This is a genomic window from Pseudaquidulcibacter saccharophilus (genome assembly GCF_019455445.1).
In the GTDB taxonomy this organism is placed as follows: domain Bacteria; phylum Pseudomonadota; class Alphaproteobacteria; order Caulobacterales; family Aquidulcibacteraceae; genus Pseudaquidulcibacter; species Pseudaquidulcibacter saccharophilus.
Window position 1 is genome coordinate 748550 of the sequence record NZ_JAHWUS010000001.1, and the last position, 230686, is coordinate 979235.

230 protein-coding genes, 1 tRNA gene and 2 pseudogenes (2 of these 233 cut by a window edge) are annotated in these 230686 nt (G+C 42.1%); 145 read left to right on the forward strand and 88 right to left on the reverse strand.

The window, feature by feature from the left end:
- From KXV15_RS03490 to KXV15_RS03500, 3 genes are all read right to left on the reverse strand, one after another.
- Positions 1-61: the beginning of a hypothetical protein gene (locus tag KXV15_RS03490; RefSeq protein ID WP_240006767.1), read on the reverse strand. The gene continues 1106 nt to the left of window position 1, outside the view; the window shows 61 of its 1167 coding nt (coding positions 1-61); the start codon lies at positions 59-61; the stop codon falls past the left edge of the window.
- 223 nt (positions 62-284) lie between these two features.
- A complete protein-coding gene (metK, locus tag KXV15_RS03495; protein ID WP_240006768.1) occupies positions 285-1481 on the reverse strand; it encodes a methionine adenosyltransferase in 1197 nt (398 codons plus the stop codon).
- A 71-nt stretch (positions 1482-1552) separates the two neighbouring features.
- Entirely contained in the window at positions 1553-3043 is a 1491-nt protein-coding gene (locus KXV15_RS03500; RefSeq protein WP_240006769.1) for an ATP-dependent DNA helicase, read from the reverse strand.
- A gap of 175 nt (positions 3044-3218) precedes the next feature.
- Here KXV15_RS03500 and cysK point away from each other — a divergent pair, with 175 nt between their 5' ends.
- The 9 genes from cysK (at position 3219) to KXV15_RS03545 (ending at position 11304) form a co-directional block, all read left to right on the forward strand.
- A complete protein-coding gene (gene cysK / locus KXV15_RS03505; protein WP_240006770.1) occupies positions 3219-4187 on the forward strand; it encodes a cysteine synthase A in 969 nt (322 codons plus the stop codon).
- 105 nt (positions 4188-4292) lie between these two features.
- A complete protein-coding gene (locus KXV15_RS03510; protein ID WP_240006771.1) occupies positions 4293-4646 on the forward strand; it encodes an energy transducer TonB in 354 nt (117 codons plus the stop codon).
- A 218-nt stretch (positions 4647-4864) separates the two neighbouring features.
- Positions 4865-5944, forward strand: coding sequence for an alpha/beta hydrolase (locus KXV15_RS03515; protein WP_240006772.1), 1080 nt, complete (start codon positions 4865-4867; stop codon positions 5942-5944).
- A gap of 78 nt (positions 5945-6022) precedes the next feature.
- Entirely contained in the window at positions 6023-6820 is a 798-nt protein-coding gene (gene panB / locus KXV15_RS03520; protein WP_240006773.1) for a 3-methyl-2-oxobutanoate hydroxymethyltransferase, read from the forward strand.
- Positions 6820-7602 (forward strand): pantoate--beta-alanine ligase, encoded by a 783-nt coding sequence (gene panC, locus KXV15_RS03525; RefSeq protein WP_240006774.1) that lies wholly within the window; start codon positions 6820-6822, stop codon positions 7600-7602. The genes panB and panC overlap by 1 nt, the downstream gene beginning before the upstream one ends.
- Positions 7589-8824: a bifunctional phosphopantothenoylcysteine decarboxylase/phosphopantothenate--cysteine ligase CoaBC gene (gene coaBC / locus KXV15_RS03530; RefSeq protein WP_240006775.1), complete on the forward strand. Its 1236-nt coding sequence runs from the start codon at positions 7589-7591 to the stop codon at positions 8822-8824. Before panC ends, coaBC begins: the two co-directional genes overlap by 14 nt.
- The gene (locus KXV15_RS03535; RefSeq protein WP_240006776.1) at positions 8821-9594 is read left to right on the forward strand and encodes a type III pantothenate kinase; all 774 of its coding nucleotides are present in this window, start codon (positions 8821-8823) and stop codon (positions 9592-9594) included. Before coaBC ends, KXV15_RS03535 begins: the two co-directional genes overlap by 4 nt.
- An 84-nt stretch (positions 9595-9678) precedes the next feature.
- Positions 9679-10356: a carboxylesterase family protein gene (locus KXV15_RS03540; protein ID WP_240006777.1), complete on the forward strand. Its 678-nt coding sequence runs from the start codon at positions 9679-9681 to the stop codon at positions 10354-10356.
- Between the two features lie 66 nt (positions 10357-10422).
- Positions 10423-11304, forward strand: coding sequence for an EamA family transporter (locus KXV15_RS03545; RefSeq protein ID WP_240006778.1), 882 nt, complete (start codon positions 10423-10425; stop codon positions 11302-11304).
- 12 nt (positions 11305-11316) lie between these two features.
- Here KXV15_RS03545 and KXV15_RS03550 read toward each other — a convergent pair whose 3' ends face one another.
- Both KXV15_RS03550 and KXV15_RS03555 read right to left on the reverse strand, forming a co-directional pair.
- Complete coding sequence (locus KXV15_RS03550; RefSeq protein ID WP_240006779.1) at positions 11317-12498, reverse strand: glycosyltransferase family 2 protein; 1182 nt, start codon at positions 12496-12498, stop codon at positions 11317-11319.
- Positions 12499-12570: 72 nt separating this feature from the next.
- Positions 12571-12924, reverse strand: coding sequence for a hypothetical protein (locus KXV15_RS03555; protein ID WP_240006780.1), 354 nt, complete (start codon positions 12922-12924; stop codon positions 12571-12573).
- Positions 12925-12988: 64 nt separating this feature from the next.
- Between KXV15_RS03555 and KXV15_RS03560 the strand changes: the two genes are divergently transcribed.
- The gene (locus KXV15_RS03560) at positions 12989-14167 is read left to right on the forward strand and encodes a serine hydrolase domain-containing protein (RefSeq protein ID WP_240006781.1); all 1179 of its coding nucleotides are present in this window, start codon (positions 12989-12991) and stop codon (positions 14165-14167) included.
- Here KXV15_RS03560 and KXV15_RS03565 read toward each other — a convergent pair.
- The 7 genes and pseudogenes from KXV15_RS03565 to KXV15_RS03600 form a co-directional block, all read right to left on the reverse strand.
- Positions 14164-14616, reverse strand: a complete 453-nt coding sequence (locus tag KXV15_RS03565; protein WP_240006782.1) for a hypothetical protein — start codon at positions 14614-14616, stop codon at positions 14164-14166. The genes KXV15_RS03560 and KXV15_RS03565 overlap by 4 nt on opposite strands.
- A gap of 68 nt (positions 14617-14684) precedes the next feature.
- Complete coding sequence (phoB, locus tag KXV15_RS03570) at positions 14685-15374, reverse strand: phosphate regulon transcriptional regulator PhoB (protein ID WP_240006783.1); 690 nt, start codon at positions 15372-15374, stop codon at positions 14685-14687.
- Positions 15375-15387: 13 nt separating this feature from the next.
- Complete coding sequence (gene phoU / locus KXV15_RS03575; protein WP_240006784.1) at positions 15388-16089, reverse strand: phosphate signaling complex protein PhoU; 702 nt, start codon at positions 16087-16089, stop codon at positions 15388-15390.
- Between the two features lie 9 nt (positions 16090-16098).
- Positions 16099-16833, reverse strand: a pseudogene (pstB, locus tag KXV15_RS03580) (phosphate ABC transporter ATP-binding protein PstB); the annotation flags it as partial.
- A gap of 142 nt (positions 16834-16975) precedes the next feature.
- The gene (gene pstA, locus KXV15_RS13535) at positions 16976-18757 is read right to left on the reverse strand and encodes a phosphate ABC transporter permease PstA (RefSeq protein WP_420830564.1); all 1782 of its coding nucleotides are present in this window, start codon (positions 18755-18757) and stop codon (positions 16976-16978) included.
- Positions 18750-20162 carry a phosphate ABC transporter permease subunit PstC gene (pstC, locus tag KXV15_RS03595; protein ID WP_240006785.1) on the reverse strand — a complete coding sequence of 471 codons (1413 nt, stop codon included), beginning with the start codon at positions 20160-20162 and terminating at the stop codon, positions 18750-18752. The genes pstA and pstC overlap by 8 nt, the downstream gene beginning before the upstream one ends.
- A gap of 91 nt (positions 20163-20253) precedes the next feature.
- Complete coding sequence (locus tag KXV15_RS03600; RefSeq protein ID WP_240006786.1) at positions 20254-21594, reverse strand: sensor histidine kinase; 1341 nt, start codon at positions 21592-21594, stop codon at positions 20254-20256.
- A gap of 167 nt (positions 21595-21761) precedes the next feature.
- Between KXV15_RS03600 and KXV15_RS03605 the strand changes: the two genes are divergently transcribed.
- The 3 genes from KXV15_RS03605 to KXV15_RS03615 all read left to right on the forward strand — a co-directional run bounded on the left by KXV15_RS03605 (position 21762) and on the right by KXV15_RS03615 (position 24420).
- A complete protein-coding gene (locus tag KXV15_RS03605) occupies positions 21762-22535 on the forward strand; it encodes a glycosyltransferase family 2 protein (RefSeq protein ID WP_240006787.1) in 774 nt (257 codons plus the stop codon).
- Between the two features lie 450 nt (positions 22536-22985).
- The gene (locus tag KXV15_RS03610; protein WP_240006788.1) at positions 22986-23597 is read left to right on the forward strand and encodes a YitT family protein; all 612 of its coding nucleotides are present in this window, start codon (positions 22986-22988) and stop codon (positions 23595-23597) included.
- Positions 23598-23721: 124 nt separating this feature from the next.
- Complete coding sequence (locus tag KXV15_RS03615) at positions 23722-24420, forward strand: acyl-homoserine-lactone synthase (RefSeq protein ID WP_240006789.1); 699 nt, start codon at positions 23722-23724, stop codon at positions 24418-24420.
- A gap of 98 nt (positions 24421-24518) precedes the next feature.
- Here KXV15_RS03615 and lpdA read toward each other — a convergent pair whose 3' ends face one another.
- The gene (gene lpdA, locus KXV15_RS03620; protein WP_240006790.1) at positions 24519-25922 is read right to left on the reverse strand and encodes a dihydrolipoyl dehydrogenase; all 1404 of its coding nucleotides are present in this window, start codon (positions 25920-25922) and stop codon (positions 24519-24521) included.
- Positions 25923-26085: 163 nt separating this feature from the next.
- On the opposite strand from lpdA, the gene KXV15_RS03625 reads away from it, so the two are divergent.
- Positions 26086-27060: a complex I NDUFA9 subunit family protein gene (locus tag KXV15_RS03625; protein ID WP_240006791.1), complete on the forward strand. Its 975-nt coding sequence runs from the start codon at positions 26086-26088 to the stop codon at positions 27058-27060.
- Positions 27061-27180: 120 nt separating this feature from the next.
- Here KXV15_RS03625 and KXV15_RS03630 read toward each other — a convergent pair whose 3' ends face one another.
- Positions 27181-27885, reverse strand: a complete 705-nt coding sequence (locus tag KXV15_RS03630; RefSeq protein WP_240006792.1) for a helix-turn-helix transcriptional regulator — start codon at positions 27883-27885, stop codon at positions 27181-27183.
- A gap of 14 nt (positions 27886-27899) precedes the next feature.
- A complete protein-coding gene (locus tag KXV15_RS03635; protein WP_240006793.1) occupies positions 27900-29036 on the reverse strand; it encodes an aminotransferase-like domain-containing protein in 1137 nt (378 codons plus the stop codon).
- A gap of 80 nt (positions 29037-29116) precedes the next feature.
- Between KXV15_RS03635 and KXV15_RS03640 the strand changes: the two genes are divergently transcribed.
- Together KXV15_RS03640 and KXV15_RS03645 are read left to right on the forward strand one after the other, a co-directional pair.
- Positions 29117-29554 (forward strand): MarR family winged helix-turn-helix transcriptional regulator, encoded by a 438-nt coding sequence (locus tag KXV15_RS03640; RefSeq protein WP_240006794.1) that lies wholly within the window; start codon positions 29117-29119, stop codon positions 29552-29554.
- An 80-nt stretch (positions 29555-29634) separates the two neighbouring features.
- On the forward strand, positions 29635-30342 hold the full coding sequence (locus KXV15_RS03645; protein ID WP_240006795.1) for a glutathione S-transferase family protein: 708 nt from the start codon (positions 29635-29637) through the stop codon (positions 30340-30342).
- Here the strand turns inward: KXV15_RS03645 and KXV15_RS03650 are convergent, their stop codons facing one another.
- Positions 30343-30708 (reverse strand): RusA family crossover junction endodeoxyribonuclease, encoded by a 366-nt coding sequence (locus tag KXV15_RS03650; RefSeq protein WP_240006796.1) that lies wholly within the window; start codon positions 30706-30708, stop codon positions 30343-30345.
- Positions 30705-31700, reverse strand: a complete 996-nt coding sequence (locus KXV15_RS03655) for a CpcT/CpeT family chromophore lyase (RefSeq protein ID WP_240006797.1) — start codon at positions 31698-31700, stop codon at positions 30705-30707. Before KXV15_RS03655 ends, KXV15_RS03650 begins: the two co-directional genes overlap by 4 nt.
- Before the next feature lie 104 nt (positions 31701-31804).
- Between KXV15_RS03655 and mprF the strand changes: the two genes are divergently transcribed.
- Entirely contained in the window at positions 31805-33466 is a 1662-nt protein-coding gene (mprF, locus tag KXV15_RS03660; protein ID WP_240006798.1) for a bifunctional lysylphosphatidylglycerol flippase/synthetase MprF, read from the forward strand.
- A gap of 3 nt (positions 33467-33469) precedes the next feature.
- On the opposite strand, the gene KXV15_RS03665 is transcribed toward mprF, so the two are convergent.
- Positions 33470-34063 (reverse strand): hypothetical protein, encoded by a 594-nt coding sequence (locus KXV15_RS03665; RefSeq protein ID WP_240006799.1) that lies wholly within the window; start codon positions 34061-34063, stop codon positions 33470-33472.
- Between the two features lie 107 nt (positions 34064-34170).
- Between KXV15_RS03665 and KXV15_RS03670 the strand changes: the two genes are divergently transcribed.
- The 6 genes from KXV15_RS03670 to accD all read left to right on the forward strand — a co-directional run bounded on the left by KXV15_RS03670 (position 34171) and on the right by accD (position 41230).
- The gene (locus KXV15_RS03670; protein WP_240006800.1) at positions 34171-35691 is read left to right on the forward strand and encodes a sodium:solute symporter; all 1521 of its coding nucleotides are present in this window, start codon (positions 34171-34173) and stop codon (positions 35689-35691) included.
- A gap of 132 nt (positions 35692-35823) precedes the next feature.
- Positions 35824-37584: a vWA domain-containing protein gene (locus tag KXV15_RS03675; protein ID WP_240006801.1), complete on the forward strand. Its 1761-nt coding sequence runs from the start codon at positions 35824-35826 to the stop codon at positions 37582-37584.
- A gap of 56 nt (positions 37585-37640) precedes the next feature.
- Entirely contained in the window at positions 37641-38300 is a 660-nt protein-coding gene (locus KXV15_RS03680; protein WP_240006802.1) for a phosphoribosylanthranilate isomerase, read from the forward strand.
- Positions 38301-38314: 14 nt separating this feature from the next.
- Positions 38315-39538, forward strand: coding sequence for a tryptophan synthase subunit beta (trpB, locus tag KXV15_RS03685; RefSeq protein ID WP_240006803.1), 1224 nt, complete (start codon positions 38315-38317; stop codon positions 39536-39538).
- A gap of 1 nt (position 39539) precedes the next feature.
- On the forward strand, positions 39540-40352 hold the full coding sequence (trpA, locus tag KXV15_RS03690; RefSeq protein WP_240006804.1) for a tryptophan synthase subunit alpha: 813 nt from the start codon (positions 39540-39542) through the stop codon (positions 40350-40352).
- A 17-nt stretch (positions 40353-40369) separates the two neighbouring features.
- Positions 40370-41230: an acetyl-CoA carboxylase, carboxyltransferase subunit beta gene (gene accD, locus KXV15_RS03695; RefSeq protein WP_240006805.1), complete on the forward strand. Its 861-nt coding sequence runs from the start codon at positions 40370-40372 to the stop codon at positions 41228-41230.
- Here the strand turns inward: accD and KXV15_RS03700 are convergent, their stop codons facing one another.
- The 5 genes from KXV15_RS03700 to KXV15_RS03720 form a co-directional block, all read right to left on the reverse strand.
- Positions 41231-41986 carry an HvfC/BufC family peptide modification chaperone gene (locus tag KXV15_RS03700; RefSeq protein ID WP_240006806.1) on the reverse strand — a complete coding sequence of 252 codons (756 nt, stop codon included), beginning with the start codon at positions 41984-41986 and terminating at the stop codon, positions 41231-41233.
- Entirely contained in the window at positions 41973-42812 is an 840-nt protein-coding gene (locus KXV15_RS03705; RefSeq protein WP_240006807.1) for an MbnB/TglH/ChrH family RiPP precursor modification enzyme, read from the reverse strand. The genes KXV15_RS03700 and KXV15_RS03705 overlap by 14 nt, the downstream gene beginning before the upstream one ends.
- A gap of 11 nt (positions 42813-42823) precedes the next feature.
- A complete protein-coding gene (gene bufA1, locus KXV15_RS03710) occupies positions 42824-43096 on the reverse strand; it encodes a BufA1 family periplasmic bufferin-type metallophore (RefSeq protein WP_240006808.1) in 273 nt (90 codons plus the stop codon).
- Between the two features lie 79 nt (positions 43097-43175).
- Entirely contained in the window at positions 43176-43580 is a 405-nt protein-coding gene (locus KXV15_RS03715; protein WP_240006809.1) for a DoxX family protein, read from the reverse strand.
- 58 nt (positions 43581-43638) lie between these two features.
- Positions 43639-43917: a BufA1 family periplasmic bufferin-type metallophore gene (locus KXV15_RS03720; RefSeq protein WP_240006810.1), complete on the reverse strand. Its 279-nt coding sequence runs from the start codon at positions 43915-43917 to the stop codon at positions 43639-43641.
- A 206-nt stretch (positions 43918-44123) separates the two neighbouring features.
- On the opposite strand from KXV15_RS03720, the gene KXV15_RS03725 reads away from it, so the two are divergent.
- Genes KXV15_RS03725 through KXV15_RS03735 form a run of 3 tightly spaced genes read left to right on the forward strand, consistent with a single transcriptional unit; the run spans position 44124 to position 45725 of the window.
- The gene (locus tag KXV15_RS03725) at positions 44124-44621 is read left to right on the forward strand and encodes a sigma-70 family RNA polymerase sigma factor (RefSeq protein WP_240006811.1); all 498 of its coding nucleotides are present in this window, start codon (positions 44124-44126) and stop codon (positions 44619-44621) included.
- Positions 44611-45261 (forward strand): NrsF family protein, encoded by a 651-nt coding sequence (locus KXV15_RS03730; RefSeq protein ID WP_240006812.1) that lies wholly within the window; start codon positions 44611-44613, stop codon positions 45259-45261. The genes KXV15_RS03725 and KXV15_RS03730 overlap by 11 nt, the downstream gene beginning before the upstream one ends.
- 47 nt (positions 45262-45308) lie before the next feature.
- A complete protein-coding gene (locus tag KXV15_RS03735; RefSeq protein WP_240006813.1) occupies positions 45309-45725 on the forward strand; it encodes a low affinity iron permease family protein in 417 nt (138 codons plus the stop codon).
- Here the strand turns inward: KXV15_RS03735 and KXV15_RS03740 are convergent.
- Both KXV15_RS03740 and KXV15_RS03745 read right to left on the reverse strand, forming a co-directional pair.
- Positions 45722-46600, reverse strand: coding sequence for a LysR substrate-binding domain-containing protein (locus tag KXV15_RS03740; protein WP_240006814.1), 879 nt, complete (start codon positions 46598-46600; stop codon positions 45722-45724). The two genes, KXV15_RS03735 and KXV15_RS03740, sit on opposite strands and share 4 nt — an antisense overlap.
- A 34-nt stretch (positions 46601-46634) precedes the next feature.
- Positions 46635-47651 (reverse strand): YeiH family protein, encoded by a 1017-nt coding sequence (locus KXV15_RS03745; RefSeq protein ID WP_240006815.1) that lies wholly within the window; start codon positions 47649-47651, stop codon positions 46635-46637.
- A 186-nt stretch (positions 47652-47837) separates the two neighbouring features.
- On the opposite strand from KXV15_RS03745, the gene ilvD reads away from it, so the two are divergent.
- On the forward strand, positions 47838-49688 hold the full coding sequence (gene ilvD / locus KXV15_RS03750; protein WP_240006816.1) for a dihydroxy-acid dehydratase: 1851 nt from the start codon (positions 47838-47840) through the stop codon (positions 49686-49688).
- 15 nt (positions 49689-49703) lie between these two features.
- Here the strand turns inward: ilvD and KXV15_RS03755 are convergent, their stop codons facing one another.
- Positions 49704-50303 (reverse strand): TetR/AcrR family transcriptional regulator, encoded by a 600-nt coding sequence (locus KXV15_RS03755; RefSeq protein ID WP_240006817.1) that lies wholly within the window; start codon positions 50301-50303, stop codon positions 49704-49706.
- Positions 50304-50390: 87 nt separating this feature from the next.
- Here KXV15_RS03755 and KXV15_RS03760 point away from each other — a divergent pair, with 87 nt between their 5' ends.
- Positions 50391-51404: an SDR family oxidoreductase gene (locus KXV15_RS03760; protein ID WP_240006818.1), complete on the forward strand. Its 1014-nt coding sequence runs from the start codon at positions 50391-50393 to the stop codon at positions 51402-51404.
- Here KXV15_RS03760 and KXV15_RS03765 read toward each other — a convergent pair.
- A complete protein-coding gene (locus KXV15_RS03765) occupies positions 51391-51879 on the reverse strand; it encodes a DUF2867 domain-containing protein (RefSeq protein WP_240006819.1) in 489 nt (162 codons plus the stop codon). The two genes, KXV15_RS03760 and KXV15_RS03765, sit on opposite strands and share 14 nt — an antisense overlap.
- Before the next feature lie 88 nt (positions 51880-51967).
- Between KXV15_RS03765 and KXV15_RS03770 the strand changes: the two genes are divergently transcribed.
- Positions 51968-52957, forward strand: coding sequence for a DUF4424 family protein (locus KXV15_RS03770; RefSeq protein ID WP_240006820.1), 990 nt, complete (start codon positions 51968-51970; stop codon positions 52955-52957).
- Here KXV15_RS03770 and ubiM read toward each other — a convergent pair.
- Entirely contained in the window at positions 52954-54237 is a 1284-nt protein-coding gene (gene ubiM / locus KXV15_RS03775; protein WP_240006821.1) for a 5-demethoxyubiquinol-8 5-hydroxylase UbiM, read from the reverse strand. The two genes, KXV15_RS03770 and ubiM, sit on opposite strands and share 4 nt — an antisense overlap.
- 370 nt (positions 54238-54607) lie before the next feature.
- Between ubiM and cydP the strand changes: the two genes are divergently transcribed.
- From cydP to KXV15_RS03810, 8 genes are all read left to right on the forward strand, one after another.
- Entirely contained in the window at positions 54608-54757 is a 150-nt protein-coding gene (gene cydP / locus KXV15_RS13540; protein WP_420830565.1) for a cytochrome oxidase putative small subunit CydP, read from the forward strand.
- A gap of 20 nt (positions 54758-54777) precedes the next feature.
- Complete coding sequence (locus tag KXV15_RS03780) at positions 54778-56307, forward strand: cytochrome ubiquinol oxidase subunit I (RefSeq protein WP_240006822.1); 1530 nt, start codon at positions 54778-54780, stop codon at positions 56305-56307.
- Between the two features lie 13 nt (positions 56308-56320).
- A complete protein-coding gene (cydB, locus tag KXV15_RS03785; protein ID WP_275671538.1) occupies positions 56321-57460 on the forward strand; it encodes a cytochrome d ubiquinol oxidase subunit II in 1140 nt (379 codons plus the stop codon).
- Between the two features lie 12 nt (positions 57461-57472).
- Complete coding sequence (cydX, locus tag KXV15_RS03790; protein ID WP_240006823.1) at positions 57473-57577, forward strand: cytochrome bd-I oxidase subunit CydX; 105 nt, start codon at positions 57473-57475, stop codon at positions 57575-57577.
- Entirely contained in the window at positions 57549-57854 is a 306-nt protein-coding gene (locus tag KXV15_RS03795; protein WP_240006824.1) for a cyd operon YbgE family protein, read from the forward strand. The genes cydX and KXV15_RS03795 overlap by 29 nt, the downstream gene beginning before the upstream one ends.
- Positions 57855-57953: 99 nt before the next feature.
- On the forward strand, positions 57954-60455 hold the full coding sequence (locus tag KXV15_RS03800; RefSeq protein ID WP_240006825.1) for a TonB-dependent receptor: 2502 nt from the start codon (positions 57954-57956) through the stop codon (positions 60453-60455).
- Between the two features lie 3 nt (positions 60456-60458).
- A complete protein-coding gene (locus KXV15_RS03805; protein WP_240006826.1) occupies positions 60459-61670 on the forward strand; it encodes a histidine-type phosphatase in 1212 nt (403 codons plus the stop codon).
- 64 nt (positions 61671-61734) lie between these two features.
- On the forward strand, positions 61735-62859 hold the full coding sequence (locus KXV15_RS03810) for an acyltransferase family protein (protein ID WP_240006827.1): 1125 nt from the start codon (positions 61735-61737) through the stop codon (positions 62857-62859).
- A 9-nt stretch (positions 62860-62868) separates the two neighbouring features.
- Here KXV15_RS03810 and KXV15_RS03815 read toward each other — a convergent pair whose 3' ends face one another.
- The gene (locus tag KXV15_RS03815) at positions 62869-63900 is read right to left on the reverse strand and encodes a LacI family DNA-binding transcriptional regulator (RefSeq protein WP_240006828.1); all 1032 of its coding nucleotides are present in this window, start codon (positions 63898-63900) and stop codon (positions 62869-62871) included.
- A 142-nt stretch (positions 63901-64042) separates the two neighbouring features.
- On the opposite strand from KXV15_RS03815, the gene KXV15_RS03820 reads away from it, so the two are divergent.
- Complete coding sequence (locus tag KXV15_RS03820; RefSeq protein ID WP_240006829.1) at positions 64043-66094, forward strand: glycoside hydrolase family 97 protein; 2052 nt, start codon at positions 64043-64045, stop codon at positions 66092-66094.
- Between the two features lie 134 nt (positions 66095-66228).
- On the forward strand, positions 66229-66711 hold the full coding sequence (locus KXV15_RS03825) for a Dps family protein (protein ID WP_240006830.1): 483 nt from the start codon (positions 66229-66231) through the stop codon (positions 66709-66711).
- Between the two features lie 56 nt (positions 66712-66767).
- Here the strand turns inward: KXV15_RS03825 and KXV15_RS03830 are convergent, their stop codons facing one another.
- From KXV15_RS03830 to KXV15_RS03845, 4 genes are all read right to left on the reverse strand, one after another.
- Positions 66768-68351, reverse strand: a complete 1584-nt coding sequence (locus KXV15_RS03830; protein WP_240006831.1) for an alpha-glucosidase — start codon at positions 68349-68351, stop codon at positions 66768-66770.
- Between the two features lie 8 nt (positions 68352-68359).
- A complete protein-coding gene (locus KXV15_RS03835) occupies positions 68360-70090 on the reverse strand; it encodes an alpha-amylase family glycosyl hydrolase (RefSeq protein WP_240006832.1) in 1731 nt (576 codons plus the stop codon).
- Between the two features lie 330 nt (positions 70091-70420).
- Positions 70421-71932, reverse strand: coding sequence for a tryptophan halogenase family protein (locus KXV15_RS03840; protein ID WP_240006833.1), 1512 nt, complete (start codon positions 71930-71932; stop codon positions 70421-70423).
- Between the two features lie 94 nt (positions 71933-72026).
- A complete protein-coding gene (locus KXV15_RS03845; protein ID WP_240006834.1) occupies positions 72027-74762 on the reverse strand; it encodes a TonB-dependent receptor in 2736 nt (911 codons plus the stop codon).
- Positions 74763-75067: 305 nt separating this feature from the next.
- Between KXV15_RS03845 and KXV15_RS03850 the strand changes: the two genes are divergently transcribed.
- The 4 genes from KXV15_RS03850 (at position 75068) to KXV15_RS03865 (ending at position 81421) form a co-directional block, all read left to right on the forward strand.
- A complete protein-coding gene (locus tag KXV15_RS03850) occupies positions 75068-76537 on the forward strand; it encodes an MFS transporter (RefSeq protein WP_240006835.1) in 1470 nt (489 codons plus the stop codon).
- A complete protein-coding gene (locus tag KXV15_RS03855) occupies positions 76537-77913 on the forward strand; it encodes an alpha-amylase family glycosyl hydrolase (RefSeq protein ID WP_240006836.1) in 1377 nt (458 codons plus the stop codon). Before KXV15_RS03850 ends, KXV15_RS03855 begins: the two co-directional genes overlap by 1 nt.
- A 115-nt stretch (positions 77914-78028) precedes the next feature.
- Positions 78029-80056, forward strand: a complete 2028-nt coding sequence (locus tag KXV15_RS03860) for a transferrin-binding protein-like solute binding protein (RefSeq protein ID WP_240006837.1) — start codon at positions 78029-78031, stop codon at positions 80054-80056.
- Between the two features lie 84 nt (positions 80057-80140).
- Positions 80141-81421, forward strand: coding sequence for a surface lipoprotein assembly modifier (locus KXV15_RS03865; protein ID WP_240006838.1), 1281 nt, complete (start codon positions 80141-80143; stop codon positions 81419-81421).
- Positions 81422-81432: 11 nt separating this feature from the next.
- Here KXV15_RS03865 and KXV15_RS03870 read toward each other — a convergent pair whose 3' ends face one another.
- Positions 81433-82026: a helix-turn-helix domain-containing protein gene (locus tag KXV15_RS03870; protein WP_240006839.1), complete on the reverse strand. Its 594-nt coding sequence runs from the start codon at positions 82024-82026 to the stop codon at positions 81433-81435.
- 190 nt (positions 82027-82216) lie between these two features.
- Here KXV15_RS03870 and purU point away from each other — a divergent pair, with 190 nt between their 5' ends.
- The 9 genes from purU to KXV15_RS03915 are packed head-to-tail and all read left to right on the forward strand — an operon-like array spanning position 82217 to position 92285.
- The gene (gene purU / locus KXV15_RS03875) at positions 82217-83074 is read left to right on the forward strand and encodes a formyltetrahydrofolate deformylase (protein ID WP_240006840.1); all 858 of its coding nucleotides are present in this window, start codon (positions 82217-82219) and stop codon (positions 83072-83074) included.
- A gap of 16 nt (positions 83075-83090) precedes the next feature.
- A complete protein-coding gene (locus tag KXV15_RS03880) occupies positions 83091-84329 on the forward strand; it encodes an FAD-dependent oxidoreductase (protein ID WP_240006841.1) in 1239 nt (412 codons plus the stop codon).
- Between the two features lie 14 nt (positions 84330-84343).
- Complete coding sequence (locus KXV15_RS03885) at positions 84344-84604, forward strand: sarcosine oxidase subunit delta (RefSeq protein ID WP_240006842.1); 261 nt, start codon at positions 84344-84346, stop codon at positions 84602-84604.
- Entirely contained in the window at positions 84601-87456 is a 2856-nt protein-coding gene (locus KXV15_RS03890; RefSeq protein WP_240006843.1) for an FAD-dependent oxidoreductase, read from the forward strand. The genes KXV15_RS03885 and KXV15_RS03890 overlap by 4 nt, the downstream gene beginning before the upstream one ends.
- Positions 87456-87986: a hypothetical protein gene (locus tag KXV15_RS03895; protein ID WP_240006844.1), complete on the forward strand. Its 531-nt coding sequence runs from the start codon at positions 87456-87458 to the stop codon at positions 87984-87986. Before KXV15_RS03890 ends, KXV15_RS03895 begins: the two co-directional genes overlap by 1 nt.
- Positions 87983-89317 (forward strand): type III glutamate--ammonia ligase, encoded by a 1335-nt coding sequence (glnT, locus tag KXV15_RS03900; protein WP_240006845.1) that lies wholly within the window; start codon positions 87983-87985, stop codon positions 89315-89317. The genes KXV15_RS03895 and glnT overlap by 4 nt, the downstream gene beginning before the upstream one ends.
- Before the next feature lie 15 nt (positions 89318-89332).
- On the forward strand, positions 89333-90241 hold the full coding sequence (locus KXV15_RS03905) for a class II glutamine amidotransferase (protein WP_240006846.1): 909 nt from the start codon (positions 89333-89335) through the stop codon (positions 90239-90241).
- Positions 90229-90921 (forward strand): GltB/FmdC/FwdC-like GXGXG domain-containing protein, encoded by a 693-nt coding sequence (locus KXV15_RS03910; protein ID WP_240006847.1) that lies wholly within the window; start codon positions 90229-90231, stop codon positions 90919-90921. The genes KXV15_RS03905 and KXV15_RS03910 overlap by 13 nt, the downstream gene beginning before the upstream one ends.
- Positions 90922-90941: 20 nt before the next feature.
- Entirely contained in the window at positions 90942-92285 is a 1344-nt protein-coding gene (locus KXV15_RS03915; protein WP_240006848.1) for an FMN-binding glutamate synthase family protein, read from the forward strand.
- Between the two features lie 251 nt (positions 92286-92536).
- On the opposite strand, the gene rimO is transcribed toward KXV15_RS03915, so the two are convergent.
- The 7 genes from rimO to KXV15_RS03955 form a co-directional block, all read right to left on the reverse strand.
- Entirely contained in the window at positions 92537-93850 is a 1314-nt protein-coding gene (gene rimO / locus KXV15_RS03920; RefSeq protein ID WP_240006849.1) for a 30S ribosomal protein S12 methylthiotransferase RimO, read from the reverse strand.
- 96 nt (positions 93851-93946) lie between these two features.
- Entirely contained in the window at positions 93947-94594 is a 648-nt protein-coding gene (locus KXV15_RS13440; protein WP_275671539.1) for a TonB family protein, read from the reverse strand.
- 10 nt (positions 94595-94604) lie between these two features.
- Entirely contained in the window at positions 94605-95090 is a 486-nt protein-coding gene (locus KXV15_RS03935) for a biopolymer transporter ExbD (protein ID WP_240006850.1), read from the reverse strand.
- A gap of 64 nt (positions 95091-95154) precedes the next feature.
- Positions 95155-95625 (reverse strand): biopolymer transporter ExbD, encoded by a 471-nt coding sequence (locus tag KXV15_RS03940; protein WP_240006851.1) that lies wholly within the window; start codon positions 95623-95625, stop codon positions 95155-95157.
- 30 nt (positions 95626-95655) lie between these two features.
- Positions 95656-96513 carry a MotA/TolQ/ExbB proton channel family protein gene (locus KXV15_RS13445; protein WP_275671540.1) on the reverse strand — a complete coding sequence of 286 codons (858 nt, stop codon included), beginning with the start codon at positions 96511-96513 and terminating at the stop codon, positions 95656-95658.
- Positions 96514-97088: 575 nt separating this feature from the next.
- Positions 97089-97952: an N-carbamoylputrescine amidase gene (gene aguB / locus KXV15_RS03950; RefSeq protein ID WP_240006852.1), complete on the reverse strand. Its 864-nt coding sequence runs from the start codon at positions 97950-97952 to the stop codon at positions 97089-97091.
- A gap of 31 nt (positions 97953-97983) precedes the next feature.
- Complete coding sequence (locus tag KXV15_RS03955) at positions 97984-98430, reverse strand: SRPBCC domain-containing protein (protein WP_240006853.1); 447 nt, start codon at positions 98428-98430, stop codon at positions 97984-97986.
- Between the two features lie 81 nt (positions 98431-98511).
- On the opposite strand from KXV15_RS03955, the gene trmD reads away from it, so the two are divergent.
- Entirely contained in the window at positions 98512-99189 is a 678-nt protein-coding gene (gene trmD, locus KXV15_RS03960) for a tRNA (guanosine(37)-N1)-methyltransferase TrmD (RefSeq protein ID WP_240006854.1), read from the forward strand.
- Here the strand turns inward: trmD and KXV15_RS03965 are convergent.
- Together KXV15_RS03965 and glmS are read right to left on the reverse strand one after the other, a co-directional pair.
- Positions 99186-100547 carry an energy transducer TonB gene (locus KXV15_RS03965; RefSeq protein WP_240006855.1) on the reverse strand — a complete coding sequence of 454 codons (1362 nt, stop codon included), beginning with the start codon at positions 100545-100547 and terminating at the stop codon, positions 99186-99188. The two genes, trmD and KXV15_RS03965, sit on opposite strands and share 4 nt — an antisense overlap.
- Positions 100548-100836: 289 nt before the next feature.
- Positions 100837-102660 (reverse strand): glutamine--fructose-6-phosphate transaminase (isomerizing), encoded by a 1824-nt coding sequence (gene glmS, locus KXV15_RS03970; RefSeq protein ID WP_240006856.1) that lies wholly within the window; start codon positions 102658-102660, stop codon positions 100837-100839.
- Between the two features lie 393 nt (positions 102661-103053).
- Here glmS and KXV15_RS03975 point away from each other — a divergent pair, with 393 nt between their 5' ends.
- A complete protein-coding gene (locus KXV15_RS03975; RefSeq protein WP_240006857.1) occupies positions 103054-103776 on the forward strand; it encodes a hypothetical protein in 723 nt (240 codons plus the stop codon).
- 79 nt (positions 103777-103855) lie between these two features.
- Here the strand turns inward: KXV15_RS03975 and KXV15_RS03980 are convergent, their stop codons facing one another.
- A complete protein-coding gene (locus KXV15_RS03980; protein WP_240006858.1) occupies positions 103856-104368 on the reverse strand; it encodes a phosphoribosyltransferase in 513 nt (170 codons plus the stop codon).
- Complete coding sequence (locus KXV15_RS03985; protein ID WP_240006859.1) at positions 104368-105336, reverse strand: zinc-ribbon domain-containing protein; 969 nt, start codon at positions 105334-105336, stop codon at positions 104368-104370. The genes KXV15_RS03980 and KXV15_RS03985 overlap by 1 nt, the downstream gene beginning before the upstream one ends.
- 144 nt (positions 105337-105480) lie before the next feature.
- Here KXV15_RS03985 and ftsE point away from each other — a divergent pair, with 144 nt between their 5' ends.
- The 10 genes and pseudogenes from ftsE (at position 105481) to KXV15_RS04035 (ending at position 112509) form a co-directional block, all read left to right on the forward strand.
- Positions 105481-106251, forward strand: a complete 771-nt coding sequence (gene ftsE, locus KXV15_RS03990; RefSeq protein WP_240006860.1) for a cell division ATP-binding protein FtsE — start codon at positions 105481-105483, stop codon at positions 106249-106251.
- Complete coding sequence (locus KXV15_RS03995) at positions 106251-107183, forward strand: cell division protein FtsX (RefSeq protein ID WP_240006861.1); 933 nt, start codon at positions 106251-106253, stop codon at positions 107181-107183. Before ftsE ends, KXV15_RS03995 begins: the two co-directional genes overlap by 1 nt.
- A complete protein-coding gene (locus KXV15_RS04000; protein ID WP_240006862.1) occupies positions 107184-107831 on the forward strand; it encodes a YdcF family protein in 648 nt (215 codons plus the stop codon).
- The gene (locus tag KXV15_RS04005; protein WP_240006863.1) at positions 107832-108554 is read left to right on the forward strand and encodes a lysophospholipid acyltransferase family protein; all 723 of its coding nucleotides are present in this window, start codon (positions 107832-107834) and stop codon (positions 108552-108554) included.
- A 158-nt stretch (positions 108555-108712) separates the two neighbouring features.
- Positions 108713-109015 (forward strand): annotated as a pseudogene (gene rplU, locus KXV15_RS04010) (50S ribosomal protein L21); the annotation flags it as partial.
- 24 nt (positions 109016-109039) lie between these two features.
- On the forward strand, positions 109040-109306 hold the full coding sequence (rpmA, locus tag KXV15_RS04015) for a 50S ribosomal protein L27 (RefSeq protein ID WP_240006864.1): 267 nt from the start codon (positions 109040-109042) through the stop codon (positions 109304-109306).
- Positions 109307-109470: 164 nt separating this feature from the next.
- A complete protein-coding gene (obgE, locus tag KXV15_RS04020; protein WP_240006865.1) occupies positions 109471-110520 on the forward strand; it encodes a GTPase ObgE in 1050 nt (349 codons plus the stop codon).
- Positions 110508-111656: a glutamate 5-kinase gene (gene proB, locus KXV15_RS04025; protein WP_240006866.1), complete on the forward strand. Its 1149-nt coding sequence runs from the start codon at positions 110508-110510 to the stop codon at positions 111654-111656. The genes obgE and proB overlap by 13 nt, the downstream gene beginning before the upstream one ends.
- Positions 111657-111717: 61 nt before the next feature.
- Positions 111718-111897 (forward strand): hypothetical protein, encoded by a 180-nt coding sequence (locus KXV15_RS04030; RefSeq protein ID WP_240006867.1) that lies wholly within the window; start codon positions 111718-111720, stop codon positions 111895-111897.
- A gap of 204 nt (positions 111898-112101) precedes the next feature.
- Positions 112102-112509 (forward strand): EVE domain-containing protein, encoded by a 408-nt coding sequence (locus tag KXV15_RS04035; protein WP_240006868.1) that lies wholly within the window; start codon positions 112102-112104, stop codon positions 112507-112509.
- Here the strand turns inward: KXV15_RS04035 and KXV15_RS04040 are convergent, their stop codons facing one another.
- A complete protein-coding gene (locus KXV15_RS04040; protein ID WP_240006869.1) occupies positions 112510-114498 on the reverse strand; it encodes a transglycosylase domain-containing protein in 1989 nt (662 codons plus the stop codon).
- A gap of 172 nt (positions 114499-114670) precedes the next feature.
- Here KXV15_RS04040 and KXV15_RS04045 point away from each other — a divergent pair, with 172 nt between their 5' ends.
- The 26 genes from KXV15_RS04045 to KXV15_RS04170 all read left to right on the forward strand — a co-directional run bounded on the left by KXV15_RS04045 (position 114671) and on the right by KXV15_RS04170 (position 136978).
- On the forward strand, positions 114671-114946 hold the full coding sequence (locus tag KXV15_RS04045) for a hypothetical protein (RefSeq protein ID WP_240006870.1): 276 nt from the start codon (positions 114671-114673) through the stop codon (positions 114944-114946).
- The gene (locus KXV15_RS04050; protein ID WP_240006871.1) at positions 114894-116024 is read left to right on the forward strand and encodes a DNA-packaging protein; all 1131 of its coding nucleotides are present in this window, start codon (positions 114894-114896) and stop codon (positions 116022-116024) included. The genes KXV15_RS04045 and KXV15_RS04050 overlap by 53 nt, the downstream gene beginning before the upstream one ends.
- 12 nt (positions 116025-116036) lie before the next feature.
- On the forward strand, positions 116037-117170 hold the full coding sequence (locus KXV15_RS04055) for a phage portal protein (protein ID WP_240006872.1): 1134 nt from the start codon (positions 116037-116039) through the stop codon (positions 117168-117170).
- A complete protein-coding gene (locus tag KXV15_RS04060) occupies positions 117170-117406 on the forward strand; it encodes a hypothetical protein (protein ID WP_240006873.1) in 237 nt (78 codons plus the stop codon). The genes KXV15_RS04055 and KXV15_RS04060 overlap by 1 nt, the downstream gene beginning before the upstream one ends.
- Positions 117407-117832: an HK97 family phage prohead protease gene (locus tag KXV15_RS04065; RefSeq protein WP_240006874.1), complete on the forward strand. Its 426-nt coding sequence runs from the start codon at positions 117407-117409 to the stop codon at positions 117830-117832. It abuts the gene before it with no gap.
- 12 nt (positions 117833-117844) lie between these two features.
- A complete protein-coding gene (locus tag KXV15_RS04070) occupies positions 117845-119083 on the forward strand; it encodes a phage major capsid protein (RefSeq protein WP_240006875.1) in 1239 nt (412 codons plus the stop codon).
- Positions 119084-119090: 7 nt separating this feature from the next.
- A complete protein-coding gene (locus tag KXV15_RS04075; protein WP_240006876.1) occupies positions 119091-119618 on the forward strand; it encodes a head-tail connector protein in 528 nt (175 codons plus the stop codon).
- Positions 119615-120022, forward strand: coding sequence for a tail completion protein gp17 (gene gp17, locus KXV15_RS04080; RefSeq protein WP_240006877.1), 408 nt, complete (start codon positions 119615-119617; stop codon positions 120020-120022). The genes KXV15_RS04075 and gp17 overlap by 4 nt, the downstream gene beginning before the upstream one ends.
- The gene (locus KXV15_RS04085; RefSeq protein ID WP_240006878.1) at positions 120019-120435 is read left to right on the forward strand and encodes a phage major tail protein, TP901-1 family; all 417 of its coding nucleotides are present in this window, start codon (positions 120019-120021) and stop codon (positions 120433-120435) included. Before gp17 ends, KXV15_RS04085 begins: the two co-directional genes overlap by 4 nt.
- Positions 120432-120725: a GTA-gp10 family protein gene (locus KXV15_RS04090; RefSeq protein WP_240006879.1), complete on the forward strand. Its 294-nt coding sequence runs from the start codon at positions 120432-120434 to the stop codon at positions 120723-120725. Before KXV15_RS04085 ends, KXV15_RS04090 begins: the two co-directional genes overlap by 4 nt.
- A complete protein-coding gene (locus KXV15_RS04095; protein ID WP_240006880.1) occupies positions 120716-120904 on the forward strand; it encodes a phage tail assembly chaperone in 189 nt (62 codons plus the stop codon). The genes KXV15_RS04090 and KXV15_RS04095 overlap by 10 nt, the downstream gene beginning before the upstream one ends.
- Complete coding sequence (locus tag KXV15_RS04100; RefSeq protein WP_240006881.1) at positions 120891-121409, forward strand: phage tail tape measure C-terminal domain-containing protein; 519 nt, start codon at positions 120891-120893, stop codon at positions 121407-121409. Before KXV15_RS04095 ends, KXV15_RS04100 begins: the two co-directional genes overlap by 14 nt.
- Positions 121406-122032, forward strand: coding sequence for a DUF2460 domain-containing protein (locus tag KXV15_RS04105; protein WP_240006882.1), 627 nt, complete (start codon positions 121406-121408; stop codon positions 122030-122032). The genes KXV15_RS04100 and KXV15_RS04105 overlap by 4 nt, the downstream gene beginning before the upstream one ends.
- Positions 122029-122910, forward strand: coding sequence for a DUF2163 domain-containing protein (locus KXV15_RS04110; RefSeq protein WP_240006883.1), 882 nt, complete (start codon positions 122029-122031; stop codon positions 122908-122910). Before KXV15_RS04105 ends, KXV15_RS04110 begins: the two co-directional genes overlap by 4 nt.
- The gene (locus tag KXV15_RS04115; RefSeq protein WP_240006884.1) at positions 122907-123290 is read left to right on the forward strand and encodes an NlpC/P60 family protein; all 384 of its coding nucleotides are present in this window, start codon (positions 122907-122909) and stop codon (positions 123288-123290) included. Before KXV15_RS04110 ends, KXV15_RS04115 begins: the two co-directional genes overlap by 4 nt.
- Positions 123290-126916, forward strand: coding sequence for a baseplate multidomain protein megatron (locus tag KXV15_RS04120; protein ID WP_240006885.1), 3627 nt, complete (start codon positions 123290-123292; stop codon positions 126914-126916). Before KXV15_RS04115 ends, KXV15_RS04120 begins: the two co-directional genes overlap by 1 nt.
- Before the next feature lie 69 nt (positions 126917-126985).
- Entirely contained in the window at positions 126986-127960 is a 975-nt protein-coding gene (locus KXV15_RS04125) for a DnaJ C-terminal domain-containing protein (protein ID WP_240006886.1), read from the forward strand.
- A gap of 31 nt (positions 127961-127991) precedes the next feature.
- Complete coding sequence (locus KXV15_RS04130; RefSeq protein WP_240006887.1) at positions 127992-128708, forward strand: gamma-glutamyl-gamma-aminobutyrate hydrolase family protein; 717 nt, start codon at positions 127992-127994, stop codon at positions 128706-128708.
- 94 nt (positions 128709-128802) lie between these two features.
- Positions 128803-129150: a PepSY domain-containing protein gene (locus KXV15_RS04135; RefSeq protein ID WP_240006888.1), complete on the forward strand. Its 348-nt coding sequence runs from the start codon at positions 128803-128805 to the stop codon at positions 129148-129150.
- Between the two features lie 40 nt (positions 129151-129190).
- On the forward strand, positions 129191-129856 hold the full coding sequence (locus tag KXV15_RS04140) for a response regulator transcription factor (RefSeq protein WP_240006889.1): 666 nt from the start codon (positions 129191-129193) through the stop codon (positions 129854-129856).
- Between the two features lie 3 nt (positions 129857-129859).
- Entirely contained in the window at positions 129860-131257 is a 1398-nt protein-coding gene (locus tag KXV15_RS04145; protein ID WP_240006890.1) for an ATP-binding protein, read from the forward strand.
- 68 nt (positions 131258-131325) lie between these two features.
- Positions 131326-132699 carry a hypothetical protein gene (locus KXV15_RS04150; RefSeq protein ID WP_240006891.1) on the forward strand — a complete coding sequence of 458 codons (1374 nt, stop codon included), beginning with the start codon at positions 131326-131328 and terminating at the stop codon, positions 132697-132699.
- Between the two features lie 103 nt (positions 132700-132802).
- Positions 132803-134038, forward strand: coding sequence for a c-type cytochrome biogenesis protein CcmI (gene ccmI / locus KXV15_RS04155; RefSeq protein WP_240006892.1), 1236 nt, complete (start codon positions 132803-132805; stop codon positions 134036-134038).
- A gap of 11 nt (positions 134039-134049) precedes the next feature.
- Positions 134050-134514 carry a cytochrome c maturation protein CcmE gene (gene ccmE / locus KXV15_RS04160; protein ID WP_240006893.1) on the forward strand — a complete coding sequence of 155 codons (465 nt, stop codon included), beginning with the start codon at positions 134050-134052 and terminating at the stop codon, positions 134512-134514.
- Positions 134515-134534: 20 nt separating this feature from the next.
- Positions 134535-136511, forward strand: a complete 1977-nt coding sequence (locus KXV15_RS04165; protein WP_240006894.1) for a heme lyase CcmF/NrfE family subunit — start codon at positions 134535-134537, stop codon at positions 136509-136511.
- Positions 136508-136978: a cytochrome c-type biogenesis protein gene (locus tag KXV15_RS04170; RefSeq protein WP_240006895.1), complete on the forward strand. Its 471-nt coding sequence runs from the start codon at positions 136508-136510 to the stop codon at positions 136976-136978. The genes KXV15_RS04165 and KXV15_RS04170 overlap by 4 nt, the downstream gene beginning before the upstream one ends.
- Here KXV15_RS04170 and KXV15_RS04175 read toward each other — a convergent pair whose 3' ends face one another.
- Positions 136979-137320: an ArsR/SmtB family transcription factor gene (locus KXV15_RS04175; RefSeq protein WP_240006896.1), complete on the reverse strand. Its 342-nt coding sequence runs from the start codon at positions 137318-137320 to the stop codon at positions 136979-136981.
- A 233-nt stretch (positions 137321-137553) separates the two neighbouring features.
- Between KXV15_RS04175 and KXV15_RS04180 the strand changes: the two genes are divergently transcribed.
- Genes KXV15_RS04180 through KXV15_RS04190 form a run of 3 tightly spaced genes read left to right on the forward strand, consistent with a single transcriptional unit; the run spans position 137554 to position 141277 of the window.
- Positions 137554-139080 (forward strand): Do family serine endopeptidase, encoded by a 1527-nt coding sequence (locus KXV15_RS04180; RefSeq protein ID WP_240006897.1) that lies wholly within the window; start codon positions 137554-137556, stop codon positions 139078-139080.
- Positions 139081-139104: 24 nt separating this feature from the next.
- On the forward strand, positions 139105-139776 hold the full coding sequence (locus tag KXV15_RS04185; RefSeq protein ID WP_240006898.1) for a response regulator transcription factor: 672 nt from the start codon (positions 139105-139107) through the stop codon (positions 139774-139776).
- Position 139777: 1 nt separating this feature from the next.
- Positions 139778-141277 carry a HAMP domain-containing sensor histidine kinase gene (locus KXV15_RS04190; RefSeq protein ID WP_240006899.1) on the forward strand — a complete coding sequence of 500 codons (1500 nt, stop codon included), beginning with the start codon at positions 139778-139780 and terminating at the stop codon, positions 141275-141277.
- Positions 141278-141285: 8 nt separating this feature from the next.
- On the opposite strand, the gene KXV15_RS04195 is transcribed toward KXV15_RS04190, so the two are convergent.
- Complete coding sequence (locus tag KXV15_RS04195; RefSeq protein WP_240007204.1) at positions 141286-142128, reverse strand: AAA family ATPase; 843 nt, start codon at positions 142126-142128, stop codon at positions 141286-141288.
- 156 nt (positions 142129-142284) lie between these two features.
- On the opposite strand from KXV15_RS04195, the gene flbT reads away from it, so the two are divergent.
- From flbT to KXV15_RS04210, 3 genes are all read left to right on the forward strand, one after another.
- Positions 142285-142722: a flagellar biosynthesis repressor FlbT gene (gene flbT / locus KXV15_RS04200; protein WP_240006900.1), complete on the forward strand. Its 438-nt coding sequence runs from the start codon at positions 142285-142287 to the stop codon at positions 142720-142722.
- On the forward strand, positions 142670-143080 hold the full coding sequence (gene flaF / locus KXV15_RS04205; protein ID WP_240006901.1) for a flagellar biosynthesis regulator FlaF: 411 nt from the start codon (positions 142670-142672) through the stop codon (positions 143078-143080). The genes flbT and flaF overlap by 53 nt, the downstream gene beginning before the upstream one ends.
- Positions 143081-143175: 95 nt before the next feature.
- Positions 143176-143952 (forward strand): DUF4908 domain-containing protein, encoded by a 777-nt coding sequence (locus KXV15_RS04210; protein WP_240006902.1) that lies wholly within the window; start codon positions 143176-143178, stop codon positions 143950-143952.
- Here the strand turns inward: KXV15_RS04210 and KXV15_RS04215 are convergent.
- The 4 genes from KXV15_RS04215 to KXV15_RS04230 form a co-directional block, all read right to left on the reverse strand.
- Positions 143949-144302, reverse strand: coding sequence for a hypothetical protein (locus tag KXV15_RS04215; RefSeq protein ID WP_240006903.1), 354 nt, complete (start codon positions 144300-144302; stop codon positions 143949-143951). The genes KXV15_RS04210 and KXV15_RS04215 overlap by 4 nt on opposite strands.
- 151 nt (positions 144303-144453) lie before the next feature.
- Positions 144454-145200 carry a glycosyltransferase family 2 protein gene (locus KXV15_RS04220; protein ID WP_240006904.1) on the reverse strand — a complete coding sequence of 249 codons (747 nt, stop codon included), beginning with the start codon at positions 145198-145200 and terminating at the stop codon, positions 144454-144456.
- A gap of 121 nt (positions 145201-145321) precedes the next feature.
- Positions 145322-145666 (reverse strand): P-II family nitrogen regulator, encoded by a 345-nt coding sequence (locus KXV15_RS04225; protein WP_240006905.1) that lies wholly within the window; start codon positions 145664-145666, stop codon positions 145322-145324.
- 136 nt (positions 145667-145802) lie between these two features.
- Entirely contained in the window at positions 145803-146585 is a 783-nt protein-coding gene (locus KXV15_RS04230; RefSeq protein ID WP_240006906.1) for a class I SAM-dependent methyltransferase, read from the reverse strand.
- 24 nt (positions 146586-146609) lie between these two features.
- On the opposite strand from KXV15_RS04230, the gene gloB reads away from it, so the two are divergent.
- A complete protein-coding gene (gene gloB, locus KXV15_RS04235; RefSeq protein ID WP_240006907.1) occupies positions 146610-147374 on the forward strand; it encodes a hydroxyacylglutathione hydrolase in 765 nt (254 codons plus the stop codon).
- A gap of 108 nt (positions 147375-147482) precedes the next feature.
- Here the strand turns inward: gloB and KXV15_RS04240 are convergent, their stop codons facing one another.
- Both KXV15_RS04240 and KXV15_RS04245 read right to left on the reverse strand, forming a co-directional pair.
- The gene (locus tag KXV15_RS04240; RefSeq protein ID WP_240006908.1) at positions 147483-147683 is read right to left on the reverse strand and encodes a hypothetical protein; all 201 of its coding nucleotides are present in this window, start codon (positions 147681-147683) and stop codon (positions 147483-147485) included.
- A 721-nt stretch (positions 147684-148404) separates the two neighbouring features.
- Positions 148405-148704 carry a hypothetical protein gene (locus KXV15_RS04245; protein ID WP_240006909.1) on the reverse strand — a complete coding sequence of 100 codons (300 nt, stop codon included), beginning with the start codon at positions 148702-148704 and terminating at the stop codon, positions 148405-148407.
- 162 nt (positions 148705-148866) lie between these two features.
- Between KXV15_RS04245 and KXV15_RS04250 the strand changes: the two genes are divergently transcribed.
- Together KXV15_RS04250 and KXV15_RS04255 are read left to right on the forward strand one after the other, a co-directional pair.
- Entirely contained in the window at positions 148867-149994 is a 1128-nt protein-coding gene (locus tag KXV15_RS04250; protein ID WP_240006910.1) for an EAL domain-containing protein, read from the forward strand.
- Positions 149995-150089: 95 nt separating this feature from the next.
- Positions 150090-151769, forward strand: a complete 1680-nt coding sequence (locus KXV15_RS04255; protein WP_240006911.1) for an acyl-CoA dehydrogenase family protein — start codon at positions 150090-150092, stop codon at positions 151767-151769.
- Between the two features lie 3 nt (positions 151770-151772).
- Here KXV15_RS04255 and KXV15_RS04260 read toward each other — a convergent pair whose 3' ends face one another.
- Positions 151773-152861: a DUF2891 domain-containing protein gene (locus KXV15_RS04260; protein WP_240006912.1), complete on the reverse strand. Its 1089-nt coding sequence runs from the start codon at positions 152859-152861 to the stop codon at positions 151773-151775.
- Between the two features lie 186 nt (positions 152862-153047).
- Between KXV15_RS04260 and KXV15_RS04265 the strand changes: the two genes are divergently transcribed.
- The 8 genes from KXV15_RS04265 (at position 153048) to KXV15_RS04300 (ending at position 163277) form a co-directional block, all read left to right on the forward strand.
- Positions 153048-153662, forward strand: a complete 615-nt coding sequence (locus KXV15_RS04265; protein ID WP_240006913.1) for a hypothetical protein — start codon at positions 153048-153050, stop codon at positions 153660-153662.
- A gap of 58 nt (positions 153663-153720) precedes the next feature.
- A complete protein-coding gene (locus tag KXV15_RS04270; protein WP_240006914.1) occupies positions 153721-154293 on the forward strand; it encodes a cob(I)yrinic acid a,c-diamide adenosyltransferase in 573 nt (190 codons plus the stop codon).
- A 164-nt stretch (positions 154294-154457) separates the two neighbouring features.
- Positions 154458-157688, forward strand: coding sequence for a carbamoyl-phosphate synthase large subunit (carB, locus tag KXV15_RS04275; protein WP_240006915.1), 3231 nt, complete (start codon positions 154458-154460; stop codon positions 157686-157688).
- A gap of 50 nt (positions 157689-157738) precedes the next feature.
- A complete protein-coding gene (gene greA / locus KXV15_RS04280; RefSeq protein WP_240006916.1) occupies positions 157739-158212 on the forward strand; it encodes a transcription elongation factor GreA in 474 nt (157 codons plus the stop codon).
- Between the two features lie 150 nt (positions 158213-158362).
- The gene (locus tag KXV15_RS04285; protein ID WP_240006917.1) at positions 158363-159316 is read left to right on the forward strand and encodes a mitochondrial fission ELM1 family protein; all 954 of its coding nucleotides are present in this window, start codon (positions 158363-158365) and stop codon (positions 159314-159316) included.
- A 30-nt stretch (positions 159317-159346) separates the two neighbouring features.
- Entirely contained in the window at positions 159347-160303 is a 957-nt protein-coding gene (gene trxB, locus KXV15_RS04290) for a thioredoxin-disulfide reductase (RefSeq protein WP_240007205.1), read from the forward strand.
- A complete protein-coding gene (locus KXV15_RS04295; protein ID WP_240006918.1) occupies positions 160296-161189 on the forward strand; it encodes a LysR family transcriptional regulator in 894 nt (297 codons plus the stop codon). Before trxB ends, KXV15_RS04295 begins: the two co-directional genes overlap by 8 nt.
- 39 nt (positions 161190-161228) lie before the next feature.
- Positions 161229-163277, forward strand: coding sequence for a TonB-dependent receptor plug domain-containing protein (locus KXV15_RS04300; RefSeq protein ID WP_240006919.1), 2049 nt, complete (start codon positions 161229-161231; stop codon positions 163275-163277).
- A 50-nt stretch (positions 163278-163327) separates the two neighbouring features.
- On the opposite strand, the gene KXV15_RS04305 is transcribed toward KXV15_RS04300, so the two are convergent.
- Positions 163328-164713, reverse strand: a complete 1386-nt coding sequence (locus tag KXV15_RS04305) for an aminotransferase (RefSeq protein ID WP_240006920.1) — start codon at positions 164711-164713, stop codon at positions 163328-163330.
- A gap of 100 nt (positions 164714-164813) precedes the next feature.
- Here KXV15_RS04305 and KXV15_RS04310 point away from each other — a divergent pair, with 100 nt between their 5' ends.
- Positions 164814-165557 carry a M48 family metallopeptidase gene (locus KXV15_RS04310; RefSeq protein WP_240006921.1) on the forward strand — a complete coding sequence of 248 codons (744 nt, stop codon included), beginning with the start codon at positions 164814-164816 and terminating at the stop codon, positions 165555-165557.
- 2 nt (positions 165558-165559) lie between these two features.
- Entirely contained in the window at positions 165560-166201 is a 642-nt protein-coding gene (locus KXV15_RS04315; protein ID WP_240006922.1) for a helix-turn-helix domain-containing protein, read from the forward strand.
- Here the strand turns inward: KXV15_RS04315 and KXV15_RS04320 are convergent.
- Positions 166198-166584 (reverse strand): VOC family protein, encoded by a 387-nt coding sequence (locus KXV15_RS04320; RefSeq protein ID WP_240006923.1) that lies wholly within the window; start codon positions 166582-166584, stop codon positions 166198-166200. The two genes, KXV15_RS04315 and KXV15_RS04320, sit on opposite strands and share 4 nt — an antisense overlap.
- A 137-nt stretch (positions 166585-166721) precedes the next feature.
- Here KXV15_RS04320 and gshB point away from each other — a divergent pair, with 137 nt between their 5' ends.
- Entirely contained in the window at positions 166722-167684 is a 963-nt protein-coding gene (gene gshB / locus KXV15_RS04325) for a glutathione synthase (protein ID WP_240006924.1), read from the forward strand.
- Here the strand turns inward: gshB and KXV15_RS04330 are convergent.
- A complete protein-coding gene (locus KXV15_RS04330; protein WP_240006925.1) occupies positions 167662-168234 on the reverse strand; it encodes a methyltransferase family protein in 573 nt (190 codons plus the stop codon). The two genes, gshB and KXV15_RS04330, sit on opposite strands and share 23 nt — an antisense overlap.
- A 45-nt stretch (positions 168235-168279) precedes the next feature.
- Here KXV15_RS04330 and KXV15_RS04335 point away from each other — a divergent pair, with 45 nt between their 5' ends.
- A complete protein-coding gene (locus tag KXV15_RS04335; RefSeq protein WP_240006926.1) occupies positions 168280-169545 on the forward strand; it encodes a bifunctional folylpolyglutamate synthase/dihydrofolate synthase in 1266 nt (421 codons plus the stop codon).
- A gap of 154 nt (positions 169546-169699) precedes the next feature.
- Here the strand turns inward: KXV15_RS04335 and KXV15_RS04340 are convergent, their stop codons facing one another.
- From KXV15_RS04340 to KXV15_RS04350, 3 genes are all read right to left on the reverse strand, one after another.
- Positions 169700-169864 carry a hypothetical protein gene (locus KXV15_RS04340; RefSeq protein ID WP_240006927.1) on the reverse strand — a complete coding sequence of 55 codons (165 nt, stop codon included), beginning with the start codon at positions 169862-169864 and terminating at the stop codon, positions 169700-169702.
- Between the two features lie 179 nt (positions 169865-170043).
- Positions 170044-170271, reverse strand: coding sequence for a hypothetical protein (locus KXV15_RS04345; protein WP_240006928.1), 228 nt, complete (start codon positions 170269-170271; stop codon positions 170044-170046).
- A gap of 319 nt (positions 170272-170590) precedes the next feature.
- Complete coding sequence (locus KXV15_RS04350) at positions 170591-170917, reverse strand: nucleoside triphosphate pyrophosphohydrolase family protein (RefSeq protein ID WP_240006929.1); 327 nt, start codon at positions 170915-170917, stop codon at positions 170591-170593.
- A gap of 356 nt (positions 170918-171273) precedes the next feature.
- Between KXV15_RS04350 and KXV15_RS04355 the strand changes: the two genes are divergently transcribed.
- The 3 genes from KXV15_RS04355 to KXV15_RS04365 all read left to right on the forward strand — a co-directional run bounded on the left by KXV15_RS04355 (position 171274) and on the right by KXV15_RS04365 (position 174063).
- Positions 171274-172767, forward strand: a complete 1494-nt coding sequence (locus tag KXV15_RS04355) for a sigma-54-dependent transcriptional regulator (RefSeq protein ID WP_240006930.1) — start codon at positions 171274-171276, stop codon at positions 172765-172767.
- Between the two features lie 208 nt (positions 172768-172975).
- Positions 172976-173419 carry a DUF1287 domain-containing protein gene (locus KXV15_RS04360; RefSeq protein WP_240006931.1) on the forward strand — a complete coding sequence of 148 codons (444 nt, stop codon included), beginning with the start codon at positions 172976-172978 and terminating at the stop codon, positions 173417-173419.
- A 38-nt stretch (positions 173420-173457) separates the two neighbouring features.
- Positions 173458-174063 (forward strand): DUF1287 domain-containing protein, encoded by a 606-nt coding sequence (locus tag KXV15_RS04365; protein WP_240006932.1) that lies wholly within the window; start codon positions 173458-173460, stop codon positions 174061-174063.
- On the opposite strand, the gene KXV15_RS04370 is transcribed toward KXV15_RS04365, so the two are convergent.
- Both KXV15_RS04370 and KXV15_RS04375 read right to left on the reverse strand, forming a co-directional pair.
- Positions 174060-174440 (reverse strand): hypothetical protein, encoded by a 381-nt coding sequence (locus tag KXV15_RS04370; RefSeq protein WP_240006933.1) that lies wholly within the window; start codon positions 174438-174440, stop codon positions 174060-174062. The two genes, KXV15_RS04365 and KXV15_RS04370, sit on opposite strands and share 4 nt — an antisense overlap.
- 103 nt (positions 174441-174543) lie before the next feature.
- A complete protein-coding gene (locus tag KXV15_RS04375; protein ID WP_240006934.1) occupies positions 174544-175443 on the reverse strand; it encodes a LysR family transcriptional regulator in 900 nt (299 codons plus the stop codon).
- Between the two features lie 82 nt (positions 175444-175525).
- On the opposite strand from KXV15_RS04375, the gene KXV15_RS04380 reads away from it, so the two are divergent.
- Positions 175526-176458 (forward strand): NmrA family NAD(P)-binding protein, encoded by a 933-nt coding sequence (locus KXV15_RS04380; protein WP_240006935.1) that lies wholly within the window; start codon positions 175526-175528, stop codon positions 176456-176458.
- Here KXV15_RS04380 and dnaJ read toward each other — a convergent pair whose 3' ends face one another.
- Positions 176459-177598 (reverse strand): molecular chaperone DnaJ, encoded by a 1140-nt coding sequence (gene dnaJ / locus KXV15_RS04385; RefSeq protein WP_240006936.1) that lies wholly within the window; start codon positions 177596-177598, stop codon positions 176459-176461.
- 96 nt (positions 177599-177694) lie between these two features.
- The gene (gene dnaK / locus KXV15_RS04390; RefSeq protein ID WP_240006937.1) at positions 177695-179608 is read right to left on the reverse strand and encodes a molecular chaperone DnaK; all 1914 of its coding nucleotides are present in this window, start codon (positions 179606-179608) and stop codon (positions 177695-177697) included.
- A gap of 739 nt (positions 179609-180347) precedes the next feature.
- Here dnaK and KXV15_RS04395 point away from each other — a divergent pair.
- On the forward strand, positions 180348-181325 hold the full coding sequence (locus tag KXV15_RS04395; RefSeq protein WP_240007206.1) for an aspartate-semialdehyde dehydrogenase: 978 nt from the start codon (positions 180348-180350) through the stop codon (positions 181323-181325).
- A 53-nt stretch (positions 181326-181378) separates the two neighbouring features.
- Here KXV15_RS04395 and KXV15_RS04400 read toward each other — a convergent pair whose 3' ends face one another.
- The 4 genes from KXV15_RS04400 to argB are packed head-to-tail and all read right to left on the reverse strand — an operon-like array spanning position 181379 to position 184511.
- Positions 181379-182023, reverse strand: a complete 645-nt coding sequence (locus KXV15_RS04400; RefSeq protein WP_240006938.1) for a glutathione S-transferase family protein — start codon at positions 182021-182023, stop codon at positions 181379-181381.
- A gap of 3 nt (positions 182024-182026) precedes the next feature.
- The gene (gene dapD / locus KXV15_RS04405) at positions 182027-182875 is read right to left on the reverse strand and encodes a 2,3,4,5-tetrahydropyridine-2,6-dicarboxylate N-succinyltransferase (protein ID WP_240006939.1); all 849 of its coding nucleotides are present in this window, start codon (positions 182873-182875) and stop codon (positions 182027-182029) included.
- Positions 182875-183588 (reverse strand): pyrimidine 5'-nucleotidase, encoded by a 714-nt coding sequence (locus KXV15_RS04410; protein WP_240006940.1) that lies wholly within the window; start codon positions 183586-183588, stop codon positions 182875-182877. Before KXV15_RS04410 ends, dapD begins: the two co-directional genes overlap by 1 nt.
- Entirely contained in the window at positions 183585-184511 is a 927-nt protein-coding gene (gene argB, locus KXV15_RS04415; RefSeq protein WP_275671543.1) for an acetylglutamate kinase, read from the reverse strand. The genes KXV15_RS04410 and argB overlap by 4 nt, the downstream gene beginning before the upstream one ends.
- 254 nt (positions 184512-184765) lie before the next feature.
- On the opposite strand from argB, the gene KXV15_RS04420 reads away from it, so the two are divergent.
- On the forward strand, positions 184766-186238 hold the full coding sequence (locus KXV15_RS04420; protein ID WP_240006941.1) for an OmpA family protein: 1473 nt from the start codon (positions 184766-184768) through the stop codon (positions 186236-186238).
- A gap of 145 nt (positions 186239-186383) precedes the next feature.
- Here KXV15_RS04420 and KXV15_RS04425 read toward each other — a convergent pair whose 3' ends face one another.
- A complete protein-coding gene (locus tag KXV15_RS04425; RefSeq protein WP_240006942.1) occupies positions 186384-186656 on the reverse strand; it encodes a hypothetical protein in 273 nt (90 codons plus the stop codon).
- 191 nt (positions 186657-186847) lie between these two features.
- Between KXV15_RS04425 and KXV15_RS04430 the strand changes: the two genes are divergently transcribed.
- The 9 genes from KXV15_RS04430 to ccoS all read left to right on the forward strand — a co-directional run bounded on the left by KXV15_RS04430 (position 186848) and on the right by ccoS (position 195555).
- Positions 186848-187150, forward strand: a complete 303-nt coding sequence (locus KXV15_RS04430; protein WP_240006943.1) for a MazG nucleotide pyrophosphohydrolase domain-containing protein — start codon at positions 186848-186850, stop codon at positions 187148-187150.
- A gap of 253 nt (positions 187151-187403) precedes the next feature.
- Entirely contained in the window at positions 187404-189089 is a 1686-nt protein-coding gene (gene ccoN / locus KXV15_RS04435) for a cytochrome-c oxidase, cbb3-type subunit I (RefSeq protein WP_240006944.1), read from the forward strand.
- A 17-nt stretch (positions 189090-189106) separates the two neighbouring features.
- Positions 189107-189847 (forward strand): cytochrome-c oxidase, cbb3-type subunit II, encoded by a 741-nt coding sequence (gene ccoO, locus KXV15_RS04440; RefSeq protein WP_240006945.1) that lies wholly within the window; start codon positions 189107-189109, stop codon positions 189845-189847.
- Between the two features lies 1 nt (position 189848).
- Positions 189849-190016: a cbb3-type cytochrome c oxidase subunit 3 gene (locus tag KXV15_RS04445; RefSeq protein ID WP_240006946.1), complete on the forward strand. Its 168-nt coding sequence runs from the start codon at positions 189849-189851 to the stop codon at positions 190014-190016.
- A 27-nt stretch (positions 190017-190043) separates the two neighbouring features.
- Positions 190044-190934: a cytochrome-c oxidase, cbb3-type subunit III gene (gene ccoP, locus KXV15_RS04450; RefSeq protein WP_240006947.1), complete on the forward strand. Its 891-nt coding sequence runs from the start codon at positions 190044-190046 to the stop codon at positions 190932-190934.
- Between the two features lie 191 nt (positions 190935-191125).
- On the forward strand, positions 191126-192628 hold the full coding sequence (gene ccoG / locus KXV15_RS04455) for a cytochrome c oxidase accessory protein CcoG (protein ID WP_240006948.1): 1503 nt from the start codon (positions 191126-191128) through the stop codon (positions 192626-192628).
- Between the two features lie 5 nt (positions 192629-192633).
- Complete coding sequence (locus KXV15_RS04460) at positions 192634-193164, forward strand: FixH family protein (protein ID WP_240006949.1); 531 nt, start codon at positions 192634-192636, stop codon at positions 193162-193164.
- Between the two features lie 41 nt (positions 193165-193205).
- Complete coding sequence (locus KXV15_RS04465) at positions 193206-195383, forward strand: heavy metal translocating P-type ATPase (protein WP_240006950.1); 2178 nt, start codon at positions 193206-193208, stop codon at positions 195381-195383.
- A 19-nt stretch (positions 195384-195402) separates the two neighbouring features.
- Positions 195403-195555, forward strand: coding sequence for a cbb3-type cytochrome oxidase assembly protein CcoS (ccoS, locus tag KXV15_RS04470; protein WP_240006951.1), 153 nt, complete (start codon positions 195403-195405; stop codon positions 195553-195555).
- A 71-nt stretch (positions 195556-195626) separates the two neighbouring features.
- Here ccoS and KXV15_RS04475 read toward each other — a convergent pair whose 3' ends face one another.
- Complete coding sequence (locus tag KXV15_RS04475) at positions 195627-196199, reverse strand: GcrA family cell cycle regulator (RefSeq protein ID WP_240006952.1); 573 nt, start codon at positions 196197-196199, stop codon at positions 195627-195629.
- Positions 196200-196650: 451 nt separating this feature from the next.
- Between KXV15_RS04475 and KXV15_RS04480 the strand changes: the two genes are divergently transcribed.
- The 7 genes from KXV15_RS04480 to KXV15_RS04510 all read left to right on the forward strand — a co-directional run bounded on the left by KXV15_RS04480 (position 196651) and on the right by KXV15_RS04510 (position 205132).
- A complete protein-coding gene (locus KXV15_RS04480; RefSeq protein ID WP_240006953.1) occupies positions 196651-197841 on the forward strand; it encodes an aspartate aminotransferase family protein in 1191 nt (396 codons plus the stop codon).
- A gap of 15 nt (positions 197842-197856) precedes the next feature.
- Positions 197857-198777, forward strand: coding sequence for an ornithine carbamoyltransferase (gene argF, locus KXV15_RS04485; RefSeq protein ID WP_240006954.1), 921 nt, complete (start codon positions 197857-197859; stop codon positions 198775-198777).
- 40 nt (positions 198778-198817) lie between these two features.
- A complete protein-coding gene (gene hslO / locus KXV15_RS04490) occupies positions 198818-199753 on the forward strand; it encodes an Hsp33 family molecular chaperone HslO (RefSeq protein ID WP_240006955.1) in 936 nt (311 codons plus the stop codon).
- A 91-nt stretch (positions 199754-199844) separates the two neighbouring features.
- Positions 199845-200951: a GNAT family N-acetyltransferase gene (locus tag KXV15_RS04495; RefSeq protein WP_240006956.1), complete on the forward strand. Its 1107-nt coding sequence runs from the start codon at positions 199845-199847 to the stop codon at positions 200949-200951.
- A 19-nt stretch (positions 200952-200970) separates the two neighbouring features.
- A complete protein-coding gene (locus KXV15_RS04500) occupies positions 200971-201912 on the forward strand; it encodes a cupin-like domain-containing protein (RefSeq protein ID WP_240006957.1) in 942 nt (313 codons plus the stop codon).
- A 353-nt stretch (positions 201913-202265) separates the two neighbouring features.
- A complete protein-coding gene (locus KXV15_RS04505; protein ID WP_240006958.1) occupies positions 202266-204035 on the forward strand; it encodes a vWA domain-containing protein in 1770 nt (589 codons plus the stop codon).
- Between the two features lie 317 nt (positions 204036-204352).
- Positions 204353-205132, forward strand: coding sequence for a DUF2189 domain-containing protein (locus KXV15_RS04510; protein ID WP_240006959.1), 780 nt, complete (start codon positions 204353-204355; stop codon positions 205130-205132).
- A gap of 5 nt (positions 205133-205137) precedes the next feature.
- Here the strand turns inward: KXV15_RS04510 and KXV15_RS04515 are convergent, their stop codons facing one another.
- The 11 genes from KXV15_RS04515 to KXV15_RS04565 form a co-directional block, all read right to left on the reverse strand.
- Positions 205138-205350 carry a helix-turn-helix transcriptional regulator gene (locus tag KXV15_RS04515; RefSeq protein WP_240006960.1) on the reverse strand — a complete coding sequence of 71 codons (213 nt, stop codon included), beginning with the start codon at positions 205348-205350 and terminating at the stop codon, positions 205138-205140.
- 2 nt (positions 205351-205352) lie between these two features.
- Positions 205353-205778: a hypothetical protein gene (locus KXV15_RS04520; protein ID WP_240006961.1), complete on the reverse strand. Its 426-nt coding sequence runs from the start codon at positions 205776-205778 to the stop codon at positions 205353-205355.
- 96 nt (positions 205779-205874) lie between these two features.
- A complete protein-coding gene (locus KXV15_RS04525; protein WP_240006962.1) occupies positions 205875-207290 on the reverse strand; it encodes an efflux transporter outer membrane subunit in 1416 nt (471 codons plus the stop codon).
- Positions 207287-208399 (reverse strand): ABC transporter permease, encoded by a 1113-nt coding sequence (locus KXV15_RS04530; protein WP_240006963.1) that lies wholly within the window; start codon positions 208397-208399, stop codon positions 207287-207289. Before KXV15_RS04530 ends, KXV15_RS04525 begins: the two co-directional genes overlap by 4 nt.
- Entirely contained in the window at positions 208396-209541 is a 1146-nt protein-coding gene (locus KXV15_RS04535) for an ABC transporter permease (protein WP_240006964.1), read from the reverse strand. The genes KXV15_RS04530 and KXV15_RS04535 overlap by 4 nt, the downstream gene beginning before the upstream one ends.
- Complete coding sequence (locus KXV15_RS04540; RefSeq protein ID WP_240006965.1) at positions 209538-211271, reverse strand: ATP-binding cassette domain-containing protein; 1734 nt, start codon at positions 211269-211271, stop codon at positions 209538-209540. The genes KXV15_RS04535 and KXV15_RS04540 overlap by 4 nt, the downstream gene beginning before the upstream one ends.
- Complete coding sequence (gene hlyD / locus KXV15_RS04545) at positions 211272-212273, reverse strand: secretion protein HlyD (protein ID WP_240006966.1); 1002 nt, start codon at positions 212271-212273, stop codon at positions 211272-211274.
- 1 nt (position 212274) lies between these two features.
- On the reverse strand, positions 212275-212955 hold the full coding sequence (locus tag KXV15_RS04550; RefSeq protein ID WP_240006967.1) for a CerR family C-terminal domain-containing protein: 681 nt from the start codon (positions 212953-212955) through the stop codon (positions 212275-212277).
- Positions 212956-213090: 135 nt separating this feature from the next.
- Positions 213091-214164, reverse strand: a complete 1074-nt coding sequence (locus KXV15_RS04555) for an acyltransferase family protein (protein WP_240006968.1) — start codon at positions 214162-214164, stop codon at positions 213091-213093.
- Between the two features lie 207 nt (positions 214165-214371).
- Positions 214372-214446, reverse strand: a tRNA-Thr gene (locus tag KXV15_RS04560).
- A gap of 109 nt (positions 214447-214555) precedes the next feature.
- A complete protein-coding gene (locus tag KXV15_RS04565) occupies positions 214556-215671 on the reverse strand; it encodes an acyltransferase family protein (RefSeq protein ID WP_240006969.1) in 1116 nt (371 codons plus the stop codon).
- 227 nt (positions 215672-215898) lie between these two features.
- On the opposite strand from KXV15_RS04565, the gene KXV15_RS13450 reads away from it, so the two are divergent.
- From KXV15_RS13450 to KXV15_RS04595, 7 genes are all read left to right on the forward strand, one after another.
- A complete protein-coding gene (locus tag KXV15_RS13450) occupies positions 215899-216030 on the forward strand; it encodes a hypothetical protein (RefSeq protein WP_275671544.1) in 132 nt (43 codons plus the stop codon).
- A 101-nt stretch (positions 216031-216131) separates the two neighbouring features.
- Positions 216132-217406 (forward strand): UDP-N-acetylglucosamine 1-carboxyvinyltransferase, encoded by a 1275-nt coding sequence (murA, locus tag KXV15_RS04570; protein ID WP_240006970.1) that lies wholly within the window; start codon positions 216132-216134, stop codon positions 217404-217406.
- Positions 217407-217415: 9 nt separating this feature from the next.
- Positions 217416-217832 (forward strand): DUF2948 family protein, encoded by a 417-nt coding sequence (locus KXV15_RS04575; protein WP_240006971.1) that lies wholly within the window; start codon positions 217416-217418, stop codon positions 217830-217832.
- On the forward strand, positions 217832-219133 hold the full coding sequence (gene hisD / locus KXV15_RS04580) for a histidinol dehydrogenase (protein WP_240006972.1): 1302 nt from the start codon (positions 217832-217834) through the stop codon (positions 219131-219133). Before KXV15_RS04575 ends, hisD begins: the two co-directional genes overlap by 1 nt.
- Positions 219123-219611 carry a UPF0262 family protein gene (locus KXV15_RS04585; RefSeq protein WP_240006973.1) on the forward strand — a complete coding sequence of 163 codons (489 nt, stop codon included), beginning with the start codon at positions 219123-219125 and terminating at the stop codon, positions 219609-219611. The genes hisD and KXV15_RS04585 overlap by 11 nt, the downstream gene beginning before the upstream one ends.
- 1 nt (position 219612) lies before the next feature.
- Positions 219613-220059: an arsenate reductase ArsC gene (locus KXV15_RS04590; RefSeq protein WP_275671545.1), complete on the forward strand. Its 447-nt coding sequence runs from the start codon at positions 219613-219615 to the stop codon at positions 220057-220059.
- Between the two features lie 42 nt (positions 220060-220101).
- A complete protein-coding gene (locus tag KXV15_RS04595) occupies positions 220102-220689 on the forward strand; it encodes a hypothetical protein (RefSeq protein ID WP_240006975.1) in 588 nt (195 codons plus the stop codon).
- On the opposite strand, the gene KXV15_RS04600 is transcribed toward KXV15_RS04595, so the two are convergent.
- The 3 genes from KXV15_RS04600 to folP all read right to left on the reverse strand — a co-directional run bounded on the left by KXV15_RS04600 (position 220690) and on the right by folP (position 223503).
- Positions 220690-222111 carry an FGGY family carbohydrate kinase gene (locus KXV15_RS04600; protein ID WP_240006976.1) on the reverse strand — a complete coding sequence of 474 codons (1422 nt, stop codon included), beginning with the start codon at positions 222109-222111 and terminating at the stop codon, positions 220690-220692.
- 64 nt (positions 222112-222175) lie between these two features.
- Positions 222176-222637: a D-Ala-D-Ala carboxypeptidase family metallohydrolase gene (locus KXV15_RS04605; RefSeq protein ID WP_240006977.1), complete on the reverse strand. Its 462-nt coding sequence runs from the start codon at positions 222635-222637 to the stop codon at positions 222176-222178.
- Positions 222638-222690: 53 nt separating this feature from the next.
- On the reverse strand, positions 222691-223503 hold the full coding sequence (folP, locus tag KXV15_RS04610; RefSeq protein ID WP_240006978.1) for a dihydropteroate synthase: 813 nt from the start codon (positions 223501-223503) through the stop codon (positions 222691-222693).
- Positions 223504-223773: 270 nt separating this feature from the next.
- Here folP and groES point away from each other — a divergent pair, with 270 nt between their 5' ends.
- The 4 genes from groES to KXV15_RS04630 all read left to right on the forward strand — a co-directional run bounded on the left by groES (position 223774) and on the right by KXV15_RS04630 (position 227216).
- Complete coding sequence (gene groES / locus KXV15_RS04615) at positions 223774-224061, forward strand: co-chaperone GroES (RefSeq protein ID WP_240006979.1); 288 nt, start codon at positions 223774-223776, stop codon at positions 224059-224061.
- 38 nt (positions 224062-224099) lie between these two features.
- On the forward strand, positions 224100-225740 hold the full coding sequence (gene groL / locus KXV15_RS04620; protein WP_240006980.1) for a chaperonin GroEL: 1641 nt from the start codon (positions 224100-224102) through the stop codon (positions 225738-225740).
- Between the two features lie 253 nt (positions 225741-225993).
- Positions 225994-226608 carry a TetR/AcrR family transcriptional regulator gene (locus KXV15_RS04625; RefSeq protein WP_240006981.1) on the forward strand — a complete coding sequence of 205 codons (615 nt, stop codon included), beginning with the start codon at positions 225994-225996 and terminating at the stop codon, positions 226606-226608.
- Between the two features lie 107 nt (positions 226609-226715).
- Positions 226716-227216: a 6-pyruvoyl trahydropterin synthase family protein gene (locus KXV15_RS04630; RefSeq protein ID WP_240006982.1), complete on the forward strand. Its 501-nt coding sequence runs from the start codon at positions 226716-226718 to the stop codon at positions 227214-227216.
- Here KXV15_RS04630 and KXV15_RS04635 read toward each other — a convergent pair whose 3' ends face one another.
- The gene (locus KXV15_RS04635) at positions 227217-227564 is read right to left on the reverse strand and encodes a dihydroneopterin aldolase (RefSeq protein WP_240006983.1); all 348 of its coding nucleotides are present in this window, start codon (positions 227562-227564) and stop codon (positions 227217-227219) included. It lies immediately after the preceding gene.
- 1 nt (position 227565) lies between these two features.
- Positions 227566-228336, reverse strand: coding sequence for an SDR family NAD(P)-dependent oxidoreductase (locus KXV15_RS04640; RefSeq protein ID WP_240006984.1), 771 nt, complete (start codon positions 228334-228336; stop codon positions 227566-227568).
- Between the two features lie 209 nt (positions 228337-228545).
- On the opposite strand from KXV15_RS04640, the gene KXV15_RS04645 reads away from it, so the two are divergent.
- Positions 228546-229160, forward strand: coding sequence for a TetR/AcrR family transcriptional regulator (locus KXV15_RS04645; protein ID WP_240006985.1), 615 nt, complete (start codon positions 228546-228548; stop codon positions 229158-229160).
- Between the two features lie 61 nt (positions 229161-229221).
- Here the strand turns inward: KXV15_RS04645 and acs are convergent, their stop codons facing one another.
- Positions 229222-230686: the 3' portion of an acetate--CoA ligase gene (gene acs / locus KXV15_RS04650; RefSeq protein WP_240006986.1), read on the reverse strand. Its footprint extends 476 nt past the window's final position; 1465 of the gene's 1941 nt are visible here — the last part of the coding sequence; its start codon lies off the right edge, out of view; its stop codon occupies positions 229222-229224.

Here is a 230686-nt window from a genome sequence, read left to right on the forward strand (position 1 = left end):
CAATATCGCTAGCCGTATCCGCCTTGGCGATTATAGGCGATAATAAAATTAATGAAGCCAAAGATAGTGATGCAAATTTCCGCATGATGCCCCCAATACAAAAACCATGCACACACATTAGTTAATTTATAAGTTTTGACAACCTTATCTTGGTATAAAACGCATCTTTAAATAACTGTATTGTAATTAAAGCCATATGGTGAAATTTATGCCCTATTGTTAAACAAAATAAAAAGCCCCGCAGCAAGTACGGGGCATTTTGTTATTCAGAAAATGATTCAAATTTATGATAATAAATCTTTTAGGCTGTCCACGAGGTCAATCTTTTCCCAAGAGAAACCGCCATCTGCGTCAGGTTCACGACCAAAGTGACCATAAGCAGCAGTGCGGGCATAAATTGGTTTATTAAGATCAAGATGGGTTCTGATACCTTTTGGTGTAAGGCGCATAACTTCGAATAAACGTTTTTCAAGTGCATCTAGGTCGCAATTTTCTGTGCCTGCACAATCGGCATAAATTGACAAAGGTTCAGCAACGCCAATAGCGTATGAAAGTTGGATTGTACATTTGTCTGCAAGACCTGCGGCAACAACATTTTTCGCCAAATAGCGCGCAGCATAGGCGGCAGAACGGTCAACCTTGGTTGGGTCTTTACCAGAGAATGCACCACCACCATGTGGTGCAGCGCCGCCATAAGTGTCAACGATAATTTTACGACCAGTAAGGCCAGTATCGCCATCAGGACCACCGATTACGAATGCGCCGGTTGGGTTAATGTGCCATACGCAATTTTTGGCAATTGCCAAATCATCACCTAAAACACCTTCGATGATTGGTTTAACAATTTTCGCGATATCTTCAGAAGTAAGTGACGCGTCTAAATGTTGGGTTGAAAGCACGATAGAGGCTGCCTCAACCGGTTTGCCATTTTGGTAGCGAACGGTTACTTGTGATTTTGCATCAGGCCCTAGCCATGTTTCTTTTCCAGAATGACGAAGTTCAGCCAAGGTTTTCAAGATTTTATGCGAATACATCAATGGTGCAGGCATTAATTCTTTGGTTTCATTGGTTGCATAACCAAACATAATACCTTGGTCGCCCGCGCCTTCTTCTTTGTTGCCAGCTTCGTCAACGCCTTGTGCGATATGCGCAGATTGACCATGTAGAAGCACATCAATATCAGCAGTTTTCCAAGAAAAACCGTCTTGATCATAGCCAATATCTTTTATGGCAGAACGCGCAGTTTCGATAATTTCTTCGTTTGAAACCTCTGCTTCGATGCGGGTTTCGCCAGCGATAACAACCTTGTTTGTTGTGGCCAATGTTTCGCATGCCGCGCGTGTAACCCACGGATTCAAGCCTTTTTCAAGGGTCTTGCGATAAAATAAATCAACAATTTCATCTGAAATCCGGTCGCAAACTTTGTCCGGATGTCCTTCTGAAACACTTTCGGAAGTAAATACATAATTTTGACGAGCCACTGGCATCTCCGTAAAAATATTTAAACACTTAAATACATCTTTATATGTTTAAATCAATATTAAAATGTAATTTAAAAGGAGGACATAACAGCGCGCCCAATTTTATATTCACCAAAATCATCTAATTTTGCGGCATCATAGAGGGCAAAAGCATGTTGATTAAATACCAAATCACTTTTTCTGAGGTTCCGAGAAAGGCTCAAGCCCTCTAATGTTCGGCAACGTGAAAGTGCAACATAAGTATGACCATGCGCAAATGCCCCGCGCCCAAAATCAATGTGTACACTATCAAATGTAAGCCCTTGCGCCTTGTGAATAGTCAATGCCCAAGCAGGGCGGATTGGTAATTGAGTGAATACACCAACCACTTTTCGTTTTGGCTCCCCGTTTTCGTCAATATCATATTGATATCTTTCCCAGTCCACACGCTCGACTTCATGGACATATTTGCCAATGCGTACTTTGATGGTGTCTTTCAGAAGTTGATCCACGATTGCTAGTGTGCCATTAACCCAACGTCTGTCGGGATCATTTCTTAAAAGCATAACCTTGGCGCCAACTTTTAATTCCAAATCCCCTTCTGTTGGGAATAGCTTATCATCAAATTGCCCTTCAACATCGCATTGATAAATTTGGGATTTGGTGTTCAGTTCAGCCATTTCTTTGTCGTTAATACGTCGCGCGGCATCATTAGTTGTGGTCAATATTACATCAACCTCATCGGTTGGTGGAAAATCTTCACGTACGCATTGGCGCAATATATCGCCATCTTCGTTCAAAAATATACCTTTACGAATGCGGTTTAGGATTGATAAAAATGTTTCATCGGTTTGCCGGAATGAATGGCAAAGTTCAACCACACTCCAGTCAAGATCGCGCGCACTTGGTGCATCAAAAAAATATGCACCCCCAAACCAATCATCAAGAATTGCGTATTCGTCGTTTTTAATAACTGGCGGTAATTGTGCACTGTCGCCGACACATAGCAGTTTTACCCCACCAAATGGTTTTGCGACGCCGCGGTGCAATCGAAGTGAACGGTCAATTCCATCCATTAAATCAGCGCGCACCATAGAAATTTCATCGATAACTAAAATATCGATACTTCTTAATAAACGCCCTTCACGCACTCTCTTAACATCTTGTGGGCGGATTAAATTGGGTGGGAATTTAAAAAGGGAATGTGCAGTTTGCCCACCTGCGTTCAATGCGGCAATACCAGTTGGCGCAATTACTAATGATTTTAAATCTGATAGCTCTAAAAAATCACGTAAAAAAGTGGTTTTACCGGTTCCTGCACGGCCAGTAAGAAAAATAGCATTAGATGTTTTTTCGATAAAGCTGCGCACATCATGATAAATATTTCTTGTGTCGCCTTCGACCTTTTGGGCCAGAGATTTGTTGCCGCCAGAAAGTAATGAATTCCAGACGATTTCGGCATTCTCGCCATCGGATTGCGCTAAAACTTTCCCGCCTTTGATTAAGACGGCACTAAAACCGTTTTTGGTTTCAACAAGACGGGCAATACCGCCCATCATTTCTTTTTGGCGCAGTGTTTTCATAATGTTCTTTTTGTGGTGTTTGGTTTAACAGTCAAGGAATGCGCGCATAATTGGCTAAAAAATAGCTAGAATAAAATTCTGTCTCGTGCGCTGCAAACATGTAAAATATTCCAATATTAGCGCTTCATAAAATAAAGCAAAGAATTATATTCTAGGAAAATTGCAGGAGTTTATTATGACCAGCCAAATCGAAAAACGTAGCAACGGGAAAATTTTCGACAATATTACGCAAACCATCGGTGCGACACCATTGGTACGTTTGAATAAAATCGCCAAGAAATATGGACTAAAAGCAAATATTCTTGCCAAGCTAGAATTTTTTAACCCGATTGCATCTGTAAAAGATCGTATTGGCGTTGCCATGATTGAAGAGTTGGAGGACCGTGGTCTTATAAATCAAGATACAATTCTGGTTGAACCAACATCGGGAAACACAGGCATTGCGCTGGCGTTCGTTTCTGCGCAACGCGGCTATAAATTGAAACTTGTAATGCCTGAAACCATGTCTTTGGAGCGTCGCAAAATGTTGGCATTTTTAGGCGCTGAACTGGTTTTAACCCCTGGTTCAGCGGGTATGAAAGGTGCAGTTGCCGAGGCCGAAAGAATTGTAAAAGAAACCCCTAATTCAATTATTCCTGGCCAATTTGTAAACCCTGCAAACCCTGCGGTGCATAAAATAACCACTGCATTGGAAATTTTGGATGATACAAATGGCGATGTTGCGGCATTTGTTGCGGGCGTCGGAACCGGTGGAACAATTACCGGCGTTGGGCAAGTTTTAAAAGAAAAAGTCGCCAATGTTAAAATAGTCGCTGTTGAACCAGAAGCATCACCAGTTTTGTCAGGTGGCAATCCGGGGCCTCACAAAATCCAAGGTATTGGTGCGGGATTTATTCCAGAAGTTCTTGATAAATCAGTGATTGATGAAATTATCACCATTTCCAATGATGAGGCTTTTGATACTTCGCGTGAATTGGCACGTGAAGAGGGCATCCCAGCCGGTATTTCATCAGGTGCAAATCTTCGTGCGGCGATTAAATTGGCACAATCGGGTAATTATGACGGCAAAAATATCGTGGTAATAATTCCAAGCTTCGCGGAGCGCTATATATCTTCAGCACTTTTTGAAGGCATTGGCGAATAATTCTTTACTCAAGATAGTAAGTCTGTTAAAACCCACATCGAAAGGTGTGGGTTTTTCATGGGACGATTTTTTTCATCAATTCTTTTGGTTTTATTTTGTTTATTTGTGGCAAATCCATCATTTGCTGAACCAAACAATTCTATTCAACGTAATGAATCGATCCCGCAAGACTGTTTAAATAAACATATATCTGCAAAATTAATAAAGTCGTTTGATATCGTTAGGGCATATCCGACTAGGGCTTTAAATATGATGAAATCAGGAATTGTTGAAGCCGAACTTACAGTTGACGAATTAGGGAATGTTATTGAAGTAATTATAATTAGGGCAGAACCAAAAGGATATTTTGAAGAGGCAACAATCAAAGAAGCTATGCGCGTTAAATACATCCCCGCAAGTGAAAATTGTAAAAATGTAATTTCTAAAGAGCCTCTCAAAGTTAAATATATGATTTGGTAATTGTTATTTTTTATGTCGAGGCAACATAATATAGCATATGCCAAAATGGTTTTTCTATGTATTTTTCTGTGATTTTTGATTAAAATTTGCTTATGTTACCTACTTGAACGTTTTAATTATTATGTAAACGGGTTGTGATGCATCGGCAATGTCAAAAAATTATATTATTGGCGTTATTTTTAGTCCTTGGAGCGTGTTCTACACGTCCCCCTGGGCTTATGACCCCAATTGAAAGCACTACTCCCGCAATATCCAAATCCGACAAGGTAAATTTAATGGTGGTAACAAACCGCCAGCCATCACATAACCCGGCATTGCTGTATTCCGGTTTTCGGGGTGATCAAAATTATTATAATGATATTGATGTTTCTATCCCGCCAGCAACAAACCGTAAGGCAGGAAGAATACAATGGCCGCAAAACCGTCAACCAAACCCTGAAAAAGAATTTGCGACATTGCGTGTCAACTCGCTTGATGATGCCGCATTTAATAAATGGATTGCGGAAAAATCAACGCAATATGACGGTAATTTTTTGGTTTTCGTGCATGGGTTCAATACGCCATATGATGGCGGTGTTTTTCTTTTGGCGCAAATTGTTCACGATAGCAATATGAAGGACGCACCAATATTATTTTCGTGGCCATCGCGTGGTAAAATTCTTGCCTACGATTATGACCGTGAAAGCGCAACATATTCACGTGCGGCGCTTGCCGATTTGTTGGAAAAACTTATCAAAAATGAGAATGTTCATCACGTAAATATTTTTGCGCACTCGATGGGAAGCTGGCTTACTATGGAGGCATTGCGAACCATAAAATTACAAGATGGCTTAATTTCGCCAAAAATAAATAATATAATTCTTGCCTCGCCGGATATTGATATCATGGTCTTTAAAAACCAATATTATGATTTGGGGACCAATCTGCCCCCAATATCAATATTGGTATCAAAGAATGATGAGGCATTGAAAATGTCACGTGTGATTGGTGGCAATATTGACCGTCTAGGGTTAGTAGATTTTTCAAAAGAACCTTATAAAAGTGCTGTTAACAGCGTAAATATGAGCGTTATAGATGTTACTGCGGTCAAAGGTGGTGGTGCATCAGAACATTTGAAATTCTCCGAAAGCCCAGAAATTGTTAAATTAATCGGTGAAGGTCTTATAAACGGCCAACAGCTTTCTGAAAGTGACGGAAATATTAATGATAAACTTGGTATATTGATTACAGGCGGCGCAAAGGAAATTGTAAAAGGCGTCGGCAAGGTTCAAAAAAAGCGTAAGAGATTTAGCTTTTAGGCGTGAGCTAAAAAACAATCACTTGGCATTTCTTTTGATATGTTATATTGCACTGCAAAACAAATTCAGGGGGAAATTATGAACATTCATGATTTCGCGAAAAAGAAACTTGATGGCACAAAAATTTCATGTGTCACTTGTTATGATTACTCATCGGCATTAATTGTTGCCGAAAGTGATATTGATTGCGTCCTTGTTGGCGACAGTCTTGCCATGACAATATATGGCTATGATTCAACTTTACCAGCCGATATTCCCATGATGTCTGCGCATATTGCGGCGGTGGCGCGTGGATTTAAAGCCAAGAGTTCACAGAAGTTCATTATTGGTGACATGCCTTTTACCACTTATCGCCGTGGTCTTGACAATGCCGTAGACGCGGCGGGTGCATTACTAAAGGCCGGTGCACATGCGGTAAAGTTGGAAGGGGCTGATGGCAACCTTGAGATTGTTAAACACTTTGTCGAAGGTGGCATTCCGGTTATGGGTCATATCGGACTTACACCGCAATTTGTGAATACTATGGGCGGTTTCAAGGTTCAGGGGCGTAATGATGAAAAAGCGCAAAAAATCCTTGAAGATGCCTTGCGTCTTGAAGCTGCGGGTTGTTTCTCACTAGTTATAGAAGGTGTGCCGGCGGCTTTGGGTGAAAAAATCTCAAAAGAGTTAAAAATACCTACAATTGGTATTGGCGCTGGCAAAGGCTGTGATGGACAGGTTTTGGTGTGGCAAGACTTCTTGGGGCTTAATAATGGCCACAAGGCGCGATTTGTTCGCGAATTTGCCCATCAATTTGATGAAACTAAAACCGTTCTAAACAGGGTTCATGAGGCAATTTTGAATGCTGAATATCCGAATAATGCGGAATCCTATTAATGCCTAAAATATTTAAAAATCCCGCTGAAATGATTGCCGCGCGCAATGAATGGCTTGGAAGTGGCTTAACTATCGGCTTTGTGCCAACGATGGGCGCTTTGCATGAGGGGCACGAGGCATTAATTAAACAGGCGCGCAGCGATAATAAAATTGTGGTTTTATCAATTTTTGTAAATCCAACCCAATTTAATCAAAAAGAAGATTTTGAAAAATATCCGAATACTTTGGAAAACGATATAAAAATTGCCGAAAGCCTTGGTGTTGATGCAGTTTTTACTCCGCAATATCATGATATTTATCCCGATAATTACCGTTATGTTCTTGCAGAGAATGAGTTTTCAAAAAAACTATGCGGTAAAGATCGCCCAGGGCATTTTGATGGCGTTTTAACGATTGTTATGAAGCTTTTCAACATTGTAAAACCCTGCAAGGCCTATTTTGGTGAGAAGGATTTCCAACAACTTGAACTTATCAAAGGGATGGTAAGCGCTTTTTTCATGGATTTGGAAATTATCCCCGTCGCGATTGTTCGTGAAAGTGATGGTCTTGCCAAATCATCACGCAATGTTCGCTTGAATGCCGATGGGCGGGCGCTTGCTCCAAAAATCTATCAAATTATTTCAAATTCAAAAAACACGGATTTAGCAAGCGAAGAATTGACCAAGGCCGGCTTTGTGGTCGATTATGTTACAGACATTGGAAATCGCCGCTTTGTTGCGGTAAAAACCAAACTAACGCACGATGGTGGCGAGGTGAGGTTGATTGACAATGTCAAAATCTAAAATTCTTGTTCTAGTCTCGGGTTCAATCGCCGCGTACAAAGCGTGCTATTTGGTTTCTAAGCTTGTGCAGAATGGGTTTGAGGTAAAGGTTGCCGCATCTAATTCGGCGCTTAATTTTGTTGGCAAGACTACATTTGAAGCATTATCAGGGCAAGAAGTTGCCAAGGATACCTTTGAAGAAGGGCGTGCTTTAGATCATATTTATTTAATGCGTAACGCCGATTTGGTGATTTGTGTCCCTGCAACCGGAAACTTTATCAATAAGGTTGCAAATGGGATTGCAGATGATTTTTTAACTACACTTGCACTTGCCCATGATTTCACCAAGCCCTTTTTAATTGCACCTGCGATGAATACACAAATGTATTTGCACCCTGCTACACAATTATCAGTTGGTAAATTGCGTGAATATGGGTTTGGCATTTTGGAAACGGCTTCGGGGGTTTTGGCATGCCAAGAGGTTGGTTCTGGCAAACTTCTTGACCCTGATTTGATTTTTGATGAAATTGTTAAAGCATTGGGGCAAAAACCAACGCCAAAAGCGGTACAAAAAGTAAAGCTGCCTAAGGTTTTGATTACATCGGGTGGATGTGTCGAAAAAATTGATAATGTTCGCGCGATAACCAATACGTCAAGTGGAAAAACGGGCGCACGCCTTGCTGATATATTATCAGAATTTGGTTTTGAAATTCATTTTTTAACCGCCAAAGCGGGGGCACTGCCAAATGCAAAAGTTGCAACCACGGTTTTCACTGATTTCAAAAGCCTTGAGCATGAACTATTTAATGAACTTGCCAAAAATGACTTTGACTTGGTTGTGCATTGTGCCGCCGTTAGTGATTATTCGGTGAAAGAAGTTGTTGCGGGCGGTAAGGTAACAGAAACCAATACAAAAATTCCGTCATCTAATCAGGAAATTGAAATAAAGCTTGTCAAAAACCCAAAACTTATCAATCAAATCAAACAAAAATCGCCCAAAACAAAATTAATCGGTTTCAAGCTTACCAACAATATTTATGATGCCGAGCTTGCGGTTAAAAAACAAATTGCTGAGGCAGATTGTGATATAGTTGTTCATAATGCCTTGGAACAAATTTCTGGCGATAAAGCCGAGCATAGCTTCAATGTTTTTGATAAAAATGCGACCAAAATTACTGAATTAAAGGGCGTTGATGCATTAGGTGCTTTTATAAGTAATTACATAATGGGGGAATTGAAATGATATTGGCACTTGATGTTGGTAATACCCAAATTTATGGCGGTCTTGTCAAAAATGGTAAAGTTATATTTCAGTTTCGCCGCGCTTCAAAAAGTGGGGCATCATCCGATGAAATCGGGATCTTCTTGCGTCTTGTAATGCGTGAAAATGGTTTTGAGCCTGAAAAAATTAAAAAAATTGCGATTTGTTCTGTCGTGCCACAAGATAATCACTCTTTGGCAAGTGCGTGCATGAAGTATTTTAACAAAGCGCCATTTTTTTTGGATGCAACCGTAAAAACCGGATTAAACAATAAATATGATAATCCTGCAGAGGTTGGCGCAGATAGAATTGCCAATGCCATTGCCGCATTGAAACTATATCCGAAAAAAAATCTGGTGGTGATTGATTTGGGAACGGCAACTACATTTTGTGCCATTACCAAAGAACGCGAATATATGGGCGGCGTAATCCTTGCTGGCTTGCGGCTTTCTAATGATGCACTTGGTTCAAAGGCGGCAAAATTATCAAATGTTGAAATTCGTAAATGTGATAATGTTTTGGGTACAAATACTATAAACTCAATGCAATCAGGGTTGTATTACGGACATTTAGGGGCATGCAAAGAAATTATTGCGGGGCTTTCTGCTGAATGTTTTGGTGGACAAAAGCCATTTGTTATTGGCACGGGTGGTTTTTCCTCTATGTTCGAGGGAACTGGAATTTTTGATGTCATCGTGCCCGATTTGGTTATTCAAGGGCTATTAGAAGGCCTCGAATTAAACAATATATAAAGAAACTATTCTTAAGAAAACTACAATTTAAAAGGTTACGGGGAAATGAAATCAATATTACCGCTAATAATGATGGGGGTTTTTATGACTGGTTGTGCATCTATGCCGGAAAAACAAGAAACGGGCCATCAAATTGCATTTGCAAAGCACGGAAGCTCTTACCAATATTTACGCTATATGCCAAAAAACTATGACCCAAATGGCGAAAAGTCACCAGTTTTGGTCTTCCTTCACGGTTCTGGTGAACGCGGTAACGATATAAATTTAGTAAAAGTTCATGGCCCACCAAAATTGGTTGAAAATGGCCATGATTTACCCTTCATTGTTATTTCACCACAGCTTGAAGACGATGAAATGTGGGACAATGACCGCCTTGACGCAACTTTAAAAGCGGCGGTCTCCGGCACAAGTTATGATCCAAGCCGTATTTATATTACTGGCTTATCACGTGGTGGCGCAGGAACATGGAATTGGGCAATTGCGCATCCTGATAAATTTGCCGCAATTGTTCCGGTTGCTGCATGGTCCAATGCTGGTTTTGCATGTAATCTCAAAAACGTACCAATTTGGCTTTTCCACGGTCTAAAAGATGATGTAGTTTCGCCTATTCACTCACAAGATATGGAAAAATGGATTAATGAATGTGGCGGTCATGTAAAGGCAACCTATTATCCCGATGCCAACCATGATTCCTGGACCGCTACTTATGACAATCCCGAAGTTTACGATTGGATGTTACAGCATAAACTTCAGGCAAAATAACCATTTTCATAAAAAATGACGTTTATTGTCTTTTAATATCAATCGGCATGAATTATTGGGGTGTGAATGAACACCCCAAAATCCAATCCTTTTATCGGCATTTTTCTTTTAATTTTGTCCATGATGTTCTTTCAGGGTGGGGCAGGGTTTGCCACATTTTTAATGAAAGAAACTGGTCCATATGGTGCAACAGCTTTGCGGCAAGTATTTTCATTGGTTTCAATGATTTTCATTGCCCGTATGTGGAAGATTGATTTTTCGAAAATTAATCTCAAAAAATTTCTTGCATATGGTATCAGCTTAGGTTTGATGAATCTAACTTTTTATATTGCGATTGAGCGTATCCCGCTTGGTGTTGCCGTCGCCATTGAGTTTTCAGGACCATTGTTCGTAAGCCTTATTTCATCACGTAAGCCGCTTGATTTTGTGTGGGTTTTACTTGCATGTGTTGGGCTATATTTCCTTATGCCAATTAGCCAATTTGGTGCACATCTTGATAAATTTGGGGTCTTGTGTGCGGTATTGGCGGCAATTGGGTGGGCCGGATATATTATTGCTGGGCATCGTTTGGGTAAAGATTATGATGGCCTTACCGCAGTTGCATTGGGGATTTTTGTTTCATCCCTTTTCACGGTTCCGATTGGAATTGTGAATGCAGGCGCGGTTTTGTTTGAGCCAAAAATATTGCTATTTGGTCTTGCGCTTGGGCTTTTGACTAATGCCATACCTTATTCGATTGAAATGATGGCGCTAAAACAATTATCGCGCCAAAGTTTCTCACTTTTGATGTCTTTAGAGCCTGCCTTCGCAGCATTAGCAGGCGCAATAATCCTGTCCCAGAATCTTGGGTTAATACAAATTGTTGCTATTGCATTGATAATCTTTGCAACCATTGGCTCAACCTTGTCTCATAAGGATAAGCCAGTGGTAGAAGAATTACAGAGCTAAATATTGGACCAATTAATGCAAAACGTTTTGTGGTTTTGGCTGCGTTAGAAGGCCAGCGAAGAATGAAGTAAAGATACTTTGTAATCCTAGGCAACCCAATAACATTGATGGAATTGCAAGGCGCATCATTTGGCTTTCGTTTAACTGTCCATAGCCTGATTTACCCCAAATCATTACCGCAGCAATCGCCAAAGCGATGCTAAGGAAAATCATAATGCCGCCGATGATAGAGCCGGTTTCAACCGTAAACCAAGCGCGGAAGTTTTTGATAAAGTCAGTTTCTTTCCAGAAATTCTCACGAACCCCAAACAATCTTGCGAGATATGCAAAACTTAAGATTTGAGCAGCCATAATTACAAAAGCAGATGAGAAAAGAATTGTATGAACGCCAAGGCGCAATGATCCAAATTGCTGATCCCCTGGTAAAAGCCAGCCAAGACCAAGAACACCTAGACCCAAAAGCAATAATGCAGGGAACATATAAAGCCATTTTGGCGCAAACGTAAGAAGGAATTTAAGGTGGCGCCAACCATCACGCCATGAGCGTAGGTGCGGTGGACGAGAGCGCCCATCTTTTTTCAAGGTTGTTGGTGCTTCTGCCATTTTTAAATGGTTCAAGCCCGCTTTAACCACCATCTCAGAGGCAAATTCCATACCAGTTGTGTTTAGGTTTAATTTCAAAATCGATTCGCGATTAAAGGCACGCAAACCGCAATGGAAATCACCGATTGGCAAATTGTAAAAAATCCGCCCTAAAAAGCTAAGGACGGGGTTACCAAGATATTTGTGAAGCGGTGGCATAGCACCCGGTTCAATTCCGCCTAAAAAGCGGTTACCCATACAAAGCTCAACACCGCCACGAAGTTTTTCGATAAATGGCATTAATGACGCAAAGTCGTATGAATCGTCGGCATCGCCCATGGCAACAAACTTGCCCTTTGCCGATTGAATACCGCCAATAAGTGCCGCGCCATAACCACGAACAGCAACAGGGACAACCCGTGCACCATTGCGGGTGGCGATTTCCTGCGAACCATCGGTCGAACCATTGTCGGCAATAATGATTTCTGCGGAAAGGTTATTTTCCTTGATAAATTTTTGGCATTTTTGAATACATATTTCCAATGTTTCTGCCTCATTCAGGCAAGGCATAACTATTGAAAGCTCGATTTCAGGATTTGTTGTTGAGTTCATGATTTAAGACTTTACGACCATATCTAATAAAAGGGTAAAAGCATCAGCTAAAGCCCTTTAGCAATAATTTATCTATTTCAAAACAGCATTTGGCATTTGTCCGTCAAACTTTGACACAGAACAGCCGTAGCCAGGGGTTAAAGCAGCGCGCGCAACCGACATTCCCGATGCGCTGGCGAATACAGTTTCAGACATATAAACCAATTTTACCGATTTATAATGTTTGCCTAATGTTACATTCATTTCAGCAAGGCACTGATTTTCATCACGATTTTGTACATAAAGACAAGAGCACATTTGTTTTGCCATCAGCCCCGCGCCAATTTCTGCATACTTTTTTGCATAATAAAACATCACAGCGCCAACAATTGCGACCACAAGTAATAGGATTCCGATAATAGATGTAAAAGAAGGCAGTTTTTTCACGCCATTTCACCTTTTAGATTCATTCAAGTTAGATTATGTTTATCGCATTAATTTGGATATTAAAATGCGATTATCATTAAAAGTGAATGTTTTTACCAGAGTTTTGGGTTTTAGTGCCCTAGTTTTGGGTGCCGTAGTTACTGCAGGCGTTGTTTATGCGGCCCAAGAACATGCCAAGCCAAACCTTGTGCAATTACCAGCGCAGCCAGAAGGTGTTTCTTTTCCAACGAATGGCTGGCAGGTAGAAGATGGCAAAAGTGCAAAAATTGCGGCAATTGCCAATTCAGCTTTTGATAACAGCAATAAGTCATTGGGTGAAACCCGTGCGCTTTTGGTGATAAAGGGCGGGAAAATAGTCTATGAAAATTATGGCAAAGGCTATGACAAGGATAGCAAGCTAATTTCATGGTCGATGGGTAAATCAATCCTTTCAGCATTGGTAGGCATTGAGATTGCGCAAAATAAAATGAAGCTTGATGATGCAATTAACGACCCACATTATAAAGATGGTGATACGCGACGTAAAATTACCTATAAACAAGCATTAAACATGACGGATGGTCTTGATTGGCGCGAAGAAAACTATTCCGACCCAATTAATAATGATGCCGCCATTATGCTTTTTGGTGCGGGTAAAGAAGATGTTGTTAAATATGTAACCAACCGCAAACAAAAACATGATGCTGGCACTTATTGGAATTATTCATCGGGTACATCCAATATGGTTGCCGCCGGTGCGTCACGTGCACTTGGTCCACGCGATATCAAGGATCCAACCGGTCGCGCCCGCTTTAGAAATTTTATATATACGGAATTATTCCAAAAAATTGGCATGAAAGATACTGCGGCGGAATTTGATGCGGCGGGAAATCTTTATGCATCATCATTCTTCTATGCCACCGCACGCGATTATGCAAAATTTGGCTTATTGTTTCTTCGTGACGGCGTTTGGGATGGAAAACGTATTTTACCGCAAGGTTATGTTGATTTTGTTCGCACCCCCGTAGAGGCACAAAATGCCGCGAATTATGGGGCGCATTGGTGGCTAAACTTTAAAGATCGCAAACCATTACTTAAAAATAGTCCAGAAGACGCCTTTATGGCGCGGGGTCATCAGGGGCAGTTGGTTGTGGTAATTCCATCCAAAGATATGGTTGTGGTTCGTCTCGGTCTTTCACCGGATGAAAACAGTTGGCAAGCAATTGGTGAATATATGGATAAGGTAATTGCTTCTGCGGATTAGAAGCACGAATTACCTTCCCATCTGAAATCTTGCACTATTTTATTAGCATCAACCACAAATCGTTTGGTGCATTTAAGGTGATATGCATAGGTTGGCTCGGTTTCCCAAACCGGAACGCTGCGATAAATTGGAACGGCAACCCGTGAACCGTCTTGGCGGGTTACAACCCTTGAACCAGCATAAACAGTATCATAATTCATCCAAGTGTTGCCGCCGGTAACGCCATGTTTTTCATCAACATATTGCACCATTTTTCGACCGTCTGATAAGTCATAGCTTGATTGCGGAACGCCATAAGCAAGCACCAATTCATCCATTGGTTTGCCAACAAATTTCGCCTTTATATCATTCTCAAATTTTGCTGCCCGTTCTGGATAGGGAACAGTTTGGCAGGCACCAAGAAAAGCCAAAGAGCCGATTGCGATAAATATTAAGCCGTTTTTTTTCATTTCATCACCCTTACTGGGATTATAATGATAAATCGCGGCTTAACAATGGCTGAATGGCTTAAATGAAATTAATTATTGGCATCAAGGCTATAACCAGATGCACGAACTGTACGAATTAAATCAGTGCAGCCGGGGATGTTAATTGCCTTACGTAAACGGCCGACATGAACGTCAACGGTGCGTGCTTCAACATAAACGTCAGAGCCCCAAACCGCGTCAAGCAATTGTTCGCGCGAAAATACGCGACCTGGATGCTGAATAAGGTGGTTTAATAGGCGGAATTCGGTTGGCCCAAGGTGGATTTCAGCACCACCACGCTTCACACGGTGGGTTACGCGGTCAATCTCTAGATCATGATATTTTACAATTTCATCAACCAATGCAGGGCGGATACGACGTAATACAGCGCGAATGCGGGCTTTTAATTCAGTTATTGAAAATGGCTTGGTAAGATAATCATCCGCACCAGTATCAAGGCCACGAATTTTATCGGTTTCATCGGCACGTGCAGTAAGGATGATAATTGGGATGTTTTTGGTTTCGGTGCGCGCTCTAAGTCGGCGGCATACTTCAATCCCTGCGATTTTTGGCAACATCCAATCAAGAATGATTAAATCGGGCGTTTTTTCACTAATTTGTAAAAGTGCCTCTTCACCATCATTTGCGACAGATATTTTGTAGCCCTCTTTTTCAAGATTATAGGCAAGCAAAGCCTCTAAAGCTTCATCATCTTCGACAATTTGAATTAATGGACGCATTTCAAGCTCCTGTTTATGCCTTTGAATTATAGGAATCCGTTTCACCTTTTGGACGGACGCCGCTTATGTCTTCACCTGTTTCTAGGAAATGGATAACTTCTGCCATATTGGTGCAGTGGTCGCCGATACGTTCGATATTCTTGGCAACGAATAGTAAATGGGTTGCCGGACCGATTTTGCGCGGGTCTTCCATCATATAAGTTAATAGTTCGCGGAAAAGTGACGCGTAATGATCGTCCAATTCCTCATCTTGGAACCAGACAGAGATTGCCCCGCCAACCTGATGCGAATTATAGGCATCCAATACTTGCTTAAGCTGATTACATGCCAATTTGCCCATACGCTCAACCGAACGGGTAAGGGCGATTGGTTCATGGTCAATAATTGTAATTGCGCGACGTGAAATGCTGCGGGCAAGGTCGCCTATGCGTTCAATATCTGCCGCCAATTTCAAGGCTGCAATTGTTTGGCGTAAATCTTTTGCCATTGGGTGACGAAGCGCCAAAAGGCGCATGATACGCTTTTCAATGTCACGCTGTGCATCGTCAATTTCAACGTCATTGGCGATAACTTCTTGGGCAACACGAATGTCACGCCCTGACATTGCGCGGATTGAATCAATAACCGCTTTTTCCGCAAGCCCACCCATTCTTGAAACCGCGGAAACAAGACCTTCTAATTCGTCGGTGAATGCTTTTACTGTGTGATCTGTCATGATGGCCTCTTAACCGAAACGTCCGGTAATATAGTCTTGGGTTCTTGAATCTTTTGGGTTGGTAAACATTTGTTCGGTTGGCCCAACCTCTACTAATTTTCCAAGGTGGAAAAAGGCGGTGCGTTGTGAAACACGTGCTGCCTGTGACATAGAGTGGGTAACGATAATGATTGAATAATTGGCGCGTAATTCGTCAATCAATTCCTCAATTTTTGCGGTGGCAATTGGGTCAAGTGCGGAACACGGTTCATCCATCAGAATGATTTCAGGGTTTACCGCAATTGCGCGGGCAATAACCAAACGCTGCTGCTGACCACCGGAAAGGCCTGTGCCTGGGCTATCAAGGCGGTCTTTAACCTCATCCCATAGACCGGCTTTGCGGAGTGATTTTTCGATTATAACATCAAAGTCAGCTTTTTTGTGGGCAAGACCGTGAATACGCGGGCCATATGCCACGTTTTCATAAATTGATTTTGGGAAGGGATTTGGTTTTTGGAAAACCATGCCAACCGCCGCGCGTAACATTACCGGATCGATTGATTTATCATTGATATTTTCATTATCAATCAGGATTTTACCTTCAACACGGCAGGTATCAATCGTATCATTCATACGGTTGATACAACGTAAGAAAGTTGACTTACCGCAGCCAGATGGGCCGATGAATGCAGTTACCGTCTTTTCGGGGATATCGATATTTACATCAAACAAAGCCTGTTTTGTACCGTAAAATACGTCAATATTTTCTGCCCTAACTTTTATGCTTTCAGGGGCAATTTGGTTTGTTTGACTATTGTGACTGGCATTATTATTTGGTTCTGCGGTCACTGTTATCTCCATATCAGGTTTTTTATTGGTTTGTGGCGGATTAATAATTTTTTCCATATTACCACCTTCTTTCAAATTTACGGCGTAAATAAATTGCGCTTAAGTTCATCATAATCATAAACAATAATAGAACGATGATTGCCGCCGATGTGCGCGCATCCCATGCCCTCTCTGGGCGACCAGCCCACATGAAAACTTCAACAGGAAGCACGGTTGCGGCATCACTAAATCCTTTTGGAAGGTCGGCGATAAATGCCACCATACCAATCATCAATAACGGGGCGGTTTCACCCAAGGCATGCGCCATGGAAAGGATTGAACCTGTCATCATGCCGGGCATTGCCATTGGTAAAACATGGTGGAAAATTGCCTGCACCTTCGATGCACCAACCCCCAATGCTGCTTCCCGAATTGATGGTGGCACGGCCTTTAATGCAGCACGTGAAGCGATAATAATTACTGGCAAGCTCATTAGTGCCAAAACTATACCGCCGACAATTGGTGCCGAACGCGGTAGGCCAAAAAAGTGCAAAAATACCGAGAAACCAAGCAAACCAAAAACAATTGATGGCACTGCCGCAAGGTTGTTTATGTTGACTTCGATGATGTCGGTGATTGCATTTTTCGGTGCAAATTCTTCAAGATAGATCGCCGCCAAAATGCCAACCGGAACCGTGATGCAGAAGGTTACAATAAGCGTAAGGATAGAGCCAACAATTGCCGATAAAAGCCCTGCCATCTCAGGATCGTTAGAATCTGAGCGGGTAAAGATTGTAAAGTTTGGCTGTTGTTTGATTAAGCCCTCTGTTTTTAAAATTGTGCCATATGCAATCATTTTATCATCAATTGGGCGGCCATCTTGTGGGGTTTCAATATATTGTAAACTTAATTTTTGTGGCTTGCTTGTAGTTATATCTTGGCGTGGTGTCACAAGATTTTCAGCCACAATGTAAGAAGGCGCAATTTTTACAATCTTTAACGCACCGCCATCAACATAGGCAATTAATGATGGGAATTTATCATTTAACGCAATCTCGCCATTTTGTCCGCTTTTTGATGTCTCTAATAGTTTTTGTGCGCTATCTACTTCATTTTGAAGTTTGGTACGCATGTCATCAAGCTCAACATAATGTGGGTCTGCCATATTCGGCATGCCCATAGCTTTTATTTCAGCGTTTATAGATTGCAGGCGGCTTTGTTTTGATGCGATATGCGCCTTTGCCTTTGCAGTTTCATTTTGCAGTTTGAGATTAATTTCAGAATTCAAATCTTTGAAACCATTTTTCGAAGATGTGATTTTTACTAAATTATTTTCAAGTGAATATTCAAGTGGAGCTGGAATATCGTTGATTTCTACTTTGCCATAACCGCCCTTTAAAAACATATCGACATCATCATTAAGTGCGAAATTTGCCTTAATGGTTTTGCCAATATACTCAGGATGCTGCGAAATTTGTTTTGCCAATGGGGTTGTGGCAATCGAGGTTACCATCGTCATTAATGAATCAACGCCACCATCTTTTTCGGCATTTGGAAAACGCTTTAAAAGTTGTTCCATAATAATGCCGCCAAAATCCCCCTGCGAGCGGATAATATCTTTATCTTTGCTGCCGGTAGGGTCGATTTTAGACGCCTCTAATGGATAATTGATTACAAGGCGGGATTCTGTAAATGCAGGAATTGCCTGTGAAAAAATTGAAATCAAAAGCGTTGCCGCAGCAACCATTGCTAAGCCCGCCATTGATACACCAAAAAGGCGGAATAGCTTTTCGGAATTATAGCGCTTTTTCAGACGGGATTTCACAATTTCCCTGATATTTGGTTCAACGTTATCAGTCATATTTTTCACGATATTTCTGCACAACTCGTAGTGCGATAATATTCAAAATAAGTGTCACAAAGAAAAGAACGAAACCGAGCGCGAATGCGACATGAGTTTTCGGGCTGTCATATTCTTGGTCACCAGTTAAAAGAGTTACGATTTGCACTGTAACGGTGGTCATCATATCTAGTGGGTTAACAGATAAATTGGCGTTTTGACCTGCTGCCATTGCCACAATCATGGTTTCACCAAGTGCGCGCGATACCGCCAAAAGCACAGAGCCAATAATACCAGGTAATGCCGCCGGCAGAATGACGCGTGAAATTGTTTCTGACTTGGTTGCACCCATCGCATAAGAGCCATCGCGAAGACTTTGCGGAACCGCGTTAATTACGTCATCTGATAGCGATGAAATGAACGGGATAATCATTACCCCCATAACCAAGCCTGCTGCCAATGCCGATTGTGAAGAAGTTTCGAGACCAATTGCTTCCCCAACATTTTTAATTAATGGCGCAACCGTCAAAAGTGCGAAGAAGCCGTAAACAACTGTTGGAATACCTGCCAATAATTCCAGTGCAGGCTTTATATAGGTGCGTGATTTTTCAGTTGCATATTCAGATAAATAGATCGCTGACCCCAAACCTACTGGGACTGCAACACACATTGCGATTAGCATAATCATAAATGTGCCAAGAAAAAGCGGAACCGCCCCAAATGATCCTGATTGCCCAACCTGGTCAGCACGAATTGCAATTTGTGGCGACCATTGTGTACCGAATAAAAATGCAAGCGGATTATAGGATTCAAAGAATTTTAGGGTTTCAAATAATAATGATAAAATAATACCAAATGTCGTTAAAACTGCGATACCAGAGGCAAGTATCATGATTAGTTTAATGACTGATTCCACATGGTTACGGGCGCGGAATGTAACTTTGCGTGTGGTCTTAGAATATAAGAAACCAATTATTGCGGTTATTGCCGCCGCAATAACACTGCTGATGCCGATGTAAAATTCATAGCTAGCAAGTTTTGCCGCCGCAATATCTAACTCTGGGGTATCTTGAGAAGGTTGCCCGCCAAAGGCGATTTTTTGCGCGTTTAACATAAACAACGCTTTGTCATCGGCGCCTAATGAATGATATGATTGCGGTAATTGCGCGGTTAAAATTGCCTCTGCAATTGATGGTTTCGCGACGTTGAAAATCAATAAAATCAATATTGCTGGAACAAACACCAATGAGAAATGAAACCAACCATGATAAGAGGGTAGTGAGTGCATATATCTGTGACGGTTTTCGCCAAGATTAGATGCCATAATATGGGCGTTGCGTGCACCATCAAAAAAGGCAAAGCTGGCAAACCCCAAAAGCATTATTGCCCCGATTAAACCAATTGGAAAATTTGCAAATTGCGTCATAAACATTATCCTTGCCCCTCCAATAGTTGGCAATCTTCGCGCTTAAATGACATTTATATGACAGTTTCGTGACAGTAAGCGCTGTTTATGACTAATTCGGTATAAAAAATGTGAAAGCTGTCTTTACCTGTGGCGTACTTTCAACAAGGAAGCCACCTTTGTGGCGATTTATGATATGTTTCACAATCGCTAACCCAAGGCCAGTGCCTTTTATATGTGCGCTTTCGTCATCGATTCTATAAAATCGTTCGGATAGGCGTGACATATATTTCTTTTCAATTCCCTTGCCAGCATTTTCAATTCGCACATATGAATAAGTTTGTCCGACAATCTTTTGCGGCATACAAAGCGTGGCATATGCTGAGCCAGCAATCGATTTTGTGCCAATTTCTTGAATAGTCTCAAGGTCAATTCCATGGCCTACGCTTATTAAAACTTTTTCGCCATGCAAGCCGTATTTAAGCGCATTTTCTAAAAGGTTGATTATAATTTGCTGTATTTGATCGGCCTGACCAATTATTGGAACCTCATTTTTCGGAAGGTTTAAAACAACCTCGCTTTTATAATTGTCAATGATTGGCGTGGTGGAATTAATCGCAAAGTCGAGCGTTTCATTGAGGTTTACGATATCTTTCGGCGGCAAATGCTCATTAAGTTCGATTTTGGATAATGACAGAATGTCATTTATTAGGCGTGACATACGTTCACCCTGTGTCACCATAATACCAAGAAATCGTTCACGTGCTTTTTCATCATCTTTTGCCGAACCTTGAAGGGTTTCAAGAAAGCCACGAATTGAACTTAGAGGTGTGCGCAATTCATGCCCGGCATTGGCAAGGAAATCGACACGCATTTTCTCTGCCTTGCGAAGGTTGGTTTCATCATTAAGGCTTACTATATAAAAAAAACGTCCATCATGATTAAATGGCGTTATTTCAATGTTTTCGTATATTGTTTCTGGAAAATGGTGTTCAATATTTACTGAAACAAGTTTGTTTTCATCCATCGCCCTTTCAACTGCGCGCAGAATTTCTGGGCTTCTAACCGATGTTTCTACGCGCGCGCCAAGGGTTTCGATGGCAAAGCGCCTTTTTGCCGCCAAATTAGCAAGATTAACGCGGCTATATTGGTCGATGATAAAGATGGGGGTTTTAATTGCATCAAAAGCATGGCTCGCGAAGGTGGGTGATTGTGCAAGGTTGCTTTCGTTAATTACCGCGATATTGCCTTTTTGATCCGCCGTTGGAATGTTTTCTAGTTTTTCAATTTCGCGAATTATATATTTAAAAAATTTCGCAATTATCAAAACCAACAATACTGCGCTTGAGATTGCGATCCACGCTGGCAAATCAAATAATAACAGACTGCTGCCAATAACGGCAGACAATATTACTATGATTGGAATTTCAAGAAAATCGTAAAGTTTCTTCATATTGTAATATATTTAGGCTGTCTTAATTTATGGTCTATAAGGACTATTGACCATTATACACATATAGGGCGGCTATTGCAGTATTTTGATGACAAAATTATTACAATATCTAAGATGAATGTAACAAAAAATATGCAACTAAAGCCAGTTGAAAAAGATTGTTAAATATGAACGCGAAATTATCGATTTTTATTATTGCAAAAAATGAAGGCGATCGCATTGGTAAAACCCTTGCCGCTATAAAAGGTTTGGGTGACGAAATTATAGTAATTGATTCAGGTTCTAGTGATGATACGGTTGCGGTATCTGAAAGCTATGGCGCAAAAGTCATTTTTAATGAATGGTGTGGCTATGGTGAACAAAAAAGATTTGGCGAAGATGTCTGTAAGAATGATTGGCTTTTAAACCTTGATGCTGATGAGGTAATAACTACAGAGCTATATGACGAAATAAAATCGTTATTCGCGAATAATGAACCCGCACCACAAGGTTTTGCATTTCCAATTGTTGAAACATTTCCGTTTGAAACCATTCCGCATAAGTTTGCCTATGCGCTTTCGCCGGTGCGGCTTTATAATAAAAAAATCGGTCGTTATAACCCGTCCCCCGTACATGATCGTGTGGATTTGGTGGATGGTGCGCAAGTTACCCATTTGAAGGGGCGGGTTTGCCATTATTCTGTGCGTTCGCTGGGGGAGCAGATTATTAAACTAAATTCCTATGCTGACGCGCAGGCGCTTGATTTAATAAAACGCGGCAAAAAAATCTCACCAATTCGTATTGTATTTGAATTTCCTATGACTTTTCTTAAGGCATATATTGGGCGGCGTCACTTTTTGCGCGGCGTATATGGTTTTTTAAGCGCGATGAATTTTGCCTATTATCGCCATTTGCGCATTGCGAAATATTTTGAATTGAAATTATCGCAAAAGTCCAAGTAAAAGACTTGATGAAAAATTTTGCATTAAAATTATAAAAAACTATGAATTATTGCATAAGGGTGTTGACAAGACTGCGACAACTTGGCATACACGAGATAGGTAGAGTTGTTCTCTCAAGTTAGGGATATACTTTGCGGCGTTTCGGGGAGGAAGCGCCTTTTTACTTGAGACTTATCTAGGGCTGCGACATTAAAATAGATGCGCAGCCTTTCTTTTGCCTTGATTTTACGAGTTATATACATACCATTCTCAATGAAAACGTTTACATATCTATTGGGTTGAGGTTTGGTATTAGTTGTATATATAACTAATACCGTTGTACGGGGATTATATTTTCAGCGATAGCTATAAAAAGTGGCATGTAATTGCCTGTAATTGCTAATTAGCAGAATTATGATTGAAGGAAAATGCATATTAGGATATTTCATGCCCATTGTTCTTGGAGGGTGCATGCCAGATAGTGACGTAAGAATCAAACATACTTTTTTTCAGGATTGGTTTGGTATTATTTCTGCAACTTCATTAATGGGGCTTGGGGTGATTTTGCTTAAGACCGCACATATTGCCACTGGCGGTGTTGCGGGTACGTCCTTGTTATTGTCTTATGTTACTGGATTGCCAGTTGGCATGTGGTTTACATTGGTAAATTTACCATTCTTCATTTTTGGCTATTTCTTCATGGGGTGGGAATTTACGGTTAAAACCGTAGTTGCCAACCTGTTGGTAATGTTGATGACGATGGGGGCCCCTTATGTAATAACAATTTCATCAATTAACCCAGTGTTTGCGGCGGTATTTGGCGGCATTGCAATAGGTATCGGCATTTTGGGACAAGCAAGACATGGTACCGGTTCAGGTGGGATTGGCATCGTGGCGCTATATCTTCAACGCGAAAAGGGGATAAATGCCGGTCGAACAATTCTTTCAACCGATGTTTTGATTCTTGGATCATCGTTTTTTGTATTCGACATTTATCATGTGGGCCTAAGTATCTTAAGTGCGATATGTATTTCTTCGATGTTGCTTACATTTCATAAGCCTGGGCTTTATACTGGATACTAACTATAAATAATCAATGTGCGCAAAAAGTAACCAAAGGATGTATTTTGTACAGCGTTTAAGAATTATTACTATATAAAACAACTAAAAGGTGTGTTTTCTAGTCTGCCTCAACAGGAGGTAGAAAATGCTAGTGCATATAGTAAATTCAGGAAATAAATCTTATTACGCAGAATTTTTGGAAGAAATGTTTGCGCAAAGAAAAAAATTGTTCGTTGAAACAATGGGATGGAATGATTTACCCATGATTGACGGGATTGAAAAAGACGAAATGGATCTTGTGGAAGATGTGGAATATCTTTTAATTTTCGACAAAAATGGCGATTTAGTGGGGCATTGCCGTTATAACCCTACAACTAGTAATTATCTTTTGGGCACGGCAATGAAAAAATATGTCATGAACCCAATTCAAGAAGGTTACGATTGCTGGGAATTTACGCGTTTTGCCCCATCCTGGGATTTAAATTCGCCGCATAAAAAACTCGCGCTTGCTTATCTTTGTGCTGCAACTATTGAATGGTCATTAATTCGCCGCGTTAATCGTCTTTTGGGAATTGGTGAAGAAAACCTAATTCAACTTGCGGGTGCGTTGCAAATTCCAACCAGACTTTTGGGAACCCCAATTGAATATGATACTGGCCGTTCAGCAATTGCGTTCGAGTTTGCATTGTCGCAACGCACGCTTAATAGTACGAGGCAATTTTTTAAATTGGATGCGCCTGCAACTTTATTGCTACCACCGCAAATTGGTAAAAGTTCAATAAGCCGTGACGATATTGCATTTTATGATGCCGCAATGAACGCAAGAGAGCCAATCGCTGCATAATAAAAATGATGCCAAAAAAAAGGATGCCTAATAGGCATCCTTTTCAATATTAAAACCTTGAACAAACACCGAATGGATGTTGACGGGGTTTTAAGAATTTATACATGTATCGCCCAGCCATCGACCGCCATTGCAGCTTCTTTAACGGCTTCGCTCATGGTTGGGTGAGCATGACAAGTACGCGCAATATCTTCGGCAGAAGCGCCAAACGCGATTGCCAAACCTGCTTCTGCGATCATTTCACCAACGCCAACCCCAAGCATATGAACGCCAAGGATTTTATGGGTGTTTTTGTCTTCTAAAACTTTTACTATACCATCGGTTTCATAATTAGCGCGGGCACGGCTGTTTGCCATGAATGGGAATTTGCCAACCTTATATTCAACACCTGCGGCCTTAAGTTCTTCTTCGGTTTTACCAACGCCCGCAACTTCTGGGGTGGTGTAAATAACGCCAGGAATGTTGTTAAAGTCAACGTGACCAGGTTTGCCAGCAAGAATTTCTGCAACTGCAACGCCTTCTTCTTCTGCCTTATGGGCAAGCATTGGGCCATGGGTTGCATCACCAATTACATAGATATTATCAACATTGGTTTTCCAATGATGATTTGGCACAAAACCACGTGCATCTTTTTCAACACCAACTTCTTCGAGGCCCAAACCATCAGTATATGGACGGCGACCAACCGCAACCAAAACTGCATCTACTTCAAGTGTGGTAGCGTCGCCACCAGCAGCAGGTTCAAAGGTTAGGGTAACGCCTTTTTTATCAGCAACCGCAGAAGTAACTTTTTTACCAAGTTCAAACTTCATGCCTTGCTTAGTAAGTGATTTTTGCAAACCTTTTGCAATTTCAAGGTCAACCCCTGGTGTGATACGGTCAAGATACTCAATAACGGTAACTTCTGAGCCAAGGCGACGCCATACAGAGCCAAGCTCTAGGCCAATAACACCCGCACCAATAACCACCAATTTGTTTGGAACTTTTTTCAATGCCAAGGCACCAGTTGAAGAAATAATTTTTTCTTCGTCAATTTTAATGTCGCCCAATGGCGCAACTTCTGAACCAGTGGCAATAACGATGTTTTTGGTTTCAAGTTCACTAACAGTGCCATCTTCGGCGGTTGCAGTAACTTTATTTTTGCCAATAATTTTACCAAAGCCTTTAAGATAAGTTACTTTGCTTTTCTTCATCAAGAATTCGATACCTTTGGTAAGGCCATCAACGGCATCATCTTTTTTGGCCATCATTTTTTCAAGGTTCAGTTTTACGCCCGCAACCTCAACGCCCATATCGGCATAATGGTGCGCAGCACCTTCATAGGCATGTGAAGCATGTAAAAGTGCTTTTGATGGGATACAGCCAACATTTAGGCAGGTTCCGCCTAATCTGCCGCGTTTTTCAATAATTGCGGTTTTTAATCCCAATTGACCACAACGAATTGCACAAACATAACCACCAGGGCCACCACCAATAATTACCACGTCATATGCTTCAGACATCAAACACTCCAAGATAAGGCATTTATTTTGGGCTATATGGGCGCAAAATGGTTAAAATAAAACCCCTTCTTTCAGCTAAGAGGCGTTTTTTTATCATTTTGCTACTCGACAACCTTCGCACAAAATATTAGTGAAAAATCGATTGTTTCAAGAGAGAATCTATATGTCTGAATTGGTAACTGTTTTCGGTGGCTCTGGCTTTGTTGGAAAATATGTGGTTCGCGCGCTTTGTAAAGCTGGCAAACGGGTTCGTGTTGCTATGCGTCGCCCGCATCTTGGCAATGATTTACGCGTTATGGGTGTCGTTGGTCAGGTGCAATTGGTTCAGGCAAATATTCGCAATGCTGAATCGGTTGATCGTGCGATTGACGGTGCAGATGCAGTTATAAATTTGGTTGCGATTTTGAATGAAAAGCGCAAACAAACTTTTGATGGTACCGTGCATCATGGTGCGCGCCTTGTTTCCGAGGCGGCAAAGGCGAAAGGCATTAAAAAGTTCATTCAAATTTCTGCTATTGGTGCGGATAAGAATTCAAAATCAGACTATGCGGTTGCCAAAGCAATGGCAGAAGACGTGGTTTTGAAAAATGTGCCAACCGCAACAATTTTGCGTCCATCAGTGATTTTTGGACCAGAAGACAATTTTTATAATAAATTTGCGGCGATTTCACGCCTTACACCTGTAATGCCGTTGATTGGTGGCGGGCAAACAAAGTTCCAACCTGTTTATGCGGGTGATGTTGCAACTGCGGTTATGGCTGCACTTGAAAATCCTTCTGCACAAGGAAAGATTTATGAGCTTGGTGGTGCTGAAACCTATACATTTGAGCAAATTATCAAATATATTCAGGCAACAATTGCACGTCCACGCGGATATATGAAAGTGCCATTCGGTTTGATGAAATTTGGCGGTGGGGTTTTAAACCTTTTGACAAAATTTATTCCATTCCTTGATGCGCCATTTACCGGTGACCAAATCGAATTGATGAAAACTGATAATATGGTTTCTGAAAAAGCACTTGGTTTTAAAGATTTGGGCATTAACGAGCTTGTAAGTGTTGAATCATTGGCGCCAACTTATCTCTATCGCTTTAGACCTCATGGTCAATTCGAGGAAATTAGCAAAAAGCCAGCATAACAAAAAGCCCCGGCAAGGGGCTTTTTTTAAACTTGCAATGCCTCACAAAGTTCGGGCAAGTTGCTCTTAGATTATGCGGAAAACCGCTTCACACTTTTCCTATCGCATCGCATGGGTAATTCATTCTGTCTTACTTAAAGCATGCATGCACTTATTAATCTCAATCCACTCTTTTAGCATTTGATTGCGGTGGGTGTTATATTTTTGTGGTTCAACCACTAAATTATCCATCCTATCAGTTCTGAAAGAGCGATATTCACCACGTAATTCGCACCAACCAATTACAAGCCGCTGTCGTTCAAAATATGAAATTGCAAATGGATGAATTGTTCGCATCGTGGCATCGCCTTCAGCATTCAAATACGCAAAAGTGATTTTGTATTTTTCGCGCACTGCATGGCGGATTTTTGAAACATCTACATTGTCGGCAACAATATCAAAATTGGGCGGCGCAACCAAACTTATCTCATCGAATGATGCTTTTAAATTTGTTGGAACAATGGTTTCAATTTTTGCCATTGCATCACTGGCTGCGCGGATTAATTTTTCATCACCCCGCCGCTTTACCCACAAAAGCCCAAGAATTAAGGCTTCTATTTCATCTACTTTAAACATAAGTGGTGGGAGATCGTAACCATCTTCAAGAATATAACCGACGCCTGCTTCACCACGAATTGGCACACCTTGGGAAATAAGGGTTTGAATGTCACGGTATATGGTGCGCAATGAAACCTCAAGCTCATTGGCAATAATGTCACCTGCTATTGGCGAGCGATAGCGCCGCAGTATCTGAATAATATCTAATAATCTGTCGGCTCTTCGCATTTTACCCTGTGAATTTATTGATTTTCGCGCAAAAGTTCACCAATTATGGTAAGACCGCGGTCAGAACTTTCCATTGATGCATGACTAAAATTAAGACGCATAGATGGATATGCGCTGCTTGAATTTGCAAAAAAATGTTCCCCTGGTGTGAACAGGACATTTCTTTCTTCGGCTTTTTCAAACATGTTTTGCATATTTGTGCTTTCTGGTAATTTAACCCAAAAGAACAACCCACCTTCTGGCGCATTCCATTCGGCCATATTGCCAAGATTTTTCCGCATAAGCAAAGCAAAATTATCACGTTTTTGCTTATAATTATTGATTAGGTTTTTGATATGCCCATCACGATTTGGTGACTGAAGGTAACTCATGACCAAATATTGGCTTAGGCGGTTGGTGTGCAAATCGGCGGCTTGTTTTAATAATAAAAGATGCGGGAACATATCTTTTGAGGCCGCAATATATCCAATTCTTAAACCTGGTGATAATATTTTTGAAAATGACCCTTGATAAATCCATGAGCCATTATTCATATATGCGGCAACAGGTGTTCTTTCGCATTCATCATAGGCAAGATCGCGGTATGGATCATCCTCAAACATAATTACATCATTATCTACGCATTTTTTTGCAAATGCCATGCGCTCTTCTTTTGACCAACATTTTCCGGTTGGGTTTTGGAATGTCGGTATTACATAGGCAAGGGGAGGGTGGTTCGATTTTGACCACGTAATATCATTGATATTTTTGGGTAATTCTTCAAATTGCGCACCAAAAAAACGGAAAACCTGCAATGCCGCAAGATAGGTTGGGCTTTCGACCGCAATTTGGGTTCCATTATCTATTACCATTTTGGCAACTAAATCTATCCCTTGTTGCGAGCCGGAAAGGATTAGGATTTGCGAAGCGTCACATTCCATATTTCGCCCTTTTAATTCCTTGGCAATAAGTTCTCTAAGCTCTCTTTCACCTTCGCTTGGGCCATATTGCATGGCACTTGAAAGGGCATTCGCTGTATCGAATTTAAAGAAACTATCTTCAGAAGGAAGGCCACCTGCAAAGGAAATGACATCGGGGCGAATTGATGCCTCCAACATGGCGCGAACCGGTGATGCTTTTAAATCTTTTAACCTTGCGGATAGTTTTTGCATTTTTATCCTTCTCCAGAAATACAAAAGGTCAACAGGATTGACCAATTGACAAGATTCCATATTTGCAATAATAAGTCAATATGGTTGACCTATTATCGGAAAAAGAACTCAGAAGTTCGATTGAATTAATGTATTTCGCATATCGTGGATTTACTTCACATGCCGATAAAACCCTTGAACAAAAGGGGCTGGGGCGGCTACATCACCGTGTTTTATATTTTATTGGCCGCAACCACGGGCTTACAATTTCTGAATTACTGAAAATTCTCGCCATAAGTAAGCAGGCGTTAAACGCGCCACTGCGCCAATTAATCGAAATGAAATTGGTTGAGGCGGTTGCCGATAATAATGATCGCCGCCTAAAGCGTTTACAGCTTTCTGAGGAAGGTAATCATTTAGAAAAAATCCTAACCGGAAAACAAATGCGCCAAATTGCCGATGCCTTTAAGAATGTTGAAAATTCAGACATTGCCGCATGGCGGAATATTATGAACTACCTAAGCAATACAAATAGCTGATTATTTTTGAACTTTGCCAAACCATGCTGACATAATGCTGTCAGCATGTATGTTTTAAAGACATTGCAAAGGAGATAAAAATGATAAAACTACACAAATATAAGCCATTATGGGGTCTCGCAGACCCAAGCCCCTTTGCAATCAAAGCCATGGTTTTATTTAAGATGGCGGGCGTTTCTTATGAAGAAGAGTTCGTTGATTGGGAAGTCGCACCACGCCACAAAATGCCATATGTAACCACTGGTAACGGCGAAATAATTGGTGATACAAGTTTTATTAAAAACTATCTCGAAAACGAACATAGTGTCGATTTTACAGGGGGTTATGATGCCAAAACCTTGGCAATTGGTTTTATGGCTGAAAAGATGTGCGAAAACCACCTTTATTGGATTGAAATAAGTTATCGTTGGGGAGTTGCCGAAAATTTTAACAAAGGGCCACGTCATTTCTTTGATGATGCTCCCGAAGCAATCCGCGAAAAAATTGCCAATGAGATGTTTGAAAAGTCAAAAATGGCGCGTTTTGCACATGGCATTGGGCGTTTTAATTATGATGAAATAACCGAATTTGGCAAACAGGATGTCGATGCTTTGTCAAATTTATTGGGCGATAACAATTTTATTTTGGGCAATGATATATGTGGCTTTGACGCAATGGTTTTTGCAATGCTGTGGGGTGTTTCGACCGATTATTTCGATAGTCCTTTAAATGACTATGTTAAGTCGAAAACCAATTTAAAGAATTATCTAAAACGTATGAAGGAATTATATTTCCCTGATTTTGCGTAACTAACGTTTCCGCACTTCTATAAAAAGCTTTTCGCTTTCGGAGGGCAGTTTTTCGACCAAAAGGCGCATTATTTGGCTATCATCAACGAAGACATGGCTTTTTATGCCATCAAGAACTGCCTTGGCAACATTATCAACATCAATTTGCGGAAAATTTGGATTGAGGTGGATTTGAACGTCCACCTCAAATTCACCCCATTTAGGTCTTAGTGGCATTTGCGTACGAAAAAATTCGTGTAAGGCTTGTTTATAAACCCTTGCTTGCGAAGTCACTTCATTAATTTCAAATTGCCAGACATCGCCAATTGTTCGGCCACGCACCACAGCGCCACCAAGCCATTTTAAATTATCAATTTCATTACTCATTGCTTGGTACAGCTTGCCTGATAATCGCCATCTGCGAGGGCGATACGATTGGCACCTTCATCGGTCCAAGAATATATTTGCGCAATATCATCATTTTTATGATAAAGATAAAGCGTAAGCGACGGACGGTTATTGCCAATCGACCAATCAACATTGCGAAGTAATAAGCGCGCAGAATTGGCACCAAAATCAAGTTTCATTTCCCCGCCGGCATCATAGGTTTGGATATTGGCAATTGTTTTATCACGGTAACTAGCCCAACATTCATAAATATTTGCTTTGCGCAATTTTGTGGGGCTATTATCAAGATTGCCATAAACACGAACCCCACTTTCATCGACCCCAATATCGGTTACTTCCCAGAAGTTGGCATCAATATCATGGTGTTCGGTGCTGCGGATGGTTTTTCCACCCTTCATAAGCAGTTTGCAATTACCCGAAGTATCACCGGTAAAGCCAGATGCCCGACGCCTATAATCTATTTCGCAGCCTTCGGATTTGATAAGGTTGTCAGTCGTAACTGCATTAATATCGCCAATTTTAAAGTCGGGTTTTAATTCATATATAGTTTGCTTAATGGCGCGGCTTTTAGTGTCTGGCGATAGTGTGAAAAAGCGGGTTTTAAGTAATTTACCGTTGCCACCACCTTCACGATATTCAACCATGAATGCCTTGTCGCCAAGAGAAGGGTTTTTTAACGCTACAATTTTTGCATAAAGCCGTGGATGACGTAATTCCTTTGGAATATTAAGTGTGGGTTCAAAAAATGCCTGATTATCACTATCCCAAATACCGGGAAAAATTTTTGCCAAATCTTCGGTATCTTTTTGCAGAATTTGCGAAGTAGTTTTTTCATCAAGTTTGGCAAAAAAATCTACTTTTACTACTTCTTGGCTTGAAATAGGTGGTGTTGCGGGCGTTGTTTCCAATGGCTTGTTCGCGCCAACTTCTGGCGGTGCAAGTGCAAAAGACAACATAATAAGACCAAACATATTTTTCCCTCAAGATTTATATCTTATGATTTGCAAATTTATAAAAGCAATATTTTAGAAAAGTTAAATTGTCCAAAAAGTTGAATTGTATTGTATCAACTTTAATGAGATGTTATTCAGACCCAATGAATGCACATGCCAAAGCTGAAAGCTATAAAACCAAATTATTGCGGGGTCTTTTAAAAGACTTTTTGCCGAATTTATTCGCGATTTTGCTTTTCTTTGGTGGCCTTATCTTGCTTTTTTCCGCTTTTACGCCTGCGGTAAAAGAACGTTTCAATATCCTAAAACTTATTATCCCCATGCCTCTGGTAGAGTTTTCGCACCAATTTGCGATTGTTACCGGAGTATTGATGCTATTTATTGCCCGTTCTTTAAGTATGCGAATTGATAGTGCTTATTATGCGACACTATCATTGCTGCTGTTCGGTATTATTGCGGCCATTTTAAAAGGCTTTGATTATGAAGAAGCCATTATTTTATCATTATTATTCGTGGCAATATTGCCTTTTAAGCGGCTATTCTATCGTAAATCGGCATTATTAAGTAATAATTTCAATATCAAATTTATGATTTTGATTGCCCTTGCGCTTGGGGTGATGGTTTATATTGGTTTTTATTCCTATCAACATATTCCTTATTCTGACGAGCTTTGGTTTGATTTTGAAGAACACCCACAGGCTGGTCGCTTCTTACGTTCATTGCCAATTATGGGGGCTTTGGTTTCTATTATTTTTCTACATCGCATAATGACGCGTGGCGCAGATGGTATTGAAAAACCAACACAAGAGGAAATGGAAAAAGTTGGTGAAATCATAAGGACCAGTGATGATTCCGAGGCAGCACTGGCAACACTTGGCGACAAGTTCTTTATTTTCGGCAAAGAGCAGAAATCATTTATTATGTATGCGGTTAGAAACCAAATCTGGATTGCGATGGGCGATCCAATTGGCGATGTATCTGAATTTGCTGATTTGGTATGGAAGTTTCGTGAACAGGCAGATTTGCACGCCGCCAAGGTCGCCTTTTTCCAGGTTAGTGAAAAATATTTGCCTTTGTATCTTGATATGGGGCTTTCGCTGTCAAAGTTGGGAGAGGAGGCGTGTATTGACACCGAAAACTTCTCACTAACTGGCAAAAAAATGCAAGGGCTTAGGACAAGCCTTAATCGTCATAAGCGCGAGAATATTGAGTTTTCAGTTGTAAAGCGCGAAAATGTTCCAGAGATTTTAAAAGAATTACGCGCCGTTTCCGATAATTGGTTGACATCCAAAGAGGCAACTGAAAAGCATTTTTCATTGGGCAATTTTAACGAGCAATATATTTCGCAATTTGATATCGCAATTGCCAAGTTTGAGGGTAAAATTACGGCTTTTACCAACATTTGGCAAACTGAAAACAAAGAAGAATTTTCAATTGACCTGATGCGCTACCGCAATGATGCAAGCCATGGCATTATGGAATATTTGTTCACTTCTTTAATATTGTGGGGGCATGATAACGGCTTCAAAACATTCAGGCTTGGGCTATCTCCGCTTTCAGGGCTAGAAAATCATCCGCTTGCGCCGGTTTGGCACCGTGTTGGCAACAGCATTTTCCACCTTGGCAATGACTTTTATAATTTTGAAGGCCTTCATAATTTCAAAGATAAGTTTAATCCAATTTGGCGTCCGCGTTATTTGGCGGCAAGCTCCGGCCTTGGCTCTGCGGCAGCGCTTTTGGCGGCCACAAGGCTTGTTAATGGCGGAATCTTAGATTTTTCTTAAGCGTTAATTGTCTTTCAATTTGCGCAAATCATCACGTAATTTTTCCAATTGCGCCTTATAAGATTCAAAATCACCATATTCGACAAAATTCTTATAATGATCATGCGGGGTTTTGGTTTTCATTGCATGTTTAATTGGGCACCAATATTGTTCGGTGCGCCCCGCAACTTCGCGACCATAAGCCATAAGGCCGTTGCCATATCCACAATATACACAATTGATTTTTTCAATAATATTTAAATAATCAAGATATTGTCTGTCTATTACAATGTATTTTGAACGTTTAACCCGTGGGATTTGCCATGCGGTAAAACAGCAAAGTTGGTAAACGCCCAAGGCAATGTCAAGAATTACAAATGGTATAATCATGCCATAGATAATTGGTGCGGTTATAATTGTGGCGAATTTTGATTTGAAGATATACTTATCAATTCCGATTTTAACTTTGCGTTGGGCTTTTTTTGTTGCCTCATCAAAAACCGCTTTGCCATCTTGAATACCTTGATAAAATTTTGCTTTTTTCGCTTCTATTGTGGTTTCTATTTCATCTTCAAGAGTTTTAAGTTTTTGAATTAATATTTCAATTTCATCAGACATTTTTGATATACCATAGTAATTTTTTCGATTATCAATTGTTAAATGGTTTTGCACAATTGTATAGTGCCCAATAATAAAAAACTAATTATCAAAAAGAGGGAATCCATTTGAATATAATACCTTTTACCCTGTTGGATTGGGCAATTATTGCGCTTTTTTTCATTGGTTTGACCTTGTTTGGTATCCTGTTGCAAAGGCACGACGGAAAAGAGGTAAAGACCGAGGCTGATTATTTTCTTGCCGGGCGCAAAATCCCTGCATGGCTTGCGGCAATTTCAACCATCGCAACTATGCAGTCTGCTGCAACCTTTCTTGGTGTCCCTGATTTTGGGTTTAAGGGTGATTATACTTATCTAAGCACAAATATTGGGACAATAATTGGTGCAATCTTTGTGGGTGTGGTTTTAATTCCACGCTTTTACGCCGAAAAAATATCTACCGTTTATGAATTGTTGGAAATCAAATATTCAAAAGCTGCAATGCGCGCAGCAGGTGCGATGTTTTTAATTGGGCGGGTATTGGCAGAAGGTTCAAGAATTTATCTTGCGGCAATCGCCGTTTCAATGATTATTTTTGGCGATATTTCATTTGAAAAAATCGCGATTGCCTCGTCTTTAATTATTGTTTTCAGCTTTGCGATTTGTTTCTTTGGCGGTCTAAAAAGCGTAATCTGGACCGATTTTATCCTATTCATAATCTATATCGGGGTTGCTATTGGTTCGATATTTTATTTATTGCATCTTATAAACCTGCCGGTTGGCGATATAATTGCAAAATTAAAACCAGAAGACGGAGTTGATAAAACCCGTATTTTTAATCTAACAACGGATTTTAAAACCCCATTTTCACTCTGGGCAATTGTGTTTGGTATGTCATTATTATCGCTTGCAAGTTTTGGCTTGGATCAAGACATAACGCAACGGTTGCTGGCCTCAAAGGATGCAAAAACGGGTATAAAAAGCCTTTATAGCGCTGCAATTTATACAATTCCAATTGTGTCAATTTTCTTGATAATCGGTTCATTGCTTTATGTTTTTTATAGTAATGCCAGCGCGCCAGTTTCAAAGTTTAAGGGTGAGAATATATCAGTATTTATGTATTTTATCCTAACCGAAATTCCGGTTGGTTTGCGCGCAATGGCTGTGGTTGGGGTATTGTCGGCGGCAATTTCAACGGTAAATTCTGCCTTAAATTCAATGTCTTCTGTAATGATACAAGATTTTTACAAGCCGCTTGTTGCGCCTAAAAACTATCCAGAGCATCATTTCATAAAGGCCGGCATGGTTGGGATGTTGATTGTATCTATTGTTTTGCTTGGCATGGCGATTTTGTCCTATGTTTGGCAAAAAGCAACGGATATCCCATTCCTTGAGTTTGTATTAGGTGTCATGACATTTGCCTATGCAGGGTTATTGGGTGTTTATTTTGCCGCCATTTTTACCAAGCGTGGCAATACGATTTCAATTATCGCTGCTCTAATTGGTGGGTTTGTATTTATTGCCCTTCTTCAGCCATATATTGGCAAACCACTTGGGATACCGCAAACCTTGCTTACTCTTGCATTCCCATGGAAACTTTTACTGGGGAGTAGTGTATCATTCCTTGTGGCAATAAGCGTAAAAAATTGAAAATAAAATAATTTTATACTTAATAAAAAGTAAATTTAAGGCATAAAATCAACCTGTTTCCATAAAGCCCAAAAAAACTAATTTGCATTATATTAGATTTGTTGAATGGACTTATATATACTGGGGACGGGGTTGAAAAAGAAAAACATTCGGGGCAATGTTGCGCTGATATTTAGTGTTGCCGCAGGCGCAATCGCATCCGCATTATCGGCAACCATTGAATTAACACGTATCTCATACGCACACTCATCACTTCAGGCCGCAAACGATGCGGCATTGCTTGATGTCGCTGTTGCTGGCGGTGAAATAAATGCCGCGAATAATAAAAAAGTTGAAAACAATATTGCAACCCAAATTTCTGGCGGGATTATTTATGAGCCGTCATCAAATTTGTCAGAAGTGAACGAAAACGGCGTTAATCAATTAAAGCTGCATACAATTGCCAAAGTAAAACCATTTTTAGGGCAATTATTAGGCTTTAATTATTATGACGTTAGCGTTGATTCACAAGTTGTAACCGATGGGGCAGGAGCCGAAGTTGTTTTTGTTCTTGATACCACTGCGTCAATGGCAGACAATTCCCGTATGACAAATCTTAAATCTGCGATGAATGATGTTTTGTCGAATATGATTAATTCGTCTGGCGTCAATTTTAATGACGTAAAAGTTGGAATTGTTCCGTTTAATACACAGGTAAAAGTTGCCCCATCTACCTCATACGGATGGGTTGATTATGGCAAAGCCAATAATTTCCAATATTGTGATTATACAGATTCAAGCCGCCCAATTTGGCCTGCTTGTCCTACTTATTTCTGGAATTTGGATATTGTTTGTAATGATGCGCCAGATGAGAATAGCTGTCGTAGCACGGCAAAATTTTATGATCGTCCAATTTGGGATTATGCTGGCCGTCATTATTATGAACAGGTTGTAGTCGCGAATTATTTCGATGGTAGTCAATATAAAATCAATAAGCACACTATAACAGGATGGTGGACAGATTCTGTTTATACACTTGTATCAACTGATGAGGCCGGTGCCCATTATGCGTGGGTTGGCGGCTCAAGTGGAATAGACAATGATGCACAAACTTCGGTAACAAGTGCCAATCTCGTTCCATATAACCAAATCCCAACATATAATGATGGCGGCATAAAGAATTATGCCTCTATGGATCCATTTGGTTTTGATTTACGGTATCAAGATGGAACTGGTGATGTGTGGTTTCCTGATGGATATGGTGCTTCAAGCGGAATTGATAAAACCTATTCGGTTTATAATACCAATGTTCGTCGTATGATAACACCACCTTCAAGCGATCATAAGTCTGAATGGAAAGGCTGCATAATTGATAGAAATCAGGATTACGATGTAAATGCCAAACCGGCAGATGCCGCGAAGCCTGATTCATTATATCCTGCACGTAGTTGTAAAAATGAGCCATTGGAAGCCGTGTTACCACTTACAAGTGATATCAATAGTGCAAAGGATAAAATTGCCGCATTACAGCCTGCTGGTTATACAAATATTACTATCGGCATTCAGTTTGGTATGGAGTTATTAAGCCCTGAGGCACCATATACCGAAGGCGTGGCATTTAAAGATAAAACTAGAAAAAAATATATGATTATCGTAACCGATGGCGAGAATAACAATAATAAATTTTCTTCTAATAAGGCCGATGTTGACGCGCGAACTGCACTTGCTTGCCAAAATGCCAAAGATGTTGGTATCACCCTATTTGTAGTAAGGCTTGAAGAGGGTGACCAAAACCTTCTAAGCCAGTGTGCAACAAAAAAAGAGTATTTTTATGACGTAACCTCGGCAAGTGGCCTCGGAGAAACCATGAAAAAAATGTTCAAATCCATTAGCAAGTTAAGAATTGCAAAATAAGCGATTGGCTTATTTTAAGTCTTGAGCCTGTGGCTAAAATATCGTAAGCCGCACTTATGACCTATAAACATAGTATTCTGGTTAAAATCTGTGGTCTAAAAACCAAGGCGGCAGTGCGTGCGGCAATTGAAAATGGTGCAGATTTTATTGGTCTGGTCTTTTTTGAAAAATCCCCGCGCAATATTGGCTATGAAGATGCATATGAACTTGTGAAATATGCCAAAAACATTTCAGAAAACGTGGAGGTCGTTGCTGTTACTGTTGCACCAGATGATGAAATGCTACGCAAGCTCAAAGAGATTGGCATTAATTGGATACAATTGCATAAGATTGACGCCGTCACTAGGCTTGATGAAATTCGTGCGATTGGTTTCAAAACTATGCTTGCCTTTGGGATTTCTGCAAAAGAAGATTTAGAACAAATTGTCCAGTTTGACGGTATCGCCGATTATATACTTTTTGATGCCAAGGCACCAAAGGGCGCAACCAATGAAGGTGGTTTTGGCATTTCATTCGATTGGGATATCTTAAAAGACTTGAAAACTAAATCCCCTTGGATTTTATCTGGTGGTTTAACGCCATTGAATGTTGTGCGGGCAATTGCTGCAACAAATGCAGATTTTGTCGATGTTTCATCTGGAATTGAATCCGCATTGGGAATAAAGGACATCACGAAAATCGAAAACTTTCTTAAAGCTGTAAAAGGGCCAAAATAGTAAAGGTTAATATTGTGAACAAACAACTTCATAATGACTGGAGTGCTTATCCAGATGAAAATGGTCGCTTTGGGCAATTTGGTGGGCGTTTTGTTGCCGAAACCCTTATGCCGAACATTTTGGCACTCGAAGAAGCGTATAATAAATATAAGGATGATGAGGATTTTAAGACCGAATTTTCAGGGCTAATGACCCATTATGTCGGTCGCCCAAGTCCTTTGTATTTTGCAGAACGCTTGACCGAATATTATGGTGGCGCAAAAATTTATTTTAAGCGTGAGGAATTGAACCATACCGGCGCCCACAAAATTAATAATTGTTTGGGGCAAATATTGTTGGCAAAACGCATGGGCAAAACCCGTATTATTGCGGAAACTGGCGCTGGTCAGCATGGTGTCGCAACCGCAACAGTATGTGCGCGCTTTGGTTTGCCTTGTATGGTTTATATGGGTGCAAAGGATGTTGAGCGCCAAAGCCCTAACGTTTTCCGTATGAAGTTATTGGGTGCAGAAGTTAATCCTGTAACATCAGGCACGCAAACTTTAAAAGATGCAATGAATGAAGCATTACGTGATTGGGTGTCGAATCCACACGATACATTCTACATAATTGGTACTGCGGCTGGCCCGCACCCATATCCACAAATGGTTCGCGATTTCCAAAGCGTTATTGGTAAAGAAGCCAAAGAGCAGATTTTGGCTGCCGAAGGTCGACTTCCTGATGCCGTTGTTGCTTGTATTGGCGGTGGTTCAAATGCGCTTGGTTTATTCCATCCATTCTTGAATGAAGAAAATGTGAAGATTTATGGTATTGAGGCTGCAGGTCTTGGTCTTGATACTGATAAACATGCCGCTGCGATGGCGGGCGGTCGTCCTGGTGTACTTCATGGTAACCGTACCTATTTATTGCAAGATGACGATGGGCAGATTTTGGACGCACACTCAATCTCTGCGGGGCTTGATTATCCTGGTGTCGGGCCGGAATTGTCATTCTTAAAAGATACTGGTCGTGCGACCTATCTTTCAACTACTGATGATGAGGCATTAGAGGCATTCCAGCTTTGCTCTCGCCTAGAGGGGATTTTACCTGCATTAGAGCCATCACACGCATTGGCACGTATTGGTGAAATTGCCAAAGATATCGGCAAAGGTGGTGTTGTCGTCCTTAATATTTCGGGTCGTGGAGACAAGGATATTTTTACAATTGCCAATGCCATTGGCGCGAACATCGGGGGATAATATGCCAATAAGCAGAATTTCAAAAGTTTTTGAAAATGCCAAGGCGGAAAATCGCGCTGCATTGGTTCTTTATACAATGGCGGGCGATCCAACCCCTGAATTATCAGCAAATATCCTAGAGGCAGTTGCCGAAGGTGGTGCAGATATAATCGAAATTGGCTTCCCATTTTCTGATCCAATGGCAGACGGTATTTCAATTCAAAAGGCGGCAATTCGCGCACTTGAAAACAAAATGACGCTTAAGAAAACTTTTGACCTTGTCAAAGATTTTCGCACTAAAAATCAAAATACTGCGATTGTGCTTATGGGTTATTTAAACCCTATTGAGAGCATGGGATACACGAAATTCGCGCAAAATTGTGCTGATTGTGGGGTTGATGGTGTGATTGCAGTTGATGCGCCGCCAGAAGAAGATATGGAGCTGCGCACTGGCTTAAAGGCAAATGATGTTGCATTAATCCGCCTTGCAACGCCAACGACTGACGCGCACCGTCTTGAAAAAGTTGTCGAAGATATTTCTGGCTTTGTTTATTATGTTTCGGTTGCCGGCGTTACGGGAACCAAGGCAATTGATACAGATGCCATAAAAGACAAAGTCGGACAGGTGAAAGATGCGGCAAAATTACCGGTTGCTATTGGCTTTGGCATACGTACAGAAGAGGCGGCACATAACACTGCACAGCTTGCGGATGGTATTGTTATCGGTGCCGCACTTGTCGATACAATTTTTAACGCTTATAAAGATGGTAATGATTGTGTAAAAATCGCCAAAGATTTTGCAACGCGCATGAAAAATGCGGCAGTTAAAAACTAGAAAATGGGGTTATAGATTTGAGTTGGTTAGACAGAATTCGTCCCGGTATCAATAAATTACTTAAAAAGAAAACAAACGATACACCTGATAACTTGTGGGTTAAATGCCCAGATACTGGCGAAATGCTTTACCGCGCCGATTTGGAAGCGAAATTATGGGTTACGCCATCTGGTCGCCATATGCGTATTAATGGTGAAACCCGCCTTAAGCAGCTTTTCGACAATAGCCAATATGAAGCAATTGATTTGCCGGAAGTGGTTGAAGATCCCCTAAAATTCAAAGACGACAAAAAATATGTGGATCGCCTAAAGGCGGCACGCGCGGCAAATAATGCGCGTGACTGCATGTCTATCGGTTATGGGAAAATCAAAGGCAATGATGTTGTTGTCATCGTGCAGGATTTTTCATTCATGGGTGGCTCGCTTGGCATGGCTGCCGGTGAGGCGTTTATCAAGGCCGCGGAAACTGCGGTTGCAAAAAACTGCGGCATGATTTGTGTAACTGCTGCGGGTGGTGCAAGGATGCAAGAGGGGATTTTATCCCTAATGCAAATGCCGCGCACAACATTGGCAATTGATTCATTACGCGATGCGGCATTGCCATATATCGTGCTTTTGACCGATCCAACAACTGGCGGTGTTACTGCTTCTTATGCAATGCTTGGTGATATTCATATTGCAGAGCCGGGTGCATTAATTGGCTTTGCCGGCCCGCGTGTTATCGAACAAACCATACGTCAAAAACTTCCACCAGGCTTCCAACGTTCTGAATATTTGAAAGAGCATGGTATGGTTGATATTGTGGTTCATCGCGCCGATTTGCGTGAAACTTTTGGCAAATTGCTTGGAATGTTAAAGCCACAGGCCAAAGCAGCGTAATTAAAAAACAAATAAACCATTTTCACAGGCATAGGCGAAATTCGCCTGTGCCTTTTGTGTATTGGACACTTGGGAAATTGCGTTATCAATCGCGCTTGTAATATTGTTATGTGCCATATTTTCAATGATTTTATGGATAATACCGTCATCAATCATCATTAAGATTTCAAAACTTTGCCCCTGCCATAGGATTATTTTTTGTGACGTAATTTTAAATTCAAAATCTTTTAGGCAATCTGATTTTATACATTGAAAAAGACTAAATGCATTGGTTTGGCAATCAATGACTTTTACAGATTGCGTAGTCTTTATGCTTTGCACACCATCATTGGAAATTTCATTATTGAATCCATTAAAATCTAGATGGTTTTCATATGGCGCAAGTTCGCACAAATATTTTGCCCATTCAATTTTTGCCAAATCGACAAGTAATGGCGTTATTTCGCCAAAATCATTGCTAGATAAAAATTCGGCAAATTCGGCACCGTAAAGGGTAACATTGCCGATTTCCAAAGGATGTTTTTTGACGAAAATGGATGAAAAATGTTCAAAATCGTCGCCAATTATTTGCGCGCAATATGGATATTTATCTTTTAATATATTGCCCAATATAAGGCGGCAATTATTTATATAAATCCCCATATTGGGCTGGTATTTTTCATCTGCCAAAAATGGATTAAAGCTTTTGTCATGAAAATAAATTTCATTCATAAAGGCAGATTGGAATTTTGCTAATTCATCATCAGGCATGCTCATGGGATAGCGCCTTTTGTTTGATGTCATTTGCCAGATTAGTTTCTTCAAGCATTATTGATAATGGTGGAACATCGGTATCCCATTCAACAATGGTTTTTACATCGCCAAATTTCTTTATTGCCGCGGAATATAAATCCCAAACTTTGGGATAGGTTTTATGCCCATGAGTATCTATAAAAACCGTCCTGCCGTCGGTTAAATTTTTGATTTCATATCCAGCAAGGTGGATTTCTCCCACCAAACCAGATTCAATATCATCAATCGCCGAATATGGGTTAAAATCAGTATTTTGCCGACAAACTTCGAGGTTGTTGACATCAAGCAAAATCCCGCAACCGGTTTTTTGACAAATTATGTTCATAAACTCACTGAGCGAATATTCATTCCCCTTTACCTCAATATAAAGTGATGGGTTTTCAATCAAGATTTTACGCCCAATAAAGTTTTGGAAAGTATCAACATTACGGATGAAATTTTCAAGCGCTTGATTGCTCAGTGGGAATGGCAATAAATCTGGTGTGAAAATATTTCCAAAACCTGAAAAGCTTAGATGATCGGAAACTAATGTGGGCTTAAATTCATCAAATAGGGTTTTTAATTGTTCAAGATGTGTTGTTGATAACCCGTCAGAGCTTCCAAGGGAAAGCCCAACACCATGGAAAGAGAAATCATAATTTTCACGTAAATGCGGCAAAAAACTTCGGGCATATGAAGTGTGGAAATAATTTTCACTATGAAATTCAAGCAATGCCATTGCTGGCTTTTGTTGCAATAAATCTTCAAAGTGGCTTGGTTTGGCATTAATGCCGCATTTATGAAAAGTCATTTATTTACGGATTATCCGATAACCCGTCCTTTTGCTAATTTTTTACAAGTTCCCTTTGGAAGGGTAACCCATTCATTTGGATCATTATCTTTTTTCGCCATACCAGCGCATGAGTGACCATTAGCAGAGCAATCGTTCATTCCAGTTCTAACCACGCCAGCACACATTTCGGTGGTTGGCGATTTTTTATCCATATGAGCTTCAGAGCGTTTGGCAATAAAACTTGCGCCTGAAATGAATGCGATTGTTGCCGTGGTTGCGATTAAAGCCTGTTTTTTATCCATGTAAAGCTCCGTATAAAACTCCGTAATTGCAACCTTTTTACGTAAAAGTTTTAGTTTTACAATGGACAAATTGACCCAGCTAAAATATTGAAAATGGCTTAAATAGTGAAAACCGACCTGCACCAAACGAAATTAAAATCGATAATAAAATCATCCAATAATAATGCTCTTGGGTGCCCGGATAGACAAAAATTTCAATAACCGCAGTAAGGCATAATAAGGCGATTGCGGCGATGCGTGTACCAAAACCAATTAATATTGCTACACCTGCGCAAATTTCTGTTGTTGTACCCAATATCGCTGCGAGTTCAGACGGCAGAAGTGGGACATTATATTCATTGGCAAAAAGATAAAGCGTGGAGTCCCATGAAAATATTTTCAAAAGACCAGAGCGCAGGAAGACGTTCGCAATCCATATTCTTATGAATAGCAATATTAAATCTTGTAGCCATTTTTGACTTAGAGAAAAATTTGTAATTTTCATTTTTTTATCAATCATTCGAATATTGGGGTGCTGGTTTGCACAGCACCCCATAAATAAATTAACCGACTACCTTGCCGTTGACCAATTTCATGCAAGTGCCTTTTTGAACTTCTACCCATTCGTTGGCGTCACCATCTTTTTTTGCTTGGCCGGCACATGAATGACCGTTTCCTGCACAATCATTTTTACCGGCTTTTACAACGCCTGCGCATTTTTCCATTGCTGGTTTCGCCATCATTTTATTGTTGCCTGCATTTGATGCGGTTGCGATGATGCTTGTGCCTGCCAAAAATGCAATGGTTGCAGTGGTGGCGATGATTTTAGTACGATTGTTCATTTTGTAATCTCCTTGATAGATCGGGCTTGTGGATGTTAATTCGGGCCGCGATATAAACGATTACGTGGCGGCTTGTAAAAAGGTTACAAATTTAAAGAAATATTTGCATGAAAAAATATTTCCACATTTGTCTGTAACTTTTTGTGAAACTGTGCGTATTTGTAATTATGCAGGTTTTGAACAAAGATAATTGGCATAGTCTTATGATGTCTTCACTATCGGGTGATAAGGCTAATTATAGAATTTTGCTTAGTGAGATTAAGGTTTGGCTTGAGGCGTTTTTCCGCAAAAGAGTACATAATGATGCGGTCGATGATTTGGTTCAGGAAACCTTGTTGGCAATCCACAATAAAAAACAAACATTCGATGTTAAACGTGAATTCATGCCGTGGCTGATTGCGGTGGCACGCCATAAATGGATTGATAGGATAAGGAAAAATCTGCGCTATATTGAAGTTGAATTAGACACAGATTTTGTTTCGGAAATTAATACCGAAATAAGTGCAAAATATGATGTTCAAAAACTTTTAAACACATTGCCGCACAAGCAGGCGCAAATTATTGAAATGGTAAAATTACAGGAATTAACCAATGAAGAAGTCGCAGAAAAACTTGGGCTAAGTGTTTCTGCGGTAAAAGTAATAATTCATCGCGGTATTAAAACCATGCAGGCAAAAATATCGGAGGTGGCGGATGTCCAATAAATTTGAAGATAGCTTTATCGATGATTTGGTTGCCGATCTAAAGCCAGCCCGCCCACTAAACATTTGGGTTTTGTCAGGACTTGCCTTGATTGCAACAGCTGTTCTGTCGATTTTGATTGTCGCTTTCTTTGGCATGCGTAGCGATATTATAGAGGCGTTTAAAAACGGCGTAGTTGTATGGAAAAATGGTGGCTTGCTTTTAGTTGCTATTGGCGCATTCATTTATGTGATGAATAATTCACGCCCGATTAAAGTTAAATCAAATTACGTAATTTTGTTTATGCTGTTGTTTGGGGGTATTATATTTTATCAAATTCTAAAATTGGTAATTAATGGCAACTTTGAGCATGAACTGACCAATATCAATTTTGGCGCCTACCAGACCTGTATGTCAATAATTCTCGTTGGTGGCGGTATGGTTTATTTTGCAATTTGGAAAATTTGGCTAAGGAATGGTGCTTCAACGAATCCGCAGTTTCAAAGCACTATGGCAGGGATTTTGTCGGGTGCAATTGCGGCATTTTCCTATGCTTTTCATTGCAATATGGATAGTATTTTCTATTATATTATTTGTTATGTTTCACCCGTTGTTATGCTAGGTATTATTGGCTATATTTTGGGTAATCGTTTGAAATGGTGATGCCCTATATAACTTATTCTAGGCTTCACGGGGCTAATGGGTTTATTATGGCAAAATCTACATTCTACGCAAAATTTGCAAAAGCGGCCGCAAAGTTTACCGGTCGTCCAGTGGTTTTTAACCTTGCGGTTCTTACAATTGTCATCTGGATTGTAACAGGGCCAATTTTCAAATTTTCTGATACTTGGCAATTGGTGATTAATACAGGCACGACCATTGTAACGTTTTTGATGGTGTTTTTAATTCAGAACGCTCAAAACCGTGATACACAAGCTATACAGATTAAATTAGATGAACTAATTCGTGCCACCAAGGGCGCACATAATGCACTTTTGGATTTAGAAGAATTAGAAGAAGAAACCCTTGATAAATTTCGCGATAGGTATGAAAAACTTGCGGCAATCGCCCGAACTAAAACCATTCTTGGCGATGATGATACCGATACCCCAGAAGCCGCGGATTAGTTTTCTGTAAGCATGGTTTTAAATGCCTTTAATGCCCGTGATTTTGCACGGTCCTTGAGAGTAAGAATGGTAAATTTACGCGCGGCAATTCCACTTGGAAAACGGTTTATATTTTCATTATTACCAATGCCGCTAATTACAAGTTCGGAAATTAAGGATACCCCAACACCAGCAGAAACTGCCGACAACACAGCCTCATTTGACGGCAGTGTAAGGGCGATATTATCTTGCTTTAGTTCAATTCCATAATCGGCAAGATATAATTCAAGGCTATGCCTTGTGCCGGAACCTTGTTCACGCACCACGTATTTTAAATTCTGCAATTTGGTTTTGGTCTTCATATCATTTGCCCAAAGCCTTAATTCACGTGGTGCAACAAAGGTAAGCGCATCGCCCTTTATTTCAGTGTGTTCGAGGGTTGAGTTATTTTCGCCTTCAATAATGCCAATATCGGCGATGCCGTGTTCCAACATCTCAATGGCTTTATCGCTATTGGCTATGGTTGTGTTGATTTTTATATTTGGGAAAGTCTTGTGAAATTTTGAAATTCTTTCAGCTAGCCAATAATTGCCAATGGTTTGGCTGCAAACAACATCTATTGCGCCATGGTTGCCGCCTGATAAATCTTTTAATAATTCATCAGTGGTTTTTGCTTGGGCAATCATTTTATAGGCTTCTGGCAATAATGCGCGCCCATTTGCATTGATCTTAATATTTCTGCCAATTCGGTCGAATAACTTCAGGTCATATTTAAATTCTAATTGCGAAATTGCCGAGCTTACAGCCGATTGCGACAAGCAAAGCTCATTTGCAGCATTGGTTAAATGCCCTGTTTCTGCAACTTTTATAAATATGCGCAATTGATCTAATGTCATCATTTAATCTGAATCACACATAATTAAATGCTTATCAAGCAATAAATTCGATTAATGCTAATCCCAAAATTGATATAAACAATGATCCGGCCAATGCTAACAAAAGTGGTTTAATTCCCATTTTTCCTATTGCGCTAAATTTTGTGTGCAGCCCCATTCCAGCTAATGCAACAGTCAAAAAGAATGATGATAATTTGCCAATTTCAAATTTTATATTGGCTGGAATGGTGAAAATATTCGCTATGATGATGAATATTATAAAAGCAACCACAAACAATGGAATCGGCATTTTTGCATTATTTTTATAACTGCCACGGCGGAATTGAATAAGGGTCACAAGTGGCGCAAGCATTAATACACGGGTTAATTTGGTTATAGTTGCAATATGGATGGTTGCCGCATCCTTGCCAGAAACTGCCCCGACTACTTGGGCAACTTCATGGATTGAAATCCCACTCCAGATGCCAAATTGCGCGCCGCCAAGATTTAATAACTTGCCAATGAATGGGTATAGCAACATAGATAATGTGCCAAAAATTGTTACCATTCCTATGGCATAGGCAACGTCTTCATCTTCGGCATTGGTTGCGGTGTTAACCCCCAATATTGCTGCCGCACCACAAATGCTGGTTCCGGCGGCGATTAGTTCAGCTAACTTATTATCCACGCCAAACAATTTACCAATTGTTTTGATGAAAATAAAACTACTAACAAGGGCAAAGATTGTCATGGCAATGTGAAATGCCCCAAAATTCAAAAGCTCATTAACTGAGATTTGTATTCCCAATAATGCCACGGCAACACGCACCAAGACTTTGCTAGAAAATGCGGTTCCAGCGTGCGTTTGAGGCGGCAGTTTGATTAGGTTGCCAATTATAATTCCATTGATTACGGCTATGATGGATGGGGAAAATTGTTTTAATTCATGTACCCCGTTTAGAGTGAATGCGGTGGCGGCAATCACAAGACATATTAAAAGCCCGGGAATGATGGCCAAAGATTGTTTGCGTATCGCAAAAAGCTTTGTGGTGGTTGGTAATGCGGTGTTCATATCGCCTGTTTATGAGGGAATTATAATTCAATCAAATTGATAATAAAGTTTAAATTAATCAATAAAATCGAATAATAAACAAAAAAACGGCAAAATATTATTTTTGATGTACTTATTACTTTAAAAATGGCGTACAATAGGGCATAAGGCACAAAATTTTTTTAATGTGACCCAATGGGGATAATAATGCCTGAATTACGTTCAAAAACCTCGACTTTTGGAAGAAATATGGCGGGTGCGCGTGCATTATGGCGCGCAACTGGCATGACTGATGGTGATTTCAAAAAGCCGATTATTGCCGTGGTCAATAGCTTTACCCAATTTGTCCCTGGGCACGTCCATTTAAAAGATATTGGTCAATTGGTTGCGCGTGAAATCGAAAAAGCCGGCGGTGTTGCCAAGGAATTCAATACGATTGCAATTGATGACGGTATCGCAATGGGGCATGGTGGCATGCTTTATTCATTGCCTTCACGTGATTTGATTGCTGATTCTGTTGAATATATGGTCAATGCCCATTGCGCCGATGCGATGGTTTGTATTTCCAATTGCGATAAAATTACCCCTGGCATGTTGATGGCGGCAATGCGCCTTAATATACCTGCGATTTTTGTATCGGGTGGCCCGATGGAAGCGGGCAAGGTAAAAATAGGCGATAAAACCCATTCGTTAGACCTTATTGACGCTATGATTCAAGCAGGCGATGACAGCATTTCTGATGAACAAGTAAAGGCTGTTGAAGATGCGGCATGCCCTACCTGCGGTTCTTGTTCTGGTATGTTTACTGCAAACTCTATGAATTGCTTGACCGAGGCGATGGGGCTTTCATTACCAGGCAATGGCACCGTGGTTGCGACCCATACTTTCCGCGAAAGATTATTTAATGAAGCGGGTCAAAAAATTGTTGAGCTTTGCAAAAGATATTACGAACAAAATGACGAAAGCATTTTGCCGCGTAACGTTGCCAACAAAACCGCACTTGAAAATGCAATGGCACTTGATGTGGCGATGGGTGGTTCAACGAATACTGTATTGCATATTCTTGCGGTCGCCAAAGAGGGTGGCATTGATTTCACAATGCAGGATATTGACCGCATTTCACGCAAAGTTCCATGCATATGTAAAGTTGCCCCTGCGGTGCAAACCGTTCATATCGAAGATGTTCACCGCGCCGGTGGTATCATTAGTATTTTGGGTGAATTATCACGCGCAGGTTTAATTGAAACTTCTGCCCCTACTGTTCATGCGCCAACATTGGGTGATGCAATCGCAAAATGGGATATTATGGTTTCAAATGATGAAGGTGTGAACGAGTTTTTCCGCGCTGGCCCTGGTGGTGTCCGTTCGGCAACTGCATTCTCACAATCAATGCTTTGGAAAGAAACTGATAAGGATCGTGCAAAGGGCGTCATTCGTTCCAAAGATAATGCCTTTACCAAGGATGGTGGTTTGGCTGTGCTTTATGGTAATTTGGCGGAAAATGGCTGCATCGTAAAAACTGCAGGTGTTGATGAAGAGATTTGGAAATTCCAAGGTCCAGCCAAAGTTTATGAATCACAAGAAGATGCGGTTAAGGCAATCTTGGCAAATCAGGTGGTTGCGGGTGATGTGGTTGTAATCCGTTATGAAGGGCCAAAAGGTGGTCCGGGTATGCAGGAAATGCTTTACCCAACTTCATATTTGAAATCTAAGCATTTAGGGAAACAGTGCGCTCTTATCACCGATGGTCGTTTTTCCGGTGGTACTTCTGGTCTATCAATTGGCCACGCAAGTCCTGAAGCGGCGGCTGGTGGCTTGATTGCCTTGGTCGAAGAAGGGGATATTATCAAAATTGATATTCCAAACCGTTCAATCGTACTTGATGTATCAGATGATATATTGGCAAAACGTCTGGTGGCAGAAAAAGCACGTGGACATGATGCCTTTACGCCGAAAAATCGCGATCGTTATGTTTCACAAGCGTTGCAGGCTTATGCGGCAATGACAACCTCTGCTGATACTGGTGCGGTGCGTGATATTTCACAATTGCGTAAATAAACAAATATAGGCGGGTTATTCGGCGATACTTCGTACAAAGGCGACCAAGTCACGCCCGCCTAATTTTGTGTCGCCTTCGGCAAATGATTGCAATGCCGTTGAATGGCTTAATTGTTTAACAATTACGGCAAGTTCGTGGGTTGGGATTTTTGGCTTTAAACCTAGCTTGGCAAAAATAGCATCTAGGGTTTCTTCTAATGCTTTATATTGCGCCGCCATAAATTCGGCATAATCAGCGGTAAATTCCGGGTTGCGCGCGGCATTAATCGCCAATTCATAATTAAAAATAATCCAATCCTTGTCTTGATTACCCTCAACTAGCCATTTTTCAATTTGATCTAATAAATCTTCAGGTGCAGAGTTTTCGATTAAATCAGCAAAGCTTTCGAATGTATCATCCTTATGCTTTCTTAAGAGCGAAAGCATCAAATCTTCTTTAGAATTAAAGTTTGAATAGAAAGCCCCTTTTGTAAAGCCGGCTTTGGCAACGATTTTATCAATCGAGGTTCCATTAAGCCCATGTTGCGTAAATAATTCCTGTGCCGCAGCGATTAATTTATCACGCGTTTGCGCCTGCGAAACTGCACGAGTCGTTCTTTGCGTTTTTTTTTCCAATACAAGCCTCTAAAATCAATTGACATACTATTTAGTATGTGAAATAGATACCAAATAGTATCTTAAATCAAATCGGGAATTTAAACAATGACAATAAAGACAATTTTGGTCACTGGTGCAACTGGTCTTTTGGGGAATAATCTTGTGCGTGAGGCTCTTGCACAGGGATTTAATGTAAAAGCAATGGTGCGAAATATCGCAAAGGCACAGCGGCAATTTAAAGATTTGCCACAGATTGAATTTGTTGAGTTTGATATGTTTAACATCAAAAAACTGGATTATGATTTTGCGGGTATTGATGCCTTATTCCATACCGCGGCATTTTTTAGGGATTCATATAAGGGCGGCACACATTGGCAGGAACTATATGAAACCAATGTTATTGGAACCAAGATGTTGTTGCAAAAAGCCTATGACAAAGGTGTTCGCAATTATGTTCATATTTCATCAATTGCGGTTTTAGATCGTTTTAAAAATCGAGCATCAACCGAAAAAGACCTTGCCAATATAAATAATGTTGATGATTATTATCGCAGCAAAATTTTATCAGACCGCGAGGTCAATGAATTTGCCAGTAAACATCCCGATTTAAATTATCGTTTTGTTCTGCCGGGCTGGATGCATGGGCCGGGTGATTTGGGGCCAACATCTGCGGGGCAGATGGTTACAGACTTTCTTAAAAAGAATATTCCTGCCATTCCCCCCGGTGAGTTTTCGCTGGTTGATGCGCGTGACGTTGCAAAAATTGCCATTCTATCTCTTGAAAAAGGGCGTCAGGGTGAAAGATATCTTGCGGCTGGTTGGTCTTTGAAGATGCAAGAATTATTAATGAAACTAGAAAAGTTGAGCGGGACAAAAGCACCAACTTTTAAAGCACCAATTCCGATGCTTTTCTTGATGGCATATATTGGTGAAATTGGCGCGCGACTGTTCAAAAAGCCCGCATTAATAAGTATTGCATCACTAAAACTGTTAATTCGTGAACAAGGCGTAATGAACTTTGACCACACCAAAACCCGAACCGAATTGGGTTTTGAATTCAGGTCAGTTGACGAAACCTTGCGCGATGAGATTGCATGGATACGCGCTAATTTTCTTTAGCAACCAAAGAAAGTGATTGTGCGACAATAAGCTTGTGAAATGGTTTGACCATAAACAAATATGCCTTGCCCAATATATTATGGGTCTGCACATAGGTTGATGAATAAACAAATGTATTTGAATGGATATTCTCAACTTCAATAACAATTCTGAAGTTAAGATGTTTATCATCAAAGCCCAGCACAAGCTTGTCATCACTTTTATGGACAATGGGAAACATTCCGATTGCCTTTTGGTTTTTATCTAAAGGTGCACTAGTTTTGATGCCAAATGGTGCAACTATTAAATTACGCAGAGCCATAAGAGGGGTTACCCACTTTGGACCATTTTCAATCGCAATTATTGCTGCCTGTTCTGCCGAAATTATCTTATCAGTCTTGATTACAAAACAATCTGCAAAACTATATGGTTTAAATTCAGATGCGTTGTCCCTTATTCGGATTTGCTTTACACCCGAAGTCGTTTTTGTTGACAATGTTCCTAACCCCCGTTGCAAAACAATTAAAATCAATTAATTAAATTGGCAAGCTTTATAACATTTATAGCTTGTTTGGAGAGGGATTATGTTGAAACGTATTTGCGCATCATTGATTGTCATTGCACTTTCTACATCCTTGCCGCAGGCTACATTTGCCAATGATAGTGAGGCGGAATTTGCGTTGGGTGGGCTAACGCTCTTGCAAAGCAAATATATTTCTATGGATTCTGAGGATTTGTTTATTTCTGCGGAATTGGTGAAGGTCTCTTATAAGTTTACCAACAATTCTGACAAGGATATAAAAACCACGGTTTCGTTTCCTTTGCCGGCAATTCCATATGATTTCACCGATCAATATTATGAGGATTTAAACCTTCCCAATTATGATGATTTGAATTTTAAAACCCTTGTTGATGGCAAAGCTATTTCATACCGCAAGATTGTTACGGCAGAGCTGGACGGCAAAGATATAACCGAGGTTTTGAAAAAATATAAATTACCAATTGATTGGGTGGCACTTGTCGGAACTGGGAAAGACTGGTCTGATAGCGTTTCTGTTGAACAGATGGACGATTTAAAAAAGCAAGGTCTTTTAAAAGAATATGATGATGGAACATTCGCCCCAACATGGTCGGCACGTACCAGCATTGTTCGTGAACAAGTTTTTCCGGCACATAAAACCATTTCGGTTGTGCATTATTATCGCCCTTTAGCGGGTGGCAGTGTTGGCGGTGCACTATCCGAATTAGACGCAAATCAAGAGTTGGCAAAAGAATATGAAACAAAATATTGCATTGATAAATCATTCTTAAACGGCTTTAAAAAAGCCGAGGCCGCAGCAATCGCCAAAGAACAATATTATTCAGAAACCTGGCTTGGGTATGTTCTTAAATCGGGTGCAAATTGGCAGGGGCCGATTAAAGATTTCCACCTAACAATCGATAAAGGAAGCCCTAAAAATCTGGTCAGCTTTTGCATGGATGGGGTCAAGAAAACCTCATCCACAAAATTCGAAGTCTTCAAAAAAGACTTTGAACCAACCAAAGATTTAGATATTTTAATCGTTAATTTTTAGGCATTGCGCAATAGTTTTAACAATTGTAACGGGCGCGGTAATGGCATTGGATTCCCTGCGTGGTCATCCATTAGTTTATCCATAATCATACCCTTGATTGGTGACATTTTATCGGCAACGCGGATTAAAACCTTGCGCGCAACCTGTGCCACAGGGTGATCATTGGTATAAAGTTTCACAATGGCGGCCGTGCCAAGATATAATGGCAAGGTTGCACGTTGATGGTTGGTTTCAAACTCTTTTAATACTGCCCATGAACCTATGTCTTGACCGCGTGCCAAGGCGCTTCGTAACGAGTTTCGTAAAAATTCAATGCCGGTAAGGCCAAAGTTAAAACCATGTGCGGTTACGGGGTGCATCCCAACCGCCGCATCACCAATTAGCGCAAAGCGTTTTGATACAAATTTGTCAGAATATACGCCCACCAGTGGGTATGGGTAACGCGCAGTAATAAGTTCCATTTTACCCAATTTATGACCAAAGTTTTCAGAGCACCATTCGGTGTATTCTTCATCGCTTAGCGCCATAAGGCGTTTGGCCTCATCATGCTTTACGGTTACTACCATTGAACAGCAATTGTCATTTAGTGGCAAAATCGCCATTGTGTGACCGATGTGGAAATTTTCACTTGCGATATATTCATGTGATTTTTCATGCCGCATTTTTGCGACAATCATAGTCTTTTCGAAATTATATTTCGATGCCGGAAGGCCAACCATATCGCGAATATCTGAAAAACGGCTGTCCGCGGCAATTAAGAGTTTTGCATCAAGTTCCGTGCCACTTTTTAATTTTACCACGACATTTTTTGGATTAATTTTTAAATCTTCAATGCCTTCATTGTCATAGATTTTTACATTGGCATCATCTTTAACGACATCAATTGCAGACTTACGAATTTCATGGTTAGAAATAATATATGCAAGTTGTTTAGTATCATTTGAACTAAGCCCCATGAAAAATTCTTCACCAGCATTATAAACTTTGGCAGATTGAATTATTGAAATTTCTTCAGGTGCAATCCTGTCCCACATATCAAGTTCAGACATCATATGTTGTGACCGATGTGTAAGCGCAATTTCACGGCCATCATATTTTGGTTCAAGTATTGCGTTCACGCCTTGGCGTTCAATAATTGCAACTTTTAATCCAAGTTGCGAGACCGCTTTTGCCGTTGAAAGCCCAGCCGGTCCCGCACCAACAATAATAATGTCGTATTTAACAGAAGTATTATTTTCAGATGGGGTTTTGGCGGTTTTGCGCGGTTTTGCACTGGTCACTTTAATTGTCCTTATTTAATGCAATTTAATATATGCCTTTTGCCCCAAATGCGACAATTTTGCCATGCGACATAGTTGCTTAGGTGGCGATGTAAATATTTCCTAGTGTTACAGTTGGTAATTGATAAATCAAAATATTCGGATATATTAAGGTAATTTTAGTTGGAATGAGTCTTGGTTGGGCGTAATGTTTTTAGCATTATTTCTGACATTTTGTCCCACCTAAAATGTTTTAAAAACAATCAGTTAATTCGAATTTGTATTTCAATTTGGGTAAATCCATTAATTAAATAATTGACAATTAATTGTTGTACTACTAATACAACAATTAATTGTTGTATGGATAATGCAACAATATAAGGAGCGGTAGATGCAAGACCGTGGTTTAGTCAAAAAAATCTTTGCCGTTATTGGGGTCAAGTTGATTTTGCTTACCCTAATATGGGCGTTTTTTATTAATGACTACAAGGTCTCGGTCACGCCACAATCGGTAGAATCACATTTTTCTATCAATAAATAACTCAAGAAAAGGCGATAATTATGCAGGAGCATTTGGTAGATATTTCGCGGTTACAATTCGCAATTACCGCGCTTTACCATTTCTTGTTCGTACCACTTACTTTGGGGATGACATTCATATTGGTGATTATGGAAAGCACCTATGTCATGACGGGCAAGCAAATTTATAAGGATATGACAAAATTTTGGGGCAAACTATTTGGGATTAACTTTGCCCTTGGTGTAACTACTGGTATCACGATGGAATTCCAATTCGGCACCAATTGGGCATATTATTCGCATTATGTGGGTGACATATTTGGTGCACCATTGGCAATCGAAGGTTTGATGGCGTTCTTTTTGGAATCAACTTTTATTGGCCTTTTCTTCTTTGGTTGGGATAAATTAAGTAAACAAAAACACCTTTTGGTGACTATTCTAATGGCGATTGCCACTAATTTATCGGCATTGTGGATTTTGATTGCCAATGGTTGGATGCAAAATCCGGTTGGTTCTGATTTCTCTTATGTAACCATGCGTATGGAAATGACCAGTTTCTGGGACGTTATTTTTAACCACGATGCGCAGGCAAAATTCGTGCATACGGTTTCCGCGGGTTATGTAACCGGTGCGATTTTTGTGCTTGCGATTTCTTCATATTATTTATTGCGTAACAAGCATGTGGAATTTGCCAAACGTTCATTCCGCATCGCGGCGGCGTTTGGTTTGGCAGCAAGCTGTTCAGTTATCGTTTTGGGTGATGAATCTGGCTATACAGTAAGTGAAGCACAAAAATCAAAAATGGCGGCACTCGAAGCCATGTGGCATACGGAAAAAGCCCCTGCGGGTTTGACGCTAGTTGCCAGTATTAATGAAAAAGCACAAAAGAATGATTGGGAAATTAAAATCCCTTATGTGCTCGGCTTAATTGGTACACGTAGTGTCGATAAAGAATTACCAGGTATCTTGGAAATCAAAGCCGAGAATAAAGAACGGATCATCAAGGGCATTACTGCGGTAAAAATGCTTGATGAGTTGCGTAAAAATCCGAAAAACCCTGAACTTGCAGCACAATTTGAAAAAGTAAAAGGTGATTTGGGTTATGGTTTATTGCTTCGTAAATATGTCACTAATATGGACGAAGTAACACCTGAAATTATTACCAAAGCCGTCAATGACACTATTCCAAAAGTTACACCAATGTTCTGGAGCTTTAGGGTGATGGTAGGTCTTGGTTTCACAATGTTATTCTTGTTCATTGCATCATTTTATTATTCGGTAAAAGGTAATTTTGCCGAAAAGAAATGGCTTTTGACTGCTGCTACATTGGCATTGCCCTTCCCGTGGATTGCCTCCGAAGTTGGTTGGTTTGTTGCCGAATATGGTCGTCAACCATGGACAATTTACGGTGTGTTACCAACCCATTTGTCGGTTTCCGCATTTAGTGTTGCAAATGTTTACGGTTCTTTGGCTGGCTTTATTGGCTTCTATACTTTGCTCTTGGTGGTTGAAATGTATCTGATGATAAAATTCGCCCGCCTTGGTCCACAAAATTACGCAACTCCGCATTAATCAGGGGATTAAAATGTTAGATTATACAATTTTAAAAATTATCTGGTGGGTGTTGGTTGGTGTACTTTTAATCGGCTTTGCGATTATGGATGGTCACGATATGGGCGTTGGCACATTGCTACCATTCGTTGGAAAAGGCGATACTGAAAGGCGTGTTGTTATCAATACCGTCGCCCCACATTGGGATGGTAATCAGGTTTGGTTTATTACTGCGGGTGGCGCGGTTTTTGCGGCGTGGCCACTTGTTTACGCTACTGCATTCTCTGGTTTTTATTGGGCAATGATGGCGGTGCTATGGTCACTATTCTTTAGACCCGTAGGTTTTGATTATCGTTCAAAGATCGAAAACAAAACTTGGCGTCAAACATGGGATATCGGTCTGTTTATTGGTGGATTTGTGCCTCCAGTAATTTTCGGCGTGGCATTTGGTAATCTTTTACAGGGTGTTCCATTCTATTTCGACAATAATCTTTTGCCGCATTATACAGGAAGCTTCTGGGCATTATTGAACCCGTTTGCATTATTGTGTGGTTTGGTTTCAAGTTCGATGATTACTTTCCACGGCGCCAATTATCTTATGCTGCGTACCGAAGGCGATATTTATAATCGCTCAAAAATTGCAGCAATGATTTTTGGACCATTGACACTTGTTTTATTTGCCCTGGCCGGTGTTTGGTTGAAAATGGGTATAAGTGGTTATGCACTTGTTGGAAATTATGACATTGGTGCATTGCCAAACCCGCTTGATAAAACAGTTGTTCATGAGGTTGGCGCATGGATGAAAAATTATTCCGCAATGCCGATAAGTATGGCGGTTCCGGCACTTGGTTTTGCGGCAGGTCTTATCGCAATCTTGCTTGCAAAAATGAATAAATCCGGTGCGGGTTTTGTCTTTACCTCTTTGATGATGGCAGGAATAATTGGTACCGCAGGGGTTTCAATGTTTCCATTCATTATGCCTTCGTCAACCGATCCAAAATCAAGCCTTTTGGTTTGGGATAGCGTTTCGAGCCATCTAACATTGGCGGTTATGTTCTGGGCGGCGATAATTTTTGTTCCAATCATTATCTTCTATACCTCTTGGGCATACAAAGTCATGAGTGGCAAAGTCACCAAGGAATATATCGAAGAAAACAAACACAGCGTCTATTAAGGAGTATTTATAATGTGGTATTTCGCATGGGTTTTAGGCGTTGGCTTTGCAATTTTGTTTGCAATTTTAAACGCAATATGGGGCGAAAATGAAGAAGAACGCCGCAATTCAAAATAACACAAAACCACCCCAAAAAGAGGGGGCGACCGGCATAAGCTGGTCGTCCCTAATCCTTGGCTTGGGGATAATGTTTTTGGGAAGTATTTACCCTTTTGTCTTTGCCAAAAACGGCGCGGTTAATCATGGCGTTTTAATGCTTTTCATGTGGGCGATGGCGGCGGGGATTATTCGTGGTGTTGGGTTCATACCATCCAACCCGATTTTGCGAATGGTGGCGTCATCATATGCGGCGTTTATCGCATTTGCATTAGCGCTTGTGCTGATGTTTGCATAAAAGACCGTCACAAAAACTTCACTAATTATTCGCGTATTTGCAAAACGACACCTCTATCGACACCAATTAATATTGGTGTTGATTAGGGGTAAATCACAAATGTCAAAAAAAATCATTCTTGCGGCGGCTATATCGTCTGCGGCGTTCATTGCTGGCTATGCATATGCTGATGAAGATACAAAAACTGTTGTCGTATTTGGAACGCGTGCAGCGGAAAGAAATTCTATCGAGCAACAGAAGAATTCAAAAAATCTTGTAAATATTATTACCGCTAATGATGCGGGCAAACTTCCTGATCAAAACGTAGCCGAGGCTGTGCAACGCGCACCAGGCGTCACAATGGATGACGACCAAGGCGAGGGGCGTTATGTTGTAATTCGTGGCCTTGACCCATCTATGGCTGCGGTGCGGGTAAATGGCCAAGAGGCCGCGGCACCAGAAACCGATACACGCTCGGTTAAACTTGATACAGTCCCTGCTGGCTTGGTTGGTTCTGTTGAAATTATTAAAAACCAAAGCGCAGAGTATGATGCCAATGCCATTGCCGGAGTGGTGAATATCAAAACAATTTCTGCTTTTGATAAGAAAAAGCCGTTCATTGCAGGTCGTGTGAGTGGAACTTATATCGACTTGAATAAAAAGAATGCTTATGACGCTGACTTCTCTGGCGCAAAAAGATTTGGCGCAAATGGTGAATTTGGGGTTGCTTTTGCATTGAACGCTTCACGTCGCCCGCAAGCATCAGAAAACCTTCAAGGTACTGAAAGCTGGTCTGATACTGGTATTCCAAATGATTGGCGTCTTCGTTCATATTATGTAATTCGTAATCGCCAAGGTGCGGCATTAAACCTTGATTATCGTCCGAATGACAATATTCAACTTTATGCCAAGACACTTTATTCACACTTTACAGATCTTGAACAACGCCAGCAATTTCGTGTGAACCTTGATGGTGCAACTTTAACATCACTAGGTAATGATACTTATTCATTTACCGCAGCAAAAGCGGCAACGCGCGACATGAAATATCGTGATGAGGATGAAAAAATCCTAACTGCGAATATTGGCGGTAAATATTTCATGGGGCAAAACAAACTTGAAGTTGATTTCACAAATTCAAGCGCCAAAAAGAATGATGACCCGCGTTATAATTTTTTGTACACAAGTGGCAAGAAAAACCTTACTGGCACGCTTGATCTAAACGATACGCTTTTCACCGTTACGCCAGCGGCAATATATTATGACGCTTCACAATATACATCGAAAGATTCAAAATCTAAGGCCGCTATTTTAGAAGCCGATCATTACCAAGAAGATTTGAACCAATTCAAGGCAGATTATACAATGCCAACTGAATTGTTTGGCAATACAGAGTTTAAGTTTGGTGTGAAATATACTGATCGCCATAAACAAAGTGCAATTGATTACCGCGCATATAGCGTGAGCGGATTGGTGCTTTCAAACTTTACAACCGGAATTGTTGACCCAATGTATGGCTCTAAATATGCGTTTGGGCCGGGCGTTGATTTCCAAAAATCACTTGATTATGCGCGTGCAAATAACCTTCTGGTTCTTGATAGTGCTGCATCGGCCGCATCTGATTTGGGTGGCGACTATGATGTAAAAGAAAAAGTTACCGCTGCATATGCACAAGCAACCATAACAAATGGCGATTTGACAATTATTCCAGGTATTCGTTTTGAACATACCAATTCAGAATTTGCCGCAAAGAAGTTTACATTATCATCACCGCTTGATCTCGGCTTTAATAACTTTGGTTCAAAAGATTATAACGATTTCTTCCCATCCGTTGTTGGTAAATATTCACTTGGTGATAATCAACAGTTGAGATTTGCTGTCACAACCTCAATCGGCAGACCAAATTATGTTGATATCGCACCTTATGTAAATATTGATACAAGTGGCGATAAAATCGAGCAGGGCAACCCTGACCTAAAACCACTTAAATCGACAAACCTTGATTTGGGTTATGAACATTATTTTGGTAAAGGTGCGGTGGCATCAGTTCAGGCTTTTTATAAGGACATCAAAGATCCGATTTTCCAAACTAGTAGTGTAGTTTCGGGTGGAACTTATGACGGTTATTCTTTGTCAAGTTTTGCCAACCTTTCTAGTGCTTATGTTTATGGTGTTGAGCTTAGCTACGTAAATCAATTCACATCATTGCCGGCGCCATTTGATGGTTTTGGGGTTAATCTTAACTTGACCTTGCAAAAATCATCAACCGATGGTGCACCGGGTAGAAGTGACAAAGTCCGTTTGATTTATACTTCTGATACAACTGGCACAGCCGAACTAACTTATGAGAAAAAGAACCTTACTGCACGCCTTGCTTATTCGTATCGTTCTGAATTCTTGGATACATTGGGCGAAACAAAAGCCACCGATATTTATACAAACGGTCGTGGAAAAGTTGACTTTAAAGTTGGTTATGCGCTTACTGATAATGTGCAAGTATTTGTTCAAGGTAAAAACCTTAATGAATCGCAATGGCGTAGATATATCGGACAACGCAACCATTTGGTTGAAAACGAATTCTATGGCAAAACATGGTCTTTTGGTGTTGAGGCGAAGTTCTAATTCATGAAAAAGATAATTTCCGCGGTGATTGCTTTTTTGGTTTTATGCCCGTTTTTGGCGGCAGCAAAATCAACAGCAAAAGTAAATGATAATAAACCTGTTTTGGAGCGGGTGGTTGTGGTTATGCGTCATGGTATTCGCCCGCCAACCAAAGAGGTTTTTGTTCCGCAAGGGGCGACTAACCGCGTTTGGGCAAAGTGGGATGTGCCATATGGTCATCTAACTGCCCACGGCGGCTTGGCAATTGCCAAACTTGCGGAATTTGACGGCGGAAATTATCACGGATTTTTGGGTGGGGATTGTAAATCATTGCGTGTTGTTGCCGATATTGATCAACGCACCCTTAAAACCGCAGAGATTTATGGAAAAACCATCGCGCCAAAGTGCAACATTAATGTTGAACATGTTGCTCTTGATAGTGTTGATGAGCGATTTTCACCATTTGAAGGTAAAACCAATCTTGACAGCAATTTGATGCTTGCTTCTGCAAGCAAACAATTACCAGAAGGTGGCTTTATCGCGCTTCATCAAAAATATGCGCCGCTTTTGGCAAAGCTTGATAAGGTTAGCGGTTGTTGTGCGCCACCACTTTGCCCAGATAATAAAGCTTGTGGTTTGAATGATTTAAAAACTGATTTTAGCATTAAAAAAGGCGGTCGAGTAAAAATTGATGGCGGTCTCGATATTGCCTCAACTATGGCACAAGTGCTTTTGCTGCAATATAGTGATGGCAAACCGTTAAGCGATGTTGGTTTTGGCGAAGTTAGTGTCGATGATGTTCGCGCATTATCCGAATTCCATGCTCTTGAGTTTGGATTAATTGCACGCCCAAAAGTAATAGCAAAAATAGGTGCTAAACCATTATTAAAAGAAGTTGAAAACGGGCTTTTTGCCGCTAATGCACCAAAATATTCTGTCTTTGTTGGTCATGATACTAATATGGCAAATATTGGTGGTGCGCTTGATTTGCATTGGGTGGCAGGCGATCTTGCCGCAGATGATCCGTCACCAGGTGGTGCTTTGATATTTGAAAAATGGCGTAGCAAAAAGCAAGGCGAATATGTTGTGGTTCGTTATCGTTCGCAAACTTTGGATGAAATGCGCACACTTGATAATTTAAAACCAAATGCGAGCAAAGTTTTATCGCAACCTCAGTGTGATGCAAAATCATCATGTTCTGCGGCGCGTTTTAAAAAGTTACTGCTTGCCAATTAAGGCGGTTACAAAAGAATTAAACTTTTTGCTTTAGTGCGGGACTTTGCAGGATATTATTATTGCAATGACCGAAAACAAAAACCTTATCTCTTTTTCCGCCAATTCAAATTATCTCCCTGGTCTTGATGGTGTTCGCGCAATTTCAATTTTAATTGTGTTGGTTTCGCATTTCGGCCTTGGGAAAATTGTTCCCGGTGGCTTTGGGGTTACGATATTCTTTTTTGTTTCAGGCTTTTTGATTACCCGTCTTTTAGTGGGGGAACAGAATAAAACTTGCGGAAATATCAATCTTCCTAATTTTTATATCAGGCGGTTTTTACGCCTTATGCCCGCGCTTTACGTGTTTGTGGCATTCACTTATTTTTTTAGTTTGTTTTTCGGGGTCAAGGCAACGACGGGGCAAACCATAAGTGCGCTATTATATTTCGCCAACTATTATGATGTTATTTGGCAATATTTTGGCTGGGCGCAGCGGATTGTTCCATGGGGACATTTATGGTCCTTGGCAGTCGAAGAGCATTTTTATTTACTGTTCCCATTTTTGCTTGCTGTTTTTGGTCGTAATCAATCATCACGCCTAAAGCTAATTATCGGAGTTATTATAATCGTTGCCATTTGGCGCTATTTTGCCTTTACCACATTAAAGCTTGGCGAAAATTATACATATTCGACAACTGATTGCCGTATTGAGAGCATCGCTTGGGGTTGCTTATTAGCGGTGCTTTTTGATGGATTTGATGCGTCAAAAAAACGGCTTAATTTCCTGATTGGTTGGCATTGGGTTGGGATAGGTCTTGGAATAATATTATTCTCATTGCTTTTCCGTGATGAAACATTCCGTGCAACAATGCGTTATAGTATTCAAGGTATTGGGGTTTTTATCCTAATTCTAAATTTATATGCATTTCAGCCATTGGGGTTTGCCCTTAATATTTTGGAATTAAAACCAATACGGTTTTTAGGGCGTTTATCATATTCGCTTTATTTATGGCATTATCCAGTTTTATGGGGTTGTTACCGCATGATTGGGGAAGATGTCGGCGACGTGATTTTACCTGCCAAACTATTGATAATAGCAATTATCGGTAGCCTTGGTTTGGCATTATTATCTTATTATTACATTGAACGACCATTCTTTGCATTACGTAAGAAATTTGGTGGTAAACCGGTTGAGGAGATGCGCACCTAAAACGGCACGCTATCCGCCACAGGTTTCACGAACAATTAAATCAGTTGGCACACGTTCGGATGGTATCTCAGCCTCGCCACCCGATGCAATTAGTTTTGAAACTAATAGTTTTCCAGCACGTGCAACATTTTGCGAAATTGTCGAAAGTGCGGGGTCGGAAAAACTGGCAAATTGTACATCGTCATAACCAACAATTGAAACATCTTGCGGCACGCGAATATTATTGCGTTTTAACGCGCGCAATGCACCAATTGCAATCATGTCAGATGCCGCAAAAATTGCATCAAAATCGCGTTTTTCACCGATTAATTCGCTGGCGCTGGCTTCACCAGAAACCGCATCAAAATGGGTTGGTAAAATAAGGTTTTGATCAGGTTCAATGCCTGCTTCACGTAATGCTTCAAGATAACCTTGATAACGTTGCAACGCCTCACCGGCGACGGTATCACCAAAAAAGGCAATACGTTTCCGCCCCAATCGTAAAAGGTGTCTTGTGGCGCGCCGCCCGCCAACGAAATTGTCGGACCCGACCGAGCAATATTGTTGCCCTGGTAATTCTGCGCCCCATACCACAAACCGTGCATGGCTTTGCGCAAGCTCGTTGAAATCTTCGTGCAATGTTGATTGGCCAAGGAAAATAATGCCGTCAGAGCGGTTGGTTTCCATAACCTCTAATAATTCATCGTGGTTAGATGGTGATGAATGGGAAACGAGGAAATCAACCCCTCTTTCACGGCTTGCCTCACCAATTGCGGCAACCAATTCAAGAATGAACGGATCTGAAAGTTTTGGTTCGCGTGCTTGGGGGCGGGGGATAACAATGGCAATTGTTGCCTCTGCACCCAACGGGCCGGCGGGAGTATAGCGTCTGAATTGGTAATTATTGGCAATTGCTAATTGCCAGATACGTTTCTTTGTGGCCTGATTAACATTTGGATGGTCACTTAAGGCACGCGAAACCGTTGAGATAGAGACACCCGCAAGCTGTGCAAGGTCTTCTAATTTGCGCATGTCACCCAATTTCTTATTATTAGACGACATCTTTCCCCCTTGAAAAATTGTTTTGCAAAAATTTTCACATTGCAATGAATATAAAAACTAAGGTATAAAGCCATTAGTAAAAGGAAAACATCAGGTTTTTCTTAAATAAGTCAACAAAAATAAACAATAAAAGGGTGGAAAAATGCAAAAATTTGCAATTAAAGGCGGCAGTCGTCGTAAACTACTTATATCTGCGGCGCTTGCGTCATTTTTCCTATTTGGCGCACGCTTCGCCAATGCTGAAATTATTGGTGAAGTAAAATCACCGGATAAAAGCCTTGATGTTAAAATCGACTTGGATGGTGAAGGGCGCATTCGCTATATCGTTGATAAGGATGGCAAGGAAATGATTGCCCCGTCAACAATGGCGTTTTTGATGACTGATACTGGTCGTCTTGAACGTGGTTTAAAGCTTGATTCGACCTCGACTGATACGAAAAATGAAACTTGGGAATTGCCATGGGGCGAAACCAAATATGTAAAAGACAACCACAATGAACTAACCTTAAACTTTACTGAGGTTGAGGGCGCAAAGCGCAAAGTTTCTGTAATCTTTCGTGTTTTTGATGATGGTGTTGGCTTTAGATATTATTTCCCTGAAAATCGCCAATATAAAATACAAGACGAACTTACCGAATTTAATATTGCGCCGGAATCAAATGCGCTTTGGATTCCTGCGGGCGAATTAAATCGTTATGAATATTTATATCAAAATACCCCATTAAAAGAAGTGACACAGGCCCATACACCAATGACCGTTTCTACCAAGGACGGTTATTACATGTCATTCCATGAGGCGGCATTGGTGGATTATTCATCAATGTGGATGCGCCGTTATTCGGGGCAAAATTTCCGAACAACTTTGTCTCCTTCACCTGATGGCATAAGAGTAAAAAGGGATGGGGCATTTTATACCCCTTGGCGCACAATTATTATTTCAAAAAATCTTGGTGGCTTGGTTGAATCACATTTGGAATTAAATCTGAATGAGCCAAATAAATTAGGTGATGTTTCATGGGTTCACCCACAAAAATATGTTGGCGTTTGGTGGGAAATGCACCTTGATAAAACCACATGGAATAGTGGCCCAAGGCATGGCGCAAATACCGAAAATGTTAAGCGCTATATCGATTTTGCCGCTAAATATGGTTTTAGGGGCGTATTGGTAGAAGGTTGGAACGTTGGTTGGGATGGTAAATGGTTCGCCAATGGTCGCGAATTTGATTTCAAAAAACCATATCCTGACTTTGATATGGATTATTTGTCAAAATACGCCGCTAAAAAAGGTGTTCATATTATTGGGCATCATGAAACCGGTGCGAATATCTGCAATTATGAAAAGCAATTAGATGCCGCACTTGATTATGCAAAAGCCAATAATATCGAAGCTATCAAAACCGGTTATGTTGCCGATGCCGGTGAGGTTATTTCATGCGACACTGGCAATGAAATTAGGGTTTGGCATGATGGGCAAAGAATGTCTGAGCATCATTTAAAAGTAGTTGAAGAGGCCGCAAAGCGCCATATTGCAATCAACCCACATGAGCCTATTAAAGATACTGGCCTACGTCGTACTTATCCAAATTGGGTTGCACGTGAAGGTGCACGTGGACAAGAATATAATGCGTGGGGCGTACCGCCAAATACGCCAAACCACGAAATTAATTTGGTATTCACCCGCCTTTTATCGGGGCCAATGGATTACACACCAGGCATCTTTAAAATGGAAGGCAAAAATGGGCAGAAAATCCAAACCACGCTTGCAAAGCAGCTAGCATTCTATGTTGTGATTTATTCACCAGTTCAAATGGCAGCAGATTTGCCAGAGAATTACGAGGCAAATCTAAAAGCATTCCAATTCATTCGTGATTTAAAGGTCGATTGGCAAGATACAAAATTTATGGATGGCAAAATCGGTGAATATGTTGCCATTGCACGTAAAGATCGCGCATCAAACGATTGGTTTGTTGGTGCGATTAATAATGAAACCCCACGCGATGTTGCATTGAAACTTGATTTTCTTGATGATGGCAAAAAATATGTTGCCGAAATTTACCGTGATGGTCCAAATGCCGATTGGCGCACTAACCCATATGATATGATTATTGAAAAGAAACCTGTTAAAAAGGGCGATATTTTAAATTATCGTCTTGGTGTTTCTGGTGGTGCCGCTATTCGCATCAAAGCAGAGTAGGATTTTAAACATGCCCATAAGAAATTATGGGCAGGTATTACTATAGATAAAAACTATTAAAATCTTTAAAATTATCGATTGGATAAATAAAATCTATAATGATAAAAACCTCCTATGAAATTAGGAGGTTTTTTATGGCTAAACAACAAAAAATAGATATTGGCATTTCTGAAGAGCATCGCAAAGCAATTGCTGAAGGGCTTTCAAAATTGCTTGCCGATTCATACACGCTTTACTTGATGACGCATAATTTCCACTGGAATGTTACCGGCCCGATGTTCAACACTTTGCATAATATGTTTATGGCGCAATATACCGAACAATGGACTGCGCTTGATGAAATTGCCGAGCGTATACGTGCCTTGGGCTTTGCAGCACCCGGAACCTATAAAGAATTTGTAAAATTAGCGAGCGTAAAAGAAGTTGAAGGCGTCCCAAAAGCGTTGGAAATGGTTCGGTTATTGGTGAATGCCCAAGAAACAACTGCGCGCACTGCACGAAGCCTTTATGAGATTGTTGAAAAGGCAAATGACGAACCAACGGCGGATTTGTTAACGCAACGCCTTAATGTTCATGAAAAAACCGCATGGATGTTAAGAAGTCTTTTAGAGGAATAATTTTTGGGGGCTGGCAGTGCCAACCCCCTTAATTGTTTTCCCTGATAGGCAATGGCCTAAACTTTCAATAATATTAAGCCTAAAGGCGGAAGTTTTTCAAGTGTCGCACCGTTCACTTGTAATAAAATTTTTGAATTCTGTGAAAATTGATAATTTACTGTCACAAAGCCCAAATTAAAGGCACAAATAATGGTTTTTCCATCATATTCACGCTCAAAAATAAGGAGATTTTCATCGACTTGGATAAATTTAATATCGCCCCATAATAATTCTGGGGTTGATTGCCGCATTGCCATTATATTGCGCGTATAATTCAACATAGAATCGGCATTCGCTTCTTGCTTCGCAACCGCCTTTGGAAAGTGGCGCGAATCAATTGGAAGCCAGCTTTGACCATTTGTAAAACCGCCGTTACCTTGCCATACCATTGGTGACCGTGCCCCATCACGACCAAGCGTTAATGGGTAATTTTTGATTGCTTCGGGGTCTTGTAACTGATCAAATGGAATATCTGCCTGTTCAAGCCCCAATTCCTCGCCGTAATAAAGGAAGATATTGCCACGCATTGCCGCAAGTAGCGCCATAAAGCAACGCGCCGCCGCCGCTTCGTCACGTCCTTTTGCCCAACGTGAAACGCAACGCGGTGCATCGTGGTTGGAAAAGGCCCACGAAACCCAAAAATCTTGCGAACCTAATACTGCATCATGCACTAATTTTGGCGTGATTTCATCGGCATATAAAAATATAAAGCCATAAGCAGTGTTAAGTCTTGAGTTGCCTTTGGTGAATTCCCGCATTTCAACCGCTGCTTCTGCGCCGCCAACTTCGGCAACTGTAAAACGATTTGGGTACGAATTTATTACGCCGGCCAGTTTTTCAATAAATGCCGGAATATCAGGATGCGACATTGAATATTTTTGATACTGGTAATCAAAAGGACGGGTTTTAATGCCCTCAGATTTAGGTGGGTTGTCCCTGAATTCCGGATCGTGCATCAAGAAGTTGAGCGCATCTAGCCTAAAACCATCAACACCAAGTTCAAGCCAAAAACGGGCGACTTTTAAAATTTCTTCCTGAACTTTTGGATTATGAACATTTAGATCCGGTTGCTCGGGCAAGAAATTATGGAAATAATATTGACGACGTCGTGCATCCCATGTCCAACTTGGGCCATAGAAAACCGATTGCCAATTATTTGGCGGCGTGCCATCAGGTTTTGCATCTGCCCATACGTAATAATCAGATTTATCATTATCTTTGGAGGAACGAGATTGCTTGAACCATTCATGTTCATCAGATGTATGGGAATAAACCTGATCAATAATTACTTTTAGGCTTAATGAATGTGCTTTTTCCAATAATTCTTTGAAATCAGCCAAAGTTCCAAACATGGGGTCAATGCCGCAAAAATCTGCAACATCATATCCAAAGTCTTTCATAGGAGAGGTGAAAAATGGTGAAATCCAGATGCCATCAACCCCAAGTGAAGCGATATATTCAAGCTTTTCGGTAATGCCTTTTAAATCACCAATACCATCGCCATTTGTATCCATAAATGAACGTGGATAAATTTGGTAAATGCACGCACCCTTCCACCACGGAAGATCGCCTTCAGATTTACTAAAGTGTTGTTGTGTCATTATTTTATTCATTTTACAGCTCTGTAAATCGCATAGCCAAAAGGTTCAAGGTTAATTTGTAATATTGCATTTGCATCAGATGTGTTTGCACCGTTATTTATTAAATCATTCCAATTTTTATTCTTAAAATTGGTTTTTACATTCTCATTTATCGGCTTGTCAGAGGTGTTGAACGCGACAACAATTTCATTGCCCAAATCATCAACACGTGAAACGGCAAATATACCTGGGCCATTTTGCGTTTTGCGGATAATTTGCTTTCCTCGTTTAAGCGCGACATTAGATTGCCGAATTTGTGCCAACATTTTCAATTGCTGATAAAGCGGGTGAGATGGGTTGAAATTATTATCGGCGGTGGTTGCATTGGTTCCCAAAAGAATATTGTCATTATATGAGGCAACTTTTGATGGGAACATGTCCTCACGTGCGGCTTGATCATTGCCATGTCCTGTAAAACCTTGCTCATCGCCTGAATAGATTGTCGGACTACCGCGCAGCATCATAAGCATTGCATTAGCAAGTTTTACCCTTGCCAAAAGCTCTTCATTGCTTGCGTTTGGCAATGATTTCCGAAGCATCATGCCTAAACGTCCCATATCATGATTAGATATGAAGGTTTGGTTGGTTAGTGCTGATTTATAACCACCTTGATACAAAACATCACTATCAAAAAGAAGGGTGAAATTATCGGTCGGTTCATTCTTGCCAACTACGCCAAAAACAGTTCCTTGGAATGAGAAATCAAGTACTGCAGGGGCTTTGTCACGGCGCGTATAAAGAGCAAGTGTCCCAACAGAGGGGTTATCAAATGCAACCTCACCGAAAATGTGGAAGTTTTTAATGCCATTTTTGGCGGCGCGTGCCTTGATTGCAGGAATGAATTTTTGCCAGAAAACGCTATCAACATGCTTGAATGTATCGATCCTAAAACCATCGATTTTGTATTTATCAATCCACGTGCCGTAAATATCAATAAAGCCTGAAATTACACGTGGATTAGAAGTATCAAAGTCATCAAGGCCTGAAAAATCGCCTTTTATTGTGCTTTCGCCCCACCATTCGCTATTGCCACGATTATTGTAATATTGTGGGTCGTTCGTCCATGCAGGGGTTTTGGCATTTTCTTCCCCTTTTGGAATGAATGCGGTATATCCTTTTTTCGGAAAGTCATTGGTATTGCGGTATGGGCACGGCTTATCGACACATTCCTTGTATTGGATTATGTCCGCCGAATGGTTGGTAACAATATCCATATAGACCTTAAGCCCCATATTATGGGCTTTTTCAATTAATTGCTTGTATTCTGCTTCGGTTCCGTAATGTGGGTCGATTGTGGTGAAATCAGTAATCCAATAACCGTGATAACCCGCACTTTCATCACCCTTTGGTCCTTGGACTGGTTTGTTTTTAAAAATTGGTGCAACCCAAATTGCGGTTGCCCCAAGGCCCTTGATATAATCCAGACGATTCATAAGCCCTTTTACATCGCCGCCATGGTAAAAACCTTTGGAAGTTGGGTCAAAGCCAGTAATCAATCTATCGCCAATGAGGCCGCCATTATCGTTTGCCTTATCGCCATTTTCAAAGCGATCTGGCAAAAGGAAATAGGTTATTTCATCTTCTGGCAGGCGGTTTTCAAACTTATCGCCCGCAATCGCATAAGAGGGCGCAGTGCCCGCATAAAATAGGGCAATTAAAGGAATTAGACTTGTGGCAAAACTCAATTTTTTAATAAACATTTCGTCACTACCCGTTGTAAAAGTTTAAAGTATGCGCCCCCTACCGTTACTGGGGAGAGGGCAGGGGACGCAAGCTCGCAAAGAAGTTAAATTGGATGATTTATGGCGATACACCACACAAATACTTGGCGTATCCGGCGCCAAGTAAAATCCCCCTTCCTTGTTTTTATAATATTTTATTCGTGTTTTATTCTGCCTTATGTTTTTGCAAAAGTCCACAAAAAAAATACTCAAACATTGCAAAAAGTTTTTAATAACCTTGTTATTTTCCTTTAAATAAAGGCTATTATGTAAATTTTTACCTTTGATGGATTTTTGCAAAAATTTGCATTAATTCATTATGGCTTGTTTCAAAAAGTCATCATGCAATGGCAATGGTGCAACAGCATTATTGATAGTCTGGCTTATACTTCCGAGATAACCTTTAAGGTTATTTACATCGATTGAATTTGCGTATGCGTGCGGGTTTTGTGGAATTACACCTTGGCCAACCAATACTTGGAGCCAGCTAGGGTATTTAAATAAATCATACATATTTGGTGAAAGTATGCCGGTATTGCGGAATAAATCCATTTTATGCCGCAAGCTTTCCGGAATTGGCATTTTACGTCTGTCATCCCAAAATTTACTCTTAAGTCGCTGTTCACCATCGCTTTGTGCTACATAGTGAAGAACAATAAAATCGCGAACCATATCAAATTCAGTTGCGCCTTGTTCATTGAATTCATCCACCAGGTTTTTATCAATGCCTTTTACTGGCATTAATGCGATAAGGCGGGCAATTGCCCCCTGTATGAAGTGAATTGCGGTTGATTCAAGTGGTTCTAAGAAGCCGTTTGACAGTCCAATTGCCACGCAGTTTTTATAAAACCCATATTCACGACGGCCGGCACCAAATTTTACAATATTGGGGTCTGCAAGTGCGGGGCCATCAAGGTTACGCAACAAAACTGAACATGCCTCATCGTCCGAAATATAGTCTGCACAATAAACATATCCATTGCCGATGCGGTGTTGCAAAGGAATGCGCCATGACCAGCCGGCATCTTGTGCGGTTGCACGTGTGTATGGGGTAATGGGTGAAACCCCTTCACAGGGGACATAACATGCGCGGTTAACCGGCAAAATATCGGTATAATCGCGGAACTTTACCCCCAATGCCTGCCCCATCAACAATGAACGGAAGCCAGAGCAATCAACAAATAAATCGCCGTCAACCTCTGTGCCATTTTCCATTACCACATTTGCAATATAGCCAGTTTCGGTATCAAGTTTGGTTTCAACAATTTTACCTTCGATACGTTTTACGCCCTTGGCTTCAGCATATTTGCGAAGATATTTTGCATAAAGTGAGGCGTCAAAATGATATGCCCACGGCATTCCATCAAGTGGCGCGCAATTAACGTTTTCAGGTCTTTCAAATTTATTATGCTTTGCGGCTTGATAGTTTAATGAATATTTCCATAAATCATCTTGTGGGTCATTAAGGTATGATTTTAACCAGTAATTATGAAACTGTACCATGCCAGTATCTTTGCCAATTGTGCCAAAGGCGTGCATATAACGATGGCCAGCTTTATACCAATTTACAAACTCAATCCCTAGTTTAATGCTTCCTTTGGTTTCGCGCAGAAATTCATTTTCATCTAAACCCAATAATTGGTGAAATAAATGAATTGATGGAATTGTTGCTTCACCTACGCCAATTATACCAATCTCTTCTGATTCAATAAGTGTGATATCGTGGGTGGTGCCAAACATTCTTGATAATGCTGCTGCTGTCATCCAGCCGGCAGAGCCACCGCCGACAATTGTAATCTTATTAACCTCACCATTAATCATAATTTCCCCCTTAAAAATGGTTATAAATTAAAAAGCACCTGCCATATAAATTACGGCAGGTGCTAATTAATTTAATAATAAACCTAATGGTCAATTACCATTTATAGCTTAGACCAACCATATATGTTGCACCATATTTCTCTTCGCGAACAACGTTGTCGCCAAGATACATAAAGAATGGTTCGTTGGTTAAGTTTGCACCTGACAACAAGATATTTAAACCTTTTGCAGGGCCGCTTTGTAATGTGTAGCTTATTTGGGCATCATAAATTGATTCAGCTCTTACATTACGGGTTTGCAAAGAGTTGGTGTAATCAGGAACTTCGCCAACAAAATCACCACGATAACGATTGCTTATACGAGCTGAGAATCCATTTTTCTCGTAGTAAACAGTTGTGTTGATAATTTGTTTTGAAAGCCCTGGTACGTCAACATCGCCTGTGCCGCTTGGGTCAATTGCAGAATCGTTGAACGAGCCAGAAACCGTGACACCAAAACCGTCAAGAATTGGGGTTACCATATCAAGTGGAAGTGATGCGGTTGCTTCTATACCACGGATGTAGCCACCTTGACCGTTCGCTGGGCCGGAAAGAATACCAATTCTATTTGCGTCAGCTTGCGTACAATTTGTAGAGCAGTTTTGAGGTAGTGTTACACCGGTAAAGTCGTAAACTACAGAGCGTCTGTAAATAAACGAAGATAGGTCTTTGTAGAAAATCGCCGCAGAAACATAACCTTTGCGACCAAAATATTTTTCAACAGAAAGGTCGTAATTGGTTGATTTCCATGGTTTTAGTTTTGCATTTCCACCATCTGCGTTCCAGTAATAAACGTTACCTAATCCGTCAACGTATGGTGCGTTGTTGGATGCAACGCTATAACCAACGCCGCCAGACATATCGTCCATACGTGGGCGAACAATTGTAGTTCCTGCGCCGAAGCGAACTTTCAAATCATTGCCAAGATCAAAGTTAAGGTTCAAGCTAGGCAGATTGTCTGTATAGTTGGTTCCGTCAACAAAATAAGATGTTGCGCCATTGTTGACATATGCTGAAACCGCAGTTTGGTCGGCATGAACGCTTTGGAAGCCAATGTTACCGGTTACAGGAATACTACCCAATGTAGTATTGATGTTTGCCATGATGAAAGTGGTTGTAATGGTTTCATCAACTGACCAATTTTTCTTGTTATTATCACCTTCAAATTGGGAGAAGCCAAAATAGCCACTATCCCACATGCCAAGTGAATCATAAGCAATCATTCCGGTTGAGCTGCCCAAGAATGACGCATCGGTAACGCCTTTTCTATATTGGGTTGGCACGCTTGCGCTTGATGCAAGGCCAGGAAGCAAGATTGCGCCTTCTACGTTTAGTTTATCTTTGCGATGTTCAGTTTTGTTGACACCAAAAGTAACTTTATCGATGAACTTATTCTCAAACTTGCGGGTTAGTGAAAGTTTGGTTGCGGTCATATCATCGTTAACGGTTGGGTTTTTAACGTAACCAGCACGACCAACAGCACCACCCCAGCCTTTAGGGTCGGTTAATACCACTGTGTTAAAGCTTGAATAATCAACCGCACCAGTCAAATTATATGAATTGTTTGCACCGCGAACAAATTTAACTGTATCTGTCGCGCCAGCGCCATCTGGTCCTGTGCCGGCAGTAGATTCAAGAATTAAATCTTCGCGATCAAGTTCTTGATGGTTGCCATCAAAATCAACGGTCCATTTATCGGTCAAATCATATGAAAGATTTAAGCCAACTTGATTGATGGTTGATTTACGACGGTTTGCGTAGTTTTCAACAATAACCTTAACATCGGTGAAAGTACCTGAATCATAGAATTTGCCGTCTGAAGAAAGGGTTCCAGATGCTAGTGTTGCGCCGCCCCAAGCCAATGGATATTCAAGGCGTGCGATTTGTTGCAATTCTTCAAATTCTGAATGGTATGCGTCAAACACAACTCTTAACTTGTCTGATGGTTTTGCCTCCAAAACGCCCATAAAACCATCGCGTTTAAGGTTTGAAGACTGTACTTGGTTCTTTTGACCACCTGGAAGGAATGCACCATTCATGCTGGCAAGGTTTCCATCGCCCCAAGGTTCATCTTTGGTTGCTTGATACGGAGATTCAGTGTGCGCATATCCAAGAGCAATACCAAAGGTTCCATCTAGGAATTGGTCAATATATGTACCGGCATAGCGGCTGCCAGTATTTTTGTAGCCACCTAGCGCTGCCTTTTCGCTGTTTTTCTCATAGCGACCATTAACAGCGATAATTCTTTTGCCAACTGTAAGTGGGCGAACGGTTTGTAGGTCTGCAGTACCAGCAATACCTTGGTTTACCATTGATGCGTTCGCAGTTTTGTAAACTAATACAGCGTTGATAAGCTCAGATGGGTATTGGTCAAATTCTACTGAACGGTTGTCATTGGTTGAAACCTGCTCACGACCATTAAGTGTGGTTACAGTATAATCAGGGCCAAGACCACGAAGGCTTAGTGATTGCGCGCGACCATTTGTACGTTGCGCCGCGATACCAGGAAGGCGGGCAATTGATTCTGCGATTGAGTTGTCTGGCAATTTACCAATATCTTCGGCAAAAACTGACTCTGCAATCTGTACAGATCTTTTCTTTGCAGAAATGGCGTCTTGGATACCTTTACGGATACCAGTTACCACAACAACAGTATCATCTTTTTTTGGATCGGTTGCTTCTTGTGCTGAAGCGGTTGCAACAAAGCCAAATGAAATTAGGCTTATTGCACTTGTTGCGAGCAAATACGGTTTAATGCCCGCACGTTTAACGTGACGTTGATTGATTTTCATTCCTCACTCCCAGTTTGTAACTTTTGGCAAATTCGGCATCTTTTGTGCCTTTTGCAAAAATTTGCAAAAATTAGTTGCTGTATGTTACGATATTTTCATAAAATGTCTAGAGGAATTTGTCAAATACTATGTATTTTTGCCAGAATTTTGTTGTGGTTTTGTTTGGTATTGCAGAATTAGGTTTAAATGGTAATATATATTTGCAAAAATTTGCAAAAGATGCTTGCTAAAAATAATTGGCTTTTGTATCCATTGTTTAATAATTAAAATAAAACACATAATTATAATATGCTAAGGAGAGGAAATTGAATAAACCGCAAAAAACGCTTGCTGAATTGATGAATATGTCTTTCGGCTTTTTTGGGATTCAAATTGGCTTTGCCCTGCAAAATGCCAATATGTCCCGCATTTTCCAAAGCCTTGGCGAAAGTCTTGATAATTTGCCGGCATTGTGGATTGCCGCACCGTTAACTGGCTTGTTGGTACAGCCGATTATTGGGCACTTTTCGGATAAAACATGGGGCAAATTAGGTCGGCGCCGCCCGTATTTCTTGGCCGGTGCGATTTTGGCAACAATTGCATTGTTTGTTATGCCGCTTGCTCCTGCTTTGTGGTTTGCGGCGATGATGTTGTGGATGCTTGATGCATCACTGAATATTTCTATGGAGCCGTTCCGTGCTTTTGTTGGTGATATGCTTGATAAAAACCAACATACCAAAGGCTATGCAATCCAAACAGCTTTTATTGGTGCGGGCGCAGTCGTGGGGTCAATGTTTCCTTATCTCCTTAGCCATCTTGGGGTTTCCAATGAAGCGGCTAATGGCACAATTCCTGATAGCGTTAAGTTCAGCTTTTGGTTTGGCGCAATTGCAATTTTCTTGGCCGTACTTTGGACGGTGATAACCACAAAAGAATATAGCCCCGAAGAAATGGAATCATTTAAAAGTGATGAAAACCATTATGAAGCACCAAAACTAAACCAGAATTATATGGCGTATTCACCATTTGCCTTGGCGGGTGTTGCAGTAATTATAGCGGTATTAAAATTTAATCTTGAAAAAGAGGTTTTGTTACTAGGTGGTCTTTTAATTACCTATGCAATTTTAGGAATGATTGCGATTTTCTTCGAAAAGAGCGGCAAATCAAATCCCCTAAGTCAGATTGTTGGTGATTTTTCAGGTATGCCAAGCATTATGAAAAAACTGGCATTGGTGCAGTTTTTCTCATGGTCGGCGCTTTTCATTATGTGGATTTATACAACACCAGTTGTTGCGCAAAATGTTTTCGGAACCGTTGATACCGCAACAAAAGCATTCAATGATGCTGGAAATTGGGTTGGGATTTTATTTTCTGTTTATAATGGCGTTGCGGCATTGGCAGCACTGTTTTTATTGCCAAAATTATCGGATAAATTTGGCAAAGTTAAAACCCATATGATTTGCCTTCTATTTGGTGCGCTTGGCTATCTCAGTTTCTTTTTCATAAAAGATCAAAACCTTTTAATAGTTTCTGAAATTGGTGTTGGCATTGCGTGGGCATCAATTCTTGCCATGCCATATGCAATTTTGGCATCTTCCCTGCCACAGCAAAAATTAGGCATCTATATGGGCTTGTTCAATGTATTCATCGTTGTGCCGCAATTATTGGTCGCGACTGTGATGGGAACAATTTTGAAGCATTTCTTCCCGCACGATCCGATTTATACAATGGGTTTTGCCGCCGGCGTAATGTTTTTGGCGGCGGTATCAATGCTACGTATCAAGGAGGAAGTGTAATGAAACGCGCTATACTTCCAATTCTTGCTGGTGCGATTGCCCTTTCAACTAATTTTGCTAATGCCGGTGATCTAAAAGATTACCAGCCCAAACCGTATGTTGAAATTACGCACCCAAGTTGGTCGCGTAATGCGGTGATTTACGAATTAAACACCCGCAATTTCACAAAAGAAGGCACATTCAAGGCCGCGCAAAAGCAATTGCCACGCCTAAAGGCAATGGGCGTTGATATTGTTTGGTTGATGCCAATTCATCCAATCGGTGAAAAGAATCGCAAAGGCACCTTAGGAAGCCCTTATTCAGTGCGTGATTACTTTGCGGTTAATCCCGAATTTGGCACTAAAGAAGACCTAAAGGCTTTTGTTGATGAGGCGCATAAATTGGGAATGCATGTTATCCTTGATTTGGTGGCAAACCATACTGCGTGGGATAATGTTATGGTTACCAAACATCCCGATTGGTGGGAGCGTGACATAAAGGGTAATTACCACCCAACACCTTGGTGGGATTGGTCTGATATTATCGATCTTGATTATTCCAAGCCAGAATTACGCAAATATATGACCGATGCCATGGTTTATTGGGTTAAAAACTATGGGATTGATGGTTATCGTGCCGATGTTGCGGGTTATATTCCTGTTGATTTTTGGGATACTGCCCGTGCTAAACTTGATAAAATCAAGCCCGTATTCATGTTGGGTGAGTGGCAGGATATCTCTCTGCATCGCAAGGCATTTGATGCGACCTATGCTTGGGATTGGTATAATACGATGGAAAACATCGCGCATGGCAAAAGTGACGCAACCTCACTTTATGGCTATTATTCCGCCAATGAAAGTGCATGGCCCAAAGACACAATGCGCATGGTATTTACTGAAAATCATGACAAAAACGCATGGGAAGGTACTGGCTATGAGGCATTTGGCGATGCCTTACCCGCCGCCATTGCCCTGAGTTTTATTGGTGAAGGCATCCCGCTTATCCATAATGGTCAAGAGGCATGCAATAAAAAACGTCTTGCGTTCTTTGAAAAAGATGAAATCAAATGGGGTGATTGCGATGTTACTGCATTGTTTCCCAAGCTGGTGGCAATTAAACGCGCCAATCCGGCATTGCAAAGCGCACAATTCGGCGGGCGTATGATAAAAATTGAAAATGATAACCCGCAACAGGTCTTTTCTTTCCTTCGTAAAAAGGATGCAAACAAGGTTGTCGGCGTGTTCAACTTTTCTGCAAAGCTGGCAAAAGTAACTCTGCATGATGATTTTTATCTTGGCGATTATTATGATTTAGATGGTAATCAGGATAAAATTATCCATAACCAACAACTTGAATTAAGGCCGTGGGAATTTAAAATTTATCGTACCGGAAAATAATTATAAATGCCGATGTGACAATTTGTACACCTCACTGTTTTTTATCCTATCCAAGATTGCAAGTATGAATTTTATGTAATATTAAGCTCGCAACTTCTGATTTTATAGGTGTTGTGTGCAAAAAACAAAGTTTGTTGGAATTTCGCTTGTTGGTATGATTCTTCCTCTTGCCGGTTGTGGCGGAGGAGGCGGTGGCGGAGGCGGATCAACAATTGTAAGCCCGCCACCGCCCCCACCTCCGCCAGTGGTTGCTAATAAAGGTTTTGGTGCGAATGATTGTGCCACCAAGCCGGGGTCAATAGCCTGTGCTGCAGCAGGTATTGTACTTCAGGGGCCGTCAATAATTCTAAGCAGCAATAAAAATTACAAAGGTAATTATTACGCTGAGATATCTGGTCCAGAAAAATCTGCTAATAAAATTGAATTTACACCGGGTTCTTCGACTGCTTGGGATGATGAATCATTTATTTGGTATTACGACCAAAATGGTACACCAGATAAAACAGCTTTAGCAAATAATATTCCTATGGGAAAATCATATGACGCCCAAGTATTTGGCCCATTAAGTGGCCGACGCTATTCATGTAATTTATCTATACAATATTGCGGTTTTGTCGAGGTAAATTGGATTGACGCCAAAACTAGTGAAAGCGGTGACTTTGATTATGTTTTCCCTTTCATCAGATATGAAAACCATTGGCCTCAAGATAGTCGTGCGTATGGGGTCTTCGGAATGCAAACAGGTGCCTTTACGCCTGCTATGCTAACTGGAAACGCAACTTTTGCAGGAACAACTTTCGGTGAATATTACAAAAGTTCTGGTGCTTTTTACTCGACAACTAGTAATTTATGGCTGCAGGCGAATTTTGCAAGTGGCGCGATTAATGGCTCCGCAACAAATTTTAAAACTTGGTATAGTGGAAATGGTGGTTTAGGTAGTAATTATACACTTGCCAATCTGAGTGAAAATCTTGATTTTGATTTCACTGCATCACTAACTGCATCTGATGGTACTTTTAAAGGTACTGCAAAAAGCCGAAATGGTGGAATTGGGCTTGATGGTTTGGTTACCGGCTCATTTTTTGGCGAAAAGAGTAAAGCTCCTGATGAAGTTGGAATGAGCTATTTATTAGGTGACCCAATATCTGGCACATACATGGCTGGCGCTGGGGTGGCGGGGAATAACCCTAATGCTACGCCACCGTCACCACCTCCACCCCCTCCGCCTCCGCCGCCACCTCCGCCACCACCACCTCCACTTGCGCCGGGATGTATTGCCGGAGAGTGTTTGGCTGTTGCAGAAACATTTTATGGTCCTTCTGCATTGCTGAATGTAAAAAATTCTGCGCCAGGCTCTGCAAATCCTGTGTTTTCAACTTATCTAGACAATGTTGCGAGTGATGTATCCGTTGAAGTTGACCCAGGCGCAACTAGCAGCGATACTGATGACGTTTATACAATTACATACAAAATAAACGGCGTTGACTATAAACAATCATTTACAGGGTTAATTGGTTTAAGTGACGTTTTAGGCAACTATAAAGCTCAAGTTTCTCTACAAAATGGCTATAATAATTATATATATCTTTATGATGTTTCTAACTCATTAAGTGGTACACTTGATTATGTTCAAGTTGCTGAATTTGACCGTCAGGTTAGCGACACCCAATTGCAAATTGGTTTTATGGTTTATGGCCGACAGACGCAAGCAAGTGATATGCCGACAAGCGGTAGTGCGTCGTTTGCAGGTGGAACGCGTGGTATGTACCGAATTGCAGATGGTACAAAGTTATATAGTACCGCAAGTGATATAAATATGACTGCTAATTTCGGTACAGGTGCAATAAATGGCTACACTTCTAATTTTCGATTTATGGACGCAAATGGAAAACTTGTTAATTTAGGTGAGAAATTAGATTTTAATTTTAGTGCTAGTATTATTTCTGGTTCATCAACTTTTTCTGGTTCTGCTATTACAGGTCCAGTTAGTGGCGGCGGAATAGGTGTAAGCGGCAATGTTAATGGTGCCTTCTTCGGGGAAAAAGGAAAAGAACCCAAGGAGGTAGGTCTGACTTATAAATTAGGCGATCCGGCCAAGGGGGCTTATATTACTGGTGCCGGTGCAATGAGTCGTCAGAAATAGTCTAATTTCGTGGATTTGAATTGGTTCAGAAAAATCTCTTCTAAAGATAATATTGCCTTATTGGCTGTTGTCCTATGTGTATGTATGGCAAGTAATTGCAATGCACAGGCGGTGGAGCCAGCTAATACAAAGATAATCCTTCAGGGGGATGGTGCTTTGGCGGCAACCATAAAAATCTTGGTGATTAATGGAAAATATCGAGAAGCGCTAGATTTATTAAATAGTTCACAATCTATGCTGCAAACCGATGAGGGGTTGCGGCTTAAGGTGCAGCTTATGATGGAATTGGGCATGGATGATGAAACCATCATCTTGCTTGAAAGACACTTGGCAAGTCACCCAGATGATGCCTTGGCAAGATTTCAGATAGGTGAACTTCATTATCGGAATAAAAGAGATAAAGAAGCTAAGTTAGCTTATAGAATGGCGCTTTCAGGCAATCTTGATGCATTGCGTGTTGAAATGGCAAATAAGCGTCTTGCCGCAATTAACCGCCGTCGTACTATCAAATATAATGCAACTATAGCCATTATTCCTGATAGCAATTACAATTCAGCAACTAATGAAAAATATATTGATATATTTGGTTTGCCATTCAGTCTTGATGATAATGCGAGGAGGAAGAGTGGAGTAGCGCTTGGTTTAAATGGTAGTTCTGAGTTTGTTAAACGAATCAATAATGGAACCTCTTTAAATTTTTCCGGTAATTATGATTATACAGATGCCCCAGGGCATAATGCCGACCTTTTAAGGCTTGAAACTTATGCTGGACTTGAGTTTTCTAATGCTGGTGAATATTTGATATCAATTGGGCCTGAATATTGGCAATCATGGATTGATGGGAAACTTTTTGAAAAATCAACAGGGCTCAGAGTTTCTTTTGATAAATTTATAAAAAATACTGATTGGCGGCTCGATTATATGGGGTATCACAGCAAGGATTTATTCTCCGATTACCGTTCGGGTTGGTATAATAATTTTAGCTTTACGAGAACCAAATATAGTAATAATTCATCATTCCATTTCTATTCATTTGCTTTTGGCAATAATTATACTGATGTCGATTCAGAAAATTATAATCAATTTGGCGTAAGTGTAGGGAAATTGTTTAATACCCCACTTAATACAACTACTTTATCTCAAATTAGCTATAATGAGCGAAAATTTGATGCGGCTTCATTTGCGTATGGCGTTGCACGTAGCGACAAAGTTACGGAATTTAATGCGAAAATTTCAAAGCGTGATTGGCTTTGGTTTGGATCACATCCGTATATATCTTTGAACTTTTCTAATAGTGATTCCAATATCACTTTATATAAATATAATAGGCAAAGAGTTGAATTTGGCCTTACTAGAGAATTCTAGATTATAACAAACTAATCTTCATGAGGGTACATCAACACAGTTATGAATTTTATTGGAACTTGCATCATCTTGTCGGGGCCGTGAGGTACGTCGCCCCGAAAGGTGAGGCTGTCACCCGGCTCAAGGACATAGGTTTCTTCGCCGTGGCGATATTGTAACTTGCCTTCAAGCATATATATAAATTCGGTTCCTGGATGTTCAAAAGCAGGAAAAGTTTCACTTTCAGAATCAATTGTGATTAGAAATGGTTCAAAATGCTTGGTTGGACCTTGGTCATAAGATAATAGGTGATAGGTGTGACCGCGCTTTGTGCCGCGCCGTACCACTTCCATGCCTTCACCCTTTTTTACAAGTTGCGCACCGCCGGCTTTATTATCAAAATTTCTGAAAAGTGCCGAAAGTGATACCCCTAATGCTGCTGCTAATTTAGACAATGTGTCTAAAGAGGTAGCAGTCTGTGCGTTTTCGATTTTTGACAACATGCCACGACTTATATCCGCACGGTCGGCAACTTCGGCAATTGTAAGGCCGTGTTGTTGGCGTAAGTCTTTGATTGTATTGCCTAAAAATCTCTCTAAATTTCCGCTTGCATCAGTATTTGTCATATGTAACCCAAAAATATCCACAGGAATAAATGTTTCCTTGTGTGAAATAATAATTGACACAGATAAACCCGTGTGGAAAACCTGTTTCATATTGTTCACTATTGTTTCACAGGGTTGCGTAAAATGCAAATTTGCATTGCACATAAGTTTATAAAAGGCATGAAGGTATTGCCGAAAAAGGAATACCAGAATGACTAAAAGATTTTATACACTTTCATTAACATGCCCTGATACTGTTGGCATTGTTGCCGCCGTAAGTAATTTTATTGCCTCTCATAAAGGGTGGATTACTGAGGCCGCGCAATATTCAGATGAAAGCACAAATACCTATTTCATGCGTCAGCAAATTTTGGCCGATAGCCTTGATATAGATTTTGAAACCTTCAAGGCCGGTTTTGCTGAAATTGCGGTAAAGTTTGATATGAAATGGAAATTAACCGACAGCGCAGTTAAAAAACGTGTTGTGATTTTGGTTTCAAAACTTGAACATTGCTTATACGATATTCTTGGTCGTTGGAGTTCGGGGGAGCTTGATGTTGAAATCCCATGCGTTATTTCCAATCATGAAACCTTCCGTGAACTTGTTGAATTCCATAAAATCCCATTTCATTATGTTCCGGTAACACCTGAAAACAAGGTTCAGGCGTATCAAAAAGTCATGGATATTTTTGAAGATGTTAAAGGCGATGTCATGGTCTTGGCGCGCTATATGCAAATTTTGTCGCCCGAAATGTGTGCCAAATATCCAGGGCAGATTATCAATATCCACCATTCATTCTTGCCAAGTTTTGTCGGCGCAAAACCATATACCCAAGCCTATAATAAAGGGGTGAAATTGGTGGGTGCTACTTGCCATTATGTAACTGCGGATTTGGATCAAGGCCCGATTATTGAACAAAGCGTAATAAGAATTGATCATTCCGATAGCCCAGAAGACATGGTTCGTTATGGCAAAGATGTTGAGAAACAGGTTTTTGCGCGTGGGCTTCGTTACCATATCGAAGACCGTGTTCTAATCCTTGGCAATAAAACGGTAGTTTTCAGATGATGAAAGGGTGCAAAACATGCCTTGGCGATTGTTAAGATTTGGGCTTTCCAAAAAGCACCCAGAACCAAGGATGTTTGATGCACCCGACGCATTAAAATCATCATATGATGTTGTGATTATCGGTGGCGGTGGTCATGGTCTTGCATGTGCGTATTATCTTGCCCGTGATTTTGGCATAACCAATGTTTGCGTTCTTGAAAAAGGTTATATTGGTGGTGGTAATACAGGACGTAATACCACTATCATCCGCTCAAATTACCTGACACCAGAAGGGGCACAATTTTATGATAAGAGCCTCGAACTCTGGAAAGATTTATCAACCGAATTTGATTTAAACCTATTTTATTCAAATCGCGGTCACTTTACCCTTGCGCACACTGATGCGGCAATGCGCACCTCTCGTTGGCGGGCAGAAGTAAATAAGCATTATGGCATTGATTCCGAAGTTGTTGGGCCTGATTTTGTAAAAAAACATGCGCCTATGATTAATTTACAATGCGGGCATCACCCAATTATGGGGGCGTTATACCATGCCCCTGGTTCTGTGGCGCGTCATGATGCTGTGGCTTGGGGGTATGGTCGTGGGGCAAATATGCGCGGCGTTGAAATCCACCAGCGCACAGAAGTTTTGGGTATTGATACCAAAGGCGGCAAAGTTTGCGGCGTAAAAACCAACAAGGGCTATATCGAAACCACCAAGGTTTTATCGGCAACGGCTGGCTCAACCCCAAGAATTCTAAAAATGCTTGATATCGATACGCCAATTTTTATCCACCCGCTTCAGGCAATGGTTTCAGAACCTTTAAAGCCGTGGCTTGATACAATTTTGGTTTCAGGTTCTTTGCATATTTATATTTCTCAATCATCACGCGGTGAATTGGTAATGGGTGCATCGCTTGACCCATATGAGGTGCATTCGACCCGATCCACCCTCGATTTCCCAGAAGGGTTAAGTGCGCAAATGCTTGATATGTTTCCATTCCTGTCAGAGGTGAAGGTAATGCGTCAATGGGCCGGCATGGCGGATATGACGCCTGATTTTGCCCCCATTATGGGCAAAACTCGAATTGATGGTTTCTATCTTGATGCCGGTTGGGGAACCTATGGCTTTAAGGCAACACCAATTTCTGGAAAGACAATGGCATACACAATCGCCAATGATAAACCACATGAGTTAATCACAGCATTTTCGTCCGAGCGCTTCAAAAATTATGAGCTTACGGGTGAAAAAGGCGCGGCTTCGGTCGGACATTAGGGGAGGGGTAAGACATGAAAATTATGACCTGCCCAATAAATGGTGAAAGACCAATTTCCGAGTTTTACTATTGGGGCGCAATAAAAACACCGCCAAATCCTGATACTTGTAGCGATGAGGAATGGTCGGATTATGTGTTCAATAAAAATGGCGCACCGGGGGTTAAAAAAGAATTTTGGTGCCATAGCCCTTCAAACACTTGGTTTGTTGCTGAACGCGATACTTTAACCGACACAATTTTAACAACCTATCTTTACCAAGGGGGCGCAAAATGAGAATAGCCCCACAAGCCTCTGAAATTATCAATCGCGATAAATCAGTTACTTTTACATTTGAAGGCAAAAAATATAATGGTTTCGAAGGTGATACCATCACCAGTGCCTTGCTTGCGAATGGGGTGAAAATTCTTGGGCGATCATTTAAATATCACCGCCCGCGCAGCGTTTCATCTTTTGCTAATCACGATATGAATGTGATTGTTGATGATGTTTCAGGGCAATATTTTATTCCAAATATCCGTGCAGATGTTACCAAAGTAAAAGATGGAATGAAATTAAAAGCCGTCAATACCTTTGGCGGTGTTGAAAAAGACAAAGCAAGTATTTTAGGGCGTTTTTCAAAATTCCTTCCTGTTGGTTTTTATTATAAGGCCTTCCATACCAAGGCATTGTTTCCAATGTGGGAAAAAATGTTCCGTACTATGACTGGCTTGGGCAATGTTGATTTTAAAACCCCAAAAATTAAAACTTCCAAAGATTACGGATTTTGCGATTGTTTGGTTGTTGGGGCCGGTGTTTCGGGATTATCTGCGGCGTTGGCTGCGGCAGAAAATGGCCTTGATGTCGTATTGATTGATGAAAACCCGCAAATTGGCGGCAGCATTAATTATACCAATATTCCAAATGATTTAATCGAGCGTGCCAAAGCTGCAAATATCCGCATTTTCACAGATTGCTATGCGGCGGGTTATTATGCCGATAATTGGGTGGCATTGGTTCACAAAACCCATATGACCAAAATGCGCGCAAAAACCTTGATTGTGGCAAGTGGTGCATTTGAACAGCCACCAGTTTTTAGAAATAATGACTTACCAAATATAATGCTTGCGGGTGCTTTCTTACGGCTCTTGAAATTATATTCGGTCAAAACAATTAATGATGCTGTGTTTTTAGTTGCCAATGATTATGGTTATGAGGCCGCTAAAACGGCGATTGATTATGGTATAAATATAAAGGCAATTGTTGATTTACGCAGTGGCGATGAATTGCCACTCCTAAATGACTTTATCGCAAAAAACATCCCTATCTACTCCGGTTCTTGCATTTATGAGGCCGAATCCGGCAAAGATAAAAATGTTATTGGCGTAAAAATCCATGAATTTAATGATGGTCTTGCTGGTGCATTAAAGGCAGAAATTGCGTGTGATGGCGTGGTTATGGCAACTGGATTTGCGCCTGCTTTGAATCTTTTATATCAGGCAAATACCAAAATGCGCTTTGATGATGCGCGCTCTCAATTTATTCCCGATGTTTTACCAAATTCGGTTTTTTCATGTGGGAAATTAAATGGCAATTATACCTATGAAACCCGTGCGATTGATGGTGAAATCGCAGGCATAAATGCCGTAAATTTTGTCAAGAATTCCAAAATAAAATTGCCAAAATCATTGCCAGAAACCCAAAAACCAAATCATCCTTGGGCAATTGTAGAGCATGAAAAGGGCAAAACTTTTGTCGATTTTGATGAAGATTTGCAATTAAAAGACTTTAAAAATGCGGTTCAAGAAGGTTTTGACAATATCGAACTTTTGAAACGCTATACCACCAATGGCATGGGTCCTTCTCAGGGGAAACATTCCAATATGAATGGCTTGCGGGTTTTGGCGCGCCTTACAAATAAAACACCATTTGAAGTCGGTACAACAACTGCAAGGCCGTTCTATCACCCCGTGCCGATGAAGCATTTGGGTGGACGCGGGTTCTCTCCAAACCGCGTAACCCCATTACATTCACGGCATGGGGATTTGAATGCAATTTTTATGCTTGCCGGCAATTGGCAGCGACCAGAATATTATGCCCGTGTTGGTGTGACGCGCCAAAATGCAATAAACGCCGAAGTGATGGCTGTGCATGAAAATGTCGGTATTATTGATGTTGGCACATTGGGCAAGCTAGAAGTAATTGGCCCTGATGCCGCAGAATTTTTGGAACGTGTTTATATTTCAAAATACAAGGGTTTGAAAACCGGAATGGCGCGTTATGGCGTTGCCTGTGATGAGACTGGTGTAGTGGTCGATGACGGCATCATTGCCCGCCTCGCGGAAGATCATTTCTATTTCACTACTACAACATCAGGTGCGGCGACTATTTACCGCGAATTAAGCCGCCTTAATATGATTTGGGGACTTGATTGCGGGATTGTGAACCATACTGGAAGTTTCGGTGCAATAAATCTTGCGGGGCCAAATTCCAAAAAAATATTGGGCAAATTTACCGATTTAGATTTGGATGATTTTCCGTTTATGGGCTATCGCGAAGCATTTGTTGCTGGGGTTAAGTGCCGCATAATTCGCGCAGGCTTTGTTGGTGAATTGGGTTATGAAATCCATGCACCTGCACTAGAAGTTCATAAAGTTTGGGACGCTTTCATAAATGATGGTGCAACTCCGTTCGGCGTTGAGGCGCAAAGGGTATTAAGGCTTCAAAAAGGGCATATAATAATCGGTCAAGATACTGATGGGCTTTCTACACCTTATAACGCCGGCGTTGATTGGGCGGTTAGAATGGACAAGCCATTCTTTATCGGTCAACGCAGCCTTAAAATCATCAATTCAAAGCCACAAAAACAGGTTTTAGCAGGCTTTGTATTGCCAAAAGATTATGAGGGTGCGCCACCCCAGGAATGCCACCTTATAATACACGAAGGCGAAATTGCGGGGCGGATTACATCCATCACCAAATCACCGAAATTGGGGCAAATAATTGGGCTTTGCCACATAAAGCCAGAGCTTGCACAAATTGGCCATGAAATCAAAATCCGTTTTAGTGATGGAACATTTGTTGCGGCAAATATCGCGCAAACCCCATTTTATGACCCTGAAAACCTAAATCAAAAAGGGGTGGCATAATGATTTCACCATTATCATTTGAAAATATAACCACCACTGAATTTGCCAAAGAAGGTCTTATTATTAAAGACATTTCAAATGCAGAAAAATTTGGCATCAAGGGCAAGGGTGCAGAAGAATTTTTAAAATCCCAAGGCGTAAAACTACCGGAAAAGTACAATACGGCGATAATTGATAATGATAAAATTATCATGCGTCTTGGGATAAGTGAATATTTGCTTGAGGGGGTTGGCGTAAGCAGATTTTACGACCTTCCAAAACCTACTCAAGCTTATCAAGTTTTGCGTCAGGATTGTTGTTTATTGCTTGAAGGAGAGGCAATTTACAAGATTTTATCCCAATCTTGCGCAATTGATTTTGTCAAAGCCAATGCAAAAGACTTACCTTTGTTTCTAACCTCAATGGTGGGTGTCGGCGTGACAATATTACTATCAGAGGAGGCGGGTTTGCCAAAGGTGCGCATTTATTGCGACCCCACCTATGGCGCATATTTATTCAAAACACTTTTGGAAATCGGGGGCGATCTATGAACCTTGTGGAAGCAAAGAAATTCATTGCTGATAATGACGTAAAATTCATTCTCGCGCAATTTGTCGATATTCACGGCGTGGCAAAAACCAAAGCGGTGCCAGCCGATCATTTGGAAGATATTTTGGATGTTGGTGCTGGCTTTGCTGGTTTTGCGGTTTGGGGTCTTGGTCTTGCACCCCATAGCCCTGATTTCATGGCAAAGGGCGACCTTAGCACGCTATCGCTTGTACCATGGCAAAAAGGTTTTGCCCGTATGGTTTGCGATGGTCATGTGCAGGATAAACCATGGCACATTGATACGCGCGTTGTTTTACAGGCACAGCGTGAAAAACTCGCGGCACTTGGTTATGAAATGTTTACAGGGTTAGAACCTGAATTTTCATTATTAAAGAAAAATCCAGATGGCACGATTGCCCCGTTTGATGATGGGGATACCCTTGCAAAACCTTGTTATGATTACAAAGGTCTTTCTGCGGCGCGTGCTTTTGTTGAAAAATTGGTGGGTGACTTAAAACCTATTGGTTATGATATTTATCAAATCGATCACGAAGATGCCAATGGTCAGTTTGAAATTAATTATACCTATGATGAATGCCTAACTTCTGCGGATAAATATGTTTTCTTTAAAATGGCGGCATCGGAAATTGCACGTGAACAAGGTCTTGTTTGTTCGTTCATGCCGAAACCATTTTCCAACCGCCCTGGTAACGGTATGCATATGCATATCTCGCTTGGTCCGATTGGTGGCAAAGGCAATCTATTTGAAGACAAATCAGATAAAAATGGCCTCGATTTATCCGAACTGGCCTATCATTTTGTCGGCGGGATTTTAAAACATGCCAAGGCATTATCGGCAATTTGTGCGCCAAGTGTGAATTCATATAAACGCCTTGTAGTCGGTCGTTCTCTATCGGGGGCAACATGGGCGCCGGCCTATATTTCATACGGCGATAATAACCGTTCTTGCATGGTTCGTATTCCTGGTGGCCGGATTGAAATGCGCCTTGCCGATGGTTCTTGCAACCCATATCTTGCCGCCGCCGCAGTAATCGCCGCAGGGATTGACGGGATTGAGAATAAAATCACACCACCAGATCCAATTAACGAAAACCTATATGATTTTAGCCAAGAGCAAATCAAAGAAATGGGTATCGAAACCCTGCCGCAAAACCTGCACGAGGCACTAATCGCGCTAGAACAAGACACGGTGTTAAAAGACGCATTGGGTGATGTGGTCGATGAATTCCTTAAAGTTAAGCATATGGAATGGGTCGAATATATGCGCCATGTCTCCGACTGGGAAATCAAATCATATCTTGAGTTTTATTGATAACGGAAAAGCAAAATGTGTGGAATTGTTGGATTATTATTAAAAAAGCCGGAACTTTATAATCGCCTTGGCGAATTTATGGTTCCGATGCTTGTCGGCATGACCGAACGGGGGCCAGATTCGGCAGGTCTTGCGGTATTTTCATCAAGTGTTGGGAATTTTGACAAGAAAATCAGCCTTTATTCAGGTCTTACAGCTGAGGGGGCATCATTCAATTGGCAGGGTTTAGAAGGTGCAATTAACCAACACCTTGGCATACCTGCCAAAGTTCATGCAGTGAATAATCACGCAATTCTTTCTATTTCTGGCAACCCTGAGCCTGTAAAGCATTGGATTGCCGAAAATTATCCAAAACTTTATGTTTTATCAACTGGTGAAAAGATTGATCTATATAAAGATATTGGTTTGCCTGCATCAATTGCTGACCGTTATGACTTTAAAAATCTAAAAGGCTCTCACCTTGTTGGTCATACACGTATGGCAACCGAAAGTGCGGTAACGCCAGAGCGTGCGCACCCATTCACGGCGGGCGAAGATTTCTGCCTTGTTCACAATGGTTCGTTGTCAAATCCAAATTATATCCGCCGTATGCTTGAACCACGTGGAATTAAATTTGAAACCGACAATGATACCGAAGCGGCATGTAGGTTTATTGAATGGCGCTTGTCCGAAGGCGATGATTTGAAACAAGCCTTACAAGCATGTTTTGATGAACTCGATGGTTTCTATACTTTCTTGATGGGAACCGCCGATAGTTTGGCTTTGGTGCGCGATCCATTCGCCTGCAAGCCAGCAATGGTTGCAGAAACCGATGATTATGTGGCGATTGCATCTGAATTCCGTTCTTTGGCACATTTGCCAGATATTAAAAACGCAAATGTATTCGAACCCGCACCAGAGGAGATGTATGTATGGGCAGCGTAGCATTCGACCTTGAACAAACCCCGGTGCGTGAAATCAATCATTTCATTCACAAAGATGCCAATGCCGGCGATAAAATTGCAATTACCAATGCTGGCGGCGCACATTCAATTGCTTGTGGCTGTGACAAGGAATTAGAAATTCTTATTGACGGTCATGCGGGATATTATGCCGGCGGCATGAACAAAGATGCCGACATCACCATTTCAGGCAGCGCGGGAACTGGTGTTGGTGAAAACATGATGTCTGGTAAAATCCATGTCAAAGGTTTTGCATCCAATGGTGCGGGTGCATCGGCGCATGGCGGGCTTTTGGTGATTAATGGTGATGCGGGATTACGCTGTGGCATATCTTTAAAAGGCGGAGATATCGTGGTTGGCGGGTCCGTTGGTTCATTCTCTGGCTTTATGGCACAGGCGGGGCGGATGGTGATTTGTGGCAACGCCGCAGATGCTCTTGGTGACAGTCTTTATGAGGCAATCATCTATCTTCGTGGTGAAGTGAAGTCATTGGGGGCAGATGCCCAATTTGAACCCATGACAGATGATGATTATGCGGCGGTTGCCGAATTATTGTCAAAAGCAGGCGAAGATTTTGCAAAATATAGTCCCAAAGAATTTAAGCGCATTGCTTCTTCCAAGTCGCTTTATCACTGGAACGCAGACGCGAACCAAGAATATTAATTCAGGTCAGGAAAATTAAAATGGCTGAACATAAATCAATTTCTAAAGAAGAATCTTATAGTTTTGACCGCTCTGCGATTGATTATATTCGCAATGCTGCGGCACACGGTCTTTATGAAATCCGTGGCATGGGTGCAAAGCGGAAATTACCAACCTTTGACGATTTAGTATTTCTTGGCGCGTCAAATTCACGTTATCCTCTCGAAGGGTATCGTGAAAAATGCTCAACCAAAACCGTGCTCGGAACCCGCTTTGCCAAAAAACCAATCGAGCTTGAAATTCCAATTACTATTGCCGGTATGAGCTTTGGTTCATTATCAGCAAACGTAAAGGAAGCATTGGGGCGCGCCGCCACAGAGGTTGGCACATCTACCACCACCGGCGACGGCGGCATGACGCCAGAAGAGCGATTGTCATCAAAAACCCTTGTTTATCAATGCCTACCATCACGTTATGGCTTTAATCCCGATGATTTGCGCAAGGCCGATGCCATTGAGGTGGTTATCGGACAAGGGGCAAAGCCAGGTGGTGGCGGTATGCTTTTGGGGCAAAAGGTTTCGCCGCGTGTTGCAGGTATGCGTACATTGCCAGAAGGGATTGACCAACGCTCGGCGTGTCGTCACCCTGACTGGACAGGCCCTGACGATCTTGCGATTAAAATCACCGAATTGCGTGAAATCACCGATTGGGAAAAACCAATTTATGTAAAAGTTGGCGCCACCAGAACCTTTAATGACGTAAAACTTGCGGTTCATTCGGGTGCGGATGTGGTTGTGGTTGATGGGATGCAGGGCGGCACAGCGGCAACCCAAACCTGCTTTATCGAACATATCGGTATTCCAACCTTGGCCGCAGTTAAACAAGCTGTTGCGGCACTCGAAGATCTTGATATGAAAGGCAAAGTGCAATTAATCGTTTCGGGCGGTATAAGAACCGGTGCAGACGTTGCCAAAGCATTGGCAATGGGTGCGGATGCGGTTTCAATCGGGCAGGGGGTTTTGATTGCCCTTGGCTGTAATGGCGAAACCTATTACCAAAATGGTGCGCATCATGATGCTTCGGCAGATTATGCGGCATTGGGAACTTGTGCGGGTTTCTGTCACCATTGCCATACTGGCAAATGCCCAGTTGGTATCACCACCCAAGACGAGGTTTTGGAACAACGCCTTACACCCGAAGTCGGTGCAAAACACCTGAAAAATTATCTCAAAACCCTAAATATGGAATTGACAACAATTGCGCGGGCGTGCGGCAAACAAAACGTTCACCACCTTGAACGTGAGGATTTGGTTGCCTTGACCATTGAGGCGGCGGCAATGGCGGGCTTACCATTGGCGGGAACGAATTGGATACCAGGGCTTTAATCACTTTGCCGCCTTCGCATTATTTTAAAAATTTGCGTGGCAAATTTTGCTCTTCGATTTACGGAAAACCGCTTCACACTTTTCCTATCTCATCGCGGCTAAATACTGTGACATAGTTGAAAAGATTTTTGGAAAGCGTGGTTTCTAAAAATCTTTTACATATAAGTTTTAAAGGCTTGGGGAAACCCAAGCCTTTAAATTTTGCTATATATATTTTTAAATTGCCAAGTGAGCGAAGCCAGAGTGGTGATTTAAATTTTCACCCCATATAAATCATACTCACTCGCTTCATCGATACGGGCGCTGAAAGTGTCGCCAACTTTGACGCCTTCGCATGGATCAATAAAGATGTTGCCATCGACTTCGGGTGCGTCCCAAATTGTGCGGGCGATTATGGTGCCATCTTCGTCAATTTCATCGACAATAACGTCCACTTCGCGACCAACCTTTGCCGTAAGACGTTTTGCCGAGACTTCTTGGGCAACTTCCATCAATCTTTCCCAGCGTGATTGTTTAACATCTTCTGGAATTTGTTCGTCAAAATCGCGTGATGTTGCGTGAACAACATTTTCATATTTAAACACGCCAATTCTATCAATTTCGGCATCACGCACAAAATCAACCAGCATTCCAAAATCTTCTTCGGTCTCTCCTGGAAAGCCAACAATGAAAGAAGAACGAATACATAAATCGGGGCATATTTCGCGCCATTTTTTAATTCTATCTGCTTGCTTTTCGATATTTGCCGGGCGCACCATTTTTTTCAAAATACGTGGGCTTGCGTGTTGGAAAGGAATATCAAGATATGGCAAGATTTTTCCCTGCGCCATTAATGGAATTACTTCATCAACATGCGGGTAGGGGTAAACATAATGCATGCGTACCCATACTCCAAGTTCACCTAATGCGGCTGCTAAATCATAAAATTTGGCACGATATTCTTTGCCCTTGAATGATGAGGTCGCGTATTTAATATCGCGCCCATAGGCTGATGTGTCTTGTGAAACGACCAGTAATTCTTTCACACCTGCACGCACCAAATTTTCAGCCTCAGCAATTACTGCGTTAGCGGGGCGCGAAACCAAATCACCGCGCAAAAATGGAATGATACAGAATGAGCAACGATTATCGCAACCCTCTGAAATTTTTAAATATGCATAATGACGTGGTGTAAGGCGAATACCCGATGCCGGCACAAGGTCTTCAAACGGTTTATGTTCCGGTGGAATTGCGTCATGAATTGCACCCAATACTTGTTCATATTGTTGTGGGCCAGTAACCGCCAAAACTTTTGGATGTTCTGCCATAATAACGTCAGGTTCGGCACCAAGGCAGCCAGTTACAATAACCTTGCCGTTTTCACGAATAGCTTCACCAATTGCATCAAGTGATTCTGCACGTGCCGAATCTAAAAATCCGCATGTGTTTACCAATACTGCATCGGCACCTTGATAATCAGGTGAAATTTCATAGCCTTCAGCACGAAGGCGGGTAATAATTCGTTCGGAATCCACTAGTGCCTTGGGGCAACCAAGCGAAACAACACCAATTTTTTTTGTATTCATATTCATTGCCCCCCATTAGCCTTCAATTCATCAATTTTCAAGCCAATAAAAAAGGCCACCCCGAAGAGTGGCCTTTGATAATTTCTTTCAACCAGATTAGTCCAATTTGAATTGAACAGTAAGTGAAGCACTACCTGAAACGTTTTCGCAGTTTCTGCGAGCTGGTCTGTATTTCATTCTCACCGCTTCACGCTGTACCGCTGAATCGAATACAGAGTTTGAAGATGAGTTAACTGAAACGCCAGTAACGTTACCGTTTGCATCAATCTGCAATGTTGCACGAACTGTACCTTCAAGTTCTTGATCCAATGCACGTTGTGGGTATGCACGCTCAACGTTGAATGCACGAATTTGCGAAGGTCCAGAATCCCTCTCAGCACAAGATGGTGGTGCAACAGGTGCAACAACAGGCGGAGATGGAGGCGGCGCAACAGGCGTATTGGTAACCGGTGTTGGCGGTGGCGTAGTATGTTCTACTACATCACGTTGAACAGGGTCAGGTGGTACGTCAATGTTAATTGCCTTGGTTTTCACTTCCTGAATTTTCGCAGGAGGTGGAACTTCTGGTTTTGGTGGCGGTGGAGGTGGTGGCGGAGGTGGAGGTGGCTCTACCTCAGTCTTGATTGCCTTAGTATCCTTGAACAAGTCTTGGATAATAGTTGGCTTAATCTTTGAAATACCCCAAAGTGCCGCTGACCATAAAATGGCTGACAAAAGGATGAACCAAATACGATATTTTCCCATATCTGTCCCCCTATTGTCTTAACTGTGATTCATCAATTGCAGATTCAGCAACCAATGAAATGGTTTGGAAGTCTTTTTCCTGAAGCAATGCCATTGTACCCATAACCTCACCATATGGAAGGGTCTGGTCGGCACGCACGCGGATAACCTCTAAAAGACGGTTTTGTGTATCTGGCACGTTAATTTTAATGTGCGCAAGTACAGTATCCGGCAAAGCATCACGTGTTGTTAATGCACCGTCAACGAAATACACAGCATTACCTGTGCCATCGTCGCGAACGTCAACAACTGTTGGCTTTTTAGGGTGGTTATCAGGAGGAGGTGGAACCGGCGGTGGCAGGTCCACTTTAACGTCCGTAGTTGGAACTGGGGCAGCCACCATGAAGATAATCAAAAGCACCAAGAGAATGTCGATGAACGGAATAATGTTCATATCGGCATTGGTGTCGAATGATCCTCTTTTGGCGGAACCAGATGTAGATACTTTTGCACCCATCTCATGCCCCCCCTAAAGCTGTAATTTGGATTCTCATAAGAGAAATCATCTCATTCTCCTTTGGCTAGCGTCTAGTATCTTCGCCAACCAGAGCGACTTTGAAAAAACCTTCTTCTTGAAGGCGGTTCATAATAAAGACCACATTACGATAAGGTGTATCGGTGTTTGCACGTACATAAATACGTGTAGTGATGATTTTTTCCAAAGTATCCGCTTCTCTATCGTTGCGGGGAACTTCTTTTAAAACCTCTTGACCGATTTCCATTGGGTCAACCTGATTATTTCCTACGAAATAAGTGGCTGATCCGCTATCGTTATTTAAAGATACATATGTAGGTTTAGGTGGTCTTTTAGACGGAAGAACTTTTGATTCAGGCAAAGTAACCTTGATATCCACTGTGGCAATCGGTGCCGCCACCATGAAGATAATCAGAAGAACAAGCATCACGTCCACGAATGGGATGATATTTGGCTCTGCGTTGGTTTGGAATGTACCACGCTTTGCACTTCCTGAAGTTGAAATTTTAGCACCCATAAGCGGCCTCCTGTTATTTTGGCTGCACGCTTAGTTTTTGCTATCCATGTCACGAGACAACAATGACAAAAATTCCGCTTTAAAGTCGTCCATATAACCACCAACTTGACCAATTGATTTAGAAGAGAAGTTATAGATCAAAACCGCAGGAATCGCAGCCAACAAACCAGCCGCAGTCGCTAGAAGTGCTTCCGCAATACCAGGAGCAACAACAGCAAGAGAAGTTGTTTGTGAGTTCGCGATACCGATGAATGAGTTCATGATACCAAATACTGTACCGAATAGACCAATGAATGGCGCGTTTGCACCGATTGATGCAAGGAACGTCATGTTTGAACCAAGATCTTCAACACCTTTGTTTTGTTCCAAATCCATTGCGGTTTGGATACGAGCAAGAGTGTGATCACCGGTTTTCATGTTGTAAAGACCCATATCGCGGGTTTTTTGAACTTCTGCCCAACCAGCGCTGAACATTTTTTTGATAGTTGAATCAGGTTGTTTAGCAACCAAAGTCGCAGCTTCATCAGGTGTTTTAGCTTTTTTGAAAGCCGACATAAAGTTAGCGATTTTTGATTTAGTTGCGCGCATAACCAACACTTTTTCAAACAAAAGTGAAAGTGCGTAAATTGCGCAAAGTACCAGAATAGCCAATACGATTTTTGATACGATGGTTGCATCCATCACCATGTCCCACAACGATGTGTGAGCCTGACCGGCAGCAGCTTTAGCAGCTTCTGCAGCAGCAGCAGATTCAGCAGCAGAAATTGCTTCTGGCGCAGCAGCGGCAGCATTAGCAACAGCATCGGTAGCATTTGCGACAGCACCTGCCGCGTTTGTTGCGGTGTCAGTAGCACCGCTAGCTTGTAAGAGCGCAAACATTGAGCCCATGTCCTCCAAAAAGTTAAAACCAATTATTAAGAAATACCTAACAATTCAGCGCGGACTTATACCACTAACGACCAAAGTCTAAAATGAAAAGCCCTAATTGCGACATTTTGGCAATTTTTGACACTTTTTTTCACAAACTAACATTTTCCTGCCTATTAATTAGCCTTAAACGTTTAAACATCATGAAATCATCAAAAATGCTAAAATAATCCTCTCCCCCTTGGCAATCATCCAAAAACTGCATTCTGCCAGTATTGTTAAGTTAAGGAATAGCCATCACAGCAGAAAAAATGTTCCCACAATTTCTGTTATAACGACTGGCTAAACTTAATAATAGAATTTTGCCTGAGTCAAGGACGCGATATGTAAACAAATAGTAAATTTTTCAGGTTTAGGCATTGCGCAATTTTCGTGTTTTGCGGGATGTTTAAACGTTTACACCGTCAAATAATTGCAAAAATATCGTCTAAATGGCGATAAATACAAAATTATTTGGCGCATGCGTTGCTGCCATTTAATTTGTTACAATTCAGTGAAAACCTGTACTTTAATTGGCAAAATTTGCCCAAGAAATACTAATCTTTTGCGTATAGATCAGGGCGTCTATCCCGGAAAAAACCCCATGCTGCACGGTGGGTTTCAAGAAAATCTAGGTCAAAAGTTGCGGTGATAATGCCTTCTTCTTCACGACCCATTTCGGCAATCTTGTCGCCACGGTGATTAGCAATAAAGCTTGAGCCATAGAAATGTTGTGGGCTTCCTAATCCTTCTTCAATTCCTGTGCGATTGGCTGCAATTACGGGAATAATATTGGAAACTGAATGCCCAATCATTGCCCGTTGCCAAGGGTCTTTTGTATCGAGGCTATTGTCATGAGGCTCGGATCCAATTGCTGTTGGGTAAAACAACAATTCCGCACCTTTTAATGCCATTGCCCGCGCGCATTCTGGATACCATTGATCCCAACAAATGCCGACACCTATTTTGGCGAATTTTGTGTCCCAAACCTTAAAGCCAGTATCGCCGTAGCGGAAGTAATATTTCTCCATATATCCTGGACCATCAGGAATGTGGCTCTTGCGGTAAGTGCCTAATATTTCGCCATCTGCATTAATAATGACCACACTATTATAATAGCGCGGGCCATCTTTCTCATAAATCGAAACTGGAATTACGATATCAAGTTTTTTTGCGATTGGCTGTAATTGCGTAACACACGGATGGGATGCCACCGGATAGGCATGCGAAAACCATCTTTCATCCTGTGTTGTGCAGAAATATATATTTTGAAATAATTCTGACGGCAAAACAATTTGTGCGCCTGCTGCTGTTGCAAGTTCAATATATTCAATTGTTTTTTCAATATTTGCCTGCATATCGGTTGAATAAGAGGCTTGTATTGCGCCAACACAAACATTGCGCGGATTATGTATAGTCATCGTAATATCTCGTGATAAAAAACGCTTTGATTTAGCCTAAATATTTTGCCAGTGCAATGTTCATTGCCGAATAGCCAATTGAAAAATCTTTGAAGTATTTTCTTCCTAAAATTTCAATCATAAACCCTGAAAATGCCTCGCCATGAACAAGAAGTGTTCCGTTGCCAGCCGGTTGAAGCCTTATATAATGTACGCCATCAAAAAGTTTAGGGAATAAAAAGCCACCTTTCCACGCAAAAAACTTGTTGGTTTCATATGACATTATTTTGGGATTAAAAGAATAAAGCTTGTCGCCACCTTTTTTGCCAATTTTTCCGGGATTGGTGGTTTTTATTTTCAATTTTCCGCCAAAGCATTTATCGCCCGAAATTTGGCGTATAAACGGGTTCCATTTAGAATAATTTTCATAATCCATCAAAACCTCCCAGACTTTTTCGGGAGGGTGCGATATGAATAATTCGGTCTCGATTCTAATCATTCTTATAATGTATGCCTTAAAATCAGAATATACAAATATATTTGCATTGCTTAGGCGTGATTTTTTTTCTAAATGGGTTTTATGGCATTTAAAGTTTCCGTTATTACTATCACACCAGAGGCATGGCCCGGCGCACTTGGGGTCTCATTACTTGAGAGCGCGCGTAAAGAAGGTGTTTGGGAATTAGAAACAATCGACCTTCGTGATTTTGGGCACGGCAAGCATCGTCAGATTGATGACACTGCCGCAGGTGGTGGCGCGGGAATGGTTATAAAGCCCGATGTTGCTGTGGCTGCTGTGAATGCTGCGGATGCTAAAAACCGACCAATTATCTATCTGACACCACGTGGTAAGCCACTTACCCAAAAGCGGGTTCGCGAATTGGTAAAGGGCGATGGCTTGGTGCTTTTCTGTGGACGTTTTGAAGGTCTTGATGAGCGGGCAATTGAAATCGCCAATATGGAAGAAATTTGTGTTGGTGATGTGGTTTTAATGGGGGGTGATATTGCCGCCCAATTATTGACCGAGGCCACAGTTCGCCTGCTTGACGGTGTTATGGGTAATAAACAAAGCGGTGATAATGAAAGTTTTGAAAACGGGCTTCTTGAACACCCGCTTTATACCCGACCACGTGAATTTATGGGCAAAGAAATCCCGGAAGTTCTTTTAAGTGGTAATCACGCTGCAATTGATAAATGGAAAAATGAACAATCAAGGGCGGTCACATTGGCGCGCCGCCCCGATTTATTAAAAGACTAATTTACAAATTGCGCCTTTAACCAATCTGGAACAATTGCATCAGGGCATAGGCTATAAGTGGTCGTATAGCCTTTAAGAGTTATTGAAAATCTATCCTTTCCAAAGATTTTCATATTTGCTTCGGTCTGATCGTTCCCATTTGCATTTCCAAGATAGCGCAGATGAAGGCGATATTGGTTTTCGCTCATCAATTCTATATTTTCAAGGCGGATATTATTCCATGCAATACCGTCATCATAGAAATAGCCCCAAGCCCTTGAATTAAATAGGCCTATAAACTTGCTTGGCCTATCGCGGCGGCTTTCCGAAATGGCGCTAGAACATGTCACGGAATAAGAATAAAAGCCTTGTTCAATTGGCGGAAATTCGAGCTTTTTGACGCTATTACCCATTTGCAAGGCATTAACAGTGGTAAGCGGTAATATAAGGCAACCTTCTTGGTTTACCAATTGCCCTTGCGGGTTGCGCCGTTCAAGAATGGTTATTTTTTCGCCATCCCAACCCCATGTTGTTTTAGCAACTTGGCCGCATTTGCCATTATAAAGATCGGTTATTTCAATAATATCATTATTGCCAACGTGCTTAATTTGTTGTGGCCCTGTCCAGGCATTAAAACCACTGGCAATTGAAAAGCCCTTGTCATTAGAAAGCAGGAATTGATTGGGCGGGCCAATTTTTCCAAAGCTAGTGTTCCCATCGGTTTTACAGCCGCCATCAGGTGTGATTATGACATAATCCTTTTTGCCATCGCCATTAAAATCACCGGTAATGTAGGCGTTATTATGGTTGCCAAAGATTTTTTCAATTGCCGTATTATTGCTATTGGTTTGTTCGATTTCGCTAAAGCCAATGTTTTCAAACTTTGCGCCCCATGAATTACATTTTTGACGTGCGTTTTCTTCCCAAACATTTATTGCCGCGGTCGGGATTGGGTAATTACTAGTTTCTTTATTGACAGCGGGCTTGGGGTTTTTAACCTTTTCGGTATCTTTCGGTTTTTGTGCCTTTGTTGGTGGGGTTGCCTTTACTGGCTTGGTTGCTGTTTTTGGCTTTTGCGGAACATTGGCCTTATTAATTGTTGGTGCCGTTAAAGGTTTAACTTGTGGTTTAGCAAGTGGCTTAACAGTAGGGGTGTTGTTTTTTTTGATTTCCGTTTTTACGACTGCGCTTTTTTGTGGTGCATTAACTGTCGGCGCAATTGGCGTTTTAACAGAATTTATTACGGGCTTTGTTACCGCTTTTGTATTTGTGTTTAATTTGGCACTAGTGTCACCGCTGGCATTTGCTGATAGTGGTGCAAACATTGCTGACACTGCGACAGATATTATTAATGATGAAAGATTATGGAACCTGTTCATAAATACTCCGTGTCCGCTTTTATATATTTTTACAGAGTAAAATGAACAATATGGTAAATATTATACTAATTATTTGCAATAAAAATCACTAATAAGATTTTTATTTTATATTGTATAATTAATGAATATTTTTTATTGTATTTAATTGGTTGAATAAAGAGTTATTTTTAAAATTTAATTATTTTATACTTTAAATTATTACGCAACGTAAGTTTTGTGTAAATATTCACGCCAATATAGTTTGTTTATACATTACTGGCGTGAATAGAATCAAAATATTGCCTTCAAGCTATTCCACCGTTACCGATTTTGCCAAATTGCGTGGTTGGTCAACATCCGTACCTTTGGCAACTGCCACGTGATACGCAAGCATATGGATAAGCGGCGAATAAACAAACGGTGCTTGGAATGGCTCACACTCTGGGGCGCGAACCGAATGTTTAACGGCGTCGGCGGCTTCTTCAATACCTTTTGCATCAGATAGCAGGGTAATAGGGCCACCACGTGCCGCGATTTCCTGCACGTTGGAAATAGTTTTTTCCATTAATTCATCATATGGCGCAACGGCAATTACAGGCGTATATTCGTCAATCAGCGCGATTGGGCCGTGTTTTAATTCACCTGCCGCATAGCCTTCGGCGTGGATATAAGAAATTTCTTTTAGTTTTAATGCCGCCTCCAAAGCAATCGGATATGAAACGCCGCGTCCGATATAAAGAATGCTTTTGGCATGGCTTATGTCATTTGCGGTTTCTTCGATGGCGTTTTCCATTTCCAATGCCTCACGGATAAGGCGCGGGGTTTCCATTAATTGGCGGGCAAGATCTTTTTCACGTTCCGCATCAATTGTGCCTTTGGCAACGCCGGCGGCAATTGCGGTGGCGGCAAGGGCGGATAATTGCGCCACAAATGCCTTGGTTGATGCCACACCAATTTCAGGGCCCGCAAGGGTTTCAAGAACTGCATCAGCTTCACGGGCGATTGAAGAGGTTGCAACGTTTACAACACCCAATGTTTTCCAGCCGTTTTTCTTACAAAGTCTAAGTGCCTCTAGGGTATCGGCGGTTTCACCTGATTGGGAAATGAAAATTGCCGCCGCACGCCCTGCAACAACCGGCCTGCGATAACGGAATTCAGAGGCAATGTCGGTTTCGCATGAAATGCCAGAAAGCTGTTCAAACCAATATTCGGCAACCCGACCTGATAAATACGCCGTACCGCATCCAACAATCAAAATTTGATCAATTTCGGCAAAGTTAATACCGCAATTTGGCAAGGAAACTTTTTCATCCAATGGGTCAAGATAATGCCCGATTGTGCGTGCCGCTGCATCGGGTTCTTCGTGGATTTCTTTTTGCATAAAATGGCGATAATTGCCTTTTTCAACCGCCGCAGCAGATGCAGAAACAATTGCCACAGGGCGGAAAATTTCTTTGCGGTCTTTATCATAAATATTATAGGTTTTTGCCGAAAATTCGACCAAGTCACCTTCTTCGAGATAGATGATGCGGTTGGTGAATGGGGCAACCGCAATTGCATCTGAACCCAAGAATATTTCACCATCACCCAAGCCAACCACCAGCGGGCTGCCTTGGCGTGCGCCAATCATTAAATCTTCTTTGCCAGTAAAAAGGCAGGCAATCGCAAACGCACCGCGCACCCGTGCAAGCGCCTTGATAACCGCTTCACGTGGGGTTTCACCTTTGTCAAGATAATGCGAAATAAGTTGGGTAATAACTTCGGTATCGGTTTCGGAATCGAAAACATAACCTTGGCTAATTAATTCTTCGCGTAATGTGCGGAAGTTTTCAATAATACCATTATGCACCACGGCAACCCTTGCGGTGGCGTGCGGGTGGGCGTTGCGTTCGGTTGGCGCACCATGGGTTGCCCAGCGTGTGTGTCCAATGCCGGTATTTCCCGCCAATGGTGCATCAATAATTTCTTTTTCAAGATTAACAATTTTGCCCGCTGCGCGGCGGCGTTCAATATGGCCGTCAACCAATGTGGCAACACCCGCCGAATCATAACCGCGATATTCAAGCCGCTTTAAGGCTTCAATAAGCCTTGGGGTTGCAGGTTCTTTGCCAATAATACCAATGATGCCGCACATGTATAGAAAGCCTTATTTTAAATAATGTTCTTGTTTAGACCGCCTAATGCCAGAATAAAGTTAAAAACGCATTTAAACAATTTTTGCGGATTGTTGCAGAAACATTAAATCCAAGTAAAGCCGCGCCAAAAACCTGACATTTCCTGACATTTTATTTGAGTTTAGGTTTTTACTGGCGATTATAAAGGTGATTGATGATATGGGGATAACCATAGCAAAATTCTGGTGCACAAAGCATACTAAACTCTACCCTACCCAATGCTAAGATGGTCGGGTGCGTAGCACACGGGGTGGGGGCGGCAAAAGTTAAGCAAAAGCTTGCCGCAAATTGTTTACATTTCCTACATTGAACTATGTTAGGTTGGTCATGTTTGTAACCTGTTTGGGTGTGTATTGGATAAAGGTTTCTGGAAAACGCTCGGTTTGATATTATGTTGCATGTTCTTTTTGGGAATGTGTGCGGGTGCCGGATATGAAAGCTATAAATACAAAATCACAGTTAATGTTGAGGCAAATGGTAAAACCTATTCCGGTTCAAGTGTGCAGTTTCAAAGCACTACAACTAGCCCTGATTGGATAAGCAACATATTACTTCCGGAAACTAAACGCAAAGGCGAGGCGGTTGTGGTAAATGTTGATGGAAAATATCTGTTTTTTCTTTGGAATTACAGCATTGATAAAGACCAAAATTATCAAAGTGGATTTAATTCGTGGCAGGTAAGTGACGTTTGGGAAAGCCATAAATATGGGGAACATGGCGAATTTGGGAAAGATGAATTCGGAGAAAATGTGGTATTTACAGAGTATAAATACACATTTGTAACCTTCACTGATATTAATGCCCCATTAACAGTCAAGGAAATCACGCAGGAAAATCTTAGCCAATATTTTGGTGAGGGTGCCAAGATTACAAGTATTGAAGTTCAGAGAACCTTTAAGCCCGTATCTTATGGACAGGTTGAAGAGGTCATTCCGTGGATTAGAGATGATATAAATTCATATAAAAAAACTATGCGTGGCAAGTATTTTACTTCTGATAGTTATGAAAATAAAAAAAAACATGGGGTTGACAGAATTTATGCTGGGTTGAGTTCAATTCAATTTATTAGGGAATAGTTTAAATGACAGTTACATCAAGCGATTTAATGAATGCCAAACTTTCAATAAACATCTAAAGCCAAAATCTGCTTGCCGTCTATTCTTTTTCAATATAGCAAATATCGGGTAATCCGCGCCCCGAACCACCATTATCAAGACCATAACCAACCAAATAATAATCAGGTAAATCAAAACCCACAAAATTAGGGTCGGGAAGGTGCTGGCTTGCGGGTTTGCGCGCCATTAAACAGGTTAGGACTTCTTTTGCACCCTTGGCTTTTAGATAGTCTTTGGCAAAAATTATGGTCTTGCCGGTGTCGTAAACATCGTCAACAATCAAAACTTGACGCCCAGTAATCGGTCTTTGCAAATCGGCAAGGATATTAAGGCGACCAGATTCTTTGGTGTCGCCATATGATGATAACCACAAAAAGTCGGTTTGCGGGGTTTTGCCATTATCGGCAAGCCCGCGCATAATGTCCGCCATAAAAATAAACGAACCCTGTAATAGGCCAACCACAATTGCATCATCTTCCAATATTGCCGAGATTTCAGTGGTTAATTCGCCGACACGCTTTGCAATTTCTTCTCTTGAGACTAGGATTTTCATTAACGCCCTACCGCGGTATTGTGTGTGTTATGTGTTTCTTCTTTGTGTGTTGATTCTGCTGGTGCTGATTCCGCTGCGTGTTCGGCGGGTGCCGCAGGAGTGGCAGTAGAAGCATGTGCATCGGGTGCAGCGGGCGCATGTGTCGTGCCTGCGGGTGCGGCGGTTGTGGTGGCATGTGCCCCATCGCTACCCATCAAAGTATCTTTTTTCTTGGATGCGATTTCTTTTCCGTTTGGTAAATCGCTTGGTGGGTCGTTAAACGCCACGATTGCCCGTAAATTGCCCTGTGGAATTGGGCGGCGAATTGATTCAAATGGCTGCTCCGCCATTGGTGTGATGACGGTAATGCCGGGGTCGGCAAGCCAACTTGCAACCTTTTTATTATGGTCATCTACCAAGGTAATGCGTAAATATGGAACTGGCTTGGCAACATATGATGTGGATTTTATCACGCCAGCAATAACCAGACGCTGCCCTTCTGTATCCTGACCGGCGCGAACCTGCACCTTTGTAATTTCAAGACCATAAGTATTGGCGCGTGCGCCAAGCATTGCAAAGAAACTTGCTGAATTTGGCCATTTTTTTACAATAGTTTCACGGTTTGAAACGCTGTATAAAATACCGCCAACCAAAACCGTAAGTGCGGTAAGCCATGCAACACCAATTGCCGAATAATGCAATAGTTTTGCTTTTGAAAATGCCTTTTCGCGCACAACTTCGTGTGGCTTTTTCTCAACATTGCCAAAACGTGGCGATGTGGGGGCGGCGGGTTTTTTGCGCCCTTCTTCTTCAAATTTCATGCGGTAATTATCGCCACCATTTATATCAGGTTTTAGAACCATAGAGGTTGGCGATTTTTGAAACCAGTAATGACCACAAGATGCGCAACGTACATTGCGCCCCACAGCGGGTATCATGCTGTCGGCAATATTATATTTTGCATGGCATTTCGGGCAATCAAGTATCATGTAATAACTCTGATAAAATCTATGCAAAACTCTTTGCTAAAAATAATATTAACTTATTTAACTGTTTAAACACTTTATATATTTTTTTAAAACTGGCATATAACTAAAATAGTCATAATACTTATTCGCAAAATTAGTCCACTGATGAAACAAAAAATCTCGCAGTCAGAAAGAGACATTTTTAAACAGGCACAGCCAAACCGTCCTTTGGTGTGGTTTAACAATGTATATCTTAGCTATAATAAGATTAAATCCGAAAAGGAATCCGCGAGCTTTGCATTAAAAAATGTTTCGTTGGAATTGCAAAAAGGCGGGTTTTATTTTCTTACCGGCCCATCGGGTGCGGGTAAATCAACGCTTTTGAAATTGATGTATTTGGCCCTTAGACCATCTGCGGGCAATATTGAAATGTTTGGGGTTGATGTGGCGGGGGCGTCACGTGATTCTTTGCCGCAATTACGGCGTAAAATTGGCGTGGTGTTTCAGGACTTCCGCCTTTTACCTCACCTAAGTGTGTTTGATAATTTGGCATTGCCTTTCCGAGTTCGCAATATGCACCCCTCGAAATATGAGGATGACGTAAAAGAGCTTTTGGGTTGGGTTGGCCTTGGCAAACGTATGTCGGCATTACCTGAAACCCTTTCAGGTGGTGAACAGCAACGGGTCGCAATTGCGCGCGCCGTTGTGGGCAAACCGCAATTAATCATCGCCGACGAGCCAACAGGCAACGTTGACCCCGATATGGGTTCACGCCTTATCAGGCTTTTTGTTGAATTAAATAAATTGGGAACAACCATTGTAATTGCCACCCACGATCATGAAATGGTGCGCCGTGCTGGTGCGCCGGTTTTGCGCATTGATAAAGGCAAGGTTGAACAATTTAACACCCCGCCCGAAAACTTGGGGGGTAGTTGATGGGCGAAATATTCAAAATTTTTGATGCCCCAATTTTCGCACCGATTAAAAAGCTGTTTGGCATTGGTGAAACCCCGCTTTTGCCTGCTGATGAGCGACAGGCACGACCACTAACCATTGTTGTGGCGATTATGTGTGCTTTGGGTTGTTTGGCGGCCTTAACTGCACGCGCCGGATTTCGCGCCGCTGAAACCTGGACTTCGGATTTAAAAAGCGCGATGACGGTTTTGATTGATAGCCCACGGGACGAGGTATCATTAAACCGTGCCTTGGTAATTGTTCAAAAAACGCCGGGCGTAAAAGCCGCAAATATTATGGACAAGGAAAAGGCAAAAAAACTCCTGCGTAATTATGGCGCAAATATCGGGGTTTTGATTGATGAATTGCCATTACCCAATATCATTGAGGTTGGGCTTGATAGGAAAATTGAAGGTACAGAAGACAATCTTCAAAAGAATTTATCGGGTGCTGGCTTTAAAATCGAGATTGATGACCATTCGCGTTATTCGGGTGAAATTATAAAAACTTCGGCGGTTTTGCGTGGCTTTGCGATTATGGCGCTTTTGTCATTGATTGTGGCGGCAATTACCACGATTGCCTTTGCAGCAAGGGCGGCATTGGAATCACGGCGTGATTCTGTGGAAATCCTGCATCTTGTGGGCGCCGAGGATGAGTTTGTGGCCCGCGAGGTGCAGATACGCTTTATGCGCCTTGGCCTTGTTTCTGGGGCATATGGTGCGCTTGCGGCAGGTGTGATGGTTTTTGTGGGAATTTTGATTATGAAAATTGGGGCAAGCGCTTTGACAAGTTCCAATGATATATTAAAATTCTACGATGTTTGGATTTTGATTTTGGCGCCAATTCTAACCGCATTTGCGGCATCTTTTGCGGCACGTATCGCGGCGCGCCAAACCTTAAAAGAGTTGGTTTAAATGGCAACGAATCGCAAAAAGCCATCTTTATCGAGCTTTATTGCATCACTGGTTTCCAGATTGATTTTTGTTGTCGGGCTTGGCGTATGTCTATTTATCATTGCGGGCTTTTTCAAATTTGCCGATGACGTGGTCACAATGAAACCACCAGAAGATTTGAAACCTGCGGACGGTATTGTTTCATTAACCGGTGGTTCGCGTGCGCGCCTCACAGAAGGTATAAGCCTGCTGCAAGAAGGCATGGGCAAAAAACTCTTGATTTCAGGGGTTTTTAAAGAGGCAACACCAGAAGAATTAAGACTTGTGACCGGTGGTGATAAGGAGCTTTATGATTGCTGTGTCATGCTTGGTAAAGAAGCAACCGACACAATCGGCAACGCCCGCGAAATCCATGAATGGGCAAAGGCAAATAAATTTAAACGCCTGATAATTATTACCGATAATTACCACATCAAACGTTCAATGCTTGAAATTAAATTTGCCAATAGTGATATTGAATTTATTCCCTATCCCGTGCGGGCAGAGCCTTTTATGCATAAAAACTGGTGGGAAAATAAGGATGCCGTGCGACGACTGACAATTGAATATTCAAAATATGTCTTTGCACAGCTAAGATTGATTACAGGTTTTGATCCGGAACACGAATAAATGGCTTTTTTACGCTCTTTAATTTATGAAATTTACTTTGCGCTTGCTATCCTTGTGGTTGGCTCTTTTGGCGCAATTGCGGTTTTATTCGATAGAAAATACGCGCTTAATGTCGTTAATATTTGGTCGCGTGCCGAATTATGGGGGCTTAAATATATCCAAGGCATTACCATAGAGGTGAGGGGGATTGAAAACCTCCGTGATGGCAAGGTGATGGTCGCGGGCAAGCATTTATCGACCCTTGATACCGTTGCCCCATTCACAATGATGAATACGCCGGCGTTTGTTTTTAAACAAGAGCTGTTCAAAGTTCCGATTTTTGGTTGGTATCTAAAAGTGTCTGGTATGATTGCAATCGACCGTGATGGCGGTATGGCGGCATTAAAAGGCATGGTGGCAGAATCAAAAGTCCGCATCGAAGAAAACCGCCCGATTCTTATTTTTCCAGAAGGTACACGCCAACCAATTGGTGCGGAACCCGATTATAAACCCGGTGTGGCAGCGATTTATGGTATGCTTGGTGTGCCATGTGTGCCGCTTGCCCTTAATACCGGCTGTTATTGGAAAAACAAAGGCATGGTAAAGCGCCCAGGAAAAGTAGTTTTTGAATTTCTTGAGCCAATCGAACCCGGTCTTAAACGCCAAGAATTTATGGAAAAATTGCAAACCGCAATCGAAAGCGGAACTGCAAAATTGGTCGAAGAGGCATCTCAAAGACAGTAAAATGTCAAGAAAATGTATAGAAAACCTGCCTAACCCCGTTGACTCATGTTCTGCAAAATTATATAGCCCACCACTCTTATTTCGCCCCAAATTCCAAATGGGGCGCGTTTTATGTTGGTTTTTAGCGTTTTGTAAACGCAGTTTGAAAGGTTTTCGCGATGTTCGCGGTTATTAAAACAGGCGGCAAACAATATAAAGTTGCTGCGGGCGATAAAATCGTTGTTGAAAAAATTGAGGGCGAAGCAGGCTCTACTGTCAAATTTGAAGAAGTTTTGATGGTTGGTGATGACAATGGCGTTAAAGTTGGCGCTCCTGTTGTTGCTGGTGCTTCGGTTTCTGCTGAATTGGTTGACACTTCAAAAGGTGATAAAGTTTACGTCATTAAAAAGACCCGTCGTAACACTTATCGTCGTCGTCGTGGCCACCGCCAGTTTGAAACTACTGTTAAAATTACTGCGGTTAACGCATAATAAAGGATATTTGTTATGGCACATAAGAAGGCTGGTGGTTCATCCCGTAACGGTCGCGATTCAGAATCAAAACGCCTCGGCGTGAAAAAATACGGCAACGAAAATGTTGTTGCTGGTAACATTTTGGTTCGTCAACGCGGCACAAAATTTTTCGCTGGTGACAATGTTGGTATGGGCAAAGATCATACTTTGTTCGCAACTGCTAACGGCAAAGTTGAGTTCCGTGAAAAAGCAAACAAACGTACATTCGTTTCTGTTGTTTTGCCTCAAGCTGCGGAATAATCACTTTTTACAATTTTGAAAAATTGGGGCGGGAACGCCCCTTTTTTATTTTCAGAATCAATTATCCCACAATGTCACCCCGCATTTATTGCGGGGTCTATTATTAAGATGCGCTTTGGTTAAATGCAGGATGACATTTAAACCCATTAAGGCTATACAAAACCATGAAATTTCTTGACCTTGTAAAAATATATGTAAAATCTGGCGATGGCGGTAATGGTTCGAAATCCTTTCGTCGTGAGAAATTCATTGAATATGGCGGCCCAGACGGTGGCGACGGCGGTAGAGGTGGGGACATCGTTTTCGAGGCTGCGGACGGTTTAAACACCCTAATCGATTATCGCTATGCGCCGCACCATATGGCTGAAAACGGCAAAAAGGGGCAGGGGCGGCAATTGCATGGTGCAAGTGCTCCTGATTTGGTCTTAAAAGTTCCGGTTGGCACTGAAATCCTTGATGAAGATAAAGAAACCGTAATTGCCGATTTGTCCAAACTTGGTGATAAAATTACCCTCCTAAGAGGCGGCAATGGCGGTTGGGGTAACGTGCATTTTAAATCAAGTGTGAACCAGGCCCCAGATTACGCCAATCCCGGCCTTCCAGGTGAAGAAAGATGGATTTGGTTACGCCTTAAGCTAATTGCCGATGCGGGGCTTATTGGCCTTCCCAATGCCGGTAAATCAACCTTCCTAAGTGTTGTGACCAAGGCAACGCCAAAAATTGCCGATTACCCATTCACAACAATTTATCCAAACCTTGGTGTGGCATCATTGGGTGCGGAATCACGTTTTATCATTGCTGATATTCCGGGGCTTATTGAAGGTGCGGCACAGGGTGCCGGTCTTGGTACGCGGTTTTTGGGGCATGTGGAACGCTGTGCAATCCTTCTGCATCTTATTGATGGTACAGAAGAAGATGTGGTCAAATCATATCAAACGGTTCGCCATGAGCTTGAGGAATATTCAGGTGAATTTAGTACAAAACCTGAAATTATCGCCATCAATAAAATCGATTCGCTTCTGCCTGAAGAACAAGAAGAGAAAAAGGCGGCTTTAGAGGCGGCAACTGGCAAAAAAGTTTATCTTATTTCTGCAATTTCACATAATGGCTTAAAAGAAGTGCTTGCGCTTTTATTTGAAGAAATTAAAAAGCGGCGTATTAAAGACGCTGCACCAGAAATTGAAGAAGATACCCCCCAAGAATGGCAACCATAGACCGAACCAATTTGGACGAAACCAGTAAATTACAACATTCAAAACGTGTTGTGATAAAATGTGGATCCTCGCTTTTGGTGGATACTTCATCGGGCAAAGTGCGCGGTGAATGGCTTAAATCGCTTGCCGCTGATATTAAAGCCTTGCTTGAAAATGACACTGAGGTTTTGGTTGTAAGCTCTGGTGCGGTGGCAATGGGGCGCAAAATCCTTGGCCTAAAAAAGAAAACCAAAATCGAAGAAAAACAGGCTGCCGCCGCAACCGGACAGGTTGAGTTAATGAAGGCGTGGCAGGATGCCTTGGGTGAGGTAAATCTTCATTGTGCGCAATCGCTTTTGACTGCCTATGACACAGAACGCCGCCGTAATTGGCTTAATGCGCGGGCAACGTTTGATACATTGCTTTCGCTTGGTATCGTCCCGATTATTAATGAAAATGACACCATTGCCACCGAAGAAATTCGTTATGGCGATAATGACCGTTTGGCGGCGCGTGTGGCGCAAATGGTGGGTGCGGATTATCTTTTGCTTTTAAGCGATATTGACGGCCTTTATACCGCCGACCCACGCTCAAACCCCAAGGCACGCCATATTCCATTGGTACAGGCAATTACACCCGATATTGAGAAAATGGCGGGTGGTTCAAATGCGGACGCTGGTGTGGGTTCTGGTGGTATGAGAACCAAAATTGACGCCGCAAAAATCGCAATTTCCCAAGGTTGCAACGTAATGATTCTTGATGGACGTGATAAAAGCCCAATTTCAAGAGCATTGGCCGGCGACAAGGCAACCACCTTTGCCGCCCAGCTTGACCCACAAACCGCGCGCCTTGCTTGGCTTCGCCATAATCTAAAGCCACAGGGGGCCTATGTGGTTGATGATGGTGCGGCAAAGGCACTTAAAAAAGGTGGCAGCCTTTTACCAGTTGGTGTCAAAGAAGTTGAAGGCAGCTTTGAGCGTGGTGATGCGGTTGCAATCAAATCCGGTGACGGCAATATAATTGCCCGTGGTCTTTCCGCCTATAATGCCCATGATGCCCAGATGATTATGGGTAAAAAATCGGGCGAAATAGAGGAAATCTTGGGCTATTCTGGTCGTCCTGCACTTGTGCATCGTGACGATATGGTTGCCGAATAGCTTTTATAAATTCACCTAAATAATCGCAAACCTATCATATGCCTCTAAAAAAGGAGATAATATGAAAGGCTATAAAACCCTTGCCGCATCGGCATTAATTACGATTATCGGCAGCTTGCAACAAATTGGCGTTATAAATCTTGTTCCCGAACATTTTCAAGGCGTGGCAATTGCTACAATCGGCCTTGTGATGGCGGGGTTAAGATTGGTGACAAACACAAATGTTTTAAAAAATCGCTGATGGCGATTTTGTCTCTTCGATTTGCGGAAAAGTCTGCAACTTTTCCTATCTCATCGCGGTCATATACTGCAACAATGTAAAAACTGTATTTGCCCCCTTAAAATTTAATGGGGGCATTTATACAAAATGCAAGTATATTCAAAAAACACCTTCCAATATTGAAACATTTATCTTTTCCACTATCGTTGTTCGAGGAGAGCAAAAATGGCATATTGGCTTATAAAATCTGAACCCAATGTTTGGTCGTGGGATCAACAAGTAGCAAAAGGCAATGAGGGGGAGGCGTGGACAGGCGTCAAAAACTATCTTGCCCGCAACAATATGCGCGCCATGAAATTGGGAGACAAAGCGTTTTTCTATCATTCCAATATTGGCAAAGAAATTGTCGGCATCTGCGAAGTTTGTCAGGAAATCTTCCCTGACCCAACCGATGAAAAATGGGAATGCGTTAAATTTCGCGCGGTTGAAAAATTAAAACGCCCATACACACTCGAAGAAGCTAAAAATAATCCCAAACTTGCCAATATGGCCCTTGTAAAAATGACCCGCCTTTCGGTGCAGCCAGTAACAGATGAGGAATGGGAAGAGGTTTTACAAGAAGTAGGGCAATAATTACTGCTCTACCCGTTTTCTTTCCTGACCCAATGCACCAAGAGATTCTCCCCCTGCGGATGAGAAGAATTGTGCGAGGTTTTCATAAAACATTGCCATGGTTTGGCTGTCTGGGCGGTTTAAATCGTCAATGGTTGGCAGTGGGTTAAGCGGCATTCCTTCATGGGCTTTATTCATAAAGTCTGACCAGATTATTGCAGGAAGTGTGCCGCCCGAAACCCCGTTCATGGGTTTAAACTCGTCATTACCAACCCAAACCCCGCAAATGATGTCGGCAGTATAGCCAACAAACCACGCATCGCGGAAGTTTTGCGAAGTTCCGGTTTTGCCCGCCGCCTCGCGCCCACCCGCAAGCTGCGCGCGATGACCAGTACCAAAGGCAATAACATCGCCCAACATTGCCGTCATTTGTCGTGCTTTTAATGGGTCATAAACTTGGGTTGGGGCGTGGCTTTTGCGTTCATAGGCAATAGTGTTGCGTGTGGTATCGACCCGCTCGATTAAATATGGTTCAACCCGAACCCCATCATTGGCAAGTGTGGCATAGGCACGCGTCATATCCATCAAGGTCACTTCACCGGCACCAAGGGCGATTGATGGGTGTTTTGGCAATTGGCTTTCAATACCCAAACGCTGTGCAGTGCCGATAACGCGGTCAATCCCGACCTGAACCGCAAGTTCAACCGCGACGGTATTGATTGATCTAGTTAAAGCGGTTGAAAGTGTTACTTTGCCGGAATAAGTTTTGCCAAAGTTTTGTGGCTTCCAGCCATTGATATTAATCGGCTTGTCTTCTTTGATGGTGTTGGGCGTCATACCCATTTCAAGCGCTGCGGCATACACAAGGGGTTTAAAGGTTGAACCCGGTTGGCGTTTTGCCTGTGTCACACGGTTAAACTGGCTTTGTTTATAAGAGCGCCCACCAACAAGTGCCAAAATCCGCCCCTGTTTATCAATGGCAATCAATGCCGCCTGATTAACGCCAGATCCAGCATTTTTTGCCAAGATTTTTTGGATTGTTTCAACCGCGTCTTGTTGAATTCGCGGGTCAATTGTTATGCGTGCGATACGGTCGGGCGAAATAGGTGGATCGAGCGTATCAATTTCCTTGGCCGCCATATCAACGGCATAGGCAATTTCCCCCTCATCAGGGTCGGGCGTGGTTTTTACGACCACCGGCTCTTTGGCAACTTCGGCGGCAAGCTGGGGGGTGATGAAATGTGCATCAACCATTCTTTGCAAAACTACGGCGCGCCTATCAAGTGCGGGCTTGGCGGTGATATCGATTGATAGCCGCCCAGGTGCCTTGGGAAGGCCCGCCAACATTGCCGCCTCACCAAGGGTTAATTCCTGTGGCTTTTTGGAGAAATAACGCCATGCCGCGGCATCAATACCATAGGCATTATTGCCGAAATAAATGCGGTTTAAATAAACTTCTAGGATTTTCTTCTTTGGAAACTTGCTATCAATTTGCCACGCCAACACCATTTCTTGTGCTTTGCGCTTTATGGTTTGGTGTGGATTTAAGAATACGTTTTTAACTAGCTGTTGGGTGATGGTTGATGCACCCTGAACCGTGTGTCCGGCGGCAATATTTTTAACAAGTGCGCGCCCCACGCCAACAAAATCAACGCCTTTATGCTCGAAAAAGCGGGCATCCTCAACCGCAAGAAACGGGGTAATAACGCGCGCCGGTAATTCATCAATCGGAACACGGCGCCCAAAACGCGGCCCCCGAAGGGCAATGGTGCGTCCTTGGGAATCAACAACTTCTAAAGACGATGGTCGATTGGAAACCCATAATTCTTGTTCCGAGCTTACGCTCGGCATGTCGCCAAATAAATAATTAAAGCCTAAAATTCCGCCGCCGATAAGGCAGCCCCAAAAAAGCCCCCAGAATAGGATGCTCATGAGTTGCATACGGACATTTTTACGCCGCTTGGCTTCCATTAAATCGGCGCGGTAAACGAGGTTTTCAGGCTTTTTCATTAGGTCAAATTTAATATAGTGATTCATCAAAGCTAAAACAGTTTTTGCGGATAATTTGAATTTGAAAAACCATAACGCATTGAAAATAAACAATTATGGGTTTGAATAATCTTTTTTAATCACCGCACATAAATACCGCATCCATAATCACACGGTTCAATGAGTGATGATTATGGAAAAAAATATTGAAAGAATTGCCCAAAAACGACGCGAGCGCGACCTCTTATTTGCCGCGCTTGAACGCAGACTCGATCGCATCCTTGCCGTCACCGAAGCGAAAGGAATTATTGGGCAATCTGCCGCTGCATCGCCTCGAAATATTGATGCAGGATTGGCGGTTTTGGGCGCGCAAGGCACAAATGGCGCCGAAGGGAAATTGGCGGACGTGGCTGTTCATGGGCGGACGCGGTGCAGGGAAAACCCGCGCCGCCGCCGAATGGGTGACTGATATGGTCTCACAGGGGAATGCAAGTTCAGTTGCGCTTATTGGTGCAACATTGGGCGACGTTCGTAATGTTATGGTTGGTGGTAAATCGGGTTTACTTGCGATTGCGCCGCCCGAACTTGCCCCGAAATATGAACCATCAAAAAGGATATTTACTTGGGCAAATGGCGCTATTGCCTATGCCTATTCAGCCGAAGTTCCCGACAGTTTGCGTGGCCCGCAATTTGACCTTGCATGGGGTGATGAATTGGCGGCATGGGCCGATGGTGATGCGGTTTTGGATGTTTTACGCCCCGCATTACGCCTTGGCGAAAATCCGCGTATGGCTTTAACTACCACACCGCGCCCCGTAAGTTGGGTCAAGGATTTATTGCTTGATGAAACTTGTGTCATTACGCGTTCTTCAACCCGCGATAATGCCGCCAATTTGGCAAATGGCGTGGTCGATGATTTGGAACGCCGTTTTAATAACAGTATTTGGGCGCGGCAAGAGCTTTTTGGTGAGTTAATCGAAGACCCCGAAGGGGCATTATGGTCACGCAGCGACATAAAAAACGCCCGTGCCTTACCAAAAACCGATGATTTTGAAACCATTTTAATTGCGGTCGATCCCCCTGCAACAAAGGGCAAGAATGCCGATGCTTGTGGGATAATTATTGTCGGGAAAAACGGCAAAAATGCGTGGGTTATTGATGATTTAACTACCCAAGGACAAGCGCCCAATGAATGGGCGGAATTAATTGCCAAGGCATATGAAAAATATCAGGCAAACTACATCCTTGCAGAGGGTAATCAGGGTGGGGAGATGGTGCGCGAAATCATCAAATTGCAAACCCCCGAAGCGATGGTTAGGTTGGTACATGCGTCAAAGTCAAAGCGTGTGCGTGCCGAACCGGTGGCGCTTTTATACGCACAAAACCGCGTATGCCACCTTCACCATTTCCCCGCCCTTGAAGATGAAATGTGTTCATTTGGTACGCAAAATTTTCGCGGCAGCCCCAACCGCATGGACGCACTTGTTCATGCACTAACCCATCTTTTGCTGGGGCAAAAATCCGATCCCAAAATCAGAAATATTTAAACGGAAATTAAAATGTTTTCATTTTTTAAAGCAAAATCACCCGAAGCGAAAAGCAATTCATTTCTTGCCTTTTCAAACCTCGGCAATCCGGTATGGACCCCGCGCGATTATGGTGCTTTGGCACGTGAAGGCTATCGCCAAAACCCGATTGCATACCGCTGTGTTCGCATGATTGCCGAGGCGGTGGCGGCAATCCCGCTTTTGGTAAAGGATAAGGATGGCAAACCGCACGCTTGGCAAAATCTTATCGATAAGCCCAATTTTGAACAAACCACTTCAGAGCTTTTAGAAGCCTTTATTGGTCATCTTCAAATTGCCGGCAATGCTTATATTGAAGTGGTGGCGGTTGATAATATTCCAAAAGAATTAATCATCCTCAGGCCCGATACAATGCGCATTATTAAGGGGCAAAATGGTTGGATAATTGGTTGGGAACAACAAATTGGAAACAATAAACGCCGCCTTTGGCGCGATATGGTAACTGGGCGTTCGCAAGTTTTGCACCTTAAAACCTTTAATCCATGCGATGATTTATACGGTCAAAGCCCGATTGAACCCGCCGCCACCGCGATTGATATTCATAATGCGGGCGGTGCGTGGAATAAGGCATTGATTGATAATGCCGCCCGCCCATCCGGTGCGTTGGTTTATCGTGGGCAAAATGGGGTTGAACGGCTTTCTGATGAACAATTTGAGCGCCTGAAAGCCGAATTAACCATTGCGCATACAGGTGCGACCAATGCTGGGCGGCCTTTATTGCTTGAGGGTGGTCTTGAATGGTCGCCAATGTCACTTTCCCCACAAGAAATGGATTTTGTGGAGGCCAGAAGGCAGGCTTCGCGTGATATTGCCCTTGCCTTTGGGGTTCCGCCAATGTTGCTTGGTATCCCTGGCGACAATACTTATTCAAATTATAAAGAGGCAAATAGCGCATTTTATCGCCAAACAATTATCCCACTTGTCAACAAATTATCGGCGGCATTGGCAGGGCTTTTAAACGGTTGGTCGTCTGAACCTGTTTTCATCACCGCCAATTTTGATGCCGTAAACGCATTGGGGACGGAGCGCGATGGTCTTTGGGCGCGTCTAGAGAATGCAACATTCCTCTCTGATAGTGAAAAACGTAAGCTCGCGGGGGTCGAATGATGGAAAAATACTTCGATCCACGCATCAATCTTGCCTTTATTCTTGCTGTTTTATTGCAGGCAATAACCGCATTCATCTGGATTGGTGGGGCGGCAGAGCGCCTCGATAGTTTTGAAAACCGCCTTAACCAACAGGCCCCAATCAATGAACGTATGGCGCGCATCGAGGCCGAAATGCAGGCCGCCCGCCAAAGCCTTACCCGCATCGAAGACCGCCTTGATAAAGGAAATAAATAAATGAGTTTTTTGCAAATCGCGGGCTATGCCAGCCTATTTGGTATCAAGGATTTGGCGGGCGATATTGTTGAACGCGGTGCCTTCGCCAACAGTCTAAAACAATTGCCCGCTATGTCGGTGCGGATGCTTTACCAACATAATGGCAATCGACCGATTGGTGAATGGGTAAAGATCTTTGAAGATGAAATTGGCCTTTGGGTAGATGGGCTGATTTATGACGCAAGTGATGATGCCATGCTTGCACAATCAATGGTGAAATCTGGGCAAATGGATGGGCTTTCCATCGGTTTCCGCACGCTTGATTTTACGCCCGTGAATGGTGGTCGCATCCTAAAAGAAATTGACCTTAGGGAAGTTTCTTTGGTGGCATTTCCAATGTTACCGCGCGCGCGCCTTAAAACCATTAATCAATCTATCGCAGCATAATAGGAGTAATTAATGCAGGATATTGAAAACAAAAGTGCGCCCGATGAAAAGGCCGCACGCAACGAGATTATGAAGACATTTGAGGCATTTAAAGCCGCCAATGACGAAAGACTTCATAGCCTTGAACACAAGATCGCACCCAACAAAATTAATTATGATGTGCTTTTGGAAGAAAAGGTTGATCGTATCGACCGTGCTTTATCACAGGCCCAAGCCAGCCTTGATAGATTATCATTGATGGGTGCGCGCCCAAATGCAATTGCCGAAAGCGAGCAAAAGTCTGCCCATAATCAAGCATGGTCGCAATTCATGCGCCGTGGCGATGAAAATGCTTTGCACCGTGTTGAAGAAAAATCATTGTCTTCATCGGTGGCATCAGATGGTGGCCACGTTGCACCCGCCGAAGTGCAGGCAGTGATTGAACGTGTTTTATCAAACATCTCACCAATGCGTAAAATTGCCAGTGTGCGCCCAACCACTTCGGGAACTTTTAAAAAGCCGATTTCAACCACTGCGGCCACTGTTGGTTGGGTTGCCGAAACCGGTGCGCGCACGCAAACCAATACCCCAAGCCTTGATTTATTGGCATTTCCGATTGGTGAAGTTTATGCAATGGCAGCCGCCACCCAAACCCTACTTGATGATGCAGCAGTTGATATTGATGCATGGTTGGCAAGCGAAATTGCCCAAAGTTTCGCAACCGCCGAAAGCGCCGCCTTTATTTCGGGGGATGGAACCAACAAACCAAAAGGCATTGCGTCATATAATATTGTGGCGGATGCTGGCCAAACCTATGGTTCACTTGGTTATATTGCCACTGGTTTGGCGGGGGCATTTGCGGCGACAAATCCGGTCGATAAATTGGTTGATTTAACCTATGCACCGCGCACCCCATACCGCGCCAATGCATCATTTTTGATGAACCGCCGAACTTTGGGTCAGGTGCGTAAGTTCAAAGACAGCACGGGGCAATATATTTGGCAACCGTCACTCGTGGCGGGGCAACCGACCACATTGCTTGGCTATAATGTCTATGAATGTGAAGATATGGCGGATGTGGCGGCAAATAGCCTTTCAATTGCTTTTGGTGATTTTGAAAAGGGCTATTTGATTGTCGATAGAACCGATGTCCGTGTTTTACGCGATCCATATTCAAACAAGCCTTATGTCCTGTTTTATGTAACCAAGCGCGTGGGCGGTGGTGTGCAGGATTATGACGCGATTAAATTCCTTAAATTTGCTGCCTCCTAGGTGATAAATGACGAATATTGTTTTGGTGCAGCCGTCTGAACTGCCACTGACTTTGGATGAGGTTAAAACCTATCTAAGAATTGGCACTGATGGCGATGATAATATGCTTTTGCTATTGCTAAAGGCGGCGGTGGAAATGGTGGAGGCAAAAAATGCAATCGCCCTTATTTCCCGCAAGCTGCGCCAAAGCATTTCGGCAAAGGAAATCCATAATGCGTATAAATTGGCACAATCAGGAGGGCAAAAACCCGCTTTAAGACCTGATTTTCACAATGTTACGGCGATTGATACGGTTAGAAATTCCATTAATGGGATAATGGTAACGGCAATCGATTTAATAAGTTTGCAAGATAATCTGTTTTACCTCAATCGGTATAGCGAAGGTCTTGAAATCGATTATTTCGCGGGGTTTGCAAATGCGGCATCCGTACCAAATTCCTATAAATTGGAAATATTGGAAGAAATTGGGCGCGCAATCCAAAACCGTGATGATGGCGGGCAAAATCAGAACCCGAATATTGGGGTGCGCCTATGATTGCCGTCCAAGAATTAATCACCAATTCACTAAAGTCTGATGCGGGTATTAAATCCGCATTGGGTAACACTGCGCGCATATATGATGCACCGGTTAAGCACGCGCTTATGCCCTTTGCAGTTTGGCGCAGGTGGGAACAAAAACCCATTGCCGGCGATTATGAGGGGGCGGTTGAATACGCTGCTATCATTGAAATTACCTGTAAAAACAACGGTATTGATGATGCCAAATCAGCGGTTTCGGCAATTCAAAAATGGGCAATAAATGCCAAACCAGAAAACGAACAAACCAAAATCATCCTTATTATGACCAATTACGCCGATGTTTACCGCGCCATAGATGGACGGACTTTTTTGGGCGTGGTGCGGCTTAAAATATTGGTGGAGGAAAAAGAAATATCATGACCATACAAGCAGCAAGAGACATTCTTTTAAAAATTTCTGATGGGGCCGTGAACCCAAATTATATAATCATTGGCGGATTGCGCGCCAGAACAATCGCACTTTCTGCCAAGACCATTGATGGCACGGCATCGGATTCGGCAGGCAATTGGCGTGAACTTTTGCCCAATGCGGGTTTAAAAGAAGTGTCGGTAACGGGTTCAGGCGTGTTTAAAGATACTGCGGCGGATGAAATTGTCCGTGCCGCATTTTTCAATCAGGACGCCCGTATATGGCGGCTAATTATCCCAAGTTTTGGGCAATTAGAGGGGTTGTTTATAATTTCTAACCTTGAATATGGTGGCAATTATGATGGCGAGGCCACATTTTCAATGACCCTTAATTCAGCCGGGGCAATTGGGTTTAGCGCACTATGATAGTCAATGAAAAACGTGGTGAAGTGGCAATCGAAATTAATGGCAAACACCACAAAATTTGCCTAACTTTGGGTGCGCTAGCAGAATTGGAAACCGCATTTTCTGCCACAGATTTAAAAGATTTGGGGCAAAAAATGGGGCGTTTAAGCGCGGGTGAAATCCTAATTGTATTGCTGATTTTGTTAAAAGGCGGTGGGGTAGTTTTTGAAATCGAGACCTTAAAAACCTCCGACCTTAACCCCAAAATTGCCGCGCAAAAAATTGCCGAATGCTTTGAAAAATGCGCGTAATCCAACAAAACTCTTGGGCGCAAATGATGCGCTATGCCTTATCAATTGGCATAAGCCCGCGTGTGTTTTGGCAATTATCGGTTTTGGAATGGAAAATGTTGGTGGGGGAAACCCACCCCGCCTTAAACGCCCGAGAATTTGAAAAATTATTGAAAGAATTTGATAATGACACAAGATAATCAATATCAAAAAAGTGCCGATGAATTTGGTAATCTCGCACAATCCGCCAATGAGAATGCCACATTGATTTCGCGCGCCTTTGACAAGGTTGGTAACGATATTTCAAAAAGCCTGGGGACTGCGGCACGGTCTGGGGAATTATCGATTAAATCGCTGGCACAGGCAATTTTGCGCGATTTATCAAATATTGCCATCAACCAATATGTCACCAAACCGATTGATGGGATTGTATCATCTATTGCGGCCAATTTTGGCGCGACAATTTCTGGTGCAAGGGCCGGTGGCGGCAGTGTGAATATTGGTGGGGCATATTTGGTGGGCGAAAATGGACCAGAGCTTTTTGTCCCCAAAACCGCGGGGACAATTCAAAACGAATTATCCCAACCAATAAATATCAATATCCATGTTGGTCAGGGCGGTAATTTGTCGGATGTCAAACGATCTGCCAATCAAATTTCAACTGCATTGGCGCGCGCCGTAAATAAGGGAAGGGCAGGATTATGAGTTTTCATGACATATCTTTCCCGATGCGAATTGCGCGTGGTGCAATTGGGGGCCCTGTTCGCCGCACCAATATTGCCACCCGCAAAAATGGCAAAGAAATCCGCATTAGTTCAAATGCAAATTCGCTAAGGCATTGGCAGATTTCGTCAAAAAATGCGGATTTGAATGATTTGGCACAGGTCGTTGATTTTTACGAGGCGCGCCTTGGGCGGCTTTATGCGTTTCGGTTTCGTGATCCTTTTGATAATAAATCCTGCGCGCCAAATAATATTCCAAATCATAATGATCAAAAAATTGGGGTCGGTGATGGCGTAAACAAATCATTCCAAATTGTTAAAAACTATGGTGATGCGGCAAATATCTATGCCCGCAAAATTTCCAAACCAGTTTTAGGTTCGGTTTTAATTGCAATAGATGGTGTATTGAAAACAGGCGGTTTTTCAATTGATTATTTGACCGGAATGTTAAATTTCACCAATGCACCAAATACTGGGCAGATTATCACCGCCGGTTTTGAATTTGATTGCGTTGCGCGTTTTGATAATGAACAGCTTGAATTATCACTAGATGGGCAGACCAATGGGCATATTGCCGACATCCTGATTAATGAGGTGTTGTCATGAAAACCGTGTCGTCATCATTTGTGCAAAGCCTTGGGGCGGAAAGCCAAACTTTGGCATATGGCTATATTTTAAGCCGTAATGATGGTGTTAGGGTTTGTTTTTCCGGGCATGATTGCGATATTATGGTTGGTGGAAATCTATTCATTGCCAATAATGCGCTTGATATCGGGCATGGTGAAAAATCATCAGGTCTTGGAAGTGATAATAGCCTTTTGCTTGGTGGTTTCGAGGTTGGGCTTATTGAAGAAATCGACATCAAATTTGGTAAATGGGATAAAGCGGCGGTTGAAATTATTTTGTTTGATTGGCAAAATGCCAATAATTATGCTACGGTTTTTAATGGCTTTATCAACGCGATTACCCAAAGCGACATTGGCTTTGAATTTGAATTGTCGGGGCAAAAACAGAAATTTCAAAATCAAATTGGGCGCACCATAAGCCGCAATTGTGATGCGGTTTTGGGCGATGAAAAGTGTGGGATTGACCTTGTAGAGGCGGGGCATTTTATTGATACCGAATTGCTTGCTAATTCGACCATTGATTTTATTGAAACCGGCGCGAACAATATAAATGCCGCAGATTATATTTATGGCAAAATGGTTTTTAAAAGCGGTGCATTATCAGGGTTTGAAATCGGTATAAAAAGCATTGTTAAAAACGCTGCTACCACTTTGATTTTCCTTGAAAATCCTTTGCCGATTTTGCCTGTGCACGGCGATTCTATCCGGCTTTTCAAAGGCTGTGACAAGACTTTTACCACTTGCAAAACCCGTTTTCATAATGGCGATAATTTTCGTGGTTGCCCGCATTTACCCGGTCAATCAGATGCCTTTTCTGGCCCTGCCATATCGGGCAATGATGGGGGTAAACGGTCATGATGCGGGGTGAAATTATTGCCACTGCCCGCGAAATGTTGGGAACCCCTTTTCGGGTTGGTATGTCTTTAAAAAATGTTGGTTGTGATTGCGCAGGGTTAATAGAAATTATTTTGCGGCAATTGGGACAAGAGGTTCCAAAGCGTAATCAATCCCTAGCAGAAGCACTAATAATCGCAATGGATGAAACCAAAACCCAATCAGTGGGTGATGTGGTTTTATTTAAAAGCACCGCGAATATGGCGGATTTTCATTGCGGAATTCTAACCGAAAAAAACACCATAATTCATGCCCATTGGTCACAAGGTGTGGTCGAAAATTCATTCGGCAATTGGTTCAAAAAGCGTGTTGTTGCATTTTATTCTTTTAAGGGTGTCGAATAATGGCTTCGATAATTTTATCATCACTTGGAACATCGGCGTTTGGCTCTATTGGCGGGTTTATTGGGTCGTTGGTTGGCTCATCAATTGATGGCTATTTATCATCAGAGCTTGGGGGGAGGGTGCACGAAGCGTCAAAACTTGGCACATTGTCGGTGCAATCATCAATAGATGGTGCGCCAATGCCGATTGTTTATGGTCGTGCCAAAATTGCAGGGCAACTTATTTGGGCCTCAAAATTCAAAGAAACCAATATAAAGCGTAAAGTGGGTGGTAAATCTGGGCAGAAAATCACCGAAAACAAATATTTCATTTCTTTTGCCATTGCCTTGTGTGAGGGTGAAATATCGGGTCTGGGCAAAGTTTGGGTCAATGGCGATGAATTTGATTTGAATAATACCGAATATCGCCTTTATCGCGGAACGCCTTTCCAAGATAAAGACCCGCTTATTGAGGCAATCGAAGGCATTGGAAATACCCCGTGCTATAATGATATCGCCTATATTGTATTTGAGGATTTCGACCTTGATAATTATGGTGACCGTATCCCACAATTCGCATTTGAAGTTTTTTGCCCGCCCAAAACATCGGAAAATCGGCTTGAAGATTTAATAAAAGGGGTTTGTATGATACCTGGTGCTGGTGAGTTTGCCTATGCCACCACATCCATCAAGCATCTTGTTGCCCCCGGTCGCGATAATGGGGTGAACAATAACCAAAGCGGTAATAAAGCTGACTTTGTGGTTGCTTTAGACAATCTTGAACGCGACTTGCCGCAGGTTAAAAATATATCGCTGGTGGTGGCATGGTTCGGAACGGACACGCACGCTGAAAATTGTGAACTAAAGCCGAAAGTTGACCGCAAGGATAAAATAACATCGCCTTATCAATGGTCGGTTGCGGGTCTTGGGCGTGATGATGCCGATTTGGTTAGTAATTATATGGGTGATGCCGCCTATGGCGGGACGCCGTGCGACACGTCTATTCAAGAGGCAATAAAGGAAATTAAATCGCGCGGTTTAAAAATTACTTTCAACCCCTTTATAATGATGGATTGTGCGGGTTATCCATGGCGCGGACGAGTTACTGTGACGGGCGATAAAACCGCCACCGCCCGCACAAAAATCAATGAATTTTATAATGGTAAGACATGGTCATACCGCAATTTCATTCTGCATTATGCGAATTTATGTGCTGAAGCGGGTGGGGTTGATACATTCCTTTTGGGTTCTGAAATGGTGGGTTTAACCCGTATCAGGGATAATGAGGATAAATTTCCATTTGTTGAAAACCTTATTGAATTGGCGTCCGAAGTGCGGGCAATTTTACCTAATGCCAAAATTTCTTATGGCGCTGATTGGACGGAATATGGTGCATATTATTCTGACAATAACACGTATTTCCCGCTTGATGCCCTGTGGTCAAATGCCAATATCGATTTTGTCGGCATTGATTATTATGCCCCAATTTCTGATCGCCACGAAGGTGATGCCCGCTATTCAATTCCTGATTTTCAAAACCATATTGAGGGTGGGGAAGGGTATGATTATTATTATCAAAACCAAAGTGACCGCACCAATAAAATCAAAACCCCAATAATTGATACGAACTATCACGAGGAATGGGTTTATCGGCAAAAGGATTTGCGTGGGTTTTGGTCAAATACACATTATGAACGCGTGGGTGGGGTTAAAAAAACAATCCCAACCCAATGGCTTGCCAAATCAAAACCTATAAGACTGCTAGAGCTTGGTTACGCCGCAATTGACCGCGCCGGCAATCTTCCAAGTGCGTTTCCCGATGCCAAATCAATTGAAAATACCATTCCATATTTTTCAAATGGTGCGCGCGATGACATGGAACAGCGTAATTGTTTGAGCGCGTTTCTAGGCTATTGGCAGGGGGATAAAAACCCAAATGCCAACCTTTATAATGGCAAGATGATTGATTTGGATGGGATAAATATTTGGGCATGGGATGCACGGCCTTATCCCGCATTCCCATCTCTTTCCGATATTTGGGCGGATGGCGAAAATATGCCCAAAGGTCATTGGCTTATGGGGCGCATGGGGCAGGGGAATTTGGGTGAGATTATCAAAGATATTGCCCTGCGTGCTGGCTTTGAAAATGTCGATTGTAATGGTGTTGAAGGAATTATTGACGGCTTTGTCATCGAAAATCCACAGGATGCCCGTGCCGCCCTTGAAAATCTAATTTATGCTTTTGGTATTGAAACTACCCAAAGCGGGGATTTGATTGTTTTCAAAACCCGCCAGCATAACGATAATATTACCGAATTATCACACGATGATTTGATTTTGGATGACGTCCAAAACCTAATCCAAAGATCCAAAGAATTTGCCGATAAAATTTCACGCTTTCAATTTTCTTGTTATGCTTCTGATGCCGATTATGACATTATTTCCCATGAAGTTGTTGGCAACACGGCACAGGGCAAAAGAGGGCAATTTTCATTGCCAATAATTGCGGGTCGCGAAGTGCGCGATGGAATTGCCCGCTATCTTTTGGGGCTTGCGCAAAATGGTGTTGTAACTGCGGAAATAAGGGTTGGGATGCAGGCGGCACTTACCCTTGAAATAGGTGATAATATCAAATTGGATGGTGAGGTTTGGCGCATTGAGCGCATCGAAAATGATATTTTCACAACCATTCATTTATCAAAGGCATTTTGCGATTTCTTGGCGCCCAATAAAGGCGAATTGCAGAATAAATTTATTCAATCGACCACCTATTCGCGACCATATGGTATTATATTATCACTGCCATATCCATTCATTGCTGCCAATGATTGCAATGCCAAGGTATTTGCCGCGCAATACCCATTTTTTGGCGCAATCGAAATGAAGTTTAATGGTGCAAAAATTGTTACCCTCAATAAAACCGCAAATTATGGCTTTTTAAACGGGGCTTTGGCGCAATCGAAAATTTCACAAAGGCTAAATTGCGCCATTCAGATTGAAATGGCGATTGGTGAATTGCCAAATTCCGGTTATTTGGCATTTATTGAAAATGATATTGTGAAAGACATTATCTATTTTGAAAATGCGGTTTTAACTGCCAGCCAGAGTTATAAATTAAATGGCATTGTGCGTGGATTATCGGGCATAGCCGACGCGCCAGAAATTTCGGATGGAACTTTTGCGCTTTTGCTTGATGATGCAGGTATCGAAGCACATCTAGATAGCCAATATCTTGGCATTGATATGGAATATCAATTTACAACTTCGGGCTATGCCGATGAAAGCGGTCATTTAAAAAACTATGTTTTTGAAAATTCGGGGCAAAAACAATTTGCACCCTGTCACCTATCCGCAGCTCGTAAGGCTGATGGCGTGCATATTGGGTTTATCCGTCGTGCCGCAGGTAATGGTGACGGCTGGGAAGCATTAGAAGTGCCATCAAATATCAATGAAAAATATGTGATTGAGATATTATCCGGCAATGTTACCGTTTGTAACATGGTAATAAATTCCAATGAATTTATTTATTCAAATGCTATGGAAATCAGTCATTTTGGGCAAATGATGCCAAATATAAATTTTCGGGTCGCACAAATTGATGATAAAAATAATATTGGCAATTATGCCAGTGCAACAATAGCATTATAATTATTCATAAAACCCCTTTTACTTTTGTCAAAAACCCCTAAATACATACGTGATTAAGGAGTTTTAAAATTGGCAGAAAATCCATATAATATTCTTGGGGTGAATGAGGGTGCGCCAATTGCAGAGGTGCGCAAGGCATATCGCAAACTTGCCAAGGAATTCCATCCTGATAAAAACCCAAATAATAAAGCCGCCGAAGAGAAGTTTAAAAAAATCTCTGCTGCGTTTTCATTTCTTGACGATGATGAAAGAAAAGCAAAATTTGACCGTGGCGAAATTGACGCCGATGGCAATCCAAAATTTGCGGGCTTTGGTGGCGGTCAAGGTGGCTTTAATGGCGGCTTTGCGGGTGGGGATCCGTTTGGTCCCGGTGGCCCATTTGCAGGCATGAACATGGGCGGCGGCCGTGCCAAGGCATCTTCTGGCTTTGGTAATCCTGATTTTGAGGATTTCTTTGGCGATATTTTTGGCGCAAATCTGCGCGGTGGTCGTGGTGCGCGCACTGGTTCAACCCGCCCACCTGGCAAGGGTACCGACCTTAGCACAACATTACAAATCGAAACACTTGATGCAATTGTTGGCGCAAAAAAACGTGTTACCGTTAATGGCAGCGCGATTGATATTACCATCCCATCAGGTGTTACCGAGGGGCAGGTTCTACGCCTGCGTGGTAAAGGTGGTGCCGGTGTTGCCGGCGGTGCAAACGGTGATTTATTGGTTACAATCAATATCAAGCCAGATGGTAATTACCGTATTGATGGCATTGATGTTCATACCGATTTGCAAATTACCCTGACTGAGGCGTTAGAAGGCGCAAAAATAGAGGTTCCAACACCACTTGGAAAAGTTGCCCTAAGCATTAAACCCAATGCCAATTCTGGGCAGACATTACGCCTAAAAGGGCGCGGTGTTGCCAAGGGTAATAAAATTGGTGATTTATATATTCACCTTGAAATTACTTTACCTGATGGTGACAATTCCGAATTGCTTCAATTGCTTGCCAATTGGTCGCGTAAAGCAGAAGCACCAAAAAAGAGAAGCTAAAAATATACCAAAAGAGAATCTAAAAATATAAATGACAAAAAAACCATTAATCGCCATTATTATGGATGAAGACACTTCAAAAGGTGGTCGTTTTTACGAGGCAAACAAAGGCTATTTCAATTCGGTATATGCGGCGGGTGGCGTGCCAATTGGGATTCCATATTTTAAAGAGGCGGGTGAATTTGCGCTTGCTAATTGCGATGGTCTTATGTCCACTGGTGCAAGGGTAAGGTTTGCGGATAGTGCCTATATTGATGGTGAGCAAAGCAATTCACCCGATTCTGATAGATACGAATTTGAAAGTGAATTAGTAAAAAAATGGGTCGATGCCGACAGGCCTTATCTTGGAATTTGTAACGGGATGCAGGTTTTGGGCGTGGCCTATGGCGCAAAAATGACCTATCGCTTGGCGCATCACCTGAAAACTGCAATAAATCACAATTTAAAAGAAACCCTACACAATGTGAAAATTGTCCCTGATACGCATTTGGCACAAATGATTGGCGTGCCAGAAATTGTAACCAATTCACACCATAATGAAGGTTTCTTGCAAGCAAGTGATGACGTGATTTTCTCTGCTTTTGCAGAAGATGGCGCAGTAGAAGCCCTTGAAATCAAGGGTAAACAGTTTGCAATTGGGGTGCAGTGGCATCCCGAACTTTTATGGCCCAAAAGTGATTATAAAGATGATTTAAAAACTGCTTCGCAGCCAATTTTTGAAAAATTTGTATCAAGTTGCTGTTTTTAAAATAAACTTACTTGCTATATTAGAAAATCAATAATAAAGCATTTTATATAAATCATTCAATTTCTGTTCATATCGGATATGTAAAATAGGCAGTATGAAAAAACTCGCTGCAACATTAACCGGATTATTATTGATTGGCATGGCGCCGAATATTGCGTTGGCTCGCCCGCATTTCGCGCTACAAATGCCAGACAACGGTTTTATTTCAAATTATGTTCCGCCAATGAGTAAATATGCCGATCGTGGGCAGATACTTTCATTGCGCGAAGTTGCGCAGATTATTAATCAAAGTGTTCCGGGTCGCCTAAGTGATGCCCAATTGGTAAATGATGGCGGAAGACAGGTCTATGTTGTTCGTTGGGAACCTTCTGAAAATCGCGGTCGCATTATTGAGTTTGTTGTAGATGCCGAATCTGGCAGAATCTTAAGCCGTCGCGGTTAATTGACGGCCCCCTTTAGGTTTCTTTGCGCGTGAGGTGAAAATGCGTTGTTTAATTGTTGAAGATGATCCAGATTTACGTCGTCAATTGCATCGTGCACTTACTGATGCTGGTTATGCTGTTGATGCTGCGGCAGATGGCGAAGAAGGACATTTTTTAGGTGATACCGAGCCGTATGACGTCGTCGTTCTTGACCTTGGTTTGCCATTAATTGACGGTGTGACCATTCTTGAACGTTGGCGCAAAGACGGAAAAGATTTTCCGGTTTTGATTTTAACTGCACGTGACAGATGGGCCGAAAAGGTTTCTGGCTTTGATGCTGGTGCTGATGATTATCTTACCAAGCCATTCCATACCGAAGAATTGCTTGCACGTTTGCGCGCATTGGTACGTCGTGCGGCGGGTCATGCAACATCGGCACTTGAATCAGGTAATTTACGCCTTGATACACGTGCGCAAAGGGCAACGGTTAATGGTAACCCGATTAAACTTACTAGCCATGAGTTGCGTCTTTTGACCTATTTGTTGCACCATGAAGGTCGTGTTGTTCCGCGTACCGAAATTATTGAACATATCTATGATCAAGATTTTGACCGCGATTCCAATACTATTGAGGTTTTTGTCGGTCGGTTGCGCAAAAAAATCGGGCAAGATAGAATTCTTACGGTTCGTGGTTTAGGGTATCAGCTTATAAATCCTGATAAGTAATTTATGCCACAATTGCTTAAAAAAACCACGTCACTAACCCTACGACTAATATTGGTCGCAATCATTTGGTCGATTGCGGCGGTATTGGCAACTGGTTTTGGTTTGGCGACAATTTTTGGCAATTATGTTGATAAGAATTTTGAAAATTCTATAAGCGTTTATCTTGATACTTTGGCGGCAACTGCGGATGTCGATAAGTCAGCAAAACTAGTTATCGAACGGCCACCAACTGACCCACGTTTTACGCGGCCTTTGTCTGGTTATTATTGGATGGCTGCCGATATTAATGAGGCTGGAAAAATAACTGCCAATCAGGTGCGGTCACGCTCTCTTTTTGATGAAACCATCAATTTACCTGCCGCAGTCGTGACAAAAGCCACATCAAACCCCGGGGTTGACGCATATTATAACATTAACCGAAGTGGTGAGAGTTTAAAAATAGGTGCGCGGCAAATTACGCTCCCAGGGCGGCATAACAACACTATTTTAGTTGTTGCGTTTGACAGAACCGAAGTTGAAAAATCCAAAAGCCGCTTTAACCTTATTCTTATGGCATCATTAATTGCCCTTGTGGTTGGTTTAATGTTGGCAATTATTCTTCAGGTTAAACTTGGTCTTAAACCATTGCGGCAAATGGGTGATCAATTGGGCGATATCAGAAGTGGCAAAGCCGAGCATCTTGATGAAAATCTACCGATTGAAATTGCACCAATCGCCAGCGAACTAAACGCCCTTTTACAACATAATGAAGAAGTTGTTGAACGCGCACGCACCCATGTTGGCAATCTTGCCCATGCGCTTAAAACCCCAATTTCTGTTATGTTAAATGAGGCTGGTCAGCATGAGGATGCGTTCTCAAGGCTGGTTACACGCCAAACCCAAACCATGCAAAGACAAGTAGAGCATTATTTAAAACGCGCTCGTGCCGCTGCTCGTGCCGAAACCTTGCGCACCCGCACTCCTATTGGTCCTGTGGTTGACGATATTACACGTACACTTGCAAAATTATATCGTGCCGAAGGTGTTCTGGTCGAGGTTTTGAACAAAACCAACGCCGCATTCCGTGGTGAGCGTGAGGATTTGGAAGATTTATTTGGAAATCTGGCCGAAAATGCTTGTAAATATGGCGGTGGCTTGGTTGAGATAAGCTTCGATGATAGTGATGCCGGCTTTATTCATATTCTAATTGATGATGACGGTGAGGGGCTTACCGAATCCGAGGTCAAAGACGCCTTAAAACGTGGCGTAAGGCTTGATGAAACTTCAAATGGTTCAGGTCTTGGGCTTTCAATTGCCCATGAATTGGCGGTTGCATATGGTGGCGCCTTGAACTTTGAAAAATCGCCATTGGGCGGATTGCGCGCCAATTTACGTTTGCCGACTGCTGATACCATAAATTAACTATTTGTATTTAGATTTTTTAAGCTAAAATCAAAAGACTTTGCTAGCAGCCGGTTTTTATAACAGACATGTCAAATAGTCGTAGTGAGGAAATAGAAAGATTAAACTCTTTAATAGCCAATGCATCCGCATCTGTGGCTGCTGGATTGTTGTCGCAACTCGAATTACTTAAGGCGCAAAATACAAATAATCTACCTATTGATGAAATGATTGCGACATTGCGCGAAAAAGTGCAGTCTTTTGATGGTGAAATTGCACGCTTTCCCAATTTGTCACGCCTATTTTTTGAACCTTTTGATGTTCTATTTGTCGATAAATACAAAAGCTCACCTTTACCTGGAAGTTTTAAACGCGATTCATTGGGTAAAATTTGGGAAGTTATAAAAAAGACTTCAGACACGGCTGAATTTAATGGTTACGAACAACGCGCCAAAGATGCCCTAAGCATAGGTAATGTTGGCTTGGGGCAAAATATAGCCAGTGAATTGCGCAGTAAAATTGCACAAAAATTTTTTCAAAAACCTGATGATGGGTTTTTCAATAATCATGACAGAACCATTTCCTTTGAAGATTCAAAACGGTTCATAATATTATTGCAAACCCACCAAAAAGCCAAAGAAAGCGGCCTTAGCATTGATTTTGATATTGAAAATCTTTCACGTGCGGCATTCGATAAATATATGGCTTTTTTCAAAGAGCTTGAAAATACAAACCTTGATTTGGCCGCAGAACTTATGATTTCTATCATGGCGAACTCGTCAAAGCCATGGATGACATTGCGAATTTTGAAAAGCATAAATCCACTCGTAAATGATAGAAAGCTTGATGCAACCGCATATAAAATTGTTGGTGATCGGCTTTTGGGGCAAATACGTGAGTTTGTAACCAAGTTCAATGATGCACGAAATGGCGATTTTGACGGCGAAGTTTTGGCCCATGATATCGAAACATACAATAAATTCTCGCATGGGTTTGAGCGTGAAGAAATTTTATCAGGCGATGGCCCGTGGCAAAAAGAATTATTTAGTATCCGTGCAAGGGCGACCCAATTACTTATTGATTTATGCCAACGTTCGCTTGGGTATTTGCAACGCGCCTTACCTATTGATCGGACAATGGTGAAGGGAAAGGGATATTTGGATATTCCGCGCACCGGTGCACCTATTGATGATTCTAAATATAAATTGGCATATGAATTTTCGCGTTTTATTCGTGAAACCCGCCTCTTTGCGCCTTTGGGTGGCTTTAAGGTTGCGCGTGAAACATCATTGCAAAGCATGTTGAAACATTGCGATGCCTTAAGAAGTGGTCTTACTTTGGAATTAAGTGAAAATAATAAGGGGAAATATTTTGATGATTGGGCGCGCCAAACCATTGAAATTACCCGTATTGTTGATGATGAAGCTGCGGCAAAGTCCTTTGAACGTAGGATTTATGGCTGATTTTTAATCCCCGCTACATTTTGCCGCTCTTTTATTTGTGAATATTCACACCTAAATGAGCCTTTAACTTGCATATTTAGAAAATAAAAGCCATTGCATAATCATGGGACAAGCAACTTCTAATCTAAGCCTAATTTTATTTTTTGCCGTTGCGTTAATTTTATTATTGGCCGCAATCTGGTATCTTATGGGCAGCTTGAAAAAAAGCGAAGCGCCGGCAATTGATGGCAACTCAATTTATAAAAGACAGCTCGAAGAATTGAAACAATCGCTTGAATTAGGGCAGATTGACGAAACCGATTACGAGAATGCCCGTCTTGAAATCGGGCGTCGTATGGCGCGTAATAAACGTGAAAGTGTACAAATATCTTCCCCGATTAATCCGCGCTATGTGGCATTATTAATTGGTCTGTTTGGTCTTTCAACAATTGCAACCTATTTCTTTGTTGGTTCACCGGGTTTTGGCGATATGCCAATTGCCAAACGCGAAAAAGAATTATTGGCGCGTGACCCCAACACTTTAACCACTGGCGAAATTAAACTTATTATCGAACAAAAAATGCGCGAAAAGCCAAATGACGCAACACCGCATCTTTTGATGGGAAAAATCCTTGCCGGTGAGGGGCGCGATGATGAGGCGCTTCGTGCCTATCAGGCTGCTTTAAGACGTGAAGATAAAAACCCGGAAATCTATGCCGAAATCGGCGGTGTTATCTTTAGGCTTTCTGGAAATGTAGCATCCCCTGAAAGCAATGGTGCTATCAAAGATGCCTTGGCGCTTGATAAAAATAATATGACCGCGCTTTTTTATTCTGGTCAGTTTAAATGGGCGGCGGGTGATAAAACCGGTGCAATGGATATTTGGCGTGATGCGTGGCAACGGTTCCCGTCAAAAGATGAAAATCAACCAAGTCAACAGCAATTTGGTCTTTTGACCCGTATTGTGCCTGAAATTTCAAAACTTGAAAAAGGCCCGATGATGGGCGGTAAAAAAGGCCCTATGATGGGTGGCGCAATGGGCGGTGGCGCGATGGGCGCTTCAGAAGCACCATTCATGGCGGCAATGGCGGCCGGTGGTAATCCACAGGATTTCATCAAAACCATGGTTCAAAACCGTGTTGATGCACTTAAACAATCGCCAGATGATATTGGTTTGCGGGTTTCTGTTATCAAAGTTTTGTTGACATCAGGCAAGATTGATGAAGCCAAGAAAACCTATGAAGATGGCATAAATCTGTATAAAAATGACAAATTTAAAACCCAAATATTGGAAGTGGCGGCAATGATGTTACAATCATCGCAACCAGGCACTGATAATGGCGGAAATATGGGTGGTTAAAAGGTGTTGATATGAAAAGACGGCATAAAACCCTAATTTGGATTGCGTTGGGCGCGGTAGTTCTTGGCGGCGGCACGGTTTTGGGTGCGGTTGCAATGAAAAAGACAGTGTCATTTTTCTATGCGCCAAAAGATGTTTTGGTTACACCGCCAAAACTTAACCGTGAGGTTCGGCTTGGCGGTCTGGTATTAACCGGAAGCCTTAAGCACACCACTGATGGCACAATTAATTTTGTGGTTACCGATAATGTTGCCAATGTTAATGTTACCTATAAAGGCATTGTTCCCGACCTTTTCCGCGAGGGGCAGGGGGTTATTGCCGAGGGTAAGTTTACCGACAACACACATTTCAAGGCAGAAAGAATTTTGGCAAAACATGATGAAAATTATGTTCCTAAAGAGGTTGCCGATTCTTTGAAAAAATCCGGTGAATGGCGCGGCCCTGAAGCCGCATTAAAAGAACAAAAACAGCCATAATGCTGTGAAAAGGTAATTTAATGATTGTTGAAATTGGGCATTTTGCATTAATCCTTGCTATGTTTGCGGCATTGGCACAAAGCTGTGCAGGTTTAATCGGTGGGCAGCGCGCGGATTACCGTTTTTACACTTTCACAAAACGCGCAACCGACATCACGTTCGTTGCGGCTGCGGTTGCCTTAATTGCGCTTATCCATGCCTATCTTACCAGTGACTTTTCGGTTAAAAATGTGGTTGAAAATTCCCATTCACTTAAGCCGCTGATTTATAAAATCGCTGGTTCATGGGGCAATCACGAAGGTTCAATGCTGCTTTGGGCATTGGTTGGCGCAGGTTTTGCAACCTTTTTATCCCATTCAAAAGAAGAATTAGTTTGGACCTTGAAATCACGCGCATTGGGCGTGCAAGGTTTGATTGTGGCATTGGTAATTGCCTATGTTGTTTTTGCCTCAAACCCATTCATTCGTCTGCCTAATCCACCATTCCAAGGCAATGATTTAAACCCATTATTGCAGGATCCGGCATTGGCGGCTCACCCACCATTTTTATATTTGGGTTATGTGGGCTTGTCGTTGGTTTATTCACTGGCAATTGCTGGCTTGCTTGATGGCAAGGTTGATGCGGTTTGGGCAAGGATTATTCGCCCTTGGGCGCTTGCATCATGGGTGTTTCTAACTGTTGGTATCTTACTTGGTGCTTATTGGGCATATTATGAACTTGGCTGGGGCGGCTGGTGGTTTTGGGATCCGGTTGAGAATGCATCATTCATGCCTTGGTTGCTCGGCACTGCATTGTTACACTCGGCAATTGTAACTGAAAAACGTGGTGCCTTGGCGGCATGGACGGTATTGCTTGCGATTTTGGCCTTCTCTTTATCGCTTTTGGGTACATTCCTCGTTCGTTCGGGTGTTTTGACATCGGTTCACGCCTTTGCACTTGATCCAAAACGCGGGGTTTGGATATTGCTTATTTTGGCATTATTCACCGGTGGCGGCTTGTTGCTTTATGGCCTGCGTGCCGGCGTTATGAATAGTGATAAAGGGATGTTTGCGCCCGTATCACGCGAAACCGCATTGGTTTTGAACAATTTATTCTTGGTGGTTGCCACACTTACAATTTTGGTCGGCACTCTTTACCCGCTTTTGGGTGAAGCGATTTATGGTCGGGCAATCTCGGTTGGTGCGCCATATTTTAATGCGGTATTCACACCATTAATGTCGATTATTTTGGTGTTCTTACCAGTTGCCAGTTTCTTTTCTTGGAAAAGATCTAAAATTAGTACACATGCCAAAAAACTTATTCCGGCATTGATAATTGCAATTATTGGCGGGCTTGTGGTGGCATTTATTGCGCAAAACAAGCCAATGAGCGCGGTTGGCGTGTCATTGGGCGTTTGGTTGGTGCTTGGCGCGTTTTCTGAATTCCTACAAAAAGCTGGTCTTGGCAAAAGCAATGATGTCGTAAAACGTGCTTTTGCATTGCGCCCGATGTATTGGGGTATGTTTATTGCCCATTTGGGGGTCGGCGTATTCGTTATTGGTGCTGTGGTTGAAACCTCTTTCCAAAAAGAACAAACTTTTGCAATTGGCATTGGCGAAACTGTACAGTTTGAAGGTCGTAAAATTACCCTCGATAAAATTGCCTCATTAGAAGGGCCAAACTTTTATTCAGATGCGGCGCAAATTTCGGTTAATGATGGCAAAAAGACAATTATCCTTAACCCTGCGCGGCGTTATTATCCGGCGGCAAAAATGCCAACCACCGAGGTGGATCGTAAAGCAAGCCTTTTCGGTGAATTATACATGGCATTAGGTGAACCAAATTCAGAAAGTGGTGCATCAAAGTGGGTGTTACGGGTTTATTTCAACCCATTCATTGGATGGATTTTTGGTGGTTATTTCTTGATTGCTTTGGGCGGACTTCTAAGTTTGGCGGATCGTGGCCTTCGGGTTGCTGCACCAAAGGCATCAGGTGATATTGCAAAGGCGGCGTCATGAAAAAGTTTTTCTCGTCAATAATTTTGCTTTTGGGCTTTGTTGCGGTCAATGCCTTTGCCCAGGATTTAGACCCAAAACAGAATGAGCGTTATAATAACCTTGCGCAGGAAATCCGCTGCGTGGTTTGTCAATCTGAACCGGTTGCAACCTCATCGGCAAAAATCGCTGCCGATATGCGCGATGTTATTAAAGAGCATATTTTAAAAGGCGAATCGGATAACCAAATTCGCAAATATTTTGCCAATCACTATGGTGAATATGTTTTGTTGCGCCCGCAATTAAGCGCGGCAACAATTGCGCTTTGGGCCTCACCCTTTATACTTTTGATAATGGGGGGCGCGGTTATTCTTTTGCTTATGGGTAAATTAAAATCAACTCCTGAAGAGATTCCACCTGAAAGCATTCCAACTAAAACTGAAGAAGATGCAGAGGCGCTTGCGGCGCTAAAAGAACTCGAAGAAAAATAATTATTTCTTTATGAAAAATTCTTCTGCCCCAAGTTTTGCAAGGCGGGCATTGTGAAGATTTGCGCCGCGTCGGAAAAATGCCAAAAATTGGTCAATTTCGCGAAAGGCGGAGTAATTGATTGATATTGGGCGAAATTGGCGGTCTTTTCCACGAATGACTAATCCCGCTTTTTCCAAAACCTTTATGTGTTTAGATATCGCGGGCAAAGAAATATCAAATGGCTTTGCAAGCTCATTAATAGTGTAATTGTTATTTACTGCCCCATTATCACAAAGGCGGGTTAAAATATTGCGCCGCGTCTCGTCGGATAAAGCATGGAAAATCAAATCTATTTTGTTCATCGCATCACCTTATTATTTAACCGATTCATTAAATAATGTGTTCTTTATTAAACTAAATGGTTAAATAATACAAGTGGCTAAACATTACAGAAAATTATGTTTCAATTGCCAAAAACCTATATATTATTGCACAATAAAGCAGAGAATTATGTTTTTAGACATTGTTTAGCCATAATTAATGCCAATATTTGTAATGTTAGGAAAATATGTATTCCACATTATCGGAGAGGTTAATGGAACAAAAATCAAAACCAAGTTTCTTGAAAAGGCCTGTAATGACTGGTGCGGCTGCGGTGGCGCTTGGTATTGCAGCATTTGGTGCAGGGCAAGTGCTTTCGCCAAATCTTTTAAAGGCACAGGCAATTCAGGCACAGGCACCGATGGCGGCTTCCGCATTGCCAAGTTTTGCTGATTTGGTGGAACGGGTTTCCCCTGCTGTGGTTTCTATTGAGGTTACCAAGTCAATTCCGGATCAATCTGATGATGAATTAGAAGCGCAATTGCAACAAGTTCCTCCTGAAATGCGCCCATTCTTGCGCAATATGCCAAAAAATAAAAGTGGCGGTGAAGCGCGTGGCGGCGGTTCTGGTTTCTTCATTTCTGCTGACGGTTATATCGTAACTAATAATCACGTGGTTTCTGACGCCAGCAAAATTACAGTTACCCTTAAAGACGGCAAAGAATTACCGGCCAAGGTAATTGGTACGGATGAAAGAACCGATATTGCGGTTATCAAGGTTGAAGGTGCAAATTACCGCTATGTACAATTTGAAACCAATACCAACGTTCGTGTTGGCGATTGGGTGGTTGCAATTGGTAACCCATTCGGTCTTGGCGGCACGGCAACTGCGGGTATTGTCTCGGCATTGGGCCGTGAAGATGTGGGCGGTCAAAATATCGCCGACTTTATCCAAATTGATGCGCCGATTAACCCTGGTAACTCTGGTGGTCCAACCTTTGACATGCAGGGTCGCGTAATCGGTATTAATACCGCGATTGTTTCCGGTTCTGGTGGTAATATTGGTATTGGCTTTGCGGTTCCTTCTTCAACTGCGGTGCGTGTGACACAGCAATTGATGAAAGGTGGACAGGTTGCTTATGGCTGGCTTGGTGTTGGCATTGGTGATTTGTCACCAGACCTTGCTGATGCATATGGTGTTGGTAATGTGAAGGGCGCAATTGTTGGCTCTGTTAATGTTGGTTCACCTGCGGCAAAAGCGGGTTTGAAACGTGGCGATGCGATTGTTAAATTTAACGATCAACCAATTAATGGTGCATCCGACCTTACCCGTCGTGTTGGTGGAACCGAAGTCGGCAAAACCGTTAAACTTGAAATTATTGATGCATCAGGCAAAAAACGGGTTGCGAATGTTTTAATTGCGCCGCGCCCATCTGAAAAACAATTGGCACAACTTGACGACCCAAAAGATAATTCGGTGGTTGCCGATACCAAGGTCACAAGTGGCACAAGCCTCGGCATGACGGTTTCTTCTTTGACCCCAACTGCAAAACAACGTCTTCGCCTTGATAGTGATACATCTGGCGTTTTAATCACCGACATTGATGATAAATCAGATGCGGCGAAAAAAGGTATTGCTGCGGGCATGGCAATTCTTGAGGCCAATGGTCAAAATGTTGGTACCCCAAAAGATCTTGAAAATGCCATCAAAGACGCAAAACGTCAGGGCAAAAAATCAATTCCAATATATGTACAAACCCCACAAGGTCGCGGTGCATATCTTGCGATATTAATTGGCTAATCCTGAATAAAGATTGGATATAAAATGAGAGTATTAATTGTTGAAGATGCCGTTGATACCGCAAAATTTATGGCACGCGCCATAGAAGATGCTGGTCATGCTGCCGATGTCTGCCACAATGGTGCCGAAGGTGAGTTAAAGGCGCGCACGCTTTCTTATGATGTGCTGGTTTTTGACCGTATGTTACCGGGCAAAGATGGTATGCAGGTTGTCGAAGATTTGCGCAAAGATGGTATTACCACACCTGTGCTTTTCCTTTCGGCCTTGGGCGATGTTGAACACCGTATCGAAGGTTTAAAAGCCGGCGGTGACGATTACCTTTCTAAACCTTATTCATCAGCCGAACTTGTGGCGCGGGTTGAGGTTTTGGGAAAACGTACCGACCCCGATAGCCGCCAAACAGTTCTAAAACTTGGTGAATTGGAAATGGATCTTATCACCCGCAAAGTTACGCGTTCTGGCAATAAAATTGACGTGCAACCACGTGAATTCCGCTTGCTTGAATATTTAATGCGTAATTCAGGGCAGATTGTTACCCGTACCATGTTGCTTGAAAAGGTGTGGGACTATCATTTTGACCCACAGACCAACGTTATTGATGTTCACGTTTCAAGACTACGTTCAAAAATTGACAAAGATTTTGACCATCCTATGCTACACACAATTCGTGGAACTGGTTATAGATTAGAAGCGTGATTTGAAAGTTAAACTAAACCAATATATTCAAAAAATATCGCCCCGTTTAATAGAAAAACTGGGCGATATTCGCGCTTATATGGTTTCGATTATCCGCACCACCACTTTTAAAGTGGCGTTTGGTTTTGCGGCGCTATTTTCGGCATTTGCACTTTTGCTTTTGGGTTATATTTACGTTGTGACGGTTGGGGTTTTATCCTTTAATGCCGACCGTATTGCCCGCGATGAACTTGCCGAACTTACACAAATTTGGGCGGAAAAGGGTGTCAACGCCCTTAATGGTGAGGTTATTGTTCGTGCCGCATCATCAATGGAAGATTTATTCGTTCTGATAACTCCAGAAGGCAATATTTTATCAGGCAATATTGATGCCGTGCCGATGGATTTATCAAAAGTTCCGCGCCCTAAAAAAGGTGACAATCTTTTTGAAATTCCGGTTCGTTCAACCTCTTTTACCTATTTCCCACAAGATAATATAAACCGTAAACATGCCGCGCGCGGTGTGTTCTTGGCGGGGCCTGATGGTTATGGTCTTTTTGTTGCCCATGATCTTGGCCCTGGCTATACTTTGGCGGAAAAGGTCGTAAATGCGGTTTGGACAGGGTCTTTGGCGGTGTTGGCATTTGCGATAATTGCCGGATATTTGGCGGCAAGGGGTGCTGCGCGACGGGTTGATGAATTATCGCAAACTACGCGCAAAGTTATGGCTGGCAACCTTTCGGTTCGTGCACCGGTTAAAAATTACAATAATGGTTTGGGTGACGAATTTGATGTTTTAACCCAACATATGAATGCGATGCTCGATAGAACCGAGAAGCTAGTGCAATCATCCCGCACAATCGGGGATTCAATTGCCCATGATTTGCGTTCGCCATTAACGAGGTTACGCGCCAATCTTGAAAATTCAATGATGGACGCAAAAAATGATGATGAGTTACGTGAAACAATTGAAAATGCCATTTCAGAACTTGACCGCGTAGTTAGCACGTTTAACGGCGTGCTTCGTCTTTCTCGTCTTGAAGCCGGGCAGGGCGGCCACCTAAGCCGCCTTGATTTAAGCCTTATGCTTGATGAGATTGCCGAATTTTTTGAGCCAAGCGTTACCGATAAAGAGCTTGAGTTTGTCGTTAATATTGAAACTGGTCTATTTGCCGAAATTGATGAATCCATGTTTGTACAGGCGGTAACTAACCTGCTTGATAATGCGGTGAAATATACTGAAAAAGGTAAAATTGAATTTTCTTCCCGTAAAGATCACAAAAATATTGAAATCCTAATTGCGGATAGCGGTATGGGTATTCCACCTGAACAACGCGCCGAGGCATTAAAACGTTTTGTTCGCCTAGATGCCGCCCGTTCGTCACAGGGGACGGGGATTGGCCTTTCGCTTGCCCAAGCAATTGTCGAGGCGCACAAAGGAACAATGGAATTGGTTGATGGCCTTAACCGCGAAGGTGGCATTGGTTTGGGCGTGAAAATTATAATCCCAATTGCCGATTAGATTATAAACTACCTGTCACGCCGTGCCATAAAGGCCAAACGCTCGAATAATTGTAAATCCTGCTCATTTTTCAACAACGCACCGTAAAGCGGTGGAATAAGTTTATTAGGTGATTTTTCGCGCATGGTTTCAAGATCGATGTCATCGGATACCAAAAGCTTTATCCAATCTAATAATTCGCTTGTTGATGGCTTTTTCTTTAGGCCATTAACATTACGAATATCAAAAAAGCTTTTTAAGGCTGCATTAACAAGACGTTGTTTGATATCAGGGAAGTGAACCTTAACAATTGCTTCCATAGTTTCGGCATCGGGGAATGAAATAAAGTGGAAGAAACAACGGCGAAGGAATGCATCCGGTAATTCTTTTTCATTGTTTGAGGTAATGATAATGATAGGGCGGTTTTTTGCCTTTATGGTTTCGCCGGTTTCATAAACAAAAAACTCCATCCGATCGAGTTCTTGGAGAAGGTCATTAGGGAATTCGATATCCGCTTTATCAATTTCATCAATTAACAGGACGCATTTTCCATCTTGTGCAAACGATTCCCATAATTTGCCTTTTTTGATGTAATTCTTAACATCTTTGACGCGCTCATCACCTAATTGCGAATCACGAAGGCGTGAAACCGCATCGTATTCATAAAGCCCCTGAACGGCCTTGGTGGTCGATTTTATGTGCCATTCAATTAGTGGCAAACCTAATGATTTGGCGATTTGTGCCGCAAGAACGCTTTTGCCGGTTCCGGGTTCGCCCTTTATTAATAGGGGACGTTCAAGTTTTATCGCCGCATTAACCGCAATTTTTAAATCTTCGGTTGTTACATATTCATCAGAGCCGTTGAAATACATATTTTTCCTTCTCATTGCCTCATTTATACATGTTTTTATACATTTCAAAGATGTTTGAAAGCAATTTGTTAACCATGTTCTTTTAAAAATACCTAATAGGAGTGTGGTAGTTTCTGATTGTTCAGAAATAACGCGCCCTCACTTTTGGAGTTGGCAATGCCTTTAAAGCTTTCATTGAAACCTAACGAGAAAATTGTTCTTAATGGCGCGGTTATTCAGAATGGCGACAGACGTACCACGATGTTGCTTCAGAATAAGGCTTCTGTTCTTCGTGAAAAGGACATTATGCAGTCGCATGAAGCAAACACGCCGGCGAGAAGAATATACTTCCCGGTAATGATGATGTATCTTTCAAGCGATGATGCTGCTGAAATATACAATGAATTCGCACTCAGAATGACCGAGTTTATGTCTGCTGTCCGCCACGTCCCTATTCTAGAGGAATGTGTGGCGATTTCACGCGATGTTATTGCAGGTGATTATTACAAAGCACTCTCAAGATGTCGCAAAGTAATTGATTTTGAGTCGGAGTTGTTGGGGAATGTCAATAAGAGCATATCAGAAGGTTCAACAAAGGGTAGAGACGCCGCGTGAAACGGAATACCGTCTGTTTACCGAAGTAACCCGTGCACTTAACGAGGTAAAAGCGCTTCCATCTACTGAATTGGGTGCAAAAATGAAGGCACTTGATTGGAATCGACGCGTTTGGAATTTTCTTGCCATGGATTGTTCAAATGAACAAAATGGTTTGCCGGCACAATTGCGCGCTTCAATTATTTCATTATCAATGTTTGTGAGCAAATATACATCACAAGTTATTCGTGAAAACGAAGATATTGAGCCATTGATTGATATTAATATTGCAATCATGCAGGGGCTTGCGGCGCAAAATCAACTTGCACAGGCACAAAATGCAACCCCTGAAGGAATGCCACAGGCTGCGGCATCGTAATTTATTGTTACAACAATAAAAAAGCACTGCAATCCACTATGGGGCAGTGCTTTTTTGTGTCTATTTATTGCCGTAATTATGCTTTATAAAAAAACATGGTCGCAAATTATCAGCGTAAATTGGTATTAAAGCAATTGCTTTTCACGCTTCTCATTTTGATTGGCGTGGCATACCCATTAATTGCGCATTGTGAACCAAAACCCAAAAGCAGTTTTCCCGAATTTTCCAAACTTTTTCCATCCGCAGCGGTAAATAAAATACCCGATGTTGCGCATTTTAATGCGGGAAATAGTGGGTTTTCACTTGATAGAACCAAGCGCAAGCAAATCTTATTTAAATTTGATAATGCCGATGAAGTTTGGGTTCTTAAATCGGTATCTGGGCCGCGCGGTGATGAGTTTTTGCGTAATGACGTTGGCCAAGTGGTATTACGAATTAATAGCCTTGGCGGCATCACAATCTTCAATAGTTCAGATAGTGGCGGCGTTGCCGCAGAGCTTACGGGGAAATCGCGTGGTATAAGCCCGCAAAATCAAGTTTTTAATGGCACTTTGCAATCGGCTGTTGATCGTTCTGCTGGGCGTTTTACTGGGCGATATTTACAGTCAGTTCGGATTGAGGTCACGGGCGGGCTGCAATCATATTTGGTTTATGATTCGCTTGAGCGAATTGCCGATGGGCTTTCACAAATTCCCCCCAAATATTTTAATAATAAAAAATATAAAATTAAAAAGGTTCGCCTTAATCGTGCGCCAAACCCATTTGTGCTTTTGCAAGATGGAACTTTAGAAGTTGGTTTAACCCCAGGGATTGGATATTCGGGGCGCCCATCAAGTGCGGCAGTAAAACTATCTATTTTGGGTGCTAATTAGTCGTTATGCCAACCGCCTGATTGTGCGATATTGGCAATCACGCCGGCAATCATATCAAGCACGCACATCAGCATGAGCAAGAAAAAGGTTGAGGTTGAAAAATTCTCAAACAATACAAATGCACCCATTGCGCCAAGCGATAATAAAACACTTATGGTGTGGTGAACGATGGCATAGGGTGACGCCGCAACCCCACGGATGGATTCGTAAAAAAAGACCAAAATTCCAAATCCAACCAGAATATTCCCGCCGGAAATTCCCCACGGCGCACCCGATGGCATGGTTATGATAAAGGCAGATTTTTCAAGATCGGTCGCAAATGTATCGACACTATTACCCGTTCCTGCCATTAATGCGAATATCGCATATATGACGATAGGTATAAGCAACAAGGGAAATATGTCAAAAAAGCGCTGCATTCGCCCGTATCCAATTAAGAGGCGAATATGACTTAAAATTGGAAATACTTTGTTAACGATGTTTTATGCGTTTCGCCGTGCCTTAAACTTCTTTTACGCCTTCTGGGTTTTTGCGGCGGGTTCCAAGCCATATAACACCAATTAAATCGGTAAGTGCAGCCACAAGGCGCCCAATATTGGTATATTTTGATTGCCCAGTTTCACGTGGGCGGTGGTGAACCTCGATAAATTGGGTTTCAAAACCCGCCTGTTTAACCAATGCCGCCATATAACGGTGCATATGATCGAAATATGGAAGGGTATCAAAAACTTCTTTACGTACGATTTTTATGCCACAGCCGGAATCAACCGCACCATCATTCAAAAGTTTTTGGCGAACCGCATTGGCGATTTTTGAGGCGTATTTTTTCGCCTTGGTATCTTGTCGTTTAAGACGCATCCCTTGCACCATTGCCAATTTTTTTGGTGCATCTGGCGCGGTTAAAATTCGCAACATTTTTGGAAAATCAACAGGGTCATTCTGCCCATCGCCATCAAGGACACCGATTAGTGGCGCGGTGGCAAATTGCAAGCCGGAATAAATTGCGCGGCTTTGGCCCGCGTTTTTGATATGACTAAAGACTTTAAGGTTTGGATGCGTTGCCTTGGCATTTTGCAAAACTTCCAAAGTGTCATCTTTGGAGCAATCATCAACCACAATAATTTCATAGCCAAACCCAGAAAGTGCGGCTTCTATTTCCTCGATTAAGGTAACGATTGCCCCGCTTTCGTTATGAACAGGGATAATTACAGAAACATCGGGCGAATTATTGGTTATTTCATTACTCATGTGTTCCTATTACCAAGTTTTAGGTGAAAATCCACAATTTTCAGCAAGAACAAAACCGCCCAAAAGAAAAAGCCTGCCCCATTTGGTAAAGGCAGGCTTTTTATTGACATAAATGGAATTATTATCCCACCAATGCAGCAGAATCTTTTTCACCAGTTCTGATACGAAGGGCAGATTCAACATCAAGCACGAATACTTTGCCGTCACCGATTTTAGATGTATTTGCAGCCGCAGTAATAACTTCTACAAGGCTGTCAACAACATCATCATTTACAACGGCTTCAACTTTTACTTTTGGTAAAAGTTTTACTTCATATTCGGCGCCGCGATAAACTTCGGTCTTGCCTTTTTGGCGACCATAACCGCGAACCTCGGTAACGGTAAGACCGGACACACCGGCATCGCCCACAGCGTCAAGAACCGCGTCTAATCTGCTAGGTTTGATGATTGCCATTACTAATTTCATTATCTACCCCTTCTCTTGCCCAATGATAAAGCTCAAGTGCTTCTCTCATAACTTAAATTGACTATAACAGATTTAACGGGAAATTGAATATCACAACAAAAATTAATCGGGAAAGAATGTTTAAGACTTTACCTGCTTAATTTTTATGCTGTTTGGAATTGTGTTTGCTGAAATATGAGGCAGTGGCGATTTCGGTTTTCTGGTTTTTATTAAGTGCCGTCCTATCAGGCTCTATTGCAATGCGCTTGGTGGCTTCAAAGAATAATAAACCCCCAAGGTGTGGTAGCAAAGTCTGCCCAATTTGTTCACAAATTTTGGCGGCCTTTTCATTTGCAATCTTATTAACCGGCGGCAGGAAGAAAATCCGTTTGGCAATATTTATTTCAAACATACTGTCTTTTAAAAATTCCGAAAACTGGGTTCTTGAATATGGGCGACCTTGTCCGAACGGGGTATTATCTGTGCGCGCCATAAGCCCGCGACGATTGGGAACAATAAAAATTATTTTCCCTTCTGGACGTAAAACCCGCCATAATTCGCGCAACATTTTTTGCGGATTTGCCGCTTCTTCAAGGGCATGGCAAAGCAAGATTCTATCAAAGCTATTTTCGACAAAGGGCAGGTTTTCAGGCTCACCGATTATTGTGATGTTTTTGCCAAATGGATTGTATTTTTGAACGCTTTTACCAATTAATTTATTATCAGGAAAATTATAATTTATAATCCGCCTTGGGTCTTTTGGCGGTAAATTATCCTCACAAATATAGTCAAGCAATGGGCAGGTGTAACCAAAACCCAAAATTTCCATATTTTGTAAATTGGCCCAAGTTTTTTTTATTTCTTCGGCGATAAATTTACTTGCAACTTTGCCATATTTGCCGCCATAAAAAGAAATTAGGTCATCAATAGTATATTGCATTAATTATTTCCAAAAGGGCGTTTCATGTTGCAAATATTACAATTCAAATGTTTAAAAGATAATTACGGTTTTCTTATCAAAGATTTGAACACCAATAAAGCATTATGTATTGATACACCCGATTCAGGTGAGATTATGGCATTTGCAAAAAAAAATAATCTCATCATCTCTGAAGTATGGAATACCCATTGGCATGCCGATCATGCCGGCGGAAATCAGGCAATCAAGGACGAATTTGGCGCGGTTTTAAAAGGCCCCGAAGAGGTTTTAAAGCATGGCTTCCCATTAGATGAGGTGGTTTCACCCGGTGGCACGCTTTCTTTTGGTGGGCATATGGTCAAAATCCTAAACCTTGGTGGGCATACATTGGGGCAAATTGGTTATTATTTTATCGATTTAGGTTTTGTTTTTGTTGGTGATGCCCTGTTTGTTTTGGGCTGTGGCAGGTTATTTGAAGGCGATGCCAAATTGGCATGGGGCGGGCTTGAGGTATTGAAAACCTTGCCCCACGAAACCTTGGTTTATTGTGCGCATGAATATTCGGCGGCCAATGCGCGGTTTTGTGAAAGTTTGGGTCTTTCCAATGCGGAATTGGCGGCGCGCATCACGGAAATTGATGAATTAACCGCAAAATCAATCCCAACCGTACCCACAACAATCGGCATCGAATTAAAAACCAACCCGTTTTTACTTGCGGATTATGAAAATCTAAAATCCGAACTGGGGCAGGCGGGCAAACCAGATTTTGAGATTTATGGGTATATCAGGGGGTTAAAAGATAAGTTTTAGGAAAGATTGATGGATACCAATATTGATTAATCAGGTTGAAATTTCACGCGTATGGCAAATTTCTTACTTATTCTTAGCCGCTAGAAGAGCTTGAAATTCATAAACGGTCTAATTGCAGGTTGTATTTGTTGTTGTAGAATTACCGTTTTTTATGGTCGTTGTAATGCAATCATCATTAGATAATTTTAGATAGGCATTTGCTGTTGCCAATACTAATATCAGTGCCGCAAAAGTACACACGGCAAAAGTTACTAATGAAGTAATGCCACCGTTTACTTTATTAATTTCATCTATTTTTTGCTCTTGCATCTGGTGCGCCTTGTGTGTACCCAAGGTGGGCTGTAATAATGTTTCGCGCCTTGATGGTTTTGTCAACCCGTAATTTTATTTTTATTGAAAATAATTTAAGCTAATTGGTGCTTGTTGAAATAAGAAACATATTATTGAGCAAGAATTCGGAGACATGATGTGAATTTGACGTTCATTTTGTTGAACAATTGATTGAAATTATAGACGTTGCAACCGTTTTGATGTTGTTATAGAAAGTATGAATATTTGGAATGAGAGCTACCAAAGGCGTAAGTCATATCCTTTTTTCTTAAACTTGCCCCCTCCGACTTACTTTGCAAGTCACCTCCCCCGCTAAGCAGGGGAGGACAAATCCCGCACTCATGCTCCCCTGTTTACGGGGGAACTGTCACGATTTATTGTGACTGAGGGGGTAAACCCCTAATCCATCTATCCCCCCGCCAATGAAACCCTTTATTATTCAAATTGGTTTGGTTTAGACGGCACAAATGGTGAGGGGGTGAAATGTCAGGATTTGTCAGGGTTTTTGGGCGGTGCATGGATCATTGGGCGCATTATTTGTTTTTTCCAATGTCAACAAATGTCAACATTTTTCGGATGCCGCAAGAAAATGCCGAAAAATTTATTTAAATAACTGAATAATAATGATTTTCTTGACAAGAATCGCGGTTACAAATTGTCACAAATATGGAAAATACGATTTTAAAAGGAGGTATTATATTTAAATCACGGCCAATAGATTGGTGTAATTATTTCTTACGCCTGAATATGCCTTCATGCTGGCTTTTAAATCGACTTCTTGTTCAAGATTTTCGGCTTCACGAAGGATGTGGGCGGCAAAGAATGGGTTAAAGCCTTGGTACTGGCTTTGGTTTCTTTGTTGTTGTTGCTCTTTATGCTCATAAACATTGATGCGTGTCGCATCGGGATTCATTTCAATGCTTTCCACGCGCGTAATTGCCGGAACATTGTTCCGTTTTGATACGCCTGAGGCAGAATATGAAGAAATCCCGTTTATCATATGCCATATCCCGCAGTTTTCGTGCCAAATAATTTGGGTTTAGAATCACTGCTGCACTGCAATATGTAAAATAATTTACCATTTGTTAACTATAATCTTCACCTTAATATTAAATCATGTCATCTATTCTGTTCTGGTTTTGCAAGGGGCAGTCTAACCACGATGAATTCGCCAATTAAAAATGTTGCTGATAGGCAAAATATTGTTCATGCCGAAAACCTGTTTTTCAGCACTAATGAGCATGAAAGACGGTTATTATGGTCGGCATTAAATCTGCTTGAAACCATGGTCTGTCTTGTTGATGGCAATGGTGGTTTGAAATGGATTGGAAATTCGGCATTTAAGTTTGGGACAAGCCTGTTTAACCTTGCGCCCTTGCCGCAAAATCTTGATGAACTTGGTTCGTTTTTTGGCGTGAATGATTTTGGGAATAAATTGCGTCAATGCCATAATAATTATGGTGTAAGGTTGTTTAAACCTGATGGAGTGCATTTTGAAATCCGTGAAGAAGTTGAAAGCGGGATTGTAACCCTGCGCCGGACTAATTCTGGTTATCAAAGTGATATTGCCAATGACAAAGAGGCACAGGCATTATTGGCGGCACTTGATGAAAATCGTATGTGCCTTTTCCGTCAACCGATTATTGACACCAAAACCGGAAACATTCGCCAATATGAATGTTTGGCACGTATGTTGCGCCCTGATGGCTCTATTGCCAGCCCGATTGAATTTATCCCTGCGGCAGAGCGGGCGGGGCTTATTGCAAGACTTGATCTAAGCGCGCTTAGCCTTGCTTTGGGTCAGTTAAAAACCAACAGCGATATAAGGCTTGCGGTAAATGTTTCGGCGGCAACCATTGCCGATGAGGCGGCGCGTCAAGAATTTTTGGGCATTCTTGTTAATGATACAACCCATGACGAACGCCTTACAATTGAAATCACCGAAACCATTGCGATTCACGACCTTGATGTTGCCGCTAATTTTGCACAGGCGGTAAAGGATTCGAATGCACGCATTGCGCTTGATGATTTTGGGGCGGGCTATACTTCATTCCGGTCATTAAAAATATTGCCGCTTGATGAGGTTAAAATTGATGGCAATTATGTTGAGGCAATCAATGAGCGCAAGGATAATCAGGCGTTCGTAAAAGCAATCAATACATTGTCCCATGATTTGGGTTTTGAAACCATTGCTGAACGGGTTGAAACCGAAATGGAGGCCGATATTTTACGTGAAATCGGCGTAAGCGGTTTGCAAGGCTATTTATTCGGTCGCCCACAAAAAGATTAATTCTTTTCGCAATTGCAGCATTTGAGACCATAGTTCTATTGAAAAATAGTGATTTTCCTGATTTAGCTATTGCAGCATAAATACATCAGGGGAAGATGACCATGTCACAAGCAGCAGAAAATGTGCAAAATCAAATCAATGAATTACCCGCACTATTAACTAGTGCCGTAAAGGAATTAAAACCGGTTCGCGATGCGGCAGTAAACTTTGCCAAGGCAAAAGTTGTTGTTGACGGTAAGATTGACCGCAAATTGGTTGATAAAGAACAGCATATCTTGCATGGCTTGGCATGGTATCAAACCTATATTTCAACTTTGACCGAAACTGCAAAATGGGCAAATGAGCTTGCCTCTGCAGGCGCATTTACAGAAATTGAAGCCAATCTTTGCGTGGTTTTGTTTGCCGATTATCTATCTGATATTGCCGCCGGCATTATGATGACCCAGGTGGAGCGTATAAGACCAACCGACCTTGGCATAAAATCTGTGGCCCAAGCCGCAATTGATGGCGAGATTTGCCAAAAAATTATCGCCCTTAATACCCAAGAGCTAAAAACCCGCACCGCGGAATTAATCCACCAAGTGCAAGGGCGTGCTACAATTGAAAATACCGGCCTTGATGAAACTTTGGAAATGGTGCGCGATACTTTCTTTGCTTTCGCCAATGAAAAAGTTAAACCATTTGCCCATGAATGGCACCTTAAAGATGATTATATTCCGATGGAAATCATCGACGAACTTGCCGAACTTGGGGTTTTTGGTCTTACTCTCGAAGAAGAATATGGTGGTTCGGGCCTTGGCAAGCGCGCAATGTGCGTGGTGTCAGAGGAATTATCACGCGGTTATATTGGTGTTGGCTCACTTGGAACGCGCGCTGAAATTGCGTGTGAATTAATTATCAATGGCAATGATGAAGAGCAAAAGGCGCATTATTTGCCAAAGATTGCTTCGGGCGAAATTTTGCCAACGGCCGTTTTTACCGAACCGAATACTGGTTCTGATTTGGGTTCTTTGCAAACCCGCGCGGTTAAAGAGGGTGATAAATATGTTATCACCGGCAACAAAACTTGGATTACCCATGCCGCACGTGCTGATTTGATGACGCTTTTGGTGCGCACAGATCCAAACACCAATAATTTCAAAGGTCTTTCAATGCTTTTGGCAGAAAAAGAGCGCGGCACAGATGAAAACCCATTCCCAACCAAGGGTATGACGGGGGGTGAAATCCACGTTCTTGGATATCGTGGTATGAAGGAATTTGAACTTGGCTTTGATGGCTTTGAAGTGCCAACCAAAAACCTGCTTGGCGGGGTTGAGGGTATGGGCTTTAAACACCTTATGGCGACTTTTGAATCGGCGCGTATTCAAACTGCGGCACGTGCAATTGGTGTTGCGCAAAATGCCCTTGATATCGGCCTGCAATATGCCACCGAGCGTAAACAATTCGGCGATTATATTTATGCCTTCCCACGGGTTCATAATAAAATCGTACAAATGGCGGCGGAAATTATGGGTGTTCGTCAACTTACCTATTTTGCCGCTTTGGAAAAAGATACAGGCGCACGATGCGACCTTGAGGCAGGTATGGCAAAACTTTTGGCGGCGCGCATTGCATGGGCGTGTGCCGATAATGCGCTACAAATTCATGGTGGCAATGGCTTTGCGCTTGAGTACCAAATTTCACGCGTATTGTGCGACGCCCGCATCTTGAATATTTTCGAAGGCGCAGGCGAAATTCAGGCACAAGTCATCGCAAGACGTTTGTTAGAGGAATAAAATTTACTTCTTCACACCCTCTTGGGTTAATAGATAAACCGCAAAGGTTCCAAGCCAATGTCCGCCTTCATAATGTTCCCCCGTAACATTGGGAAGGGCGGCATCGGCGTGGGTTTTGGCGGTAGCATGTAGTGATTTGATGCGTGCATCGCCCTTGGGTAAATAGCTGGCAATTGTATTTAACATCCAGGCACGCGATAGGTTTAAGCCATCCAAATGCGCTAGTTTTGGATCGGATCTGTCGGTAACAATTGCGGGTTTAAGCCAATTTGCGGTGCCATCCTTTGGAATTTGCGGCAAAAAGGTTTTTAGCCATTTGGCAAATTCTGCGGGTGGCAAAATGCGCGCCATAAGGCTGGCTTCACCTAAACATGGCGATAAAAATGCTTCGCCATCTGGTTCATAGGCAAGTGGGCAGTTTTTATCATTCGCATAATAATATTTACCACGTGCTTTTATAAGTTCGGCAAAATCTTTTTCACCCGCTACAATTGCCCAATCATAAGCAAGACCAAGGCCAAAAGCGGTTTGATTATGTTCGCCAATACGAATTGGATAGTTTAGTTTTGGCAACCATGATTTCATTTTCTCGGCTGATGCTTTTGCCAATGGTTCAAAAATAGGGGCAAGTGCGCGTAAATCGGCATCTTTGGAGGTCAAAAGCTCTTTATGTAATTGTAATGCCCAAGCCAAACCATAGGGGCGTTCAAATGATGCCCGCCCTGGTGTTTTTAAATATGCAACTTCACCGGCAATATTTTCAGGTGTAATTGATTGTTTTAAGGTTGCTTTTGCATCTGCTGCATATGGGGCATCAGGATAGGTTCCCGCAAGTTTGGCCAAAAGCCAATGCCCATGCACAGATGAATGCCAATCAAAACAGCCATAAAATGCCGGATATAAAACATGTGGTTCTTGAGCATCTTTTGCGGAATTAAGCGCATGTGAAATATGGTTTGGATATTCGCTATGCGCACATTTTAATGCAAGGGCGGCAAAACGTTCGGTTGGTTTATAATCTTGGGCAAGGGTTGGCGTATTAAAAAAGGCCTGCGCAACAAAAGCGGCCAACAGCATTTTTGACAATTTCATTTGAGAACCTGTGTGAATTTATATGTTGGCGCAACTATTTTACGATTTTGAAAAATTTACAAGCAAGAAATAATTTATCGCTTCGATAAAAAATTTAATAAAAATAACAAATTATAATTTAAGGTTTATATTTTGTTAATTACTTGTGGGTAGTTTATCTGAACCTTAATAGTTTAAAGGTGTATCATGGAAATAAATGCTGTAAACGCGTCAAATAATTTTTTGACCAATGTTGACCCATTGGTTTTCAATAAAGCCTCTGATGCAACCAATGAGAATGTTGCACAGGCATCCGATCCACTTAAGTTTGATGACACTGTTGATTTATCAACAACCGCACATGCAATTGTTGAATGGATAAGTTCGTATAAAACAACATTGGGCAGCCATATTGGAACTATTCATTATATGAATGTTGATAGTGATGTTGGTCTTGTGGTTGATAAGAAATTGTTAGAGGCAAATAAAAACCTTCTAAACTATCTTGAGAGTGCTAGTATCGCGGAAAAATCTAGCCGTGAGTATCAAGATTACGTCAATAAACTTAGAATTTATATTGCCAAAATTCAAAATGCGCTTTCCGAGGCCGAACAAAGTGCAAGTGATGACGCTAACGCCTCGCAAGCAACCACCGAAATTAGTACAAATGACACAAATTCCGCCGTTGATAATGGTAATGAAAAGCCCGCTAATAACTCACTTGGTGCATTTTTAACCAAATCGATGGGCGAATTCCGCGATAAGTTGAAAGAATTCCTTTTACCAAGTGTCGCAAGTTCGCAAAATGAGGCGCAAGATTAGAATTAGAATATTTTGTGAAAAGGGGTGACAAACCAATTGAAAACCATTATCATTTGGCATGGTCACGTTAAACAAAATCTATACTAAAACTGGTGACAAGGGGACAACGCGTCTTGCCACCGGCGAACTTGTCAATAAAACCAATCCCCGCCTTGCAGCATATGGAAGTGTTGATGAATGCAACGCTTTTATTGGTGTTGCGCGGCTCTATACCGAAAAAGACAAGGTTTTGGATGAAATTCTTGCTCGCATTCAAAATGATTTATTCGATTTAGGTGCTGATTTGGCGACGCCCGATAGCCCCGCAATAACTTGGACCCCACTTAGAATTATTGAAACCCAAGTTACGCGCCTTGAAAAAGAGATTGATTTAATGAATGAGGTTCTTGAGCCACTTGATTCATTCATTCTTCCTGCTGGGTCAAAATTGGCAAGCAATCTTCATGTTGCGCGCACAATTGCCCGCCGTGCCGAACGCGAAATAGCCGCATTAATTGAGGCAGGTGAAGCCGTTTCCGAACCCGCAATGCAATATATAAATCGCCTTTCAGATTTATTATTCGTTGCCGCGCGTCGTGCCAATGGCAATGGTGCGTTGGACGTTAAATGGGTTCCCGCGAAGAATCGTTAAAATAAAGCGTTAGTTTAACCGTTAATTTTCCTTGCACTTTTTCATTAAGTGCTTTATACGCCCGTAGCTTCAAGCCCTTCGCAGCGATTCAATGCTGCGGGGGCTTTTTTGCGAAATATAGTTCTGAAAACCAAGACAAACGCAAACCATAGTGGGAATTTAAAATGCCAAAGCGCACGGACATAAAATCAATTCTAATCATCGGGGCGGGACCAATTGTTATCGGTCAAGCATGTGAGTTTGATTATTCAGGCGTGCAGGCTTGTAAGGCGTTAAAGGAAGAGGGTTACCGCGTAATTCTTGTAAACTCCAACCCTGCCACCATTATGACCGACCCTAATTTGGCGGATGCGACCTATATCGAACCAATTACCCCCGATGTAGTTGAAAAAATCCTTGAAAAAGAACGTCCGGATGCAATCTTGCCAACCATGGGTGGGCAGACCGCGCTAAATTGTGCGCTTGCGCTTAATAAACGTGGCGTTCTTGAACGTCTTGGCATCGAAATGATTGGCGCAAAACCTGATGCGATTGAAAAAGCCGAAGATAGACAGCTTTTCCGCGATGCAATGGATAAAATTGGCCTTGAAAGCCCGAAATCATATGTTGCCCATACTTTAGAACAAGCAGAGGCTGCATTGTTACAAGTTGGTTTGCCGGCAATTATCCGCCCATCATTCACATTGGGGGGTACTGGTGGTGGTATTGCCTATAACCAAGAAGAATTTAAAGAGATTTGTACGCGTGGACTTGATGCGTCTCCTACCACTGAAATTCTGGTCGAAGAATCTGTTCTTGGCTGGAAAGAATATGAGATGGAGGTTGTTCGCGATAAAAACGACAATTGCATTATTATCTGTTCAATCGAAAATATTGACCCAATGGGTGTGCATACCGGTGATTCCATCACTGTGGCGCCTGCATTGACCCTAACCGATAAAGAATATCAACGTATGCGTGATGCATCGATTGCGGTATTGCGGGAAATTGGGGTTGAAACCGGTGGTTCAAACGTGCAATTCGCGCTTGATCCAAAAACTGGGCGTATGACGGTTATCGAAATGAACCCGCGTGTTTCACGTTCATCTGCGCTTGCGTCAAAGGCAACAGGTTTCCCAATTGCCAAAGTTGCGGCAAAACTGGCGGTCGGATATACTTTGGACGAAATCGCAAACGACATTACGGGTGGTGCAATGCCGGCGGCATTTGAGCCGACAATCGATTATATCGTAACCAAAATCCCACGTTTTGCTTTTGAAAAATATAAGGGTGCGGATACCACATTAACCACCCAGATGAAATCAGTTGGTGAGGCGATGGCAATCGGCCGAACTTTCAATGAATCTTTCCAAAAAGCACTTCGTTCTTTGGAAACTGGCTATGATGGTCTTGATGCGGTTAATGAGTACGAGGATCGTGACGAATTATTGGCGGCCTTGGCAAAACCAAAGGCAAGCCGCATTATGCGCGTTGGTCAGGCCTTCCGCATGGGATTTAGTGTTGAAGAAATTCACAATGTTTCCAAAATTGACCCTTGGTTCTTGCGTGAAATTGAAAAAATTATTTCAATTGAAGACTTGCTTAAAAAACATGGCTTGCCAGATAATGCCGAAGATTTCCGACATGTGAAATCAAATGGCTTTGGCGATGCGCAAATTGGAAAAATTCTTGGCCTAAACCAAAATGATGTTGCAAAAGCACGCCGTGCTTTGGGCGTTGTGCCATGCTTTAAACGGATTGATACATGCGCCGCAGAATTCCGCGCGACCACACCTTATATGTATTCAACCTATGAAATGCCTGCTGCTAACGGTGTTGTAGATTGTGAAGCCGAAACCTCTACCCGCCAAAAAATTGTTATTCTTGGTGGCGGTCCAAACCGTATTGGACAAGGTATTGAGTTTGACTATTGTTGTTGCCACGCGGCATTTGCCTGCGAGGACATGGGCATTGAATCAATTATGGTCAACTGTAACCCTGAAACCGTATCAACTGATTATGACACTTCGGACAGATTGTATTTTGAACCATTGACCCAAGAGGACGTTATTGAAATTATTCACCGCGAACAACAAAGCGGCGAATTAATGGGCGTTATCGTGCAATTTGGCGGTCAAACCCCGCTTAAACTTGCGAAGCCACTTGAAGATGCTGGCATCCCAATTCTTGGTACAAGCGTTGATTCAATCGACATCGCCGAAGACCGCGAACGTTTCCAAGAACTTCTGCACGAAATCAACCTTATTCAGCCGCGCAATGCAACCGCGCGCACAGAAGAAGAGGCGCTACAAGGCGCTGCCAAAGTTGGTTATCCAATTGTTGTTCGCCCATCCTATGTTCTTGGTGGTCGTGCGATGGAAATCGTCCACGATGAAAGCAGCCTTAAACGCTATGTTCGCGAGGCGGTGATTGTTTCTGGTGATAACCCTGTATTGATCGACCAATATCTTCGTGATGCCATTGAGGTGGACGTTGATGCGCTTTGCGATGGTGAAAATGTTTTCGTTGCCGGTATTATGGAACACATTGAAGAAGCGGGTATCCACTCTGGTGATTCTGCTTGTGCATTGCCGCCATATTCGTTGCCAGAAAAAATTGTCAAAGAAATCGAGGTGCAAACCATTAAACTTGCCCTTGCACTTAAGGTGAAAGGTTTGATGAACGTACAATTCGCGGTAAAGGATGAGGAAATCTATGTCCTTGAAGCCAATCCCCGTGCGTCACGTACTGCGCCATTCGTTGCCAAGGCTGTAAATATTCCGGTTGCGTCAATTGCCGCAAAACTTCAGGCCGGTGAGAGATTATCTGCATTTAATCTTAAACCTAAAAAGCTTGAACACGTGGCAGTTAAAGAAGCCGTATTCCCATTTGCCCGTTTCCCTGGTGTTGACCCAATTTTGGGACCAGAAATGAAATCAACCGGTGAAGTGATGGGCCTTGATAAAGACTTTGATATGGCATTCTTAAAGTCGCAAATGGGCTCTGGTATGGTTCTGCCAACTGGCGGCACTGTATTTATTTCGGTAAAAGAAGGCGATAAAAATGCCATTATCGAAGTCGCAAGAAAATATGAAGAAGCAGGGTTTAATATCCTTGCCACTGAAGGTACTGAACGGGCGTTAACTCAAAATGGTATCAAGGCAAAACGCATTAATAAGGTGCTAGAAGGTCGCCCGCACATTGTTGATGCCATAATCGACGGCAAGATTCAGATGGTAATCAATACCACAGAAGGTAAGCAGTCGCTTTCAGATTCATATTCAATTCGTCGTAATGCGTTGATGCAGTCAATTTCTTATTACACGACTGTTGCCGGTGCGCGCGCCGCCATTCGTGCCATAATTGCGGAGAAGGAAAAACCAATAGAGGTTAAACCACTGCAAGCATATGCTTGACGAAACGTAAAACTATAACCAATTTACTTTTTTAATCAGGAATTCCTAAAATGGAAAAAATACCAATGACTGAGGAGGGGTACAAACTCCTCGATGCAGAATTAAAAAAATTAAAAACTATTGAAAGACCTGCAATCATCGCGGCAATTGCTGAGGCACGCTCGCATGGTGATTTGTCGGAAAATGCTGAATATCATGCTGCAAAAGAACGCCAAAGCTTTATCGAGGGCCGCATCGGCGAGCTTGAAGACAAAATGGCGCGTTCGCAAATCATCGATATTTCACATTTGTCGGGTTCAACTGTAAAATTTGGCGCAACCGTAAAAGTTCTTGATGAAGATACTGAAGAGGAAAACACTTATAAAATCGTAGGTGAAGATGAATCTGACGTTCGTTCAGGCAAAATTTCGATTGCATCACCAATTGCCCGTGCATTGATTGGCAAAGAAGTTGGTGACGTGGTTGAGGTTACAACGCCATCTGGTATTCGCTCGCTTGAAATTATGGATGTTGAGTGGAAATAATCGCGTCTTATTAGGGCTTTGATTATTTAGAACATTTAATTCCGCATTTTGTAATTGTCATGCCGCATTTATTGCGGCATCTTGCGTATGATAGCCTAGCAGAAAAAGCAGGGCAAAAACTTGCAAAAGTTGGTACGTAAAGGAATTAGCATGACCACAATCTGGGCATTATCCGACGGGCGTGCAGGGATTGAAAAACAAGCAATCGCGTTCGCCAATGCCATCGCGGAATATATTCCCGATGCGGAAATAAAAATTGTGCGAATTTCCCCGCGCGCACCACAGGTTTATTTACCACCAGAAATATGGCCATTTCCTCTTGGCGCTTTGCCAAAAGATGAGAGGGCGATTTTTGACAATCCACCTGATATTTTAATCGCCAATGGGCGGCGCGCGATTGCCTATTCTTTGCTATTAAAGAAAAGGTTGGGGGATAAAATCCTTACAATTCAATTGCAAGACCCCAAAATTCCAACTGAAAAGTTTGACTTTGTAATTGCGCCCAAACACGACAACGTAAAGGGTGATAATGTCTATGAAACGCTTGGCGGATTAGTTTATTATTCAGAGGCCGCAATTGAAAATGCGCGTGCGCAATATGAAAAACATAAGCCATTAGCAATTGTGATTTTGGGCGGAGATTCCAAAACTCATAAATTTACCGAAGGCCGTGCAGGGGAAATAATTGCCCAATTAAAATTATTGGTTGGTTATCATATTTGTATAACAACTTCACGCCGTACACCGCCAAAGGTGGAGCATGAATTTGCAAAATTTGCACGTGCAAAAAACTATGAATTCTATACACCAGAAACTGGCGGCAACAATCCGTATTTGTCATGGCTTGCCAATGCCGATATTGCCTTTATAACCGAAGACAGTGCAAATATGCTAGCGGATGCGGCGTTTTTTGGTTTGCCGATAAATATTTTGCGGCTTTCAGGTGGTTCCAAGAAGTTTAATGACCTTCACCAAAGCTTTATCCAAAGCGGCAGTGCGGAATTTTTTAACGGCAAGGTCTTTAAAAACGCAAATGTCCTGCCAAATAACATAAAATCAATTGCAAATGACATTGTCAATCATTGGCAAAAGCGTCAAAACTAACTAAATTAGTTGTTTGAAATATAAGAAGGAATTCAGGCGGTGGAAACAAAACACACCCAGATTTTGATAATTGGTTCTGGCCCTGCGGGCTATTCGGCGGCAATCTATGCGGCGCGCGCAATGCGCTCTCCTATCATCCTTGAAGGACCGCAACCGGGGGGGCAGCTTACCATTACTTCTGAGGTGGAAAATTACCCTGGTTTTGAACATGAAATCCAAGGCCCATGGCTTATGGAGCAAATGCGCGCCCAAGCCGAACGCATGGGAACCGAAATCATTGCCGATTGGATTATGGAAGTTGATTTATCATCACGCCCATTCAAAGCAATTGGCGATAGCGGCACTGTTTATACCGGTGATGTTTTAATTATCGCAACCGGCGCACAGGCGCGTTGGTTGGGCTTATCAGAAGAAGAAGGTTTACGCGGTTTTGGTGTTTCAGCATGCGCAACATGTGACGGCTTCTTCTATCGTGGTAAAGAGGTTGTTGTAGTTGGCGGTGGCAACACTGCTGTTGAAGAGGCGATTTTCCTTACTAATTTTGCCTCAAAAGTTACGTTGGTTCACCGCCGCGATGAATTACGTGCCGAAAAAGTGATGCAAAATCGTTTGTTCAATAACCCAAAAATTGAAGTTTTATGGAATAAAGGCGTTGAAGAAATTCTTGCCGATTCCGAACCGCGCGGCGTTACTGGTGTTCGTCTAAAAGACACTGTAACTGGCGACCTATCAGAGGTTAAATGTGACGGCGTATTTGTTGCCATTGGTCATTCCCCTGCTACTGAAATCTTTAAAGGTAAGGTCGGAATGAAAGAAAATGGCTATATCATCGTTGAGCCTGGCACATCAAAAACTAATGTAGAGGGTGTTTTTGCTGCTGGTGACGTTACCGATGAAAACTATCGCCAAGCAGTGACCGCTGCTGGCATGGGCTGTATGGCGGCACTTGATGCCGAAAGATTTTTAGAAAGTGTTGGTCATGATTGATTGGGATAAATTACGCACATTTCATGCATCTGCTGACACTGGTTCATTAACTGCGGCAGCGGAAAAAGTTGGTCTTTCGCAATCGGCGGTTTCGCGCCAAATTGCGGCATTAGAAGAAGATTTGGGCGTGCCATTGTTTCACCGCCATGCACGTGGTCTTATCCTAACTGGGCCGGGCAAGGTTTTGCAACAATCTACATTGCAAATGGCAACTATTGCGGCGGTGGCAGAATCCAATCTGAAAGACGCACGCGATCGCCCACAGGGGGAGTTGTTGATAACCGCGCCAATCGGCTTTGGTTCAACTTGGCTTGCTCCACGCCTTGGTGAATTTATGGATGCCTATCCAGAAGTAACACTACGTCTTATTCTCGATGACCGCGAGCTTGATTTAACCACACTAGAGGCTGAATGTGCCGTAAGGCTTTGGCAGGCAACCCATGCCGATCTTATTCAACGTAAATTATTCTCGGTAAAAACTGCGCTTTATGCCTCTAAATCCTATGTTGAGGCGAATGGCGCACCACAAACACTTGCAGATTTAGACAAGCATCGCATTATTGCCTATGGCGCAAGCGATTCTGATGAAATGAAGCGCCTTGACTTTGCGCTTACTATGGGGCGTGATAGTCAAAAACCACGCACTGCCGCCATGAGCATTAATAACATCACCGCGCTGGTTACATCGGTTGCGGCAGGTTTAGGGATTGGCGGTTTGCCAACCTATTTGGCGGAAAAACAAACGGATTTGGTGCCAATTTTACCTGAAAACCCTGGTCCGGAACTTGATGTATTCTTTATCTATCCTGCCGACTTGCGCCGCTCAAAACGTATCGCGGCATTTAGGCAATATTTGATTGAACAATCAACGGATTGGAAAAAATAATACCTTGTATTGCCATATTTGTTATGGCATCTTAAGGTTATGAAATATGTTTTTGCGACCTCTTTTTTATGTGTGTTTATGTATGCAAATGCAGCATTCGCACAAGAGGTTGTCCCATCGGGTGCTACAACCAGCAATACAAATGAGGAAGTCGTTGTTGTTACGGCAAAAAGACAAGATGCAAAGGTCAAAGTTGATCGCATCGTCTATAATGTAAAAACCCGACCCGATGCCATAAGCCTTGATGCCAGCGACATATTAAAAAAAGTGCCGAATGTTTTTGTTTCGGCAACCAAAAATGTAACCATGAATGGTGGTGCATATGTTAGCTTTTTGGTAAATGGGCATCCCGTAAAAAGCTCTATTGCGCTTAATATTCCTGCAAGTCAAATTAAACAAATTGAAGTTGTGTCAAACCCCGGCGCTGAATTTGCTTCTTACACGCAGGCAGTAATAAATATTATAACCATAAAAGATTTTAAGCCGGGATGGGTGGGGTCAATAAGCGCCAAGGCAGATACATTGGATGGTTACCGTTTAGGGTTGGATATAACGCACGGCGGTTTAAAATGGGATTTTAACGGAAGTTTGTCATTTCGCCATTCGCCTGAAGATGTAAAAACTATTGGCGTTTCAAGTTTTGATATGCCTCAAAATGACGGATATATATTACAAAATAGTTCTACCAATCAAAATGCCGGCTTTGATTATATTAGGTCAAATGCAAAATGGCTTCGTAATTATTCTGAAGATAGTAATTTAAGCCTTGAATTGGGAATAAGCAAAAACCTATTTCGCAATAAAACCAACCAAAGCGAGCAATTCACGGGTAACGGAATTAATCGCCAAGAAACATATATAATGCATCAACGCTTTACCGATCTTCGGCATTTTGGCACAATCGGCTATGAAAATAATAAGCCAGATGATTACCGCTTAACCGCAAGTCTTAATGCTGATATATCTAAGTGGCGTGCTACAAGCAATTATGATGGTGTATATGCCCGTTCATCAAGGCTTAATACCGATTACTGGTATGGTGACGCCAAAACTGATGTCGAGAAAAAGTTAAATGGTGATAAAACACTTTTCTTTGGTTTAAGTGATTTTATAATTTCGGGCAAAGACAATCAAAGTTTCGCAAATTATACAGTAATTGGGCAAACCCAAAATTATCTTCTTGATTATACGGATAATCATTTTGCGGCCTATGTACAAATTCAAGCAAAAATAAAAAGCATAGATATCAAGCCAGGGCTTCGGTATGAGTTGATAAGCAGGGATTTGAAAAATAGTTTTGGCTCAATAAGTGGGATAACCGATACCAATCTTTTACTACCATCTATCCATGTTTCAAAAAATTTGAATGATGAAAGCAAATTGATGGCAAGCGTAACCTTACGTTCTGATATGCCGGATATTACTGTTCTTAATCCTGCACCAATGTATAACAGCCTTTATGCAGTTACGCAGGGTAATCCAAACCTAAAAACCGCACAAAAATTACAAAGTGAATTAAGCTATATTTACGATAATAAGGCGTTTTCAATAAACCAACGCATATATTACCGTGATACAAAAGATGACATTAATCAATATACAATTTTGCACGCAAATGGCGTTTATGTAACATCTTATATTAATGCTGGCTCTTCCAATACTTATGGTTATTCAGCATCTTTGAAAAAGAAGTTTTCAAACAAATTGGATGCAAGTTTTGATTTTGAAATATTCCACAGTGAAGTTTCTGCACCGACAACATTATTAGATTTTTCGATACTAAAATATGAAAGCGGTAATTCAAAAATCAATGTCAATTATAACCCAAATAAAGCCAATTCATTTACTTTTATGATTGGCTATAATGGCAAAAGTAATGGTTTAGGCATGGATACTTCCGCCCAATTGGAAACAGAATTGGAATATAATCACAATTTTGCGCGCGGCGTGTCTTTGCAGATTAATTTGATAAATTTTGGCGTATCTGAAAACGTTACGCGGCACATATATGGTGAGGGATATAACAATGTGCAGCGAGTGAAAACACCATCACGGCTTTTACGAATAGGGCTTTCGAAGGCGTTTTAAATATCCACCCCGCAATAAATGCGGGGTGATATGGGCGTAAATTTTATGGGTTAAATCTTTAAAAGTTCTGCTTTGGCTTCGTTTAAAGATTTCTCGATAATATCAACCATTTTATCGATGCCTGCGGTATCAATTACTAATGGTGGGCACATGACGATTGAATCGCGAATACCGCGTACCATAAGCCCGTTTTTGATGCAGATATCGCGAACGATTGGTCCGGCTTTGCCTTCTTTGCCGCCAAAGCGCTTGTTAGTACCTTTTTCGGCAACGATTTCAACCGCGCCCAGAAGACCTTTTGAGCGTGCCTCGCCAACTAATTCATGGCTTTCAAGACGCTTTAATGCCTTTGCAAGATGTGGCGCAGTGATGTCACGGGTTTTGGCAACAAGGTTTTCATTTTCCATAATTTCAAGGTTTTTCAACGCAACTGCCGCACACATTGGGTGCCCAGAATAAGTATAACCATGCACGAAATCTTCGCCTTTGGTTTTTAAAACTTCGAAAATATCGCTTGAAATAATGGTTGCCGAAATTGGCGCATAGCCGGATGAAAGCTGCTTCGCGGTAGTAATTATATCCGGTGTAACGCCATAGGTTTGGTGACCAAACCATTCGCCAGTACGACCATAACCACAAATAACTTCATCGCAGACCAAAAGCACACCGTATTTACGGCATACTGCCTCAATCTTTTTCCAATAGCCCTCTGGTGGGATAATAACCCCACCCGCGCCTTGGATTGGTTCGGCAACAAAGGCGGCAACCTTGTCTGCACCTAGTTCAAGGATTTTATCTTCCAATGATTTTACCGCGCGATCGCAAAATGCCTCTTCGGTTTCATCAAAACCTAGGTTGAACTTATATGGCTGCATAATATGATGCATATCGGGAACTGGCGCATCATCCATTGCGTGCATCGCGCTCATGCCGCCCAAAGATGCGCCCAAAACTGTTGAGCCATGGTAACCATTGGTGCGGGCAATAAATGCCTTACGCTCAGGCTGGCCCATAAGCGCGTGATAACGGCGCACCACGCGGTACATAGTATCAACCGATTCTGAACCTGATGAGTTGAAGAACACATGCTGTAACTTTCCGCCCGCAATGCCAGCAATTTTGGTTGCAAGTTCAATTGCCGGCACGTTTGCCGTTTTAAAGAATGAGTTATAATAAGGAAGTTCCAACATCTGTTCATAGGCAACTTCAGCAAGCTCTTTACGACCATAACCAACGGCAACGCACCAAAGCCCAGCCATGCCATCAAGATATTCTTTGCCATCAATATCATAAAAATTGCAGCCATCAGCGCGCGTGATAATGGTAGAGCCACCACGCGCCTCAATATGCGAATAATCCGCTTGGGCGGGCATATGGTGGGCAAGATCTTTTTTAATTAATTCAGCTTTGTTATAATTTCTTTTTGGTGCGCTCATAATGGCCTCTTATATAAATTGTTATAACAAATTTAGAGTAAAATATGTTTTGGTCAACATTTTTTATGCAATCTTACTGAAATTCTGCTAAATAATTCTCGTGAATCTATTATTGTTTAAAAAGTTCCCATTTTTTGAGACTTTTCACCTTGATGGTGGGCGGGTCGTTCGTGCTGAAATCCGCCTTAACCGCGGTGGGCGCAATATGCGTATGCGCATGAGCCGCGATCATCAAAGCGTTATAATAACTGTCCCCCGTTTTATTGACATGTCGGCGATTAAAAAGTTTGTGGCGGGTAATGGTGCATGGCTTGACCGTAATTATAACATTGCCAAGAATGTGGTTGCATTTGCCCCCGGCGCAATAATTCCGATTTTGGGTTTTACTACCTTGCTCGAGATTTCGCCGCCACGCACAAAATTGCAATTTATTAGGTGTGATGATGGGGGGGATTATCAAGCGCGCCTTATTATTCCGTCATCGGAAATTAATTTTGCCGAAAAAACCCGCGTAGCACTTCGTAAAATGTCATTACAAAAAGCGCATGAATTGGTTGATGCATTTGCCCCAAAGCTTAATCGTATCCCTGCCAAGGTTGCGGTGCGCGATACAAAAAGTCGGTGGGGGTCATGTAATTCAAAGGGTGATTTAATGTTTGCTTGGCGTCTTATATTTGCGCCAGAAGCGGTATTTAAAGAGGTTGTGGCACACGAATTAGCGCACCTAAAGGAAATGAACCATTCCCGCGCATTTTATGCCGAGCTTGAACGAATTATGCCTGATTATAAAAAATACAAAGATTGGTTAAAGCATAATGGTCGCGGGCTACATTTGATTGGATGAAAATGGCAAATCACGAGCTTGTACATTGGAAATATCACTCAAGCTGTGGTGAATTTATCGAGGTTCCGCCTGATGGCTGCAATGATATTATCTTCACAATTGGAGAAAGGGGAAATTTGGCATGGCATATAACTGAACTCCCCGAAACGTGCGATAGTTTTAAAATTTCCGAAGCCACATATCTTGAAGGTATAAGATTTAACCCCGCGACCCAAATTAATCGTACGAAGATGCTTGATTATATGCGCAATACAACGCGCCCGGCAGATGAATTAATAAAGACGGCGGGCGAGTTTGTTTCATTCGATGAGAATTTGCATCAGGCGCTTATGGCATTAGGTGAAATAGATTTGAGTATTGAAAAATGTGCCGCCAATCTTGGGGTTGGTTTGCGCTCTTTACAGCGTTATACATTGGCACAAACAGGTAAAAGCCCAAAATATTGGCGGCAGTTGGCACGGGCAAGAATTGCGGCACGAACACTTTTCAGATGTGGGCAAATTTCTGAAACCGCATATATTTGCAATTATGCCGACCAATCACATCTTACCCGCGCCATGAGGAAATGGTTTGGGCGCACACCTAAACAAATTATTGAAGATGTTGCCTTTAATAAGCTTATTCTTGGGGATGCATATTTTTAGGCATCCAATATTGGTGAACAGATTTCGATTAAAAACCCATCCAAATCGGCAACATATGAAACCATTTGATTCCACGGCATCATAACTGGTTCTGATATTGGTTTTGCGCCATTGGCAATTGCCTTGTTATAGGCGGCTGGTACATCATCGGTTTCAAAGGCGATTTCCGAAACCGGTGTTTTGGGATTTGCCTTTAATGTTTCTTTGCCCATTTGGGTCATTAAAGAACGTGCGCAAAATGATAATGAGGTTTCACCAGTTTCCATTTCCGCATATTCACCAGATCCATGTAGCATTTTTAACCCAAGGCCCAAGGCATCCTCATAAAATTTAACGCTTGCGGCAACATCATCAACATAAAGAATTGTATATTTTAATTTCATGATTTTTCCTTTCGAAACGGAAAATAATTTTGTTTTGGCACGATTTCTTGAATAAAAACGACAAACCGCAGTTAGGTGTAATATATAAATTGAACAATCAAGCCTGAATAACTAAATAAGCATAAAAGGAAAAAATTATGACCAAACTTCGTGTTGCACTGCAAATGGATCCCATTGAAAACATCAATATCACCGGCGATACATCATTCGCAATGGCGGAACAGGCGCAAAAGCGTGGTCATGAATTATGGATTTTCCAGCCAGAACATGTGTTTTACGAAGAAGGCATTGTTTCTGCCTATGCCAAGCCTTTAAAAGTAAAGCGTGAACAGGGTAATCATTACGAATTAGGCGAAGAGAAAATTATAAATCTTGCCGATGATTTGGATGTTATCTTGCTGCGCCAAGATCCACCATTTGATATGAATTATATTTCTTCGGCGCATTTGCTTGATATGGTTGCCGCCGAAACCCTTGTGGTTAATGATCCGTTTTGGGTAAATAATAGCCCGGAAAAGATTTTCCCGCTGCACTTTCCGGAATTAATGCCACCAACCTTGGTAACAAAAAATCGCAAAGCAATTGATGACTTCCGTGCCAAGCATGGCGATATTGTTATCAAGCCTTTGTTTGGCAATGCGGGTGCGGCGGTTTTCCGTATTAAACCAGAAGATGGCAATCTGCATGCCCTTTTGGACTTGTTCTTTTCGGCATCAAATGAACCATTAATGGTGCAAGCCTTTGTTAAAGAAGTATTTGCTGGCGACAAGCGTATTTTCCTTATTGATGGCGAACCTGCTGGTGTTATCAACCGTATTCCAAAGGGGAATGATATTCGTTCCAACCTTGCTGCTGGCGGCTCTGCTGCGGCCACAGAATTAAGCGAGCGGGACTTGGAAATCTGTGCCGCAATTGGCCCGGCATTAAAAGAGCGCAATTTATTATTCGTTGGTATCGATGTAATCGCGGGTCGCTTGACCGAGATTAACGTAACCTCGCCAACTGGTGTTCGTGCCTATCTTGGCTTTACCGGTATTGATTTGATGGAAAAATATTGGGACGTGATTGAGCAGAAATTTAAAAATGAATATGCTGAATAATTCCAATAACACCAACTGTTAAAAACCACCATAAAGCATCATATAATGAACTAAACAGACGTTTTGGGTCGGTTTCAATCAATGCAGGGGCGTGATATTGCCCTAGATTAGGGATAAAGCGCGGCACTTTTTCACAAAAGTCGGCATATTCTTGACCAAATGTTTCAAGTAAAAATGCCTCTTCGCGTTTTACCAAGAAGTGATAAATAATTATTGTTCCCAATGGGGCAATAATTATTATTCCCAATCTTTGGCTAACAAGGCTAACGCCCATAACGCCGATTATTGAAAACACATATAATGGGTTTCTAACCACCGAGAATGGACCATAATTAATCACTTTTTGGTTTTTATGCCCGCCCAAAAAGGCAGTTGTGAATATGCGCCCCATCACGCAGATTAGGACAAGAAAAATCCCGCCAAGCCGGATGATTTCATACCCCAAGCTACCCTGTACAGTTAGTGGCTTGGTAAATAAAAGCAATAATGCGCATATAATAAATAATGCCCATGATTCTAACATACGATTTTTATTTAACTTGACTGCCATATTTAACCTAACCTATTAAGTCCGATTACAACAAGTGTCACTTTTATGTCAAATTCAAATTCTGCTGAAATATTTTATGCCTTTGACCGTGTTATTGATTTATCCCTTGCGCGGATGCAATCTGCACTTAAATTGCTTGGCGATGTTGAAAAAAAGCTGCCGCCAATAATTCATGTTGCGGGAACCAATGGAAAGGGGTCAACTATTGCCTTTCTTCGTGCAATTCTGGAGGCGGCGGGCAAAACCTGCCATATTTATACTTCGCCGCACTTGGTAACAATTCACGAAAGATATGTGATTGCGGGCAAACAAATCTCCGAGGCAGAGCTTTTTGAATATGCGAAACGCGTAAAAGAAATTTCAAAACAAATCCCCCTAACAATTTTTGAGGCCGAGACATTGGCCGGTTTTTTGGCATTTTCGGAAAACCATGCCGATTATCTTTTGCTTGAAACCGGTCTTGGCGGTCGCCTTGATGCCACCAATGCAGTGAATAAAAAACTTCTAACCATCCTAACTCCAATTGATTATGATCATAAAGAGTTTTTGGGCGATGATTTGGGCGGGATTGCGCGCGAAAAATGCGGTATTCTGCGTGCGAATACGCCCGTAATCGTGGCGCGGCAAAATGAAATCGCCTTTGACGCCATTGAAAACGAGGCGGAAAAAATCGGCGCAAAACCTTACTTTTTTGGGCGCGATTGGGATTGTTATCAATCATATGGAAAAACCTGTTTTCAAACTAATGATGTCTTTATGGAATTGCCAAAACCATCTTTGCACGGCGCGCACCAATATGAAAATGCGGGCAATGCCATTATGGCGGCGCAGTTTTTGGGCATTGATGAGGGGGCAATTGCCAAGGGTATAAAAAGCGCGGTTTGGGCTGCAAGAATGCAACCCCTAACCACTGGTATTTATGCCGAAATTGCGAATAAAGCTGGGGCAGAGCTTTGGCTTGATGGCGGGCATAACCCACACGGTGCCATTTCCGCCAGGAATTTCATTGCCTCATTACCGCCCAAGCCATTGGTTTTAATTACCGGGCAATTGGCGAATAAGGATAGTGACGGGTTTTTCAAAATCTTTGCCGAACTAAACCCCTTTGTTATAACCATCCCCATTAAATCCACACCCAACGCTGCCACCCCGGAAAATTTGGCGGCAATTGCCAAGCACCACAACCTCGAAGCCACCCCAATGAACGATGCCAAAAGTGCTGTCGAACTTGCGGCGGGTAAACACAATGGCGCCCGCATCCTTATTTGTGGGTCATTATATCTTGCGGGCGAAATATTGGGGGAAGGGTAAAAGTTAGGAATTAAGAATTTAACTCCTTCCCTTGAGGGAAGGTGGACGCGAAGCGGACGGAAGGGTGGCTTTGTCATACCAATAAACAGCTCCCATTATTTCACATAATGTAATCATTTTCCCCCTGCTTTACCCGTTTGTAACATCGATTAATTCAAATAAAACTATTGCTAATCAATGTTTTAAGTCGCTTGTTGGTGCGTATTTTTGCATCTCCTGAAAATGTTGACATTTGTTGACATGCAGAAATCAAATGAGCAGCCGCCAAAAAACCTGACATTTCCTGACATACCCAAGCCGCACTAATTAATTCAGCCAAAATACTTATGAATATTAATGGCATTTATCAAAGCGGGGATAGGTATGGAAATATCACTTCTTCTCCCTCCCGTAAGGGGCGGTTAGAGTTTGACGTGTTTTGCTTCCACTCTGAAGGATAGTTGATGCGAAGTGGATTTAAGGGTGAAAAATAATTACGAGTTAAGGATACATCTTCTATTATTCTTTATATGCATATTTATTTTTTATGTGTTGGCTTATATATCCAGTTAGCCCCTTACCTGCATCTGCTAGCTCTTTCATTTTTTCTATTTTTTCTTGCCCAGCAGATTCATAAGTGTACACGTAAACTGCATCGGTTCTATTAAATTTCACTTTAATGAAATCATCACCATAATCATAAGAATGAACACCTGCATTGCCACTCAGATTTTTATAAATTTGCATAAACGACCTCCGATTTAACTATACTTTAATATAGCTAATAGTTAAGGATAAATCTAGCGATAATTTACCGAAGGTAGAAATTTATTTTAATGGACGATGTTTAAATCCTTTAAGTTTTTTGTGGTCATCAATTTTTTATAAATTTATTAGACATCCCAGCATTCCTAAACCTTCTTGCAATCTCTAAATCAGATTTTTCGAAATTTATGGAATGAGTTTCCATTAATTTATACCTTAAAAGCCATATTTCAGTAATGCCGCATTTGTTAATTGACGAGCGTTCATCTCAACAAACCTATAATCAAAATTTCTTTAAATTTTAATCCAAAGACAGCAACTTTTCAGTCTTCTTTAAAAAGTTTTCTAATTCGACTTCGGCATTTAAATTACTTCTTTCTGCTAAAATCATCAGCCACCACATACATTCCCCAATTTTATGGCGTAATTCTTCATTGCTATTTTCTTTTGGCCATCTTCCTTCATGTGACATGATGTTTCTGCCGACTAAACCGGCATCAGTAATAAATGCCAGAGCATCTTCTTCTAATGTCCATTTAGATGAGTGCATTTTTTCTTCTAATGAATGGTATTTTTCACGAATTGCAAGTGACCGTTCAAGATAGTTATTAAAAATTTTGCTATTCATTATATTTACTCTTAATTTGTGTTGGTTTGGTGGATTTTAAAGCGTGTCATTAAATTATCAAAATAATTGAGGTGAAAATTTCAGATTTTTCAATGATTGTATTTTAAAACATTACAGATATTTCCATTAATCAAGTTCATGCGTCATTAACGGGCGTTGTTTTCGCCGCATTACCACATTAACCAAATATAAACTGTAATTGCTTGTTTTTGGGCTGAAAAAGGTGGTTTTGGTGTCCCAAAATAAACCATTTATTTTCAATTTTATATTATCTTGCATCGTAACAAATTAAAAAAGTGGTCCAATGTGACCCGAAATTAAGAACCAGAAGGTTCTTTTGGTATGGTGGAAGAATTATGACTAAAACGATATTAATCGTTGACGATGACCCTGCGCAACGTCGCCTTTTACAAGCGGCCGTAGAGCGTCAGGGTTTTGCAACACGCCTCGCAGAAGATGGTTCACAAGCAGTCGCACAGGCAAATGATCCGGCGGTTGATGTGGTTCTGCTAGATTTAATCATGCCAGGGGTTTCCGGCATGGAGGCGTTGGAACAAATTCGCAAAAAACGTGATGATTTACCAGTTGTGGTTTTAACTGCTTCGGGCGGTATTGATACAGTGGTCAAAGCGATGCAGGCGGGCGCGACCGATTTCTTTGTGAAACCGGCAAGCCCAGAGCGTGTCTTGGTATCAATCCGCAATGCCTTGAAGGTTGGGGAACTAACAGGGGAAGTCCGCAGACTTAAAAAGAAAGCTGCCGGACAGATGACCTTTGACGATATGGTTGCGGGGGCGGCCAGTATGCGTCAAGTCATTAAAATGGGTAAGCGGGCGGCAACCGCCAATATACCGGTTCTGATTTTGGGAGAGTCAGGTGTCGGTAAGGAGGTTATCGCCCGCTCTATCCATGGTGAAAGTGATCGGGCGCACAAGCCGATTATCACCGTAAACTGTGGTGCTATTCCTGAAAACCTTGTTGAATCAATTCTTTTTGGTCACGAGAAGGGGGCATTTACCGGCGCCAATGAACGCCATATGGGTAAATTCCAAGAGGCAGACGGCGGCACATTATTCCTTGACGAAGTTGGTGAATTACCGCTTGAGATGCAGGTGAAACTACTTCGTGCCTTACAAGAGTCTGAGGTTGACCCAGTGGGCGCAAAACGCCCCATTAAGGTTGATGTGCGCATTATTGCCGCCACCAACAAAGATTTGGCGCGCCTTGTCCATGATGGCTTATTCCGCGAAGATTTATTCTATCGCCTTAATGTCTTTCCAATTGATGCGCCACCACTTAGGGAGCGTAAAGAAGACATTCCGGCACTTTGTAAGCATTTTATCGCGCGCTTTAACTCTGAAATGGGTAAAAAGGTTTTGGGCGTTGCGCCAAGCACAAATGGCCTATTACAAGCCTATGAATGGCCAGGTAACGTGCGCCAGCTTGAAAACATGCTTTATCGCGCGATGGTGCTTTGTGATAATGATTACCTAACCACAGAGGATTTCCCGCAGCTTGAGGCAGCCATGCCAGATTTAACGTTGCGCGCCGCAAATTCAGAGCCAGAAATGGAATTTGCCGAAATCGCCAATTCGCCAAATGGTATTCCAATGCTTATGCCAAAAGTGGCGGCAAATGGCGAAGTTCCACAGTTCATCCCAATGTTTGATGATGGTGGGCATTTGCGCAAATTAGAACAAATTGAACGTGATTTAATTCAATATGCCATTGACCTTTATGCCGGGCATATGACCGAAATTGCGCGTCGTCTTGGAATTGGTCGTTCAACACTTTACCGAAAACTAAAAGAATATGATCTTGAAGAGTTTTTGTTAAAGATTTCGAGTTAGCCTGTATTTGTAATCATCGATTACCTGCCTCTGGAGTAATATCCAGAGGCTTTTTTTCTTGTATTTCAACAAGATTGGTTTAATAAAGCGGCGTAATTTCGACATTGTTAGTGCCATGAAACATAAAGAGTTTTTGATTGGTCTGATTTTTTCTTTAATAATTGGAACCAATTTTTCATTCGCCCAAATACCTTATTCCAATAAACCAATGCTTTTTGTAAATGCGGTGGAGGCACAAATTGGCGCGCCGTTACCTGTGGGTAATAGTGAATGTGATTATATCATAAACGCCTATAAGGCAGGCATCGGAATTGATATAAATTCGGCTGCGGCGGTTGATATTAAATCTAATCACAAAAGCTCGCTTAAAAAAAGCAAGCAAAAATCCCCAAAATCATGTGTGGCGGACTTGCAAAAATATTTTGCAGCACAGGGCGCGCAATTACCAATCCCAATTGATTACCGTGATTATTCCGCAGGCGATATTGTGGTTTTTAAAATAAAATCAAAAGCACACTTTGCCGTTATCGCAGGTGACTTTAACGGTTGGCGTACGCAAAATCTTGTAATCCATAATAATGGTGATGCAATTGTAAAAGAGGATATTTTACGCAAATACCCAATTATTGCCCATTATAGATTTGGTTTGTAGCGTCATATTTTTGCCCAAATAAATATTAATAAGAATATATGGGCAGTATAAATCGCAAAGAATTTATTTTTGGCCTTGCCGCACTTTCATTGATGGCGGACAAGGCATTGGCGGATGTGCAAACATCAAAATCAAGCCGCCTTGTAAAGTCTGCTACGGCGCAAATTGGGGTTACTGTGCAATATGACCCCGCTTATACGGTTTTGAAATATCCGGGTGGCGATGTGCCGCGTTTTAAGGGTGTTTGCACCGATGTGGTAATCCGTGCCTATCGTGATGCGCTTGGGCTTGATTTACAACAGCTTGTGCATGATGATATGGCGGCAAACTTTTCAAAATACCCGAAAAATTGGGGCTTGAAGGGGCCGGATAAAAATATCGATCATCGCCGCGTTCCAAATTTACGCCGCTTTTTTGAAAGACAAGGGGCGGCGTTATCAGTATCTGATAAAGGTTCTGATTACCGCGAAGGCGATATTATTACCCAAAGTGTGCAGGGGCTTCCGCATATTGGCATTGTATCGGGTGACAAGGCATTATTAAACGGCAACCCCCTAATCATCCATAATATCGGTTGGGGCACGAAAAAGGACGATGTCCTTTTTGCCTTTCCCATCACTGGGCATTATCGGTTTGGGGTTTAAATGTAATGTAAAAGGGGCAAGACAGTTAAAACAATGCCGCAAATCAACACTGCAGATATAATTATAATCCTTGCGCCAAGTTTACCGTTTTCTTTTGCGTTAATTACCGATTTTGCATTTTCTTCAAGTGAAACCATAAGGTTTGCATAAAACATTTCACGTTTCATAAGGCGCCATGCCACAAAGGCACATAATATTTGCCCGATTCCCATTGCGGCATATGTTATTGGTTCTTGGGCGTGAATGCTAAAAATAAATAAAGTTAAAAATGTAAGCGACCAAACCCCGCAAAATGCGATTACGGCAAAGAATAAACCGCTAAAATGAAGACGGTGGCGGCTATAATTTTCATATTGATGTTGTGGTTCAAGCGCCATTATATTGCCTCTTTATCGGTCGAAATATTATTAAGTTCTACCTATAATAACATTTAAAAGAATTTTCAATACGTTTAGGTTTTAAATTGGGTCATAAATCCGATTATAATTTGATGCCATTTATATAATCGCGCAATTCATTCGCTAGTTCGCGGAAAATTGTGATATAGCGTTTTTGATTTTTTAGATTTTCGTGCATTGCGATATATGCCGGAATTTTTATATTAATTTCGTCTTTTAATATTCTTTTTAGGCCATATTCATTGGCGATACCCGCTTGGCAAAAACCAATGCCCACACCCCTTAAAATTAGTGATAATTGCACCGCAGGGGACGCTGCGCGATATTTAAAATGCGCGCTTTCAATGATTGGAAATTCTTGCGTAAAGGGAATAAGAAATGGCGACAAAGCATCATAAAAAATCATATCGTGGCGCGTCAAATCATCAATATTTTCAGGCATTTCATTGCTTTCAAAATATTTCTCATTGGCATAAGCGCCAATTGCAATTTCACCGATTTTTTGTGCCAAAAGTGCGTTTTGCGTGGGTTTTGCCATTCTTATGGCTATGTCGGCCTCCCGTTCGGTAAGGTCGGAAATCTCATCAGAGGCAATGATTTCAAAATCCAAACCATCATATTTTTTGCCAATTTTCTTTAATAGTTCAGGCAAAATATAAATGCCGACTATTTCGCTGGTACTAATTCGGATTGTGCCTTTGATTTCGTTGCCCATCGCACTGGCAACGCGGGTAAAGGTTTCGCAATTTATGCCCATTGCCCTCGTATATTGCGCAAGTTCTTTGGCGGCATCGCTTACGACAAGACCTTTTGTGGTGCGCGTGAATAATTGATAGCCTAGTTTTTCTTCAAGCCCTTCGATGGCGCGGCTTATGGTTGGTTGGGATATGCCAAAGGCTTTGCCAGCGTGTGAGAAATTACCGGTTTCCACCACTTTGCCAAAAATCTTAAGTGCGTTCCAATCTATATCCTGCATTGTCATTCAAATATGAATAACAGAACTAATTATAAATTCAATTACATTTATCAAATTACTCGTTATGGAGGCTTATCAGGAGATTTAAATGAAAAATATACTTATTTTGGGGGCAACTGGATCATTGGGTGGGGCGTTTATGCGTGAATGTCTTGTCCGTGGTTGGAATGTGCGCGCCCTAAGCCGCAAGAAATCAGGTTTTGCCGATGGCGTTGAATGGATTTTGGGCGATGCCGAAAATTTGGGTGACGTAATGGCGGCCGCCAATGGGGTTGACGCAATATTCCATGCGGTAAATCCCGCCGGTTATAAAAATTGGGAAGTATCACCCGAATTAATGCTTGAAAACACTATTAAGGCAGCCAAAAAGGCGGGTGCAATTATTCTATTCCCTGGGAATATTTATAATTATGCGCCAATCTTGGGCGAAAATATTGCCGATAATTCCCCGCAAAACCCAATTTCCGAAAAGGGACGAATCCGGGTACGGCTTGAGAGACTTCTTGAAAAAGAAGCCGATATAAAAACCATAATATTGCGTATGGGCGATTTCTTTGGCCCACAAAGTGGCTCAAGCTGGCTTACCGAAGGCATTATTCAAAAAAACAAACCTATTAATTCAATAAGCTCACCATCTAAAACCCCAAATATTCGCCACCAATGGGCATATTTGCCTGATTGCGCAAAATGCTTTGCCGAACTTTTGGAAAAGGCGGATGGTTTGCCCAATTTTTCACGCTTTAATTTTGATAATCACTATTTTTCAAATGCCGAATTGGCGGGGGTAATTGGTGAAATTACGGGGCGTAATATAAAAATAAAGCAATTGCCGTGGTGGCTTTTCACCCTAATTGCGCCTTTTAACAAAACCATTAGTGAGATTATCAAGATGCGTTATTTATGGGATTATGAAATGCGCTTTGATGGTGCGGGGCTTAAAGAAATTTTGGGCAACAACATCCCGCATACGGATTTAAAACCCGCATTGAGGGAGACCTTGAAATATTATGGTTGCTTGTGATTACTTCTTCAAGCCTTCCCAAAACTTCTTGGCTTTGTCGAAAAAGCCTTGGGTTTCGGGGTGGGAGGCTTCGCAGCAATCGGCATGAAACTCTTCAAGCAATTGACGCTGTTTAGGGGTCAATTTGCGTGGGGTTTCAACAAATAATTCAACATACATGTCGCCACGTAATGCCGATTTTAATTGTGTCATGCCATGCGCACGAAGTTTGATGCGTTTACCGGTTTGTGAGCCTTCTGGCACTTCAATTTCGGCTTTGCCGCCATCAATCACTGGAACTTCGATTTTGCCGCCCAATGCCGCCTTGGTCATGGGGACGGGCATACGCATATATAAATCACGCCCATCACGTTCAAAAATGGCATGTTTCTTAATGCTAAGGAAAATGTATAAATCGCCTTTTGGACCGCCACGTGCGCCGCGCGCACCTTCACCGGCAAGGCGAATGCGTTGACCATCCTCAACCCCCGCAGGGATGGAGACAGACAATTTACGTTCAATTTCAACCGCACCTTTGCCACGACATTTTTTACATGGGTGGGAAATGATTGTGCCGCGTCCGTGGCAATGATGACAAGTGCGCGTCATCATAAAGAAGCCATTTTGCACACGAACTTGCCCCGCACCGCCACAGGTTGGGCAGGTTTCGGGTTTGTGCGGTGGTTCTGCACCACTTCCATCACAATGTTCGCAGGTTTCTTCGGTTGGAACTTTTATCTCGGCTTCGACACCTTTGAAGGCTTCTTCAAGGGTAATGTCATAATCCATGCGTAGGTCAGCACCACGCGCCGGCCCTTGTTTACGACCGCGACCGCCGCCGAAAACATCGCCAAAAATATCACCAAAAACTTCGGAGAATATGTCAGATGGATCACCACTAAAGCCGCCACCACCCATGCCGCCCATGCCGCCATTAACACCCGCGTGACCAAAGCGGTCATATGCGGCGCGTTTCTGTTCATCGGACAGCACAGAATAAGCCTCGTTAATCTGTTTAAACTTTGCTTCGGCTTCAGGATTATCAGGGTTGCGGTCGGGGTGATATTTCATCGCCGCTTTGCGGAACGCAGATTTGATGGTCGCGCCATCGGCATCGCGTGAAACTTCCAAAAGTTCGTAATAACAGGTTTGGGTGGTCATGGCTTTGTGAATATTCTTTGTTTGCCCCCTCCGTCATTTTGTTCACACAAAACGACACCTCCCCCGCTTTCGCAGGGGAGGATATAAGGGCGTTAATTACTTTTTATCGCCGTCAACGTCTTCGAATTCAGCGTCAACAATATCATCGCCATCAGCTTTGGCAGCCGCCGCAGCATCAGCATGAGCCGCAGATTCTTCGGCTGCTTGCTGTTCTTTGTACATGATTTCGCCAATTTTCATTGCCGCTTGCATCAATTCGTTGTTAGCAGCCTGAATTGCCGCAACATCGCCACCTTGGACAGCGTCTTTGGTTTTTGCGATTGCTGCCTCAATTGCGCCTTTGTCACCTGCTTCAAGTTTAGAACCATATTCAGCAAGCTGTTTTTCAATCGAATGGATTGATGCTTCGGCTTGGTTTTTAGCTTCTACTTCTTCACGGCGTTTTTTGTCGGCTTCGGCATTTGCTTCTGCGTCTTTTACCATTTGCTCAATATCGGCATCAGACAGACCACCGTTTGCCTGAATACGGATTGATTGCTCTTTATTGGTTGCCTTATCTTTTGCTGAAACAGAAACGATACCGTTTGCGTCAATGTCAAAAGTAACTTCGATTTGTGGAACGCCGCGTGGTGCCGCAGGAATACCCAACAAGTCAAATTGACCAAGCAATTTGTTATCGGCCGCCATATCGCGTTCACCTTGGAATACGCGGATGGTAACAGCAGATTGGTTGTCATCAGCAGTTGAGAAGGTTTGCGATTTTTTGGTTGGGATGGTTGTGTTACGCTCGATTAAACGGGTGAACACGCCGCCCAAAGTTTCGATACCAAGTGAAAGTGGGGTAACGTCAAGAAGAAGAACGTCTTTAACGTCGCCTTGAAGAACGCCGGCCTGAATTGCCGCACCAATTGCAACAACTTCGTCTGGGTTCACACCTTTGTGTGGCTCTTTACCAAAGAATGCTTTAACCGCTTCTTGAACTTTTGGCATACGGGTCATACCACCCACAAGCACGATTTCATCAATCTCGCTTGCCGCCAAGCCAGCATCTTTAAGAGCAGCTTTACAAGGTTCAATTGTGCGGTTGATAAGATCGTCAACCAATGCCTCAAGCTTAGCACGAGTAAGTTTAAGGTTAAGGTGAAGCGGACCAGAAGCGTCCATTGTGATGAACGGAAGGTTTACTTCATATTGAGTAGTGGTTGAAAGTTCTTTTTTCGCTTTTTCAGCTTCTTCACGAAGACGTTGCAAAGCCAATTTATCGTTACGAAGGTCGATACCTTTGTCTTTTTTGAACTCTTCAGCCAAATAATCAACGATACGCATATCGAAGTCTTCACCACCAAGGAATGTATCACCGTTAGTAGAGCGAACTTCAAACACGCCGTCACCAATTTCAAGAACTGAAACGTCGAATGTACCGCCGCCAAGGTCATAAACCGCAATTGTACGGTTGCCACCTTTATCAAGGCCGTATGCAAGCGCTGCTGCGGTCGGCTCGTTGATGATACGAAGAACTTCAAGACCAGCGATTTTACCCGCATCTTTGGTTGCTTGACGTTGTGCGTCATTGAAATATGCAGGAACGGTAATAACCGCCTGGGTTACTTCTTCACCAAGATAGGCTTCGGCAGTTTCTTTCATTTTGGTCAAAGTCATGGCGGAAATTTCAGCAGGTGAATAGTCTTTATCACGACCTTTTACCCACGCATCGCCAGATGGACCTTTTACAATTTCGTATGGAACAAGTTTTTTGTCTTTTTCAACCATTGGGTCGTTAAAATTACGACCAATCAAACGCTTGATTGCGAAAAAGGTTTGATCCGGGTTGGTTACTGCCTGACGGCGCGCCGGTTGACCAATCATACGCTCACCGTCAGCGGTGAAGGCAACTACTGAAGGGGTAGTACGCGCACCCTCAGAGTTTTCGATAACTTTTGCGGCTTTGCCGTCCATAATGGCAACGCAAGAGTTGGTAGTTCCCAAGTCAATACCAATAATTTTTCCCATTTTTACTTTCCTTCTGCATGGCTTTAAAAGCCCACGCTTTTTTAGATTTGGCATTGCCCGCATTAAGGCGCAAGCCAGTTAAGATTAAACCTTATATGATTACGAATTATGGGCGTTTCAAGACCTTTAAGTTCATGCTGCCCATTCCCCAATAACCATAATGAACACGGGGAATATGGGAAAGTTTTTGATGTCTTCAAGGGGTAAATGAAAAAATGGTGTGATTTATGACAGGAAATTGCAGAAGGTTATAATGTTAATTATATTGAATGAGAAATCTGATATTTTTCTTAAAGATATATATGGGGCATCTAATGCTTTCGCAAACCAGATATTGAATATTTTGTTTCACAAAATTCTGGTGTGGTAAGAACGGATTTTTAAATAAACCAAGGTTTTGCGCAAAAAAGTTTCGCATAATCTTTTCAAGTCATTATTTTATATACAAAAATTGCAATAATTGCCGTTGACATGAAATAATTTGTTGGCTAGTTGGCGCGTGATGACAAACCAAATGATTACAAAGATTACCATTAAACCAACTCGCTGCGGCGGGGTGGGTTTGTATGGGCGCGTAATTTAAGGGCAATCATACAGACAACAACCCCGCGAAAGATGCGGGGTTTTGTTTTTCCCGCATCTCGCAACGCAAATTACTTGCAGGCAAAGGAGATGCAAAGTGTTAGAAAATAATCCACCAAATATCGGTATCGTTGGCGCAACTGGCTTGGTTGGCGAAATGATGCGCGAAATTTTATTAGAGCGTAACTTTCCATTCAATCAATTACGGCTTTTTGCCTCTGCTCGTTCGGCTGGCAAAGTTGTAAAATGCGGTGATAAAGATATTGTGGTCGAAGATGCCGCAACCGCCGATTTTAATGGTCTTGATATCGTTTTCTTTTCAGCGGGTGGATCAACCTCCAAAGCATTGGCGCCAAAAGTTGCGGCTGCGGGCGCTGTGGTGATTGATAATTCATCGGCATGGCGCGATGATTTGGACGTTCCATTAGTGGTTGCCGAGGTTAACCAACATACATTAAAATCAATTCCAAAGGGGATTGTTGCCAACCCAAATTGCACCACAATGGCGGCAATGCCGGTTTTAAAACCATTACATATGGCTGCGGGTCTAAAACGCCTAACTGTAAGCACTTATCAGGCGGTTTCTGGTGGTGGCGTTGAAGGTTGCCAAGTTTTGGAAAGCCAAATTCAGGCCGTAAGTGATAATTGTGGCGAACTTGCCCGCCATCCGGAAAATGTATCATTGCCAGAGGCAAAAAAATGGGCGGTTCCAATTGCCTATAATGTTGTGCCGCTAAATTATGTTTATGTTGAAGATGGCTTTACCGAAGAAGAAATCAAATTGCGCAACGAAAGCCGCCGTATTTTGGAAATTCCAGAACTTCCAGTGGTCGGCACATGCGTTCGCGTTCCTGTTTTCTCTGGTCACTCATTATCAATTAATGCCGAGTTTGAGAATGAAATTTCGGTGCAAAAGGCGCTTGAATTACTTGGCGCTGCCGAAGGTGTCGCAGTGGTTGATATTCCAAATCCATTGGATGCAACCGGCAAAGACCCTGTGTTTGTTGGGCGGGTTCGCAAAGATCCAACCGTTGAACATGGCTTGGCGCTGTTCCTATCCAATGATAACCTTCGCAAGGGCGCGGCATTGAATGCGGTACAAATTGCCGAAGTATTATTAAGCGGCAAATACTAATAAAAAAGGGTGGTATTTTATTCAAAGATACCACCCTTATTCATTTGATAATATTATAAATCGCGGTCCGTTGGTGCCCCAAGCGGAAAATAATTGCGAAACGCGCGCGCATTATCAAATGCCCGTGCATAGGATGGGCGTTTTAATAATCTTTGGCGATATGCGTGCAAATTTGGATATTCATTAGAAATTTGATGTGCCCAATCCGCATAAAGTAAAGAAGGGGCGGCGGCACAATCGGCAATTGTGAAATCATTGCCACAAGCCCATTGCCGCATTTTCATTCTGTCATCAATTATTTTATAGGCTTTTTCAAGTGCCAATACCCATCTGTCATGATTATCAGCTTCACGTCCCAATGCAGTATCAACCAAATGCTGCATGGGGGACATGACATAATTATCAAAAAACCTATCCCACATTCTTGCTTCTTGTGCGGCAAAAGCATCTTGTGGGATTAGTTGTGTGGTTTGTGGAAACTTAACTTCCAAATATTCGATAATTGCGGTGGCTTCAAAAATGAAATTGCCGTCATCCATAAGGATTGGGAAACGACCGATTGGCCATATTTCATTGAATTTTTGGGTTATTTCTTCACCACCATCTAAAATCATTGAATTGAATTCAATGTTCTTTTCATAAAAAGCCATAAGTGCTTTTTGTGAGTAAGATGAAAACGGATGAAAAAATAAATCCATTAATTAGTCCCGCAATAATTCATTAATTCCGGTTTTTGAGCGGGTTTGCGCATCAACACGTTTTACAATCACCGCACAATAAAGGCTTGGACCACCTTTAGGGTCAGGTAGTGAACCCGGAACAACCACGGAATAAGCCGGAACTTCGCCACGGAAAACTTCGCCAGTTGCGCGGTCAATAATTTTGGTGGATGCGCCAAGATAGACACCCATTGAAATTACCGCACCTTCACGAACGATGACGCCTTCGGCAACTTCGGCACGCGCACCAATAAAGCAATTGTCTTCGATAATAACTGGGCCGGCCTGAAGTGGTTCAAGCACGCCACCAATACCAACACCGCCAGAAAGGTGAACATTCGCACCAATTTGCGCGCAAGAGCCAACGGTTGACCATGTGTCAACCATGGTTTTTTCACCAACATATGCGCCAATATTTACGAATGATGGCATCAAAACCGCATCTTTGGCAATGAAAGAGCCATGGCGCACAACCGCACCCGGAACCATGCGGAAACCAGCATTGCGGAAGTCATCCTCATTCCAGCGCGCGGTTTTAAGTGGCACTTTATCAAAAGAGCGCCCTGCGGGTTGAATAAGGTGTCGGTCATGTTCAGGGTCAATCACCATATTGTCATTTAGACGGAAAGAAAGCAGAACCGCTTTTTTAAGCCATTGATTAACAACCCAGTCGCCATCATTCTTTTGCGCCACGCGGAATTCGCCGCGATCAAGACCTGCAAGAGCGTAATCAACCGCATCACGAACTTCGCCAGTGGTTGCAATATTGATTTCGGCACGGTTTTCCCATGCGTTATCGATAGTGGTTTGAAGTTGCTGGGTATCAGTCATTATTCTTTTCCCTGTTTAATTACGTTTTCGATAAAACCGCCAAGGTTATCAGTGTTAAAATGGATATGCTCTTTTTCGGTGTCCTCTAAACCCGCTGGCTTGTGGCCTTCTGGTTCATCGTTCCAATCATGATGTGACCATACCAAAAGCGTCATAAAGCCCATTTCATGTGCGGTTACAAGATTTTTCGATAAATCTTCGACCATTACCGCAGATTGCGGGTTTATATCATGGGTTTTAATAAGAGTTTCAAAAGCACTTTTTTCGGGCTTTGGTTTAAAATCGGTGGCGGCAATATCGATTAAATCGTGAAAAATACCTTCAAGTCCAAGCGCCTTGAGCGCATTTTCGGCATGTTTACGTGAACCATTGGTAAAAACCGTCTTACGCGCAGGTAATGCGTTTATAGCATCACGAAGGCGTGGATCAGGTTTTAAAATTGAATAATCAATATCATGCACGTGGTGCAAATAATCATATGGATCAATATCATGATGAAGCATTAAGCCATTAAGCGTTGTGCCATGTTCAACATAATATTTTTTTTGAATTGCGCGTGCCTCATCAAGTGGAAGCCCAAGAAAATCGGCAACATAGCGGTTCATCTTTACCTGAATTTGCGGAAAAAGCGCACATTCTTGCGGGTAAAGCGTGTTATCAAGGTCAAAGACCCAGTCTTTTGCCGCATATAGTTTTTCTAGACCGTCTATCATGCCTTTATCAGAGTGCCGATACCGGTTGAGGTGAACAATTCCATCAAGATTGAGTGGTGTTGACGACCGTCAAGGATTACAACCGCCTCTACACCGGCCTCAATCGCCGCGATTGCGGTTTCAAGTTTTGGAATCATGCCGCCAACTGCCGCACCGGTTTCAATTAATTCACGGGCGCGTTTTACATCCATTTCGCGGATTAATTCTTTATTTTCGTCCAAAACGCCTGCAATATCGGTCAAAAGTAAAAAGCGTTTTGCCTTTACTGCGCCTGCCAATGCACCTGCTGCGGTGTCGGCATTTACGTTGAATGTTGAACCACTTTCATCAACGCCAATTGGTGCGATTACAGGAACATAATCATGATCCGCACTTAGAAGTGACATCACAAGTTGGGCATCAACCTTTGCCGGATCACCAACAAAGCCCAAATCAACCACGGCTTCGATATTAGAATCAGGATCTTTTTTGGTGCGTGTAACTTTTTCAACTTTGAAAAGATTGGCGTCTTTACCTGAAAGACCAACCCCGCGCACATCTGCTTCACGTCCTGCATCGGTTATAAGGTGCGCAAGCTCTTTATTAACTGCACCAGATAAAACCATTTCGGCAATTTCCATGGTTTCTTTATCGGTAACACGTAAACCATCGATAAAACGGCTCTCAACACCCGCTTTTTTAAGCATTGCAGAAATTTGCGGGCCACCACCATGAACCACAATCGGATGAATCCCAACCAGCTTCAAAAGCACCACATCGGCGGCAAATTTCTTTGCGCTTTCACTGTCGCCCATTGCATGGCCACCATATTTTATGACCACGGTTTCGCGGTCATATTTTTGGATATATGGCAATGCCTCGGCAAGGGTTTTTGCGGTGGTTTTTGCGTCTTCAAAAGGGTTGTTAATAGCGTCTTTAGTCATGGTGTGCGCAATAGCCACAAAAAACGTCAAAAGCAAATAAAAAATATTATTTTGACCTGTTGTTAGTTATCTATTTACCTTGTTTTAGACCTTGCAACATTTTGTACTTATAATTGCAATGAATCTATTGCTCAAATATAGTTAATTCTGATTGCAAAATAATTCGATTTGTAGCAAAAGTGCCGTTGAGAGGGTGGGGATTCTTAAGAGAATTTCTAAACGCCTAAGGGCGTATTTAGTATCAGGAGATATTTATGGCTGGAAAGAAAATTGTGGATGAGGCAAAAGACGCTGCATCTGCTGTAACAAAAAAGACTAAAGCTGCTGTTACAAAGACGGCAGCAAAGGGTGCAAAAGCGGCAAAAGAAGTTGCTGATAAAGGTGCGGATGTTGCCAAAGATGTAACTAAAAAAGCAACTAAAGCGGCCGCAAAAGGTAAAGACGCAGCAAAAGGTGCTTTGGGTGCTGCTGCTGGCGTTCTTGGCAAAGTAAAAGATAAAGCTGTTGATGTTGCCGGCGATGTTGTTGACGGTGCAAAAGATGTTGCCGAAAATGCTGCTGAGGCTGCTGGAAATGTTACTGAAAAAGTAACCAAGGGTGCAAAAGCTGCTGCTGCTAAGGCTGCGGAAGCTGCAAAAGACGTTGTTGAAGATGCGGGCGAGGTTGCTGCAAAAGTGACTAAAGGCGCAAAAGACGCGGCCGAAAAAGTTGGTGATGTTGCCGAAGATGTTGGTGACGCAATTAAAGACGGCGTTGAGAAAATTGGCGGCGTGGGCGTTGCGGCGCTTGGTGCCGGTGCGGCGGCTGTTGGTGGTGTTGCTGCTGCGGCGGGCGACCTTGGTAAAGGTGCGGCTGACTTGGCTGACAAAGGTCTTGATGCGGCACAAGATGTTGCCGAAAAAGGTGCTGCCCTTGCCAAAGATGCGGTTGCTGGCGTTGGTGCTGCTGCAACTGGCCTAGTTGAAGAAGGCAAAAAAGGCGGTGGCATTCTTATTCCATTGCTTTTGATTGTCGCTGTTGGTGGCCTTGGTTGGTATGCCTTGACCAAAGGTAATGCAAAAACTGAAACCCCTGCGGTTACTGCCGAAGTTAAGGCGGAGCAACCAGCATGGTTTGGCGCAATCACCGAAGAGCTTAAAGCCAAATTCCCTTGGTTAAGCCTTAAATTAAATGGAACTTCGTTGATCGCTTCTGGTGAGGCAGCGGACAAAAATGCGAAAGATGCGGCACTTGCAGATCTTTCTATGGGTCTTGAAACTTCTGAAGGTAAAGGCACTTTGGTTATTGATGATATCAAAGTTGCTGGCTCTACTGAGGCACCAATTGGTGCGGCATTGGCGGCTTTGGGTGAAAATCCTGATGCGGCGGCTTGTACAAAAGCTTTCACCGACACTATGGCGGGGCGCACCATTAATTTTGCAACCGGTGCAGCAACTGTGAACAGTGATTCTGCTAATTTGCTTAATGTTCTTACTGGTATCGCAACCGCATGTAAGGCACATAAAATCGAAGTTGCTGGACACACTGATGCACGTGGTAATGCCGATGATAACCTTAAACTTTCACAATCTCGTGCCGATGCGGTTAAAGCATTCTGGGTAGAGAAGGGGGTTCCTGCTGAGGGGCTAAGTGCAAAGGGATATGGCGCGACCAAGCCGCTTGATCCTGCTGCTACTGAAGAGGCATATGCAAAAAATCGCAGAACTGAATTCACAGTTACTGATTAATATCAATTAGATTGAATAAAAGCCGCCCATTGGGCGGCTTTTTTTATGTTTTATGGTTTTGTAAAAACCGCCCCCAAAAGCCGCCAAACACAAAAAAACCCGAAGGCGTAACCTTCGGGCTTAATTTGAGATATTACTTAAATGATTATGCTTTTTTGAAAAGAGAAATCAAAGAAGCACCAAAGGCAGCCACAGCAACATAGCAATATGGGCAGTGTCCGATTAAACCCATTTCATGGAAGCCGTTACCGCTATTTGTAAACAAAGAGCAGAAAGCTTGTCCTGAAATTTGTGCCTCAGGTGAAAGGGTCGTCAAGTAGGTTGAAATAAGGCCTACTATTGCCCACAAAACAGATGTCATAATGCCAGATTTAGAAAAACCGATTTCCAAATTCATAGCTCTAGCGATTGATTTCATATTCGCCCCCAAAAAACTAACCCGCATGCAATAGGATATAATGTCCTACTCGTAAATACTGAATCTGCTAAAACCAAGCGCGACAATTGCGCGCAATTTGTGTTAATTGCTTTTTACGCTTTTTGTTGCGTCCGTTTGCGACATATATAAGCACATATAATATATATGAACTGTTATGTTTGGGTAAGCAGATGGATAGCAAAGAATTAACGCAAAAAATCATTCAAGTTTCGGATATTTATGCCAATCGTTTTAATATTGCGCGTGACAAAGATTGGTATTTCTATAAATTTATAGAAGAAGTTGGCGAAATGACCAAAGCCTATAATGATTATTGTGGTCGTGGTCGCAATGCCCCGACAAAAGAATCAGAACAACAGTTTAGGGATGAACTTGCCGACGTGTTTGCGCATTTAATATTGTTTGCAAAGGCACATGATATAGATTTTGAAGACGTTATAAAAGAAAAATGGTTTCAATATCTCGAAAAATGATTCTTTATATTCTTGTACTAGAGGCATACACCTTAAGTATTTAGTTTTTTATTCAATGTTACAGAAGTCCAGACTTGGACGGAATGTCCACTTGTAATTTGCATAAAAATTTTTCCCAATAGCAGTAAAAAACCGTGATGCGACATTAAGTCATGTCCCATTAATATTAAAAATAGCGCATTGGAAAGGTTGATTTCCATCACCGTAGTATTATACGGATGGAATCTATGTGTTATTTATTAGGGGTGGTTCAATGACTGATGCTACACAATCTGCACCGTTGCGATTGACAGGCTTTGGTAAACCAGGGGTTAGAATCGACATTTATGTTGTCGCTCTTCTAGCTGCTCTTGGTTTGCTTTGGGGTGTTGCGGCAACGGCTTTTGCACATGATCTTGGAATGAGGGTCATGGCAGTTGAGTTAACATTGTTTTTTGCTTTAGGTCTTTTCGGCATTGCATTCGCAGCGTCAAAAGGAAAATTGGCAATTGACGAAAGCCGCTATGATGATGAACTCATCAAAGTTGGTATTTTTGCGGCAACTTTCTGGGGTGTTGTTGGTATGTTGGTTGGCGTGATTATCGCTTCCCAGCTTGCTTTCCCAGAGTTCCTTTATTTTAAAGAATTTGGTTTCTTAAACTTTGGTCGTTTGCGCCCTGTTCACACTTCTGGTGTGATTTTCGCATTCGGTGGTAACGTTCTTATCACTACAAGCTTTTATGTAGTTCAACGTACCAGCCGCGCGCGTATTTTCGGTGGCTTGCTTCCTTGGTTTGTTACATTGGGTTGGAACTTCCTTGTAATCGTTCCTGCTGCTACTGGTTACGTACTTGGCGTTACTGGCGGTCAAGAATATGCAGAACCAAACTGGATCAGCGATATTTTGATTACAGTTGTTTGGGTTGTGTATCTTGTAACCTTCCTTGGAACTATTTGGAAACGTAAAGAACAACATATTTATGTTGCGAACTGGTTCTATCTTGCGTTTATCGTAACAATTGCGATCCTTCACCTTGTAAACAACCTAGAAGTTCCTGCAAACGTTTGGTCTTCTAAGCAATATTCATTGATGTCTGGTGTTCAGAACGCAATGACACAATGGTGGTATGGTCACAACGCGGTGGGCTTCTTCCTAACTGCTGGTTTCCTTGGCATCATGTACTATTTCGTTCCAAAACGTGCGGAACGTCCGGTATATTCTTACCAATTGTCAATCATCCACTTCTGGGCATTGATCTTCACTTATATGTGGGCTGGTCCTCACCACCTTCACTATACTGCGTTGCCTCAATGGGTTCAAACTTTGGGTATGACTTTCTCAATCATCCTTTGGATGCCTTCATGGGGTGGTATGATTAACGGTCTTATGACACTTTCAGGCGCTTGGGACAAACTACGTACAGACCCAGTTCTTCGTATGCTTGTTACTTCTGTTGCATTCTACGGTATGTCAACATTCGAAGGTCCTGCAATGTCAATTCGTGCGGTTAACTCATTGTCACACTACACTGACTGGACCGTTGGTCACGTTCACTCTGGTGCTCTTGGCTGGGTTGGTATGGTATCTTTCGGTGCTCTATACTGCATGACCCCTTGGGTTTGGAAACGCCAACGCTTGTATTCAGTTAAATTGGTTGAAGTACACTTCTGGCTATCTACCATCGGTATCTTGTTCTACATCACTGCAATGTGGGTATCTGGTATCATGCAAGGTCTAATGTGGCGTGCTTATAACGAGTTTGGCTTCTTGGAATACAGCTTCGTTGAAACTGTTAAAGCAATGAAACCTTACTATATGATCCGTGCTCTTGGCGGCTTGTTGTTCACCACTGGTGCTGCGATTATGGCATATAACCTATGGCGTACTGCAAAAGGCGACATCGCTGCAAAAGAACCTCTTGCTGCAGCTGCTGAAGCTAAAGCGGTTCCAGCTGAATAATTGGGGGGGATTGAAATATGTCATTATTAAGTAAACATGGTGTTTTTGAACGTCACTCTCTAGTTCTTCTCCTTGGTATTATTATCATGGTAAGCATTGGTGGCCTTATCGAAATCGCACCACTTTTCAAAATCGAGTCAACCATTGAAAAAGTACAAGGCGTTCGTCCTTATACACCTTTGGAATTGGTTGGTCGCAACGTTTACGTTCGTGAAGGCTGCTATACATGCCACTCACAAATGATCCGTTCTCTTCGTGACGAGGTTGAACGTTATGGTCACTATTCATTGGCTGCAGAGTCTATGTATGACCATCCGTTCCAATGGGGTTCAAAACGTACTGGTCCTGATTTGGCGCGCGTTGGCGGCAAATATTCAGATGCTTGGCACGTTGAACACTTGACCAACCCTCGTTCGGTTGTTCCAGAGTCTATTATGCCTCCGTATGCATTCTTGAAAACTAAGATGGTTAATCCAACTTTCATTCAAGATGACATCAATACCAATAAAATCGTTGGTGTTCCTTACACCAAAGAAGATATTGCAAGCGCGAAAGATGACTTGATGGCTCAAGCAGATCCAAATGCTGACAGCTCTGGTCTTCAAACCCGCTATGGCGGCAAAGTAAACGTTCGTGACTTTGATGGTGATCCAACAAAAGTTACTGAAATGGATGCTTTGGTAGCATACCTTCAAGTCTTGGGTACTATGGTTGATTTCTCAACTTATGAACCTAAGAAAGCTGATGGTATCCGTTAGGATGTCGTACGAAGCCCTTGCGGCTTTTGCTCAGAAGGGCGGATCTATATACTTTGTAGTTATATTTCTCGCTGTATGTATTTACGCCCTCTGGCCTAAGAACAAAACAAAATTCGATGAAGCGGCGCATATGCCGTTGGAAGACAAAGATGATGATAGACCTTTATAAGGTTAGTCATCTGATTGGAGAATTGTAATGGGAAAACGCGAAGTTGACGATCACTCTGGCGTTGAAACCACCGGTCATGAGTGGGATGGTATTCGGGAATTAGACAACCCGTTGCCTCGTTGGTGGTTGTATATATTATACGGCTGTATTGCCTGGGCAGTAGTATATTGGTTAGTTATGCCTGCTTGGCCTATGCTTAACGACTATACGCACGGTCTAAAAGTTGCTGCATTACCTGACACGGTTAAAGTTGACCGTATCCGTGTTGATGCAGAAGTTAAAGCTCTTCAAGACAAACGTGCACCATTGTTTGCTAAATTGGTTGCAACCCCTCTTGATCAAGTTAAGAACAATCCTGAATTGTTCCAATTTGCGCAAGAAGCAGGTAAAGCAACATTTGGTGACAACTGTTCAACTTGCCACGGTGCAGGTGGTCAGGGTTCAAAAGGTTATCCAAACCTTGCAGACAATGATTGGCTTTGGGACGGCACTTATGCCGGCATCAAACAAACTATTCAGTATGGTATTCGTTCTGGTCACGCACAAGAACGTCTAAGCCAAATGCCACATTTTGGTACTGATGGCTTGCTTGACGCAACTCAAATCAATAACCTTACTGATTATGTTATGACTTTGTCTGGCGTAAAAGGTGCGGATGCAAAAGCTGCTGCTGCTGGTGCGCCATTGTTCCAAGAACAATGTTCATCATGCCACGGTGCAACTGGTACCGGTGACCACCTTCAAGGTGCGCCTAACCTTACTGATAAGATTTATCTATATGGCGGTACTCGTGAAGACATCCACAACCAGATCTATAATGGTCGTGGTAACGTGATGCCTACTTGGGAAGCACGTCTTGATGAAGGCACTATTGATGCATTGACTGTATACATCCACTCATTAGGTGGTGGACAGTAAGTCTATTAAAATTTATGCGAAGGCGGCATTGGAATCCAATGCCGCTTTTGCTATTTCAGGGATATAAAAACCTTTTCTTAAGTAAGGTATTTTAGAATAATAATATTGCGGTCAATAAATACATATATCCTGCGACCCGCGTCATTCTGTCTAATGGTAAACACCATTTCTAGAGATTAATAAGTGGCATCATGAATACTACAATTGATAATCACGAAAAAAAAGATACTGTCCACTCAGCTGAAGGTGTGGTTCAGGAAAATGTAAGTGCGGTTAACTCTGCCAAGACCCGCGAGCTTTACAATAAACGCCAACAAATTTATCCGAAGAATATTTCGGGTACATTCAGAAAGCTTAAATGGGCGGTTCTAACTGTCCTTTTGGGTATTTATTATATTCTTCCATTCTTGCGCTGGCCACGTGAAGGTTCTGGTTCTGACCAATTCGTATTGGCTGACTTTGAACATAGACGTTTTTATTTTGGTCCAATCGAAATTTGGCCACAGGAAGTTTATTATATTACCGGTCTTCTGATTTTGGCTGGTGTTGGTCTTTTCCTTGCAACATCATTGTTTGGTCGTGTTTGGTGTGGCTATGCCTGCCCGCAAACGGTTTGGACCGATTTATTCATTTGGGTTGAACAATTATTTGAAGGCGATCGTAACCAACGTATCCGCCTTGATAAAGCACCATGGTCTTTTGATAAGGCGTGGCGTAAAATTGGCAAGCATACGGTCTGGTTGATTATTTCATTAATGACCGGTGGCTGGTTCGTTATGTATTTTAACGATGCCTATGAGGTTTTGGGTGGCTTCTTAACTGGTAAAGCACCTTTTTCAGCCTATGTTTTTGCTGGCTCTTTGACATTTACAACCTATGCACTTGCGGGAACATTGCGTGAGCAGGTTTGTACTTTCATGTGCCCATGGCCGCGTATCCAAGCGGCAATGCTTGACCATGAAGCATTATCAGTAACCTATAAGCATGACCGTGGTGAACCTCGTGGTCCACATAAAAAAGGTCAAAGCTGGGAAGGTCGTGGCGATTGTGTTGATTGCCGTCAATGTATCGCGGTTTGCCCTGCTGGTATTGATATTCGTGAAGGTTTACAGATTGAATGTATTAACTGCGCTCTTTGTATCGATGCCTGTGATGAAATCATGGACAAAGTTGGTCGTCCAAGAGGGTTGATTGGTTATGACACAGAAGACAACATCAATCGTCGTCTAAAAGGTCAAACGAGCCAATTTAATTTCATTCGTCCAAGAACGATTTTCTATGGCACTATCTTTGCAATTGTTTCATGCGCAATCCTATATGGTCTATTAACCCGCCATACTATGGGCGTGAACGTTATTAGAGACCGCGCACCGTTGTTTGTTACCCTTTCTGACGGAAGTGTTCGCAATGCCTACACATTAAAGATTCTTAATATGTCGGGTGCGGACAGAAATGTTGCCGTCTCAATCGAAGGCGTGACAGATGGTCACCTAGAAGCGGAAACAGGCAAGATTGAAAACAATGAAGTTTTGATGGAAACAAAACCTAATAAAGTTTCAGTTGTTCGTATGTTTATGGTTGCCCAACCAGAGCAACAAAAGGGTAAATCCATAAATATTAAAGTTAAAGTACGTGACTTGAAAACTAAAGAAGTTGCTACTTCAAAATCCGTCTTTATTACCGGAACAGAGTAGGCTATATGGTAAATATGCCTACTGATTTACCAGAAACAAACGCCAACCCCGCCGCGAGCAAAGGCACGCTTACGGGTTGGCATATTCTTACTATTTTCATCGTTGGATTTGGGATTGTCTTTACCGTAAATGGTATTTTCATTTACAAGGCAATTTCTACTAATTCCGGTGAAATTCAACACGCCTATATGGAAGGGTTGAAATTCAACGAGACCCTTGAAACGCGTGAAAAACAAAAAAACCTTGGCTGGGATATGACCTTGTCAATGAAGCGTGGCGCGGGTGGTGATGCGCTATTTACCGCCCAAATGCTTGATAAAGCAAATCAGCCAGTTGCCGGTCTTAATATGAATGGTATTCTTTATCGCAATACCGAAAATAAAGATGACCATAAGCTTGTATTCAAAGAAGTGAAAACCGGAATTTATGAGGCGGTTGTTCCTCAACTTGGTCCTGGTAAATGGCTTTTTGAAGCAAAAGCAACCAAAGCCGGTGAGCCGGACTTTACTACGGAGACGTCGCTATCAATACGTTAGCAGGAAATAATTTTGATGAGGCACGTGGCTGTCCATCAGGTTTGGATATTGCTGCACCTGAAAGAAGTGCAGCAGATCCTAAAGCATTTGTGCGCAAAGGTGACAAAGGCGAATATAGCCTTGAACTACTTGTAAAAGGCGCAAAATGCGTAAATTGTCTTGGTAAAATTGAGCGCGGCGTTAGCGAAATCCCTGGTATTGAACAGGCGCGCCTAAACCTTTCGACTGGTCGTTTCATTGCGGGCTGGCATGATAAAAATCTTGACCCCGCCAAAATTGTTCAAAAGATTATTGACCTTGGCTATGGCGCAATTCCATTCCAAAGTGACATTGCCCAAAGCGTTAGCGATACCGAGGCCAAGAAGCTATTAATTTATATGACCGTGGCGGGCGCATCAATGATGTTCGTCATGATGTTGGTTGAGCCGGTTTGGCTTGCTGGCATTTTTGGTGAAATGGGGCCGGGGACACGGACATTCTTTCATTGGCTTGCGGCCATGATTGCTATTCCTGCGGGCGCATATGCGGGCATTCCATTCTTTTCTAGTGCATGGAAAAACCTTAAAAAAGGCCATGCAAATATGGATGTGCCAATTTCATTGGCGCTTATTCTTACGGCTGCGCTTAGCCTATGGGCGACCGCAAACTTCCGCGAACATACGTTTTTTGAAGCGATTGTTATGCTTGAATTCTTCTTGCTTATCGGTCGCTATCTTGATCATAAACTTCGTCAGAAATCACGTATTGCCGCCCAAGAACTTCTTGCGTTGCAGGCGGTTACCGCAAACGTAATTCAGGGTGATGGCACGATTAAATCGGTCAAAGTTTCTGAAGTTAAAGAAGGCGAAATTATTGAAATCCTACCGGGTGATAGAATTCCGGTTGACGGCGTGGTTATTCAGGGCGTTTCACAAGGTGATTTTTCACTTATTACAGGTGAAACACAAGCAATTGATATTGGCATCGATAGCCATTTGCGCGCTGGCTCTTTAAACCTTACTGGCAAACTGCTTATGAAGGCAACCAAGGTTGCCGATGATAGTTTCTTGGCGCAAATTGCCCGCCTTGTTGAGGCCGGTGAACAATCAAAATCGGTTTATGTTCGTTTGGCGGATAAGGCAGCGCAGCTTTATGTTCCTGTGGTGCACGGCGCGGCGCTTTTAACTTTTATCGGTTGGCTTATCGCCGGCAAAGGTTTTGAAGTCGCTATTTGGAATGCCTGCGCGGTTTTGATTATTACATGCCCTTGTGCGCTTGGTCTTGCTGTTCCTGCTGTGCAGGTGGTGGCAAGTGGCCGCTTATTTAAAAATGGTGTTTTGGTGAAATCTGGTGACGCCCTAGAGCGTTTGGCAAATATTGATTATATCGTATTTGACAAAACCGGTGTCCTAACCCGTGGTCAGCCCAACCTTATTAATCGTGGTGAAATCAGTGATGAAAACCTTGCGGCGGCGGCAATGCTTGCGCGGGCATCACGGCACCCACTTGCACGGGCGATTGCCCGCCTTGCTGGCCCTGGGCCAAGCATTAAAGATGCCCAAGAAGTCCCCGGATTTGGCGTTGAGGCCGATGTTGACGGTGTCAAAGTTCGTATGGGGCGTGCCGAATGGGTTGGTGCGCAATCGGATAATAGCGAAACCGAAATGTGGTATCGCAAAGGCGATGATATGCCGGTTAGGTTTGCTTTCTCTGATACTTTGCGCGACGATACCATTGCAACAATCGCCAAATTGAAAAAGTTGGGATTGGGTATCGAGGTTTTATCAGGTGATAAATTAGGTGCGGTAGAGACCGCCGCAAAGGCTGCGGGAATTGAAAAATTCACCGCCCAAGCATCCCCATTTGACAAAGCGGCGCGCCTTGATGAATTAAATGCCCAAGGTCGTAAAACTCTTATGGTTGGTGATGGCCTTAATGATGCGCCGGCACTTGCCAAGGCATTGGTTTCAATTGCCCCTGGTGCGGCGGCTGATGCATCGCAATCGGCATCTGATATGGTGTTTTCTGGTGAAAATCTGAATTCAGTTTATGAATCCATTATGGTTAGCCGTATGGCAAAATCACGGGTTCTTGAAAACTTCTGGTTTTCGGCATTTTATAATTTGATAACCGTGCCAATTGCTATTTTTGGCTTTGTTACCCCGCCAATTGCCGCATTTGCAATGTCAATGTCATCAGTAATTGTTAGTTTGAATGCATTGCGCCTTTATAAAAAATAAGTGGGGCTAAAGGAATAATATGGAAACCCTAATTTTTCTAATTCCAATTGCTTTTGGCGTTGCGGGTCTGGCAATGGTTGCCTTTATTTGGACCGTAAAAAACAGACAATATGAAGATCCAAAAGGCGATGCCAGCCGGATTTTGCTTGAAGACGAAGACAAGCCTTTATAAATAATATAATTGCGCAACAAAAAAGGCTTGGGAATTTCCCAAGCCTTTTTTTGTTTGAATTAGAAGACGGATTAAAGCGCCTTACGGATTTTTGCTTCTTCTTCGGTATCAACCGCAGTTGTAATGGTTTGACCTTGTGCAGCACCTTTGTTTTTGCTTAGCTGTGGTTGGTATGCAACCGCACCATGTTCTGCGCAATATGGCCAGTTACCGTGGGTCTTTGCACCACAGAAACCAAATTCAGCATCGGTAGGGTCGCCGATTGGCCATTTACACATGCAGGTTCCAAGTTCTAACACGCTAAGTAGCTTGCCAGATTTTGCACGGCTCTCGTCACGAAGGTTGGTAAATGCCGCTTCGGTATGGATTTTAACAGGCTCTTCAAGAACAGGTTTAACAACAGGTTCTTTAACTTCAACCTTTTTAATTGGTGGTGCTTCTGCCACAACTGCCGGACGTGCAGGTCTCGTTGGTCGCTTCGCTGGGCGTGACGGTGTGGCACGACCTGCAAGGCCAAGGCGGTGAACTTTGCCAATAACGGCGTTTCTGGTCACACTACCCAATTGTTTAGCAATTTGACTTGCGGATAGTCCATCAATCCACAATTTTTTTAACGTCTCAACCCGTTCATCGGTCCAGCTCATAAAAAGACCCCATCAGTTATACAACAATATATAGTATTATAGGCGATTTTACGAAGAGTGCAGTTTGTTGTACCTTGACCTCTTCATTATACAATTTATCGTATGAAAACTTTTATCCAACCACAAGCCCTAGTAAGGAACTTTTCCACAGGCAAATCACGGTCACGGGAACTAATCTCTAAATCTAGTATTTGGTTAATGATTGGTAAACGTTGATTTATATAGGCTTTAGAATAGTTAAGTTCAACTGTTAAAAGTCTGTTATAACGAAAATTAACACTGGAAAATTACAGTTATAAGGGCTAAAAGATGCGGCTTGTTGGATTGATTGGTAACAAGCTTCCACAAAATTTATATTGTTTGTTGGCGATGATATTTTGTCGCCAATTTTGTTTTTATAGTAAAGTTTTTCAAAAAACTTTTTGTAAAACTTTTTATTGGGAGAGAGTAAATGTCGCAATCGCCTTTGATGCCTGTATATCCACCGTCACCAGCAAATTTTGTTGAGGGACGCGGTGTTGAATTATTTGATGACAAGGGTAACCGATATTTAGATTTTGTTGCCGGTATTGCTACTAATTGCCTTGGCCATGCGAGCCCAATTTTGGTTGATGCGCTGACTAAACAGGCAAATAAATTATGGCACGTTTCCAATTCATACCAAACTGAATTGCAAAAAACTTTGGCGGAAAAATGGACATCTGTCACTTTTGCTGATGTGGTTTTCTTTACCAACTCTGGTACCGAGGCAATTGAAGCATGTTTGAAAACTGCACGTAAATATCATTTTGAAAAAGGTAAGCCTGAGAAGATTGATATTATCGGGTTTGATGGTGCATTCCACGGTCGTTCATATGGCGGTATCAATGCGGCGGCAAATCCAAACTATCTTCATGGTTTTGGTCCTGCTTTGCCTGGCTTTAAACAATGCAAATTTGGCGACCTTGATGCGCTAAAAGCAATGATTGACGAAAAAACCGCTGGTATCATTCTTGAACCAATTCAGGGTGAGGGTGGTTGCCGTGCCGCAACTGATGAATATCTAAAAGGCATCCGCGAGCTTTGCGACGCCAATGACATTCTTTTGATTTATGACGAAGTTCAATCTGGTGCTGGTCGTTCTGGTAAATTATTTGCCCACGAATGGTCTGGTGTTACCCCTGATATTATGGCGGCTGCTAAGGGTATTGGCGGCGGCTTCCCAATGGGTGCGTGCCTTGCCACTGAAAAAGCGGCTGTGGGCATGGTAAAAGGTGTTCACGGTTCAACATTTGGTGGTAACCCACTTGCGATGGCGGTTGGTCATGCGGTATTTGGCGAAATCACCAAGCCTGAATTCCTTGAAAACGTAAATGCAATGGCAAATTCAATTGCCCAAGCATTTGAGGGTTTAAAAGATACTTATCCTGAATTAATCGAAGAAGTGCGCGGCAAAGGTTTGTTGCGTGGTATTAAATTGACGATTGATCCACAAATCGTTCGCACCAAGGCATTTAATAATGGTCTTTTGGTTGCGGTTGCCGGCGGTAATGTGTTAAGGGTTGTTCCACCATTAATCATTACCCAAGACGACGTTTCAGAGGCGGTTGCAATTCTTGACAAGGCGCTTGCTGAAACTAGAGAAGAATTAAAAAACAAATAAAAGGCCTCCCCCACCGTGAGACATTTTCTTGACATTGACGCGATCGACGCGAGCGAGCTTAAAAATATTCTAAAAATGGCGCATGATATGAAAAATGCGCGCATCGGCATGCCCAAAGGGGCGCACGACAATGGTGCGCCTTTGGCGGGGCATATTTTGGCGATGATTTTTGAAAAAAGCTCAACCCGAACCCGCGTTTCATTTGATGTTGGGATGCGTCAACTCGGTGGTTCTGCGGTATTGCTGGAAACCAGCACTTCGCAATTGGGGCGTGGTGAAACCATTGCCGACACTGCGCGTGTGCTTTCACGCATGGTGGATGCAATTATGTTGCGGGCAAATTCACACAAAAGTTTGGTCGAACTTGCGCGTTGGGCGTCTGTTCCGGTGATTAACGGCCTTACTGATAAATCACATCCATGCCAGATTATGGCGGATTTGATGACCGTGGAAGAGGCGGGGCTTAATTTAAAAGATGCCCGCCTTGCATGGGTTGGTGATGGCAACAATGTTTTGACCTCTTTCATCGAGGCATCGGCTGTTTTCGGCTTCTCGCTTGTGGCCGCATGTCCGATTGGTTATCAGCCAGATAATAAAATCGTCAATAAAGCTATTGCCAAAGGTGCCAAGATTGAGGTTTTGACCGATGCCGCACTTGCGGTTACTGGTGCTGATTGTGTGGTTACCGATACTTGGGTTTCTATGGGCGACACCAATGTTAGTGAGCGCATGCAGGCATTGAGCCCTTATCAAGTTGATGAGGAATTGATGGCAAAGGCAAATAATGGTGCAATCTTCATGCACTGCCTTCCGGCACACCGTAATGAAGAAGTAACAGATGCCGTAATTGATGGCGCTTCTTCTAAGGTTTTTGACGAAGCCGAAAACCGTATTCATGCGCAAAAGGCAGTTTTACGCTGGTGTCTTGAGAAATAACTATTTGCGTAAAATAAAAAAATAAGTGTATTATTTGCGCATGGATGATGCTTCGCACGATATTTTTATAAATTCAGATGATATTGCCTTCAGTTTTGTGTTTGAAGGGGCAGCAGTTCGCGGAGAATTGGTGCGCCTTGGCCCTGCAACGGCTGATGATATTATAACCCGTCATGCTTTGCCCGATGAATTGGGGCGGCTTTTGGGTGAGATGTTGGCGCTTTCGGCGCTATGTGGCGCATCATTGAAATTTAATGGCCGCATGATTGTTGAATTGCGTGCCGAATATCAAAACGAAGAAACCCCGCTTGAATTCATTGTTGCCGAATTTAATACCGATGGCACTTTGCGCGGTATGGTCAAACGCCGTCCGGTTTTTTATGATGAATTTTCCCATTCGGGCTTACCGCATACTCTCCCAAACCTGTTTGGAATGGGCATTTTGCTTATTACCATTGATCAAGGCGCGGGTATGGAACGTTATCAGGGGCAAGTTGCCATTGAGGCCGATAGCATTGCCGAGCTTGCAGAAACCTATTTCATGCAATCGGAACAAATCCCAAGCAAAATCATTCTTGCGGCACGTAAATCAGATGATAAGCACGCCGAATGGTCATCCTATGGCTTTATGATACAGCGCGTCGCCGCAGATATTACGCGCGGTGTTACCGAAGATTTGTGGGATGAAGCGGTGATGAAGTTTGAAACCCTATCACCAGATGAATTGCTTGATCGCGAAATTGCGCCGGGGGAAATCTTGCACCGCCTTTATCACGAAAATGAAATTGTGGTGTTTAAACCGAAATATTTGCTTGCGCGTTGCACCTGCAACCGTGAGAAATTGGTGCTTTTGATGTCGCAAATGCCAAAAGAGGATACAGAGTTTTTAATCGAAAACGATGGGCAAATCCACGCGCGCTGTGAATTTTGCAATACAACATACCACATTGATCCAAGTGAGTTGAAGGCGCGTTAGCTTCCCCAACCTTACCCAAATGTAATTTTATTGTTGCGTAATAACCCTATCTTTACCCATTTATGAGACAAAGTTCGTCATGGGAAAAGATATGGTTGAATATAAACTAATAAAAAGAAGCAATATTACAAAAGAAGAAGAAAGTATTTGGCGCGATATGTGTGCCAAAACTATGCGTTTTGCTTCACCAGTATTATTACCACAATTTAGCGCAATTATAGATGAAATTCGCGGTGATGTTGAGGTTCTTGTGGCGCGTGAAAATGATGTGCCGGTTGGGTTTTTGGCGCTTCATAAACGCTCGTCAAAAATTGCGCGACCTGCGGGGGCGCCATTTTCGGATTATACCGCATTTGTTTCATACGAAGGCGCAAAAATCAGCCTTCCCGATGCCTTGGAGGCGGTCGGAATAGATAGATTGCAAGTTATCGGCCTCGTTGACCCATATGGTGTTTGCGGCACAATAAAGGGTGAAGAGGAATTGGCATATGGCATTGATGTAAAATCTGATGTTGTTCCCAATAGTCTTAGTAAAAAGCACCAAAAAAACTATCGCCGGATTAAACGCCATTTGATTGATGATTATGGCGAAGAGCATTTTATTTTTAATGATAAAAGCGAAGAACACTTCCGCAAAATGATTGAATTTAAACGCGCGCAAACCGTTCACACTGGCGTGCATGATTTCTTGGCGCCTGAATGGGTCGAAAAATTGATGGAAAAATTATTCTTTTCCAAAGATCCTGAATATCACGGCTGCATGATAAGTTTGATGACCCATGAAACGCCAATTTGCTTCCAATTCGGGCCGCGTATTGGGCGACGTATGCACCCATGGATTGCGACCTATGATCAGGACTTTTTCCAATATTCGCCTGGGCAGATTTTCTTGGTTGAAATTTTGGATGTCTTAAAAGAGCAAGGTATTGATTATTACGATCTTTCGGTTGGCGAAAGCCGTTATAAATCAACGTTTTCCAACGATTCACATCTGGTTCGGCATGGCAAGATTTGCCGTACAGGGCTTGTTTCCAAGCAGGATAATGAGATTTGGAACGAAGAAACCAAAATTGGCAAGATACATAATAAATTAAGGCGTCGCATCGACCAGATTGCATGTCTGGAACTTGAACTGTCGGGGAGAATAAAGGGTATCAGTTTTGCATTGGCCAATGCCGCAAAGCGGATAAAAAATTAAAATAATTCTGGAGTATGTAATGGGTAATATTATCGAGTGGGAACAGGACACTCTTAAAAACTTTACGCATGATGATTATTTGGTGAAGCATAACCTTCATGAGCATCCGATTTTTTCGGACGAGGGGCTTATTAAAATCCTTGATGCTTATCCACGCGATAAATTAGAAGTTTTCACAATGGGCAAAGATCCGCATGGTTGGGGGCAATGGTGCCTTGGTCGCCACAATAACCTTAGCGGGGCCGAACTTATGGAGGCCGTAAAGAACGGTCGCATCTGGCTTAACTTGCGCGGCACAAATAAGGCCGCACCCGAAGTAAACGAAGTTTGCGAAGCCTTATTCAATGAAATTGAACAAAAGACTGGCGTAAATACCTTCAAACATGACATGGGTATGTTGATTTCATCGCCCAATGCACAGGTTTATTATCATGCGGATATGCCATTGGTTTTATTGGTGCAAATTCGCGGAACTAAAAAAGTTTATTTATATCCGCCAGAAGATCCTTACCTTACTGATGAACAGATGGAAAGCATCGCCATCAAAGAAAAGGACGAGCAATTACGCCCAAAACCAGAATGGGATAATGATTGCCTTTTAATTCATGATTTAAAACCAGGTGAGCTTCTAACATGGCGGCAAAATGCACCGCATCGCATTGAAAACCACGACTGCGTCAATGTCTCTTTCTCAACCGAATTTTTGACAACCGAGGCTTTGATACGTGCCAACACGCTTTATGCCAATGGCTGTCTTCGCCGTTATTTTGGCTTGAAGCCGTCTTTTAAAAATTCACCATCTTTTGTGAATTATCTAAAAGTTATTTATGCGCGCATTGTAAAACTTATGGGCGGGTATAAGGGAAAAAATACGTTGCCGGTTCCTCATTTTACGCTTGATAAAGAGAATTTAGGCAAGTTGAACTTTGATAAAGACTATGATGCCAGCGTTTTGAATTAATAAACGCGGTAACTTAAAATATAGTTTTGTTTTAAAGCTACAAAAAGGGGGCGTCATTCGCCCCTTTTTATTATTTATAGATATAGTATAAATGAATATTTTTCAAATATTAACAAGTCTATATTGTATGAATATATGATATTTGCGATTTATTAAGTATAACTATAATGTAAATGCGCTATATATTACTTGATTTGGTGGAAAATATGTCGCCAAATCTTTTATAAAATTAATTGTATTTAATCTATATTTTTAACATTAATTAAACATTGTATTGATACTTTAGTAGATAAAATAATAAACTGGGCAATATAATAAGTTGGGTTGAAAATATGTATGCGTTAAAAACTGCCATGGAGTATGTGGCAAGATTACAGCGTGGCTTTATAAAACTATCAAAAAATAGCCGCGCGAACGTTGCAATTTTATTTGCGCTTGCGAGTATTCCAATTGCGGGTTTCATCGCAACTGGCGTTGAGATTGCGCGCATCACAAACGCTAAACAACAGCTTCAGGCCGCAACAGATGCTGCCGCAATTGATAACACAACAAATGGTCGCGGTAGCGATGCCGATGCCGTAGCCTATGCAAAGAATTTCGTTAAAGCATCTATCGGTGCAAATGCACAAGTTGGTGATATCACAATCGGTAAATATACCGAAAACGGCACAGAAATGATGGGTCTTGTAGTTGATGCAAAGCTGGACTCAATTTTTGCCGGTGTTATTGGCATCGATAAATTTGATATTAAAACCAGCTCTGGCGCAACCGCAGCGATGGGGCCAAATGAGATTGTTTTTGTTCTCGATACCACTGGTTCAATGGCGCAAAATAACCGTATGGTGAACCTAAAAGCGGCCGTTAAAAACGTTTTAAGCCAATTGCAACCGCAAAGTGCCAATGGCAATGTAAAGGTTGGTATCGTGCCATTCAATACAATGGTTAAGATGCAGCCATCAACATCATATAATAATGTGAATTATGGCAGTGCGGACACTTGGTATGGCTGTGACAGCACAAAAGGCTCAACATCATGGCCTAGTTGCTGGGTGGCATTTGCGCAACGCGATGCAATGTGTAAAAACGCAACCAATCGTGTGGCTTGTAATGATAATGCCGTTTATTATGAAACCAAGGTTACATGGTCTGGCTCAAACGCAACTTATTATCAGGTTGCAAAATCTTATGAGATGATAAACGGCAAATATACCATTTATGTTCAAAGCGCTAAATGGTCATATTATGGTGGTTCTTGTAATAATTCATATACCGATGAAACTGGTTATCATTGTAGCTCAAGTAATTCATCAGAAAAGCTAACCAATGAATCATATACCGTTTACACAAATCAGGCAAACCTAAGCAATTATAATTCGAACCCTGGTGCTCAATATACCAAGATGCCGAATTATATGACATATATTCCGGCGCTATCTAATGGTTTTGCTGGTACTTATGAAGTGTATGGCAATTCAAATGATATTACTTGGAACTATACAAATTATAACTCTAGCACTCAACGCAAAGGGTTCCACCCCGCTACACCGGATCATAAGGATTTATGGACAGGTTGTATCTATGACCGTGACCAACCGCATGATACCGATGCCGCAGAGGCAAAGCCAGGTGATAAATCAACATGGTACACCGCAAGATTATGCGATTATGAACCGTTGGAAACTGTTATGGGGCTTACCACAGATTTTGACGCACTAAACGCAAAAGTTGATGCATTAAAGCCAGCAGGTAATACCAACATTACAATTGGTTTGCAGTTTGCAATGGAGGTATTGTCACCATCATTACCATATAGTGACGGCGCCGCCTTTAGCGATAAATCAACCAGAAAAACCATCATCCTTGTAACAGATGGTGCGAATACCAAAAACCGTTGGACATCAAGTGCAAGCACAATTAACGCACGTACTAAATTGGCATGTCAAAACGCGAAGGATTTGGGGATTACAATGTTTGTTATCAAACTTGAAGAAGGCGATGATAGCTTGCTTGAAGGTTGTGCAACTAAACCACCTTATTACTTCGATTTGACTGGATCTTCACAAATTGGCGCTGCGCTACAATCAGTATTGCAGTCAATGGGTGAAACCCGCATAACAAGATAGCTTGGCGTATACGCCAGAAGTCGAAGCCATGACGGGCTTGTAAAGGTCAATGCTTCCCTGTTATTATGCGATTAATAACAGGGAAGAAACATGATAAAATTACCGCAAATTCTTATTGCCTTTGGGCTTTTTACTTTGGGTGCTTTAACGCCCAAAATCGCCGATTTTATTGCGGCATTATTTAAGTAAAAATTTAAATATAAAAAATCTAATTGATTTATCGTTTTTTAACTTGACAAAATCACCGTTTAGTGAGGCAATATGTCGCATTAAACCAAGAACGCATCAAAGCGCGAATATAATGTCAGGAGAGAGAAATGATTATCGGTACACTAAATACCGCCGGCGTGGGCGGGTTAAAAATCCGCAAACTTTCCCGTGATTCACATTGGCAATGGCTAAAGGATGGTTGGTCTGATTTAAAACGAAGCCGTACGCCAAGTTTTGAGGTTGGCGGTCTTGTGGTTGCGATTTCACTTATAATCATTTCGGCACTTTATTTTTCCGGTTATGCCGCGATGATACCGGTTGCGGGTGGGGCGTTTGCCTTTGCCGCGCCAATTATTGCGTCATTGATTTATGCAATTTCAAGCGGTTTGGAAAATTGGGCGCGGGTTGATGATTTGTATCAAGCGCCATTCAAGCCAAAATCTGGTTCGCAAATTGCGTTCATTGGCTTCTTCCTTGGCTTTATGGTTTTGGTATGGTTGCGGGTTGCAACTTTGCTTTATGCCTTTACCTATGGTTCGGGCGATATGATGGGGCATAATGACTTTATAAACTTTGTGCTTAATACACCCCAAGGCATGATGATGGCTGTTGTGGGAACAATTTTGGGCGCAATGTTGGCGATAATTGCTTTTGTATTTTCGGCGGTTTCAATCCCACTTACTTATGATCGTGAAATTGATGCCTTTACAGCAATGGCAACATCTTACCGCGCTGTTATGGCCAATAAAACCCTAATGTTTTCATGGGCCTTTGTAATTGCTGTCATGCTAGTTTTATCGGCGTTTTTTGCCTTTGTGCCATTGATTGTAATCTTCCCTTGGTTGGGTCATGTTACATGGCGCGCATATCGGGAGTTGGTGGAATAATCTATCTAATTAGATATTTCCCAACCAAAAACCTCAAGAAGCGTAACATTGAAAACGCCGGCGATTTTGAAAGCAACCTCAAGAGACGGGGAATATTTCCCCGTCTCTATGGCTGCGATGGTTTGGCGGGTTACGCCAACTTTTTCGCCTAATTCGCCCTGAGACATTTCACCATTCATAAAGCGCAATGTGCGGATATTATTTGTAATTTTACCCATAATTATGCGCCTTTTCTATAACCCCAAATAACCAGTGAATATTGAACAAATTCGGCAATAACAATCATGAATAATGCTGAATTTACAATTTTCCACCCCGTTCCCAAAAATGGCAATACAATGCCAACCATGATAATACCTGCCATTAGAACATAATAAGCAACACTCATAGAATTTTGGGAAATGGCGCGGTCACGCTCGTCCATTTTTGCTTTGGCATCAATTGGGGTTTTAAAGCGGAAATAGAGATGCCCAACAATTAAAATCGCAACCTGTATTGCAACAATTTCTGTGAATAAAATAAGCGTTGTTAAATCGGTAATTGGCTTATTATTCAAGCTGGCAACGATAACAAACGTAAAATAAATTCCGTATGCGATTATCATTGCACCCAATGACAACCATGCAATCTTCTCCCGATATGGCATATTAACCTCCATTACTTATAAAAGTAATGTTAGATATTTTTAACATAGAGTCAAATTATTTTTACATAATGTTGATTTAATATGACATGGATTGAATTATTTATTATCCCAACCGCCCCCTAATGCTTTGAAAAGCGATACTAATTGGCTTTGTGCCTGTGTTTCGACTTGGATATTGCTTATTTGCAAATCTTTTAAAGCTCTTTCCGCGTCCAAAAGCTCTAGCTTGGAAATATCACCCGCTTTGAAACGCTTTAATTGATGCTGGTAAAAGTCATTTTGCGCCTTTATCGCGTCCTGCTTTGCGGCGATTGTATCGGTTGATGCTTTATAGCCATTAAGGGCGCGCTCGGAGTCAGCAAGGGCTGTGATGACAGATTTCGAATATTCATCCATCGCCTGTTTATCACGCGCTTCTGCTGCGTTTACCTGCGCGGTTACCCGCCCACTATCGAAAATTCGCCATTGAATGCCGGGTACAATTGTGGTCGCAAGTGATGAATAATCAAACGCCTTATTCAAATCCATAGTTTCCCAACCTGCATGGGCAGAGATTGTGAATTTTGGATAATATTCCGCTTTGGTTGCCGCGATTTGTGATGCAGTCATTTGTAATTTTGCTTCTGCCGCTTGGATATCTGGGCGACGTTCAAGCAATTCGGCACGCTGACCAATGGGGAACGCAAATAATTTAGGGTTTTGAACAGGGGTTGAAAGCAAATATAATGTGCTTTCGGGCGGCTTTCCTAAAAGGGTAGCAATCGCAAAGCATAAATCACGCCGCTTTGCTTCTAGGGCGGGGATTTGGCTTTCATAATTTTCACGCTTGGCGATGATTTCATCTGTGTCCTTGTGTGAGATATCACCCTTTTGCACACGGATTTTTAAGAGCGCGATACTTTGGTCAAGATTGTCCAAATATTCACGGGTTGCCGCAAGTTGGCGAGTAGTATTATTAAGTTCAAAATAATTGCGCCCAATTTCGGCGGCGATTGACATTTTTGTGGCTTCGCGCCCGTAAATTTGCGCTTTTATTGCGGCATCGGTTGCATCAATTTGGTTTTTAAGTCCGCCAAAAACATCAATTTCCCAGCTTGCATCAAAACCATATTGATAAACAGTTTGATCGCGCGAAACCCCTGGAAGTTTGGTAATCGGCATTGCGCCATTTTCGCTAAGCTGATTTTGTGAGACCTTTGCCCCAACCCCCACAGCAGGGCCAAGACCGGCGCGGGAAAATTGGTTTTGTGCGCGCGCTTCTTCAATGCGGTGGGTGGCAAGGGCGACATCGTAATTTTGTGCCATTGCCTCATCAATCAATGCAGTAAGTGTGGGGTCGTTGAATGCCAACCACCATTTTGAAAGTTCAACATCTTTGATGGGAACATTAGGTAATTTTGCCATAGATGCGCCAGTTTTTATATTCGGCACATTGGGTTTTGCACTTTCAAAATGGGCGCAGCCACCAATAAAAACTAATGCGAATAATGGGATAAAAAACTGCTGTTTCATTGCAATTTATTCCTTACGATAAAATAAGATGCGGTAAGTGATAATGTGCCAATAATCATTAATGACATAAGTGACGGCAGAACATCCATAAAACCTTGCCCTTTAAGGAAAAGCCCCTGCACAATGCGCAATGTATAAAGATTAGGGATGGATAGGGCGATGTCTTGTAAAAATTGCGGCATATTTTCATAGGGTGTCGCAAAACCAGACATTAAAACCATTGGCACCATAATGGTAAACACGCCCAAAATTGCTTGCTGTTGCGTTTGCGAAAAAGCCGAAATAATTAAACCAAGCCCAATCACCGCATAGACATGCACAAAGAGCGACAATAACAAAAGAAAGAAATTACCCGTAAATGGCACGCCAAAAAACGTAAGTGCCGCAAAAACCATAAACAACCCCAACGGCGGGCCAATAATCATGGCTGGCATTGCCTTGGCTATAATTATTTCAAGATAGGTGGCGGGTGAAACCAATAATTGATCAAATGTCCCTAATTCACGTTCGCGCGCAATTGACATAGAGGTTACACCAAGTGCCGAAATAGAAACCAAAAGTGGCGCAAGCGATGGCACAACAAACCAAAAGTAATTCAATGTCGGGTTAAACCAATATCTTATGCCCGTTCTGTCGGGGTTTTTGTCAACCGCAGTCTTGGTAAAAACCCCCATGGAATTGGCGATGGTTTCAATATATGAAACCACAATTTGACCGGCATTGGCGCGCCGACCATCAACAATCAATTCGATTTTTGGTGGGGTTTTATTGATTATATCGCGTGAAAAGTTTTGGGGAATTATAATCCCAACCAGATTTTTCCCGTTCACAATACTTTGTTCGATTTCTTCTTGAGAATGAACGGCAGCGATTTTGCCAACAAATTTCGATGCGGCAATTGAAGAAACAAATTCTTGGGCATAGCTGCCGCCATCCATATCATAAACGCCAATATCAATGTTCTTAACGTCAAGGGTTACGGCAAAACTAAAAATGAATAATTGCATTAATGGCGGTGCAATAAGGCCAACACGAGCTTGTTTATCGCGTAATACGCATAAAAGCTCTTTGATAATTTGCGCCCATAAGGTTGGTGAAAACAGTTTCATTTTTTACCGTCCAATGTCGTTGCAGTCGCCCTAAAGGCAAGGAAAAAGAACAAGGCACCAATCAAAAGCATAAAGCCAATATTGGGTAAAATCACACTCCAGACATCGCCGACCAAAAACACCGAACGAAGTGATGAAACATAATATTTTGCCGCCACAATGTTACTCATAATCTGAAGCGGTAACGGCATTGATGAGGTTTCATAAATAAAGCCAGATAACATCATTGCCGGCAAAAAACCTGCGAAAAGGGCAATTTGCGATGCCACAAATTGGTTTTTGGTTGCCGAAGAAATCAAGAGACCTTGTCCCAATGCCGGTATCAAAAACGCCGAAGACGCCGCAAATAAACCAAATAAAGAACCGCGCAATGGCACGCCAAAGGCAAAAACCGCCAAAAGCGTACAGATTGCGGTCGCAACTAATCCTAAAAGGAAATAGGGAATTAATTTACCCGCCAATATTTCAATCCGGCTGGCTGGGGTGGCCATTAATGCTTCCATTGTGCCGCGTTCAAATTCACGCGCCACCACCATCGCGGTCAAAAGCGTGCCAATCATGGTCATAACGATGGCAATTGCACCAGGGATTAATGTGCGTCTGCTTTCAATTTCGGCATTAAACCAATAGCGTGGAATGACCTCAATACGGTTTGCCATCGCGGCCTGAAACTGTGGGCTATTGGCAAAATTATCTTGCAACCATAATTGCGCAACCCCCGCCGAAGCATTTGCAAGAAAACGGGCGGTGTTTGGCTGTGTGCCATCGGAAACAATTTCAACAATTGGACCAAGTGATGGTCTTGTTATCCGTTCATCAAAATTTGCGGGTATTACGACAATGCCACGAATTGTGCCAATTTTGATTGCTTCTTGTGCTTCAACCATATCGCGCATTGGGTGCACCACAAAATAGCGAGAACCCGAATATTTCGCGCTTATGGATTGTGCCTTTACGCTATCGCTTTGCCTAACCATACCAATCGGCAGGTTTCGAATATCAAGCGATACCGCATAAGCAAATAACAAAAGTAAAATTATTGGCAAAAGCCCCGCCACCAAAAATGTTGATGGATCGCGCAGCATTTGTTTGGTTTCTTTGATGATTAATGCCCAAAGTCTTGAAAAGCTGAACCCCTTCATGCGGCTTCTCCTTTTTGGGCATCGACACGGCGTATAAGCTCGATAAAGGCTTGTTCCATTGTCGGGTTTTGTAAATCTTTGCCTTCGACCGATGCTTTTAGACCATCCGGTGTATCAAGCGCGATTAGATTGCCGCCATACATCATGGCAACGCGGTCACAATATTCGGCCTCTTCCATGAAATGCGTTGTCACCATTATGGTTACACCCTTGGCAACAAGACCATTGATGTGCATCCAAAACTCACGGCGGGTAAGGGGGTCAACGCCTGATGTTGGCTCATCAAGAAATAATACTGGCGGGCGATGCATTAATGCACACGCAAGCGCAAGCCGTTGTTTATAGCCCAATGGCAAATCGCCAGGGGCAGATGACAAATATTTCTCAAGGTGAAAAATATCAATCATTTCATCAATTCTGTCGCGTTTTAACTTGCCATCAAGGCCATATACACCAGCCGAAAATTCAAGGTTTTGTCCAACGCTTAAAAGCCCATATAATGAGAATTTTTGTGCCATATAGCCAAGATTGCTTTTGGCCTCTTTGGCGGCTTTACGCAAATCATGACCCGCAACCCGTGCCGTGCCAGAGGTTGGAATCAACAGCCCGCAAAGCATTTTAAACGTGGTTGATTTTCCCGCGCCATTTGGCCCCAACAGACCAAAAATTTCACCCTTTTTTACTTCAAAAGAAACATTATTGGTGGCGACAAAATTCCCAAACTTTTTGGTAAGGTTTACACATGCAACCGGGGTTTGCGAAATATCGCGCTCGATTTCAAAATTATCGGCGAGCTTTGAATGACCACCCGGCCCACCACCTAATAAATCGACAAAGGCATCTTCAAACCGTGGTTTCGTATGGGTTGCAATATAATCATATTCTTTTGCGGTTTTTATAATGGCATCTTCAGAAGAATTTGACTTTTTTACCAAGCGAATTGCCGATCCTTGTATCGTGCCATCGCACACATCATCAAGTTCAAGCGCCACCCCAAGAACTTTACGGCGTAAATCGGCATCCCCTTTTAACAAAAAGCTTCGGCCGTCTAGGGTTTGGGTTAATTCATCGGGTTTGCCGTTAAATAGGATTTTTCCCTCATTGAAGAGTAAAACTTCGGCGCATTTTTCGGCCTCATCAAGATAAGAGGTTGACCAGATAACCGCCATCCCGTCCGAGGTTAAATCCTCAACCATGCGCCATAAATCTTGACGTGATACGGGGTCAACGCCCACACCGGGTTCGTCAAGTAGCAAGACTTTTGGTTCACCTAATAATGCACACGCAAGCCCCAGTTTTTGCTTCATTCCACCCGATAAAGCGCCGGCAAGACGATTGGTAAAGGGTTCAAGGCGTGTAAATTCCAAAAGGCGCGCAAAAAGCTTTTCACGGGTTTTTTCATCAACACGGCGCAGCTTTGAATAAAGTTGTAAATTATCAATTACACTTAAATCTTCATAAAGCCCAAATCTTTGCGGCATGTAGCCAATAATGTCTTTTACATTTTGCCCTTGGGTTTTGGGGTCAAACCCGGCAATATTAACCGAACCGCTATCTGCATGCAGCAAGGTGGCAAGAATACGCATTAATGTGGTTTTTCCCGCACCATCAGGGCCAACAATACCGGTTAATTGCCCTGATTTTATCTCCGCACTTACGCCATCGAGTGCTTTGATATTGCCAAAGGTTTTAACAATATTTTCAAATTTGATTGCGGGGCTTTCGGGCATTTATTTTGCCTTTTGCGCATTGTTTGATTTTGGAAGGGTAACGCTTACGGGCATGCCTTGTAACAATTTGCCATCACTATCTTTAACCACGATACGAATGCGGTAAACAAGATCGGTTCGCAAATCTTCGGTTTCGACTGATTTCGGGGTGAATTCCGCCTTTGGTGAAACAAAACCGATTTGCCCATGGTAAATCTTGTCATTGCCATCGCTTTTGATTTCGACAATTGTGCCAACAGGAATTTGGCCAAGCGCGCGTTCGGGGGCATAGGCACGGATATAAACTGGATTATCAAGTGACACGGTGTAAATTGGTGTGCCGGCCGCAATCACGGACCCATTTTCTTTGTTGCGGGCGATTATAGTTCCGCTTGCAGGTGCGCGTAATTTGGTATCATCAAGTGCGGTTTCAAGTTTAGTTTTGGCAGCCTGTGCCGATAAAACTTTGCCATATCCTGTTGCAATGTCTTCTTTGCGCGCACCAGTTTGGGCAAGACTTAGGGTTTCAATTGCCGCCTTATTTGCCGCCTTTGCTTGTTCAAGTTGGGTTTTTGCGGCATCGACAATGCGTTGCGAAACCGAACCACTTGGCAGCAAAGATGCCTGACGATTATATTCGTTTTGGGCATTTTTTAAAACTGCGGCGGTTTGTTCGGCTTGTGCTTGTGCCTGCTTTATTTCTTGTGGGCGCGAGCCAGCCTTTAATTTTTCATATTGTGCATTTGCGGAAAAAATTTCGGCATTTGCACTTTGCAATGCTTCTTCGAAGGTGTCGGGGTCGAGTTCGGCAATTATTTGCCCCTCGATAACTTTATCGCCTTCATCAACATTGATTTTGGCAATGCGTCCGCTTTGGCGGAAAGATGCCTCAACTTCGCGGATTTCAACATTGCCATAAAGCTTTGATATATCTTGTTCCTTTGCGGGGCGGATTTTGTACCAATAAAACAAACCACCACCAAGAATTATTGCAATCAATATCAATGGGATAAACTTTTTCATATTATTCCCCGATCAGTTTTTCTAAATTTTCACGTAATTGATTTTTAAGGATTTCTTTTTGCGCTTCGCCAATTTCATCCCAACCCATGAATCGACATAATGTGGCGCGCGCGGCACGCAGGGCGATAACCTGCCCAAACATTGACATTGCAAATGCCCGCAGTCTCTCACTACTTAAATCTGGACGAATTTGCGAAATTATAAATGAAAGTGCCTCTAAAACCGGGCGCATAAAACCATCATATAAAATATCAAACGCATCAGTTGGCTTTTGTTGCTCACGCAATACAAGATTTGCCACATTGTCCATATTTTCAAGGAACATGGTTTCAATTGCCCGCTCGGCAATTGCCATGATTGCAATGCGGGCGGTTGTCTTGTTGAACTCCCCGCTTGCTTTTAGGGTCTCAAGGATTTTGATGCGATCGCCAAGACGTGACTTTATGAAGTTTGCAATATTCTCAAACACCGCAATATAAAGCCCGTGTTTTGAGCCAAAATGATATTTTATCAACGCCTGATTAACGCCGGCATAATCAGCAATCGCGCGGGTAGAGGCGGCATGAAAGCCATCGCGGGCGAATATAATTGTTGCCGATTTTACCAACAAATCCCGCGTAGCCTCACCACGTGCGGCAATACCCTGAAGATTGGTAGTATTCTCATTTAACAATTTAATCATCCGACTAAATTAATCAATTGAATAAATTAGTCAAGTGATTAAATTGATGTGATGTGAGATTTAATTGCAACGTTTAAAAGCTTCATGACACACGGATTTATACTATGTGCCTAATGTTGTATTGATTGGGAAATATTATTTGGCGAATGAAAATAGCTTACCTTTTTTATTACTCATTAATGACGTCAAATATCGTCTAACAGGAATATCGTAATATTTATCCAAGATTACGCAAAGTATGATTAGGGAAAACACGAACAAACAAGCCAATAAATATGTGGGTTGTATGTTGTATTTATTTAGAATTTCACCATAGAAACCAACTATTGGGGCGTGCAAGATATATAAAGCGTAAGAAGTAATCCCCAAAAAATCGAAAGTTTTATCAAGTTTTTTATATGTTGATGTACAAACAGCAAACATAACTAAAATTGGAATGCATAACATTTGCATGAATAATCTAAATGTTACACTTACTTCCGGCATTAAAAATATTACTGATAGCAATGCTATTATTATGATGCCAATGATTGGGGGAAGGCTGATTTTTTTGTGTAATTCAAGACGATGAAATAGAACTCCGAGACCAAATGAGTATAATGTTCTTAAAATACCCATGTACCACGTGCCAAATAAGAATCCGCCACCTTCAATGCCTAAATAATATGATAGTGTAGTATAAGCTGCGCCTGAAATTAATATCAAAAGTGCCAATAGCTTGGTGTTTTTTATAAAAACCAAAAATGCCGCAAAGAAAATATTGACTAGCAACTCATAAAATAATGACCACGCTGCAAAATTAATAAACAACGAAGAATCAGCCTGATGTTTATATAATGATGGAATGAAAAATAGGTTTAATAGGGCGTTTATCAATTTGCCAAAGTAGACATCCTTCAAGGTGAAAAGGTGGTAAATTTCAACGGCCGATGCGAAAATCGTTCCCAGAAAGAATAATGGATAAAGCCTTATAATCCGTCTAATCAAAAATTCTTTGAAGTTATATTTTGCAATTCCTTGTACCCAATACGTATGGGTTAAAACAAACCCGCTTAGAACAAAGAACAAATCTACGGCTAAATATGCATAGTGAATTTCATGTTTTATTAAAGGTGGCTCTGCTTTGTAGAGATGAAAGAAAACTACAAAAATAGCTGCAAACCCTCTTATGCCATCTAATAATATAAATCTTTGGTTTTCTTTATGCACGAGTGTTCAGCCTTTTTAAATTAAACTTATCTTAGATGTGCATTTATTAATTTAAATGTGAAGGTATAAATACAATAAATGTGTTTATTGCACTGCAAATAGCTTTTTTGCTTTAAAAAGCAGCATAATTTCTTACATGCAATGTATTGTTATATTGAAAGGGTTTGATATCTAATTATTTGAAATTATTAAAAAGGCAGTGAAAACTGGTGCCGCAGAGAAGAATTGAACTTCCGACCCCGTCATTACCAATGACGTGCTCTACCACTGAGCTACTGCGGCATACCGAATGTGGTATTAATTTTTGCTTCCTAGTCTAAAATATTTCTTATGTGAAGTGTTTTATATGATATTTTTTTCACAAATGCTGCAAGCGGTTTCGTTTGTTATTTTACGCGGTTTTAGTTTTTACAATTTTAGAAATCCACCGTCTTTCCATAGCTTGTTTTAATTTTACCCTGACCGGCGCATCATAATATTTTGCCAATAAATATGAAATTATAATCATAGACGGTATGGTTGCTAAGCAGAGGGTTATTACGGCAATATTTCCCTCTAAGTGGAAAATATTATTTGCAAAAAAGCCGATAAAGGCAATTATTGGTGAATGGATAACATATAATGGGAATGAAATATCCGCCAAAAAGTTTGATGATTTAAGCCAATTTCCACTTATTTTATGCTTGGATGCAAATATTATAAGGGTTGGTGAAATCAATGTGAATAACAATGGGTAAACCCAAAATGGCAATAATCTTCTAGGCAGGCAGAAGAACAATATCAAAGACAAAATCAACGCTATTGTTACCACAATATTTGCTTGGGTTATTTTGTTGCGAATTCTAAAAATATATACACCCATTGGGAAGCAGAATAATACCCTTAATAATCCGCCCATCATTGTTGGTTCATCTGTCTTTGGTGAATTGATGCCTAGGCTTTGAAATGCCCAATACATAAAGCCCAAAAATCCAAATAAGCATAAAATAAAAAGCTGCTTATCGCTTAATTTTATAATCAACAAGGCAAAGCCAATATATGCGATATATTCAAAAAACAATGACCATAAAGCCCCATTAAGGGGAAACATATCTTGCCCGCCAAATAGTGCTTTTGGAACCATGAATATAGTCAAGATAAGGTCGTTTAGGCTGTTACTATCAAGGGCGCCTGTAACCCATAACGCCATTGATTGAATAACCATAAAGCCGATAAACGCGCTTAAAACCACCATTGGGCTTAGGCGTATAATTCGAAGGGTGATGAATTTTTTAAATTCAAAACCATTTTGCAATTTTCTTTCATAAGAATATGCAAGCACAAAACCACTAAGCATAAAGAAGAAATCAACAGCCATCATCGACATGCCGATCACGTCTGTTTGATTGCCATAGCACCAGGCATTAAACCTTATTAAACAATGGTACATAAATACAAATATCGCCGCAATGCCGCGCATGCCGTCAAGAATTGCAAAATGTGATGTTTCTTCGGTGCTTTTGTTCAACTTGTTATGCCAATAATTATTGTAACTTATTGCTATTAAATAAGGCGATAACTCTAATTTATAATTAAACTATCTGCTTTTCATTTTTGCCTTTAAATTCATGCAAATTGTTTGCTGTAAGTATGATTTATATTTGGCGTAAAAAACTACAAAATAACATATTGAAAAAAACACCAAAAACCTTATGCAGAGCTTTAAAGTTAAATTGCAAAAGGTATAATTGGCGAATGACAGAGCAAACACCGCAAAAGCCAAAATCGAAAAAACAATTGCGCGAAGAAAAACTTGCACAGGCATTGCGCGATAATCTTCGTCGTCGCAAAGAAAATGCACAAGAAAGTCAGAATAAATCGAAATAATTATGCTTAAACCACTTTAATATTTAAGCATAAATAGGCATAAGCCAAATATATTTTTTGGCTTATATATTTTTTAGGCGCATGTAAAAAGGTTTCTTTAAATGGATAAAATTGCCATCACCGGTGGGAATGAATTAAACGGTAATATTCATATTTCGGGTGCGAAAAACTCTGCCCTTAAGTTACAGGCGGCGGCACTTTTGACCTCTGAGCCTATGGTAATCACCAATATGCCAGAGCTTGCGGACACTCGTTTCATGGTGCAGCTTCTTGAGCAATTGGGCATGACCGTTTATTGGCCTAAAGGTTCTGGCCGCATGCAAACCCATATTCCTGAGATTCGCTCAACAATTGCGCCATATGATTTGGTTCGCAAAATGCGTGCGACTTTTAACGTTTTGGGGCCATTGCTTGCCCGTGAAGGACATGCCACGGTTTCTTTGCCGGGGGGGTGCGCGATTGGTGCGCGCCCCGTTGATCTTCACCTTAAGGCGTTTGAGGCGATGGGGGCGGATATCGTTATCGAAGGCGGCTATGTAAAGGCGGCGGCACTTCGCGGGTTAAAAGGTGCGCATGTGGTATTCCCGTTTGTTTCGGTTGGTGCAACTGAACACGCAATGTTGGCGGCGGTGCTTGCCGATGGTGAAACAGTTCTTGAAAATGCCGCGCGTGAGCCAGAGATTGTGGATATCGCCAATTGCCTTATTGCCATGGGTGCAAGAATCGAAGGTGCGGGCACATCAACCATCACTATTCAGGGTGTGACCTCATTAAAAGGTATTAATTACAAAGTTATTCCGGACCGTATTGAGGCTGGTACATTTGCATGCTGTGTTGCGGCAACCGGCGGCGAAGTTGTTTTGACCGATGTGGTTCCATCAACACTTGGTGCATTGCTTAATGCCCTGCGTCAGGCCGGTGTTGGCGTTGAAACCGGTGAAGATTACATCAAAATCAAACGTGATAAAAACGTTCCTATCAAGGCGGTTGATATCGATACCCAGCCGCACCCAGGCTTCCCAACCGACCTTCAGGCGCAATTTATGGGGCTTATGACTATTGCCGATGGCACTAGTATTTTCCGTGAAAATATTTTTGAAAACCGCTTTATGCACGCGCCTGAATTGCGCCGCCTTGGCGCCGATATTACGGTTCGTGGTAATGAAGCTGTGGTTCGCGGTGTAAAACAATTAAAGGGCGCACAGGTTATGGCAACCGATTTGCGCGCATCGGTTTCTCTTGTGATTGCGGGTCTTGTTGCCGAAGGTGAAACCCTTATTGGTCGGGTATATCACCTTGATCGTGGTTTTGAAAATTTGGAAGAAAAGCTTTCTAACTGTGGTGCAAAAATCGCCCGCATAAGTGGTGCTGAATAAGGGGGTAACATGCGTCTGATTGCACTTGAAGCCGAAGATTTAACTACAATTGCGGCGGCGTGTCAGGACGCTTTGTTTTTGGCACAAAATGCCACCTATTCTGCGCAAAAACGCGAATTCACGCTTTTGGTAAACCGCTTTAGATGGGAAGATGATGAAAAGAACCAGCGCGTTCAGGCGCTATTATCGTTTTCATCGGTGAAAAGCGTAAAGGCACTTGGGGTTGATAAAAACTCCCAGATACCAAAGTCTATTCTTTCTATTGAATTTATCCATGGTAAAGAAGCGCCAGAGGGTGAAGTAATTTTCGAACTTGCAGGCGGTGGTAAAATTTCGCTTGCTGTTGAGTGCGTTGATATTATCCTTGGTGATATTGGTGAGGCGGTGGATGTTAAAAAACGCCCTGACCATAATGGTGATAAATAATGGCAAAGCTTTTGTTTGCAAAAGATGCTGGGTTTATGGGGGAATATAAAGCCCTTTTAAATTCACGCGGCGAAAATGTTGATGAAGCGCAGGTGATTGCGGCACAAGTCATCAAGGATGTGCGCGCGCATGGTTTTGCACATTTGCAATCACTATCACAAAAATTCGATAAATATGAACTGACCCAAGAAAATTTTAAAATTACTGCGGCGCAAATTGATGATGCAACCAATAAATGCGACTCCGAAGTTTTAAAAGCACTTGAAGTTGCCGCCCAAAGAATTGCCGATTTCCACGAAAAATCATTGCCAAAAGATGGCTTCTATGAAGATGCAGACGGTATTGGTATGGGATGGCGGTGGACCGCGGTTGATGCGGCAGGTCTTTATGCACCGGGTGGTTTGGCGGCATACCCATCAAGCGTTTTGATGAACGCTGTCCCTGCGAAGGTTGCGGGGGTATCGCGAATTTTAATGGCCACACCGCCAAATAAACTGCATGAAAACCCCGCTATTTTGGCGGCGGCAAAGATTGCAGGTGTTACCGATGTTTACGGCGTTGGTGGTGCACAGGCGATTGCGGCAATGGCATATGGTGTTGAGGGTCTGGACGCGGTCGATGTAATTGTTGGCCCTGGGAATGCGTTTGTAAGCTCCGCAAAAAAATTGGTTTTCGGTGATGTTGGTATCGATAGTGTTGCCGGCCCATCCGAAGTGTTTATCATTGCCGATGCAGGAGCGGATGCCGAAATTTTGGCATGTGATTTACTTGCCCAAGCCGAACATGATGAGCAGGCGCAATCAATTCTCTTCACCGATAATACCGCATTCGGGCAAAAGGTGATGCAGGCGGTTGAGGCACAAATTGCAAGCGGGATTGTGGCGGCACCGGCCGCTGCTTCATGGCGCGATTATTGTGCGGTGGTGATTGTTGAAAAACTTTTTGATGCAATTGAATTGGTGAATATTGGTGCGCCAGAACACCTTGAAATTGCCACTGAAAACCCTGATGAATTTTTACCACATGTCCGCCATTCGGGTTCGGTTTTCATTGGGCATTATACGCCTGAATCATTGGGTGATTATGTTGCGGGGCCAAACCACGTTCTGCCAACTGGGCGGCGCGCCCGTTTTTCATCTGGCCTATCGGTTCTAAACTTCATGAAGCGCACAACATTACTGCGTGCGACTAAAAAAGGACTTGAAAATATTGGTCCTTATGCCAGTGTGTTGGCGCGTGCCGAAGGGCTTCCGGCACATGGTCATAGTGTTGATATTAGGTTGAAGAAATATGGGGAATGAATCCGCGAAAAATACTAATTTTCTTACGGATGTCGAGCTTGACCCCGATTCCCTTGCGATTGCTAATCAGGATGTCTTGCACGAAAGACGGATTGCCATTTTCGACCTTTTAGAAGAAAACTATTTTGAGGTCGAAGGTTCTGACGCGGGGCCATATAAATTATATATTTCTGTTTTAGATCAGAAACTTGTGTTTGATATCCGCAATGCCGATGATGAGGCGGTGAAAACACATATATTGTCATTATCGCCTTTGCGCCGAATTATCCGTGACTATCTTATGATTTGCGATAGCTATCACCACGCAATCCGCAATTCAACGCCTTCACAGATTGAGGCAATCGATATGGGGCGTCGTGGTCTTCACAATGAGGGGACAGAGCTTCTGGAGCTTCGTTTAAAGGGCAAGATAAACCTTAATTTTGATACGGCACGACGTCTTTTCACCCTTGTATGTGCACTTCACATAAGGCTGTGAAATGGAACCCAGCTTTTTGAGACCGCCACAGGCGATACTTTTTGCATGCACAATGAATTCGATACGTTCACCAATGGCGGAGGCATTATTTAAACTTCGTTTTGGGACGCGCGCTTATTGTGATTCATGCGGTCTTAGAAAGGGAACGATTGACCCAATGGCGGTTTTTGCAATGGATGATTTGGGCGTTGATTTGTCTAAACATCGTGCAAAAACTTTTGATATGCTTGATGATGATAATTTTGATTTAATCATAACCCTTTCACCAGAGGCACATCACCGCGCGCTTGAATTTACACGCCATTTATCGCTTGAGGTCGAATTTTGGAATACATTCGATCCATCATTAGCCGAAGGAACGCGCGAACAACGTATGGACGCCTTTATCGAAGTTCGTAATCAGCTTGATAGAAAAATTCGTGACAGATTTGCCGAATTAAAGCCTTAATTTTATTTTAGTTAACATTTCTTAACTTTTGGAAGGTGGGAAATGTTTAGAAAAATCATCACATTATTAGGTTTTGTAGGCTTGGCAGGGTGCACAACGGTTACTGCACCATTACCCAATGCCGTGTCTGATTGGCCGTTTGATAATAAAGATAAGGTGACCTTTGTCCTTAGCGAAGACGCGGTTATAAATGCTGACAAGACTGGCGCAACCGGCGACAAAAGCAATGGTGACGTTCTTTTGATTGATATACAGAAGAATAGCCCGGCCAATGAATTATCGTATCTTGATAATAATCAGCTTCATAAGGCAAAAATCTGGTTTAAAAAGTCGCCAACTGAAAAAGATACTTATGCCTTTGCTTTCTCTTTGCCTCTTTCTGAAAAAGATAAGCCTGAGACCGCCGAAGACATCGAAATGATGAATACCGCAATTTATTCGCGCGGTGTATTTGTGAAAAAAGAAGGACAAATGATTTTCCAAACCTATGTCCTTCAATGCCCGGCGGATAGGGTGCAAAAACAAACTGATTGCCCTTATAAAACTGAGGCAGAGGCATGGAATGCCGCGTTAACTCTGCCAATTGATGGCGATAGTGAAAAAGACAATATTCCGTTTATTGTAAAATAATCATGCCTTAGCAACCGCATTTTGCCAACCTTTTATAAGGTTTTGCCTTAATTCAGTTGGCATTTGCGGTTTATAGGTTTTGGCGGTTATTATATCTGCTGATGAATTGATGATTGCAATTCGGGCCGCACCCATTGCGGTCATTTCAAGATTATCTGGTTTTTCAACGATAATATTGCAAATATCGGCAAGGAACTGGCAAAAGAATTCATTATGAACCATGCCACCGTCAATTCGCATTACTTCTATATTTACTCCATCATTTTTTAATGCCTCAAGTAAATCAAGGGTTTGGTAGGCGCTTGCCTCCAACGCGGCACGCACAATATGGGCGCGCCCCGTTTTACGCCCCAATCCAGTAATAATTCCGCGTGCATCCGTCCGCCAATGTGGGGCGCCAAGACCAGTAAAGGCCGGCACAAAATATACCCCGCCATTATCAGGAATGGATTTTGCCAATTCTTCGGTTTCATCGGCATTTTTAACCAACCCCAATTCATCACGAACATATTGAATTGCCGTTCCCGCATTTAAAACCGCTCCCTCTAGGGCATAATTGGTTTTGCCATTTATTCGATTTGCGACGGTCAAAAGCATTTTATTGCTGGAGTTTATCGGCTTATCCTCTAATTGCACCATTAAAAATGCACCTGTGCCAAAGGTGATTTTTGCCTGCCCGCTTGTGGAACAATTTTGCCCCATCAATGCAGCTTGTTGATCGCCCAAAATTCCAGTGATGGGGACGGGGGTGCCAAATAAATTTGTTTCGCCAAAATTAGCATCTGAAGCGCGGACTTCGGGCAAGATTTGCGGTGGGATGGAAAACATTGCCAATAATTCCATATCCCACTGGTTGGTGTGAATATTGAAAATGGCAGTGCGTGATGCGTTAGATGCATCAGTAGCGTGAACTTTGCCGCCGGTTAAATTCCAAACCAGCCAGCTATCGACAGTACCAAACGTAATTTCCCCCGCAACACAGCGTGCAAAAAGCCCATCAATATTTTGTAATAACCAACGGATTTTAAATGCGCTAAAATATGGATCTGCAAGAAGGCCTGTTTTTTCGTTTAAAATCTTTTCAAGACCATTGGCGCGTAATTCATCACCAAAATCTGCACCGCGCCTGTCTTGCCAAACAAGTGCGTTGTGAATTGGCCTTCCGGTTTTTCTTTCCCAAAGAATTGTGGTTTCGCGTTGGTTGGTTATGCCAATGCAATCAATTTCTTGCCCATTTGCCGCCTGTTTGGCGACTGCAAGCGTATTTTGCCAGATAATATTGGCATCCTGTTCAACAATGTCGGGGGACGGCGATATAAGCGGGACAGGCATTTGCACAAATTCCCCACGCGAGAAGTTTTTATTATAAACTGCTGCACGGGTTGACGATGTACCCTCATCAATTACCAGAATTTTTGCCATTTCCTGCCCCTATTTTATTTTAAATCAGGATGCCGTGATTTAATAAAGGTGACAATATGGAATTTCACCGCATCAACGGATTAAACCCCAATTCTTTTTTCCATAATTCAATAGCGTGGGGGTAATCCCATCTTCTTTTTCTGCCCATATCAAGGTGCATGAAGTTTACGCCAAAACCCATTCCGGTAAAACCGCATTGAATGGCGGCCTCATAAAGTGATTTCCGTGGATGGGGCTGTATTTTGATATCAATTGCGATTTCTTTTGTATGCATTGATTGGCTTGCACCGCCAACCGCGTGATTATGCCCCGCGCAACGTCGCCCCGAATTTATAATGATTGGCGCGCCTAAAGTGCGGCGCATTTTTTCCAGCGCATCAAGAAATTTGGGGGCATGGTAATATTCACCCTCGCAGAAGTGTTCGCAGTCACATTTTAATTCATCGACACTAAAATGTGACCAGCGCCAACCGGCTTGGTCAAACTCAAATGAATGCGTGTATAGTTTTTCGGTCTCTATTGTCATTATCAACTCCTATGGAGTGATAATGAGGGCAGGGGCGAACGTGGGGATAAGGTTTAATAATCAATCGCTTTGCGTGCTTCTATTGCTGCACGCACCAAAAATGCCTGATGGGTTTCATAGACATCATGTACGCGAACAATATCCGCACCATTATCCGCCCCAAAAAGCGCAATTGCCAATGAACCACCAACCCGTGATAGTGGATCCACAGCACTTTCATCAATTTTACCAATTAATGATTTACGTGATGCCCCAAGTAATACCGGGCAGCCCAAGGCCTGAAACCTGCTATGGCGTGAAAGCAGTGATAAATTATGTTCAAGCGTTTTGCCAAAGCCAATACCAACATCAAGAATGATGTTTTCGCGCTTCATTCCTGCTTGAATACATGCGCCGATACGTGCTGATAAAAATGCCAGAATATCGGTGCAAACATCCTTGTAGGCTGGATTATTTTGCATGGTTTCTGGATCACCACCAGAATGCATTATCACAACAGGAACGCCAAGTTTCACTGCGGTTTCCAATGAATTATCGCTAAATGTCAATGCGCTTACATCATTCCAAATATTGGCGCCGGCTTTTATTGCGGCTGTGGCAACTTCGGGTTTACGGGTGTCGATTGAAATTAAAACATCAGAATTTGCGCGGATTTTTTCAATCAACGGAACAACGCGCTTAATTTCTTCTTCTACTGATACTTCTTTTGCGCCAGGACGTGTGCTTTCGCCGCCAATATCAACGATATCCGCGCCATCTTTTATAAGTTTAAGCGCGTGTTCAAGCGCAATTTCGGTGTCAAAAAACCGACCACCGTCAGAGAAACTATCCGGCGTGGCATTAACAATACCCATAATCATAGGCATTTTGCGATTTTTAAAAATGATTTGCATTAGGGCTTATTACAATGTTTTGAGAAAATACAAGTAATAAATGGCAGAAGCAATTCTTTGAGGCGCATTTGTTTTTGTTATGCGTCAGGTTTTACAAAAACTTCTTGCAGTAAACCCTTGACTCTTTGCTCCCGCAATCCTACCTCAGGCTTGTTAGCAGTCGAGTGGGGTGAGTGCTAATTTATCCCCGTGATGTTTTGCTAATTTATATTTTTCTGAAACTCATACAAAGGGAGTATTTCTATGAGCTTTCGTCCATTAGGTGACCGCGTTTTGGTAAAACGCACTGAAGAAGAAACTAAAACTGCCGGTGGTATCATCATTCCTGATACCGCAAAGGAAAAGCCACAAGAAGGCGAAATTATCGCTGTTGGTTCTGGCGTTCGTGACGAAGATGGCAAATTTGTTGCTCTTGAAGTTAAAGTTGGCGACAAAGTGCTTTTCGGCAAATGGTCTGGAACAGAAGTTAAAATCGACGGTCAAGACCTGTTGATTATGAAAGAGACCGATATTCTTGGTATTTTGGCTTAGTATTCTGGGCTAATAAAAATTTTTAATTGGAGATAAAAATGGCTGCTAAAACAGTTAATTTCGGTTCTGATGCCCGCGAAAAAATGTTGCAGGGTGTGGACATTCTTGCGAATGCGGTAAAAGTTACCCTTGGCCCTAAAGGTCGTTTCGTTGTTATCGAAAAATCTTTCGGCGCACCACGCACCACCAAAGACGGTGTATCAGTTGCCAAAGAAATCGAACTTGAAGACAAGTTTCAAAACCTTGGCGCACAGCTTCTTCGTGAAGTTGCGTCAAAAACCAATGACATTGCTGGTGACGGTACTACTACTGCAACCGTTCTTGCCCAAGCAATCGTTCGCGAAGGCATGAAAGCTGTTTCATCTGGTCGTAACCCTATGGATCTTAAACGCGGTATCGACAAAGCGGTTGCTGATGTTGTTGCGGATCTTCAAGATTCTGCGAAAAAAGTTTCTGGTTCAGAAGAAATTGCCCAAGTTGGTACAATCTCTGCAAACGGTGAAGCGTCAATCGGTCAAATGATTGCCGACGCCATGAGCAAAGTTGGCAATGAAGGCGTTATCACTGTTGAAGAAGCTAAATCAGCTGATACCGAACTTGACGTTGTTGAAGGTATGCAATTCGACCGTGGTTATTTGTCACCATATTTCGTGACCAATGCCGACAAAATGGAAGCAATTCTTGAAGATCCAATGATTTTGATTTTCGAGAAAAAAATCGGTTCTTTGCAACCAATGTTGCCAATTTTGGAAGCAGTTGTTCAAAACGGTCGCCCGCTTTTGATTATTGCTGAAGATGTAGAAGGTGAAGCACTTGCAACACTTGTTGTAAACAAACTTCGCGGTGGCTTGAAAGTATGTGCGGTTAAAGCACCTGGCTTTGGCGATCGTCGTAAAGCAATGCTTGAAGACCTTGCAATCTTGACCGGTGGTCAAGTTATTTCTGAAGATTTGGGCATCAAACTTGAAACCGTTACTTTGGACATGCTTGGTACTGCGAAAAAAGTAACCGTGAAAAAAGACGATACAACCATCGTTGACGGTGCCGGCTCTAAAGAAGAAATCGAAGCACGCGTTGCGCAAATCAAACGCCAAATCGAAGAAACTTCTTCTGATTATGACCGTGAAAAACTTCAAGAACGTCTTGCTAAATTAGCCGGCGGTGTTGCTGTTATCCGTGTTGGCGGCATGACAGAAGTTGAAGTTAAAGAGCGCAAAGACCGCGTTGATGATGCATTGAACGCAACCCGCGCAGCGGTTGAAGAAGGTATCGTCCCTGGTGGTGGTACTGCACTTCTTCGCGCTTCTGAAGCAATCAAAGTTGAAGGCATCAATGACGACGAAAACGCAGGTATTGCAATCGTTCGCCGCGCACTTCAATCACCTATCCGCCAAATCGTTGAAAACGCTGGCGTTGAAGGTTCAATCGTTGTTTCAAAAATTCTTGAAAACAAAGATCGTGCTTTCGGCTTTAACGCGCAAACCGAAGAATATGTTGATATGGTAAAAGCGGGCATCATCGACCCAATGAAAGTAGTTCGTACTGCTCTTCAAGATGCTGCTTCTGTTGCTGCTCTTATCATCACTACTGAGGCTGCGATTGTTGATGCACCTAAGAAAGATGCTGGAATGCCTGCAATGCCGGGTGGCATGGGCGGCATGGGTGGTATGGACTTCTAATCACCCAAATAAAATTTAATATTTAAAGACCGCTGATAGTATATCAGCGGTCTTTTTTTTGCTAAATTTGAAATAAAATGGAGTATTTAAAGTAAAAAAGGTGCTTATACTGCAATTTTTTTTGTAATACCGTTGAGTAACTGAATAAACAGCTATTCATGGTTAATAAAATGTTCAAAAATCCCACAAAAATTTAACATGAATTAATTTATGTTATAAATATAAACAAAACGATGGTCTTGGGATTGATATATTGGACGCTATAAGTAAATCTATTGCAAAGGATAGAAGGCAGCAAATTATTGATGCCGCGAGTGAATTATTCGGTAAACAGGGTTATTACGGAACCCGCATGACTGATATTGCGGATTATATTGGTGTTACAAAGCCGGTGGTTTATCGCTATTTCGATTCCAAAGAAAAACTGTTTGCAGAATGGTTTGAAGAAGTAATTACAGATGAATATGATCAATTAATTGATTATATTAATAATTCTAAAGATAGTGCACGCGTTGTTACTAAAAAAATTCTCGAAACTTATTACGATATGATTTTGAGTTCATTCATCCTAACCCCTTATAAAATCGCCATTATGGAGGCGGGGGTTTGCCCAGAAATTACAAAGGTTGTTTATGATAAAATGCAGGCCCGCTTTCTTGAAGCGGTTAACGCATTGTTTGAACGCGCGCAAAAAAGCAAAGAATTAAAAATAAATGATTCAATGTTATTGGCGCATTTATTCATTTCACCAATATGTGGAAGCTTGGTTCATTACACTGTATTTGGGTATAGTGCGGTTAATCCAGAACGCCTTAAAAAATTCTATGACGCCCACCATGAATCATTTTGGTTTTCTTGGGCTGTATAAAGACGAAACGGCACATTTGTGCCGAATATCTTTGCTATAAACAAAATCTTGCTTTATAGGGCGTGTCCGCGAATGCGGGCATTTTTTTTAAGGTTTTGGGGGCCATCGTGGCAGACATTAATAAAGACCAATCTAATTATGTATTTGGCGTAGTGAAAAATTACGACCATGCTTTGGGGCTATCGGTTTGTTTTCGCCAATGGTCGGATAGTTCGCACTGCCATTTTTTGCATGGCTATGCGTTACGAGTGTCTTTGGAATTTGTATCCCTAGAGCTTGATAGCAGGAATTGGGTAATTCCGTTTGGCGGCCTAAAAGAAATTAAACAATATCTGGTCGATAATTTTGATCACAAGACTTTTGTTGCCGAAACTGACCCTGAACTTGAGATGTTCAAGCAATTGCACGAAAAACAAATTATAGATTTGCTTGTAGTTCCTGCCCTAAGCGTTGAATTATTTGCCAAAATGATTTTTGAGCGTGTAAGTGAATGGCTAGAAGCGGGTAGGGCACAATATGGCAATGCAGTTTTACGCAAAGTATCTGTGTCTGAACATGATGCCAATCATGGCTATTACGAAGATATAAACTGGCAACAAAAGCTGTAATTATCTTTTCCAACTCATTGCACAACCAACGCTTTCACAATTTGGATAGACATCGGGCTTTTCGGTGGTGATTTTCATTGCAATTAATTGCGGGTTGGTTTTGCAAATATCAATCATCTGTTCGCATAAGGTTTCTTGCAGATTGAAATGTTGTTGCAATCGTAATTTATCTAGTTCCGCCACCAAAAAATCATAATTAAGAACATTTTCAATATCATCATTGAAAGTTGTTTTGTTGACCACAAGTTCAATGTTAATAATCAGGCGCTGGCGTGCTGCCTTTTCAAAATCATGTATCCCAATTGAAAAGTCCGCCTGATAGTTTTTTAAAAATAAAGTATAGGTCAAATTAACTCTCTCTGATAAGGAACATAACATCGCGTTCTTGGGGGATTAAATGCTGCCCGCAATCAACGTGAATGGTTTGCCCATTGGCAATATTGGTGTTTACAAGCATCATTGCGGCATTGGCAATTGCCTGTGCTGAAACCGGCTTTTGTAAAAGATTCATTTTACAGGTTTTTGCAAATTCTTCTTCGGTTTGATCCCCGCTTTGCAAAGTAATACCGGGCGAAATATTATTTATTCGTATGCCTTGTTTATCCATTTCCATTACAAGCATTGCCATTGCACCCGATAATGCGAATTTTGAAATCGTATATGAAAAATAATCGGGGTTAAGGTTTTCAAGCTTTTGATCAAGAATATTTATAACATTTCGTGGGAATGATTTATCGCCGTATTTTGCAAAGGCCTGTGTAATCAAAATGGGGGAAAGGCAATTTACCATCATTGCCGCATCGAAAATTTGTTTATCTGCGGCCTTGGCATCATCATATTCAAATATGGCGGCATTATTTATTATGACACGTAAATCAGGATAATTTACGCACAATTCTTTGATAATATTGTCGATTTTATCTGGCTGATTTAAGTCAAAACAAATTGTTTCTGCGCTGCCACCAGATTCATTGATTTGTTTGGCAAGGCTTTGGGCATTTGTTTCCGACTTGTTGTAATGTATTAAAACGCGCCAACCGTTTTGCGCGAAATGTTTGCATATGCATTCGCCAATTCTTTTCGCGCCGCCAGTTACCAATATAGTTTTTGAATACATCATCAAGCCATAACACTAAATTATTTTGTCCGCAAATATGATTTAAAAATCAAGAATTTCTGTTGGTTTTATGTTAATTTCGAGTGAAGTAAAAAATGAATTAGTATAAGCGTTTAACCTTATGCAACTAATGGTTAAATATTTATTTGTTGTATTTGGACTTTTACTATCCAATTACTTTTAATGTTTTTTGGTAACTTTGTGTGGCGATAATGATTGAAGAAAAAAAATTTCATCACGGCAACCTAAAAGATGAATTAATTGGTGCGTCAATTAATTTTGTATCGACACAAAAAAATACCGAAATTTCAATGCGTGAAATTGCCAATTCATTGGGTGTTACCCATGCCGCGGTTTATCGCCATTTTGAATCAAAGAATGAGTTATTGGCTGCGGTGGCGGCAAATGGATATTTGCTTTTGGCAAAATGTCTTGATGATGAGTTTCAAAAAAGCAAAAACCTACGCCCACGGCCGTTATTATTTGGTATGCTGAACGCCTATATTGATTTTGCCCTTGAAAATGAGGGGTATTACCGCACGATGTTCAATCGTGAAGTGATGAAATCAAATGATGAGGATTTAGCGCAGGCGATTGCCCAATGCCGTTTGCCAATTAATATGGTAATCGAAAGAATTTCACAAAAAAATGGTTTTAAGGACACGTTGTTAATTGCCACCTTGGCCAATGATATTTGGTCCTTCTTGCATGGTTATATAACACTTGTGATTGATGGCCTGCTTGATGACAGTAGCGTGCCAAGCCAAACCCCAAAAATTTCAAAACAAAATTATGTGAACCTTATTGTAAATTCCATTTTAATATAAATGCCGCCGGTGTTTCCACGCGGCGGCATCTCTCCTGATAGGCAATTATTAAACTTTGCTTTTAATCTTTTTTGTTTTGGCGATTTTCAATCAAATCATCAACAACTGATGGATCGGCAAGGGTTGAAGTATCACCCAATGCACCAAAATCATCCTCGGCAATTTTACGCAAGATACGGCGCATAATTTTACCAGAGCGGGTTTTTGGCAAGCCGATTGTTGCAAACTGAATTTTATCAGGGCTTGCAATTGGACCAATATGTTGGCGAACCCATGACACAAGCTCCTTGCGCAATTCGTCTGATGGCTCATCACCAAGGTTAAGGGTTACATAGGCATAGATACCTTGGCCTTTGATGTCGTGCGGATAACCAACCACAGCAGCCTCGGCAACTTTACCATGCGATACCAATGCAGACTCGATTTCAGCAGTACCAAAGCGGTGACCAGAAACGTTGATAACATCATCCACGCGACCAGTAATCCAGAAATAGCCATCCTCATCACGGCGCGCACCGTCACCAGTAAAGTAATAGCCTTTATAGGTGGTGAAATAGGTGGTGAAGAAGCGGTAATGGTCGTTATAGATGGTGCGCATCTGACCTGGCCAAGAATCTTTGATGATAAGGTTGCCTTCGGTTGCGCCTTCAAGCTCTTTTCCTTCGGCATCAACCAATGCAGGCTGCACGCCAAAAAATGGCAAGGTTGCCGAACCTGGTTTCAATGTGGTTGCACCCGGAAGTGGGGTAATCATTGCACCACCAGTTTCAGTTTGCCACCATGTATCAACAATCGGGCAACGGCTGTCGCCTGGTACTTCGTAATACCAGCGCCATGCTTCTGGGTTGATAGGCTCGCCAACAGAACCAAGGATACGTAGTGATTTACGAGAAGTTTTCTTAACCGGCTCATCGCCATCACGCATAAGTGCGCGGATTGCAGTTGGCGCAGTATAGAAAATATTTACTTGGTGCTTATCAACAACTTCCCAGAAACGTGAAGCATCAGGGTATGAAGGCACACCTTCAAACATTAATGTAGTCGCGCCATTCGCAAGCGGGCCATAAACGATATAAGAGTGACCGGTTACCCAACCCACATCCGCAGTACACCAATAAATTTCACCGTCTTTGTAATCAAAAACATATTTATGGGTCAAAGAGGCATGAAGCAAATAGCCACCAGTAGTGTGCAATACGCCCTTTGGTTTGCCGGTTGAGCCAGAAGTATAAAGGATGAAAAGCGGTGTTTCCGCAGGGTATGCAATCGGCTCACAACGCGGTGAAACGTGGCGCGAAGCATCATGGTAATAAACGTCACGACCCGCCATCATGTTTACTGGATCGCCAGTACGTGCCACCACCAAAATATGCTCAAGCACAGGGCACATAGATGCCGCAATATCGGCATTTGCTTTTAGTGGAACGGTTTTGCCGCCACGAACCGAAAAGTCAGCGGTAATTAGAAGCTTACTGTCGCAGTCTTCGATACGTTGCGCCAATGATTCGGCACTGAAGCCACCAAAA

What these genes read in the sequence shown, in the direction of transcription:
- KXV15_RS03500 (WP_240006769.1), bottom strand. Translation starts at nt 3,043, where the DNA reads ATGAAAACACTGCGCCAAAAAGAAATGATGGGCGGTATTGCCCGTCTT.
- cysK (WP_240006770.1), top strand. Translation starts at nt 3,219, where the DNA reads ATGACCAGCCAAATCGAAAAACGTAGCAACGGGAAAATTTTCGACAAT.
- KXV15_RS03515 (WP_240006772.1), top strand. Translation starts at nt 4,865, where the DNA reads ATGACCCCAATTGAAAGCACTACTCCCGCAATATCCAAATCCGACAAG.
- panB (WP_240006773.1), top strand. Translation starts at nt 6,023, where the DNA reads ATGAACATTCATGATTTCGCGAAAAAGAAACTTGATGGCACAAAAATT.
- panC (WP_240006774.1), top strand. Translation starts at nt 6,820, where the DNA reads ATGCCTAAAATATTTAAAAATCCCGCTGAAATGATTGCCGCGCGCAAT.
- coaBC (WP_240006775.1), top strand. Translation starts at nt 7,589, where the DNA reads ATGTCAAAATCTAAAATTCTTGTTCTAGTCTCGGGTTCAATCGCCGCG.
- KXV15_RS03535 (WP_240006776.1), top strand. Translation starts at nt 8,821, where the DNA reads ATGATATTGGCACTTGATGTTGGTAATACCCAAATTTATGGCGGTCTT.
- KXV15_RS03540 (WP_240006777.1), top strand. Translation starts at nt 9,679, where the DNA reads ATGACTGGTTGTGCATCTATGCCGGAAAAACAAGAAACGGGCCATCAA.
- KXV15_RS03545 (WP_240006778.1), top strand. Translation starts at nt 10,423, where the DNA reads ATGAACACCCCAAAATCCAATCCTTTTATCGGCATTTTTCTTTTAATT.
- KXV15_RS03550 (WP_240006779.1), bottom strand. Translation starts at nt 12,498, where the DNA reads ATGAACTCAACAACAAATCCTGAAATCGAGCTTTCAATAGTTATGCCT.
- KXV15_RS03560 (WP_240006781.1), top strand. Translation starts at nt 12,989, where the DNA reads ATGCGATTATCATTAAAAGTGAATGTTTTTACCAGAGTTTTGGGTTTT.
- KXV15_RS03565 (WP_240006782.1), bottom strand. Translation starts at nt 14,616, where the DNA reads ATGAAAAAAAACGGCTTAATATTTATCGCAATCGGCTCTTTGGCTTTT.
- phoB (WP_240006783.1), bottom strand. Translation starts at nt 15,374, where the DNA reads ATGCGTCCATTAATTCAAATTGTCGAAGATGATGAAGCTTTAGAGGCT.
- phoU (WP_240006784.1), bottom strand. Translation starts at nt 16,089, where the DNA reads ATGACAGATCACACAGTAAAAGCATTCACCGACGAATTAGAAGGTCTT.
- pstA (WP_420830564.1), bottom strand. Translation starts at nt 18,757, where the DNA reads ATGACTGATAACGTTGAACCAAATATCAGGGAAATTGTGAAATCCCGT.
- pstC (WP_240006785.1), bottom strand. Translation starts at nt 20,162, where the DNA reads ATGACGCAATTTGCAAATTTTCCAATTGGTTTAATCGGGGCAATAATG.
- KXV15_RS03600 (WP_240006786.1), bottom strand. Translation starts at nt 21,594, where the DNA reads ATGAAGAAACTTTACGATTTTCTTGAAATTCCAATCATAGTAATATTG.
- KXV15_RS03605 (WP_240006787.1), top strand. Translation starts at nt 21,762, where the DNA reads ATGAACGCGAAATTATCGATTTTTATTATTGCAAAAAATGAAGGCGAT.
- KXV15_RS03610 (WP_240006788.1), top strand. Translation starts at nt 22,986, where the DNA reads ATGCCAGATAGTGACGTAAGAATCAAACATACTTTTTTTCAGGATTGG.
- KXV15_RS03615 (WP_240006789.1), top strand. Translation starts at nt 23,722, where the DNA reads ATGCTAGTGCATATAGTAAATTCAGGAAATAAATCTTATTACGCAGAA.
- lpdA (WP_240006790.1), bottom strand. Translation starts at nt 25,922, where the DNA reads ATGTCTGAAGCATATGACGTGGTAATTATTGGTGGTGGCCCTGGTGGT.
- KXV15_RS03625 (WP_240006791.1), top strand. Translation starts at nt 26,086, where the DNA reads ATGTCTGAATTGGTAACTGTTTTCGGTGGCTCTGGCTTTGTTGGAAAA.
- KXV15_RS03630 (WP_240006792.1), bottom strand. Translation starts at nt 27,885, where the DNA reads ATGCGAAGAGCCGACAGATTATTAGATATTATTCAGATACTGCGGCGC.
- KXV15_RS03635 (WP_240006793.1), bottom strand. Translation starts at nt 29,036, where the DNA reads ATGCAAAAACTATCCGCAAGGTTAAAAGATTTAAAAGCATCACCGGTT.
- KXV15_RS03640 (WP_240006794.1), top strand. Translation starts at nt 29,117, where the DNA reads ATGGTTGACCTATTATCGGAAAAAGAACTCAGAAGTTCGATTGAATTA.
- KXV15_RS03645 (WP_240006795.1), top strand. Translation starts at nt 29,635, where the DNA reads ATGATAAAACTACACAAATATAAGCCATTATGGGGTCTCGCAGACCCA.
- KXV15_RS03650 (WP_240006796.1), bottom strand. Translation starts at nt 30,708, where the DNA reads ATGAGTAATGAAATTGATAATTTAAAATGGCTTGGTGGCGCTGTGGTG.
- KXV15_RS03655 (WP_240006797.1), bottom strand. Translation starts at nt 31,700, where the DNA reads ATGTTTGGTCTTATTATGTTGTCTTTTGCACTTGCACCGCCAGAAGTT.
- mprF (WP_240006798.1), top strand. Translation starts at nt 31,805, where the DNA reads ATGAGATGTTATTCAGACCCAATGAATGCACATGCCAAAGCTGAAAGC.
- KXV15_RS03665 (WP_240006799.1), bottom strand. Translation starts at nt 34,063, where the DNA reads ATGTCTGATGAAATTGAAATATTAATTCAAAAACTTAAAACTCTTGAA.
- KXV15_RS03680 (WP_240006802.1), top strand. Translation starts at nt 37,641, where the DNA reads ATGACCTATAAACATAGTATTCTGGTTAAAATCTGTGGTCTAAAAACC.
- trpA (WP_240006804.1), top strand. Translation starts at nt 39,540, where the DNA reads ATGCCAATAAGCAGAATTTCAAAAGTTTTTGAAAATGCCAAGGCGGAA.
- KXV15_RS03700 (WP_240006806.1), bottom strand. Translation starts at nt 41,986, where the DNA reads ATGAGCATGCCTGATGATGAATTAGCAAAATTCCAATCTGCCTTTATG.
- KXV15_RS03705 (WP_240006807.1), bottom strand. Translation starts at nt 42,812, where the DNA reads ATGACTTTTCATAAATGCGGCATTAATGCCAAACCAAGCCACTTTGAA.
- bufA1 (WP_240006808.1), bottom strand. Translation starts at nt 43,096, where the DNA reads ATGGATAAAAAACAGGCTTTAATCGCAACCACGGCAACAATCGCATTC.
- KXV15_RS03715 (WP_240006809.1), bottom strand. Translation starts at nt 43,580, where the DNA reads ATGAAAATTACAAATTTTTCTCTAAGTCAAAAATGGCTACAAGATTTA.
- KXV15_RS03720 (WP_240006810.1), bottom strand. Translation starts at nt 43,917, where the DNA reads ATGAACAATCGTACTAAAATCATCGCCACCACTGCAACCATTGCATTT.
- KXV15_RS03725 (WP_240006811.1), top strand. Translation starts at nt 44,124, where the DNA reads ATGTCTTCACTATCGGGTGATAAGGCTAATTATAGAATTTTGCTTAGT.
- KXV15_RS03730 (WP_240006812.1), top strand. Translation starts at nt 44,611, where the DNA reads ATGTCCAATAAATTTGAAGATAGCTTTATCGATGATTTGGTTGCCGAT.
- KXV15_RS03735 (WP_240006813.1), top strand. Translation starts at nt 45,309, where the DNA reads ATGGCAAAATCTACATTCTACGCAAAATTTGCAAAAGCGGCCGCAAAG.
- KXV15_RS03740 (WP_240006814.1), bottom strand. Translation starts at nt 46,600, where the DNA reads ATGACATTAGATCAATTGCGCATATTTATAAAAGTTGCAGAAACAGGG.
- KXV15_RS03745 (WP_240006815.1), bottom strand. Translation starts at nt 47,651, where the DNA reads ATGAACACCGCATTACCAACCACCACAAAGCTTTTTGCGATACGCAAA.
- ilvD (WP_240006816.1), top strand. Translation starts at nt 47,838, where the DNA reads ATGCCTGAATTACGTTCAAAAACCTCGACTTTTGGAAGAAATATGGCG.
- KXV15_RS03760 (WP_240006818.1), top strand. Translation starts at nt 50,391, where the DNA reads ATGACAATAAAGACAATTTTGGTCACTGGTGCAACTGGTCTTTTGGGG.
- KXV15_RS03770 (WP_240006820.1), top strand. Translation starts at nt 51,968, where the DNA reads ATGTTGAAACGTATTTGCGCATCATTGATTGTCATTGCACTTTCTACA.
- cydP (WP_420830565.1), top strand. Translation starts at nt 54,608, where the DNA reads ATGCAAGACCGTGGTTTAGTCAAAAAAATCTTTGCCGTTATTGGGGTC.
- KXV15_RS03780 (WP_240006822.1), top strand. Translation starts at nt 54,778, where the DNA reads ATGCAGGAGCATTTGGTAGATATTTCGCGGTTACAATTCGCAATTACC.
- cydB (WP_275671538.1), top strand. Translation starts at nt 56,321, where the DNA reads ATGTTAGATTATACAATTTTAAAAATTATCTGGTGGGTGTTGGTTGGT.
- cydX (WP_240006823.1), top strand. Translation starts at nt 57,473, where the DNA reads ATGTGGTATTTCGCATGGGTTTTAGGCGTTGGCTTTGCAATTTTGTTT.
- KXV15_RS03795 (WP_240006824.1), top strand. Translation starts at nt 57,549, where the DNA reads ATGAAGAAGAACGCCGCAATTCAAAATAACACAAAACCACCCCAAAAA.
- KXV15_RS03800 (WP_240006825.1), top strand. Translation starts at nt 57,954, where the DNA reads ATGTCAAAAAAAATCATTCTTGCGGCGGCTATATCGTCTGCGGCGTTC.
- KXV15_RS03805 (WP_240006826.1), top strand. Translation starts at nt 60,459, where the DNA reads ATGAAAAAGATAATTTCCGCGGTGATTGCTTTTTTGGTTTTATGCCCG.
- KXV15_RS03810 (WP_240006827.1), top strand. Translation starts at nt 61,735, where the DNA reads ATGACCGAAAACAAAAACCTTATCTCTTTTTCCGCCAATTCAAATTAT.
- KXV15_RS03815 (WP_240006828.1), bottom strand. Translation starts at nt 63,900, where the DNA reads ATGTCGTCTAATAATAAGAAATTGGGTGACATGCGCAAATTAGAAGAC.
- KXV15_RS03820 (WP_240006829.1), top strand. Translation starts at nt 64,043, where the DNA reads ATGCAAAAATTTGCAATTAAAGGCGGCAGTCGTCGTAAACTACTTATA.
- KXV15_RS03825 (WP_240006830.1), top strand. Translation starts at nt 66,229, where the DNA reads ATGGCTAAACAACAAAAAATAGATATTGGCATTTCTGAAGAGCATCGC.
- KXV15_RS03830 (WP_240006831.1), bottom strand. Translation starts at nt 68,351, where the DNA reads ATGACACAACAACACTTTAGTAAATCTGAAGGCGATCTTCCGTGGTGG.
- KXV15_RS03835 (WP_240006832.1), bottom strand. Translation starts at nt 70,090, where the DNA reads ATGTTTATTAAAAAATTGAGTTTTGCCACAAGTCTAATTCCTTTAATT.
- KXV15_RS03840 (WP_240006833.1), bottom strand. Translation starts at nt 71,932, where the DNA reads ATGATTAATGGTGAGGTTAATAAGATTACAATTGTCGGCGGTGGCTCT.
- KXV15_RS03845 (WP_240006834.1), bottom strand. Translation starts at nt 74,762, where the DNA reads ATGAAAATCAATCAACGTCACGTTAAACGTGCGGGCATTAAACCGTAT.
- KXV15_RS03855 (WP_240006836.1), top strand. Translation starts at nt 76,537, where the DNA reads ATGAAACGCGCTATACTTCCAATTCTTGCTGGTGCGATTGCCCTTTCA.
- KXV15_RS03865 (WP_240006838.1), top strand. Translation starts at nt 80,141, where the DNA reads ATGGCAAGTAATTGCAATGCACAGGCGGTGGAGCCAGCTAATACAAAG.
- KXV15_RS03870 (WP_240006839.1), bottom strand. Translation starts at nt 82,026, where the DNA reads ATGACAAATACTGATGCAAGCGGAAATTTAGAGAGATTTTTAGGCAAT.
- purU (WP_240006840.1), top strand. Translation starts at nt 82,217, where the DNA reads ATGACTAAAAGATTTTATACACTTTCATTAACATGCCCTGATACTGTT.
- KXV15_RS03880 (WP_240006841.1), top strand. Translation starts at nt 83,091, where the DNA reads ATGCCTTGGCGATTGTTAAGATTTGGGCTTTCCAAAAAGCACCCAGAA.
- KXV15_RS03885 (WP_240006842.1), top strand. Translation starts at nt 84,344, where the DNA reads ATGAAAATTATGACCTGCCCAATAAATGGTGAAAGACCAATTTCCGAG.
- KXV15_RS03890 (WP_240006843.1), top strand. Translation starts at nt 84,601, where the DNA reads ATGAGAATAGCCCCACAAGCCTCTGAAATTATCAATCGCGATAAATCA.
- KXV15_RS03895 (WP_240006844.1), top strand. Translation starts at nt 87,456, where the DNA reads ATGATTTCACCATTATCATTTGAAAATATAACCACCACTGAATTTGCC.
- glnT (WP_240006845.1), top strand. Translation starts at nt 87,983, where the DNA reads ATGAACCTTGTGGAAGCAAAGAAATTCATTGCTGATAATGACGTAAAA.
- KXV15_RS03905 (WP_240006846.1), top strand. Translation starts at nt 89,333, where the DNA reads ATGTGTGGAATTGTTGGATTATTATTAAAAAAGCCGGAACTTTATAAT.
- KXV15_RS03910 (WP_240006847.1), top strand. Translation starts at nt 90,229, where the DNA reads ATGGGCAGCGTAGCATTCGACCTTGAACAAACCCCGGTGCGTGAAATC.
- KXV15_RS03915 (WP_240006848.1), top strand. Translation starts at nt 90,942, where the DNA reads ATGGCTGAACATAAATCAATTTCTAAAGAAGAATCTTATAGTTTTGAC.
- rimO (WP_240006849.1), bottom strand. Translation starts at nt 93,850, where the DNA reads ATGAATACAAAAAAAATTGGTGTTGTTTCGCTTGGTTGCCCCAAGGCA.
- KXV15_RS13440 (WP_275671539.1), bottom strand. Translation starts at nt 94,594, where the DNA reads ATGGGAAAATATCGTATTTGGTTCATCCTTTTGTCAGCCATTTTATGG.
- KXV15_RS03935 (WP_240006850.1), bottom strand. Translation starts at nt 95,090, where the DNA reads ATGGGTGCAAAAGTATCTACATCTGGTTCCGCCAAAAGAGGATCATTC.
- KXV15_RS03940 (WP_240006851.1), bottom strand. Translation starts at nt 95,625, where the DNA reads ATGGGTGCTAAAATTTCAACTTCAGGAAGTGCAAAGCGTGGTACATTC.
- KXV15_RS13445 (WP_275671540.1), bottom strand. Translation starts at nt 96,513, where the DNA reads ATGGGCTCAATGTTTGCGCTCTTACAAGCTAGCGGTGCTACTGACACC.
- aguB (WP_240006852.1), bottom strand. Translation starts at nt 97,952, where the DNA reads ATGACTATACATAATCCGCGCAATGTTTGTGTTGGCGCAATACAAGCC.
- KXV15_RS03955 (WP_240006853.1), bottom strand. Translation starts at nt 98,430, where the DNA reads ATGATTAGAATCGAGACCGAATTATTCATATCGCACCCTCCCGAAAAA.
- trmD (WP_240006854.1), top strand. Translation starts at nt 98,512, where the DNA reads ATGGCATTTAAAGTTTCCGTTATTACTATCACACCAGAGGCATGGCCC.
- KXV15_RS03965 (WP_240006855.1), bottom strand. Translation starts at nt 100,547, where the DNA reads ATGAACAGGTTCCATAATCTTTCATCATTAATAATATCTGTCGCAGTG.
- glmS (WP_240006856.1), bottom strand. Translation starts at nt 102,660, where the DNA reads ATGTGCGGCATCATTGGTATTATTGGCAAAGAACCTGCAACCCCAAGG.
- KXV15_RS03980 (WP_240006858.1), bottom strand. Translation starts at nt 104,368, where the DNA reads ATGAAAATCCTAGTCTCAAGAGAAGAAATTGCAAAGCGTGTCGGCGAA.
- KXV15_RS03985 (WP_240006859.1), bottom strand. Translation starts at nt 105,336, where the DNA reads ATGATACTTGATTGCCCGAAATGCCATGCAAAATATAATATTGCCGAC.
- ftsE (WP_240006860.1), top strand. Translation starts at nt 105,481, where the DNA reads ATGAAACAAAAAATCTCGCAGTCAGAAAGAGACATTTTTAAACAGGCA.
- KXV15_RS03995 (WP_240006861.1), top strand. Translation starts at nt 106,251, where the DNA reads ATGGGCGAAATATTCAAAATTTTTGATGCCCCAATTTTCGCACCGATT.
- KXV15_RS04000 (WP_240006862.1), top strand. Translation starts at nt 107,184, where the DNA reads ATGGCAACGAATCGCAAAAAGCCATCTTTATCGAGCTTTATTGCATCA.
- KXV15_RS04005 (WP_240006863.1), top strand. Translation starts at nt 107,832, where the DNA reads ATGGCTTTTTTACGCTCTTTAATTTATGAAATTTACTTTGCGCTTGCT.
- rpmA (WP_240006864.1), top strand. Translation starts at nt 109,040, where the DNA reads ATGGCACATAAGAAGGCTGGTGGTTCATCCCGTAACGGTCGCGATTCA.
- obgE (WP_240006865.1), top strand. Translation starts at nt 109,471, where the DNA reads ATGAAATTTCTTGACCTTGTAAAAATATATGTAAAATCTGGCGATGGC.
- proB (WP_240006866.1), top strand. Translation starts at nt 110,508, where the DNA reads ATGGCAACCATAGACCGAACCAATTTGGACGAAACCAGTAAATTACAA.
- KXV15_RS04030 (WP_240006867.1), top strand. Translation starts at nt 111,718, where the DNA reads ATGAAAGGCTATAAAACCCTTGCCGCATCGGCATTAATTACGATTATC.
- KXV15_RS04035 (WP_240006868.1), top strand. Translation starts at nt 112,102, where the DNA reads ATGGCATATTGGCTTATAAAATCTGAACCCAATGTTTGGTCGTGGGAT.
- KXV15_RS04040 (WP_240006869.1), bottom strand. Translation starts at nt 114,498, where the DNA reads ATGAAAAAGCCTGAAAACCTCGTTTACCGCGCCGATTTAATGGAAGCC.
- KXV15_RS04045 (WP_240006870.1), top strand. Translation starts at nt 114,671, where the DNA reads ATGGAAAAAAATATTGAAAGAATTGCCCAAAAACGACGCGAGCGCGAC.
- KXV15_RS04050 (WP_240006871.1), top strand. Translation starts at nt 114,894, where the DNA reads ATGGGCGGACGCGGTGCAGGGAAAACCCGCGCCGCCGCCGAATGGGTG.
- KXV15_RS04055 (WP_240006872.1), top strand. Translation starts at nt 116,037, where the DNA reads ATGTTTTCATTTTTTAAAGCAAAATCACCCGAAGCGAAAAGCAATTCA.
- KXV15_RS04060 (WP_240006873.1), top strand. Translation starts at nt 117,170, where the DNA reads ATGGAAAAATACTTCGATCCACGCATCAATCTTGCCTTTATTCTTGCT.
- KXV15_RS04065 (WP_240006874.1), top strand. Translation starts at nt 117,407, where the DNA reads ATGAGTTTTTTGCAAATCGCGGGCTATGCCAGCCTATTTGGTATCAAG.
- KXV15_RS04070 (WP_240006875.1), top strand. Translation starts at nt 117,845, where the DNA reads ATGCAGGATATTGAAAACAAAAGTGCGCCCGATGAAAAGGCCGCACGC.
- KXV15_RS04075 (WP_240006876.1), top strand. Translation starts at nt 119,091, where the DNA reads ATGACGAATATTGTTTTGGTGCAGCCGTCTGAACTGCCACTGACTTTG.
- gp17 (WP_240006877.1), top strand. Translation starts at nt 119,615, where the DNA reads ATGATTGCCGTCCAAGAATTAATCACCAATTCACTAAAGTCTGATGCG.
- KXV15_RS04085 (WP_240006878.1), top strand. Translation starts at nt 120,019, where the DNA reads ATGACCATACAAGCAGCAAGAGACATTCTTTTAAAAATTTCTGATGGG.
- KXV15_RS04090 (WP_240006879.1), top strand. Translation starts at nt 120,432, where the DNA reads ATGATAGTCAATGAAAAACGTGGTGAAGTGGCAATCGAAATTAATGGC.
- KXV15_RS04095 (WP_240006880.1), top strand. Translation starts at nt 120,716, where the DNA reads ATGCGCGTAATCCAACAAAACTCTTGGGCGCAAATGATGCGCTATGCC.
- KXV15_RS04100 (WP_240006881.1), top strand. Translation starts at nt 120,891, where the DNA reads ATGACACAAGATAATCAATATCAAAAAAGTGCCGATGAATTTGGTAAT.
- KXV15_RS04105 (WP_240006882.1), top strand. Translation starts at nt 121,406, where the DNA reads ATGAGTTTTCATGACATATCTTTCCCGATGCGAATTGCGCGTGGTGCA.
- KXV15_RS04110 (WP_240006883.1), top strand. Translation starts at nt 122,029, where the DNA reads ATGAAAACCGTGTCGTCATCATTTGTGCAAAGCCTTGGGGCGGAAAGC.
- KXV15_RS04115 (WP_240006884.1), top strand. Translation starts at nt 122,907, where the DNA reads ATGATGCGGGGTGAAATTATTGCCACTGCCCGCGAAATGTTGGGAACC.
- KXV15_RS04120 (WP_240006885.1), top strand. Translation starts at nt 123,290, where the DNA reads ATGGCTTCGATAATTTTATCATCACTTGGAACATCGGCGTTTGGCTCT.
- KXV15_RS04130 (WP_240006887.1), top strand. Translation starts at nt 127,992, where the DNA reads ATGACAAAAAAACCATTAATCGCCATTATTATGGATGAAGACACTTCA.
- KXV15_RS04135 (WP_240006888.1), top strand. Translation starts at nt 128,803, where the DNA reads ATGAAAAAACTCGCTGCAACATTAACCGGATTATTATTGATTGGCATG.
- KXV15_RS04140 (WP_240006889.1), top strand. Translation starts at nt 129,191, where the DNA reads ATGCGTTGTTTAATTGTTGAAGATGATCCAGATTTACGTCGTCAATTG.
- KXV15_RS04145 (WP_240006890.1), top strand. Translation starts at nt 129,860, where the DNA reads ATGCCACAATTGCTTAAAAAAACCACGTCACTAACCCTACGACTAATA.
- KXV15_RS04150 (WP_240006891.1), top strand. Translation starts at nt 131,326, where the DNA reads ATGTCAAATAGTCGTAGTGAGGAAATAGAAAGATTAAACTCTTTAATA.
- ccmI (WP_240006892.1), top strand. Translation starts at nt 132,803, where the DNA reads ATGGGACAAGCAACTTCTAATCTAAGCCTAATTTTATTTTTTGCCGTT.
- ccmE (WP_240006893.1), top strand. Translation starts at nt 134,050, where the DNA reads ATGAAAAGACGGCATAAAACCCTAATTTGGATTGCGTTGGGCGCGGTA.
- KXV15_RS04165 (WP_240006894.1), top strand. Translation starts at nt 134,535, where the DNA reads ATGATTGTTGAAATTGGGCATTTTGCATTAATCCTTGCTATGTTTGCG.
- KXV15_RS04170 (WP_240006895.1), top strand. Translation starts at nt 136,508, where the DNA reads ATGAAAAAGTTTTTCTCGTCAATAATTTTGCTTTTGGGCTTTGTTGCG.
- KXV15_RS04175 (WP_240006896.1), bottom strand. Translation starts at nt 137,320, where the DNA reads ATGAACAAAATAGATTTGATTTTCCATGCTTTATCCGACGAGACGCGG.
- KXV15_RS04180 (WP_240006897.1), top strand. Translation starts at nt 137,554, where the DNA reads ATGGAACAAAAATCAAAACCAAGTTTCTTGAAAAGGCCTGTAATGACT.
- KXV15_RS04185 (WP_240006898.1), top strand. Translation starts at nt 139,105, where the DNA reads ATGAGAGTATTAATTGTTGAAGATGCCGTTGATACCGCAAAATTTATG.
- KXV15_RS04195 (WP_240007204.1), bottom strand. Translation starts at nt 142,128, where the DNA reads ATGTATTTCAACGGCTCTGATGAATATGTAACAACCGAAGATTTAAAA.
- flbT (WP_240006900.1), top strand. Translation starts at nt 142,285, where the DNA reads ATGCCTTTAAAGCTTTCATTGAAACCTAACGAGAAAATTGTTCTTAAT.
- flaF (WP_240006901.1), top strand. Translation starts at nt 142,670, where the DNA reads ATGTCAATAAGAGCATATCAGAAGGTTCAACAAAGGGTAGAGACGCCG.
- KXV15_RS04210 (WP_240006902.1), top strand. Translation starts at nt 143,176, where the DNA reads ATGGTCGCAAATTATCAGCGTAAATTGGTATTAAAGCAATTGCTTTTC.
- KXV15_RS04215 (WP_240006903.1), bottom strand. Translation starts at nt 144,302, where the DNA reads ATGGCAGGAACGGGTAATAGTGTCGATACATTTGCGACCGATCTTGAA.
- KXV15_RS04220 (WP_240006904.1), bottom strand. Translation starts at nt 145,200, where the DNA reads ATGAGTAATGAAATAACCAATAATTCGCCCGATGTTTCTGTAATTATC.
- KXV15_RS04225 (WP_240006905.1), bottom strand. Translation starts at nt 145,666, where the DNA reads ATGAAATTAGTAATGGCAATCATCAAACCTAGCAGATTAGACGCGGTT.
- KXV15_RS04230 (WP_240006906.1), bottom strand. Translation starts at nt 146,585, where the DNA reads ATGCAATATACTATTGATGACCTAATTTCTTTTTATGGCGGCAAATAT.
- gloB (WP_240006907.1), top strand. Translation starts at nt 146,610, where the DNA reads ATGTTGCAAATATTACAATTCAAATGTTTAAAAGATAATTACGGTTTT.
- KXV15_RS04240 (WP_240006908.1), bottom strand. Translation starts at nt 147,683, where the DNA reads ATGCAAGAGCAAAAAATAGATGAAATTAATAAAGTAAACGGTGGCATT.
- KXV15_RS04245 (WP_240006909.1), bottom strand. Translation starts at nt 148,704, where the DNA reads ATGATAAACGGGATTTCTTCATATTCTGCCTCAGGCGTATCAAAACGG.
- KXV15_RS04250 (WP_240006910.1), top strand. Translation starts at nt 148,867, where the DNA reads ATGAATTCGCCAATTAAAAATGTTGCTGATAGGCAAAATATTGTTCAT.
- KXV15_RS04255 (WP_240006911.1), top strand. Translation starts at nt 150,090, where the DNA reads ATGACCATGTCACAAGCAGCAGAAAATGTGCAAAATCAAATCAATGAA.
- KXV15_RS04260 (WP_240006912.1), bottom strand. Translation starts at nt 152,861, where the DNA reads ATGAAATTGTCAAAAATGCTGTTGGCCGCTTTTGTTGCGCAGGCCTTT.
- KXV15_RS04265 (WP_240006913.1), top strand. Translation starts at nt 153,048, where the DNA reads ATGGAAATAAATGCTGTAAACGCGTCAAATAATTTTTTGACCAATGTT.
- KXV15_RS04270 (WP_240006914.1), top strand. Translation starts at nt 153,721, where the DNA reads ATGGTCACGTTAAACAAAATCTATACTAAAACTGGTGACAAGGGGACA.
- carB (WP_240006915.1), top strand. Translation starts at nt 154,458, where the DNA reads ATGCCAAAGCGCACGGACATAAAATCAATTCTAATCATCGGGGCGGGA.
- greA (WP_240006916.1), top strand. Translation starts at nt 157,739, where the DNA reads ATGGAAAAAATACCAATGACTGAGGAGGGGTACAAACTCCTCGATGCA.
- KXV15_RS04285 (WP_240006917.1), top strand. Translation starts at nt 158,363, where the DNA reads ATGACCACAATCTGGGCATTATCCGACGGGCGTGCAGGGATTGAAAAA.
- KXV15_RS04295 (WP_240006918.1), top strand. Translation starts at nt 160,296, where the DNA reads ATGATTGATTGGGATAAATTACGCACATTTCATGCATCTGCTGACACT.
- KXV15_RS04300 (WP_240006919.1), top strand. Translation starts at nt 161,229, where the DNA reads ATGAAATATGTTTTTGCGACCTCTTTTTTATGTGTGTTTATGTATGCA.
- KXV15_RS04305 (WP_240006920.1), bottom strand. Translation starts at nt 164,713, where the DNA reads ATGAGCGCACCAAAAAGAAATTATAACAAAGCTGAATTAATTAAAAAA.
- KXV15_RS04315 (WP_240006922.1), top strand. Translation starts at nt 165,560, where the DNA reads ATGGCAAATCACGAGCTTGTACATTGGAAATATCACTCAAGCTGTGGT.
- KXV15_RS04320 (WP_240006923.1), bottom strand. Translation starts at nt 166,584, where the DNA reads ATGAAATTAAAATATACAATTCTTTATGTTGATGATGTTGCCGCAAGC.
- gshB (WP_240006924.1), top strand. Translation starts at nt 166,722, where the DNA reads ATGACCAAACTTCGTGTTGCACTGCAAATGGATCCCATTGAAAACATC.
- KXV15_RS04330 (WP_240006925.1), bottom strand. Translation starts at nt 168,234, where the DNA reads ATGGCAGTCAAGTTAAATAAAAATCGTATGTTAGAATCATGGGCATTA.
- KXV15_RS04335 (WP_240006926.1), top strand. Translation starts at nt 168,280, where the DNA reads ATGTCAAATTCAAATTCTGCTGAAATATTTTATGCCTTTGACCGTGTT.
- KXV15_RS04345 (WP_240006928.1), bottom strand. Translation starts at nt 170,271, where the DNA reads ATGCAAATTTATAAAAATCTGAGTGGCAATGCAGGTGTTCATTCTTAT.
- KXV15_RS04350 (WP_240006929.1), bottom strand. Translation starts at nt 170,917, where the DNA reads ATGAATAGCAAAATTTTTAATAACTATCTTGAACGGTCACTTGCAATT.
- KXV15_RS04355 (WP_240006930.1), top strand. Translation starts at nt 171,274, where the DNA reads ATGACTAAAACGATATTAATCGTTGACGATGACCCTGCGCAACGTCGC.
- KXV15_RS04360 (WP_240006931.1), top strand. Translation starts at nt 172,976, where the DNA reads ATGCTTTTTGTAAATGCGGTGGAGGCACAAATTGGCGCGCCGTTACCT.
- KXV15_RS04365 (WP_240006932.1), top strand. Translation starts at nt 173,458, where the DNA reads ATGGGCAGTATAAATCGCAAAGAATTTATTTTTGGCCTTGCCGCACTT.
- KXV15_RS04370 (WP_240006933.1), bottom strand. Translation starts at nt 174,440, where the DNA reads ATGGCGCTTGAACCACAACATCAATATGAAAATTATAGCCGCCACCGT.
- KXV15_RS04375 (WP_240006934.1), bottom strand. Translation starts at nt 175,443, where the DNA reads ATGACAATGCAGGATATAGATTGGAACGCACTTAAGATTTTTGGCAAA.
- KXV15_RS04380 (WP_240006935.1), top strand. Translation starts at nt 175,526, where the DNA reads ATGAAAAATATACTTATTTTGGGGGCAACTGGATCATTGGGTGGGGCG.
- dnaJ (WP_240006936.1), bottom strand. Translation starts at nt 177,598, where the DNA reads ATGACCACCCAAACCTGTTATTACGAACTTTTGGAAGTTTCACGCGAT.
- dnaK (WP_240006937.1), bottom strand. Translation starts at nt 179,608, where the DNA reads ATGGGAAAAATTATTGGTATTGACTTGGGAACTACCAACTCTTGCGTT.
- KXV15_RS04395 (WP_240007206.1), top strand. Translation starts at nt 180,348, where the DNA reads ATGATGCGCGAAATTTTATTAGAGCGTAACTTTCCATTCAATCAATTA.
- KXV15_RS04400 (WP_240006938.1), bottom strand. Translation starts at nt 182,023, where the DNA reads ATGGATTTATTTTTTCATCCGTTTTCATCTTACTCACAAAAAGCACTT.
- dapD (WP_240006939.1), bottom strand. Translation starts at nt 182,875, where the DNA reads ATGACTGATACCCAGCAACTTCAAACCACTATCGATAACGCATGGGAA.
- KXV15_RS04410 (WP_240006940.1), bottom strand. Translation starts at nt 183,588, where the DNA reads ATGATAGACGGTCTAGAAAAACTATATGCGGCAAAAGACTGGGTCTTT.
- argB (WP_275671543.1), bottom strand. Translation starts at nt 184,511, where the DNA reads ATGACTAAAGACGCTATTAACAACCCTTTTGAAGACGCAAAAACCACC.
- KXV15_RS04420 (WP_240006941.1), top strand. Translation starts at nt 184,766, where the DNA reads ATGGCTGGAAAGAAAATTGTGGATGAGGCAAAAGACGCTGCATCTGCT.
- KXV15_RS04425 (WP_240006942.1), bottom strand. Translation starts at nt 186,656, where the DNA reads ATGAAATCAATCGCTAGAGCTATGAATTTGGAAATCGGTTTTTCTAAA.
- KXV15_RS04430 (WP_240006943.1), top strand. Translation starts at nt 186,848, where the DNA reads ATGGATAGCAAAGAATTAACGCAAAAAATCATTCAAGTTTCGGATATT.
- ccoN (WP_240006944.1), top strand. Translation starts at nt 187,404, where the DNA reads ATGACTGATGCTACACAATCTGCACCGTTGCGATTGACAGGCTTTGGT.
- ccoO (WP_240006945.1), top strand. Translation starts at nt 189,107, where the DNA reads ATGTCATTATTAAGTAAACATGGTGTTTTTGAACGTCACTCTCTAGTT.
- KXV15_RS04445 (WP_240006946.1), top strand. Translation starts at nt 189,849, where the DNA reads ATGTCGTACGAAGCCCTTGCGGCTTTTGCTCAGAAGGGCGGATCTATA.
- ccoP (WP_240006947.1), top strand. Translation starts at nt 190,044, where the DNA reads ATGGGAAAACGCGAAGTTGACGATCACTCTGGCGTTGAAACCACCGGT.
- ccoG (WP_240006948.1), top strand. Translation starts at nt 191,126, where the DNA reads ATGAATACTACAATTGATAATCACGAAAAAAAAGATACTGTCCACTCA.
- KXV15_RS04460 (WP_240006949.1), top strand. Translation starts at nt 192,634, where the DNA reads ATGGTAAATATGCCTACTGATTTACCAGAAACAAACGCCAACCCCGCC.
- ccoS (WP_240006951.1), top strand. Translation starts at nt 195,403, where the DNA reads ATGGAAACCCTAATTTTTCTAATTCCAATTGCTTTTGGCGTTGCGGGT.
- KXV15_RS04475 (WP_240006952.1), bottom strand. Translation starts at nt 196,199, where the DNA reads ATGAGCTGGACCGATGAACGGGTTGAGACGTTAAAAAAATTGTGGATT.
- KXV15_RS04480 (WP_240006953.1), top strand. Translation starts at nt 196,651, where the DNA reads ATGTCGCAATCGCCTTTGATGCCTGTATATCCACCGTCACCAGCAAAT.
- hslO (WP_240006955.1), top strand. Translation starts at nt 198,818, where the DNA reads ATGGATGATGCTTCGCACGATATTTTTATAAATTCAGATGATATTGCC.
- KXV15_RS04495 (WP_240006956.1), top strand. Translation starts at nt 199,845, where the DNA reads ATGGTTGAATATAAACTAATAAAAAGAAGCAATATTACAAAAGAAGAA.
- KXV15_RS04500 (WP_240006957.1), top strand. Translation starts at nt 200,971, where the DNA reads ATGGGTAATATTATCGAGTGGGAACAGGACACTCTTAAAAACTTTACG.
- KXV15_RS04505 (WP_240006958.1), top strand. Translation starts at nt 202,266, where the DNA reads ATGGAGTATGTGGCAAGATTACAGCGTGGCTTTATAAAACTATCAAAA.
- KXV15_RS04510 (WP_240006959.1), top strand. Translation starts at nt 204,353, where the DNA reads ATGATTATCGGTACACTAAATACCGCCGGCGTGGGCGGGTTAAAAATC.
- KXV15_RS04515 (WP_240006960.1), bottom strand. Translation starts at nt 205,350, where the DNA reads ATGGGTAAAATTACAAATAATATCCGCACATTGCGCTTTATGAATGGT.
- KXV15_RS04520 (WP_240006961.1), bottom strand. Translation starts at nt 205,778, where the DNA reads ATGCCATATCGGGAGAAGATTGCATGGTTGTCATTGGGTGCAATGATA.
- KXV15_RS04525 (WP_240006962.1), bottom strand. Translation starts at nt 207,290, where the DNA reads ATGAAACAGCAGTTTTTTATCCCATTATTCGCATTAGTTTTTATTGGT.
- KXV15_RS04530 (WP_240006963.1), bottom strand. Translation starts at nt 208,399, where the DNA reads ATGAAACTGTTTTCACCAACCTTATGGGCGCAAATTATCAAAGAGCTT.
- KXV15_RS04535 (WP_240006964.1), bottom strand. Translation starts at nt 209,541, where the DNA reads ATGAAGGGGTTCAGCTTTTCAAGACTTTGGGCATTAATCATCAAAGAA.
- KXV15_RS04540 (WP_240006965.1), bottom strand. Translation starts at nt 211,271, where the DNA reads ATGCCCGAAAGCCCCGCAATCAAATTTGAAAATATTGTTAAAACCTTT.
- hlyD (WP_240006966.1), bottom strand. Translation starts at nt 212,273, where the DNA reads ATGAAAAAGTTTATCCCATTGATATTGATTGCAATAATTCTTGGTGGT.
- KXV15_RS04550 (WP_240006967.1), bottom strand. Translation starts at nt 212,955, where the DNA reads ATGATTAAATTGTTAAATGAGAATACTACCAATCTTCAGGGTATTGCC.
- KXV15_RS13450 (WP_275671544.1), top strand. Translation starts at nt 215,899, where the DNA reads ATGACAGAGCAAACACCGCAAAAGCCAAAATCGAAAAAACAATTGCGC.
- murA (WP_240006970.1), top strand. Translation starts at nt 216,132, where the DNA reads ATGGATAAAATTGCCATCACCGGTGGGAATGAATTAAACGGTAATATT.
- KXV15_RS04575 (WP_240006971.1), top strand. Translation starts at nt 217,416, where the DNA reads ATGCGTCTGATTGCACTTGAAGCCGAAGATTTAACTACAATTGCGGCG.
- hisD (WP_240006972.1), top strand. Translation starts at nt 217,832, where the DNA reads ATGGCAAAGCTTTTGTTTGCAAAAGATGCTGGGTTTATGGGGGAATAT.
- KXV15_RS04585 (WP_240006973.1), top strand. Translation starts at nt 219,123, where the DNA reads ATGGGGAATGAATCCGCGAAAAATACTAATTTTCTTACGGATGTCGAG.
- KXV15_RS04590 (WP_275671545.1), top strand. Translation starts at nt 219,613, where the DNA reads ATGGAACCCAGCTTTTTGAGACCGCCACAGGCGATACTTTTTGCATGC.
- KXV15_RS04595 (WP_240006975.1), top strand. Translation starts at nt 220,102, where the DNA reads ATGTTTAGAAAAATCATCACATTATTAGGTTTTGTAGGCTTGGCAGGG.
- KXV15_RS04600 (WP_240006976.1), bottom strand. Translation starts at nt 222,111, where the DNA reads ATGGCAAAAATTCTGGTAATTGATGAGGGTACATCGTCAACCCGTGCA.
- KXV15_RS04605 (WP_240006977.1), bottom strand. Translation starts at nt 222,637, where the DNA reads ATGACAATAGAGACCGAAAAACTATACACGCATTCATTTGAGTTTGAC.
- folP (WP_240006978.1), bottom strand. Translation starts at nt 223,503, where the DNA reads ATGCCTATGATTATGGGTATTGTTAATGCCACGCCGGATAGTTTCTCT.
- groES (WP_240006979.1), top strand. Translation starts at nt 223,774, where the DNA reads ATGAGCTTTCGTCCATTAGGTGACCGCGTTTTGGTAAAACGCACTGAA.
- groL (WP_240006980.1), top strand. Translation starts at nt 224,100, where the DNA reads ATGGCTGCTAAAACAGTTAATTTCGGTTCTGATGCCCGCGAAAAAATG.
- KXV15_RS04640 (WP_240006984.1), bottom strand. Translation starts at nt 228,336, where the DNA reads ATGATGTATTCAAAAACTATATTGGTAACTGGCGGCGCGAAAAGAATT.
- KXV15_RS04645 (WP_240006985.1), top strand. Translation starts at nt 228,546, where the DNA reads ATGATTGAAGAAAAAAAATTTCATCACGGCAACCTAAAAGATGAATTA.